Source organism: Achromobacter animicus, from assembly GCF_040775605.1.
GTDB lineage: Bacteria > Pseudomonadota > Gammaproteobacteria > Burkholderiales > Burkholderiaceae_B > Achromobacter > Achromobacter animicus.
Map to the genome: position 1 here is coordinate 4361531 of NZ_JAYGJK010000001.1, position 225663 is coordinate 4587193.

Annotated in this window: 219 protein-coding genes, 2 tRNA genes, 3 rRNA genes and 1 pseudogene (2 of these 225 only partly in view); 88 read left to right on the top strand and 137 right to left on the bottom strand. The window is 64.7% G+C overall.

The features are described 5' to 3' along the window. From AB3147_RS19850 to AB3147_RS19885, 8 genes are all read right to left on the bottom strand, one after another. Positions 1-265: the start of a glycosyltransferase family 2 protein gene (locus AB3147_RS19850; RefSeq protein WP_367352772.1), read on the bottom strand. Its footprint begins 722 nt before the window's first position; only the first 265 of its 987 coding nucleotides appear in the window; it begins with the start codon at positions 263-265; its stop codon lies off the left edge, out of view. Further along, positions 262-2001 carry a carbamoyltransferase family protein gene (locus tag AB3147_RS19855; RefSeq protein WP_367352773.1) on the bottom strand — a complete coding sequence of 580 codons (1740 nt, stop codon included), beginning with the start codon at positions 1999-2001 and terminating at the stop codon, positions 262-264. Before AB3147_RS19855 ends, AB3147_RS19850 begins: the two co-directional genes overlap by 4 nt. Beyond that, the gene (locus tag AB3147_RS19860) at positions 1989-3113 is read right to left on the bottom strand and encodes a glycosyltransferase family 9 protein (RefSeq protein ID WP_367352774.1); all 1125 of its coding nucleotides are present in this window, start codon (positions 3111-3113) and stop codon (positions 1989-1991) included. The genes AB3147_RS19855 and AB3147_RS19860 overlap by 13 nt, the downstream gene beginning before the upstream one ends. Next, complete coding sequence (locus AB3147_RS19865) at positions 3110-3697, bottom strand: D-glycero-alpha-D-manno-heptose-1,7-bisphosphate 7-phosphatase (protein ID WP_367352775.1); 588 nt, start codon at positions 3695-3697, stop codon at positions 3110-3112. Before AB3147_RS19865 ends, AB3147_RS19860 begins: the two co-directional genes overlap by 4 nt. Next, complete coding sequence (locus tag AB3147_RS19870) at positions 3688-4416, bottom strand: SDR family oxidoreductase (RefSeq protein WP_175138661.1); 729 nt, start codon at positions 4414-4416, stop codon at positions 3688-3690. The genes AB3147_RS19865 and AB3147_RS19870 overlap by 10 nt, the downstream gene beginning before the upstream one ends. A gap of 12 nt (positions 4417-4428) precedes the next feature. Beyond that, a complete protein-coding gene (locus tag AB3147_RS19875) occupies positions 4429-5700 on the bottom strand; it encodes a glycosyltransferase family 4 protein (protein ID WP_367352776.1) in 1272 nt (423 codons plus the stop codon). A gap of 151 nt (positions 5701-5851) precedes the next feature. Beyond that, positions 5852-8569 carry an ATP-binding cassette domain-containing protein gene (locus tag AB3147_RS19880; protein ID WP_367352777.1) on the bottom strand — a complete coding sequence of 906 codons (2718 nt, stop codon included), beginning with the start codon at positions 8567-8569 and terminating at the stop codon, positions 5852-5854. Positions 8570-8637: 68 nt separating this feature from the next. Beyond that, complete coding sequence (locus AB3147_RS19885) at positions 8638-9117, bottom strand: hypothetical protein (RefSeq protein ID WP_367352778.1); 480 nt, start codon at positions 9115-9117, stop codon at positions 8638-8640. Between the two features lie 219 nt (positions 9118-9336). Here AB3147_RS19885 and AB3147_RS19890 point away from each other — a divergent pair, with 219 nt between their 5' ends. Beyond that, positions 9337-9561, top strand: a complete 225-nt coding sequence (locus tag AB3147_RS19890) for a hypothetical protein (RefSeq protein ID WP_218344434.1) — start codon at positions 9337-9339, stop codon at positions 9559-9561. 35 nt (positions 9562-9596) lie between these two features. Here the strand turns inward: AB3147_RS19890 and AB3147_RS19895 are convergent, their stop codons facing one another. The 7 genes and pseudogenes from AB3147_RS19895 to AB3147_RS19925 all read right to left on the bottom strand — a co-directional run. Beyond that, positions 9597-9743, bottom strand: coding sequence for a hypothetical protein (locus AB3147_RS19895; RefSeq protein WP_191579359.1), 147 nt, complete (start codon positions 9741-9743; stop codon positions 9597-9599). 106 nt (positions 9744-9849) lie between these two features. Then, positions 9850-10356 carry a YciE/YciF ferroxidase family protein gene (locus AB3147_RS19900; protein ID WP_175138667.1) on the bottom strand — a complete coding sequence of 169 codons (507 nt, stop codon included), beginning with the start codon at positions 10354-10356 and terminating at the stop codon, positions 9850-9852. A gap of 154 nt (positions 10357-10510) precedes the next feature. Continuing rightward, entirely contained in the window at positions 10511-11074 is a 564-nt protein-coding gene (locus tag AB3147_RS19905) for a DUF4142 domain-containing protein (RefSeq protein WP_218344432.1), read from the bottom strand. A gap of 136 nt (positions 11075-11210) precedes the next feature. Beyond that, positions 11211-11468: a DUF1488 family protein gene (locus AB3147_RS19910; protein WP_175138669.1), complete on the bottom strand. Its 258-nt coding sequence runs from the start codon at positions 11466-11468 to the stop codon at positions 11211-11213. Between the two features lie 123 nt (positions 11469-11591). After that, positions 11592-13268 (bottom strand): S9 family peptidase, encoded by a 1677-nt coding sequence (locus tag AB3147_RS19915; RefSeq protein WP_367352779.1) that lies wholly within the window; start codon positions 13266-13268, stop codon positions 11592-11594. Continuing rightward, positions 13259-13531, bottom strand: a complete 273-nt coding sequence (locus AB3147_RS19920; RefSeq protein WP_367352780.1) for a hypothetical protein — start codon at positions 13529-13531, stop codon at positions 13259-13261. Before AB3147_RS19920 ends, AB3147_RS19915 begins: the two co-directional genes overlap by 10 nt. 382 nt (positions 13532-13913) lie before the next feature. Further along, positions 13914-14777: pseudogene (locus tag AB3147_RS19925) on the bottom strand (MBL fold metallo-hydrolase); the annotation flags it as partial. Positions 14778-15351: 574 nt separating this feature from the next. Between AB3147_RS19925 and AB3147_RS19930 the strand changes: the two are divergent. From AB3147_RS19930 to AB3147_RS19955, 6 genes are all read left to right on the top strand, one after another. Continuing rightward, positions 15352-15576, top strand: a complete 225-nt coding sequence (locus AB3147_RS19930; RefSeq protein WP_175124321.1) for a CrpP-related protein — start codon at positions 15352-15354, stop codon at positions 15574-15576. A 216-nt stretch (positions 15577-15792) separates the two neighbouring features. Then, positions 15793-16044, top strand: coding sequence for a hypothetical protein (locus tag AB3147_RS19935; RefSeq protein WP_175138674.1), 252 nt, complete (start codon positions 15793-15795; stop codon positions 16042-16044). Between the two features lie 375 nt (positions 16045-16419). Beyond that, positions 16420-17277, top strand: a complete 858-nt coding sequence (locus AB3147_RS19940; protein WP_218344772.1) for a ZIP family metal transporter — start codon at positions 16420-16422, stop codon at positions 17275-17277. Between the two features lie 194 nt (positions 17278-17471). Next, entirely contained in the window at positions 17472-17771 is a 300-nt protein-coding gene (gene hdeA / locus AB3147_RS19945; RefSeq protein WP_056563757.1) for an acid-activated periplasmic chaperone HdeA, read from the top strand. Positions 17772-17995: 224 nt separating this feature from the next. Further along, a complete protein-coding gene (locus AB3147_RS19950) occupies positions 17996-19090 on the top strand; it encodes a mechanosensitive ion channel family protein (RefSeq protein ID WP_191579356.1) in 1095 nt (364 codons plus the stop codon). A gap of 42 nt (positions 19091-19132) precedes the next feature. Then, positions 19133-19441, top strand: a complete 309-nt coding sequence (locus AB3147_RS19955) for a hypothetical protein (protein ID WP_286898966.1) — start codon at positions 19133-19135, stop codon at positions 19439-19441. A gap of 11 nt (positions 19442-19452) precedes the next feature. Here AB3147_RS19955 and AB3147_RS19960 read toward each other — a convergent pair whose 3' ends face one another. After that, entirely contained in the window at positions 19453-20538 is a 1086-nt protein-coding gene (locus AB3147_RS19960) for a calcium:proton antiporter (RefSeq protein ID WP_175138677.1), read from the bottom strand. 117 nt (positions 20539-20655) lie between these two features. On the opposite strand from AB3147_RS19960, the gene AB3147_RS19965 reads away from it, so the two are divergent. Then, positions 20656-21126, top strand: a complete 471-nt coding sequence (locus AB3147_RS19965; RefSeq protein ID WP_175138678.1) for a low affinity iron permease family protein — start codon at positions 20656-20658, stop codon at positions 21124-21126. Between the two features lie 15 nt (positions 21127-21141). Here the strand turns inward: AB3147_RS19965 and AB3147_RS19970 are convergent, their stop codons facing one another. From AB3147_RS19970 to AB3147_RS20110, 30 genes are all read right to left on the bottom strand, one after another. Beyond that, complete coding sequence (locus AB3147_RS19970) at positions 21142-21642, bottom strand: hypothetical protein (protein WP_367352781.1); 501 nt, start codon at positions 21640-21642, stop codon at positions 21142-21144. Positions 21643-21728: 86 nt separating this feature from the next. Further along, positions 21729-22316 (bottom strand): TetR/AcrR family transcriptional regulator, encoded by a 588-nt coding sequence (locus AB3147_RS19975; protein ID WP_367352782.1) that lies wholly within the window; start codon positions 22314-22316, stop codon positions 21729-21731. A 110-nt stretch (positions 22317-22426) separates the two neighbouring features. Next, the gene (locus tag AB3147_RS19980) at positions 22427-23026 is read right to left on the bottom strand and encodes a hypothetical protein (protein ID WP_367352783.1); all 600 of its coding nucleotides are present in this window, start codon (positions 23024-23026) and stop codon (positions 22427-22429) included. Then, complete coding sequence (locus AB3147_RS19985) at positions 23001-23393, bottom strand: phage holin family protein (RefSeq protein ID WP_175124327.1); 393 nt, start codon at positions 23391-23393, stop codon at positions 23001-23003. Before AB3147_RS19985 ends, AB3147_RS19980 begins: the two co-directional genes overlap by 26 nt. A gap of 160 nt (positions 23394-23553) precedes the next feature. After that, positions 23554-25212: an ATP-binding protein gene (locus tag AB3147_RS19990; protein ID WP_367352784.1), complete on the bottom strand. Its 1659-nt coding sequence runs from the start codon at positions 25210-25212 to the stop codon at positions 23554-23556. Positions 25213-25228: 16 nt separating this feature from the next. After that, positions 25229-26752, bottom strand: coding sequence for an ATPase domain-containing protein (locus AB3147_RS19995; protein WP_239215475.1), 1524 nt, complete (start codon positions 26750-26752; stop codon positions 25229-25231). A gap of 263 nt (positions 26753-27015) precedes the next feature. Next, positions 27016-27894: an Ig domain-containing protein gene (locus AB3147_RS20000; protein WP_175138687.1), complete on the bottom strand. Its 879-nt coding sequence runs from the start codon at positions 27892-27894 to the stop codon at positions 27016-27018. A gap of 478 nt (positions 27895-28372) precedes the next feature. Next, entirely contained in the window at positions 28373-29194 is an 822-nt protein-coding gene (locus AB3147_RS20005; RefSeq protein WP_367352785.1) for a response regulator transcription factor, read from the bottom strand. Between the two features lie 151 nt (positions 29195-29345). Next, a complete protein-coding gene (gene lysC / locus AB3147_RS28295; RefSeq protein ID WP_422652830.1) occupies positions 29346-29546 on the bottom strand; it encodes an Rz1-like lysis system protein LysC in 201 nt (66 codons plus the stop codon). Next, on the bottom strand, positions 29449-29847 hold the full coding sequence (locus AB3147_RS20010) for a hypothetical protein (protein WP_175124332.1): 399 nt from the start codon (positions 29845-29847) through the stop codon (positions 29449-29451). The genes lysC and AB3147_RS20010 overlap by 98 nt, the downstream gene beginning before the upstream one ends. Continuing rightward, entirely contained in the window at positions 29844-30254 is a 411-nt protein-coding gene (locus AB3147_RS20015; RefSeq protein ID WP_367352786.1) for a M15 family metallopeptidase, read from the bottom strand. Before AB3147_RS20015 ends, AB3147_RS20010 begins: the two co-directional genes overlap by 4 nt. Positions 30255-30290: 36 nt before the next feature. Continuing rightward, on the bottom strand, positions 30291-30599 hold the full coding sequence (locus AB3147_RS20020) for a hypothetical protein (RefSeq protein ID WP_367352787.1): 309 nt from the start codon (positions 30597-30599) through the stop codon (positions 30291-30293). A gap of 99 nt (positions 30600-30698) precedes the next feature. Further along, a complete protein-coding gene (locus AB3147_RS20025; protein ID WP_367352788.1) occupies positions 30699-31127 on the bottom strand; it encodes a hypothetical protein in 429 nt (142 codons plus the stop codon). Then, positions 31127-32344, bottom strand: coding sequence for a glycine-rich domain-containing protein (locus AB3147_RS20030; RefSeq protein ID WP_367352789.1), 1218 nt, complete (start codon positions 32342-32344; stop codon positions 31127-31129). The genes AB3147_RS20025 and AB3147_RS20030 overlap by 1 nt, the downstream gene beginning before the upstream one ends. Next, entirely contained in the window at positions 32334-33008 is a 675-nt protein-coding gene (locus AB3147_RS20035) for a DUF2612 domain-containing protein (RefSeq protein WP_367352790.1), read from the bottom strand. Before AB3147_RS20035 ends, AB3147_RS20030 begins: the two co-directional genes overlap by 11 nt. Continuing rightward, positions 33005-34216 (bottom strand): baseplate J/gp47 family protein, encoded by a 1212-nt coding sequence (locus AB3147_RS20040; RefSeq protein ID WP_367352791.1) that lies wholly within the window; start codon positions 34214-34216, stop codon positions 33005-33007. The genes AB3147_RS20035 and AB3147_RS20040 overlap by 4 nt, the downstream gene beginning before the upstream one ends. Before the next feature lie 7 nt (positions 34217-34223). After that, positions 34224-34574, bottom strand: coding sequence for a hypothetical protein (locus tag AB3147_RS20045; RefSeq protein WP_175124339.1), 351 nt, complete (start codon positions 34572-34574; stop codon positions 34224-34226). After that, positions 34571-35302, bottom strand: a complete 732-nt coding sequence (locus AB3147_RS20050) for a Gp138 family membrane-puncturing spike protein (RefSeq protein WP_175124340.1) — start codon at positions 35300-35302, stop codon at positions 34571-34573. Before AB3147_RS20050 ends, AB3147_RS20045 begins: the two co-directional genes overlap by 4 nt. Beyond that, on the bottom strand, positions 35295-36158 hold the full coding sequence (locus AB3147_RS20055) for a baseplate hub protein (RefSeq protein WP_367352792.1): 864 nt from the start codon (positions 36156-36158) through the stop codon (positions 35295-35297). The genes AB3147_RS20050 and AB3147_RS20055 overlap by 8 nt, the downstream gene beginning before the upstream one ends. After that, positions 36155-36454: a phage baseplate plug family protein gene (locus AB3147_RS20060; RefSeq protein WP_367352793.1), complete on the bottom strand. Its 300-nt coding sequence runs from the start codon at positions 36452-36454 to the stop codon at positions 36155-36157. Before AB3147_RS20060 ends, AB3147_RS20055 begins: the two co-directional genes overlap by 4 nt. Beyond that, on the bottom strand, positions 36451-37095 hold the full coding sequence (locus AB3147_RS20065) for a hypothetical protein (RefSeq protein WP_367352794.1): 645 nt from the start codon (positions 37093-37095) through the stop codon (positions 36451-36453). The genes AB3147_RS20060 and AB3147_RS20065 overlap by 4 nt, the downstream gene beginning before the upstream one ends. After that, positions 37095-38759, bottom strand: coding sequence for a phage tail tip lysozyme (locus AB3147_RS20070; protein WP_367352795.1), 1665 nt, complete (start codon positions 38757-38759; stop codon positions 37095-37097). The genes AB3147_RS20065 and AB3147_RS20070 overlap by 1 nt, the downstream gene beginning before the upstream one ends. A 168-nt stretch (positions 38760-38927) precedes the next feature. Then, entirely contained in the window at positions 38928-39362 is a 435-nt protein-coding gene (locus tag AB3147_RS20075; RefSeq protein WP_367352796.1) for a hypothetical protein, read from the bottom strand. Between the two features lies 1 nt (position 39363). Further along, positions 39364-39795 (bottom strand): phage tail fiber protein, encoded by a 432-nt coding sequence (locus tag AB3147_RS20080; protein WP_175124346.1) that lies wholly within the window; start codon positions 39793-39795, stop codon positions 39364-39366. A 9-nt stretch (positions 39796-39804) separates the two neighbouring features. After that, positions 39805-41283: a DUF3383 domain-containing protein gene (locus tag AB3147_RS20085; protein ID WP_367352797.1), complete on the bottom strand. Its 1479-nt coding sequence runs from the start codon at positions 41281-41283 to the stop codon at positions 39805-39807. 4 nt (positions 41284-41287) lie between these two features. Continuing rightward, positions 41288-41821 (bottom strand): phage neck terminator protein, encoded by a 534-nt coding sequence (locus tag AB3147_RS20090; RefSeq protein ID WP_367352798.1) that lies wholly within the window; start codon positions 41819-41821, stop codon positions 41288-41290. A gap of 292 nt (positions 41822-42113) precedes the next feature. Then, the gene (locus tag AB3147_RS20095) at positions 42114-42383 is read right to left on the bottom strand and encodes a hypothetical protein (protein ID WP_175124349.1); all 270 of its coding nucleotides are present in this window, start codon (positions 42381-42383) and stop codon (positions 42114-42116) included. Next, positions 42380-42649, bottom strand: coding sequence for a hypothetical protein (locus AB3147_RS20100; protein WP_367352799.1), 270 nt, complete (start codon positions 42647-42649; stop codon positions 42380-42382). Before AB3147_RS20100 ends, AB3147_RS20095 begins: the two co-directional genes overlap by 4 nt. Positions 42650-42716: 67 nt before the next feature. Beyond that, positions 42717-43472 carry a hypothetical protein gene (locus AB3147_RS20105; protein WP_367352800.1) on the bottom strand — a complete coding sequence of 252 codons (756 nt, stop codon included), beginning with the start codon at positions 43470-43472 and terminating at the stop codon, positions 42717-42719. Beyond that, entirely contained in the window at positions 43459-44247 is a 789-nt protein-coding gene (locus AB3147_RS20110) for a YdaU family protein (RefSeq protein ID WP_367352801.1), read from the bottom strand. The genes AB3147_RS20105 and AB3147_RS20110 overlap by 14 nt, the downstream gene beginning before the upstream one ends. Before the next feature lie 415 nt (positions 44248-44662). Between AB3147_RS20110 and AB3147_RS20115 the strand changes: the two genes are divergently transcribed. Together AB3147_RS20115 and AB3147_RS20120 are read left to right on the top strand one after the other, a co-directional pair. Then, positions 44663-45760: a S24 family peptidase gene (locus AB3147_RS20115; RefSeq protein ID WP_175124353.1), complete on the top strand. Its 1098-nt coding sequence runs from the start codon at positions 44663-44665 to the stop codon at positions 45758-45760. 424 nt (positions 45761-46184) lie between these two features. Then, the gene (locus AB3147_RS20120) at positions 46185-47456 is read left to right on the top strand and encodes an MFS transporter (protein ID WP_367352802.1); all 1272 of its coding nucleotides are present in this window, start codon (positions 46185-46187) and stop codon (positions 47454-47456) included. A gap of 58 nt (positions 47457-47514) precedes the next feature. Here AB3147_RS20120 and AB3147_RS20125 read toward each other — a convergent pair whose 3' ends face one another. Continuing rightward, on the bottom strand, positions 47515-48387 hold the full coding sequence (locus AB3147_RS20125) for an NAD(P)-dependent oxidoreductase (RefSeq protein ID WP_191579344.1): 873 nt from the start codon (positions 48385-48387) through the stop codon (positions 47515-47517). Between the two features lie 197 nt (positions 48388-48584). Between AB3147_RS20125 and AB3147_RS20130 the strand changes: the two genes are divergently transcribed. Further along, entirely contained in the window at positions 48585-49013 is a 429-nt protein-coding gene (locus tag AB3147_RS20130) for a PaaI family thioesterase (RefSeq protein WP_056563788.1), read from the top strand. Between the two features lie 66 nt (positions 49014-49079). On the opposite strand, the gene AB3147_RS20135 is transcribed toward AB3147_RS20130, so the two are convergent. Beyond that, positions 49080-50537, bottom strand: coding sequence for a phospholipase D-like domain-containing protein (locus AB3147_RS20135; protein WP_175124356.1), 1458 nt, complete (start codon positions 50535-50537; stop codon positions 49080-49082). Positions 50538-50754: 217 nt separating this feature from the next. On the opposite strand from AB3147_RS20135, the gene AB3147_RS20140 reads away from it, so the two are divergent. Beyond that, positions 50755-50830 (top strand) — tRNA-His (locus AB3147_RS20140). Between the two features lie 304 nt (positions 50831-51134). On the opposite strand, the gene AB3147_RS20145 is transcribed toward AB3147_RS20140, so the two are convergent. Continuing rightward, a complete protein-coding gene (locus AB3147_RS20145) occupies positions 51135-51791 on the bottom strand; it encodes a GntR family transcriptional regulator (protein WP_175124357.1) in 657 nt (218 codons plus the stop codon). Between the two features lie 215 nt (positions 51792-52006). On the opposite strand from AB3147_RS20145, the gene AB3147_RS20150 reads away from it, so the two are divergent. From AB3147_RS20150 to AB3147_RS20165, 4 genes are all read left to right on the top strand, one after another. Further along, entirely contained in the window at positions 52007-52981 is a 975-nt protein-coding gene (locus tag AB3147_RS20150; RefSeq protein ID WP_175124358.1) for a Bug family tripartite tricarboxylate transporter substrate binding protein, read from the top strand. A 24-nt stretch (positions 52982-53005) separates the two neighbouring features. Continuing rightward, complete coding sequence (ggt, locus tag AB3147_RS20155; RefSeq protein ID WP_367352803.1) at positions 53006-54601, top strand: gamma-glutamyltransferase; 1596 nt, start codon at positions 53006-53008, stop codon at positions 54599-54601. Positions 54602-54762: 161 nt separating this feature from the next. Next, a complete protein-coding gene (locus AB3147_RS20160; RefSeq protein WP_367352804.1) occupies positions 54763-56166 on the top strand; it encodes a trypsin-like peptidase domain-containing protein in 1404 nt (467 codons plus the stop codon). A 123-nt stretch (positions 56167-56289) separates the two neighbouring features. Next, a complete protein-coding gene (locus tag AB3147_RS20165) occupies positions 56290-56838 on the top strand; it encodes a DUF3455 domain-containing protein (protein ID WP_279974901.1) in 549 nt (182 codons plus the stop codon). A gap of 133 nt (positions 56839-56971) precedes the next feature. Here the strand turns inward: AB3147_RS20165 and AB3147_RS20170 are convergent, their stop codons facing one another. Then, on the bottom strand, positions 56972-57427 hold the full coding sequence (locus AB3147_RS20170) for a hypothetical protein (protein WP_175124361.1): 456 nt from the start codon (positions 57425-57427) through the stop codon (positions 56972-56974). A gap of 308 nt (positions 57428-57735) precedes the next feature. On the opposite strand from AB3147_RS20170, the gene AB3147_RS20175 reads away from it, so the two are divergent. Then, positions 57736-57984, top strand: a complete 249-nt coding sequence (locus tag AB3147_RS20175) for a hypothetical protein (RefSeq protein ID WP_367352805.1) — start codon at positions 57736-57738, stop codon at positions 57982-57984. Between the two features lie 458 nt (positions 57985-58442). Here the strand turns inward: AB3147_RS20175 and AB3147_RS20180 are convergent, their stop codons facing one another. The 6 genes from AB3147_RS20180 to AB3147_RS20205 form a co-directional block, all read right to left on the bottom strand. After that, positions 58443-59549: a porin gene (locus AB3147_RS20180; protein WP_367352806.1), complete on the bottom strand. Its 1107-nt coding sequence runs from the start codon at positions 59547-59549 to the stop codon at positions 58443-58445. Positions 59550-59780: 231 nt separating this feature from the next. Further along, the gene (locus AB3147_RS20185; RefSeq protein WP_367352807.1) at positions 59781-60500 is read right to left on the bottom strand and encodes a glutamine amidotransferase; all 720 of its coding nucleotides are present in this window, start codon (positions 60498-60500) and stop codon (positions 59781-59783) included. Positions 60501-60536: 36 nt separating this feature from the next. Next, positions 60537-60806, bottom strand: a complete 270-nt coding sequence (locus AB3147_RS20190; protein WP_175124365.1) for a hypothetical protein — start codon at positions 60804-60806, stop codon at positions 60537-60539. A gap of 176 nt (positions 60807-60982) precedes the next feature. Next, positions 60983-61945, bottom strand: a complete 963-nt coding sequence (locus tag AB3147_RS20195) for a Bug family tripartite tricarboxylate transporter substrate binding protein (protein ID WP_367352808.1) — start codon at positions 61943-61945, stop codon at positions 60983-60985. A gap of 29 nt (positions 61946-61974) precedes the next feature. Beyond that, positions 61975-62616, bottom strand: a complete 642-nt coding sequence (locus AB3147_RS20200) for an RraA family protein (RefSeq protein ID WP_367352809.1) — start codon at positions 62614-62616, stop codon at positions 61975-61977. A gap of 4 nt (positions 62617-62620) precedes the next feature. Beyond that, positions 62621-63334, bottom strand: coding sequence for a PIG-L deacetylase family protein (locus AB3147_RS20205; RefSeq protein ID WP_367352810.1), 714 nt, complete (start codon positions 63332-63334; stop codon positions 62621-62623). A 100-nt stretch (positions 63335-63434) separates the two neighbouring features. On the opposite strand from AB3147_RS20205, the gene AB3147_RS20210 reads away from it, so the two are divergent. Further along, the gene (locus tag AB3147_RS20210; RefSeq protein WP_175138701.1) at positions 63435-64151 is read left to right on the top strand and encodes an IclR family transcriptional regulator; all 717 of its coding nucleotides are present in this window, start codon (positions 63435-63437) and stop codon (positions 64149-64151) included. 32 nt (positions 64152-64183) lie between these two features. Here AB3147_RS20210 and AB3147_RS20215 read toward each other — a convergent pair whose 3' ends face one another. Then, the gene (locus tag AB3147_RS20215) at positions 64184-65098 is read right to left on the bottom strand and encodes a LysR family transcriptional regulator (protein WP_239215487.1); all 915 of its coding nucleotides are present in this window, start codon (positions 65096-65098) and stop codon (positions 64184-64186) included. 165 nt (positions 65099-65263) lie between these two features. Between AB3147_RS20215 and AB3147_RS20220 the strand changes: the two genes are divergently transcribed. From AB3147_RS20220 to hutI, 10 genes are all read left to right on the top strand, one after another. Next, complete coding sequence (locus tag AB3147_RS20220) at positions 65264-65761, top strand: (R)-mandelonitrile lyase (protein ID WP_367352811.1); 498 nt, start codon at positions 65264-65266, stop codon at positions 65759-65761. A 97-nt stretch (positions 65762-65858) separates the two neighbouring features. Then, complete coding sequence (locus AB3147_RS20225) at positions 65859-66536, top strand: carboxymuconolactone decarboxylase family protein (protein ID WP_367352812.1); 678 nt, start codon at positions 65859-65861, stop codon at positions 66534-66536. Between the two features lie 166 nt (positions 66537-66702). Continuing rightward, the gene (locus AB3147_RS20230) at positions 66703-67176 is read left to right on the top strand and encodes a (2Fe-2S)-binding protein (RefSeq protein WP_175185736.1); all 474 of its coding nucleotides are present in this window, start codon (positions 66703-66705) and stop codon (positions 67174-67176) included. Next, a complete protein-coding gene (locus tag AB3147_RS20235) occupies positions 67173-69464 on the top strand; it encodes a xanthine dehydrogenase family protein molybdopterin-binding subunit (RefSeq protein WP_367352813.1) in 2292 nt (763 codons plus the stop codon). Before AB3147_RS20230 ends, AB3147_RS20235 begins: the two co-directional genes overlap by 4 nt. Before the next feature lie 73 nt (positions 69465-69537). Next, positions 69538-70503 carry an XdhC family protein gene (locus tag AB3147_RS20240; protein ID WP_343737177.1) on the top strand — a complete coding sequence of 322 codons (966 nt, stop codon included), beginning with the start codon at positions 69538-69540 and terminating at the stop codon, positions 70501-70503. A 90-nt stretch (positions 70504-70593) separates the two neighbouring features. Continuing rightward, a complete protein-coding gene (gene hutC, locus AB3147_RS20245; RefSeq protein ID WP_279974892.1) occupies positions 70594-71337 on the top strand; it encodes a histidine utilization repressor in 744 nt (247 codons plus the stop codon). A gap of 255 nt (positions 71338-71592) precedes the next feature. Next, positions 71593-73272, top strand: coding sequence for a urocanate hydratase (hutU, locus tag AB3147_RS20250; protein ID WP_367352814.1), 1680 nt, complete (start codon positions 71593-71595; stop codon positions 73270-73272). Between the two features lie 97 nt (positions 73273-73369). Continuing rightward, positions 73370-74899 carry a histidine ammonia-lyase gene (hutH, locus tag AB3147_RS20255; RefSeq protein ID WP_367352815.1) on the top strand — a complete coding sequence of 510 codons (1530 nt, stop codon included), beginning with the start codon at positions 73370-73372 and terminating at the stop codon, positions 74897-74899. Positions 74900-75021: 122 nt separating this feature from the next. Then, entirely contained in the window at positions 75022-76452 is a 1431-nt protein-coding gene (locus tag AB3147_RS20260) for an amino acid permease (protein ID WP_218344405.1), read from the top strand. Between the two features lie 54 nt (positions 76453-76506). Next, the gene (hutI, locus tag AB3147_RS20265) at positions 76507-77721 is read left to right on the top strand and encodes an imidazolonepropionase (protein WP_218344404.1); all 1215 of its coding nucleotides are present in this window, start codon (positions 76507-76509) and stop codon (positions 77719-77721) included. A gap of 358 nt (positions 77722-78079) precedes the next feature. On the opposite strand, the gene AB3147_RS20270 is transcribed toward hutI, so the two are convergent. Together AB3147_RS20270 and AB3147_RS20275 are read right to left on the bottom strand one after the other, a co-directional pair. Further along, positions 78080-78370: a hypothetical protein gene (locus tag AB3147_RS20270; RefSeq protein WP_105239900.1), complete on the bottom strand. Its 291-nt coding sequence runs from the start codon at positions 78368-78370 to the stop codon at positions 78080-78082. Between the two features lie 448 nt (positions 78371-78818). After that, positions 78819-79934, bottom strand: a complete 1116-nt coding sequence (locus tag AB3147_RS20275) for an acyltransferase family protein (RefSeq protein ID WP_218344403.1) — start codon at positions 79932-79934, stop codon at positions 78819-78821. A 495-nt stretch (positions 79935-80429) separates the two neighbouring features. Here AB3147_RS20275 and AB3147_RS20280 point away from each other — a divergent pair, with 495 nt between their 5' ends. Next, positions 80430-80882: a hypothetical protein gene (locus AB3147_RS20280; protein ID WP_218344402.1), complete on the top strand. Its 453-nt coding sequence runs from the start codon at positions 80430-80432 to the stop codon at positions 80880-80882. A gap of 219 nt (positions 80883-81101) precedes the next feature. Here AB3147_RS20280 and AB3147_RS20285 read toward each other — a convergent pair. The 7 genes from AB3147_RS20285 to AB3147_RS20315 form a co-directional block, all read right to left on the bottom strand. Next, positions 81102-81178: transfer RNA gene (locus AB3147_RS20285), tRNA-Arg, on the bottom strand. Positions 81179-81321: 143 nt separating this feature from the next. Continuing rightward, positions 81322-81906 (bottom strand): helix-turn-helix domain-containing protein, encoded by a 585-nt coding sequence (locus AB3147_RS20290; protein WP_175124382.1) that lies wholly within the window; start codon positions 81904-81906, stop codon positions 81322-81324. Between the two features lie 85 nt (positions 81907-81991). Further along, entirely contained in the window at positions 81992-83284 is a 1293-nt protein-coding gene (locus AB3147_RS20295; protein ID WP_367352816.1) for an NAD(P)/FAD-dependent oxidoreductase, read from the bottom strand. A 9-nt stretch (positions 83285-83293) separates the two neighbouring features. Further along, the gene (locus tag AB3147_RS20300; RefSeq protein WP_175139291.1) at positions 83294-83983 is read right to left on the bottom strand and encodes an amino acid ABC transporter permease; all 690 of its coding nucleotides are present in this window, start codon (positions 83981-83983) and stop codon (positions 83294-83296) included. Positions 83984-83985: 2 nt separating this feature from the next. After that, positions 83986-84678: an amino acid ABC transporter permease gene (locus AB3147_RS20305; protein WP_175124385.1), complete on the bottom strand. Its 693-nt coding sequence runs from the start codon at positions 84676-84678 to the stop codon at positions 83986-83988. 18 nt (positions 84679-84696) lie between these two features. Beyond that, complete coding sequence (locus AB3147_RS20310) at positions 84697-85488, bottom strand: ABC transporter substrate-binding protein (protein ID WP_175124386.1); 792 nt, start codon at positions 85486-85488, stop codon at positions 84697-84699. A gap of 86 nt (positions 85489-85574) precedes the next feature. Continuing rightward, positions 85575-86324, bottom strand: coding sequence for an amino acid ABC transporter ATP-binding protein (locus tag AB3147_RS20315; protein ID WP_056563861.1), 750 nt, complete (start codon positions 86322-86324; stop codon positions 85575-85577). 206 nt (positions 86325-86530) lie between these two features. On the opposite strand from AB3147_RS20315, the gene amaB reads away from it, so the two are divergent. The 8 genes from amaB (at position 86531) to cynS (ending at position 95678) form a co-directional block, all read left to right on the top strand. Beyond that, complete coding sequence (gene amaB / locus AB3147_RS20320; protein WP_175139292.1) at positions 86531-88033, top strand: L-piperidine-6-carboxylate dehydrogenase; 1503 nt, start codon at positions 86531-86533, stop codon at positions 88031-88033. Positions 88034-88281: 248 nt separating this feature from the next. Further along, a complete protein-coding gene (locus AB3147_RS20325; RefSeq protein WP_175139293.1) occupies positions 88282-89568 on the top strand; it encodes a phospholipase A in 1287 nt (428 codons plus the stop codon). Positions 89569-90294: 726 nt separating this feature from the next. After that, complete coding sequence (locus AB3147_RS20330; protein ID WP_218344398.1) at positions 90295-91437, top strand: sensor histidine kinase; 1143 nt, start codon at positions 90295-90297, stop codon at positions 91435-91437. A gap of 13 nt (positions 91438-91450) precedes the next feature. Then, positions 91451-92089, top strand: a complete 639-nt coding sequence (locus AB3147_RS20335) for a response regulator (protein ID WP_056563872.1) — start codon at positions 91451-91453, stop codon at positions 92087-92089. Between the two features lie 132 nt (positions 92090-92221). Then, entirely contained in the window at positions 92222-93583 is a 1362-nt protein-coding gene (locus AB3147_RS20340; RefSeq protein WP_367352817.1) for a CmpA/NrtA family ABC transporter substrate-binding protein, read from the top strand. After that, complete coding sequence (gene ntrB / locus AB3147_RS20345; protein WP_175124391.1) at positions 93583-94425, top strand: nitrate ABC transporter permease; 843 nt, start codon at positions 93583-93585, stop codon at positions 94423-94425. Before AB3147_RS20340 ends, ntrB begins: the two co-directional genes overlap by 1 nt. A gap of 5 nt (positions 94426-94430) precedes the next feature. After that, entirely contained in the window at positions 94431-95225 is a 795-nt protein-coding gene (locus tag AB3147_RS20350; RefSeq protein ID WP_175185754.1) for an ABC transporter ATP-binding protein, read from the top strand. 9 nt (positions 95226-95234) lie between these two features. Continuing rightward, a complete protein-coding gene (gene cynS, locus AB3147_RS20355) occupies positions 95235-95678 on the top strand; it encodes a cyanase (protein WP_056324548.1) in 444 nt (147 codons plus the stop codon). Positions 95679-95710: 32 nt separating this feature from the next. Here the strand turns inward: cynS and pdxK are convergent, their stop codons facing one another. From pdxK to AB3147_RS20385, 6 genes are all read right to left on the bottom strand, one after another. Next, positions 95711-96574: a pyridoxine/pyridoxal/pyridoxamine kinase gene (pdxK, locus tag AB3147_RS20360; RefSeq protein WP_367352818.1), complete on the bottom strand. Its 864-nt coding sequence runs from the start codon at positions 96572-96574 to the stop codon at positions 95711-95713. Between the two features lie 31 nt (positions 96575-96605). Further along, a complete protein-coding gene (locus AB3147_RS20365; RefSeq protein ID WP_175185756.1) occupies positions 96606-96971 on the bottom strand; it encodes a cupin domain-containing protein in 366 nt (121 codons plus the stop codon). A 44-nt stretch (positions 96972-97015) separates the two neighbouring features. Then, positions 97016-97570: a helix-turn-helix domain-containing protein gene (locus tag AB3147_RS20370; RefSeq protein WP_367353563.1), complete on the bottom strand. Its 555-nt coding sequence runs from the start codon at positions 97568-97570 to the stop codon at positions 97016-97018. A gap of 78 nt (positions 97571-97648) precedes the next feature. Next, positions 97649-98431, bottom strand: coding sequence for an aldolase (locus AB3147_RS20375; RefSeq protein ID WP_105239914.1), 783 nt, complete (start codon positions 98429-98431; stop codon positions 97649-97651). Positions 98432-98441: 10 nt separating this feature from the next. Beyond that, the gene (locus tag AB3147_RS20380; protein ID WP_367352819.1) at positions 98442-99086 is read right to left on the bottom strand and encodes a glutathione S-transferase family protein; all 645 of its coding nucleotides are present in this window, start codon (positions 99084-99086) and stop codon (positions 98442-98444) included. A gap of 28 nt (positions 99087-99114) precedes the next feature. Continuing rightward, complete coding sequence (locus AB3147_RS20385) at positions 99115-100077, bottom strand: Bug family tripartite tricarboxylate transporter substrate binding protein (RefSeq protein WP_367352820.1); 963 nt, start codon at positions 100075-100077, stop codon at positions 99115-99117. A gap of 203 nt (positions 100078-100280) precedes the next feature. Here AB3147_RS20385 and AB3147_RS20390 point away from each other — a divergent pair, with 203 nt between their 5' ends. From AB3147_RS20390 to AB3147_RS20415, 6 genes are all read left to right on the top strand, one after another. Next, positions 100281-100787 carry a sigma-70 family RNA polymerase sigma factor gene (locus tag AB3147_RS20390; RefSeq protein ID WP_367352821.1) on the top strand — a complete coding sequence of 169 codons (507 nt, stop codon included), beginning with the start codon at positions 100281-100283 and terminating at the stop codon, positions 100785-100787. Next, a complete protein-coding gene (locus tag AB3147_RS20395) occupies positions 100784-101764 on the top strand; it encodes a FecR domain-containing protein (protein ID WP_175139303.1) in 981 nt (326 codons plus the stop codon). The genes AB3147_RS20390 and AB3147_RS20395 overlap by 4 nt, the downstream gene beginning before the upstream one ends. A 122-nt stretch (positions 101765-101886) precedes the next feature. Next, complete coding sequence (locus tag AB3147_RS20400; RefSeq protein WP_367352822.1) at positions 101887-104364, top strand: TonB-dependent siderophore receptor; 2478 nt, start codon at positions 101887-101889, stop codon at positions 104362-104364. Position 104365: 1 nt separating this feature from the next. Then, positions 104366-106246, top strand: coding sequence for a PepSY domain-containing protein (locus tag AB3147_RS20405; protein ID WP_367352823.1), 1881 nt, complete (start codon positions 104366-104368; stop codon positions 106244-106246). Further along, entirely contained in the window at positions 106243-106584 is a 342-nt protein-coding gene (locus tag AB3147_RS20410; RefSeq protein WP_367352824.1) for a DUF3325 domain-containing protein, read from the top strand. Before AB3147_RS20405 ends, AB3147_RS20410 begins: the two co-directional genes overlap by 4 nt. Before the next feature lie 83 nt (positions 106585-106667). Then, positions 106668-107501 (top strand): PhzF family phenazine biosynthesis protein, encoded by an 834-nt coding sequence (locus AB3147_RS20415; protein WP_367352825.1) that lies wholly within the window; start codon positions 106668-106670, stop codon positions 107499-107501. 58 nt (positions 107502-107559) lie between these two features. Here the strand turns inward: AB3147_RS20415 and AB3147_RS20420 are convergent, their stop codons facing one another. The 7 genes from AB3147_RS20420 to AB3147_RS20450 all read right to left on the bottom strand — a co-directional run bounded on the left by AB3147_RS20420 (position 107560) and on the right by AB3147_RS20450 (position 115825). Beyond that, positions 107560-108789: an MFS transporter gene (locus tag AB3147_RS20420; RefSeq protein WP_367352826.1), complete on the bottom strand. Its 1230-nt coding sequence runs from the start codon at positions 108787-108789 to the stop codon at positions 107560-107562. Between the two features lie 142 nt (positions 108790-108931). Beyond that, the gene (locus tag AB3147_RS20425; protein ID WP_367352827.1) at positions 108932-110143 is read right to left on the bottom strand and encodes a PepSY-associated TM helix domain-containing protein; all 1212 of its coding nucleotides are present in this window, start codon (positions 110141-110143) and stop codon (positions 108932-108934) included. A gap of 6 nt (positions 110144-110149) precedes the next feature. Continuing rightward, the gene (locus AB3147_RS20430) at positions 110150-112636 is read right to left on the bottom strand and encodes a TonB-dependent siderophore receptor (protein WP_367352828.1); all 2487 of its coding nucleotides are present in this window, start codon (positions 112634-112636) and stop codon (positions 110150-110152) included. A gap of 64 nt (positions 112637-112700) precedes the next feature. Beyond that, a complete protein-coding gene (locus AB3147_RS20435; protein WP_367352829.1) occupies positions 112701-113693 on the bottom strand; it encodes a FecR family protein in 993 nt (330 codons plus the stop codon). Beyond that, positions 113681-114202, bottom strand: a complete 522-nt coding sequence (locus AB3147_RS20440) for a sigma-70 family RNA polymerase sigma factor (RefSeq protein WP_175139312.1) — start codon at positions 114200-114202, stop codon at positions 113681-113683. Before AB3147_RS20440 ends, AB3147_RS20435 begins: the two co-directional genes overlap by 13 nt. A 384-nt stretch (positions 114203-114586) precedes the next feature. Beyond that, on the bottom strand, positions 114587-115276 hold the full coding sequence (locus AB3147_RS20445; RefSeq protein ID WP_367352830.1) for a lysozyme inhibitor LprI family protein: 690 nt from the start codon (positions 115274-115276) through the stop codon (positions 114587-114589). A gap of 111 nt (positions 115277-115387) precedes the next feature. Beyond that, the gene (locus AB3147_RS20450; protein ID WP_367352831.1) at positions 115388-115825 is read right to left on the bottom strand and encodes a rhodanese-like domain-containing protein; all 438 of its coding nucleotides are present in this window, start codon (positions 115823-115825) and stop codon (positions 115388-115390) included. Between the two features lie 124 nt (positions 115826-115949). Between AB3147_RS20450 and ftrA the strand changes: the two genes are divergently transcribed. Then, positions 115950-116909: a transcriptional regulator FtrA gene (gene ftrA, locus AB3147_RS20455; RefSeq protein ID WP_367352832.1), complete on the top strand. Its 960-nt coding sequence runs from the start codon at positions 115950-115952 to the stop codon at positions 116907-116909. Between the two features lie 42 nt (positions 116910-116951). On the opposite strand, the gene AB3147_RS20460 is transcribed toward ftrA, so the two are convergent. The 9 genes from AB3147_RS20460 to AB3147_RS20500 form a co-directional block, all read right to left on the bottom strand. Continuing rightward, on the bottom strand, positions 116952-117689 hold the full coding sequence (locus tag AB3147_RS20460) for a hypothetical protein (RefSeq protein ID WP_367352833.1): 738 nt from the start codon (positions 117687-117689) through the stop codon (positions 116952-116954). A 174-nt stretch (positions 117690-117863) separates the two neighbouring features. Continuing rightward, a complete protein-coding gene (locus AB3147_RS20465) occupies positions 117864-118463 on the bottom strand; it encodes a BPSL1445 family SYLF domain-containing lipoprotein (protein WP_175125286.1) in 600 nt (199 codons plus the stop codon). A 68-nt stretch (positions 118464-118531) separates the two neighbouring features. Further along, positions 118532-119002, bottom strand: coding sequence for a YMGG-like glycine zipper-containing protein (locus AB3147_RS20470; protein ID WP_239214211.1), 471 nt, complete (start codon positions 119000-119002; stop codon positions 118532-118534). Between the two features lie 563 nt (positions 119003-119565). Then, a complete protein-coding gene (locus tag AB3147_RS20475; protein WP_175139317.1) occupies positions 119566-120291 on the bottom strand; it encodes an amino acid ABC transporter ATP-binding protein in 726 nt (241 codons plus the stop codon). Next, positions 120288-121004, bottom strand: a complete 717-nt coding sequence (locus tag AB3147_RS20480; protein WP_367352834.1) for an amino acid ABC transporter permease — start codon at positions 121002-121004, stop codon at positions 120288-120290. Before AB3147_RS20480 ends, AB3147_RS20475 begins: the two co-directional genes overlap by 4 nt. A 2-nt stretch (positions 121005-121006) precedes the next feature. Further along, positions 121007-121708, bottom strand: a complete 702-nt coding sequence (locus AB3147_RS20485) for an amino acid ABC transporter permease (protein WP_175139318.1) — start codon at positions 121706-121708, stop codon at positions 121007-121009. Positions 121709-121736: 28 nt separating this feature from the next. Then, positions 121737-122564, bottom strand: coding sequence for an ABC transporter substrate-binding protein (locus AB3147_RS20490; RefSeq protein WP_279974864.1), 828 nt, complete (start codon positions 122562-122564; stop codon positions 121737-121739). Between the two features lie 44 nt (positions 122565-122608). Then, a complete protein-coding gene (locus AB3147_RS20495; protein WP_367352835.1) occupies positions 122609-123826 on the bottom strand; it encodes an aminotransferase class I/II-fold pyridoxal phosphate-dependent enzyme in 1218 nt (405 codons plus the stop codon). Further along, positions 123823-124497 carry an RraA family protein gene (locus AB3147_RS20500; RefSeq protein ID WP_175139321.1) on the bottom strand — a complete coding sequence of 225 codons (675 nt, stop codon included), beginning with the start codon at positions 124495-124497 and terminating at the stop codon, positions 123823-123825. Before AB3147_RS20500 ends, AB3147_RS20495 begins: the two co-directional genes overlap by 4 nt. A 214-nt stretch (positions 124498-124711) precedes the next feature. Here AB3147_RS20500 and AB3147_RS20505 point away from each other — a divergent pair, with 214 nt between their 5' ends. After that, complete coding sequence (locus tag AB3147_RS20505) at positions 124712-125611, top strand: LysR family transcriptional regulator (RefSeq protein ID WP_291383322.1); 900 nt, start codon at positions 124712-124714, stop codon at positions 125609-125611. A 150-nt stretch (positions 125612-125761) separates the two neighbouring features. Here AB3147_RS20505 and AB3147_RS20510 read toward each other — a convergent pair whose 3' ends face one another. Beyond that, on the bottom strand, positions 125762-127249 hold the full coding sequence (locus AB3147_RS20510; protein WP_367352836.1) for an SEL1-like repeat protein: 1488 nt from the start codon (positions 127247-127249) through the stop codon (positions 125762-125764). A gap of 191 nt (positions 127250-127440) precedes the next feature. On the opposite strand from AB3147_RS20510, the gene AB3147_RS20515 reads away from it, so the two are divergent. Further along, positions 127441-127884, top strand: a complete 444-nt coding sequence (locus AB3147_RS20515) for a DUF695 domain-containing protein (protein WP_367352837.1) — start codon at positions 127441-127443, stop codon at positions 127882-127884. Between the two features lie 56 nt (positions 127885-127940). Here AB3147_RS20515 and AB3147_RS20520 read toward each other — a convergent pair whose 3' ends face one another. The 4 genes from AB3147_RS20520 to AB3147_RS20535 form a co-directional block, all read right to left on the bottom strand. Then, on the bottom strand, positions 127941-129332 hold the full coding sequence (locus tag AB3147_RS20520; RefSeq protein ID WP_367352838.1) for an FAD-binding oxidoreductase: 1392 nt from the start codon (positions 129330-129332) through the stop codon (positions 127941-127943). A gap of 226 nt (positions 129333-129558) precedes the next feature. Next, positions 129559-129798, bottom strand: a complete 240-nt coding sequence (locus AB3147_RS20525; protein ID WP_175125271.1) for a hypothetical protein — start codon at positions 129796-129798, stop codon at positions 129559-129561. A gap of 34 nt (positions 129799-129832) precedes the next feature. Next, entirely contained in the window at positions 129833-130030 is a 198-nt protein-coding gene (locus AB3147_RS20530; RefSeq protein WP_175125320.1) for a hypothetical protein, read from the bottom strand. 48 nt (positions 130031-130078) lie between these two features. Next, entirely contained in the window at positions 130079-130900 is an 822-nt protein-coding gene (locus tag AB3147_RS20535; RefSeq protein ID WP_367352839.1) for a BON domain-containing protein, read from the bottom strand. 552 nt (positions 130901-131452) lie between these two features. Here AB3147_RS20535 and AB3147_RS20540 point away from each other — a divergent pair. Then, positions 131453-131977, top strand: a complete 525-nt coding sequence (locus tag AB3147_RS20540) for a CinA family protein (protein ID WP_175125267.1) — start codon at positions 131453-131455, stop codon at positions 131975-131977. On the opposite strand, the gene AB3147_RS20545 is transcribed toward AB3147_RS20540, so the two are convergent. Genes AB3147_RS20545 through AB3147_RS20575 form a run of 7 tightly spaced genes read right to left on the bottom strand, consistent with a single transcriptional unit; the run spans position 131926 to position 140110 of the window. Then, on the bottom strand, positions 131926-132657 hold the full coding sequence (locus AB3147_RS20545) for a glycosyltransferase (RefSeq protein ID WP_367352840.1): 732 nt from the start codon (positions 132655-132657) through the stop codon (positions 131926-131928). The two genes, AB3147_RS20540 and AB3147_RS20545, sit on opposite strands and share 52 nt — an antisense overlap. After that, entirely contained in the window at positions 132654-133259 is a 606-nt protein-coding gene (locus tag AB3147_RS20550; RefSeq protein ID WP_367352841.1) for a class I SAM-dependent methyltransferase, read from the bottom strand. The genes AB3147_RS20545 and AB3147_RS20550 overlap by 4 nt, the downstream gene beginning before the upstream one ends. Further along, on the bottom strand, positions 133247-134287 hold the full coding sequence (locus AB3147_RS20555; RefSeq protein ID WP_367352842.1) for an acyl-CoA dehydrogenase family protein: 1041 nt from the start codon (positions 134285-134287) through the stop codon (positions 133247-133249). Before AB3147_RS20555 ends, AB3147_RS20550 begins: the two co-directional genes overlap by 13 nt. Before the next feature lie 57 nt (positions 134288-134344). Then, entirely contained in the window at positions 134345-135016 is a 672-nt protein-coding gene (gene pdeM, locus AB3147_RS20560; protein ID WP_367352843.1) for a ligase-associated DNA damage response endonuclease PdeM, read from the bottom strand. Continuing rightward, positions 135000-137462, bottom strand: coding sequence for a ligase-associated DNA damage response DEXH box helicase (locus AB3147_RS20565; RefSeq protein ID WP_367352844.1), 2463 nt, complete (start codon positions 137460-137462; stop codon positions 135000-135002). The genes pdeM and AB3147_RS20565 overlap by 17 nt, the downstream gene beginning before the upstream one ends. Beyond that, positions 137459-139063: an ATP-dependent DNA ligase gene (locus AB3147_RS20570; protein WP_175139335.1), complete on the bottom strand. Its 1605-nt coding sequence runs from the start codon at positions 139061-139063 to the stop codon at positions 137459-137461. The genes AB3147_RS20565 and AB3147_RS20570 overlap by 4 nt, the downstream gene beginning before the upstream one ends. Before the next feature lie 42 nt (positions 139064-139105). Then, positions 139106-140110: a ligase-associated DNA damage response exonuclease gene (locus AB3147_RS20575; RefSeq protein ID WP_279975212.1), complete on the bottom strand. Its 1005-nt coding sequence runs from the start codon at positions 140108-140110 to the stop codon at positions 139106-139108. Between the two features lie 300 nt (positions 140111-140410). Between AB3147_RS20575 and AB3147_RS20580 the strand changes: the two genes are divergently transcribed. Further along, on the top strand, positions 140411-141814 hold the full coding sequence (locus AB3147_RS20580) for a 3-deoxy-D-arabino-heptulosonate 7-phosphate synthase (RefSeq protein ID WP_367352845.1): 1404 nt from the start codon (positions 140411-140413) through the stop codon (positions 141812-141814). Here the strand turns inward: AB3147_RS20580 and AB3147_RS20585 are convergent. Next, positions 141793-142758 (bottom strand): LysR family transcriptional regulator, encoded by a 966-nt coding sequence (locus AB3147_RS20585; protein ID WP_367352846.1) that lies wholly within the window; start codon positions 142756-142758, stop codon positions 141793-141795. The two genes, AB3147_RS20580 and AB3147_RS20585, sit on opposite strands and share 22 nt — an antisense overlap. Before the next feature lie 104 nt (positions 142759-142862). Between AB3147_RS20585 and AB3147_RS20590 the strand changes: the two genes are divergently transcribed. From AB3147_RS20590 to AB3147_RS20605, 4 genes are all read left to right on the top strand, one after another. Continuing rightward, positions 142863-144074, top strand: a complete 1212-nt coding sequence (locus tag AB3147_RS20590) for a CaiB/BaiF CoA transferase family protein (protein ID WP_367352847.1) — start codon at positions 142863-142865, stop codon at positions 144072-144074. Beyond that, complete coding sequence (locus AB3147_RS20595) at positions 144074-145147, top strand: NADPH:quinone oxidoreductase family protein (RefSeq protein WP_367352848.1); 1074 nt, start codon at positions 144074-144076, stop codon at positions 145145-145147. Before AB3147_RS20590 ends, AB3147_RS20595 begins: the two co-directional genes overlap by 1 nt. Further along, positions 145087-146082 (top strand): Bug family tripartite tricarboxylate transporter substrate binding protein, encoded by a 996-nt coding sequence (locus tag AB3147_RS20600; protein WP_367352849.1) that lies wholly within the window; start codon positions 145087-145089, stop codon positions 146080-146082. The genes AB3147_RS20595 and AB3147_RS20600 overlap by 61 nt, the downstream gene beginning before the upstream one ends. A 145-nt stretch (positions 146083-146227) precedes the next feature. After that, positions 146228-147247 (top strand): histone deacetylase family protein, encoded by a 1020-nt coding sequence (locus tag AB3147_RS20605; RefSeq protein WP_367352850.1) that lies wholly within the window; start codon positions 146228-146230, stop codon positions 147245-147247. A 109-nt stretch (positions 147248-147356) separates the two neighbouring features. Here the strand turns inward: AB3147_RS20605 and AB3147_RS20610 are convergent, their stop codons facing one another. Both AB3147_RS20610 and AB3147_RS20615 read right to left on the bottom strand, forming a co-directional pair. Beyond that, entirely contained in the window at positions 147357-148982 is a 1626-nt protein-coding gene (locus tag AB3147_RS20610) for a GGDEF domain-containing protein (RefSeq protein ID WP_367352851.1), read from the bottom strand. 207 nt (positions 148983-149189) lie between these two features. Then, a complete protein-coding gene (locus AB3147_RS20615) occupies positions 149190-149711 on the bottom strand; it encodes a GNAT family N-acetyltransferase (protein ID WP_367352852.1) in 522 nt (173 codons plus the stop codon). 180 nt (positions 149712-149891) lie between these two features. Between AB3147_RS20615 and AB3147_RS20620 the strand changes: the two genes are divergently transcribed. The 3 genes from AB3147_RS20620 (at position 149892) to AB3147_RS20630 (ending at position 153343) form a co-directional block, all read left to right on the top strand. Then, positions 149892-151025 carry a metallophosphoesterase gene (locus AB3147_RS20620; RefSeq protein WP_367352853.1) on the top strand — a complete coding sequence of 378 codons (1134 nt, stop codon included), beginning with the start codon at positions 149892-149894 and terminating at the stop codon, positions 151023-151025. 309 nt (positions 151026-151334) lie between these two features. Beyond that, positions 151335-152210 carry an RNA ligase family protein gene (locus tag AB3147_RS20625; protein ID WP_367352854.1) on the top strand — a complete coding sequence of 292 codons (876 nt, stop codon included), beginning with the start codon at positions 151335-151337 and terminating at the stop codon, positions 152208-152210. Continuing rightward, the gene (locus AB3147_RS20630; RefSeq protein ID WP_367352855.1) at positions 152207-153343 is read left to right on the top strand and encodes an AAA family ATPase; all 1137 of its coding nucleotides are present in this window, start codon (positions 152207-152209) and stop codon (positions 153341-153343) included. The genes AB3147_RS20625 and AB3147_RS20630 overlap by 4 nt, the downstream gene beginning before the upstream one ends. Positions 153344-153359: 16 nt before the next feature. On the opposite strand, the gene AB3147_RS20635 is transcribed toward AB3147_RS20630, so the two are convergent. Continuing rightward, positions 153360-154265, bottom strand: coding sequence for a LysR family transcriptional regulator (locus AB3147_RS20635; protein WP_367352856.1), 906 nt, complete (start codon positions 154263-154265; stop codon positions 153360-153362). Positions 154266-154336: 71 nt separating this feature from the next. On the opposite strand from AB3147_RS20635, the gene AB3147_RS20640 reads away from it, so the two are divergent. The 3 genes from AB3147_RS20640 to AB3147_RS20650 all read left to right on the top strand — a co-directional run bounded on the left by AB3147_RS20640 (position 154337) and on the right by AB3147_RS20650 (position 157113). Continuing rightward, the gene (locus AB3147_RS20640) at positions 154337-155584 is read left to right on the top strand and encodes a CaiB/BaiF CoA transferase family protein (RefSeq protein WP_367352857.1); all 1248 of its coding nucleotides are present in this window, start codon (positions 154337-154339) and stop codon (positions 155582-155584) included. Continuing rightward, positions 155581-156060, top strand: a complete 480-nt coding sequence (locus AB3147_RS20645; RefSeq protein ID WP_175125232.1) for a MaoC family dehydratase — start codon at positions 155581-155583, stop codon at positions 156058-156060. The genes AB3147_RS20640 and AB3147_RS20645 overlap by 4 nt, the downstream gene beginning before the upstream one ends. Positions 156061-156147: 87 nt before the next feature. Further along, entirely contained in the window at positions 156148-157113 is a 966-nt protein-coding gene (locus tag AB3147_RS20650) for a Bug family tripartite tricarboxylate transporter substrate binding protein (RefSeq protein ID WP_175185795.1), read from the top strand. 86 nt (positions 157114-157199) lie between these two features. Here AB3147_RS20650 and AB3147_RS20655 read toward each other — a convergent pair whose 3' ends face one another. From AB3147_RS20655 to AB3147_RS20680, 6 genes are all read right to left on the bottom strand, one after another. Further along, positions 157200-157574 carry a tautomerase family protein gene (locus AB3147_RS20655; RefSeq protein WP_175125231.1) on the bottom strand — a complete coding sequence of 125 codons (375 nt, stop codon included), beginning with the start codon at positions 157572-157574 and terminating at the stop codon, positions 157200-157202. Between the two features lie 125 nt (positions 157575-157699). Next, the gene (locus AB3147_RS20660; protein WP_254595051.1) at positions 157700-158983 is read right to left on the bottom strand and encodes a quaternary amine ABC transporter ATP-binding protein; all 1284 of its coding nucleotides are present in this window, start codon (positions 158981-158983) and stop codon (positions 157700-157702) included. Next, positions 158980-159837 (bottom strand): ABC transporter permease, encoded by an 858-nt coding sequence (locus tag AB3147_RS20665; protein WP_218344358.1) that lies wholly within the window; start codon positions 159835-159837, stop codon positions 158980-158982. The genes AB3147_RS20660 and AB3147_RS20665 overlap by 4 nt, the downstream gene beginning before the upstream one ends. Positions 159838-160129: 292 nt before the next feature. Continuing rightward, complete coding sequence (locus tag AB3147_RS20670; RefSeq protein WP_175125229.1) at positions 160130-161131, bottom strand: ABC transporter substrate-binding protein; 1002 nt, start codon at positions 161129-161131, stop codon at positions 160130-160132. A gap of 711 nt (positions 161132-161842) precedes the next feature. Continuing rightward, positions 161843-162868: an ABC transporter substrate-binding protein gene (locus AB3147_RS20675; protein ID WP_367352858.1), complete on the bottom strand. Its 1026-nt coding sequence runs from the start codon at positions 162866-162868 to the stop codon at positions 161843-161845. Positions 162869-163258: 390 nt separating this feature from the next. After that, the gene (locus AB3147_RS20680) at positions 163259-164527 is read right to left on the bottom strand and encodes a class I SAM-dependent methyltransferase (protein WP_367352859.1); all 1269 of its coding nucleotides are present in this window, start codon (positions 164525-164527) and stop codon (positions 163259-163261) included. Between the two features lie 157 nt (positions 164528-164684). On the opposite strand from AB3147_RS20680, the gene AB3147_RS20685 reads away from it, so the two are divergent. The 6 genes from AB3147_RS20685 (at position 164685) to AB3147_RS20710 (ending at position 170715) form a co-directional block, all read left to right on the top strand. Beyond that, on the top strand, positions 164685-165884 hold the full coding sequence (locus tag AB3147_RS20685; RefSeq protein WP_218344338.1) for a Bcr/CflA family multidrug efflux MFS transporter: 1200 nt from the start codon (positions 164685-164687) through the stop codon (positions 165882-165884). 327 nt (positions 165885-166211) lie between these two features. Next, positions 166212-166448: a 50S ribosomal protein L28 gene (gene rpmB / locus AB3147_RS20690; RefSeq protein ID WP_076515521.1), complete on the top strand. Its 237-nt coding sequence runs from the start codon at positions 166212-166214 to the stop codon at positions 166446-166448. 37 nt (positions 166449-166485) lie between these two features. Further along, complete coding sequence (gene rpmG, locus AB3147_RS20695) at positions 166486-166653, top strand: 50S ribosomal protein L33 (RefSeq protein WP_003810296.1); 168 nt, start codon at positions 166486-166488, stop codon at positions 166651-166653. Between the two features lie 185 nt (positions 166654-166838). After that, positions 166839-168074 (top strand): ABC transporter substrate-binding protein, encoded by a 1236-nt coding sequence (locus AB3147_RS20700; RefSeq protein ID WP_175139356.1) that lies wholly within the window; start codon positions 166839-166841, stop codon positions 168072-168074. After that, positions 168074-169951, top strand: a complete 1878-nt coding sequence (locus AB3147_RS20705) for an ABC transporter permease (RefSeq protein ID WP_175125207.1) — start codon at positions 168074-168076, stop codon at positions 169949-169951. The genes AB3147_RS20700 and AB3147_RS20705 overlap by 1 nt, the downstream gene beginning before the upstream one ends. Next, a complete protein-coding gene (locus AB3147_RS20710; protein ID WP_367352860.1) occupies positions 169948-170715 on the top strand; it encodes an ABC transporter ATP-binding protein in 768 nt (255 codons plus the stop codon). The genes AB3147_RS20705 and AB3147_RS20710 overlap by 4 nt, the downstream gene beginning before the upstream one ends. 71 nt (positions 170716-170786) lie before the next feature. On the opposite strand, the gene AB3147_RS20715 is transcribed toward AB3147_RS20710, so the two are convergent. From AB3147_RS20715 to AB3147_RS20725, 3 genes are all read right to left on the bottom strand, one after another. After that, positions 170787-172556 carry a SulP family inorganic anion transporter gene (locus AB3147_RS20715; protein ID WP_367352861.1) on the bottom strand — a complete coding sequence of 590 codons (1770 nt, stop codon included), beginning with the start codon at positions 172554-172556 and terminating at the stop codon, positions 170787-170789. Between the two features lie 103 nt (positions 172557-172659). Beyond that, positions 172660-173208 carry a hemerythrin domain-containing protein gene (locus tag AB3147_RS20720; RefSeq protein WP_279975236.1) on the bottom strand — a complete coding sequence of 183 codons (549 nt, stop codon included), beginning with the start codon at positions 173206-173208 and terminating at the stop codon, positions 172660-172662. A 25-nt stretch (positions 173209-173233) separates the two neighbouring features. After that, positions 173234-174394 (bottom strand): D-alanyl-D-alanine carboxypeptidase family protein, encoded by a 1161-nt coding sequence (locus tag AB3147_RS20725; RefSeq protein WP_367352862.1) that lies wholly within the window; start codon positions 174392-174394, stop codon positions 173234-173236. A gap of 419 nt (positions 174395-174813) precedes the next feature. On the opposite strand from AB3147_RS20725, the gene AB3147_RS20730 reads away from it, so the two are divergent. The 9 genes from AB3147_RS20730 to AB3147_RS20770 all read left to right on the top strand — a co-directional run bounded on the left by AB3147_RS20730 (position 174814) and on the right by AB3147_RS20770 (position 184415). Continuing rightward, entirely contained in the window at positions 174814-175272 is a 459-nt protein-coding gene (locus AB3147_RS20730; protein ID WP_063954526.1) for an HU family DNA-binding protein, read from the top strand. A 177-nt stretch (positions 175273-175449) separates the two neighbouring features. Then, positions 175450-175962, top strand: a complete 513-nt coding sequence (locus AB3147_RS20735; protein ID WP_312995790.1) for a MarR family winged helix-turn-helix transcriptional regulator — start codon at positions 175450-175452, stop codon at positions 175960-175962. Between the two features lie 100 nt (positions 175963-176062). Next, positions 176063-177223, top strand: a complete 1161-nt coding sequence (locus AB3147_RS20740; protein WP_367353564.1) for an MFS transporter — start codon at positions 176063-176065, stop codon at positions 177221-177223. Between the two features lie 87 nt (positions 177224-177310). Beyond that, on the top strand, positions 177311-179968 hold the full coding sequence (gene leuS / locus AB3147_RS20745) for a leucine--tRNA ligase (protein ID WP_312995792.1): 2658 nt from the start codon (positions 177311-177313) through the stop codon (positions 179966-179968). A gap of 11 nt (positions 179969-179979) precedes the next feature. Beyond that, positions 179980-180639 (top strand): LPS-assembly lipoprotein LptE, encoded by a 660-nt coding sequence (locus AB3147_RS20750; RefSeq protein ID WP_175125200.1) that lies wholly within the window; start codon positions 179980-179982, stop codon positions 180637-180639. 3 nt (positions 180640-180642) lie between these two features. Further along, positions 180643-181698, top strand: a complete 1056-nt coding sequence (gene holA, locus AB3147_RS20755) for a DNA polymerase III subunit delta (protein ID WP_239214095.1) — start codon at positions 180643-180645, stop codon at positions 181696-181698. A gap of 130 nt (positions 181699-181828) precedes the next feature. Then, a complete protein-coding gene (locus tag AB3147_RS20760) occupies positions 181829-183109 on the top strand; it encodes a glutamate-5-semialdehyde dehydrogenase (protein ID WP_175139363.1) in 1281 nt (426 codons plus the stop codon). A gap of 135 nt (positions 183110-183244) precedes the next feature. Then, positions 183245-183625, top strand: coding sequence for a hypothetical protein (locus tag AB3147_RS20765; protein ID WP_175185805.1), 381 nt, complete (start codon positions 183245-183247; stop codon positions 183623-183625). A 4-nt stretch (positions 183626-183629) separates the two neighbouring features. Continuing rightward, positions 183630-184415 carry a 2-keto-4-pentenoate hydratase gene (locus AB3147_RS20770; RefSeq protein ID WP_367352863.1) on the top strand — a complete coding sequence of 262 codons (786 nt, stop codon included), beginning with the start codon at positions 183630-183632 and terminating at the stop codon, positions 184413-184415. Between the two features lie 140 nt (positions 184416-184555). On the opposite strand, the gene AB3147_RS20775 is transcribed toward AB3147_RS20770, so the two are convergent. Further along, positions 184556-185971: an amidase family protein gene (locus AB3147_RS20775; RefSeq protein ID WP_343738095.1), complete on the bottom strand. Its 1416-nt coding sequence runs from the start codon at positions 185969-185971 to the stop codon at positions 184556-184558. Between the two features lie 84 nt (positions 185972-186055). After that, positions 186056-186925 (bottom strand): LysR family transcriptional regulator, encoded by an 870-nt coding sequence (locus tag AB3147_RS20780; protein ID WP_218344329.1) that lies wholly within the window; start codon positions 186923-186925, stop codon positions 186056-186058. Between the two features lie 118 nt (positions 186926-187043). Here AB3147_RS20780 and AB3147_RS20785 point away from each other — a divergent pair, with 118 nt between their 5' ends. Then, the gene (locus AB3147_RS20785) at positions 187044-188441 is read left to right on the top strand and encodes an MFS transporter (RefSeq protein ID WP_367352864.1); all 1398 of its coding nucleotides are present in this window, start codon (positions 187044-187046) and stop codon (positions 188439-188441) included. Positions 188442-188461: 20 nt separating this feature from the next. Here the strand turns inward: AB3147_RS20785 and AB3147_RS20790 are convergent, their stop codons facing one another. Next, positions 188462-189088 (bottom strand): hypothetical protein, encoded by a 627-nt coding sequence (locus tag AB3147_RS20790; RefSeq protein ID WP_367352865.1) that lies wholly within the window; start codon positions 189086-189088, stop codon positions 188462-188464. A 109-nt stretch (positions 189089-189197) separates the two neighbouring features. Between AB3147_RS20790 and AB3147_RS20795 the strand changes: the two genes are divergently transcribed. From AB3147_RS20795 to AB3147_RS20805, 3 genes are all read left to right on the top strand, one after another. After that, positions 189198-190268 carry a 3-hydroxyacyl-CoA dehydrogenase NAD-binding domain-containing protein gene (locus tag AB3147_RS20795; protein ID WP_367352866.1) on the top strand — a complete coding sequence of 357 codons (1071 nt, stop codon included), beginning with the start codon at positions 189198-189200 and terminating at the stop codon, positions 190266-190268. 477 nt (positions 190269-190745) lie between these two features. After that, entirely contained in the window at positions 190746-191018 is a 273-nt protein-coding gene (locus tag AB3147_RS20800; protein ID WP_175139369.1) for a GNAT family N-acetyltransferase, read from the top strand. 38 nt (positions 191019-191056) lie between these two features. After that, positions 191057-191461, top strand: coding sequence for a YchJ family protein (locus AB3147_RS20805; protein ID WP_175139370.1), 405 nt, complete (start codon positions 191057-191059; stop codon positions 191459-191461). Between the two features lie 23 nt (positions 191462-191484). Here AB3147_RS20805 and AB3147_RS20810 read toward each other — a convergent pair whose 3' ends face one another. After that, positions 191485-192354 carry a LysR substrate-binding domain-containing protein gene (locus tag AB3147_RS20810; RefSeq protein ID WP_367352867.1) on the bottom strand — a complete coding sequence of 290 codons (870 nt, stop codon included), beginning with the start codon at positions 192352-192354 and terminating at the stop codon, positions 191485-191487. Between the two features lie 151 nt (positions 192355-192505). Here AB3147_RS20810 and AB3147_RS20815 point away from each other — a divergent pair, with 151 nt between their 5' ends. Together AB3147_RS20815 and AB3147_RS20820 are read left to right on the top strand one after the other, a co-directional pair. Then, the gene (locus AB3147_RS20815; protein ID WP_367352868.1) at positions 192506-193216 is read left to right on the top strand and encodes a haloacid dehalogenase type II; all 711 of its coding nucleotides are present in this window, start codon (positions 192506-192508) and stop codon (positions 193214-193216) included. A 30-nt stretch (positions 193217-193246) separates the two neighbouring features. Next, complete coding sequence (locus AB3147_RS20820) at positions 193247-193987, top strand: aldolase (protein ID WP_175125186.1); 741 nt, start codon at positions 193247-193249, stop codon at positions 193985-193987. A gap of 245 nt (positions 193988-194232) precedes the next feature. Here the strand turns inward: AB3147_RS20820 and rrf are convergent. The 4 genes from rrf to AB3147_RS20840 all read right to left on the bottom strand — a co-directional run bounded on the left by rrf (position 194233) and on the right by AB3147_RS20840 (position 200353). Next, a 5S ribosomal RNA gene (rrf, locus tag AB3147_RS20825) occupies positions 194233-194345 on the bottom strand. A gap of 204 nt (positions 194346-194549) precedes the next feature. Further along, a 23S ribosomal RNA gene (locus AB3147_RS20830) occupies positions 194550-197434 on the bottom strand. Between the two features lie 343 nt (positions 197435-197777). Beyond that, positions 197778-199308 (bottom strand): 16S ribosomal RNA (locus tag AB3147_RS20835). Together the 16S, 23S and 5S rRNA genes form the textbook arrangement of a ribosomal RNA operon. 829 nt (positions 199309-200137) lie before the next feature. Continuing rightward, on the bottom strand, positions 200138-200353 hold the full coding sequence (locus tag AB3147_RS20840; RefSeq protein WP_367352869.1) for an isoleucyl-tRNA synthetase: 216 nt from the start codon (positions 200351-200353) through the stop codon (positions 200138-200140). A gap of 289 nt (positions 200354-200642) precedes the next feature. On the opposite strand from AB3147_RS20840, the gene AB3147_RS20845 reads away from it, so the two are divergent. Beyond that, entirely contained in the window at positions 200643-201566 is a 924-nt protein-coding gene (locus AB3147_RS20845) for a LysR substrate-binding domain-containing protein (RefSeq protein ID WP_175138309.1), read from the top strand. Positions 201567-201721: 155 nt separating this feature from the next. Here AB3147_RS20845 and AB3147_RS20850 read toward each other — a convergent pair whose 3' ends face one another. Further along, positions 201722-203239, bottom strand: a complete 1518-nt coding sequence (locus AB3147_RS20850) for an acetyl-CoA hydrolase/transferase family protein (RefSeq protein WP_218343226.1) — start codon at positions 203237-203239, stop codon at positions 201722-201724. A 247-nt stretch (positions 203240-203486) separates the two neighbouring features. On the opposite strand from AB3147_RS20850, the gene AB3147_RS20855 reads away from it, so the two are divergent. Next, positions 203487-204413 (top strand): LysR family transcriptional regulator, encoded by a 927-nt coding sequence (locus tag AB3147_RS20855; protein WP_239215380.1) that lies wholly within the window; start codon positions 203487-203489, stop codon positions 204411-204413. Between the two features lie 227 nt (positions 204414-204640). After that, the gene (locus AB3147_RS20860; protein ID WP_367352870.1) at positions 204641-207055 is read left to right on the top strand and encodes a DUF3772 domain-containing protein; all 2415 of its coding nucleotides are present in this window, start codon (positions 204641-204643) and stop codon (positions 207053-207055) included. 22 nt (positions 207056-207077) lie between these two features. On the opposite strand, the gene AB3147_RS20865 is transcribed toward AB3147_RS20860, so the two are convergent. From AB3147_RS20865 to AB3147_RS20875, 3 genes are all read right to left on the bottom strand, one after another. Continuing rightward, positions 207078-207770, bottom strand: coding sequence for a hypothetical protein (locus tag AB3147_RS20865; protein ID WP_367352871.1), 693 nt, complete (start codon positions 207768-207770; stop codon positions 207078-207080). A gap of 44 nt (positions 207771-207814) precedes the next feature. Beyond that, the gene (locus AB3147_RS20870; RefSeq protein WP_175126015.1) at positions 207815-208291 is read right to left on the bottom strand and encodes a hypothetical protein; all 477 of its coding nucleotides are present in this window, start codon (positions 208289-208291) and stop codon (positions 207815-207817) included. A gap of 337 nt (positions 208292-208628) precedes the next feature. Beyond that, positions 208629-209027: a hypothetical protein gene (locus AB3147_RS20875; RefSeq protein ID WP_367352872.1), complete on the bottom strand. Its 399-nt coding sequence runs from the start codon at positions 209025-209027 to the stop codon at positions 208629-208631. Positions 209028-209101: 74 nt separating this feature from the next. On the opposite strand from AB3147_RS20875, the gene AB3147_RS20880 reads away from it, so the two are divergent. Beyond that, entirely contained in the window at positions 209102-209392 is a 291-nt protein-coding gene (locus AB3147_RS20880; RefSeq protein WP_056570634.1) for an antibiotic biosynthesis monooxygenase family protein, read from the top strand. A gap of 38 nt (positions 209393-209430) precedes the next feature. Here AB3147_RS20880 and AB3147_RS20885 read toward each other — a convergent pair whose 3' ends face one another. From AB3147_RS20885 to AB3147_RS20925, 9 genes are all read right to left on the bottom strand, one after another. Beyond that, complete coding sequence (locus AB3147_RS20885; protein ID WP_367352873.1) at positions 209431-209787, bottom strand: nucleotide pyrophosphohydrolase; 357 nt, start codon at positions 209785-209787, stop codon at positions 209431-209433. Between the two features lie 27 nt (positions 209788-209814). Continuing rightward, positions 209815-210426 (bottom strand): 3'-5' exonuclease, encoded by a 612-nt coding sequence (locus tag AB3147_RS20890; RefSeq protein ID WP_367352874.1) that lies wholly within the window; start codon positions 210424-210426, stop codon positions 209815-209817. A gap of 4 nt (positions 210427-210430) precedes the next feature. Further along, a complete protein-coding gene (locus AB3147_RS20895; RefSeq protein ID WP_056570982.1) occupies positions 210431-210655 on the bottom strand; it encodes a DUF1653 domain-containing protein in 225 nt (74 codons plus the stop codon). A 106-nt stretch (positions 210656-210761) separates the two neighbouring features. Then, positions 210762-212105 carry a methyl-accepting chemotaxis protein gene (locus AB3147_RS20900; protein ID WP_218343221.1) on the bottom strand — a complete coding sequence of 448 codons (1344 nt, stop codon included), beginning with the start codon at positions 212103-212105 and terminating at the stop codon, positions 210762-210764. 167 nt (positions 212106-212272) lie between these two features. Further along, positions 212273-212983, bottom strand: coding sequence for a glutathione S-transferase (locus tag AB3147_RS20905; RefSeq protein WP_218343220.1), 711 nt, complete (start codon positions 212981-212983; stop codon positions 212273-212275). 141 nt (positions 212984-213124) lie between these two features. Beyond that, entirely contained in the window at positions 213125-214723 is a 1599-nt protein-coding gene (locus AB3147_RS20910; protein ID WP_218343219.1) for a GMC family oxidoreductase, read from the bottom strand. 29 nt (positions 214724-214752) lie between these two features. Next, positions 214753-215556 (bottom strand): shikimate dehydrogenase family protein, encoded by an 804-nt coding sequence (locus tag AB3147_RS20915; RefSeq protein WP_175138292.1) that lies wholly within the window; start codon positions 215554-215556, stop codon positions 214753-214755. A 13-nt stretch (positions 215557-215569) separates the two neighbouring features. After that, complete coding sequence (locus AB3147_RS20920; RefSeq protein ID WP_218343218.1) at positions 215570-216556, bottom strand: transketolase family protein; 987 nt, start codon at positions 216554-216556, stop codon at positions 215570-215572. Next, positions 216557-217414: a transketolase gene (locus tag AB3147_RS20925; protein ID WP_175126005.1), complete on the bottom strand. Its 858-nt coding sequence runs from the start codon at positions 217412-217414 to the stop codon at positions 216557-216559. A 124-nt stretch (positions 217415-217538) separates the two neighbouring features. Between AB3147_RS20925 and AB3147_RS20930 the strand changes: the two genes are divergently transcribed. Continuing rightward, positions 217539-218243 (top strand): GntR family transcriptional regulator, encoded by a 705-nt coding sequence (locus AB3147_RS20930; protein WP_056570648.1) that lies wholly within the window; start codon positions 217539-217541, stop codon positions 218241-218243. Positions 218244-218252: 9 nt separating this feature from the next. Beyond that, positions 218253-219323, top strand: a complete 1071-nt coding sequence (locus AB3147_RS20935; protein ID WP_367352875.1) for a glycerol dehydrogenase — start codon at positions 218253-218255, stop codon at positions 219321-219323. A gap of 65 nt (positions 219324-219388) precedes the next feature. Here the strand turns inward: AB3147_RS20935 and AB3147_RS20940 are convergent, their stop codons facing one another. The 3 genes from AB3147_RS20940 to AB3147_RS20950 are packed head-to-tail and all read right to left on the bottom strand — an operon-like array spanning position 219389 to position 222052. After that, entirely contained in the window at positions 219389-220324 is a 936-nt protein-coding gene (locus tag AB3147_RS20940; protein WP_056570653.1) for a BKACE family enzyme, read from the bottom strand. After that, positions 220317-221270, bottom strand: coding sequence for a 3-hydroxyacyl-CoA dehydrogenase (locus AB3147_RS20945; protein WP_218343214.1), 954 nt, complete (start codon positions 221268-221270; stop codon positions 220317-220319). Before AB3147_RS20945 ends, AB3147_RS20940 begins: the two co-directional genes overlap by 8 nt. Then, complete coding sequence (locus AB3147_RS20950; protein ID WP_218343213.1) at positions 221270-222052, bottom strand: SDR family oxidoreductase; 783 nt, start codon at positions 222050-222052, stop codon at positions 221270-221272. The genes AB3147_RS20945 and AB3147_RS20950 overlap by 1 nt, the downstream gene beginning before the upstream one ends. Before the next feature lie 331 nt (positions 222053-222383). Between AB3147_RS20950 and AB3147_RS20955 the strand changes: the two genes are divergently transcribed. The 3 genes from AB3147_RS20955 to AB3147_RS20965 form a co-directional block, all read left to right on the top strand. After that, entirely contained in the window at positions 222384-223583 is a 1200-nt protein-coding gene (locus tag AB3147_RS20955; protein ID WP_218343212.1) for an ABC transporter substrate-binding protein, read from the top strand. Positions 223584-223717: 134 nt separating this feature from the next. After that, positions 223718-224584 carry a branched-chain amino acid ABC transporter permease gene (locus AB3147_RS20960; RefSeq protein WP_367352876.1) on the top strand — a complete coding sequence of 289 codons (867 nt, stop codon included), beginning with the start codon at positions 223718-223720 and terminating at the stop codon, positions 224582-224584. Between the two features lie 22 nt (positions 224585-224606). After that, positions 224607-225663, top strand: partial view of a branched-chain amino acid ABC transporter ATP-binding protein/permease gene (locus AB3147_RS20965; RefSeq protein WP_367352877.1) — the 5' portion only. It continues 725 nt past the right edge of the window; 1057 of the gene's 1782 nt are visible here — the first part of the coding sequence; its start codon is at positions 224607-224609; the stop codon falls past the right edge of the window.

Genomic DNA, 225663 nt, shown 5'->3' on the forward strand with positions numbered 1-225663 from the left:
GCCAGCCAAGGTTGCGCGCGCCGGAGGGGCCGCGGGTGTCGGTTACGGCCAGATAGCGCAGCGCGGGCGCACCCACGCGACCACGCGGAAACTCCTCGACCTGACGGCGCGTGGCCTCGCTGGCCGCATCGTCACACACCAGGATCTCGTAACGCGCGCGAAACTGCTGCCGAACCAACGCGTCCAGGCACCGCGCCAGCAGGTCGGGCCGCTTGTACGTCGGCACCACCACCGACACGGCGATCGTTTCTCCCGGGGCCGTCATCGCGGCTTCTCGACGAGGTAGGAGCCAATCACCAGCGCATCCAGGGGCGACGTCCAGAAGCACTCGATCGCATCGCGCGGCGTGCACACCACCGGTTCGCCCCGCGTGTTGAACGAGGTGTTGACCAGCACCGGCACCCCGGTCAGCTTCTCGAAGGCGGCCAGCAGGTCGTAGTAGCGTTCGTTCTGGTCGCGACGCACGGTCTGCACGCGCGCCGTCCCGTCAATGTGCCGCACAGCCGGGATCTGCCTGGCACGGTGCGGCAGCACGTCATAGACGAACAGCATGAACGGCGCGCAGATCGACGCCGCACCGCGGCCGTCAAACCACTGGGCCGCGCGCTCTTCCATCACCACGGGCGCCACCGGGCGGAAGTCTTCGCGGTCCTTCAGGCCGTTCAGGCGGGCCTGCATCGCGCTGTCGCGCGGCGACGCCAGGATCGAACGGGCGCCCAGCGCGCGCGGGCCGAACTCCATGCGCCCCTGGAACCAGCCCAGCACTTTCTCATCGGCGAGCAGCGCCGCAGCCTCGCCGGCCACGTCGTCCAGCCGGCGATAAGTCAGATGCGATTTATCCAGGAAGCGTTCGATCTCGTCATCCGAGTACGACGGCCCCAGATACGCATGCTCCATCGTCCACGCGCGCTTGCCGCCGCGCCGGTGGTAGTCCACGTACAGCGCCGCGCCCAGCGACGTGCCCGCGTCGCCCGCGGCCGGCTGCACCCACACCTCGTCAAAGGGGCCATCCCGCGCTATGCGCGCATTCATTACGCAATTGAGCGCCACGCCGCCCGCCATGCACAGGCTCTTGGCGCCGGTCGTCTCGTACAGCCACTGCGCCATGTGCAGCGCAGTTTCTTCCAGCACGTATTGCAGGGAGCTGGCCACGTTCTTGTGGCGGTCCTCGAACGGCGCGCCGCGCCGCCTTGGCGGGCCGAATCGCTCGGTCAGGCGGGCCGGCTGCAACGAGTACCCGCCCTCTTCCTCCAGGCGAAGGATTTCTCGGAATTCCTTGCGGTACTCGGGCTTGCCGAACGAAGCCAGCGCCATCACCTTGTACTCGTCCGACGAATGCAGAAAGCCCAGCCAGGTCGTGACCTCTTCGTACAGCAGGCCCAGCGAATGCGGCAAGTCGATCTGCTTGAGCCGCGCATACTCGCCGCCCGAGAAGTGGCCGTAGCTGGTCGTCGTGCGCTCGCCGCGGCCATCCATGGTCAGCACCGCGCACTCCGCGCACGGCGCCGCCAGAAAGGCGCTGCTTTCGTGCGACAGGTGATGGTCCAGGTAGATCCAGCGGTCCATGATGTGCTGCAGCGTCAGATCGTCAAAGCGCGGCAACTTCAGGTGCAGCGGGGCCCCGTCAAGCAACTGGCGCGGCGCGTTCACCAGGTACGACAGAAACAGGGGATCCCACGGCGACGTGCCTTCTGCGCCGGCGCCGGCGCGCGAGGGCTCCAGCGGCAGCACGATCTCCTGCGGCAGCGCCGCGCCGTTTGCCAGCAGCGACGGGTCATACGAGTACACGATGTGATCCACGTCGCGCAGCCGGATGCCCGCTTCGGACAGGCAGTAGTCAATCGCGTAGTACGGCAGTTGCCACGTCGTGAACGGGACCGGCCGCTTGCCGTGCTTGACGCGGGTGAAGCGCTCTTCCTCGGCCGCCGCCACCACCACGCCGTCGCGAACCAGCGTGGCGGAGCAGTCGTGATAAGCCGCATTGATGCCTAGCGTGAACATGAGATCTTCTCCTTGACGGCGCGCGGGCCCGTCCGAAACCTGCGGCTTCGCCCCAGCAATTCCCGGGCCGCAAACGCGACACGCTCGGGGCTGACGCCGGACAGGCACGCTTGGTGTCCCTCCGGACAAACGCTGCGGTAGCAGTATTTGCACGGCACATCGTTGTTGAGCACCCGAGCGTCGGTGCGCCAGGGCGTATGCTGCGGATTGGTCAAGGCGTACAGGTCTACGATCGGTGCGCCCACTGCCGCGGCGATATGCGCCGGGCCGCTGTTGTTGCAGATGACCACGGCCGCGCCCTCAAGCGCCGCGCCCAATTCGCCGAGGGTCAGGCCGTCGGACAGGTCGATCAGTCCGGGCAACAGACGCCGCCCGTTGGCCACCGCCGCAGACAGCGCCGGGTCCTCGTGTCCGCCCAGCAGCAGAATGCGGCGGCCATCGCCGCGCAGGTCGATCAGCGCCTGGACCATCAGTTCGGGCGGATAGCGGCGCGACGATGCGGTGGCGCCCGCGTGGACGCAGATCCAGCCATCGGTTTCGGTCACACCCGCGTGGTGCAGCTTTTCACGCAGCGACGCGCGGTCGGCGTCGCGCACCCGGAACGACAGCCCGTCATGGTCAGTGCGCGCGCCCACGGTGGCCACCAGTTCAAGCTGGCGCTGCACCTCGTGGCGGATGCCGTCCTGCGGCTCGACCTCGCGCACCCAGTCGGTGATGAGCCGGTATGGGTTTTCGCGGCAATGCGCCAGCACGCGCGGCACGCCCGCCAGATGGCACAGCAGCGCCGCCGGCAACGGACTTTGGCTGAAGGTCGTGAAGATCACGGCCGCGTCCGGCCGCAGCGCGCGCAACCGGCCGATGGCGTCGACGTCTTGATCCCACCCCTGCGATCCGTTCTTCACCCACGCGGCGTCGTACGCCATGACGGTGTCCACCTCCGGCATGAAGGGCGCCAGGCGCGCGCCCGACGGCGACGTCAGCAGCGTGATCCGGTGCGCGCCCGCCTGCCGCAGCGCGCGCATCGCCGGCGTGCACATCAGCACGTCGCCCATGTTGTCCAGCCGGATGCAGAGCACGTGCGCGTCACGCGGCCACGCCGGATCGGTATTCATGATTGCGCTCCCGGCCTCAGCGTCGCGCCGGCCGTGATGATCTGCGCCGCTGCGTCGAGGTCCGGGGCGCGGCAGGTCGGCTCGCGGTGCGGGCCGGTGCGCCATTCGGTTTCATTGCCTACGTCCAGCAGGATGGTGCGGCAGCCGGCTCGATTGCCGGCCTCCACATCGTCCAGGATGTCGCCGATGAACCAGGACGCGGGCAGATCCAGTTCCAGTTCCTTTGCAGCCCGCAGCAGCAGCCCGGGCTGAGGCTTGCGGCAGTCGCACGCGATCGCATAGGCCTCGACCACGCCCTCGGGATGGTGAGGACACCAGTAAAAGCCGTCCAGATGCGCGCCAGCTGCATGAAACATGGCGGCAAGCTTGACGCTGACGGCGTTGAGCGCGTCGGCGGCGAACAGCCCGCGCGCGACGCCCGGCTGGTTGCTGATCACGACCAGACTCAGGTCCGTCTGCGCCAGCCGCGACAGCCCGGCCAGCGCCATCGGCGCGTAAGCCATGCGCTCGGGCTCGACGTTATAGGGCACGTCCGCCAGGACGGTCCCGTCTTTGTCGAGGAACACGGCCGGCCTCAAGGCCATGACGTTTCCTTCATCGGCAGCACCATGACTTCCGGCACCACGGTTTCCGGCGGTTGGGTCAGCACAAAGCGCACCGCGCGCGCGACGTTGGCCGGGTCCTGCAGCGTGCCCGTGTCGATATCCGGAAACCGATCCAGCAGGAACGGCGTGCGCATGCCGCCCGCGATGACCGCGCTGACCTTGATGCCCATGCCGCGCAGTTCGGCGTGCAACGCATGCGACAAGCCCATCAGCCCCCACTTGCTGGCATGGTAGGCACTGGCATTGGGCCAGGCGCGCCGCGCCGCGGTGGACGCCACGTTGACGATATGACCGCCGGGGCTTAGCCGGTTCTTGCCCAGCTTCGCCATCAGAAATGGCCCCGTGAGATTGGTGCGCAGCACGCGCTCCCAGACATCCGCGTCGAGCTGATCGATGGGCGCCGTCACATCGACGCCCGCGCTATTCACGATGGCGTCCAGCTTGCCGAATTGCCGCACGACGGCGTCCATGCATTCGGACACGTCAGCCGCCACGCCGACGTCCATGACGCAGGCCATGACGTCGGCGCCGCCGTCCTTGAGCTTGCTTGCGACCGAGTGCGCGCGCTGCTCGTCGATATCACTGACCGCGACGCGCGCGCCTTCCGCTGCAAGCTGCTCGCAAAGCGCCGCACCCAGCCCGCTGCCGCCGCCGGTCACAAGGATTACCCGCCCGTCCAGGCTCTCGAATTCGTGCATGGTTCCGCTCCTTTAAGCCGCGATGCGCGCGGCGATCCGATCTTCCCGAGGCGCATCGGCCACCATGCGTCCATAGACGGACAGCAGGTCCTGACCCACGCGCTTCCACGTATAGAGGCGACGCGCGCGCATGCGCCCCGCCTCACCCATCCGTTCGCACAACGTCCGATCCGCCGCCAGTTCGGCGAGTCTGTCCGCCAGGCTGTCGGGATCCTTGGGGGGCACGAGAAACCCTGTTTTTCCATGCACGACGGTGCTGCGGATTCCGCCGGTGTCCGCGCCGATGACGGGTCTGCCGCAGGCCATGGCCTCGACCGGTGTGATGCCGAACGGCTCATACCAGGGTGTCGTCACGAACACGTCGCTGGCGCAGTAGTAGGCGCCCAACGCCTCACGTCCACGCCGCCCCGCGAATTCGACCCACTCGGCTACGCCCTCCTGCTCGGCAACGGCCCGCAGGCGGCCGATCTCCGGCGTGGCCTGCACGTTCGCGTCCTCGGTATTGCCGCCCACCACGCACAACCGTGCTTCGACGCCATGCCGCTGGCGCAAGCGCGCCAGCGCCCGGATGACGTTGTCGACGCCTTTGCGCGGCACCATGCGACCAAGCTGCAGCACGGTGAACACGTCGTCGTTCCACCCCAGCGCCCGCCGCGCCGCCGCCATTGGCTGCGGCGTCATTTCGGCGGCGTCATAGCCACAAGGCACGATGTCGATACGGCGCGGATCCGCGCCATACAGTTCGATGAGGTCGCGCCGATCCTGCGGGCATTCCGCGATCAGGCGATCCGCGCGCCGCGCGATGTCGTCTTCGATCTCAAAACGTGAATCCGGGAACAGGTCTGCGTCCTGCTGATACTGCCTGCGCACCTTGCCCAGCGCGTGGAACGTCACGGCAAGCGGCACGCCATGGTGTTGCGAGACCGGCAATGCCGCCATGGCCGACATGAAGAAATTCGCGTGAATGACGTCATAGCCCGTCCGCTGCCGGCTGAAGTGACGCATCAGGTAGGCAGAGAATTCATCCATGTACGGAAGCATCTGTTCCTTTGGAAGAAAGCTCGCGGGTCCCGCAGGAACGTGGATTACCTTGACGCCGCGCATCCACCGAAACTCGGCTTCCAGCGCCGCGTTGTCCCTGCGCGTAAAGACATCGACCTCCATGCCGGCGCGGGCAAGCTCGCGCGCCACATGCGCGACATACACGTTCTGTCCGCCGCTATCCACGCTGCCCGCCAGCGCCAGTGGCGAGGCGTGTTCGCTGATGATGGCAATCTTCTTCATGAGGGCAACTCCGTTCGTCGAGCGGGTGCCCGGCATACACTTCGTCGAGAGCAAGTGGTGTGCCGAGACGCTGCTACCAGAACGCATGCGGAACAGCGGTTCTATCCGGCACTTCTTACAAGCACGCGTAAGAACTGCCGAGGACGCGCTGTCAACTGGTCTCGCGCCGGGTTTGCACACGCGTGGCGGGCAACAACGCACCGACTGTTGCCAGCAGTTCGTTCGGATCGACAGGCTTGGACAAGTGCACCTGAAAGCCGGCCAGCAGCGTGCGCAGGCGGTACTCCTGGCTGACATGGCCCGACAGTGCAATGGCGGGCAATCGATGCGACAGCGCCGCACCACGCTCCGCTTCCATGGCACGCACACGCGCCACGACTTCGTAGCCGTCCACGTCCCCCAGCGACAGATCGCAGATCAGCACCTGCGGCCATTGCGCCGCCGGCGCGGACGCGAACGCGGCGATCGCCTTGCCCCCGTCCCCATACTCGGTCACCTGCGCGCCGTTTTCCTTCAGGATTTCGGCGACCATTTCGCGCGCCTCGGCCTGGTCGTCCACCAGCATGACGTGCGCGCCCGTCAGGTTCGGCAAGTCCACATCCACCCGCAGCGGCGTGGGCTCGACGGCGCGAACCGGGAAGTCGACGCAATAACAAAGGCCGCCCGAAGGCGCGGCCAGGCTGTGAAACGCGCCCCCCTGCCGCTGCGCGCGCACGGCAAGTTCTGCAGGATCCAGCGCGGCCGCCACGCGCAGCCCGTCGGTCGGATTCACCAGGGGGGCATCATCTGCAATCGCGGGATCGGCCTCGTGTTCCGTGCGGCCGTCGGTAACGGCAAGGCGTGCCAACGGCCCCTCGCGCCGCAGGCTGATCTCGATGCGCCCGCCCGGCGGCGTGACGGCAATCGCATGCAGGCACAAGTCCCACACCAACTGCTGCAACGCGCTGGGATCGCCCGTGATGCGCGCGGCCTCGTTGCCGATCAGCGTGTACACGTTCACACCCTTCTCCTGCGCCAGTTCGCGCGATCCGTCCAGCACGCCCGCCACTACCGCCACCAGGTTGACCGGCTGCCGCGTGTCTCGGCCCATCGCTTCTTCCAGAGCCGATTGCTGGCGCTGCAACGTCCACATCTGCGCGTAGATGCCCTGCAACTTGAGCAGGTCTTCGTGGCGGCCCTGCTCGACCACCCTGCCGCGGTCAAGCACGATGATGTTGTCCGCATGCACGATGGTGGATAACCGGTGCGCAATGATCAGTGTCGTGCGGCCCCGCGACAGCCGCTCCAGTTCCGCCTGGATCGCGCGCTCGGTGCGCGTATCCAGCGCCGAGGTCGCCTCGTCGAACACCATGATCGTCGGATCCTTCAGGATCGCGCGCGCGATGCCCACGCGTTGGCGCTCGCCCCCCGAGAGCTTCACGCCGCGTTCGCCCACCGGCGTGTCATAGCCGCCGGGCAGGCTCTCGATGAACTCGTGGATGCGCGCGCCCCGCGCCGCCTGGACGATCTGATCGCGCGTGGCCTCGGGGCGGCTGTAGGCGATGTTGTAGGCGATGGTCTCGTTGAACAACATCGTGTCCTGCGGCACGATGCCCACCGACCGCCGCACGCTGCGCACGTTGACCGCACGCAGGTCCTGACCATTGATCAGCACCCGCCCCGCGTCGGGGTCATAGAAGCGCAATAGCAGCCGGCCCAGCGTCGACTTACCCGAGCCGCTGCCGCCCACCACGGCCAGCGTCGTGCCGGCCGGCACCGTCAGATCGACCCCCCACAGAATCTGCCGTCCCGGTTCATAGCCGAAATCCACGCCTTCAAAGCGTACCTCTCCCGGACCGGCTTGCAGCGAAGGCAGATTTTCGTCGTCCCCTGTTTCGGCCGGATAGCGCAACAGGTCGCAGACGCGCTCGGCGTTGACGAACGCTTCCTTGGCCTGCCGGAAGATGAGACCCAGCGTATTCAGGGGCAGACAGATCTGGATGATGTACGCGTTGACCAGCACCAGGTCACCCACGGTCATCTCGCGCCCCACGACCTGTTGCCCGGCCAGCAGCATCACAGACGCCACGCCGCACGCGATGATGCCGCTCTGCCCCACATGCAGGCGCGACAGCGAGCGCTGGTTGCGTTCGCCGACACGTGTCCATTCGTTCAGCACGCGTGACAGCCGGTCTGCCTCCAACCCTTCGTTGGCGTTGAGCTTGACGGCTTCGTAATTGAGCAGACTGTCGACCATCTGCCCGCTGGCGCGCGAATCCAGTTCGTTTAGCCGCCGCTGATACGCGACACGTTTGCGCACGAGGACCGTCGTGTAGGAAAAGTAGGCAATAAAGGTGACGATCACGATCAGCGCGAACCAGACGCTGTAGCCCATCACCAGTATCAGCACCACCGATACGATTTCCACCAGCGTGGGCAGCAAGGTGAAGAGCGCGGTGCCCATCAAGAATCCCACGCCGGCCGTGCCACGCTCCACGTCGCGCGCCAGCGCGCCGGTGGGCCGGCCGCCGTGGAACCGGGCGCCCAGCTGCTGCAGCCGCGAGAACACGCTGACGGTGAAGTCGGCGACGGTGCGCAGGGCCACGCGCGCAAACACCACGTCGCGCAGTTCAGTGAACACCCCGCCGCCAAACCGCATGAGCGCGTAACCCAGCAGCAGGAACACCGGCAGCACCAGCGGGCCCGGCGCGCTGAACAGGTCGACGATGGCCTTCAGGACCGCCGGCACCGCCACCATCAACAGCTTGGCCGCAACCAGTAGCGCAATGGCGGCCGCAGTGCGGCCGCGGTATTTCCATAGTGCCCGCAGTATGGTCCGATTGACCTCCTTGCGGGAAAAATCACTGGTGCTGGTGTCCGGCTCGCTCATGGTGCACGCCCTCCTGCGAAGCCCGGCGGGCCAGCAATTGGCGTACCGGGCAGCCGGCCATGCCGACGTCAGCGCGCGCGCAACCGGTCGCGGCGCCCCTGCACCACCGCCTTGAACAGCGATGCCACGGCGGCGGCAAATGCTTCATCGAACCAGGGGTTGGCGCCGCTGACCGCAACGACGATTCCGTCCAGGCACACGCTTCCCCAGACCTGGCTGTCCTTCGCCTGCAGCAGATGGGGTTTAAGCGCCATGACTTCGTGCGTGGCCAGTCCAGTGCGCCAGCTCACGCGCGCCTTGCCGCGCGCATAGGCGCCATAGTCCGCATCCCAGCCCGCGGGATCGCCGATGCTTTCTTCGTACAGGATCGCGTCCGCGAATTCGCTACTGCCCGGCTGCGCAAGCGGATTCATGACCACCACATGCAGAAAGCCGCTTTCACCGACGCTGCTGTTGGACAGTGCAGCATCCAGCATCGGCCGCGCGAGCTGCACGGCCTCTTGCGCGGCATCGCGCTCCCAATAGGCGGGCAAAGGGGTAGCTGGCATTGGGACTTCCTCCTGGTTGATGCCGCTAATGGACTCGAGCGGGGCGCACGCAGCAAACTGCATACCTGCACAAATCGCCGCTCCAGGCTCCGCGAGACCGGGCGGCACTTCGGAACGCCGCTTGCTGCATCGCGCACGTCAACGGCGGATGCTGCGATGCGTATTGACCACGCCCAGCCCGCATGCACCAATACCCCGAACGGTGAATAGGAGGCTCACATGGCGAACCCAGCATACAAGCGAGTCATGGAGGTGGTGGCAGCCGCCGCCGATGGCAGCACTTACCGAATCGACAGATACTGCTCGCAGCCCCAAGGCGACGCAAAAGCCAATTTCTATTGTTGCCTGCCCGACGGCCAGTTAGTCACCTGGGAGGGCGATGGACACTACAAACTGCCCGACGGCACGGTCGTCACGATGGTGGCATCGCGACTCTGCCAATAGCGTGCGGCGCAAGCGCGCCTGATGCAAACGCGCGGCTACATCCCGCGGATCAATAGACCCACGATGAACAGCACGGCCACGGCGCCAATCCAGACGGCCAGCATCAGCCAGGGTCCCCGGCCAGTCTTGGCGCCGCGCCGCGCCGGGCGGGCGCGGGTGGAAGTATCGTCAACAGGTTTCATGATGCGCTCCCGAATATTCGCGCCCGACCGGTGACGCGATGACGGCCCTGCACCACAAGGACACAGGGCCGCACAAGCATCGCTACCGGCTTCATGCAGGTTGCAATTACTTTGCCTTGCCTGCCTTGGCCGCTTCCGCGTTGGTCTGCTGCAGCGCCAGCATGCTCAGCTTCTCGTCGGTGGCCTTTTCTTCGGCCAACGTTTCCTTCAGCAGCGTCAGCGCCTCGGTCTCGCCCAGTTGCTTGGCGAAGGTGCAAAGCGTGCCGTAGCTGGCGATCTCGTAATGCTCGACCTTCTGCGCCGCGGCGATTAGCGCAGCATCGCGCACCGGACCTTCTTCGACGTCTTCAATGACGTCCTTGCCTTCTTCCACCAGACCTTCCATGGCGGCGCATTTGATGCGCTTCAGGCGGAAGTCCGCACCTTCAACGATCTTGTCGATGCGTTCGATCTGCCCGCGCGTCTCTTCAAGATGCGCGGTAAAGGCCTCCGCCAAGGCGGGGTCAGTGGCGGCGCGGGCCATCTTCGGCAGCGCGCGGGTCAATTGCTTTTCGGCGCTGTAGACATCCGACAGCTCGTGAATAAACAGTTCCTTCAAAGTCTTCTGGCTCATGATCACTCCTGTATGCGGATCGAGGGTAGGAAGCGGGCCTTGCCCACGCGGTGTAGAGCAAGGCGCATGCCGGTGAACCTTGCGTCAGTGGCGGACGGGCAGGCCCGCTTGAACAGCCGGGCGCCGATGCGGACACCGGCGCAAACGGACGCGATTACTTCTTGGCCGACACGCTTTGCTGCAAGGTCTTCGCCGCTTGCAGATGCTGCTGCAGGCTGGGCAGCGTTTCGATCGCAAACTGCTTGACCTCCGGATCCTTCACTTCCTTCGAGGCCTTCTCGAAAAGCTTGACGGCATCCTCGTGCGCGTCCACGCCGATCTCGTCGGCGTACGCCTTGTCGAACCCTTCATCACGCAGCCCCAAGGCCTTGAGCTTGGCCGTCTGCATCATGGAAGGATCCTTGGGCGGCTCAAATCCCTTGCTCTTGGCCAGGGCTTCGAGCTTCTGGGCTACCTTGGTGTGATCGTCGATCATCTTCTGCGCAAATTGCTTGACCTCTGCATTCTGCGACTTTTCCAACGCCATCTTGCTGCCTGCAACCTCAAGATGGCCGGACTCTGCCGCGTCAGTCAGAAAGCCGCGCGCTTCGCTGTCCAGCTTGTTTGTTGCAGCGGGCACCTGGCCGCCGGGCGTCGCCGCCGTCTGCGCGAGCGCAACCGAACTCAGGCTGAGGACAATTGCGGCGCCAAGCCCTGCTTTCAAAAGACGGTTTTTCATTCGGACCTCCAGTAGAAATTAAGTCGCCGGCTATCGGCCTGATGCCGCCCGGCGAACAAGAAACACTCAGCAATCGTCATGCCTGGCGACGCCGCGCGGCCGGCCGAATGGCCAGTGTTACGCGGCGGCATCCGACTCAGCCGAAATCGCCCTCACCCACTTGTATCGGGCCATCGGACGGGACCCACTGCGTGCGGTGCGCAAGCTCGCGAAGCGCGTCCGCCCCGCTTTCGAATGCACGCAACAATTCGGGCGCCGTGTCATCCGCGGCGCCAAACCGCCGCCGCAGCACGTCTCCCGATATCTCGAACTGCCGTGTTACGCCGGCCGTTTCCATCTCGAACACAATGGCATCGCCTTGCGCTTTCGCGTTGGTCGCTTTCGTGAATTTCATTCAATCCTCCTGCCTCGTGGTTGATGGAGGCGCGCCGCGCAACGACGCGCCGGCAGGAAGGGCCAGCAAGTAATGTTCCGCTCTGGCCCACTGGATTGCGCAGGGCTTTCGCTCGGATGCCCTTCATCCCCGCGTCCAGCGCTCGAGCCAATCCACGCAGCGCTGCACCGCGTCGATGCGGTGGTCGGTCTTGCCGTTCTCGAAGAAGTGGTGATCCCCATCGGGGTAGAGCACCAGTCTGGCGGGAGTCTGCGTGCCCGCCATGATCCCCGTGAAGAACGCCTCGGCCTGCGATTTGGGGCAGCGATTGTCGGCATCACCCTGCAGGATCATCGTCGGCGTACGCACGGCTTCCACGCGCTCCAGTGGCGATAAGCGATGCATCAGATCGCGGCGTTCCCAAAGTGCGCCGCCCATCGAGTACGCATCCGAGTAGTAGCCGCTATCCGACGTGCCGAAATGGTGTTCCAGCGAGGTGACGGGCGCGGACACCACCGCGGCCTTGAACGCGGACGTGGTGCAAACCGCCCACGCGGCAAGGTATCCGCCGTAGGACTTTCCGGTAACGGCGATGCGCTCGTCCGCAAGCCCTTCGGACCGCAACGCTTGGGCAGCGGCCAGATGCTGATCCAGATCGCATTCACCCCAGCGTCCAAGCACACGCGCGCTGAACTCGCGGCCGTAGCTGCTGGACCCGGCCGCGTTGACCGCAAGAATGCTCCAGCCCAGTCCCAGCAGGACATACCAATACACATGCGACCGAAAATCGAGGAGCACATAGCTGGACGGACCGCCGTGCAAGTCCACCAGCATCGGCGTGGGGCCGTTCTGCCCCGGCGGGCGCAGCAGCCAGCCGTCGATCTGCTCCCGGCCGCCGATGCCGTCCGGCACGTCGAACCGTTTGACCTGCACGTCCGGCAGCAGACGGTCATTCCACCACGCATTGAACTGAGTCAGCTGCTTCTGTTCATTGCCCTGCAGGTCGGCGCACCAGACCTCCTGCGGCGATCGCGCATCCTGATCCACGTACAGCAGCCACTGCCTGGATACCGCCGCCATCGAGATGTGCCGGTCGCCCGTGACCAGCGGCGTGACGTCGCCGCCGGGCACCGAGATGCGCGCCAGGTGCTGGCGGCCGCTGCGTGCGACCACCGCCACGATAGCCGGCGTATCCGGCAGCCAGCGCACCGAACTACCCAGCACGATTTCTATTGCGTCGCTTCCCAGCGGCTCAACCACCGCGTCCGCAACGGCCACCAACCACAGCCGCATCTGCGCATCGCCGTCCACGTCCGAGCCGGTGACAACGATGGATTTTCCGTCTTGCGACCATCGCGGGCTCTGCACCGACGCCAGATCGCGGCTCAGTTGTCTGGCGCCGCTGCCGTCGGCGGCGACGACCCACAGATCCGAGCGATGCGCGAGCCGGCCCTCACGGGTCCGCGTGTAGGCGATGTATTGACCGTCCGGGCTCGCCTCTGCACTGGTGACGTCAAAAAAGCCATGCGTCAGCTGTGTGGTATTTCCACTTTGCACGTCCAAGACATGCAGATGCAGCGCGGTGTTGGTCTTTTCGGCCGGGCCGTCCAGCTTGAACGGCAGACGCGTGGCGACGCGGGGCGCATCGGCCGGCTGATCCGCATTTTCCGGCGGGTTCGCGTCAGGCTGTTCGGGATCGATGATGAGGCTGTTGCAGATCAGCATGCGTTGTCCCTCAGGCATCCAGTCGGCCGAAATCACACCCGAGGCCAGGTTGGTGATCTGACGAGCCTCGCCGCCAGATCGCGCGATCAGGTACACCTGCCAGCCCGCGCCACGCGTCGCCAGGAACGCGACACTCGCACCGTCTGGCGACCATCGCGCGCATCATCCGCGTCGCCTTGGGTGAATTGTTGGGGCGCCGTGCCGTCGGTGGGCACGAGCCACAGATTGGTCAGGGGATCGCCCGAACCAGCGTCGATGCTATGGACCGCACAGACACCCAGGCCGTCGTCATGCGCGCAATCCAGACTGCTGACGGCGCGGTACAAGCGCAGGTCTTCGGCACAAAAGGGGGTCGGCATCTTCTTATCCAAAGGGAGAATGCACTGCGCGGTGAAGGCCGGAGGCGCCGGCGCACTGCGCCGCGCGCCGCCCGGTCCATCGGCGCTTACTTACGTACCTGCTTACTTACGTTGCTGCTGGCGTTCCTCGTTCTGTTCGTTTTGACGGTTGCCCTGTCGTTGGCCTTGCTGATCCTGCCTCTGGTTTTGCTGCTCCTGTTGACGATTCTGCTGATTGCGATCGTTCTGGTTTTGTTGGTTCTGCTGGTTTTGCTTTTGGTTCTGCTGGTTCTGTTGCTGAGTCATGGCGTGCTCCAGATAGGCCGGCAAAGCCGCCGGCGGGCGCAGCCTTGCCGCAAGTGGCGCGCCTAAAAACTGGCGGTCCACAATCACGCAGTTGACGCGCGGTCTCGCCGACCGGGACCGCGCTGCGCCGGCCCGCCAGCCGCTCAAACTCCAACGTATCGTGACCGCTGAAGACCAGAACGCTGTCCCCGTTGGACCGGATCAGCTCCCGCAGGCGGCGCTGATTGTCCAGGCGCGCGGCGCGGTCATGTTCAAGCATCCATTGGTAAAACTGCAGTCCCACGGGACAGCCCGGCCGCTCCAGCGACATCTCGTCGACATGAAAATACGCATCGCCGGCAAGCAGCAGCCATCTGTCCAGCCCACGCATCGCCACTCCCGCATGGCCGAACGTGTGGCCGGACAGCGGGACCAGCGCGATTTCCGGCGGCAGGCCATCGAGCGGGCGAGCCCGCGCAAAGCCATACCATCGCTCGCCTTCGCCCGCCTCGTAAAAGCGCCAGCGCGGGCGCGAAGACCATTGCTGCGGCCGGAAGCGTTGGCGGTCCATCCAGCTTTCCTGCAGCAGTGCCACGTCGGCTTCACGCTGCATCATGTGCACGATCGCATTCGGAAAATCATCAAGGCCGCCCGCGTGATCGAAATCCAGGTGGGTCAACACAATGTGCCGCACGTCTTCGGCAGAAAATCCCAAGGCTTCGATTTGGCAGCGCGCGGTCATCGACTCGCGCCATTCCGGCTTCACCAACGCCAGAAAAAACGCGCTGAGCCGGCTGCGCGGATCGCGCACGTCGCGCGTGCCCAGGCCGGTGTCGACCAGCGCGAGCCCACCCGAGTCCAGCTCCAGCAGCACGCAATGGCAGCAAAGCCGGCCCCGCCACGCCCACGGTGGCGAGCGCCCATCCATCAGGCGGCCTCCGGCCGGACATGTGGAAATGCAGTTCAGATGATGAATCTTCATATCGGCGCGCTCCCTTGATAAAGGCCGCGCGCCTCTCGGCAAATTCAGACGCGGCAGAAGCCGTCGGGGCCGCAAGCGGCATTCCGGGCGGGGACCATGGCACACGCGATGTATCAGGCATGGCCCCCCGACGCGCGCATTGATCGGCCTGCACGTTTACGCCCGCCTCAGCAGTCCGACGCTTCCAGCCAGCTTGAGAAACCAGCGCACGTCAAATTTTTCCGGTCGTGTAGAAATCGCATCAGTGCATGGGCATGAATGCGCGCGACGCGCCGTCATCTTTCCGCCACGCGCGACGGGAACAATAGTTGCGGCGATCCGGTTGTCACAGCGGCAGGGTTACCGGTCTCTGGTTGGGGAGTCCGGTGGCTGGCACGGCCTCGCCACGTCGCTGTGACCTTTGCGTTTTGTTGGACCGTGAGTCTTCGCCCCGCATCGCGCGGGGCGCTTTTTTGCGGCAGAAATAGCGTGTTTTACGGCGATGTAACAAAGAAACGCAGCGTTACACGCCCTCCGTTGCGCGAGCGCAGTGCCCTCGGCACACTAGCTGCTCGCATCTTTTGGGAGAGTTGCCATGCAAGTGGATATCCAGAAGTTGGGAGCAGACGCCGCGCGCCAAGGGTTGACCCTTTTGGATTGCCCCTATCTTCGCTCCGCAGCCATGCCTGCGCAGACCGGCGAATCAGTCCATGAATGGCGCAGCCGCGTCGAGATGTGGAAAGCCGGCTGGAAAGACGGCGTCAGATCTCGCGTCGTCGGCCGCGCGCCGTCATCCCCCTTCACGATCACCCGCAGGTAGTCACTGCCTGCGGTGCGTATCCCGCCAGGGCCCTGGGCATCGTCCAGGGCCCGATTCATTTGGAGAACCGGCGGGCATGTGGCGGCGCGTTTTCATGGACAAATTCGCTTGCGGGCCTTGGTCGGGAATTCTTGCACTTTGTTGCACCCGCGTGGAGGCAGTTTTTGGAAAATCCCGGGCAGGAAATTTTCCGAACACCACGCTCTGGAGCGCACGATGAATACTGAAAAGGGTATTTGCGTAGATGGATTCAAAGTCCACTGCGATGTCATTGAGTTGCCGAGCGGCAAGTATCGGCTTGATGTCACGACCCGGCGTGACGGCGAACACGACGGGAAGGCCGTCTGGCCCATCCCGAGCGGCAAGCTGTTCTCGGCGCAGCACGAGGCCGAGCGTCACGCCAAATGGATCCTCAAGGGCATCCGGCGCGTCGACGCCAGCGGCGCCCCGCAGTTCTGCCTGACCTGATCTTTGCAAGACCCGGCGCATTGCGCGCTTAAGTCTTCTGGAGCGCCCTCGGGCGCTCTTTTTTCGTTGACCCCGCCCCCGCCCCGGATCCGGGCACGCGCATTGCTCTGGCGTCACGGCCCTGTAGTGTGAATGCGCTATCGCACCACCGCAGAACCACAGCACGACATGGCCGGCAGCCCGGAAACGAGGCGCCGGCCCTTCAAACCGAGGAGCATCATGAAACGGCCACGCCACCGCACGCAAAAGGATTCAGCGCTTACGGCATACGCATGGCCATCTTGGGCGCTGACGTCGCGACGCTTTCCGGGATCGCGTTAAGTGCCCCGCCCCGCCGTGCAGGACGGCCAAACCCTGCCGGATCCGCGCGCGTCCATGCTCAAGGGCCTGCTCGGAACCAGTCTGCTCGCCCTCAGCGCGTTCGGCGTCTTCGCGCTGTGGCGTTACCTGGACGCCTCGCATCCGGCGGTAGGTGCGGCGCTGCTGGGCGGCTTGCTTGCCGCTGGCGCCACCGCGCTGGGCGCGTTGCCAGTCGCCTTTTCGCAGCGGGTGCCCGAACGGGTCCAGGACACGCTGTTGGGATTCGGCGCCGGCATCATGCTGGCCGCCTGCGCCTTTTCTCTCATCATTCCGGGCCTGGACGCCGCCCGCGAGCTCGGCAGAGGGCCATGGGGCGCCGGACTCTCCATCGCCGGCGCCATCCTGCTCGGCGCGTCGGCGCTGCTGATTCTGGACCGCGTCCTGCCGCACGAGCACTTCATAAAGGGCAAGGAAGGCAAGCCTGCCCGCAACCTGCGGCGAACGTGGCTGTTCGTGTTTGCAATCACGCTGCACAACTTTCCCGAAGGCCTGGCAATCGGCGTCGGTTATGCCGGCGCAGACCCCGTGCAGGCCGGCTCGCTGGCCTTGGGGATCTCGATTCAGGACGTGCCCGAAGGCCTGGTGGTGGCCATCGCGCTGCTGGCCGCCGGGTACCGGCGCGCGTTCGCGGTGGGCTTCGGCATGGCCTCTGGCCTGGTGGAACCGCTGGGCGCAGTGCTGGGTGCAACCATCGTCGGCTGGTCGGCGTCGTTGCTGCCGTGGGGGTTGGGCTTTGCCGCGGGCGCCATGCTGTTCGTCATCAGCCACGAAATCATTCCCGAGACTCATCGGAAAGGTCACGAAGTCCCCGCCACCTGCGGCCTGATGCTGGGATTTGTGCTGATGATGGTGCTGGACACGGCCCTGCAGTGACGTCAGGCCGGCGATACGGCTTAACCGGTATAAAAGCGTCATTCCGCCCTTTGGTGCAATGTGCGTTGACGACGCTCATCCGTTTTCAGTAATTTAGGCCGGTGAGCCTTGCGCTCACGTTTTTTGTATAGGCCGTTTTTGTCCGTTTCTCAGTAAGCCGTTTCGTCTGCAAGCCAACCCCCAGGAGCTCGAATATGAAGAAGCACCTACTGATGATTGGTCTTATTGGCTCAATGACCTTCGCGGTCACCGGCCAGGCAGCTGATGCGAAAAAGCCTCTCGCGCTATGGCAATGCCAGGATTTCCTAGGCGTCCAAGAGACCTATCGCCCCGTCGTCGTCAGCTATGCAGAAGCGCTTAACAACAAGGGCAAGCCCGAAGAGGCCGTGCTTGACGTCGAGGGCATCAGCACCCGCACGCCGATGCTGGTCAAGCAGTGCAACGAAAACCCCAAACAGATGCTGCGCGACGCCCTGGCGGGTCTGAAGAAATAATTGTTCGCGCTCCCCTGGAGCCTGCGCTCCGGGGGATTTGGCTGCATCGGCGGCTGCTCCGCTTATCTCCTGCGCTTCCCCTCCTTCCGCGCCCGTCCGGCGCTCCGCAATCTCCCCTGTTCTTAAAAACCACGCGCCCAGTGCGAGGTGCCTGCACGCGCCGTGCTGCGCTGCAAGGAACAACATTTGCTGCGGTCGCGCTTCCCGCAACTGGAGGCCCGACGATGAATTCATGGATTTTTGGAGACTGGATCAACGCACATCCGCTGGCGCTGTGGATCATCGCGCTGGGCGTGGGCGCGGTGCTGTTCATGGTGCTCGCCACCGTGCTGAAGGTGGTGCGCGCGCGGCTGGAGGCGCGCGCGCAACTGCCCGGCCACGGCTTTGCCAATGCCATGGCCCAGATCCTTCGCCGCACCAACTGGGTGGTGTTGGCGTTGCTGTGCCTGATGGCCGGCATCGACATCAGCGATGCGCCCATGCCGTGGAGCGGCGCCACGATCAGTCATCTGTGGTTCGTGCTGATGGCGCTGCAAGGCGCGTTGTGGCTGGAACGCGCCGTGGACGTGATGGTGCGCCGCGCCGTCCTGGCGCGTGGCGAAGCCAGTCTCGTCACGGCCACCCTCCTCGGCTTGCTGCTGCGCACCTTCGTGTGGGCGGTCGCGTTGCTGGCCATGTTGGACAACCTGGGCGTGAACATCACGGCGCTGGTCGCCAGCCTGGGCATCGGCGGCGTCGCGGTCGCCCTGGCGGTGCAGACCATTCTGAGCGACCTCTTCGCCTCCATCTCCATCGGCCTGGACAAGCCGTTTGAAGTGGGCGACTTCATCGTGTTTGGCGCGGTGGCAGGCAGCATCGAACACATCGGCCTGAAGACCACCCGCATCCGCAGCCTCGGCGGCGAGCAGATCGTGTGCTCGAACACCGAACTGCTCAAGCAGACCATCCAGAACTACAAGCGCATGCAGCAGCGGCGCATCGTCTTCTCGGTGCGCATCAGCTACAAGACCGACGTCGAACGCGCCGCCACCGTCCCGGGCATCCTGCGCGACCGGATCAACGAGCAGGCCGACGTGCGATTCGACCGCGCGCATCTGGCGCGATTCGGCGACAGCGCGCTGGAGTATGAGGCCGTGTATTACCTGATGAGCGCGGACTACAACCGCTACATGGACACGCAGCAGGCGATCAACCTGGGCATCATGCGCTCGCTTGAAGCGGCGGGCATCACGCTGGCGCTGCCGGAGCGCATCGTCCACGTCAACGCGCCCGAAGCCGAGGAACCGGCCGAGCCGGTGTTGGCGTCGGCGCGCGGATAGGCACGCGGCTTGCAGCCGGAATGCGTTTTCAAGGAGAACACCATGAACGCCAACCATCCCGGCGGCCGCGATCCGGCCGCAGACGCCCACGATCCGGCGCGTGCCGCCACGAACGCAGACGGCAATCCCGCTCCCGAGCCGTCGACCGAAGACCAGGTTGATATTGCGGATCGTGTGCAGAAGGACTTGGCCAAGGCCAACGACCGGGAGCGCGCCCGGGAAGACGCGTCAGTGGAGCAACAGGCCATTGATGGCAATCCCGCGCCGCAGCCCGACGTGGAAGGCGGCATGTTCAAGCCGGCCGACGACACGCCGGCCGTGCTGCCGGAGAAGTCCGGGCCGAAGCAGTAAACCTTCCGTCGCTATAGCCCCAGGGTCAGCAGCATCAGGAACGCGCCAAACAGCACAAAGTGCGTCAGGCCTTCGATGGCGTTGGTCTGGCCGTCATTCAGGTTGATGGCCGCCACGATCAACGTGACCAGCATCATCAGCGTCTGCAGCGGCGTCATCGCCATGTCGATCCGCTGGCCGGTGAAGAGGGCCATTGCCTCCATCGCCGGCACGGTCAGGATCACGGTCGACAGCGACGCCCCGAGCGCGATGTTGACCACCGACTGCATACGATTGGCAAGCGCCGCCCGGAAAGCTGTCAACATCTCGGGCGCGGCCGAGATGCCCGCCACCACCAGGGCGATCAGCCCGACCGGCACGTCCATTCCTTCCAGACTGCGGTTCAGCGCATGCGACATCAGCTCGGCCAGCGCGCCCACCGCCACGATGCCGACCGCCATCACGGCGGCCGACTGGCGCCATCCGGGGCCGCCGCCGGGCGGCACGGGCGTGCGCGTCTTTTTTTCGGGATAGCTGTAGCTGAAGAAATAGCTGTGAGGCCCGGTCTGCATGCGCACGAACACGCCGTACATCAGCAGCATCGACACCACGGTGAAGGCGCTATAGGCGCGCCAACTGGGCTGCGGCACGAACTCGGGAATGATCATCGACACCGTAACGGCGGTCAGGATCATCACGCTGTACGTGCGCGCCGAATCGTCGTTGTATGCCTGCTCGCCGTGCTTGAACCCGCCGATCAGAGCGGCCACGCCAAGAATGCCGTTGATATCCAGCATGACCGCCGAATAGATGCTGTCGCGAACCAGCGTCGGCGAGCCCGCCTTGGACGACACGATCACCAGCACGATCACTTCCACCAACACCGCTGACAGCGTCAGGATCATGCTGCCGTACGGGTCGCCGAGTTTCTGCGCGATGCGTTCGGCATGGCGCGCAACGCTCAGGGAGGCGGCAAGGATCGCCGCGATCAGCACGGCCGTTTCCGCCAGGCTTGCGGCTTGGCCTAGACCCTCCAGTTGCGGGTCGATCATGAACCCCGCGATCGCAAGCACGCAGGCGAGCAGCAGGAACTTTTCGGAATGCAGTAGGGATTTCATCGCAACGTGGCGGGCCGGAATTCCGAGAGCCTAGCACGCACCGTTCCAGCCGAGGCGCGCGGAATCGGGCATGCGGCTTGCTGTCCATGGGGTCCGTGCATGTATGGATGGAGCGCCATGCCGAAGAGGAACGCAGCAAAGCGGCAAACGAGATCCAGGCCGCAACCACGACCCCGGAAGACCGGCAAACCCAATCCGGTCTCCCATTTTTTTGACCGCTTCGCGTCGCTTGTGACCAAATGGGCGGGCTCACCCGTCGCTTTCGGCATCGCGCTCATCGCGGTGGTGGTATGGGCGATCTCGGGGCCCGCGTTCGGCTTCTCCGAGACCTGGCAACTGGTCATCAACACCGGCACCACCATCATCACCTTCCTGATGGTTTTCCTGATTCAGCAAAGCCAGAACAAGGACAGCGAGGCGCTGCATCTGAAACTGGACGAGCTGCTGATTGCGGTCAAGGGGGCCGACGAGCAACTGGTCGACGCCGAGCGGCTGGATGAAGACAAGCTGCTTGCCTTGGCGTCGGCCCTGACAGCCCGCGCCCGCAAACAACATCGCCAACGGGCACGCGGCCGCCGCCGCGACTGACCGATTATCGGGCCATCAGTCGCGTACGCGTCGACGATGCGTACGCAGCCAGATCGCCTGAACTACCGCGCCAACGACAAATATTCCCAGCCAAGCGGCCAGCGCGCCCCGCACGACAGGCGAGTCGGGCCCGTTTGCCAGAGGATGCGCCACTGGCAGGCGCGTCAACGTCTCGTTGATGCCCGGCACCCAGAGCAGAAAGAAGCTGAACGAAAAACCAAGCTGCGAGAGATACGGGTGCGCGTTGGACAGAAAGGGAATACGCGGCGCAAGCAACGCACCTGCGATCGCAAGCAACGCGAGGATGCCCAGCGCGTGCCCCACATTGAAGCCGCCGCTGCTGGACAGCCCGAACGACGTCAATACCGCGACCACCATGCCGGCGACATACGTCTTGCCGGCCGGTGTGCCCGGTTCAACGCGGCGATAGCGTGCCAGGCTGTAGAGCCCTGCGGCGGCCGGAATGAGACTGATGAGGGTATGGACGGCCCCGAGGGCGGAAATGGGATGCGGCATGAGGGTGGCTCCTGATTAACAACCAACTAGTTGGTCGGTTGTGTAGATAAAAAAAGGCGCGCACTTTCGAACGCGCCGAGCTGCTGTCAGGCCGGAACAGCCATTTGCCGGATCGCGGCCTGGGTGATCGCGGCAAACGCCTTCGGATCGTTGAACGCACGCGCGGTCAGCATGGCGCCATGCACGGTGGACATGAAGGCCTGCGCCTCGACCTGCGCGCTATCGCGCAATTGGAGCTGCCCTGCCGTCGCCCCGGCTTCAAGCACCGAGGCGAGCCAGGCGGTCAAATCCTTGAAATAAGCCCGCACCTCGGCCGCGACTTCCTGGGGAATCATCGGCGACTCCGCCGCCAGCATCGCGCAGATGCACATCGACGCGCTGCCTTCGCGGATGCACTTGGCCCAGTAGTCCGTGTAGGCGGTCAGGCGTTCCACCGGATCTGCCACGTGCTGATCCAGCGCCGCCAGACCCGCGAGCGCTTCTTCGCGATGGCGGACGACGACGGTCAGGACGAGTTCGGCCTTCGTCGGGAAGTGATGATGGATGCTGGGTTTGCCGATGCGCACGCGTTGGGACACGTCGGCATAGCTGAACCCGTGATAGCCGCCTTCGGCGAGCAGCAGTTTGGTGTGCGCGACGATCTCGGCGGCGCGGGCAGAAAGTTCCAGGCTCATGGCCAGAATGACTCCGATTGGCGGGGGCAAGTCGATGCGAATGCTCGCCAATCTACTAGTTGGTCGGCTGCGTGTCAAGACGGCCGCCGCGCCGCCTTGTCCGTGTCCAACTATGGAATCGCCGACACATCCCGGCCGGTAGGCGCCTCGAGATTGCCCGAAGGATGCGCCGGCCGCGACAACTCCGCCGGACTCGACCGGGCCGAAGGAATCGGCGCATGCGCCGGACGTGACAGATTCGACGGATCCGAAGGCCGCAACGCGCGCGAGGCCTGCGTGGCCTGCGTGGCCTGCAACGCCCGCGCCGTCCGCAGCCGCCTCACCTGGTCGTCCAGCTGCGCCCGGAGGCGCTCGATCTCCGCGTCATCGGCCGAGCGCACCGCGGCGGCGCGCACTTCCTCAACCATCTTTTCCAGCCGCGCCATGTCCGGATCAGGCAATGGATTGCTGACGCGCCGCACCTGCATGCGGCCCATCAACTCGTTAACGCGGTCGCGCAGCGCCACGGCAGCCATCGCGCGCAGGGGCTGCCGTAAGAACTTTGGCCATCCGAGCGACGCTCCCGCGGCCAGTGCCGCCGTCCGCGCCCACGCCCCGCCGACCTTGCTGCGGGGCGCGCTGCGCGCCATGGGAACGGAGAGCGCCTGGCGGTCACGTTCCATCTTGGCCAGAAGGGCCGCCTTGTCAGCTAGCGTGGTCATCTTGGGCATAGTGGCTCCGTGCAGCAGCGGTATCGAGGCGCACCTGGTGGCTCAGCTCCGCAAAGGGCGATCCCTTCGGTGCGCTACGTGTCGAAATGGCGAGCGAAATGAGCGTGATGAGCAACCACGCGCCGGCAACGAGCCACGCGGCAAGTTTGCGATGCTCCGTGTCCCAGAAGCTCACGATGGCGGCCACCGACACGAACCCCAACGTGCCCAGACCGCAGAAAACCAGGGCCACGCTGCTGATCACCGTGGCGACGAGCGCGGCCCGGTACAGGGACAGTTCGATGCCGACCAACTCGACATAGTCCCCCGAGCGTTCGGCAGCAAAAGCCGCGATGCGGCGCAATCTGCGCAAGCGTTCTGAAATCATGGCGTCTCCTTGGGGCGATGACGGGCGATGTCAGCAAATCTCATACCCGTTCGCCCCGCGAAACGCCACAACGCGGCTGTTAACGCCAATGCGCCGGCCAGAGCTGCACGTGGAGTCTGAGCGATTGGCCGGCGACGCGATCCTGCTGGAAGGTGTCGCCCTATCCTCGCCCGGCAGCGCGTCTGCCAGTCAGGCGCAGCAGCAACCCCGCCAGTTGCTCCAGCCGATAAGGCTTGGACAACAGCGGAATACCCTCTTGCCCCGCCCTTTTCACTTCCTCGCCCAGAAAGCCGGTCATCAATGCCACCGGAAGATCGGGCCTCTGGGCGCGCACTTCCCGCGCCAGTTGAATGCCGCTCTTGCCACCGGGCATCATGGCATCCGTCAGCATCACATCAATAGCGGCGCCGTCATTCAACACGTCCAAGGCTTCGGCGGCACTGGCGGCCGGCGTCACGACATAACCCAGCTCTTCCAGCATGCTGGCGGTCAGCGTCGCAACGTCCGCGTCGTCTTCCACCAGCAGCACGTTCAAGGCCGCCGGCCGCTCCTGGACCACGCCGGACTCGCCCGATTTTCCCTGCGCAGCCAGCCGCCGTTTCGACCGCGGCAACAAGACCGAAACCGTGGTGCCGACGTCCATCTCGGTGGAAAGGTCGATGGCGCCGCCCGATTGTTTGGCAAAGCCGTACGCCTGCGCCAGCCCCAGCCCTGATCCCTTGCCGATATCCTTGGTGGTGAAAAACGGTTCAAACACGCGTTCAGCCACCGCCGGGCTCATGCCGGTCCCCGTGTCCGACACCCGCAATGCAATGTGGTCGACGGTCAGCTCTCCCTTTCCGGATGCGGTCATGTTCTCGGTTCGGATCTCGATCACACCGCCGTCCGGCATGGCGTCGCGCGCGTTGACCGCCAGATTCAGGATGACGAGTTCCAACTCACCAGGGTCCACTTCGACCGGCCAGAGGTCGTCGGCCAGCGCCAACGCAATGACGATGTCGCCGCGCAGGCTGCGCTCGAGCATCTCGAGCATGTTTTGAACGACCGTGTTCAGGTTGAGGACCTCCGGGCGCAACGCCTGGCGGCGCGCGAACGTCAGCAATTGGCGAGACAACGAGGCGCCGCGGTCCACCGCCTGCCGCATCGAGCCATACAAGCGGGTGCGCCGCGCTTCGTCGATGGGACGCTGCAGCATTTGCAGCCCGCCGGAGATGACCATCAGGAGGTTATTGAAGTCGTGGGCCACCCCACCGGTGAGCTGACCCAGCGCTTCGAGTTTCTGGGCCTGGCGCAGCGATTCCTCGATCCTGCTGCGCTCGCGCATCTGCTGCTGAAGCTCGGCGTTGGCCAGTTCCAGTTCGCGCGTCCGGCTTGCCACGACCGACTCAAGCGCCTGCGCGGCCTGCTTCTCAGCTTGCAGCAACGTGCGGATTTCATATTGCCGGGTCCGGGCGCGCGCCGCCGTTTGAACCGTGGTGGTCAAAGCGAGGCTCTGAACCGGGCGTTCCAGGAGCGAGACATTGCCCAATAATTCGGTCATTTTCTCGCGCCAGCGCACGATAGGGCCGGTTTGCGTCTTGCCGGTCAACACAACGAACGGCAGCCCCGACCACGCCGGCTGCGCCTTCAGCCACTCGGACACCAGTTCCAGGTTCTTGCCGAACAGCCCTTCCTCGGTCAAACAGACGGCCAGGGCGCCGGCGTCCGCCTGCGCCAGCAGCTCCTCGATATTGCGACAGACGAACGTGTCGAAACCCGCGCGCTGCAGCAGCCGCGCGCCGGCTTCCCCGTCGCGGCCGATCGGTGCGTAGACGAGCACGCGCGATTCAGCGTCCTCAGGTCGATGCATCGGGATTGTTCAGCAAAAGGCGCAAATCGTCGCCGGTGTATTGCGGCGTTCCCGAAAAGATTCCGTGAAACGAGGTCAATGGCGGGCCAACGATCAGCCCATCTTCGGACATGCTGAATTCGCGGATGGCATGTTCGTGCGCGCCACTGCGCTTCTTGACGACGGAGATGGCACGCCGGACGCGTCCGTCGTGCTCGAAATACCGCAACATGATCACCGTATCGCTGAGATAGCTGATGTCCATGGGCGTTTCCATCGGGCCCACCAGACCGTGCTGGGCCAGGATCATCACCGTCGTCACGCCCTGCTGCCCCAGGTAGCTCAGTAATTCGTGCATCTGCAGAATCAAAAAGCGCCCGTCGGGCATGGCGTTCAGATAGCCGTTCAAACTGTCGAACACCACCACGCGCGCGCCATCATTTTCGACCGCGCGGCGAACCATCGCGGTGAATTCGCCCGGCGCCATCTCCGCGGGATCAATTTGCTTAAAGGTCAGAAGCCCTGCGTCCAGCGCGGATTCCAGCGGCATTCCCAGCGCACGTGAGCGCGCGAAGAATGTGGCCCGGGACTCGTCGAACGCGAAAATGGCTGCGTGCTCGCCGCGCTGCGTCGATGCCAGCGCATAGGTTGCCGCAAGCGAAGACTTGCCCACCCCCGCCGCGCCGATCAGCAGAACATTCGTCCCGCGGTCCAACCCGCCGCCCAGCAAGCTATCCAGTTCGGCGTTGCCGCTGGGCGTGGGCGTCGGGGCAAACTCTTTGTGATGCTCCGCCGCAACGAGCCGCGGATAGACCTCGAGCCCGCCCTTCCTGATCGTGAAGTCGTGGTAGCCACCGCGAAAATCCATGCCGCGCATTTTCAATATGCGCAGCCGCCGTCGCTGGGCGCCATAGTCGACCGCCAATTGCTCAAGTGCGATGACGCCGTGCGAGATCGAGTGCAATTGCAGGTCGTCCTCTTTGGCCGCCTGATCGTCCAGCAGGATCACCGTACACCGGCGATTGGCGAAAAAATGCTTCATTGCCAGAATCTGCCGGCGATAACGCAGTGAGCCCTGCGCCAGCAGGCGCAGTTCCGACAGGCTATCGATGACGACCCGTGCTGGGTCAAGCTGTTCAACCTTGTCCAGGATCAGGCGCGTGGTCTCGGTCAGCTCCATCTCGGCGGGGTGCAGAACGGTGAGTTCCCGCTCGGGATCCAACACGTCTTCGGACACCAGTTCCAGGATCTCGACACCGTCCAATGACCACCCGTGGCGGTGGGCAACCAGACTGAGTTCGGCCGGACTTTCGGAAAGCGCGACATAAAGGGCGCGCTCGCCGTGGCGGACGCCTTCCAACAGGAATTGCATTCCCATGGTCGTCTTGCCCGTGCCCGGCCTTCCCTCGCACAGATACATTTTGTTGGGATCCAAGCCGCCGCCGAGAACGTCGTCGATGCCGAGGTTTCCGGTCGAAATTCGGGGATCTGGCTTGAAAGCCGCAGTCTGTTCTTCAATCGTTGCGCTCATGGCTTTCCCGTAAAAACGAGTGAGAAAGCAAGCATATCGCCATCGTCAATCCCGAATGGCATCCAGCACGAAAGATATGTTACGTACTGAATCGCACCCGTCGGACGAGAATCGCGGCTTCAAGTCCGACCAGAAGGAGGTCAGCGCGGGATTGCACGGCCTGGCATGCCGCTTGGCCATGTAACAAAGGCGCAATGCAACTCGCAAAAAGCCCGCCTTCTGCATGCGAATGCAGAAGGCGGGCGTCTTGCGGGTGAACCGGCTTATTCGAACGAAATCTGAAGCTGAGGATTGATCTTCCATTCGAATCGGGCGCTGGCCTCGCCGCCGCCGGCGTCCTGGGCCAACACCACATACCGGCCTTCTTGCGGCGTCGGCGGCACCAGGCCCCGTAGCGTGCCGGTGGCCTCGTCGAACTTCAGGCCTTCCGGAAGCCGGGCGGGCGTCGTGCCGTCCTTGTCGAATAGCGTGTAGCGCACCGCACCGCTTCCGCCCGTGGCGTTTACCACCGGCACCGCCGACGGCATCGTGGCGCCCGCCGTGAGTTCGATCGGAAGGGTGGAGACCTCTAGCGCGGGCGCCAGGTTGAAATCGACGGGAATGGAAACGCGGGCGCCGCCCTCGTCGCTGATGGTGGCCGTAAGCCCCGCCATTTTTTCCAGGGACTTGGGCACCGCGCCGCTGACACGGCCGCTGCCGTCGAGCACCAGCCCGGAAGGCATGCGCATCGCGCTGCCGTCGGGATTGGAATAGGAAACGGCGTAGTTGCCGGTGCCGCCGCTGACATTGATGAACTTGACGGGGCTCTTGATGCGGCCGCCCGCCGTCGCTTGAATGGAGCCGCCCTCGACGTTCAAGGGCGGATTGATGGTCAGTTGCACGGTGCGGCTGGCCTTGCCGCCGCCGCTGTCTTCGACCTGGATGAGATACGTCAACGTCTTGGGGCTGGCCACCGAAGGAGCGGCGCCAGACAGCGAACCGTCGGATCCAAACACCAGCCCGGCGGGCAGTTCGGCGGGTTTGCCGCTGGTATCAAGCAGACGGAAGTTCAACGCCCCGGTGCCGCCCGACGTGCGCACCCGGATCAACTGGGAATTGAGCGTTGCGCCCGAGGTGATGGAGAGGCCCTTGTCCGGTGCCACGGCAGCCGGGCGGGCGCGGGTGATGTCTTGAGATCCCGTGGTTGCCGCGGACGCTGCCGGCGCTTTGGTGCCGGATGAAGGTGCCCCCTTGGCAGGCGCGGCACGCTGAGTGATTTTCCCCACGGGCGGTTTGAAGTCTTCGGCAGCGATGGCTTGGCCAGGCGTGACTGCGATCAGTCCAACAGCGGCTCCCAAGCACGCGAATCGGGAGATTATCTTTTTATTCATAACGGTCCTTGTGACTTAATCAACGATGCGCAGTGCGCATTACACGTCTCTCTACAGGCCAGGCGCGGCAGCCTGGCGTGCGAGCCCCCAATTACCTCGTGCCCTTCAATCAGACCTTGATGCGCCGCTTTGCCGCTTTGCATTTACATCACGGCGTCGCGCAAGGCTGCAGGCCACGTTCAGCGTCAACGAATCTGGAAACTGGGCGACACATTATTCCAAGATCAACAGGCCGAAATGCAGAGTAGAACTACCTCTTTGCAGGCAAAAAATGGCGAGGCGACTCAGTAAGCCTGCCGTCGCTGACCGGCTTTATCAGACCAATGAAAAGGCGGGCCAACGCGAGCGAGGTGTTGATGTTCAACTTCGAGTAAATGCGCGCCTTGTGGTTGTCGACGGTACGGACTGAAATATGGAGATGCTCTGCGATCTCTTTGCTGGAATGCCCGGCGATGACGCCTTGGACAATCACCAGTTCACGCGGCGTGAGCATCGCTTTGCGCGCTTCTTCCTGGTCCGCGCAGACACGGTTCAGATGGGCTCCACGGCTCAGGCGCAGCGCAAAATGAATGGCCTGGCCGAGCCGGCTTGAGTTCAACGGCTTGGCGAAGAAATCGACCGCGCCGCGCCGCATGGCTTCAACCGCATCGCCGAATTCGGGATCTGCCTTGATGAAGATTGTTGGCAACGCCGCGTTCGCCTGGACCAGGTCGCGCTGCAAGGCGGTCTCGGCAGCCGGCTTTCCGAAATCCATGATCAAGCAATCGCACTCGCCAGCCGTATAGATGGATAAGAATTCGCGGACCGTTCGGCTCTGCACGACCTCGATGGAAAAGTCCGCAAGTATTCGGCGGACCGCCCACGCCGACGACTCGTCTTCGTCAACGATGTAAGCCTTTGCGCCTGGGGGGGTGGGATTCGGCCCGGCCGCGGACGCAGCCTTTGCCTGCGGCGCCAGGCGGGAGTCATGGAAGATACGCGGGTGGTACTGCCCCCACCTCAGCGACTGTTCGAAATACGGCATCATCAGTAATGGCAAGAATGCAAAGCGTCTGACATGGCTGGCACCCATCGCTGCTCGCGTCTACCGCTTGAGCGAGCCATCCGGATTGGCCTGCACAGCGCACCGAAGTATAGATACGCGTCCCCCACCCTCCCATCAGAGGATTATTAATCTCGCGGGGGCAAAGGCATCTTCTGTTGATTGCGCCGCGAAGCCGCCGCTACGGCGTGGCCCAGGCCTTCAAGAGAGCGCCATGCCGGACCGCGCATTCGCCATACTGCACCGCAAGCGCCATATAACTGCGGGCAAGATCGTCCCAGTTGTCACTTGTGACTTCCGGCACCGGCGGGCACGGTTGACCCAGGTTCGCCGGAAGAATTGGCCAGACGGCCGGCTTCGTTGATGTGCCGCAGGCGCTCAGCGTCAATGCGGCAGTCAGCAGGCAGAGGCCTCTGAGCTTCGACACGGGTGTACCTCTGGATTGTCATGGAACGGGCGGCGCGCAATATGGCGAGCGCATCCTCCAGACTGTTGGAAACGACGGCCAGGCGCATCGTCTGATTTTTGAATTCGTGCAACTCGGTCAACGTGTGTTCAGCGTTCGCTTTTGCCATGCCGGCGTGAAACTGGTGAAAGCCATACCACCGGACGCTCATGAACAGCGCCGCCACCAACGTTGCGCCGATCAGGTACGGCGCAATATTGCGCAGTTGCGAAATCAAGGGCGTCCCTCCCACTCGCGTGGAATCTGGAAGTGTGGGCCGTCCTTGAGCGTCTTCCAGTCTCCGCCCCACTCCACCGGAACGCCAATTTCGGCGGCGCAGCCCTTGACCACGGCGGCCAGATCGGCAAAAGCCTGCCAGTTGCTCCATGGAATGCCGCCGTTGACGATGGGCGCCAGATCGACTGCATGGCTCAAGCCGTCCCGCTGAGGCAGGTGGTAGCTGGCCATGGTCTGACTGGCGCCGCGCCGCACATAATCATGCTGTTGCGCGAGGGTTCGCACGCCCTCAACCACGGTGAAATCGACCGAGGTGCGCTGAATGGCGAGCTGCACAACATCGACCAGATCCGGGTGCACCCCCTCAAGGCGAGCGAGGCTGCGCTGCGACAGTCTAAAGCCGCTCATCTTTTCAAACTCCTGAGTTAGTACGGTGCGCCCATGTCAGGGCCTTTTTCCGCGAACGCGGTCGATAACGGCCTGCCACAACGCTGGAATCGGCATGGCTTGCACGGCGTCCCAAGCGCGAGAAACAATAGCCATGCCAAACATCCCGGTAAGAAACCCCGTCAAGCCCTCGGGGATTCCCAACATGACCGAAAGATAAGGCGCCGCGTAGTAAGCGCCGAGCGACCCGCTCAACGCCATACTCAATCGGGCAGGCCATGACCCCTGCAGGTATTGCATGGACACAACCGCGCCGAGCACGCCAGCGAACTTTGCCGCGACGGCGTCGATGTCCTGGATGTTCAAGTGCGCCTCCTGTTGTCGAAAAAAGCCCGCGGAGGGCGGGCATGGAAAGCGGACGAAGCGCAAGGAGGTACGGGAGAAGAACGCTGAGCAGCTCCGCGCTCAACTTGAGACATCATCGGGACCCGCTGGCCGCAGAAGTTCAGCGCGACGCTCCGGCACCAACAATCCTTTGGCGATGTAGAGATCAAGCCCAGCGGCGATGTCAGGATCCTCCACGTTGATAATTCCGGCTCGATTAAAGTCGTCATACACGAGACCCACCTCCATATCGGTGAGCTGTGCCTTCCTGATCCGGATTTGCTCCTCGACAGCGAATCGCTTCATATACTCACGCGGAGAAAAAACGCTTTTCGCCACGGCGGGAACCTCGGGCGCGGCGAACTTGCCGCTTTCATAGAGATAACCCTCCTGCACCCCAGCGTGCGCTTCGACCCACTTGAATTCGGGATGAAAGCGCCCCGCAGGATCGATGTTCGTTGTTTCAGTAACGCGGCCTTCTTGAATCAATGCCCAAATAGTCATCATCATCACCATTCGATAAATACAACACCGGCGCCGCCTGCGCCCCCAGCTGCGGTGGCGTTATACGCCGCACCGCCCGAGCCCCCCGCACCATGAAATCCGGTGGCACCGTTCACGCCCAACGTTACGTTGCCTGTCAGATTGACGGCGTTGGGGCAAGCGCCATAGAGCGTCGCGCCGCCAGGGCCGGACATGGCGTACACGCCATTCAGCACCGCCGCAAAGCTGCCTGCGGAACCGGGCACCCCCAATTGGCCTGTTCCCGAAGCGCCGCCCCCGCCGGAACCACCGGGCACCCCACTAACGTTCGGCGCCGGGCTTCCACCAGTCGCCGAAACAAACGTACCGAAGGAAGACATTCCGCCGGATGTACCGACCGTGGTGTTGGAGACGCCGCCACTGCCGCCGGCGCCAACCGTGACCACAACGCTAGAGGCCCCCGCCAGCTCTACCAGACTGATGACCGACATGCCGCCGCCTCCGCCGCCGGCTGCTGCACCAACAACGGCAGGACAAAAAGCACCTCCGCCGCCACCGCCGCCGCCGATGACTGTCACCCGAACCCGGGACACGCCATTCGGCACGTTCCACGTGTGAACGCCTGCCGTGTCGAATAGTCGAAGGCCGCGTTGCGGAAATAGCTGAGGAAGCGAAGAAGGCGTGATGGCTTTACGCGTCTCGTTGCCGACGAGCGTTTCGGCTGCGGTAGCGATCCGGATAAGACCCTGCCGCGTACTGTCTGCGGTCAAGCTTGCCAGGCTTGCCGGCGTCACCGCCCGGCTGGCATCCAGTCCGCTAATGACATCTGCGGAGGTAGCAATTCCGGCCGGAAGCGCCACCCACCCCGTACCGCCCGTATCGGGATTCGAAGAATTTGCATTTACGGTACTCAGCCAATACCGGTTCTCGGCAGCCGAGAGCAAGATTGCGCCTTTCGGATATCCGGAGATCGCGGCGGAAAACTCGGGATCGTACTTGTAGCCGCCGCCCGCGGCAGCCCACCGTTGGCCGTCGGTGACAAAATTCAAAATCCCATTGAAATCCGCCCCATAAGGCGGCACGCCCCCAGCCGCCAGCGGCGTCATGGTCAGCGGCGGAAATCCGTCGGTAAACGATGCCGCGCCGGGCGTCACGCCGATCTGCGAGCCGACGGGAATGGTGTTCTTGGTGCCGAACTGCGCGAACGGCACGGCGGACTTGCTGGGTGCATTGCTAGCTTGCATGAATAAGCCCCGAAGATGTGAAAAATGCGCCGGATCCGAAAGGCTGCATCAGCGCCTCGCGGAACCCGAAGGTGGTTGGAAGGTCGACCTGCAGCACGCTGGCCTGGACCGCAGCCGGCTTGGGGATCGCGCCCGATTGGGTCAGGATGGCGATTTCGTAAGGTTCGAGCGCGAACTCGAACACATAGCGGAACTCCATGTTCCCCGTGTCCGATACGTAGCAGCGCCCGCGGCCGGTGAAGAGGTTGGAGAGCAGCCGGTTCAGGCTGGCCGAAGTGCAGTCGGAGATATTGGCCAGCGCCTTGACCAGGATGAGCTTGCGGTATGCGTCGTCAGTCAGGCGGAAGGTCTGGGTCGCCTGCACGCCGGCGAAGAACGGCGCCTCATCAAACGGCTTCCAGCTGATCGCCTCCTCAAAACCCAAGTAGGAAACATCGCCCGGTACGGTCAGCATGCGGCCGATGTCGACTATCCTGCCCCAGATGTCCAGACCGAACCCCCGCGCCGTCTCCACGTTCCAGACGAAGTCGAAGAACGCATCGAAATCCGCGTCGGGGTTGATGTACTCGTCCATGTTGTTGATCAACTGGACGAGCGTCGGGCTGTTGGCGTACTGGCTGATGAGCGTGCGGGCGACCAGTCCCGGCTTTGGATAGACCGTCATACCAGCGTCACCGAAATGTCGTCGGCCGTGACGGTGGGTCGGCGGTTGATGGGCACCGTGAGGCTGGCTGCGGTCGGCGTCGATGTGCCCAGCAGCAGCGACAGGATCGACACGGACGGGCTCAGCTGCGAGATCGACGCGTAGAACCGGCTGGCGTAGAGCGTCGAGCCGATGCGCGCTCGCAGGCCGCCGTCACCGCCATTGAAGGCGTTGATGATCGCCTGCCGGGTCAGGGCAACGATGTCCGACGGCAGCGCCGGGTTGTCCGCCAACTGCACCTCGAAGAGCACCGGCAAGGCGGCAGGGGTTTCCCACTGCACGACGTACGAGGGATAGGGATAGGAATATCCCTCCCGGTCCTCGACCGTGTACGACATATTGCCGTTGTAGTCGGCGCCGTTGCTCTTCTTGCGCCAGATCGCATCGGCGATGTCCGCCGCCTCGCCGCCCGCCACCGCCACCCAGATCGAGTGCGGCTTCAAGACCACGCCGCCGATCGATTTCGGCGTCGACTGGGTGTTCTCGGTGACGTAGGCATCGATGACGCCCTCGACGTTGGCCACGTTGGCGTACAGCGCGGGAACCGAGCCGCGGGCGTTCAGCGCCACGGACTGGCGCCGGCGCGCTTCGAATTCCGCGCGGCTTTCCACGTCGGCGCCCACCGTGCCGGCGTCGGCGTTCGATATCGAGTCCCAGCCCGGAATAGCCTGGTAGATCCGGTTCAACGCGCCCGGCGCACAATCCACCGGCCCGTCGACCGAGCAGGCGAACGGCAGGTCGATGCGGCCACTGGCCGGGATCGTGCCGGCCTGCGTGCACAGGTACAGATGCCCATCCAGGGCTTCTGCCCGGGCGCCGACCGGGATGGTCACACCGGTAAGGCCTGCGCACGTCGCAATCACGGACGTGGGCAAGCCGGGTTTGCGGTCCAGAAAATAGATCCGCCCGATGGCGTCCTGCATGCGGCCATTGGCAAACGCCGGGTCGACCTGGTTCACATACGACGCGAACTCGTTGTTCTTGTCGCCGATGATGGCGGTCGTGCTGGAGGCCAGCTGCCCTTGCGGCGTTTCCAGGGCGTCGTTCAGTCCACCGCCGAACGCGGCGTCCATGTCCGACTGAACCCCGGCCAGGATCGCGGATTCGCTGGGCAGCACCAGTCCTTCCGGCGTGAACTGCACGCGCGGAACGTGAGAGATATTCGACATGGTTTCCTCAGAAGCTGACGGTTTGGGTCGTGCCGTCTTGCAAGGTGATTTCAACGTGGCCCGCCAGGGCCCGATCGGAGAAGGACGTGAGCGTGCAGACGGCATCGGCCACGCCCGGCACCGTCAGCGCGGCTCGCCGGACATGCTCGCGCACCAGCGACAACGGGGGCCGGTGTCCGAGGAATTCCTCCCAGTACGGAACGCCCGGATTGGTGTTGTAGAAGAGCTCGCCGCGAAACAGCTTGATGGCGCTGGCCACGTCCTGCGCCACAGCGTAGGGATCGGCGGCCATCGCAATGTTGCCGGCCGCGTCGAGCACCAGGTCCCACGCGGTCCGGTCCAGCAGTAGTGTGTTCAATTGGGCGCTCCCGTGTTGGACGGCCCGCCTTGCACGCCGGAGTGGGTGTGGGTGCTTCCCACGTCCTTGCCGTTGTTGCGCAGCGTGCCCAGCGTGTTCATGTCGCCTTGCCACGTCGACGTGCCGCCGAAGGATCCGGCGCCCTGCCGCACCGTGCCGTTCAGCACGATCTGCGGCGCGTTGATCGCGCATTGCGTGCTGGCGTTCAACTCGATGTCCGGCGACGTGACCGTCACCTTCGTCGGCGACACCACATTGATGCCCTCGGCCGTGAACTGCACGTATTGGGCCGGCGCGCCGTTCAGCAGGCCGCCGAAATAAAGGCCGTCGGCCATGTCGTGCGACCGCCACGAGCCGGGATTGCTCTGCGCCTTGGCGGCCTTCACGCCGGAGATGTCACGGTTCGCAAAGGCCGCCATGCCGATGTCCCCGGCTTTGGGGTCCAGGATGATCGCGTCTGTGCCGCCCTGCAGGCGGAAGTACGGCAAGCGGTGCAGCACGCCATGCGGCACGGCGTTACCGGCGCCATCGAGCTGGTTGACGAGCGGCTGCACGTCCACGAAACCCACCGGCGACAGGCCGCCCGCATTGGTCACCGAGACCACCTTGACCAGCGTCGCCGTGTTCAAACGCAGCAGGGCCTGGCTGATCAGGAACTGCAGCGCACCGTACTCGCTGTCGCCCTGCCCGGCTTGCGCCAGGCCTGCGTATCCATATTGCTCAGCCATCGAGATTCCTTTTGCAGATGACCGTCGACTGCCACACGCCGCCGGGGATTTCGGCCTCCAGCTTGTGGGCGAGGCTTGTGATAGTCCATTCGCCTTGGGCGGGTTGTAGGGAGCTGGTGACATACACCCGCTTGCCGACGCAGAGGTGGCGGTTGTAGAGCGTCGTGAAAGTGATGCCGGTGCTGTTGAACGTCGGGTAGCCGATCAGCCCGGTCTCCGGCGAAATGTCCAAGACATCGCCATCCCTGAAGCCGTCCGCATGCCAGACCGACACGACGCCGCGGTCGATTGTGAAGCTGATGCGTGCAGCCAGCGCACAACTGCGCAGCTGGTCCATATCCGTCCCGCAAAAATAGGGGTTTGCCAGGACGACGTCCTTTCCAGACTTTTCGAACGCGTATCCCATCGACGCTGCAATTTTGCTCGCAACGTCTTGAGCGACTGTTGCGCCGGGAAAAGATCGGGGAGGCACAGGCTTGCACTCTTTGGCGCCGGCCACTTGGCCCCTGACGTAGAAAACCCCTTCAGGGGCCTTCCCAAAGTCAGCCCATGCCGAAGTGATGTCCCCTTCATAGACCAGATGGGGAACGTCCAAGCCGCTCCTGGCCATCACTCTAATGATGTTCATTCCTCGGCGTTCCCTCATGTTGGGTCCTACTGTCGTCAGCCGGTTCATCATTTCCAGGCTCAAACCATAAATGCTCAGCTGCACCTCGGAGCTTTCGGCGGACGCGTTGGACGGAGTTTCGACTGCGACCCGGTAGCCGCTGAGCGTCATCTCCGGTCCCGGCTCATCCCCAAGCGCACCCTTCCCCAGGCTGATGGTCACATCGATGCTGCGTTTGACGAAGCTCATAGCTCGAGTGGCTCCATGTAGGCCAGGACGAAACGCGACCCAAAGCCGGTGTACTCCGGATCTGCGTGCCCCTGGGTGTCAACGAAAGTTAGATCACCGACAAAGCCGAGGTATTCCGAACGGACCAACCTCACCCTGTCGTGGCAAAGCACCGCCGTCACGATTGGCGAATTGTTGATGTGGAGATCAAGATAGACGCCCGTGCTCTTCTGGTACACGGAGATCTGGCAGTTCTGGCCGTTCAGCAAGACACTGAGTGTTTGCGACGGCACCGGTTTCAGGGGAATTCCTTTCATTGAATTGGCTCCAGTTCTCCCACCTTGTTTTGGTCTCGCGTGGGATAAGGATCGATCTTGAACACCTGCACCTGGCCCCCGCTCTCCTGATCTGCGCCACTGGGCTCACGCTGCGCCATTGGCCGCAACACCGCCGTCTGTCTCACTTCATTGAACGTCAGCTCGACGACCAGCAGACTGGAACCACTGCTGGCGCTCCGGTTGTACAGATACTTCCCCAGGCTTGCCGACAGGTAGACAATTTCGGGCGTCGCCACCGAGTACAGTTCAGTGCCGCTGGCTATCCGATCCAGGACGGAGAGCATTTGTTTACGCGTCGCCTGGTCGCCGGCATGCGCCAGCTTGATGAGCGCCTGGTACGGGCCAACGACCTTGTTGAACGAGGAGAAGCCACCCTGTTCCAAAGGGAAGCTCGATATCGTGCCAGCACGGTCAAAGTTGACGCTCAGAAACGTGTCGAACAGCAGAACCGGCTGCCCGTCTTCGCCATACACCCCCCAGCGAGGGGCGCTGGAGTTCCAATCGACGAGGCGCGCCAGCCCGACGTTCGCCGGTGCGAAAAACGAAGGAACTACGACATCGCGAAAGACTGCGGGGACACCGGAACTCGCCGGCACGTCGGGAAAGGAGATAAGCGGCATCAGAAGATCCCCGAGTTGGCTTGTTGAACAATACGTTGGGAGTCACCAAGCGTGCCCAACTCACGAGCCAGCCCCGGACCGTCGGTCGCTGGCGTCACAATCGTTATGGGTCCATGGATGTGCGTTTCAGACGTCGTAGTCGTCGTGGTGTTGTTGCTTGCAGCGCCCATTGCGCCGGCTTGCGCAGCGCTTGTGATCGATGCAGCTGCCGCACTCGCTTGCTCCCGACGTTCCATGTCAGCCACCCCAGCGATCACTGGCGCTGCAAGCTCGCGCTTGCGCGCATCGGCAGCATCGATTGCCTGGTAACGGTCGAGACCGAAGTAGCGATAGGCAGCAACGCCGGCCTGAGCGGCATTCGTAGACTCAGCCAGTTTTTCGCGAGCGCCCCGTTTACTGTTCCTCAGTTCCCAATCCACGAATTCCAATTGCTGCTCAAGCGTCGACTGCTCGATGACTACTCCGATCGCCTGCCGGAAATCAGCTTGGCGCGCGCGATCCCACAACGCGATACCGTAGAACGTGCCGTCTCCTGCATCCGCACGGGGATCGAATCCGCTTTGGATTTGCAAGTGCGCTGCCAGACCGGCGGCCTCGTCGAGGCTATAGCCCTTGCGTTCGAAGAACCTGACCGCATCGCCGACTTCCTTGGTTCTGAGCGCCGGATCGTTATGCGCTCGCACAATCTCCGTTTCGCCAACGTTCAAGTCTTCGCTATAAAGCGCGAGCGCAACGCCCGCCCCAATCCGTCCAGCCGCTCTCAAGGCTGCAGCTCCCACGCCTCTCAATGCCGCCACACCCTTGCTGGCACCGGCACCACCCAATGCCGCTAGGGCGAAGGCCACTTCCCTCAACGCAGATGCCAGACCCAGCAGCGAATTAGCCCAGGACAAAATCTTTAGCGCCCCCAGGGCGAGCAGCGCGTTCTGCCATCCGCCCGCCGCCTGCGCAGCGGCGTCCACCACGTCGATGAATGCCACGACGGCCTTCGCCGTGCCGTCGACCCACTTGGCAATCACATCCTCGTTCTCAAGAAGCCAATCGCCCCAGCCGTGAAGGACCTCGAGTGCCCGTTCGAACGCCGGAATGAGCGCGACCAGGATCCTCATGGCCACTGATTCAAAGGTGTCGCGCAAATCCAGATAGCGGTCGCGCAGACGAGCGGCTGCATCCGCGTCCTGCGCGGAAACTGCGGACCGTCGTTCTTGAGCCTGCAACAGGTTTTCCAGTTCAACCGGTCCGCGACGGAACAAGTCGAACAGGGCCTCATTGACACCCATTTCCTCAGCGACTTGAGCGGCGCGGCTCCGGTCCTTCTGATATAGATCGGCGATGATCCGCGACCTGGCCAAAAGGTACGTATTCCCGTCCCTCAGATCCGAGACATTCCCGCCGTTCTGAAGAAAAGCGGGCACGGAATCCGCAGCCTGACCACGATTGAACTTGCTGATCTGCCCCGCTGATTCCCTCAATTGGGCGGAGATAGCTTCGGCAGTCCCGCCAGCCCGCTCGGCTGCCTTCTGCCAGGCAGTAAGCCGTTCGGTGCCGATGCCAAGATTCTGTGCCATCTGGCCCAGACTCGCCGCCGCGGCAATGGAGTCCACTGCGAAGCGCTTCGGATCAAAGCCAACGGAGGCGGCAAGGGCATCGATGATGGTCGCCATGCAATTACCTCGGTTCAGTTAAGACGCGCCTGTTGTGTGCGTCCACCGCAAACACCTCAAGCAGGTTGTACAGGTCTTCGGCGCCATAGACCGTTTGCAGATCATGCAGCAGGTCTGGGCGACGAGAGATCACTACGCCAACATTGCGCGGAATGTTGGCGTAGTGAATCAGGCGCGGGCCGCCACAGGGGACCTGGAGCCCGAAGTCGATGGCGTGGCGGCCATAAAAAAATCCAGGTGCAGGCCCAGGACTTTCTGGCGCAGCGTGAGCAGGGTCGACACCTCTTCGATATCGCCGGAAATGAGCTCTCGCCGCACATCGGGACTCGGCTGGATCTGCACGCAATCCATCATCTTGTCCAGCAGCGGTTTGGCGCTATCGAAGGGCAGCTTGGCAATCGCCTTCAGGCCCATGGCAGCCACGCCTGCCAGACCGGCCTGCGCGATGTTGGCCGGAACTTCGACGCCGGCGTTCATCAACGCGAACAAGGCTCGGCCCGCCCATTCTTCGGCGTCGTAAGCCGACAGTTCCGTCAGGATGAAGGCCTTCCCCTGATCGCGCCCTTCCGAATTGATGGTGACGATGATCTGCTTTCTTGCCATGTCACACCAACGCCGGCGAGACGTTCTGCCAGGTGATCTGGAACGTCATGGGTTGAAGGAGCGCCTTGGCGTCCGGCGCCGGCGGGATCTGGGTCAGCACGCCACGCGTCAACGTGTACTTGCGATCGATCGACGGAATGCTGAGCGTGCCGTTTGCATAGAACACTTCCCGGGCCGTTTCGCCAGCCGCAGCCCAGATCTCGAAGATGCGCAGGGAAGGAGAGTCGGGTTGGATGGAAATGGTCTGGACGCGGGGAACCGGCACGTAGCTTGCCGACATTCGCCCATCCACTCCCATGGTTACCTGTGCGGGCTTGGCCGCTTCAAAAGCGAACGCGGTTTCCGAGGCGTAGCCCTCGATCTTCTGCGGCACCGGAAAAATCCCGCCCACCGCAAGCATCAGAACGGAATTGGCACTGGTCAAAGTCGCCATGTTGAATCCTTAAAGAATGGCCAGCGAGGCCAGGGTGATGTTTTGGACGGAACCGCCGTCCATGTACCAGAACGTCATGGGCGGCGTGCCGCGCGCTTCGCGCACCTGCGGGGTGGCGTCCTTGATCTGCAGGTACCAGCCGCGGCTCTGCAGCGTGTCTGAGATGTCGACGCCGGCCATGTTGTTGACCTGCGCCTTTTGCTGGCTCGACAGCGTCACGCCGGCGCGGATGGCGCCGAAGTTGACCGCGGCGTTGATCGGGTCCAGGCAGGCCGCGTCGATCAGCGTGTAGCCGTCAAGGTTGTAGGGCACCGAGTTCACCTGGGTCAGCAGCGACATCAGCGCCTGCTGGAAGGCCGCGTTCAGCCAGATCTGGTTGACGTAGGAGTCGACCCATTTCCAGTTGCCGCTGATCTGGCCCGGGTACAGAAACCGGAAGCGATCGTTGCTGGTCGCGTAATCGCCGTAGAAGTTGTAGCCGTTGTCGATCAGCGTCTGCGCGGTCGTGGCGTCGGTCACGGAGAACGCGAGGCCGGACTGGCCCTTGAAGGCCAGCGTGGCGCGGCCGTTGGTGCGCTCGAAGTCGAGCGACGCAATGGCGCCCAGGATGAAGGCCGCGTGGTGGACGTCCTGATAGACCGGCACCGAACCCGAGTACTCGTTGGCGCTGACGATGGCGGCCCAGTGGGTGGTGTTGCCCTGCTGGGTGGCGGTGACATCGGTGTCCCAGCCGACGTAGGCGTAGCGATCGCCTTGCGCGTTGGTCCATGCCGAGAATGCCGTCTTGCCGGCGGTATCGGGCTCGAAGGTCGTCATGAACGCCGCCCAGTTCTGGGTCAGATCGGTGATCTGGCCCATGTTCACGGCGGGCACGCCCGCGACCGCGCCTTGCGACACGACCGCGCCGGCGGCCTGCGTCAGCTTCAGGCCCGAGGCGATGGAACCACTGCCATGCGACACCGTGCTGGTTGCGCCGTCGGTGACCGACGTGATGACGAAGGCGGCACGCTGCGCGTCATAGGCGCAGGATGCGCCCAGCCCGGTGAACGCGGCCTCGATGAGCGACGCGGCGTTCGAAAAGCTGGTTGCCGCCGACAGGTCGATGTTGCCGGAGGTCTTGGCCACGCCGTCCACCGTCACGGTCAGGGTGCCCGACAGCGCCTGCAGCGCGGCGAGCGTGACCGCGGCCAGGGAGCCGCCGCGCAGATAGGCGGCAACCGGTTCGGCGGGGTATTGCGCGAACAGCAGGTTGCCCGGCTTGCGGGTCGAGTTGTCGAACCCATTGAAGTAGACCTGGGCCAGGTTGGCCTCGGCCGAGGTCGGACCGAAAAAGCGCTGCACGTCGCGCGCCGTCGCGAAACTCTGGACGGCGCCGATGGGGACGGCCGTATCGTTGGTCAGGATCAGGCCGTTCAAATCGAGGGCCGATCCGCCGGCTGCGATCACGCCCGGGACGACCTGGACGATTTCACTGGCGGGAATGGACATAGCGTTAAGCTCCCGTAGGGTAGGTGGTGTCGACCTCGATGAGGCCCACGTGAAGTTGGTCCGCAAACTGCTGCGGCATGGTGATGGAAGGGTTGAACTGCAAGGCGGTGTCGAATGACCACCGTTCAAAGCGCGGGTGGTCCGCGCCGTCGATAGGCAAATGGGTGATCTCACCCGAGTACAGCGGCTGCGCGTGGCCAAGCTCCTTCAGGAAGTCGCAGCCGTGCTGACTGCGTAAAGCCATTGCCAGCTTCAGCGCGTGGTCCTGCGCCTGTTCGCCGTAGCTGTCCACCCGCGCCGACCATTGCGTGGCCTGCGTGATGGTCCGCGCGCCCGATGCGGGCGAGGGATCGGCATAGGTCATGAGCGGCAGCGAGAGTCCCAGCGCGGCCATCGGCGTGATGACGATGCACTTGCGCATGGGAGCAGGAAGCTGGTCAGGAAGACCGCGAATCACTTCGCCATCCACCAGGGTCTTGAAGAAGATGACCAGGTCTTCGACCAGCTGACTTTCAGTGATGCTTATCTGAATGCGCATGGCGCTGGATTCCTGCCTGAAAGGGTTGAACCGAAGCTCGCCCCCAAAACAAAAAGCCCCGGCATGGCCGGGGCTTCGTTTGCTTGGGACGCAATGTCCCGGGCCTATTGTGACCGAACGCGTGACCGATAAGGCGAGGGCTTGTGACGGAACCGTCACACGCGATGTCCCATGCGATCCGCGTCCGGCATGAAGCGGCCAGCGACGGAACAGTGCTACGGAAAGCAAAAAGCCCCGGCGGACCGGGGCTGCATTGGTGAGGGGCGCAATGCCCCGGGCCCATTGTGACCGATTACGTGACCGCGATGACGGCGCCTTGTGACGGTTCCGTCACACGCCATGCATACGACCTGCCGTGGCCGCCGGTTTCCGGCTCTTGAATGATGACGCTGCCGGTGTCCTGCAACGCATCCATGGCGCGCTGGATGCCGCGCTGCAATCGCGTCTTCTCGGCGGGCGACAAAGCGCGGCCGTGCGACACATGGCGAACCAGTTCCATCAGTCGAAACGACCGGCCGGGATAGCAGGCCATCAGATCCATCACTTCGTGCGCGTACTTCACGCCAGCCTCCTTTCCACCTGGCTGCAAAACAGGCCCAGGTACAGTTTGTATTCGGTTTCAGTCAGCACCACACCGGTCGTGCGGGCAATCCAGTCCAAGGCCTTTGCCCTGCGCTCGCGCGCCAGCAGCTCACCAAACATCGCGTGCTTCTGGGGATACTCGGCGATGATGATCATTCGTTCATGCCAAGGCAGCGCGGCATACATCGCTTCCACCACCTGCGCGTGGTGATCGTTGATCGGCCGGTAGTCGTCCTCTTCGGACACGTGCACTGGCATATTGCCCACGGACGCGCCCGACCACGTCCACCTCGCCCAATTCCACATCAGGTCGTCACCCGTCAACTTTCGCATCGTTCGCCTCGCATGGTTTGCCTTGCTTTCCGTGTGCCTTTCCCTTGCTGTCGCACGCCGTCTCTTCGCGTTCGCCCTTGGCGCGCGCGATCATCTGGGCGATGCCCAGGCTGGGGTGATCGCCGCGCGCGATACGCGCCTCCCACTTGGCGATCCAGCTGCGATGCGGGCGTCCCTGTTGTCTCAACAGTTTTTCCGCGCCCATGGTTTTCAAGGCCGCCTCGGCCTCGGCGCGTGTGGCCAGCGTGCGGCCCGGCGCGGGAAGCGCCGTTCTCGGTTTCGGGATGTCCGGCCACGATCCTTTGGCCAGCTCGTCGCTCAGCGTCTTTTCCCATCGTGTCTTGATGGCCCCATAGGTGCAGCCCAGCAGATCCACGGTGCTCACGCCTACTGCGGCCCAATACACCGCAGGATGCGACCAGGCGCCCTGCTCTCCTAGCCTGCGAGCCGTCATGCCGCGCACCGCTTCGTGATACGCCACTTCCGGGACCGTCCACGGACAACACAGCTTGATGAACTGGGGCAAGGTCGGCGGCCATTCCTGCGTGAGGCAGGCCACCAGGCCGCGCCGAACCTGGCTTTCGTTCAGGCCCTCGAGCTTCTGGTTCCATGCGTCTTTCAGTTCGCGCGCCGTCAGGCCCTGCCATTGCTGCGCGAATTTCGAGCCGTACATGAGCCACATTTCGTTGACCACCAGCGCGCCCAGGCTCGTGGGCTGGATGTCAGTGGCTTGCATCGATCGTCCCCATGAACTTTTCCCGCGGGCGGCCATCGCTGGCCAGCACGTCGCGCAGATCGTCGGTCCAGTCGGCGAGGCGTTGCGCCCGGCTTGCCGGCACATTCGATCGGGCTTGAACCCGCGGCGGATAGAGCCCCTGATACCCGCCCGCGATGCTGTTCGCGATCACGGCGCCCGGTTGATGTCCTTCGGCCAGATAGGCGGCAAGCTGTTGCAGCTGGCGCCGGGCCGCCTCCTGCGTCACCGGCTTTCGGCGAACCTTCCGGTCAGCAACCCAACTGCACCATTCCTCGCGATCAAGCCAGTCCGGAAGTTCGATGGTCGAGGCATCGAACCCGTTCACCCGTGCGCGGGGGCTGGGGGGAGTCTCTTTCAATTTCTGGTTCTTGGTTTCTGGTTCTTGGTTGGCTTGCGATCCGGTTTCCGGTGGGTTTACGCCCGGCCCCTCCTTTCTGGGCCGCCCTCCCCGCTTGCCGTTGGCTTTGGCCGTCTCGGCCTTGACGTGATAGGCGGCGATCTCCGCGTCGGCGCGTTTGTTGCGCCAATAGCCCTCGTGCAGTTGAAAGTACTCGGCGAGAATCTGTGCGGTGGCCTCCTTTTCTTCATCGGTACGCGCGCCGACCCAGCGAAAGATCTGCGCCAGGTTGTCGACGATGGGTTCTTCCTCCGCGTAGTACCGCCGCAGCAGGCGGCTGTAGATGGCGTCTTCCACGAGGCTCAGATGGGTCGTCGCCTGGGCGTAGTCGCCGATGTTGTGGCTGTAGTAGTTCATGCGTGCTCCAGCAGCCCGGCGGCGAGCAAGGCGCCCGGCAGGTTTGTGAATGGCTTTGATAGGTGGACTTGCTGAATCCGGCAGCAAGGCCGGTGCAAGCGAGGGACCGGCAACGGGCCCCATCGGAACGTCAGGGCGGCCGCTGATCCTCAAGCCCGATTCGCCTGGCCTCCCACGCCTTGACGGCCTCGGGGCGTGCCAGCCGCAGGAACTCTCGCCACGCCTTCGGGACGCCGTTGGTTCGCCACTGGGATACCGCCCCGGGCGTGATCCCGCAAAGGGATGCCACGCGGCCCGTCCCGCCCAGTGCATCAATAAGAGACGAGTCGATCGTTTTTGCTCTCATGCATAAATCTTAGAATGCTAAGATACTGAAAGCAAGCCAACTAAGAACATTTTTGTTTAGCATCCTAAGATGACCTTTCAAAAGCGAATCACCCAGGCGTTCAACGAGGAAGCGTCCCGCCGCGCGGATGCTGCAGAGCCTCGGCTGACCAAGACCGATCTATGGAAGGCTGCCAACGCCTCTTCCGGTGCTGCCACGCACTGGTTCAACGGTTCCAATGGCATGGATATGGCGACCTGCATGAGGGTCGCCCCGCTTTTGCGCGTGAACGCGCAATGGCTCTATGACGGCACCGGTCCGAAGTCGCCCGTCGGCAACGGGGCTGGCGCCACATTCCCGCCCGCGCAGCCCTCCGCACCATGGCCCTTCCCCAGCATCCCGGAAGCGCAGGTGCGCGCGCTGTCTCCCGACCAGTTGAACAAGCTGCAAGGCGCGTTGGCATTGGCGATCGCGCAATTGAAACTGGGTCTGGACGTGTCGCCCGCGCCCGTCGTTGCCCCGATCCCGACCGTGTTGCGCAGTGACTCGCTGGTCGACACGTACCTGTCGCGGGACGAGTTTCCGATGCGGATCGAGGGCCTGTCTCCCCCGCCTTGGGACGGTGGCAAAACCACTCACCAGTCCGAACGCGAGCGCCGTGTTCGAATCAGCACCGAGACCGGCGTCGTGACGAACGTGGGCGCCGGCGAACCACCCGCCGCCAACGACAAGTTCGAACGGGTTCCCGAGTTGGCGGACGTACGCCTGGCCGCCGGCGAGCCGATCGAAAACCACACCGAAGAACAGACGGGAATGATCCAGTTCCGCAAGTCATTCCTGAAGTCGGTGGGTGCAGCCCATGGAAAGGGCCGCGTCGTTTACGCCAAGGGCGACAGCATGGAACCCATCATCCGCGACGGGGCGGCCTTGCTAGTGGTGCCCAACGAAAGCCTGACGTTGCACGATGTCGCGGCGGGCGGCGTCTACGCCATCAACTACGACGGCAAGATGATCGTGAAGACGGTATCAAAGGACAGGGTTACGGGCTTGTGGGTAGCGCGGTCGTTTAACCCGTCGCACGCTGACATTCCGCTCGAAAACGGCGTACCTGTTCGTGTACTGGGCCGTGTGGTCTGGGCGGGCGCCCGACTGCGCCACGACGACGCCGGTCAGTGGGTAAAAGCGTAGCCGCAAGATCGGACCGGACGTGGCGAAAAGTCTTACTGGACTAAGCTTTTCCGCTGTCTCTAACCGGCAGGTGATGCTTCGGCATATTAATGATTCACTAATACTGTTTTTGCGTCATTAATGAGTCATCTAGCTGCTAGCGTCGCAACGCTTAGGCTGTTCATCTACAGCAGCGGATCCGCAAAACACCGCCACAGGGAATCTGGCCGCTCACATGACAGGATTTTCTGACTTGGCCGGATTCGACTTTATAGCCAGGAGTAATATGACGCGTCTGGCGTCAAACCCGCCGGCGCAAGCAAGCCGATTCACGCCTGGTCCTTCCCACCCCTGTCGACAGCGGAGCGCCCCTCCGTGCCTGCCCTCGGTGTCTGCAAGTCCTGGCGCGCAAGCGGCCACAAAAAAGACATCGAGGAGAAGCGGATTGGACAAGCAAGAGTCGGGCGGCTGGTATTTCGGCTGGAACATCGTCGGCGCCGCCACGGTACTCACCCTGTTTACGGTCGGCCTGCGCATGGGCATCGGACCGTTCTTTCTGCCCATGGCCGAGAGCCTGGGTTTTTCGCGCAGCCTGCTGTCGGGCATCGTCGCCATCGGCATGCTGTGCTATGGCCTGGGCATGCCGCTGGCGGGTTATCTGGTCAGCATCCGCGGCACGCGCTTCGTCCTGCTGACCGGCACGGCCATCGTGGTATTGGCTTCCATCTGGACCGTCTTCGCGCGCGGACCCCTCGAATTTTTGCTGGCCTTTGGCGTTGCGCTATCCGTGGGTCTGGCCTTCACCAGCCCGGTGGCGCTGACGCCGGTGATCAGCCGCTGGTTCACGCGCCAGCGCGGCATGGCGCTCTTCTTCCTGTCCACCGGGTCGATGGCCGGCATCGCGCTGATGACCCCGACGCTCACCTACGCCATCTCGGCGGTCGGCTGGCAGGAAACGCTGCTGGGCTTTGCCGTGCTGTTTGCGCTGCTGACCGTGCCGGTCGCGCTTTTCGTGATGCGCGACGAGGCGCCCGAGCACACCGACCTGCTGCCCCATCAGATCATCGAAAAGACCGGCACGGCCAAGCCGGCAGCCAAGGCGCCCGCGCCGGGACTGGGTGATGCCCTGCGCACGTTGCCGTTCTGGCAGGTCGCGCTGGGTCTGTTTGCCTGTGGTTTCAGCATGAACCTGTTGGGCACGCACGGCATGCCCATGCTGATGGACCACGGCTTTGACGCCACCACCAGTTCGCTGGGCATCGGCCTGATTGGCTTGGTCGCCATTTTCAGCACCTTGGTGCTGGGCCGCATGTCCGACCAGGTCGAACGCCGCAACATCCTTGCGGCCATCTATCTGGTGCGGGGACTGGGATTCTTCGCGCTGGTCATGGTGGGCGCGCATTGGGAACTGTATCTGGCCGCCACCATCGGCGGCATCGTCTGGGCCGGCAGCATCGCGCTGTCCTCGGCCATCCTGGCGGACGTGTATGGCATCCGGCTGGTTGGCGTGCTGTACGGGCTGACGTATCTGGGCCACCAGATCGGCGGCATGATCAGCTCGTGGCTCGGCGGCTGGGCGTTCGAGACCTTTGGCACGCACTGGGTGGCCTTCGGGTCGGCCGGCGCGCTGCTGTTCCTGGCCGCATTCATCTCGATGCGCCTGCCGCCGCGCGGAATCCTGAGTGCGCCACGCGCGGTGCCTGCCGCCGGACGCTGAATCGCCCGAGCCTTGGGCGACTTGCCGAGGGTGCGCCGCCCCCCCCGGCCCGCAGGCGTTAACGGTCTTTCAGCAACGACACCAGCTCGGGCACATAACGTTCGCCGCCGCCTTGCGCAACGGCCTGGTCGAACGTTTGCTGCACGGCGGCGCCGATCTCGCGGACCGCCCCGGCTTCGGCGGCCATGGTGTTGTAGTACGAAAGATCCTTCTGCGCGTTCGACATGAAAAAGCGCAGGGACGACGGATCCTGCTCCAGCAAATACGGCTTGATGCGCTCCAGCGCCACGCCGCCGCCGCCGCCCTTGGCCAGCACTTCCGCAAAGACGGCCGGGTCGATGTCCGAACGCAGCGCGCACGCCGCGGCTTCGGACAGCAGCGCCACCACGCCCAGCGACACATAGTTGTGCAGAAGCTTCATGCGATGGCCGGCGCCCACCGGGCCGGCATGCGTGATGTTTTCAGCGAAGCAGGCCAAGAGCGGCTTGCATTCGTCAAACAACGCCGCATCGCCGCCCACCAGCAGGTTAAGGCGGCCTTCGGCGGCTTCTTTCGGGGTACGCGTCATGGGCGCGTCCAGAAAGCGTCCGCCGCTTTCGGTGACGGCCTGCGCGACCTTCACGGTCGACGACGGAATGGCCGTTGAGCAATCGATGATGACGGTGCCGGGACGCAGCCCCTCGAGCACACCGGCCGGCGACAGCAGCACGGCTTCGACCTGCGGGCTGCCAGTAACGCACAGGATGATCACGTCCGACTGCGCAGCCAGCTCGGCCCCGCTGGTCACGCTGACCGCGCCGGCCGCCTTGAGCGCGTCCAGCGGCTGGTTGCCCGGGTGTTCGAGCACGGTCAGCGCGTGACCATGCTTGACCAGGTTGCTTGCAATGCCGTGGCCCATGAGGCCGATACCAACCATGCCGACTTTCGCCATCTTCAAATGCTCCTGCCATGTAGGGTGATTGTTGTGCCGTAAATCTTACCCTCAGAAGATGAGCGCTGGGCCGGGGGGGTTGCACGGCGTGGTGACAATTCCGCGAGCGTCCGCGCCCCGATCGCCGCGCTATGCCTGCGCGGTCGCGTCTGGAATACTTTCGGGAATCGTCCTACGGGACTCTTGCATCGCCAGCCATGACAGACTCCCTTCCCGCCGGTTTCACGCCCTGGTATCCCAGCAGCCAGTTCATGCGCCACCTGAACGACCTGGGCCCGTTCTACCGCCGCAAGGCCGACAACGTGTTGGCCCTGCGGGTCACCACGGCGCACGGCAACATGCACGGCATGGCACACGGCGGATTTCTGGCTACGTTTGCCGACAGTGCGCTGGGCCTCGTCATTTCCGAAGACGCCCACGTCTCCGTCGTCACGGCGCAGATGTCCGTCGAGTTTCTGAATGCCGTCAATCCGGGCGATTGGCTCGAAGCCCACGTGCAGATCGACAAACAGGGCAAGCGGCTCATCTACGCGACCTGCCGCCTTCAGGTGGAGGGCCGCGTCATGCTCAAGGCGAGCGCCGTGTTCGCGGTGCGACATGCGGCGGTGCCGGCTTCGGACGGCTGATCGACGAAGCGGCATGGCCGGCGGCACAGGCTTGCCGGCCGGGACCCGCGCTACAAGGGACCCACGCTACAAATAAGGCGTGGCCAGCCAGATCACCTTGTTGCGCAGACGCTTCGCAAAAGGCGCCTGCAGCAGATCTTCCAGCGTCACGCGGTGCGCGTTGGCGATCAACGCATCAACGCGCGCGCCGATCCAGCGCGCCACCTCGGGATCGTAGATCTCGGTGTCCAATTCAAAATTCAATCGCAGGCTGCGCGGATCCAGGTTCGACGAGCCGGCGTAAGTCCACGCGCCGTCCACCGTCATCAGTTTGGAGTGATCAAACGCACCGCTCGACCGCCAGACGCGGCAGCCCGTTCGCACCACCTGATCAAGCTGCGCGGTCATCGCGTAGTCCACCAGCCGCAGGTTGTTCTTACCCGGAATCACGATGTCCACGACGATCCCACGTCGCGCCGCCGTGGCCAGCGCGCCGATCAGCGTCTGGTCGGGCAGGAAGTAAGGCGATTGGATCCGCACGTGATGCCGCGCCACCGCCAACGCGCCCAGCAGCATGTTGTGCGTGCTGCCGATTGCGCGGTCCGGGCCGGACGGCACGCAGCGGATCGGCACGTGGCCCGACGGCGGCAGGTAGTCAGGATCGAACCACGGCTTGGCGGACAGCGACTCGTGCGTCGTGAAGTTCCAGTCATGCGCGAACACCGACATCAGCTGCGTCACGATCGGCCCTTCCACGCGGAAGTGCGTGTCGTGGTTGGTGGCGTCCCCCGCCAGCGCGCTGACAAACGCAGCCCTCACGTTCATGCCGCCCGTAAACCCCACACGTCCGTCCACCACCAGCACCTTGCGGTGGCTGCGCAGATTGGCGTAGGGCATGCGCAGCACGCCCATCGGATTGGTCATGAACCGCGCCACCGGCACGTTCGCCTTCGCCAGCATGCGCACGATCGGCGGGCGTGAATACTTGGAACCCACCGCGTCGATCAGCACCCGCACCTGCACACCGCGCGCCTGCGCTTCGATCAGCGCCTCGGCCACCTCGCGCCCGATCGGATCGTTATCGAAGATGTAGCTCTGCATCGCCACCGTGTGCCGCGCCTCGCGGATGGCCTGCAGCATCGCGGGATACGTCTCGTCGCCACCCGCCAGCGGCCGCACCTGGTTGCCGCCCAGCAGCTCGAACCGGCTGACGCGGTCGCCAAGCACTTTCAATGACGCAAACTGCTCGCCCGATATGGGCACCACATCCACCGGCGCCGTCGCGACCTGCCCAGCGTCCTCGAGCATCGCGTCGTCCCGCTGCTGCGACACCCGCGTCTTGCGAATGCGGTTGATCCCCGCCACGAAATAGAAAAGCGCCCCGAGGATCGGCGAGAACATCGCCACCCCCACCCAGCCAATGGCCGCCCGCACATCCTGCTTGGTCATCGCGGCATGCACCGCCGCGCCCGTGCCCGCCACGATGCTGATGGCAAAGGCAACATGAGGCCAGTATTCGATCAAAAATGCGTGTATGCGATCCATGGCGATGGCTTGAAACACGGCCTCCAGTGGTTAACCAGCGCAAGAATAGCAAGGCTGCCGCCTGTGGCAAGACTACTTTTTGAAGGCGATTTCACACCCTTCAAAAAAACGTGCTAGAATTCGGCCTCTTCGTTGTTGAGCAGCTTTCGAAACAGAATTCAAAGACGCAAAATGACGAAAGCACTGAAGGAAACTGAAGTGCAAAGCAGTACCAGAGGTGGCTGTAGCTCAGTTGGTAGAGTCCCGGATTGTGATTCCGGTTGTCGTGGGTTCGAGCCCCATCAGCCACCCCAAGAATTCATTTGAAATCAGCCGCTTTTAGCGGCTTTTTTCTTTTCTGGCGCTAATTAAATTCAATAATCCAGGCGCTGGATAATGAGTTTTCATATTGAGTCGCGGGCCAAAGCGCTCGTCAAATCGCACCATCACGGCGCTCATCAAAGCGCACACCAAAGCGCGCATCAAATCGCCCGTCAAAACGCATCGCAAGGCAAAATTCGACCGGCCGCCCCGCTGCCGGTCGAAGTTGCGAATGAACGGTGTCTGCCACCTATGACACGGTTGCGCCAAGGGATGGCTATCGCAGCGACACCCGGATCAGCCACCCTGCTCCAAAAACGCCTGCAAAGCGGGCACCGTATTCAGTACATGCTGGCGCATCGCGGCCTCGCAACGTGCCGCGTCGCGGGTCTGTAGCGCGTCGATCAGTTCCTGGTGCGATTCGCGCACGCGCAGCACGCGGCCGGGTTGGGCAGCCCAGAGGCGCATGTAAGGTTCGACAACTGAATGCAGTTCCGAGATCTGATTCAACAGGCGCGGTTGTTTACAGAAGCTGCACAGGTATTCGTGGAATTCGCGGTGCGCGGCGGTCCAGTCAAGATCTTCGTTTGCGCCCTGGTCCAGCTGCTCGAGCATGTTCGACAGCCGGCGGATGTGCTCGGGGCCCATGTTTTCCACGGCATTGCGCGTGGCCAACCCTTCGAGCACGGAGCGCATCTCGAAGACCTCGAGCATCTCCTGCTGATTCAAGCCGCGCACCACGGCGCCGCGATTGGCGCGGATCTCGACCAGACCTTCCGACGCCAGGCGGCGCAGCGCGCCGCGCACGGGCATGCGGCTGGTGCCGATCTCGGCGGCAACCACGTCGGGCACGAGGCGCTGGCCGGGCGCGTAGCGGCCCAGGCGGATTTCGCGCTGTAAATGCAGGTACGCCTCGTCTTCGGCGCTGATGGCTGTCTTCTGGAATTGCAGCACTGACGTCCCCGGGCTTGGAAAGCCGCCATGATAGATAAGGGCGAAAATAACACAAATTGGATCCAATGATCCATGGATGCAAATACCTATGGCCGGGGGTTCGCGCGTTGCGTTTAATCCAGGGCAGGACGCGGCAGACCGCGCCCGTTCGGCCGGAACGGGCAACAGATCCGACCCGGCCCATACGCTTTCCATAACGCGATCAAGGGGAATCCATGAAATTTCGTCTCATCCGGGCGCTGGCAGGCGCCGCCGCGATGGCCTTCGGGGCGCAAGCGGCCGCGCAAGCCACGGACTGGCCGCAGCATCCCGTGCGCATCGTCGTGCCCTTCCAGGCCGGCTCGGCCACGGACCTGATCTCGCGCCAGCTTGGTGCGGCCCTGTCCGCCGAACTGGGCCAGCCCTTCGTCATCGAGGCCCGCCCGGGCGCCGCAGCCGCCATTGGCAGCGCGTCGGTCGCGCGATCAGCGGCGGACGGCTACACGTTGCTGATGGGCGGCCCGGCTGCCGTCGTCACCAACCGCTTCCTGCAGAAACGCCTGGCCTACGACCCCGACGCTTTCGAGCTGGTGTCGATGGTGGCCTACACGCCGAATATCCTGCTGGCCAATCCGTCGCAGCCGTTCAAGACGCTGCCCGAAATGGTGGCCTATGCGCGCGCCAATCCCGGCAAGCTGACCTATGCCTCGTTCGGCACGGGCACGACCTCGCACATGGCGGGCGAGATGCTCAAGTCCGTCGCTGGCATCGACATTCTGCACGTGCCCTACAAGGGCGCCGGCGAAGCCATCCCCGCCCTGCTGAGCGGTCAGGTGTCGATGTACTTCGACACCATCATGACCGGACTGCCCCAGGCCAAGAGCGGTTCGCTGCTGGCGCTGGGCATGTCCAATTCGCAGCGCTCGGCGCTGGCGCCGGACATCCCGACGATCGCCGAGCAAGGCTTTTCGGGCTACGACATCGCGCCGTGGTACGGTCTGGTCGCGCCCCAAGGCACGCCCGCACCGATCCTCGACAAGCTCAACAAAGCCGTCAACAAAGTGCTCGCCGACCCCGCATTGCGCGGTAAGCTCGCCGAAGCCGGCGCCGAGCCGCGTGGCGGCAGCCGCGAGGAATTTGCCGCCTTCATCAAGGCCGAGATTCCGCGCACCAAGCAGCTGATCGACCAGGCCGGCATCACCCCGCAGTAATTTTTCCAACGAGTTCCAGCACCCATGTCCTCCCCCTTCGATTGGTCTTTTCCGTACGCTTCCCGAAAAATGCCGGTCCTGGCCGCCAACGCGGTCGCGACCAGCCAGCCGCTGGCTGCGCAGGCGGGACTACGCATGCTGCTGGCCGGTGGCAATGCCGTTGACAGCGCCATTGCCACCGCGATCGCTCTGACCGTCGTCGAGCCCGTGATGAACGGGATCGGCGGCGACATGTTTGCCCTGATCTGGCACGACGGCCAGCTTCACGGCCTGAACTCCAGCGGCTGTGCGCCGGCCGCGTGGACGCCCGAATACTTCAAGGGCCGCGACGCCATGCCGGGCACCGGCTGGGGCACGGTCACGGTGCCGGGTCAGATCGCGGGCTGGAAGGCCTTGTCCGATCGCTTCGGCAAGCTTCCCTTCGCCAAGCTTTTCGAACCCGCCATCGCGTATGCCGAGGAAGGCTTTGCGGTGTCGCCCACCATTGCGCGCCAATGGGCCAATCAGGCGCCCAAGCTCGCGGCCGAGCCGGGCTTTGCCGAGGCCTTCCTGCCGCAGGGCCGCGCGCCGCAGGCGGGCGAATGGTGGCGCTTTCCCGACCAGGCCAAGACCTTGCGCGACATCGCCGAAACCGGCGGTGAAAGCTTCTACCGCGGCGAACTGGCCCGCAAGATCGCGGACTTCGCGGCCAAGACGGGCGGCGCGCTCACCGCCGTCGACCTGGCCGAACATCAGGCCGAATGGGTCAAGCCCATCTCGCAATCGTTCCGCGATTACGAGCTGCATGAAATCCCGCCCAGCGGCCAAGGCATCTCGGCGCTGATGGCGCTGGGCATGCTGGAACAATTCGACCTGGAAGGCATGGGCCGCGACAGCGCCGACTACTACCACGTCAGCATCGAAGCCATGAAGCTGGCGTTTGCCGACCTGCACCATCACGTCGCCGATCCGCGCCACATGCGCACCGACGCGCGTGCCCTGCTCGACCGCGCCTATCTGGCCGAGCGCGCCCGCCTGATCTCGATGGACCGCGCCAGCGTGCCCACCGCAGGCACGCCCGCCACCGGCGGCACCGTTTACCTGACCGCGGCGGACGCCAGCGGCACGATGGTGTCGTTCATCCAGTCCAACTATCACGGCTTTGGTTCGGGCGTGGTCGTGCCGGGTACCGGCATCAGCCTGCACAACCGCGGCTTGAACTTCGTGCTGACGCCCGACCACGTCAACCAGGTCGCGCCGCGCAAGAAGCCGATGCACACCATCATCCCCGCGTTCGTGACGCGCGGCGGCCAGCCGGTCATGTCGTTTGGCGTGATGGGCGGGTCGATGCAGGCGCAGGGCCATCTGCAGATGGTCACGCGTCTGGCGGCCTTTGGCCAGAACCCGCAGGCCATGAGCGACGCGCCGCGCTTCCGCGTCGAGAAGGGCCCGGTCGTGAACGTGGAATCGCACCTGCCGGCCGACGTGGTCGACACGCTGCGCGCGCGTGGCCACAACGTCGCGGTGGCCCCGGTGGACAGCCTGGAGTTCGGCTCGGCGCAACTCATCTGCCGCCTGCCGCAAGGCGGCTACGTGGCGGCGTCGGACTCGCGCCGCGACGGGCAAGCCGTCGGCTTCTGACGCGTTGCGGGGGCACGCCGGACGTCCCTTGCGGAAGTTCGGCGACAATCCGTGACCTGCCGGCGCGCGCCCGCGCGCTGGCAGCCTGCCGCCTTCGCGCGCCGTCACATCCCTGCAGCAGCGCCGCCCGATACTGCCGCGTCGCTGCATGAAGGACCGAAATGCCCCACCCGGCTTCACCGCCCCGCCTCAAACGCGCGCGCTCAGCGCAGCGTTTTCTTCTGACCCTGCAACGCTTACCCGCCACGCTGGCCGCCGTCGGCCTGGTGGTGCTGGCGTCGGCGCCCACGCCCGGCCGCGCCGCGCTACCTGTGGCCGTCGGTGGTCAACCGCTGCCTTCGCTGGCGCCAATGCTCGAACGCGTCACGCCGGCCGTCGTCAATATTTCAGCGTCTACCGACGCTGCGGCATCGAGCGGCGGCCGCGCGTCCACGCCCGGCAGCCTGCGACAGAACGTGGGTTCGGGCGTTATCGTCGACGCCACCCAGGGCAACATCCTGACCAACCATCACGTGGTGCGCGGGGCGTCCGCCATCCGCGTGTCCCTGCAGGACGGGCGCAGCTTCAACGCCACGGTGGTGGGCAGCGATCCGGACACGGATCTGGCCGTGCTGCGCATCGCCGCGCAGAACCTGCAGGCGCTGACCCTGTCCGACTCCAGCGACCTGCGCGTGGGCGATTTCGTGGTGGCGATCGGTGATCCCTACGGCCTCGGACAGTCGGCGTCGTCCGGCATCGTGTCCGCGCTGGACCGGTCCAGCCTGCGCGCCGCGGGCTACCAGAACTTCATTCAGACCGACGCGTCCATCAACCCCGGCAACTCGGGCGGCGCGTTGGTCAACCTGAACGGCGACCTGGTCGGCATCAACACCATGATCTACACGCCGTCGGGCGGGAATGTAGGCATCGGCTTTGCCATTCCTTCGAATCTGGCGGGCGAAGTCATGCAGCAACTGTTGCAGCACGGGCAGGTGCAGCGCGGTGGACTTGGACTGGACACGCTGGACATCACGCCGCGCAATACCCGCCAGCTTGGACTGGCGCCGGGATCGACCGGCGTCGTCGTGGCGCGCGTCGCCGATGGCTCGCCCGCGCAAAAGGCAGGCGTCCAGGCCCGCGACCAGATCCTGTCCATCGACGGCAAGGCAATCGGCTCCAGCGCCCAACTGCGCAATGCGGAGGGTCTGTTGCCGGTCGGGCGCCAGGTGCGGCTGGGATTGTCCCGCGCCGGCGCAAGGACCGAGGTCCTGCTGCGCATCGAGCCGGAGCAGAACGAGCGCCTGCATGCAGGTGCACTGGACGCCCGGATGATGGGCGTGGAGTTTTCCGAGGTGGGACGCGCGCAACGCGTGCAAGGCAACGACGGCGCCGCGGTCAGCGCCACGTTTCCCGATCGCGGCCCCGTGGCCGCGCGGCTGCAGCGCGGGGATATCGTCATCGGCGTGAATCAGCGCCCCGTCAGCACGCTTGCCGACCTGCGCAACCTGCTGACCGGCGCGGGCGCGCAGCCGCTGGTGCTGACGCTGCTGCGCGGACGGACCGCCTACACGCTGCAGGTGAACTGAGCGAGGCGCTGCCCGGGAATCGTGGCAGAATGGCCCGACCCGGCGTTCGGCGCCGGTTCCAAGGCAAGCCGTCACGACAAACCATGCATCGCGGGCGCGCCAGGCCCGCCAGAAGGAGCACGGATGAACCGCATTCCGCCTCACACCCGCCAAAAGCTGCCCCGCCTGCTGCTGGCGGCCGGCCTCGCAGTCATCGCGACCGGCGCGACCGCACAGGACAAGGCGCCGCAGATCATGCAGGTGCCGGCCGACAACCGCATCGTCTGGCAGGCGCCGGCGGAAGGCGACATCACGTATGAATGCCGGCTGACGCAGACCGACGGCGCGCGCTACGCGTGGGTCATCGCGGGCGCGGCTGCGACGCTTGGCGCAGGCCAATCCGGCCAGACCGGCACCTACAAAAGTCCGCCTGAAACCTGGCGGGCGGCCGACGGGTCGACGCTGACCGGCATGGAAACCGTGCGCGCCAATGCCGGGCCGGACCGCCTGTACGACCAGCTCGTCCTGGCCAATCCGTCGTCGGGCGTGGGTCTGTTGACCGGCGTGACCTACATCCAGCGCTTCGTGCGCGCGGGCGGCGGCGCGCCGCAGACACCCTGCTCGGCGGCCAACAAGGGCCAACGGGCGCAGGTCAAATACCAGGCCGATTACGTGTTCTGGAAACCGAACTGAGGTTGGTTCGCTGAACGGACGTCCGGCGGCGGTCGCATCGCGGCAATGCACCGCGCCGGTCGTGCCGCGGCTGCCCCCCAACGGCGGCCTCTGCTGCGCCGCTCGCGCGCCCCCATCGGGCAGATGCCGGGCGTTACTGCGCGACGGACATGCCCTGCTTCAAGGCATCGACCAGCCCGGGATGCCGGGCCTTTTCCTGCGTGAGCGTGTAGGCGGAGAACGTCACCACCTTCTTGCCCGACGCCGCGAACAGCGCCGTCAGCTCGGCCGGGCGGCCCGACAGTTTGCTGGTCGCGTCCACTTGAAAAACGCCGATGGTGCCGACCTTGAACGCGCCGTCTCCCGTCTTCTTGAACGTCGGCACCGCTTCCTTCTGCTGCGACTGAAAGCCCGCGGCCATCGCGCCCAATGTGAACGCGTCGTCGTCGCCGACGGCCAGTTCGACCGGCACATCGATCACGATGATCGCCTGCATGGTGGCGCGATTCAGGTAGATCTTGCCGGAGACCTCGGGCGTTGCCGGGTCCGACGGAAATTCGGTTTCGGTGAAGCCGGCGGGGATGAGGACCTTGAGCTTGCCGTCCAGCACCTGCAGCGTTTGCGGCTGCGGCGGGGGAGCGGCGGCGTCCGCCGTCGCGCCATTCGGGTCTTGTTGCGCGGCAGGCGATCCTGCGGCCGGCGAACCGGCGGCCGGAGATCCGGCGGCGGGCGATCCTGCGGCGGGCGATCCCGCGGCGGGCGATCCCGCGGCCGGAGGAGCCGGTGTCGGCGATGCCGGTGCCGGCGCGGCTGGCGCTGACGGCGCCGGCGCTGCTGGAGCAGGTGCTGCTGGGGCAGGTGCTGATGGGGCGGGCGCTGCCGGTGCTGGCGTAGCTGCTGCTGGGGCTGGCGCTGCCGGTGCTGGCGTGGCTGCTGCTGGGGCTGGCGCTGCCGGTGCTGGCGTGGCTGCTGCTGGGGCTGGCGCTGCCGGTGCTGGCGTGGCTGCGGCCGGCGCGGCTGGGGCGGGCGCTGCTGGGGCGGGCGCTGCCGCTGCTGACGCGGCAGGTGCCGGTGATGTCGGCGCAGGCTTCGCAGACGCCGATGCCGCAGGTGCAGTTGCGGGCGCCGTCGATGCCGCCGCCGGCGCTGCCGCAACTGCCGGCTTAGCCGCAGATGAAGCCGCCGCAGGCGCTCCGCCTGCTGCCGCCGCATCCCCCGGCTGAACATTCTGTGCCTGCGCAGAGGCGCCCGTGGCCATGGCCAGCGTCAACGCCAATGTCATTTCTGCGAGCCGTGCGTTGTGCGTGTGCATAGCTATCCGATGATTAGGCTGAGCGTTCAATACTACAACGACACTCACCCTGCCCTCGGGCGATGACGGCCGGCAGGGTGATCCAAAATGCTACGCAATCCGGCCTCAACAAATGACGAAGCCCGCGCAAGCCTGCGCGGGCCTTCAAATTGCCATGATCGGAGTTCGGGTGAGCGGACTGGGAGTGGAGCTAGGGAGGTGGCCGCTTTTTTCGCGTCTGTGGCCGGGTAAGACGCCCAATCCGCTCAGTGCAACCGCGGTGCAGGGCGCAAGCGGCGCGCGCCTGGCGCGCGCCGCTCATCACGTCTGCCGCTTAGAAGCGATGACGGACACCGACCATGCCCACCGTGCTCTTCACGCCGTCGATCAACGCGAAGTCCGTGGCGTAGGAGCCCAGCGCGTACAGGTTCGTACGCTTGGACAGGTTGTACGTGTAGCCGATGCTGTACACGTTCATGGCCGAATCGCCACCGGTCAGCAGATCGCTGTCCGGATCGGCACGTTGCCACGAAGCCAGGATGGTGCTGGCGCCAAGCGGAACGGTCACGCCGACCATGTACGAATTGGCCTTGAAGTCTTCGACGCCAACGTTCGAACGAAAGCCATCAGCGATGGTTTCGGTGCTGCCGAAGGCGTTGATGCTTTGGCCGGTGAACCAGCCGTCACGCGTCTGACCGAAGGCGGCCGCCAGTTTGACGACTTCAAAGTCGTAGGAAGCGCCGATGCTCCATGCCTTAGGCGTTGCGTCGTTGTCCAGCTGGGTGGCCGGGTTCAGTTGGTCGTACGTCAAGGCGACGTTCAGCGGGCCGTTCACGTAACGCACCCCAGCGGTGATGGCGCGGGTGTTGTCAGCCGTGCGGAAGCCGGTCTGGGCGGCGGTCGTATCGGCGATGTTGAACGAGTAGCCGACGCCAGCCTGGAAGCCGCCGAACGACGGGGTCGCGTACTGGACCATGTTGTCGTAGCGGACGGTGTTGGCGGCGCTGAACGCGTTGCCGATGTTCGCTTGGCCGTAGCTGGCGCCGAACGGATCGATCGCGCCCAGGTACTTGGAAGCGATGTTGGTCTGACGGCCGAATTCCAGCAGGCCCCACGACGAGCTCTTCAGGCCGACGGTGGCTTGACGGCCGAACAGGCGGCCGGACTGACCACGGTCACCGTTGGCCGAGTTGAAGCCGCTTTCCAGCGTGAACACGGCGGAGAGGCCGTCGCCCAGGTCTTCCGAACCGCGCAGGCCCCAGCGCGAACCGCTGGAAACGCCGTTGCTCATGCCGACCTTGGATTCATGGTAGCCATCGCCCTTGATCCGCTGATAGCCCACGCCCGTATCGATCAAGCCGTACAGCGTCACCGAGGTTTCCGCCTGCGCCATGCCGGACAGCGCGGCAAAGATGGCGGTGGCGAACAGAGTCTTTTTCATTACAGATTCCCATTGATGTGAACAGACATGCGCATGTGGCCAGACCCGCATTGCAGGCGGCACAGTGATGCACACGGCGCATGGCAGGAACGGATTCTAGGGACGCAATATGTCAGTTCTGGGGACACAAGCGATTTCGCGGCAAGAAATGGAAATAATCGCTTTTTTGTGGCGCGACGCCGACAGCGGCGCGCACATCGGCCACGCCGGCAGGCGTGTCATGTGCGTGTGCTATGAAGACAGCATGCGCGCAAACGTGCGCAGCAGTTGGCGCGCATCGTGCGTGGGGACAAGGCCCGCCACCATCGCCGCCACGTCGTGGCCCTCCGACTCGAACACCGGCGCGCGGCGCAACAGGCATGCCGACATCAGCGTCGGCGAGAACTCGGGATGGAATTGCACCGACCACGCGTTCGGCCCATATCGCAGGACCTGATGCGGATCGTGCCGCGAACGGGCCAGCACTTCGGCGCCCGGCGGCGGCGTCAACACGCTTTGCTCATGCGTCAGATTGGCCAGAAAACGCCGCGGCAGCGCGCCAAGCAGCGCATCGTCGCCAACGTCCGCGCAGAAGTCGATGGCATGCTGGCCGATCTCGCGGCCCTGCGGATGAAAGTCGACGACGCCGCCCAGCGCGTGCGCCATCAGTTGATGGCCGTAGCAGATGCCCAATAGCGGCAACCGCGCGCCATGCGCGCCGCGCAGCCATTCGGCCGTGCGCTCGCTCCAGGGCTCGCGGTCCGTCACCATGGACCACGATCCCGTCAGCACCGCGCCGGACACGTCATTCCACGTGGGCAGGGGTTCGTCGTCGTGGGGCTTGAAGACCCGCACCGGCAGGCCCGGATCTTCAAGCGCGGCCAGCATCCAGTCGGATTGTTCGCCTTGCGCCTGCCGCAGATCTTCGGGCGGGCGGCCCATCTGAATGATGGCGAGCGGTTTTCGGGTCATGGACAACGATTCTGCGGAGGGAAAGGAAGACGGAGTTTACTTCCCGAACAGGCGCCGCAGGCGCTGGGACTCCGCGAGGTTCAGGCGCTTGGCTTCGTCTTCGGCGTAATCCCGTTCGCCGACATCGTAGGACCCTTCGTGCAGGCACTTCTTGCGATTGGCCTTGCACTCATCGTTGGACCGGGCGGGCGTAGTGGCCGCCATGCTGGCCTTTTCCGCAGCCGTCGGCTTGCTGGACGAGCACCCCGCCACCACCGCGACAAAAAACAACGCCGCGCCGCAGCGGCTGATCGTGAATATCGACATTTTCCCGGCCCTACAGAAACGCTATAGCCGCTTTTATAGCAAACGCGCGCGGGGAAAGGCGTGTTAAGTCGTAGCAGACGCGGGTAGCAGAAGCGCGTAGCAGACGCGCGTAGCAGGCGCGCACAGCAGACGCGGGGCATGGCGACTGCCCTGCCCCGCCTGCACAGGCGCGATTGCTACTCGATCTCGATGCCGGCCTCGTTGATCAGCGCCGTCCACTGCGCCGTGTCGCGCCGGACCGTGTCGGCAAGCTGTTGCGGCGTGCTGGAGACGAACTCCACGCCCTGAGACTCGAACTTCTGGTTCAGCTCGGGATTCTTCAGCGTTTCGACCACCGCCTCATTCAGCCTGGCAAGCACCTCGGGCGGCGTGCCCGCCTTGGCGAAGAGTCCGTACCAGGTGGTGTACGACACCCCCGGCAGGCTCTGGGAAATCAGCGGCAATTTGACCGTATCCGCGCCCTGGCTCGGCGCACTCATTGCCAGCGCCTTTACCGCCCCCTTGTCGATCATGGGCTTGAGCGACGGCATGCTGCTGAACAGCGCCTGCACCTGGCCCGCTGCCAGGTCGGTCAGCACCTGCGACGTGCCACGGTAAGGCACATGGACCACGTCCACCTTGGCCTTGCTTTTGAAGAGTTCCATTCCCAGGTGCGCCACGCCGCCCACGCCCGCCGATCCGAAATTGACCTTGCCGGGATGGGCGCGGGCGTAATCGACCAGCTCAGCCACCGAGTTCACCGGCATCTGCGCGTTCACCACCAGCACATGCGGGCTTTCGGTCAACTGGCTGATGGGCGCCAGGATTTCCAACACGTTCTTGCCCTGCATGGCTTTGGACGGCACCGTCATGTTCCCCGACGCGGGCATGAGCAGCGTGTACCCGTCTGCCTCGGCGCCCAGCACCTGATTCAGCGCGGGCACGCCGTGCCCGCCGCCTGCGTTCACGACCACCACCGGTTGCCCGAGCTTGTCGCCGAACAGCTTGGCAAACTCGCGTCCCACCATGTCGGCCGGACCGCCCGCCGCGAACGGCACGACCATGCGAATTGGCCTTTCCGGATAATCCGCGTGGGCCGAGGCAATGGGCGCAAGGCCCGCCATCAAGGCGATTACGCCCAGTTTTTGCTTCAAATTCATTGTCTTCCTCCTGTTGTTCTGGATAAGTGCTACTTGGACTCGCGCGGCGCGAGGCCGATGTCCAACGTGGCCTTGGCCAACGCTTCGTCGAGCCACGCTGGGCGCAGTTCACCGCGCGCGATGGCGGCCATGCGGCGCGCTTCAGCACCGGCCTTGGTCAGCGCTGCTGCAACCATCGTTTCCATTTCCGCCGGCGCGACCACGACCAGTCCGTCGTCATCACCCAGGATCCAGTCGCCGGGTTCGACACGCACGCCGCCGCACTGGATCTGGCGGTTGACGCTGCCGCCGCCGGCCTTGGCTGGCCCTGCCGGCGACACCGCGGCCGCGAATACGGGTAGCGAGCCCTGGCGCAGTTCTGCCGCGTCCCGCACCGCGCCGTCGATCACCACGCCGGCGAGGCAGCTTGCCGCGGCCTGCGCACACATGATTCCGCCCATCACCGCGCGCTCGGTGTAGCCCTGCGCGTCCACCACCAGCACATCACCGGGTTGCGCAAGCGCGAGCGCCGCATGGATCGCCAGGTTGTCGCCCGCGGGGACCGAAACCGTCAACGCGCGGCCGCGCACGGTCCATCCGGCTCGCAAGGGTTTGATCGCCGCACGCAGGTAGCGTGCGCCGGCGTCGGCCAGCAGCGTGCTGGTCAGGCCGGTTTCGTGAAGGGTGCGCATCGGGTCACTCCATGAGGGCCGATACAACGGCCGGGAAAATGCTTTGATAGGCCTCGCCGTAGCGCGTGCCGGCAGTCTTGCCCCGGCGGCCGGCCTGCGCGCCCCGTTGCAACGCCACGCGCTCGTAATAGGCCCACAGATTGCTTTGCGTGGGCATGGCCTGCATGGCTTGCCACTTGCGCTCCCACACTTCCGTGATGTCCAGCAGCACGTTGGGTTTGAAGCCGCACAACTCGGTCTGGTGAGGCTCGAAGCACAGCACTTGCGGGGGCACCACGAAATCCGCGCCGTGGCCAGGCGCCATCGCCTGCATGCGGCCGCGCAATGCCATTTCGAACGTGCGGCAATGATCGAGATTGGAAGGGTCGTGTTCGGGATGGGTCAGCACCACCGAAGGTTTCGTGCGGCGCATGGTCTCGGAGATACGCCGCACGGACTCCGGCGAGTCGGGCAGCGGATAGTCGCCCAGATCGTGAAAGTCCAGGCTGCTGACGCCCAGGATTTCGGCCGCGGCCTGCGCTTCGGCATGACGCTGCACCTTGACCGCGTCACGCTGCACATCGCCCTTCCAGGCCGAGTTCGATTCCCCGTTCTCGCCATAGCTCACGCAGACCAGATGCACATCCACGCCGCGCGCTGCGTGCAAGGCCATTGCGCCCCCACAGCGCCAGACAAAGTCGCCCACATGGGCGGTTACCACGAGCATTGAATTTGCCATCTTGATCTCCCGAAACAGCTGACAGATGGCATTTTAAATTTACGAAACGCTGTTGTATTACGTACAATCAGCCAGTAAATTCAATGCTTCTGGAGGATCAATGAGCAATGACGGTGTCGTGGCCGTGGAACGCGCCCTGAGTGTGATGGACTGCTTTCGGCCCGGCGCGGAGCACCTGTCCCTGGCGGATTTCGCCAACCGCCTGCCCTTGCACAAGACGACCATCTTCAGGTTGCTCAATTCGCTGGCACGGTGCGGTTACGTCGTGCGCGAGCCCGATGGCCGCTACGGGTTGGGCCCGCGGGTGTTGTTCCTTGCGCGCGTCTACGAACGCGGCTTCGATCTGGAGGCGGTCGTCATGCCGGTGCTTGAACGGCTGTCGGCGGATACCGGTGAAAGCGCCGCGTATTACGTGGAAGGCGGCGAACCGGGACAGCGTCTGTGCCTCTTTCGCCATCAGCCGCACGAAGGCCTGCACAGCCAGGTCATCGCCGGCAGCGTGATGCCCCCCGACAAGTCATCGACGGGCCAGGTATTTGCGATCTGGGCGCAGGGCGAACGGCGAGATCAGGTCCGGCTGCCCATCTTCTCCTGCGGCGCGCGCGATCCCTATACGTCGTCCTGGTCCGTACCGGTCATCGGGCAGGAAGACCGCTTCGTCGGCGCGCTCACCATCGCCGGCCCCTCGGTGCGGCTGAAAACGGTGGACGCGGCGTCGTTTGAAGCGCTGATTCTCGAACGCGCGGATGAATTGTCGCGGCGGCTCGGCGCCTCATCCGACATGCGCGACGTCCTGTACCGGCCGGACGCGCCGTAGGGAGCGGGCGCGTCACCGCAACCGGCCTCGCCTCAGGCGCCGGGCCGCATGGGGTCGTGCCGATACCGCAGCGCCTCTATCACCAGCGCCAACGCCGGCGAGAGCTGCCGGCGATTTGCGTAGTAAAGGTGATAGCCCGGAAACACCGGCCACCAATCCTCCAGCACGGGCGCCAGCCGGCCCGCTTCGATGTGCGGTTTGACCAGGTCATAGGGCACATAAGCCAGGCCCATGCCATCGAGCGCCGCCTGCAGCATCAGGAACGTATTGTTGAACACTGTCTGCCCGTTCACGCGCACGCTCAGCGCGCGTCCATCCTTTTCAAAATCCCAGGCGTACAGGCCGCCGTGCGTGGGCAGCCGCAGGTTCACGCAACAGTGCTCCGTCAGTTCCTGCGGTGTGGCGGGCAGTGATCTGCCGGCCAGATAGTCCGGCGACGCGGCGACCGCCATGCGCAGGTCGGGCGCGATGCGCACGGCGATCATGTCCTTGTCCACGCGGTTGCCCACGCGCACTCCCGCGTCGAAACGTTGCGCGGCGATGTCGGTCATCGCGTAGTCCACGCTGAATTCGATCTGCACGTCCGGGTACTGCCGCAGAAGTGGCAACAGGCGCGGCCATAGCGCCGTCACGATGGCGTGGTCATGCGCGGTGATGCGTACCGTGCCCGCGGGCTTGTCGCGCATCGCGGTCAGCGACTCCAGCTCCTGCTGTATTTCGCTCAGCCGGGGACTCAGCACACTCAGCAGCCGGGCGCCGGCTTCAGTAGGTGAAACGCTGCGGGTCGTCCGGGTGAGCAACCGCACGCCCAGGCGTGCTTCCAGCGCCAGCATGGCGTGGCTGAGCGCAGACCGCGACAAGCCAAGCTGGGCAGCAGCGCGGGTGAAGCTGCGGGTCTGCGCCACGGCCATGAAGGCATGCAGATCGTTCAGGTTCTCTTTGGGCATTGGTGAATTCCGTGCACCAGGGAATACGGATTTTGCGATCTTCTCATCTAATCCGCCGGATCATACAGTGCGACGGGTGGGCGCCGATGGCGGGTCGGCGCCCTCCAAACCCGACGTGGCGCGCGGCAGACAGCGCCGCCGCCCAACGAACAGAGGCAGAAAAGCATGCAAAAACACGTAAGCAAGATCGCGGTCTGCGCCGCGCTCGTCCAGACGGCGGCGGCGCAAGCCGCGGAACCGCAGCCCACCGCCTCCCCCGCGGCCCAGCAGATCGCACGCGCGGGCGCGCAGGCATCCATCGCCGGTCCGGACGACTACTTCACGGGCCGCGCGCGCATCGAACCCGTGTGGGCGGCGGACAAGGACGTCAATGCTTCGGGCGCACTTGTCACCTTCGAGCCCGGGGCGCGATCGGCCTGGCACACGCACCCCGCCGGACAGCGGCTTGTGGTGACGTCCGGCGTTGGACTGACCCAGGAATGGGGCAAGCCCGTGCAAGAAATCCGCCCGGGCGACGTGATCCACTGCCCGCCCGGCGTCAAGCACTGGCACGGCGCCGCACCCGGCACGGCGATGACCCACCTGGCCGTCACGCCGTCGGTCGATGGCAAGAACGTCAACTGGATGGAGAAGGTCAGCGATGAACAATATGCCTCGCGCTAAGGCCCGCGTGACCCAATTTCGCACTCGCGCGCTTGCCGCTGCCGTTGGACTGGCCGCAGCGATCGCCCTGCCCATCCACGCGCAAGGAGCCTCCAACGTGACAGACAAGACAAAGACGGCGACGCAGGCCCCGGACTCGCTGTCCGCCCGCCAGGCGGCGATCGTGCCCATTGCCGCGTTTGCGGCAACCGGCGACATCGCGCGGCTGAACGCGGCGCTTGAACAAGGTCTGGATGCCGGATTGACGGTCAGCGATGCCAAAGAGGTGCTGGTGCAGCTGTACGCCTACGCCGGCTTTCCGCGCAGCCTCAATGCCCTGTCCGAACTGATGAAGGTAAGGCAGGCCCGCCAGCAACGCGGCATCCAGGATGCGCCCGGCGCCGAGCCCAGCCGGCCGATCCCGCAGGGCGACGCGCTGCTGGCCGCCGGAACGGCCAATCAGACCAAGCTATCCGGCGGCCCGGTCCAGGGCCCCTTGTTCGACTTCGCTCCCGTTGCCAACGAATACCTGCGCACGCACCTCTTTGGCGACATCTTCGAGCGCGACAACCTCGATTGGCAAAGCCGCGAAATTGCTACGGTAAGCATGCTGGCTGCACTGACGGGCGTCGAATCGCAACTGCAATCGCACATGCGGATCAGCATGAACGTGGGTCTGACGGCGCCGCAACTGCGCCAGCTTGCCCAGGTGCTGGCGTCACACGTCGACGCGCAGACGGGCCGCCGCGCAACGGACGCGTTGGACCGGCAATTGCTGGCGCAAGCCGGCAAGTGACGGCAAGGGCCGGCTCCTGTGCAGGCAGCACCGGCCCCGGACACTGGCGAATTTGTCCCTTTAATGAACCAACCCGGGATTTTTTGGGCAAAATTCCGGACTCAAGCAGTGATCCCCGCCACCCGAGGCAAGGCAGCTTGTCGTGCCCTCCCCCAGGACTCCCTTCATGACGCAATTGCAAATCAACGGCCAGACCAAGGACGTCAACGTCCCGGATGAAATGCCGATCCTATGGGTCCTGCGCGATGAACTGGGCATGACCGGCACCAAGTTCGGCTGCGGCATGGCCTTGTGCGGCGCCTGTACGGTGCATATCGACGGTACGCCCGTGCGATCCTGTCTGACGCCCGTCTCCGTGGCCACCGGCCGCCAACTCTCCACCATCGAAGGCATGGAAGCCGATCCGGTCGGCCGGGCGGTGCAGGCGTCCTGGGTTACCAATAACGTCGCGCAATGCGGCTATTGCCAGGCTGGCCAGATCATGACGGCGGTAAGCCTGTTGAAGGCGACTCCCAATCCGACCGAACAACAGATTGCGGACGCCATGAGCGGCAACATCTGCCGCTGCGGCACGTACCCGCGGATCCTCGCGGCCATTCAGCAGGCCGCAGCCCGCCTCGCCCAAGGAGGCAAGCAATGACCGCCGCCGTTCAGCATTCGCGCCGCGCCTTCCTGCAGGGCAGCCTGGGCGTACTCACGCTGGCCGTCACCGCAAAGGGATGGGTCACGGCGGCGGTGGCCGCCGAGCCGGCTGCCAAAGCATACGGCGCCGACAGCATGCCCGGCGGCACCGTGGACGACCCGCTCGTCTTCGTCAGCATTGCTGCCGATGGCGCCGTCACCATCGTGGCGCACCGTGCCGAGATGGGCACCGGCGTGCGCACCAGCCTGCCGATGGTGGTGGCCGACGAAATGGAAGCACGCTGGGAACGCGTGAAGGTCGTGCAGGCCCCCGCCGACGAATCCCGCTACGGCAATCAGAACGTCGACGGTTCGCGCAGCATGCGCCACTTCCTGATGCCGATGCGGCGCGTGGGCGCAGCCGCCCGGCAGATGCTCGAAGCGGCCGCGGCGGCGCGGTGGTCTGTGCCCATTGCCGAGGTCAAAGCCGAACAGCACGAAGTGCTGCATGTGCCGAGCGGCCGCCGTCTTTCGTATGGCGACCTGGCGGCGGACGCGGCCAAGCAGCCCGTGCCCGCGGGAAACGCCCTCAAACTCAAGGCCCGGTCCGAATTCCGCTACATCGGCAAGAACCAGGTGCGCCTGGTCGACCTTGAAGCCATCGGCAAAGGCCAGGCGATCTACGGCATGGACATGCGCCTGCCCGGCATGGTCTACGCCGTCGTTGCGCGCCCGCCCGTCGTGGGCGGCCGGGTGCGCCGCGTCGACAGAGCCAAGGCGCTCGCCGTACCAGGCGTGCTGAAGGTCGTTGAAATCCCCGCCATGCAAGGGGCGCCCGCCTTCCAGCCGCTCGGCGGTGTGGCGGTCGTTGCGCGCAACACCTGGGCCGCGCGGCAGGGGCGCGATGCGCTGCAGATCGAATGGGACGACGGTCCGAACGGCGCCTATGACTCCGTCGCCTACCAGCAGACGCTGCAGGCGGCGGCGCGCGCGCCCGGCAAGACGATGCGCAACCAGGGCGACGCCGCAAATGCCTGGAACAACGCGCCGGAAGCCGAGCGCGTGTCCGCGGAGTACTACGTTCCGCACCTGGCCCACGCGTCGATGGAGCCGCCCGTCGCCACCGTGCAAATCCAGGGCGATCGCGCCGAGGTCTGGACGTCCATCCAGAATCCGGTCGCTGCCCGGGACGCCGTGGCCGCGCGCCTGAAGCTTGAGCCCGCCAACGTCAAGGTCAACGTGCTGCTGCTGGGCGGCGGTTTCGGCCACAAGTCCAAGCCCGATTTTGTGGACGAAGCGGCCATCGTCGCCCGCGCCATGCCCGAAGGCACGCCGGTCAAGCTGGTCTGGACCCGCGAAGACGACATCCATCACGACTACCTGCACACGGTCTCGGTCGAGCGCCTGGAAGCCGTCATGAACACGCAGGGGCAAGTCCAGTCCTGGCTGCACCGCAGCGCCTCCCCCACCATCGCGTCGTTGTTTGCGCAAGGCGCCAAGGGGCAGCAGATGTTCGAGTCCGCCATGTCGGCGATCAACATGCCCTATCGCATTCCCAATGTGCGCGTGGAAACCGCCGAAGTCGAAGCCCATGCGCGCATTGGCTGGTTCCGGTCCGTCGCCAACATTCCGCATGCCTTCGCGGCCCAGTGCTTCATCGATGAACTCGCGCATCGCGCGGGCAAGGATCCTCAGGCATTCGCGCTGGATCTCATTGGCCCCGCGCGCCAGATCGATCCCGGCACGTTGGCCGACACCTGGAACTACACCGAATCGCCTGAGCGCTACCCCTACGACACCGGCCGCCTTCGCGGCGTGATCGACGCCGCGTGCAAGGGCGCGGGCTGGGGCCGCACATTACCGAAGGGGCATGGGCTTGGGCTGGCCTTCTGCTACAGCTTCATGAGCTACACCGCCACGGTGGTCGAGGTGGCGGTGGACGACAAGGGCGAGATCCGCGTCGTCGCCGTGGACATGGCGATGGACTGCGGCCCGCAGATCAACCCCGAACGCATCCGCGCGCAGATGGAAGGCGGCGCCATCATGGGGCTGAGCCTGGCGCTGACCAGCGAGATCACCTTTGAAAAAGGCCGCGTCAAGCAAAGCAACTTCCACGACTACGAGGTGCTGCGCCACAACGCCTCGCCGCGCGTGATCCGCACGCATCTGGTCAACGACGACCACGCGCTGCCACCGGGCGGCGTGGGCGAACCGCCAGTGCCGCCCGTCGCCCCCGCGCTGTGCAATGCGATCTTCGCCGCGACGGGCAAGCGGATCCGCACACTGCCGGTCCGCAAGCTGGCATAAGCGGAAAGCCAATCTATGACTGAATCAGGGCCGTCCGCCATGAACGCCTTTTTGATCCAAAGGAAGCACGCCCATGGAAAGCGTTGATGTCCGCGTGCTGCGCGCGGCGCGCGACTGGCAGGAGGCCGGGCATCGCCTGATGCTGGCTACGGTCGTCAAGACATGGGGCTCGTCGCCGCGGCCCGTGGGGTCCATGATGGTGCTGCGCGAGGACGGCCGTTGCATCGGCTCGGTGTCCGGCGGCTGCATCGAGGACGACCTGATCCACCGCTACACGCGGGCTTACGGCGACGGAAGCATTCCACAATCGGCGCCCGAACTCGTCCGCTACGGCGTCACGGCCGACGAGGCGCACCGGTTCGGACTGCCCTGCGGCGGGACGCTTGAACTGCTTCTGGAATTTGCACCGGACGGCGGAATACTGAATGAACTGGTCCGCCGGCTCGAGACCGGCCAGCTCGTACAGCGGACGGTCGATTGCGCCAGCGGCGCGGTCACGCTGAGCGACGCCTCGGCGCCGGAGGCCCTGCATTTCGATGGCGTCACCCTATCCAGCACGCTGGGCCCGCAGTACAGGCTGTTGCTGATCGGCGCAGGGTCGCTGGCCGAGTACGTCGCCACCATGGCGCTGTTCAATGATTTTGCGGTCACCGTGTGCGATCCGCGCATCGAGCATCTGGGCACCTGGTCCGTCGACGGCGTGGCATTCACCACCGAAATGCCCGACGACGCCGTACGCGCGCTGAACCCGGATTCCCGCACGTGCATCGTGGCGCTCAGCCATGACCCCAAACTTGACGACATGGCGCTGCTGGAAGCGCTGCACAGTCCTGCCTTCTACGTCGGCGCCATCGGCTCGCGCCGTAACGCCGCCAGCCGCCGGCAACGGTTCATCGAACATCTGGACGAAACCGAAGCATCCGTGCAGCGGCTGCACTCGCCAGTCGGTCTGCACATCGGCAGCAAGACGCCGGCCGAAATCGCGGTGAGCGTGATGGCGCACATTCTGGCGGTGAAGAATGGCGTGATGACGGGATAGGGGCGCCGCCGTTCGCAAGTGATGTGTACCTGTCTATACTAGGAACCGCATCTTTCCTTGCTTACGTATCGCACTCCCAGGATCCCACCCGTGGCCGCTTCTCCCCCCCGATTGCCCGTCCCGGCCAATGCCCTGCCCGCCCCGCTGTACGCGCAGGTCAAACAGATGATCGCGCAGCAGATCCGCAGCGGCGCCTGGCCTGCGCATTACCGCGTGCCGTCCGAAGCCGAGTTGGTCGATGAACTGGGATTCAGCCGCATGACGATCAACCGCGCACTGCGCGAACTGACCGCCGAAGGCCTGCTGGTTCGGATGCAAGGCGTCGGCACGTTCGTCGCGCAGCCCAAGGCGCGCTCGGCGCTGTTCGCCGTGAACAACATTGCCGACGAAATCGCGGCACGCAATCACCGCCACCACAGCCGCGTCGTGCGGCTGGCCGAAGAACCGGCCGGCGCCGAGCAAGCGCAGGCGTTGGACATCCGCGCAGGCCAGCCAGTGTTTCATTCACTGATCGTCCATTACGAAGACGACGTACCCATCCAGCTTGAAGACCGCTACGTCAATGTCCGCCTTGCGCCCGACTACCTGCTGCAGGACTTCACGCAAAGCACGCCGTACGAATACCTGACGCGCGTGGCGCCGCTGAGCGCCGGCGAGCACGTGGTCGAAGCCATTCTTGCCAAGCCGCGCGAATGCCAGTTGTTGCAGATCGACCGCGAAGAACCCTGCCTGCTGATCCGCCGGCGCACCTGGTCCGGCGACCGCGCGGTGACACTGGCCCGCCTGATCCATCCGGGTTCCCGTCACCGGCTGGAAGGCAAGTTCACAACGTGACGTTCACCGCTTTCCGCACGCTGTACCTATGACGCGACGAGTCGCTTCCGACTGAACTGCAACGCGCCAGTGCGGCGCCCTCCCGCATGACTTTTCCCATGCCGAAATCTCACAGGTTTCGGCATTTTTCATTGGGGTAATCCCTCAGTCCGAAACCAGTCATCTGCTATTGTATATACAACCATAGTCGTCTTAAGATCTTCTCACCATGGCGCTGGATCACAGCGCGCCTTGACCCGATCCAGGAGACTTCACTTGAACCCATCCCCCCGATTCCGCGACGTCGCCATCCGCGCCCCGCGCGGCAGCCAACTCAACACCAAAAGCTGGCTGACCGAAGCGCCCTTGCGCATGCTGATGAACAACCTCGACCCCGATGTGGCCGAAAACCCGAACGAGCTCGTCGTCTACGGCGGCATCGGCCGCGCGGCCCGCGACTGGGATTGCTACGACAAGATCGTTGAATCGCTCAAGGCCCTGAACGACGACGAAACCCTGCTCGTGCAATCGGGCAAGCCGGTAGGTGTTTTCAAGACACACGCCAACGCGCCGCGTGTCCTGATCGCCAACTCCAACCTTGTCCCGCACTGGGCCACCTGGGAACACTTCAACGAACTGGACGCCAAGGGCCTGGCCATGTACGGCCAGATGACCGCCGGCAGCTGGATCTACATCGGCAGCCAGGGCATCGTCCAAGGCACGTACGAAACCTTTGTCGAAGCCGGCCGCCAGCATTACGGCGGCAACCTGTCCGGGCGCTGGGTGCTGACCGCCGGCCTGGGCGGCATGGGCGGCGCGCAGCCGCTGGCCGCCACGCTGGCCGGCGCGTGCTCCCTGAACATCGAATGCCAGCAAAGCCGCATCGACTTCCGCCTTCGCACCCGCTACGTGGACGAACAGGCAGCCAACCTGGACGACGCGCTGGCCCGCATCGCCAAACACACGCAGGCCGGCCGCGCCGTGTCCATCGCGCTGTGCGGCAACGCCGCCGAAATCCTGCCCGAACTCGTGCGCCGCGGCGTCAAGCCCGACATGGTCACCGACCAGACCAGCGCGCACGATCCCTTGAACGGCTACCTGCCCGCCGGCTGGTCCTGGCAGGAATACCGCGACCGCGCCCAGCGCGAACCGGCGGCGGTCATCAAGGCCGCCAAGCAATCCATGGCCGTGCACGTGCAGGCGATGCTGGCCTTCCAGCGCCAGGGCATCCCCACCTTCGACTACGGCAACAACATCCGCCAGATGGCCAAGGAAGAAGGCGTCGCCGACGCGTTCGACTTTCCCGGCTTCGTTCCGGCCTACATCCGTCCGCTCTTCTGCCGCGGCGTGGGCCCCTTCCGTTGGGCTGCGCTGTCCGGCGACCCGCAAGACATCTACAAAACCGACGCCAAGGTCAAGGAACTGATTCCCGACGACGCCCACCTGCATCATTGGCTCAGCATGGCCCGCGAGCGCATCAGCTTCCAGGGCCTGCCCGCGCGCATCTGCTGGGTCGGGCTGGGCGAGCGCGCCAAGCTGGGCCTGGCGTTCAACGAAATGGTGCGGTCAGGCGAACTGTCGGCGCCCATCGTCATCGGCCGCGACCATCTCGATTCCGGCTCGGTCGCCAGCCCCAACCGCGAAACCGAATCCATGCGCGACGGCTCGGACGCCGTTTCCGATTGGCCGCTGCTCAACGCCCTGCTCAACACCGCCAGCGGTGCGACGTGGGTGTCGCTGCACCACGGCGGCGGCGTCGGCATGGGCTTCTCGCAGCACTCCGGCATGGTCATCGTGTGCGACGGCACCGACGCCGCTGCCGAGCGCATCGCCCGCGTGCTGACCAACGACCCTGCCACGGGCGTGATGCGGCACGCGGACGCCGGCTACCAGATCGCCATCGACTGCGCACACGAACAGGGCTTGAACCTGCCCATGGTGACCGGCAAGCGCTGACACCCGCGCGGCGCAGCCTCGCGATGGACCAGCCCGCGCAACAGACCGCATGACAACGATAGCAAGCAGCCGGACCGCCGGCGTAGGAGAAAGAGGAATGGAATTGCATGTGAAACCGGGCCACTTGACGCTGGCCGACCTGCGGCGCGCCTATCAGCAGCCCGTTAGCCTGACGCTGGATCCCGGCGCCGCGCAGGCCATCGACGCCAGCGTGGCCACGGTTGAACGCATCATCGCCGAAGGCCGCACCGTCTACGGCATCAATACGGGCTTTGGCCTGTTGGCCTCGACCAAGATCGCGCGCGAAGACTTGCAGGCGTTGCAGACTTCGCTGGTCCGCTCGCACGCAGCCGGCGTGGGCGAGGCGCTGGACGACGCCATGGTGCGGCTCATCATGGTGCTCAAGATCAACAGTCTGGCTCGCGGTTATTCCGGCGTGCGCCGCCATGTCATCGACAGCCTGATCGCGCTGGTCAACGCGGGCGTGTACCCGCACATTCCGCTCAAGGGTTCCGTGGGCGCCTCGGGCGACCTGGCCCCGCTCGCGCACATGTCGATGGTCCTGCTGGGCGAAAGCCAGGCACGCTACCAAGGCGAATGGCTGCCCGCGCGTGAGGCGCTGGCGCGCGCGGGCCTCGCGCCGCTCACGCTGGCCGCCAAGGAAGGGCTGGCCCTCTTGAACGGCACCCAGGTGTCCACCGCGTTCGCGCTGCGCGGCTTGTTCGAAGCCGAAGACATGATGGCGGCAGGTCTGGTGTGCGGCAGCCTGAGCGTCGAGGCCATGCTGGGCTCGCGCGCCCCCTTCGACGCCCGCATCCACGCCGCGCGCGGGCAGCTTGGACAGATCGACGTGGCCGCCGTCTACCGCAGCCTCTTGGGCGACGACAGCGAAGTCGGCCACTCCCACGCCGATTGCGGAAAGGTGCAAGATCCCTACTCGCTGCGCTGCCAGCCCCAGGTGATGGGCGCCTGCCTTACGCAGATCCGCCACGCGGCGCAGGTACTGGAAATCGAATCGAACGCCGTGTCCGACAACCCGCTCGTGTTCGTCGAGCAGGGCGACGTCATCTCCGGCGGCAACTTCCATGCCGAACCCGTGGCGCTGGTCGCCGACAACCTGGCGTTGGCGCTCGCCGAAATCGGCGCCCTGGCGGAACGGCGCATCGCGCTGATGATGGACAAGCACATGTCGCAGTTGCCGCCATTCCTGGTGCGTAAGGGCGGCGTCAACTCGGGGTTCATGATCGCCCAGGTGACAGCGGCGGCACTGGCCAGCGACAACAAGGCACTGGCGCATCCGGCCAGCGTGGACAGCATGCCCACCTCGGCCAACCAGGAAGACCATGTGTCGATGGCGCCCAACGCAGGCAAGCGGCTGTGGGCCATGGCCGACAACGTGCGCGACATCCTGGCCATCGAATGGCTGGGCGCGTGCCAGGGCCTGGACTTCCGCGAAGGGCTCAGGACGTCTCCGCAACTGGAAGCCGCGCGCCGCGCCCTGCGCGAGAAGGTGTCCCACTACGAGGAAGACCGCTTCTTCGCGCCGGACATCGCGGCGGCCAGCGGCCTGATCGACGCGCAAGTCATGAACGGTCTGATGCCCGCGGGGCTGCTGCCCAGCCTCTGACGCTGCCCCTCTGCCGGCCGGACGCATCCGGCCGTCATCGCCTCGCCGCGCGCACGGGCCCATCAGAAGGCACCTGCGCGGCGCTTTATGAGAGACCGACCAAGGAACCGAGAGAGACAACGATGCAAGCATCCTCGCAGTCAGACACACCGGCAGAAGCGCAGACACTCAACCGCGGGCTGAACGCCCGGCACATCCGCTTCATGGCATTGGGCTCGGCCATTGGCACGGGCCTTTTCTATGGGTCGGGCAAGGCGATCCAGGCGGCGGGTCCTTCGGTGCTGCTGGCCTATCTGGTCGCGGGCGCCGCCGTCTATATGGTCATGCGCGCCCTGGGAGAAATGTCGGTGCGCAACCCGGTGTCCGGCTCGTTCGGCCACTACGCCACGCAATATCTGGGACCGCTGGCCGGCTTTCTGACAGGCTGGACCTATGCATTCGAGATGATCATCGTCTGCCTGGCCGACATCACCGCGTTCGGGCTGTACATGGGATTCTGGTATCCGGACGTACCGCGATGGATCTGGGTCCTGTCCATCGTCTGCTTCATCGGCGCCATCAACCTGCTTTCCGTCAAGGTGTTCGGCGAACTGGAGTTCTGGCTGTCGCTGCTGAAGGTCGGCGCCATCGTCGCGATGATCGCGGGCGGGCTAGGCATCATGCTGTTCGGTATGGGGATGGGCGCAGACAGCCCCGCCACCGGCGTGCACAACCTGTGGGAGCATGGCGGCTTCATGCCCAATGGCGTGGGCGGGTTGATCGCATCGTTGGCCGTGGTGGTGTTCGCGTTCGGCGGCATCGAGATCATCGGCATCACCGCCGGCGAAGCCAAGGACCCTGCCCGCACCATCCCCCGCGCCATCAACGCGGTGCCCATGCGCATCCTGCTGTTCTACGTGTTGACGCTGTTCGTGCTGATGTCCATCTTCCCGTGGACGCAGATAGACGGCAAGAGCAGCCCGTTCGTGCAGATCTTCGACAGCCTCGGCATCAGTTCCGCGGCCACCATCCTGAACATCGTCGTGATCTCAGCTGCGGTATCGGCCATCAACAGCGACATCTTCGGCGCGGGCCGCATGCTGTTCGGCATGGCCCAGCAAGGCCAGGCGCCGCGCGGATTTGCCTCCGTATCGGCCAACGGCGTGCCGTGGATGACGGTGGTGGTGATGTCCGTGGCGCTGCTGGTGGGCGTGCTGCTCAACTATCTGATTCCGGAGAACGTATTTCTCTTGATCGCGTCCATCGCCACGTTCGCCACGGTGTGGGTGTGGTTGATGATCCTGCTGTCGCAGGTGGCGATGCGGCGCAAGATGCGTCCGGAAGAGATCGCGCAACTGAAATTCCCCGTTCCGCTCTGGCCGCTGGGACCCTTGCTCGCCATTGCCTTCATGGCCTTCGTGATCGCGGTGCTGGGCAATTTTCCAAGCACACAGCAGGCGTTGGGCGTGGGCGTTGTCTGGATCGCGCTACTTTGCCTGGCCTATCGCTTCTGGGTATATCCCAAGCGCCTGCCGGACCGCGAACCCCTGCCTGCGGCCCAGGGTTCGGATTGATCGACGCAGCGCCGGGCCATGGATTCCGCCGGCGCCTGCACCAAGGAGAAACGCATGAGACAAGTCTGGCGACACTGCCACGCCGCCACGATGGCCGGCGGCACGTATTCCGCAATCGAGAACGCGGCCATCGTGACCCGGGCCGATCGCATCGAATGGATCGGCCCGGATTCGGAACTACCCTCCGTCGATGCCGCGCACGTCCACGACCTGGGCGGCGCGTGGGTCACGCCCGGACTCGTCGACTGCCACACCCACCTGGTATTCGGCGGCGACCGCAGCCGCGAATTCGAACAGCGCCTGCAAGGCGTCGACTACGCCACCATCGCCGCCCAGGGCGGCGGCATCGCCAGCACCGTACGCGCCACGCGCGCGGCAACCGAAGACGAACTGTACGCCAGCGCCCACCGCCGTGCGCTGCAGTTGCTGCGAGATGGCGTGACGACATTGGAGGTCAAGTCGGGATACGGGCTCGATCTGGAGAATGAACGCAAGATGCTGCGCGTGGCCAGGCGCCTGGGTCAGACGCTGCCGCTGACGGTGCGTGCAACCTGCCTGGCCGCGCACGCGCTGCCTCCAAAGTTCACAGGGCGTCCGGATGAGTACATCGACGAAGTTGCTCTGACCATGCTGCCGGCGCTGGCCGCCGAGGGGCTGGTCGATGCCGTGGATGCCTTTTGCGAACACTTGGCATTTACGCCGGTGCAGGTGGAGCGGGTGTTTCAGGCGGCTGCCCGGCTGAACCTGCCCGTGAAGCTGCATGCGGAACAACTGTCATCGCTGCACGGCGCGAATCTGGCGGCGCGCTATGGCGCCTTGTCTGCCGACCATCTGGAGTACCTGACCGAATCGGATGTACTGGCGATGGCCAAGGCGGGGACAGTCGCGGTGCTGTTGCCCGGCGCGTTCTATGCGCTGCGTGAGACGCAGTTGCCGCCGGTGGATCTGCTACGGCAGCACGGCGTGCCGATCGCGATTTCGACGGATCTGAATCCTGGGACGTCGCCGGTGCTGTCGTTGCGGTTGATGCTGAACATGGCGTGTACGTTGTTCAGGATGACTCCCGAGGAGGCGCTGGCGGGGGTGACGGCGAACGGGGCGCGGGCGTTGGGGTTGTCAACGACGCACGGGACGCTGGAGGTGGGGAAGGTGGCGGATTTTGTGGCGTGGGAGATCACGCATCCGGCGGAGCTTGCGTATTGGGTGGGGGGGGATGTGGCGAAGCGTGTGGTTCGGCGTGGGGCTTTGGTCGACGTGCCTGCGCAGTGAAACGCATCAATCCAGGACTCAACTCCAGGCGCGTCAGGTCCCACCCGCTGTCTTAGCCGCGCCGGAGCTGGCGGACGCTCAACATCGAAAAAAAGCAAAACCTATAGTTACCTTGAAAACCGGCAAGACCGCCACCGCATCGCCAACGCGGTGACCTCCCTGGCTGATCTTCCAAATGCTCAGAACGTGAAGGCCCTGACGAACCACCAGCGAATCGCGGCCGCGCTGGGTCTTCGGTTCGATCAACTCGACATCTGATTTCGAAATGCAAAAGCCCCTACAGGGTTATCCCTATCGAGGCTCACGGGGGCGACTACGACGATGATCGTCGCAAAAATCGATCGCCCCGAAAGACGACTCAGGCAGTCAAAAACCGCACGACTTCCGCCCAATCATTCGTCGACAGCGCCACATCCTCGTAGTCGCCTTCTTCTTCGTCCCAACGCGAGACGCAGTAGCGCTGGCTTCTGCCGGATTCGCGGTCGGCGTAGTTGGCGTAGTCGACATACACCTTCAAGCCGCGCTCTTCGTTCACGAAGGACGGGGCGGCGTCGATGCGCTCGGACGCGTCGACGTAGCCTTCGGGCAGCGTCGGAAGGGTGGTTATGTCGTAGCGGGGAAATTCGCGACGCAGTCGGTCTAGGTTCATAAGGAAAGCCAGTGGAGCTGGCGCGGCAGGAGGGGCTCGAACTTCGGCCCCGAGGGCTTGGAAAGCCTGGGTTAAATGAGGCTAACGCCTTGAATTTGCGCGCGTCTTTCTGCTCTGCGTTAGAACAGGTTCAAGTTGTGGGCTCTGATTATATGCGGCTTTGCAGCCGTCTGTTCCAACGCGCCATGTCCTGGTTCATTCCCCGATCGCCGAAGGATGCCGGACCTGTACTCACTGGAACGGCGAGGCAACCGACTAGGGCGCAGGACGTACAGCCGGTGTGAGCCTGACTGCAACAGGGCTCGGCCTAGGCGTCGACCACGATTTGGTGCCGGGCCAAGCACTCCGGGTCTGGGCAATGGCCTGGGAAGTTTTCAGTCACCCAGCTTCACCATGAACGAAAAAAAGCCCGAAGGTGCTTGGAGAAAATGAATTGCCTATCGCCAGGCTATGTGCTGGCCACCGAAGCCTTGGATAAATGCCGACGTCGCATGAAGGGCGCCTCGATGAACCGGAAGGAAATAGAGCCGGCAAGGAAAGACACCGACATGGAAATCACTAGCGTCAGCAGATACTGAAGCCGAATGTCGTAGTTCTGCCGAGCTACCGTGGCCTGTATCCACGGGAAGAACACCAGGTGCCAGATATAGAGGCTGTAGCTAGCCCTTCCGATCCACACCAGCCATTTTTGCTCAAGAGCACGCGTCACCTTTGACTGAGGCGAGGATTGCAAGACCGCGAACAGCATCATCGCAATCGCAACCGACAGCGCCGTATACCCTACCATCTGTAGCCAGGAGACCATCTTGAATGGCTTGGAATCGAGCGCCAAGCTAGAAAGCAGAGCAACAAATACAAGCACACCGATCAAACCGGCGGCTGAGCGATAACGCTTGTAGTCGTTCAAATTGATGCAGGCGAGAAGGCATCCCAGCGCCAGGGAATCGGCCCTGCACAGCGAGAATGAATAGATGGCGTTGTCGGACACCCCAAAATGCACAAATGCCATTCGGCACGCCAACGCTGCCGCAACCAACACACCTGCGGCGCGCTTCACTGACCCAGTCATAAATACCAGCAGGGGGAAGAGCAGGTAAAAATGCCACTCCACCGCGAGGGACCAAAAATGCACAAGCGAAAAATAGGGATCGCCTAGTGCGTTACGGTCGCCGAAGCTGGCTTCAATGTTGGAGGTCAACGTCCACAACAGGTACTGATTGTTAAAAGCCTTGCTGCCCGGGACAAAGAGCCATGCAACTGCCCCAAATACGAGGAGGCAGAAAATGTAAGGCGGTGCCAGACGACGGAAACGCCTACCGATAAAGTTCGAATATCCGGCTATGGAAGAAACAGGGCGCGTTTTCAGTACTTTGGCGATCAGGTACCCGGAAAGGACGAAAAAAATATCGACCCCCACCCAGCCAGTACCTGCGACCCCTGCGAATACTTGCCACCCAACGCCAAGCAGCCGCAGTTGAGGGACAAACCCGGCAGTGAAATGAAAGGTCATCACCACTAGCACGGCGATGGCACGCACCCCGTCCAGGCCGGGAATGTAGCTCAATGAACTTGCGTCGCGGATTCCGATCTGCACAGCCAGGGACCACTTTGAAAAAGTCGACGGATGTTAGCATCCGCCACCATATCCCGCCGACGCCTGACTCTCGGGAACGGCCGCCTACTAGGCGGCCTATGCTGCCATCAGAGCAGGACGCTGGCGCCGGATCGACCGGTCTGCTGAAAGCCGCACCGGTGTATAAATCGGCGAGCATGGGCACACCGTTGGCTCCCGCACTTGAGATTGAACGACAAGCTTGGTCGACTCCATACCCGCGGGTCACTTTCAGCGGGTTCCACGCCGCAACCTTGCTTGAGAAATAGGCCCGCCAAGCGTACCCGACGCGAGACAGCATTACTGGGAGTTAAGCAGCAGTGAGCGCCGCAGATTTATCTGAATGTCAAGCCAATTAGGTTAGGAATCTTGATCTAGTAATTACTACAGATTGCAGGGCTGTCATAAATTGGTAAATTGGTTCAAGCTCTTGGAGCGATCTGACGATTGAGTGAAGCCAAACAACCTACGACTAAAATGGAGCAATCGATGACCCGGCCAATTATCGAGCACATCGTCAATAAGGCAAAAGAAAAGCTGACGATCGTCGCCACCGACGAGCCATGCACTGCCGGCATGAACCACCTTTATGTAGTGAGTGGGTTTAACGCGCAGACCAATCCGTCGCGCCAGCATGTCGAGGACTGTCCATCCTCTGCTGAGAAGATAGAAATCCTTTTCCAAAACGGTCCGGTTCTCGATTTGGTTCCAAACGGCGTTACAAATGAAGCACTGCTGGCTGTCGTAGTTGACCGCCTGCGCTGCATCCAGGCCGGACTTGGCGCGTCCCCCGCCTATGGAGTTGCACTAACGAAGCTCGAGGACGCGCTTGATTGCCTTAAGCACAGAACGATTTTGATGGATCGGTTTCAAGTCAGAGGCGTGCCTCTTAGCAGCTAGACGACACCCGACTCGCGATCCAACAGGCAGAGTGAGATCTTAAGGAAGCAGGGGCCGACCAATCATCGGTCCTTTTCTCTTGCCACGCACCTGAATTGCGAACTGCAACCATCAGAGGCGATGCAGCCCAAAAGATTCATCCATCCGCATTTTTTTCTAATAATGGCCTGAGCAACGAACTTCCCCGTCACGCGATACCTTGATTTGCTTCGGCAACTCTGGCGCGGCAGGAGGGGCTCGAACCCCCGACCTCAGGCTTAGAAGGCCCGTGCTCTATCCAGCTGAGCTACTGCCGCGCGTTGTGGTGACGCCCGGAACCCGTCCGGGCCGCGCATTTTACCCTGTTGCGGGAAAAGTGGGTCGTCCCCACATCAGTCGCCCCCAGCGGCTCGCCCCGAGCGGGCCGCTCCCAAGCGGGTCGCCCCCAAGCGGGTCGCCCCTACTCCTCGCCTATATCCGTATGCGTGGACACCCACAACACAATCGCATCCTCCGGACTGAGGCTGATCACCCGGTGCCCCATGCGGCTATCTATATAGAAGCTCTCCCCCGCCTTCAGCCGGGCCGGTTCATAGAACTCCGTATAAAGCTGAACCTCTCCCTCCAGCACATACACAAACTCCTCCCCCCCGTGCCGGCTCCAGTCCTGAAACTCGTCAAAGGCGCGCGCCTTGACGCGGGTATGAAACGGCATCATGCGCTTGTGCGATAGCGCAGTGCATAGCAACCGATGATCGTAATACGGAGTTTCGTACTGCCGGCCTTCGCCCTGGCGGCTCAGGCTGCGGCGGCCGGTGCCCATGTGGGCGTCGGAGGCGGTGAAGAGTTCGGCCACGTCCAGGTCCAGGCCCGCGGCGATCTTGATCAGGTTGTCATAGGTGGGAGACAGCAGGCTGTTCTCGATCTTGGACAGGGTGGACGCGGACACGCCGGTGGCCTCGGCCGCCTGCTTCAGAGTCCACGCGCGCGCCTGGCGCAAGGCTCGCAGCCGTTGTGCCAATGCGCTCTGTTTGTTGCCTTGCATCTGTATACCCTGTCATGCCCGCAGTAGTCAGGCCCGCAATACTCAGGCCCAAGCCCTCAGGCCCGAATCCTCAAGCCCGCAATAGTCAGCCCCGCGATTGACGCTCACGCCACCAATCACGCGCCTGGTAAGACCAATAAGTCAGTTGAACCGCCGCCGTGCCCAGGCTTCCGCCGTTCCAGGCCAACCCGAACGGTTCGAAGAGCTTGTAGCGCTGCGTGTCGCCGGCAATGCCCTCGGCCACGACGCGTCCGCCCACGGACGTGGTGTTCATGCCGTGTCCGCCGAACGCGGTGCAATACCAGACATTCGGACCCAGCAGGCCGATCTGCGGCATCAGGTGCCGCGCGTAGGCCATGCGTCCCGACCACGCTGCCTCCACGCGCACCCCTTGCAATTGGGGGTAGACGCTGAGCAGTTCGCGGCGCAGGGACTCGGCCAGATCGGGCGGGTCGTCGACACGGGTGGTGATTCTACTGCCCCAGCCGATGCGGCCGCCATCCAGGACGCGGTAATAGTTGCCGGCGCGCCGGTCGTCGCCGATGGCCGCATTGCTGCGGATGGCTTCGCGCACGCGGTCGCCCAGCGGTTCGGTCAGCATGATGTAGGTGGCGATGGGCAGCATTGCGCGGCGCAGGGCCGGCACGACGTCGCCCGTGTAGCCGCCGGTGGCCAGCACCACGGTGGCGGCGTCGATCTGGCCTTGCTCGGTCTTCAGGTGCTTGACCGCGCCGTCGAGCGTGGCCTGCACGACGGGCGAATCCTCGTGGATGCGCACGCCTAGCCGCACGCACTCGCGGGCCAGCGCGCGCGCGTAGTTCAGCGGATGGAAGTGAAAGGACGAGGGGTCTTCGATGCCCTGATGGTAGACGTCGGACACCAGCCGTTCGCGAACCTGGCTGCGCGAGAGCAGCCGCACGTCGCGCCCGAAGTCGCGCTGCTGGCTGTCGCACCACTGGCGCAGCGCGTCGGTGGCCTCGTAGCGCACGACGCGCAGCCGTCCGTCGACCTTGTGGGCGTCGGCGATGCGCAGGTCGCGGATGTTGTCGCGGATGATCTCGACGCCCTCCATCGACAGCCGGTAAAGCTGGCGGTAATGGTCTTCGTCGACGTGCTTGCGGATGGCGTCGGCGCCCGCGGAAAACGCCGGTGACACCGAGCCGCCGTTGCGGCCCGAGGCGCCCCAGGCGATCCGCCGCGCTTCCAGCAGGGTCACGTTGCGGCCGCGCCGGGCCAGTTCCAGCGCCGTGGACAGGCCCGCCAGCCCCGCGCCGATCACGCAGACGTCGGCGCTGGCCGCGCCCGCCAGCGGCGGATAGTAGGTGTCGCCGTCGGCGATCGTGCGCTTGTAGTAGGTGTCGATGTACTCGGAGACCATGGTGTCGGCTCAGTGCAGGCCCGCGCCTTGCAGGCCCCCGGTCAGGCGCTTTTCCAGCCAGTTGGCCAGGCGCAGGAGCGGGTAGCAGTAGATGAAGTAGATGGCGGCGATCATGCCGTAGATGAACAGCGATTTGGCCGGGAAGGTGATGATGAAGACTTCCCCCTGGCGGGTCAGCTCGGTAATACCGACCACGGACAGGATGGCGGTGCTTTTGATCAGCATGACGTACACGCCGCTCATGGGCTGCACGATCAGGCGCATGGCCTGCGGCAGGATCACCAGCCACAGAATCTGCAAAGGGCGCAGGCCCAACGTCATTGCGCCTTCGGTCTGTCCGCGCGGCACGGCCTGGATGGCGCCCATGACAATTTCCGCCACGTAGCAGGACGTGTACACCGACAGCGCCACGAAGGCCGCCGTGCCGGAATCCCAGTGCAGCAGCTCGATACCCGAACTGGGCAGCACGAAGTAGACGATGTAGAGCTGCACCAGAAACGGCGTGCCACGCAGGATGTGGATGTACAACCCCAGGATCTGATGCACGCCACGGATGCGGTAGCTGCGGATCACGCCGATCACGAAACCCAGCAGCGAGCCGGCAATAATGGCTACAAACGAGATCTTCAGCGTCTCCCAGAAGCCCTTGAGCAGAAAAGGCAGCACGACGCCGGCGGTGGAAAGATAGGAGTCCAGCATGATTACCTCGCGTTCCAGGCCGGGCCGGCCAGCCACAGGCTGACGCCCTTGGACAGCAGCAGCATGACGCAGTAGATCAGCAGATAGCCTGCCGCGATGGTCAGGAAGGCTTCGTTGGGCACGATGCGTTCGCTGTTCATCTGCACGCCCGCGGCAACCAGTTCAAAGACCGTGATCAGCGACAGCAGCGACGTGTCCTTGATGAGTACGGCGGTCTGGCCCAGCAGCGGCGGCAGCGTATTGGCGAATGCCTGCGGCAGCACCACGTAGCGCAGACGCTGGTGGTAGTTCATGCCGCAGGCCTTGGCGCCTTCGATCTGGCCGCGCGGCACGGACTCGATGCCGACGCGGATGATTTCGCTCATGTAGGCCGCGTGGTGCAGGGTCATGGCGAGGATGCCCAGCACCATCTCGCTCCAGCCCTTGGCGCCCGGCACAAGATAGGGCACCGCGTAATAGACCAGGTAGATCTGCACGAGCAGCGGCGTGGAGCGCACGAATTGCACATACGCCGCCACCGGGCGCCACACCGCGCCGCGGGACGACATATGGGCAAGCGCGAGCGGAACCCCGGCCAGCACCGACAGCACCAGGCTTGCACCCGCAGCGATCAGGGTGTTGGCCAGGCCTTCGGCAAATTGGCCCGTGTACTGGCTGACGATGCGCCAGTTATAGAAATCGATCAGCCAGTCCATGGGCGGTCCCGTCTCCGATCAGTGGTCTTTCTTCCAATCGGTGGAATACCAGTACTGGACCAGTTCCGGCAGCGAGTTGTCAGCGGTCTTCAGCGTCTGCCAGTTGTCCAGCCAGAATTTCAGGCGGAACGCGTTGGGGCCGACGGCAAACGCCAGGGGCTCGCGCACCATTACGCCCTCAAGCACGCGCAGGTTGCCGAAGTCGACGAGAAACTGGTTGGCGGTGGACAGCGACATGATGCCGGCATCCAGCCGGCCGCTGGACAGCGCCTGGCCAACCGGCGCGCTGCCGCCCGAGAACTCCTTGAGCGTGGCCGTGGGCAGCATCTTCTTGCCGACTTCGGCGTAGGTGCTGGCGCCCAGCGCGCCGACGGTAACGCCCGACTTGTTCAGTTCGGCGTAGTTCTTGTACGGGGAATCCTTGGGCACCACGGCGACGGTGTCGGCGTAGAACATGGGCAGCGAGAACAGCACCTGCGCGGCGCGCTGCGGCGTGGGCGTCATGTCGGCGGCCACCATGTCGGCCTTGCCTGACAGCAGCGCAGGCAAAAGGCCCTTCCATTCATAATCCTGCAGCACCAGCTTCACGCCCAGGTCGTCGGCCATGCGCTTGGCGACTTCCACGGCCAGCCCCGTGCGCTTGCCCGTCTTGTCCATGAAGCTCATCAGCGGCCCCGAGGTCTGCACCGCCACGCGCAATTCACCGCGCTTGATGATGTCGGAAAGTTCGTCCGCCTGTGCCGGCAGGGCCACGGTGGCGGCCGCCAGGGCGACGCTGGCCACGCCCAGCCATTGTTTGATTTTCAACATTGCTAACCCCTTTGGTGATTGGACCCATATCGTTCCGGGCAAGGCACATCGCGCCGGCAGCGCCCGGATAAGCCGGACCGGCGGGACTACAGAATCTTTTCCAGGAAGGCGCGGGTGCGCGCCTCTTTGGGGTGGCCGAACACTTCGTCGGGCGTACCCATCTCCACGATGCGGCCCGCGTCCATGAAGAGCGCGCGGTCGCCCACGTCGCGGGCGAAGCCCATTTCGTGCGTCACCACCGCCATCGTCATGCCATCGCGCGCCAGGGCGCGCATCAATTCAAGAATGCCGCCCACCGTTTCAGGATCGAGCGCCGACGTGGCCTCGTCGAACAGCATCAGTTGCGGGTCCATCGCCAGCGCGCGCGCAATCGCCACGCGCTGCTGCTGGCCGCCGGACAACTGGCTGGGGTAGCGGTCGCCGAACTCCGCCATGCCGACGCGGCCCAGGAGGTCGCGGGCGTAGCGTTCGGCATCGGCACGGCTGCGGCCGCGCACCACCCGCTGGGGTAGCGCCACGTTGTCGAGCGCAGTACGGTGCTGGAACAGGTTGAAGTGCTGGAACACCATGCCGACGTCGGTGCGCCAGCGGTTGACGTCGGTGGCCGGATCCGTCAGCGACACGCCATTGACGCGGATCGTGCCGCTGTCGATGCTTTCCAGGCCGTTCAGGGTGCGCAGCAAGGTGCTCTTGCCCGAGCCGGACGGACCAACCACGACCATCACCTCGCCGCGTTCGAGCTGGCAATCGATGCCGTCCAGCGCCAGATGCGGGGGATGCCCGTCGCGCTGATAGGTCTTTTTGACTGCCTGAACAACGAGCAACGGTTCCGCCACGAATTCACCTTCAGGTGCAGTGCGCGAGGGGCTGACTGAGGATCTGCCGCACGCACTGGCGTTTCAAGGAGGCCAGCAAAGGGCGCCTCAAAAATATTTCGCATTTCACGTCATAGTTTCGTATAGTAAATTTTTTTCCAGAATCGCCACTTAGGCATAACCCTTAAGCGAAGGCGCTGACTTCGCAAGGCCTCGAAGGAACCGGCATGGACACTCCTCAAGACATCCTGCGCAATCTCGGACTCACCTCCAGTGCGCTCACCGGCGGCACCCTGATCGCCCGCAGCCCTATCGATGGCGCCGAACTGGCGCAGGTGCATGAGCACACGGTGGCCCAGGCCCACGCCGCCATCACCCGCGCGCGGCAAGCCAGCCTGGCTTGGCGTGACGTCCCCGCCCCCCGCCGCGGCGAACTGATCCGCCTGTTCGGCGAAACCCTGCGCCAGCACAAACAAGAACTCGGCCGCCTCGTCAGCCTGGAAGCCGGCAAGATCGTTGCCGAAGGCGAAGGCGAAGTGCAGGAAATGATCGACATCTGCGACTTCGCCGTCGGCCTGTCGCGCCAGCTCTACGGCCTGACCATCGCTTCCGAACGCCCCGGCCACCGCATGATGGAAACGTGGCATCCGCTGGGCGTCGTCGGCGTCATCAGCGCCTTCAACTTCCCCGTCGCGGTGTGGGCCTGGAACGCCGCGCTGGCGCTGGTCTGCGGCAACGCCGTCGTCTGGAAGCCTTCGGAAAAGACCCCGCTCACCGCCCTGGCCTGCCAGGCGCTCTTCGCGCAGGCCGTTCAACGCTTTGGCGACGCGCCCGCCGGCTTGTCCGAAGTCCTGATCGGCGGCCGCGAGGTCGGCGAAGCCCTGGTCGACTCGCACACCGTCGCACTGGTGTCCGCTACCGGCTCCACCCGCATGGGCCGCCAGGTCGGTCCGCGCGTCGCGCAACGCTTCGGCCGCGTCCTGCTTGAACTGGGCGGCAACAACGCCATCATCGTCGGCCCCACCGCCGACCTCGACATGGCCGCCCGCGGCATCGTCTTCGGCGCCATCGGCACCGCCGGCCAGCGCTGCACCACCACCCGCCGCCTGATCGTCCACGAAAGCGTCGCCGACGAACTGGTCCAGCGCCTGCACAAGGCCTACGCCAGTGCCCCCATCGGCAACCCGCTCGACAGCGGCAACCTCGTCGGCCCCCTGATCGACCGCGCCTCCTTCGACGCCATGCAGGCCGCGCTGACCGCCGCCCGCGAACAGGGCGGCAAGGTCACCGGCGGCGAGCGCGTCCTGGCCGACCAATATCCCGACGCCTGGTACGTGCGCCCCGCCATCGCCGAAATGCCCGGCCAGACCGACGTCGTCTGCCACGAAACCTTCGCGCCCATCCTCTACGTCATGCGCTACAAGGACTTCGGCGACGCCCTCGCCATGCAGAACGGCGTGCCGCAAGGCCTGTCGTCCGCCATCTTCACCAACGACCTGCGCGAAGCCGAAACCTTCCTGTCCGCCGCCGGCTCCGACTGCGGCATCGCCAACGTCAACATCGGCACCTCCGGCGCCGAAATCGGCGGCGCGTTTGGTGGCGAAAAGGAAACCGGCGGCGGCCGCGAGTCCGGTTCGGACGCCTGGCGCAACTACATGCGGCGCGCGACCAACACCATCAACTACTCGCGCAATCTGCCGCTGGCACAGGGCATCAAGTTCGGGGAATAACGCCGATGCCGGCCACGCGCGGCGCTTGCAGCAAGCCCGCGCGTGACAACGCATCAAGCCGCAAGGCCCCGGCCCCGCAGGACCTCGGTTCACGCACCACAAACCTGCTCATAAAACCCCGCGCATTGTCGACAACGCGCGGGGTTTTTCGCATTTTTTACAGCCCACACATACGATTAGTCTGATTTACAAACTGTTGCCAGAGTCGGTGCTACATTGCCTGATCACAAAAATCAGATACATCCTCAATGACCTCCCGCCGTCCTTTTCACCGCTCTCCCACCCCCCGCCTCCTTGCCGCCGTCCTGGCCCTGAGCGCGGCCGGCTCCGCCGCGGCAGGCGTGTCATACCGACTGGACCGCCCCTCCGCGGCGCCCGGCGAAACCGTCACCATCGAGGCCGTATTCTTCAACGAAGGCGGCTCGCGCGTCGATTGGCAGGCCCCGCCCGAACTCGTCCTGCAGTGGCGCAGCCCCGACGGCCAGATCGTCCGCAGCCTCGCCAAACTGAAAAGCGGCCGCGACAACTACAGCGTGCCCGTCAACAACTTCGCGCGCATGTCCTGGTCCGCCGAAGTGCCCGCCACCGCACGCGGCCTGCAAGCCGTCTCCATCGAAGGCCAACCGTCCATGATGGCGCTCGACGCCACCGGCCGCGACAGCGGCACCCTGGCCACCACGCCCGCCCAGACGCCCGTCGTCGACCCACGCAGCGGCCAACCCGTCCCGGCCGCAGCCGTCGCCGCCGCAGGCGCCTCCCCCGAAGCCGGCCCCGCCCCCGCCGCCACCGTCGAACCCACCGTCGAACAGGCCGCCTTCGACAAATTCCGAAGCGCCTTCTCCGCCTACAAGCCCGTCTACTTCGCCGTCGGCACCCGCGGCCTCACCACCGCCCGCTTCCAGATCAGCGCCAAATACCGCCTGATCAGCCCGCGCGGCGGCGAAGACACCTGGCACGACGACTTCTACCTGGGCTACACCCAGACCTCGCTGTGGGACCTGGAAAGCGACTCCAAGCCCTTCATCGACACCACGTTCAATCCCAGCGTTTTCTGGATGACCGACGACATCTGGAAATCCGAGAACCAGAACTGGCGCTTCGGCATGAACACCGGCGTCGAACACGCCTCCAACGGCAAGGACGGCGAAGACTCCCGCTCGCTCAACGACGGCTACATCGAACCGCGCTTCCACTACCGCTTCGACAGCGGCAGCACCCTCACCTTCGCCCCCAAGGTCAAGGCCTACTTCGCCGTCGCCAAGGAAAACAGCGACTACGCCGACTACGCCGGCCACGTCGACTGGCAACTGCGCTGGGCCCAGGACAACGGCGCCGTCGTCTCGGCGATGTACCGCCAGGGAGATCAGAAGCGACGCACGACGCAGCTGGATTTCGCGTGGCCGCTGCGCCGCACGTTCCTGAACTGGAACGGCTACCTGCATCTGCAGTACTTCAACGGCTACGGCGAGACGCTGCTGGGCTACAACCAGCGCAACGAAAGCCAGTTCCGCGTGGGCTTGTCGCTGATTCCGTAAACGCACAATGCGGCAAGCAAGCGTCAAATGAAATCGCCGGCCTGACAGGCCGGCGATTTGCTTTGCGCGCACTTCAGTATGTCGCATCCGTCAGCGGGCCGGTGTCAGACACCCAGTAGCAGGATCGTCAGTCTGTGAGACCGGCTCAGCGGGTGTCAGACACCTCGATTCGAAGCCGTCGACGCAAGCCCCCCGAACGCCAGATAAGGCCGCCCGCGCGGCCGACATCTGGCAGCCCCGCAAGATCTTCCGGCCACCAACAAACCTACAAAAGAAGGCCAAGCAAGCCGCCCTCCCCGCCGACCGCACGACCTCATACGACGCAGCCCGGTGCGGCGGTGGCCTGGGTGCGCGGGGCGTGTAGATGCGCCCGAGGGAATCGGAAGGCAGTCGCCGAAGGCGACAACGACGATGACGACGGGGCAGTCCGGAGCGAAGGCTCCGGACCGCAATCGTAGCCCCGCGCACCCAGGCCACCGCCGCGCCGGGCGTCTTAAGAACCCGCACCGAAGCCGCACCGAGCGCCTCAAGAACCCGCACCAACCCCAAACCGGTCGTCGAAAGAACCATTCCCCACGCCGACAGATTCAACGAAGGGATTTCCCTCACTCCCCCCGCAACTCCCACCCACTCCCGTAAACTCCGCGCAAAAGCGCAACCAAAAACCCGCGCACCAAGGGGATCCGGGGCAACTCCCCGGCAGATTCAACAAGCACCAGCCCATTCATGTTCGCCGACCTGAAGCACCTCTCGCACCACGCCGCCTGGCGCCGTCAGCTTGAAATGCTGCTGGAATCCGCCGGAGAAGGCATCTACGGCATCGACCTGCGCGGCAGATGCATCTTCATCAACAGCGCCGGCGCCGACATGCTCGGCTACACCCCCGATGAGCTCGTCGGCCGCAACATGCACTACCTCATCCACCACTCCCACGCCGACCGCACCCTCATGCCGGTCCACGACTGCCGCATCTTCAAAGCCTTCCGCGACGGCCGAGGCGAACGCGCCGACGACGAAGTGCTCTGGCGCCGCGATGGCACGTGCTTCGACGCTCAATACGCCTCGTACCCCATCCGCAACGACCAGGAAGTCGTAGGCGCCGTCGTCACCTTCTCCGACATCACCGCCCGCAAAGGCATCGAACGTGAGCTTCAAAACACCCAGGCCCTGCTAGAACGCCGCGTCGGCGAACGCACCGCTGAACTCAGCGCCGCCCATGAATCCCTGCGCCGCCTGTCTTCCCACCTGAGCACCCTGCGCGAAGAAGAACGCGCCCACATCGCCCGCAACATCCACGACGACCTCGGCGCCTCCTTCACCGCCCTGCAACTGGATTTGAACTGGCTGCGCCGCCAGCTAAGCGCCACCCCCGCCCTGCAGACGCACCTCGACCGCATGCTCGACGTCACCCAGACCGCCATGGGCGCCACCCGCCGCATCCTCAACGACCTACGCCCCGTCGTCCTTGACCATCTTGGCCTCTGGGCCGCCCTCGAAGCCCTGCTGCAAGACCTGCAAACCCGCAGCGGCCTCCAATGCCGTTACCTCTGCCCCCCCGACACCGAAAGCCTGCGCCTCGACCGCAACGCTGAAATCGCCATCTACCGCATCGTCCAGGAACTGCTTACCAACGTGCAGCGGCACGCCCGCGCACGCAGCGTCAGCGTCAGCGCCGCCTGGGGCGCCGACGGCCTCGTTCTCACCGTCGAAGACGACGGCGTCGGCATGCAGTTGCCCGAAGACCGCCACACCTTCGGCATCCTGGGGATGCGCGAGCGCGCCCGCGCCATCGGCGGCGACCTTGCGCTGGACAGTGCCCCCGGCGCCGGCATGCGCGCCCGCCTGCGCCTGAACCCGCTGGCCGCATGAAGGAAACCCTGCCATGCCCCTGAACCTGCTCATCGTCGACGACCACCTCATCATCCGCCGAGGCCTCGCTCGCATTCTTGAAGAAGACCCGCGCGTCGCCCTCGTGCATGAAGCCGCCGACGGCCCCGCCGCTCTGCGCGCCCTGCGCCAGGCGCATTACGACGCCATCGTCCTGGACGTCGCCCTCGGCGAACGCGACGGCCTGGACGTGTTGAAAAGCGTGCGCGCCGACCACCCCGGACTCGGCGTCGTCATGCTGTCCGTCTACCCCGAATCCCAGTTTGCGGTCCGCGCCCTGCGCGCCGGCGCGCACGCCTACCTCAACAAAGGTTGCGAACCCGAAGAACTGCTGGCCGCGCTCACCAACGCTGCGGCAGGCAAGATGTACGTCACCCCCACCGTCGCCGAACTGCTCGCCCACACCGTCCGCCAGGACAGCTCCCGCCCACCGCACGAACTTCTGTCCAACCGCGAATTCCAGGTCCTGCAACTGCTCGTCGCCGGCCGCTCCGTCTCGGCCATCGGTGAACAGCTGGCGCTGTCCGTCAACACCATCTCCACCTACCGCAGCCGCATCTTCGAAAAGCTCAACGTCCGCACGCTGGTGGAACTGGTCTCCTACGCCAACACGCACCAGTTGGGTGCGATCTGAGCGCGCACGCACTACCGCGGCGCACCGCGCGCACCACGTAGTAAGTCCCCTACACGCGTATCGTTGAACCGGCGATACCGGCTGCCGCCACGCAGCCCCATGATGGCTCCATTCCCGATCGAAGGAGCCACCATGTCCCTCTTCAGCAATCCGTTCGACGCCAACAGCCGCCTTGCCTGCGGCTGCGGCCGCCACGCCTCGCAGGCCGAACACGAACGCGCCGAGCAAACCGGTCTGACGGGCGACACCGCCGCCAGTGCCGTCGAGCAGGCCGTCATGCGCGCCCTGTTCCCGCAGGATGCGCTGCGCCGGCGCTTCCTGCGCGCAGTCGGCAGCGGCACCGCCATGGCAGCCATTGCGTCGATCTTTCCGCTGGCCGCCGCCAAGGAAGCTTTCGCGCAGACCGCCGGCCCGCTGGAGAAGCAGAAACTCAAGGTCGGCTTCATCCCCATCACCTGCGCCACGCCCATCATCATGGCGCACCCCATGGGCTTCTACGGCAAGCAGGGCCTGGACGTCGAAGTCGTCAAGACCGCCGGCTGGGCGCTCATTCGCGACAAAGCCATGTCCGGCGAATACGACGCCGCGCACATGCTGTCGCCCATGCCGCTTGCCATCTCGATGGGTGTCGGCGCCAGCCGCGCTGTGCCCTGGACCATGCCCGCCGTCGAAAACATCAACGGCCAGGCCATCACGCTGTCCATGAAGCACAAGGACCGGCGCGACCCGAAGGACTGGAAGGGCTTCAAGTTCGCCGTCCCCTTCGATTACTCCATGCACAACTACCTGTTGCGCTACTACCTGGCTGAACACGGCCTGGATCCCGACACCGACGTGCAGATCCGTTCCGTGCCGCCCCCCGAAATGGTGGCCAACCTGCGCGCCGACAACATCGACGGCTTCCTGGCGCCCGATCCCGTCAACCAGCGCGCCGTGTACGACGGCGTCGGCTTCATCCACACCCTGTCCAAGGCCATCTGGGATGGCCACCCCTGCTGCGCGTTCTCCGCCAGCAAGGAGTTCGTCACCACCATGCCCAACACCTATCAGGCCCTGCTGAAAGCCATCATCGAGGCCACCGCCTACGCCCGCAATCCCGCCAACCGCAAGGAAATCGCCACCGCAATCGCCGCCCCCAACTACCTGAACCAGCCCGTCACGGTGGTCGAACAGGTGCTGACCGGCACCTACGCCGACGGCCTGGGCAAGGTGATCACCGATCCCAACCGCATCGACTTCGATCCCATGCCGTGGCAGTCGTTCGCCGTGTGGATCCTGACGCAGATGAAGCGCTGGGGCCAGGTCAAGGGTGACGTGGACTATCAGAAGATCGCCAGCGACGTCTTCCTGGCGACCGACGCCGTGCGCCTGATGCGCGAGGCCGGGCTGACCCCGCCCGCGGAAACCGGCAAGACCTTCAGCGTCATGGGCAAGCCCTTCGATCCCAGCCAGCCCGAGGCCTACCTCGCCAGCTTCAAGATCCGGAGGACCTGATGGGGTCCGTGCAACACTGGCGGGCCACGTTCCTGTCCGTCGCCCTGTTCCTGGCGTTTTTGCTGCTGTGGCACGCCGCCACCCGCCCCGATGCGGGCGAGGCGACGGTGGATCCGGCCTACGCCGCGCTGGTCGGCAATGCCGCGGCCAGCGGGTCCAAGACGCCGTTTCCCGGTCCTGCCGAGGTCGGCGCGCAGTTGTGGCAGCACCTGAAGGACCCGTTCTATGACCGCGGACCGAACGACAAGGGGATCGGAATCCAGCTGGGTTACTCCGTCGCGCGGGTGCTGACTGGCTTCGGCCTGGCCGCGCTGGTCGCGATCCCACTGGGATTCCTGATCGGCATGTCCCGAACGGTGTACCGTGCGTTCGACCCCTTCATCCAGGTGCTCAAGCCGATCTCGCCATTGGCGTGGATGCCGCTGGCGCTCTACACCATCAAGGACGCCAACACCTCCGCCGTGTTCGTGATCTTCATCTGCTCGCTATGGCCCATGCTGGTGAACACGGCGTTTGGCGTAGGCGCCGTGCGGCAGGACTGGTTGAACGTGGCGCGCACGCTGGAAGTGTCGCGGCTGCGCACGGCGCTGCAGGTCATCCTGCCCGCCGCGGCGCCCACCATCATGACCGGCATGCGCATCTCGGTCGGCATCGCATGGCTGGTGATCGTCGCTGCCGAAATGCTGATCGGCGGCACGGGCATCGGCTACTTCGTCTGGAACGAGTGGAACAACCTGTCCATCTCCAACATCATCTGCGCGATCTTCTTCATCGGGCTGATCGGCATGCTGCTGGACAACCTGCTGGCGCGCGCCGCCCGGCTGGTGAGCTATCGGGAGTAACGCGCATGAGCCAATCTTTCCTGCAGGTCCAAGGGCTGGGCAAGCGCTATCCCGGACGCGATGGCCGTCCGCAGCCGCCCGTGTTCGAGAACATCGACTTCCAGATCGACAAGGGCCAGTTCGTCTGCGTCATCGGCCATTCCGGCTGCGGCAAGACCACCATCCTGAACGTGCTGGCCGGTATCGACGACAGCAACGAAGGCATCGTCATCATGGACGGCCGCGAGGTCGCGGGGCCGTCGCTTGAACGCGGCGTCGTGTTCCAGGCGCACGCGCTGCTGCCGTGGCTGACGGCGCTGCAGAACGTGGAATTCGGCGTTCGATCGCGCTGGCCGGCCTACAACCGCGAACAGGTCCGCGTGCACAGCCAGCGTTACCTCGACATGGTTGGCCTCGGTCACGCCGCCGGCAAGAAACCCTGCGAACTTTCCGGCGGCATGAAGCAGCGCGTCGGCATCGCCCGCGCGTTTGCCATCCAGCCCAAGATGCTGCTGCTGGACGAACCCTTTGGCGCCCTGGACGCGCTGACGCGCGGCGCCATCCAGGACGAGTTGCGCGCCATCGTCCAGGAAACCCGCCAGACCGTCTTCATGATTACGCACGATGTCGACGAAGCCATCCTGCTGTCCGACCGCATCCTGCTCATGAGCGCGGGTCCTTACGCCCGCATCGCCGAATCCGTCACCGTGGACCTGCCGCGCGACCGCACGCGCGCCAGCCTGCATCACGAACCCCGCTATTACGACATCCGCAACCATCTCGTCGACTTCCTGGTCGACAAGGCCCATCACAAGGAGTGAACCATCATGATGTCCCGCGCTGAAGTCACCGAACTCGTCGTCACCCGCAAGCTTGAAAAAAAGCTGTCATGGGGCGCCATCGCCGAAGCCGTCGGCCAGAGCAAGGAATGGACCACCGCCGCGCTGCTGGGCCAGATGACCATGACCGAGGAACAGGCGCAGGCCGCCGCCCGCGTACTGGATCTGCCTGCAGACGCCGTCGTGCAGTTGCAGGTCGTGCCCTACAAGGGCTCGCTGCCCAGCACCGTGCCCACCGACCCGCTGATCTACCGCTTCTATGAACTGATCAACGTCTATGGCACCACGTTCAAGGCGCTGATCAATGAAGAGTTTGGCGACGGCATCATGAGCGCCATCGACTTCAAGATGGATCTGTCGCGCGAAGCCGACCCCAAGGGTGACCGGGTGCAGATCGTGATGAGCGGCAAATTCCTGCCGTACAAGACGTACTGAAGCGGGCAAGGCGGGACAAGTCCCGCCTGTCGCTAGCCTTCGGCGGCCAGCTCTTCCCAGCCCAGTTCGCGGGTGCGCTCCAGCGTCACCGTGACCTGGGCCGCCGCTTCGCGCACCGCCTCGATGAGGTCCAGCCCGTTCAGCAGCCGCGACGCGACGCCCGCCATGAACACGTCGCCCGTACCATGCACCGACGGCGGAATGGCGATCTCCGGATGCGTGACCACCGTGGCGTCATCCCGCGTCACGGCCACCAGTTGCAGTGTGCCGGGCGCGGCGGCCATCGGCGCGGCGCTGGTCACGACGATCCAGGTCGGCCCGCGTGCCATGAGTTCGCGCGCCGCGGCCACCACCTCGTCCACCGACGACAGCGCCCGGCCAACCAGCAATTCCAGCTCGAAATGATTGGGCGTCATGCCCTCGGCCAACGGCACCAGCAGATCGCGGTATTGCGCGACCAGCCCTTCATTGACGTAGAGCCCGTCGTTGCGGTCACCCATGACCGGATCGATGAATACGCGCAACTCCGGACGCGCCGCGCGCACGTCCGTCAGCCATTGCGCCAGCAGGTTCGCCTGACCTGGCTGTCCCAGATACCCGCAGACCACCGCGCGCGCCACCTGGCTCACGCGCCGTTCGTTCAACCCTTGCAGCAAGCCTTCGAACCAATCCAGCGGCACGGCCCCGCCATGCAGCGTGGGATAGTGCGGCGTGTTGCTCAGAATGACGGTGGGCAGTGCAATCGCGCGCAGCTCCGCCTTGCGGAACACCGGCATCGCGGCGTTGTTGCCGACATAGCCGTAGACGACCTGGGACTGGATCGAGACGACGTCCACCTGCGCGGTGCGGGCGGGCAGCGCTGCGCCCGGCGCGGGGGCAGCGGGAATTGCGGTCATGAGGATGGCTCCTGGGTACAGGCCGACAGCTTCAGGCCATGCGGGTAATGAAATAGATTTTCTTGACGAACTCGTCCACTTCCCACCGGCCGGTGTAGCCCTCAGGCATGACGAAGGCCTCGCCCACCGTCAGCTCATGCACCGTGCCGTCCGGGTCCACCAGGCGTGCCGCGCCTTCGACGATGTAGCCGAACTCGATGTAGCCGGTGGTGTTGGACTGGAACGATCCGGCCGTGCTTTCCCACACGCCGGCTTCCGCCTTGCCGGCGTTGCCTTCAAACGCGGTCACGGTACGGAAGGCGGCATCGCCCGAGATCGGACGGCGCGGCTTGCCGGGCACCGGGTTCTTCATCGGGCCGGCATCGATGCGGACGAGCCGCGATTGATCGTTCTTCATGGTTACTCCTGTGTCATTCATGATTCGATACGCCGCCCGCGCGCTCAGTGCGCCGCCACCACCAGCACTTCGGCCATCACACGGCTGACAGTGCGCATGCGATGCGGCAGTTCGGAGTCGAAATAGACGGAGTCGCCGGTTTCCAGGCGGAACTGGCGTTCGCCCACGTGGACTTCGATGGCGCCTTTGAGCACCAGCAGGAATTCCTCGCCCGGGTGGGGGAACACGGCCGCGGCGTCCGGAAATTCGCGCGGCGGATGGACGACGAAAGGCTCCATCGCCTTGACCTTGCGGCGGCCAGCCAGCGACTCGTAATGATATTCGCTGCCCAGGCCGCGGCGTTGCAGGGCCTCGCGGTCGGCAACCCGGACCACGCTGACCACTTCATCCTGTGCGGCGTCGTCCGCGCCCACCAGTTGCGACACGCCCACGCCATAGGCCTCTGCCAGGCGCAGCACCGTCGAGATCGAGGGCTCGCTCAGGCCCCGCTCCAGCTTCGAGAGGTAGCTCTTGGTCAATCCCGTGCGCTGCGCAAGCTGTTCCAGGGACAGGCTTTGCTGGCGGCGCAAGGTGCGTAGGCGGTGCGGCAGGTCGATCATGGGGCGGAAAGGCGCAAATACAACCGGCAAGAATGCCCCAAAAGGGCGTCGCCGTCGAGCGGCCCCGCCCCGCCCTCGTCAGCTCAGCACGTCGGCGTGCGTCCGCAGCGCCCGGCGCGCGTAATACGAGAACCCCACCTGCGACCGCTTGGGCGTCAGGATCCAGTCGTGCGCCTCGTGCCCCAGTTCGGGCGGAATCGGCTGGATCTTGCCGGCGGCCATGGCCAGCAGCTGCATGCGCGCCGCGCGCTCGAACTGCAGCGCCAGCACGCAGGCCTCTTCTACCGTCCCGGCGGCGATCAGCATGCCATGGTGCGACAGCAGGATGGCGCGCTTGTCGCCCAGCGCCTTGGAAATGATCACGCCTTCCTCGTTGCCCACCGGCACGCCGGGCCAGTCCTTCAGAAAGGCCACGTCGCCGTAAAGCGGACAGTTGTCCATGTGCGAGACCTCCAGCGGGACCTCCAGCATCGACAGCGACGCCACATGCAGCGGGTGCGTGTGGATGATGCAGTTCACGTCGGGACGCGCGCGGTAGATCCACGAATGGAAGCGGTTCGCCGGATTCGGCATGCCGCCGCCTTCCTGGACCACGAGGTCTTCGTCGACCAGCAGCAGATTGCTGGCCGTGATCTCGTCAAAGCCCAGTCCTAAACGCTGCGTGAAGTACCGGTTGGGTTCTGGCGCGCGCGCGGTGATCTGGCCCGCCAGGCCCGAATCGTGCCCGCCGTCGAACAGGATGCGGCAGGTCAGCGCCAGCCGCTCGCGCAACGTCCATTGCGGGGTCTCGAACTGGCGCTGCATTTCCGCCTGCGCGCGCGCGATCAGTTCGTCTTTTCCCAAGTGCATCGTATCGGCCATCATGTCTCCGTCATGCCGTTTCGATCAACGGCGTAAATCCCGGCAATGCGCGCATGCGCGCCAGCCAGGCTGTAATGTGCGCAAAGCCGGACAGGTCATAACCGCCCTCTTCAGCCATGCTCGTGTAAGGGTACAGCGCGATATCCGCGATGGTCGGCGCGGCGCCCACCAGGTAGTCGCGGCCCGCCAGGTGAGCGTCCATCAGCGCCGCGGCCTTCATGCCGGTGACGCGCCACGCCACCATCTCCGGATCGTCTTTTTTTGCGGTCTGGCGCAGGTGGATCAAGAGGCGCGGCTGCGCGAAGGCGTGCATGTGCTGGGTCTGCTCGAAGCTCAGCCAACTCGACACCTGCGCTTGTGGCAGCCGGCCTTCGGGCAGCCAGGACGTCCCTTTTCCCAGATACCAGAGAATGGCCTGCGACTCCGCCAGCCACTGCCCCTCCGGCGTCAACAACGCGGGCACCTGCCGCCACGGATTGATGCGCGCGAACGCATCGGTTTCCAGGTCGCCCTGGACGATGTCGAACGTGCGCCGCTTGACCGGCAGGCCCATCAGCCCGCAGGCCAGCCGGATCTTCCAGGCGTTGCCCGATCGCAGCGTATCCGCCAGCTCCAGCGGCTTGCCCGCCAGCGGGTGAGTCACCCCATTGTTCATATAAGGCTCCTTTTCATATGCGCGTTGCCTAATCCATTTTGATATTGGCGCGCTTCACGATTTCGGCCCACTTGGTCTTTTCGCCGCCAATGAAGCGCTGGTACTCGTCGGGGGTTCCCGTGTACAGCTGTGTGCCCTGCGCGGCCAGCCGCTCCTTCAGCTCAGGCGACGCCAGCGTCTTCTGCAAAGCCGCATTCAACGCGGCCACCACGTCAGGCGGCGTGCCAGCCGGCGCAAAGAAGGCGTTCCACGAGCTGATCTGCAGGCCCGCATCGCCCGCCTCGGTGCTGGCCGGCACAGCGGGGGCAGACGGCAACCGCTTGTCGGACGCAACGGCCAACGCACGCAATTTGCCCGACGCCACGTGCGGCATGATGACCGGACTGGCGTCCATCACCGCATCCACTTGCTCGCCGATCGCCGCATTCACGGCCTCGCTGCCGCTCTTGAACGGCACGTGGACAATGTCGACGCCCGCCGTCAGCTTCAGCAACTCCAACCCCAGATGCGGCGAACTCGCGTTGCCCGCCGAGCCGAAGTTCAGCTTGGCCGGATTGGCCTTGGCATATTTGACGAATTCGGCGAACGACGCAGCAGGCACGCCCGATCGCACGGCCAGCAGGTACGGCGATCCGGACACCATGCCCACCGGCGCAAACTTGTCCGCGTCGTAACTGAGCTTGGTGTAGATCAGCGGATTCACGACCTGCGTGCCCACCGTCCCCATGAAAATCGTGTAGCCATCAGCCGGCGCCGTGGCCGCCACCTGCGCCGCGATCACGCCACCCGCGCCGGGCCGGTTCTCGATCACGATCCCCTGCCCCAACACGTCCCCCATTCCCTTGCCCACCTGCCGGGCAACGATATCCGTGATGCCGCCGGCGCCAAACGGCACCACTAACCGGATTGGGCGATCAGGAAACGCGGCCTGCGCGCCTCCGGACATAGCTGCTGTTGTCGCCAGTGCGGCCACCAAGCTCAAGACCTTCATGCCATTCCCCTTGTGTGCGCCGTCGCGGCGCTATGACACAAAGTGTCCTATAGGTTATTGATTTTCCGCAAGGGGAATTGGATTAGGGAAATCCTTGAGCGGCGATGCGAACGGACGCGCTATTAACACCCGCCCCTCCCGCCTTGCCTGCGCATCGGCAGTTCTCTACAATAAAGAATAATTATCATTTGCAAACGCATGCGATGTCCCTTACGAAGCAGGCCCAAGTCGAGACGCTCTATGCGGACCACCACGGATGGCTGCGGGGCTGGATTCGCAAGCAAGTAGGCAATTCCTCCGAAGCCGCCGACCTGGCTCACGACGTTTTCCTCCGCTTGCTGGGCCGGCCGGCGGTGATCGAGACGCGCGAGCCGCGCGCGTATCTCAGTACGATCGCGCGCGGGCTGCTGGTGGATCACTGGCGCCGCAGCGAGCTCGAGCGTGCCTGGCTCGCGGTGCTGGCGCGCACACCCGAAGAACTGGCGCCCTCGCCCGAGAACCGGATGCTGGTGCTGGAGGCGCTCATCAAGATCGATCAAATGCTGGATTCCCTCAAGCCGAAGGTGCGCCAGGCCTTTCTGTGGGCGCAGCTGGAGGGCATGCGCTGTCCACAGATCGCCGAACGTCTGGGCGTCTCTCTTGCCACCGCCGAACGTTATGTCGCGGCGGGCTTGCGCCAATGCTATGCCCACCGGTTTGGTGACTCGTGAGCGAGGCCGCCACGATTCCTGCCGCCGTGGTCGATGAGGCCATCGCCTGGTCGGTCAAACTGAACTTCGGTTCACCCGATCCCGACACCTGTGCCGCCTTCGAGCGCTGGCGCCGCGCGGCGCCCCTGCATGAGCGGGCCTGGTTGCGCATGCAAGCGTTGAATGCCGATTTCACTGCAGTACCGCAGGAGCTGGCGCTGGACACGCTCATCGCCATGGGGACGGCGCACGACACGCGACGGCAGCAGCGCCGTGCCTTGGTCAAGGGCATGCTGCTGCTGGGCGGACTGACGGGCACGGGCTGGGCCGTGCGCGAGCACACCCCGTGGCAGCGCATGCTGGCGGACGTAAGCACCGGCGTGGGCGTGCGCGACCGCATGACACTCGAGGACGGCACTTTCCTGGCGCTGAACACCGACAGCGCCGTAGGCGTCCGGATGGAAGGCGACAAACGCGTGCTCGTACTCTATCGCGGCGAGATCTCGATCCAGACCGGCGCCGATGCGCGGTCACCCATCAAGCGGCCGTTTTTCGTGCACACGCCGTTCGGCGCAGTCCAGGCGCTGGGCACACGATTCGTGGTGCGCCTGGACGACGATTACGCCCGGGTCAGCGTGCAGCAGCACGCCGTCGCGCTGCGGCCCGCCGACGGAGGGGCCCCGGTGATCGCCGAGACAGGCCAGACCGCACGGCTGGACCGCGTGGGCGCGCGGCTGATGAGCCAGCCTGCCATGGTGGCCGATGCCTGGCTGGACGGCGCGATCGAGGGCACGGACATGCGGCTGGCGGACCTGTTGGCCGAATTGTCGCGATACCGCCATGGCCGCATCAGTTGTGCGCCTGAGGTCGCCGATCTGCGCGTGTCGGGCACCTATCATGTGAACGACACCGACCGGACGCTTGCGTTCCTGGCGCAGACATTGCCGATCCGGCTGCGCTACAGGACCCGCTACTGGGTTGCCGTCGGGCCCGCGTGAAGCCCGTCCTCACCCGGTTTTGCGGCTGCCAAGTTTTTTTTTCATGAAAAGTGAGGGGATTTGCGGTTTCGACCGGCCTACAGGGAAAGACATCTTTCAACCTGGCCTATCAAGATTTCGCAATGACCCTCGCTCGTACCCCCAGGACGTCGCGCCTGACGCCCGTCCCGACCGTGTTGTCCACCGTTCTTTCCGGCCTGCTGTGTGGCGCCGCTCTTGGCTTTATCGCCCCAGCGGTCCAAGCGCAGGCCGGTGTCGCCGCGCAAGAAGCGGAATACACCTTCGCCATCGAAGCCGGGCCGCTTGAGCAGGCGCTGAACCAGTTTGCGCGCGCCGCCGGCGTGAATGTGTCGTTCGATGCCGCGCAGGTGAGCGGGCTGCGGTCCGAGGGGCTGCAAGGACGCTGGAGCGCCGGGCGCGGTTTGAGCGCATTGCTGTCCCGTACCGGATTCGAGGGAGTCAGGCTTTCCAGCGGCGGCTATGCCGTGCGCCGCCTGCCTGGCGGCGGCGCGACCATGCTCGAACCTGTCACCGTGACGGGGCAGGAGTACCGGCTCATGACCGAAGGCACCGGGTCCTACACCACGTCGGCGGTCACCATCGGCAAGGGCGAGCAGCAGCTGCGAGACATACCGCAATCGGTCAGCGTGGTGACACGCCAGCGCCTGGACGAGCAGAACCTGACCTCGGTATATGACGCGCTGGAAAACACCACCGGAGTGACCTTGCAACAGAGCCCGCAGGGCGGCAAATACATCTATTCCCGCGGCTTCAACAACAGCGTGATCCAGTACGACGGCGTGCCGCTGGAACGCAGCATGTATGGCCGCGCCAGCAACTACTCGGGCGGCACCGCGTTCTATGACCGCGTCGAAGTGCTGCGCGGCGCGGCCGGCCTGCTGCAGGGCTCGGGTTCCCCTGGCGGCGCGGTGAACCTGGTGCGCATGCGCCCCCTGCAGGAAGACCGCTTCATGGTCGAATCCCAGGCCGGAAGCTGGGACCGTTACGGCATGCAGTTGGACGGCAGCGCTCTGCTGAACGAAGACGGCAGCCTGCGCGGCCGCGCCCTGATCGACCGCCAGGACCAGCACTCTTTCGTGGACCGGGTAAACCTGAAGAACACCACCGTCTACGCCACGGTCGAGTACGACTTCTCGCCTCGCACGCAGGTGAATCTAGGATATAGCTACGAAGACCTGCGAGGCCGTCCTTCGATTTCCGGCCTGCCGCGCTACAGCAACGGTGAAGAGGTCGGTTTCAGGCGGTCCACCAGCTTCGGCGCAAACTGGAACCGGCAGGAGACCTCGAACCAGGGCTTCTACGCCGACTTCACGCATGCGTTCAACGACGACTGGCGTTTCAAGATGACCGGCGCCTACGTGAAAGAAAGCCAGCATCTGAAGTACACCGCGTCGAGCCGGGCGGTGAACCCCGTGACGCAGATGGCGACGGTCAGCGTGGCCAGGACGGTGGCCGACATCGATACCTCGGGCGTGGATGCAAACCTGACCGGCAAGTTCCGTGCGTTCGGCCGCACGCACGAGGTGGTCGTGGGCGCCAACTACGGACACAGCAAGATCGACACCTCCTACGCGTACCTGGTCAATTACGCGACCTTCAACGCGTTCAATTTCAATCCGAACCTGCCCGAGCCCACCACGGCCGAGATACGCGCAGACACCGACGAGGCGCGCATCGGCTCCAATCGCGAACTGGGCTTCTACGGCACCACGCGCCTGCAACTTGCCGATCCCCTGAAGCTGGTGCTGGGCGGCCGATTCAGCCGATCCAACCGGGTCTGGACGACCAACACGACTGAAGCCGGCGAGCTCGTCAACGATCAGACCAAACAGGCCAACACCCACTTCACGCCGTATGCCGGCCTGATGCTGGACCTGTCGCCGCAATGGACTACCTATGTGAGCTACACCGACATCTTCCAGCCGCAGAGCGAGGTGAATGCCGCGGGAGAGTCGCTCAAGCCGATCGTTGGTGAAAGCTACGAACTGGGCTTGAAAGGTGAGTTGCTGGACGGCCGCGTCAATACCGCATTCGCGCTCTTTCGCATCAACCAGAACAACCGCGCCCAGGTGGATTTCAACACCAGCCCGACCTGCGCTGCCGGCTATTTCTGCTACACCGATGCGGGCAAGGTACGCAGCCAGGGCTTTGACGCCGAGATCAGCGGCGAGCTGACCCGCGGCTGGAACCTCTTCGCCGGCTACACCTTCAACACGACCAAGTACCTGAAGGACCAGGACGGCGAAGGCCAGGCGTTCGCGTGGTACACGCCCAAGCACATCTTCCGGCTCTGGACCACGTATCAATTGCCCGGCGACCTGAACGCCTTCACGGTGGGCGGCGGCGTCAATGTGCAGAGCGGGCAGTCGCGCCAGATCGGCGCCACCACCGTGCACGCCAGCGGCCGCGCGGTGTGGAGCGCCTACGCGAAGTACCAGATCAACCGCAATTGGGCCGCCACGGTCAACCTCAACAACATCTTCGACAAGACCTACTACAGCGCCGTCGGCAACCTGGTCAACGGCATTCATTACGGCGATCCCCGCAACGCCATGCTGACGCTGCGCGGCACGTTCTGACATGAAGCCCGGCCTGCGCCAGCGCATGAGCTGGCTGCACACCTGGTGCGGACTGGTGTGCGCCTGGCTGCTGTGTCTGATCTTCCTGGCCGGCAGCATCAGCGTATTCCGGGGGCCGATTTCGCGCTGGATGACGGCCGAACCCGTCTTGCCGCCCGCGCCGCTGGTACTGCCGCAGGAGGCCGTGCTGGCGGCGGCCTCGCGTTTTCTCGCTGACCAGGAAGCCGACGTACGCTTCTGGCGCATCGAGCTGCCCGAAACGACGACGCAGGCGATGCGGCTGGTGTGGCGCACCAACGCCGGCGTCACGCACGAAGCCGCGATGGATCCGCGCGACGGCACCGTTTTGCCCCAGCCGTGGGGACGCAAGAGCGAAGGCGGCCGCCATTTCATGACGTTGCACTACAGCTTGCATACCGGCACGTTCGGCTTCTGGCTGGTGGGCTGGCTGACGATCGGCATGCTGGCCGCGCTGCTGTCAGGCATCGTTGTCCATAAGCGCATCTTCAAGGACTTTTTCACCTTTCGTCCGGGGCGCGGCCAGCGCGCCTGGCTTGACGGCCACAATGCGTCGGCCGTGCTCACGCTGCCGTTCCAGCTGATGATCGCCTATACCGGGCTGGCGATCTTCTACACCAGCTACATGCCAGGCCCGCTTCGTGCGGTCTATGGCGAGCAAGGGGCGGCGCGCTGGCAGGCGGAGCTTGCCAAGGAGTCGCCGCAAGCCGGGACCACGGCATTGCCCCCACGTCCTCAGCTGGACGACGGTCTGCCGGCGCGCCAGCAATTGGGCGTGCTGATGCACGCGGCGCAGACGGCGCTGGCGACCCCCGCCCGCATGATCATGGTGGAGCGCCCGGGACAGCCGCGGGAGCGCATCAGCGTGTATGGCCGGCCGGATTCTGCCGCCACGATACGCGATCTCACCAGCCCGGTCGGACGCGCCGTGTTCGACGGCGTCAGCGGCGCGTTTTCCGCCCTGCATCCAGCCGCCGGCCGGCAAGCTGGCGACGCCGCGCATGAAGTGATGGAGCGCCTGCATGTGGCCTCATATGGCGGCTGGACGATCAAGTGGCTGTACTTCGTCTGCGGACTGGCGGGCACGCTGATGATGGCGACCGGAGCGGTGCTCTACACCGTCAAGCGGCGCAACAAGGGCCAGAGCGAATTCGGCGCCGCCACGCCAGCGTTCTACCGCATTGTCGAAGCGCTCAACGTGGCGGCGATTGCGGGAGCCGCTCTGGCCTGCATCGCGTACTTCCATGCCAACCGCCTGCTCCCGGCAGCACTGCCCGCCCGCGACACCTGGGAGATCAGGGGCTTCTTCGTGGTTTGGCTCTTGAACCTGGCACATGCCTGCGTGCGGCCGGTGCGGCGCGCCTGGGTCGAACAGGTTGCCTGCACCGCGCTGCTGTGCCTCTTGCTGCCTGTGACCAACGTGCTGACCACCGGGCAACATGCGCTGGCCTATGCGCATCGAGGCGACTGGCAGGCGGCACTGGTGGAGTCCACCATCGTCGTCCTTGGCGGACTGTTCACCCTGCTGGCCTGGCGCCTGCGCGCGGGGGACTGGACCGCTCCCCGGCAGGCACGCGTGACGGCCGCGCCGCATGGCCATCGCTGGCGTGTGCTGGCCCGGGTGCTCTGCGCGGTGCTGGGCGGCTACGCGCTGGCGACCGTGAGCGCCATCGTCCTGGCTCAGCTCCTGCCGCTTGGCGGCCTCGTCAGCCCCGCGATCGGGGTGGTCGTGGCCAGCCTGCTGAGCTTTCTGATCTACACGGTGGCAGGGCTGTGGGTGTTCGCGGCGCAGAATGCGTGGCGGTGGCTGCTGACCGGCATTACCGTGCTGGCAGCGCTGGCCTGGGCGATGGGGACCGCATGAGCACCACGATCGCAGCCCTGGCCGCGCTGGCGCTGGCCTTCGCCACCTTTGCCTGCCTGGCGCTGGCAATGGACCGGCATCACGAACAGGCAACGGGTCACGAAACCATAACGTCCGGGCTCAGATTCGGCTTGCGTCTGGGCGCCGCGCTGCTGGCGCTTGCTGCGATGGCCGCCTGCCTGCAGGCCTGGGGTATCGCGGTGGCGACACTGGTCTGGCTCGGCATGCTGTCATGCGGCGCGATCCTGACCACCCTCACGCTCAGCTATGCGCCGCGGCGGCTTCGGGCTCTGGCCGCGATGGCGGCGTTGCTGGGCTTGGGCCTGGCCAGCACCTGAAACAGCCCGGCTGAACCTCGGCGCATTGCCTTATTCTTGCCCCCTATACACAATTGCCACACCGAGACAACAGAGAAAACCTCATGCACATTCACCGGATCGCTGCATTCACCAACCAGGGCCAAGGCGGAAATCCCGCCGGCGTCGTTCTTGCGGATCAACTCCCCTCGCCCGACGAAATGCAAAGGGTGGCGGCCGAGGTCGGCTATTCGGAAACGGTCTTCTCTTGTCCAAACGGCGATGGTTCGTGGCGCACCCGGTACTACTCGCCTGAAGCCGAAGTCGCCTTTTGCGGGCATGCGACCATCGCGCTAGGCGCGGTGCTTGGGCAGACCGTGGGGCCGGCCCGGTATCCGCTGGCCCTGGCAAACGCCCGAATCGAAGTGTCGGCTGAAATCCAGGATGGCGAATGGATAAGCGTGCTGCGCTCGCCGCCGACGCGCAGCGCACTCGCCAGCCCCGAGTTGTTAGCCGAGGCGCTCGAACTCTTCGGCTACGCAATGGACGACCTGGATCCCACGCTCGCGCCCTGCATGGCCAACGCGGGGATCGACCACTTGATTGTCCCGCTGGTTTCACGCGCCGCATTGGCGCGCATGAACTACGACCTCGACCAAGGACGGCACTTCATGCAAGCGCATCGCATCGGAACCATCGCGTTCGTGTTCAGCGAGAGCGATACCCTGTTCCACGCGCGCAACGCGTTTGCCATTGGCGGCGTGCTGGAAGACCCGGCAACCGGCGCAGCCGCCGCGGCTTTTGCCGGAATGCTGCGCGACCTGGGCCGGAAAGCCCATGGCGAAATCGTCATCCTGCAAGGCGAGGATATGGGCATGCCCTGCCGCATCGAAGTGGCGTTCTCGGGGGAGCCGGGATCCCCGGTGAATGTGCGCGGCAAGTCGTCGGCAATCGGCTAGGCGCGCGGGCCGGCCGGCCGCGGGACGGATAAATCCGTCACCGCGTTCAGCACGATGTTCAAGAAGGCGCTGGGGAAGTACGCCCGTCCCGGGGCAAGAAAAACAGCACCAACAACGAGCAAGCGCCGGCGCAAAGGAACGCGATATCGTACCTGCCGCTGAACGCCACCGTGGCCGCGAAAGCAGCCGGCGCCACGATGTTCACCAAACTGACCAATATCGAGGCTCCCGCAGCCGTTTCTGCGATCTGGTGGGCAGGCGAGCGGCGGGCGACCTCCGCAATCTGCACACCGTTCCAGCTTGCCGCAGAGCACCCGGCGACCAAGGCTAGAACCATGAGAGACCAGAGCGGCCATTGCGGGGTGGTAAATCCCAAGAGGATCGTCGTGCCTGCCGAGAACAGGGCGGCAATCGACAAACTTCCGGTGGCCGACCCCAAGCGGTCAGAAAGCCAACCCAACGCAATCCTGCCGACGACCCCTCCTACCTGCATCACGGCAAATACCGCTCCCGCCAGGCTCAATGAAAAGCCCAGCCGGTCCACCAGGTAAACCACGGAGAACGCGAACCAGCAGCTTTGGGATACGGCAAACAGGCTGCCCACAATCGACATCTTCAACAAGCCGCGATTGCTTCTCAGCGACGCCAACGGCACGCTGAGCATGCGTAACGAGTGCAGCGTAGGCATCATGGACGGCCGCCGCTTCTTCGCCGAGCCCTTCACATCCAGGATCCCGCTCAATCGCCAGGTCAGCGCGGTTGGCACCAAAACAATTACCGCACAGACAACGAGGGCCAGGCGCCACCCGACAAGGGCGATGACTACCGGAATACACAGCCCCGCGATCATTCCGCCCAGTGGCACACCCGCCTGCTTGACCGAGAACATGAGATTGCGCATCTCCGGCGGTGAGAATCTCTGCAGCACCTCACTTCCGGCCGGATTCGCGGCACCGTTGCTCATCCCCATGGCAAAGCAGGCCACCAGGGCCACGGCCATGCTCGGGTAATAGAAAAACGCCATGCTTGCCGTTCCCACAACCAGAGCCAGCTGCAAGCTGCGCGTGCCTCCAATTTGCCGAAGCATGGACGATCCGACAACGAGAATCATCAGGCCGCCTAGCGCGTTGCTCGCAGTCAGGTAGCCGATGGAACTCCCGCTCCATCCGAACTCTTCGGACATCGCAGTCGCAACGATCGGGATAAGGCGTGAAAGAAACGCGGAGACAGTCTGTAGCGTGAAAATGGCCACGACAGGCATGACCCACGCGGTAGAAGAGCTCTTCATGGCGGCAGGACTCAAAGGGGTGACGAGGGCGATCCCCCGTTGAAGCCAAGCGAAATGATACCGACTGCGGCCTGACTCGCTACCGGCGACCTGGGCACCGCCGCCGCGGAGCCGTCTCTAGCTGGGGATTCCGACCTGCCTCTCAGATGCCGCCCTGGCCCCGCCCTCCCGCGCCCCGGCGCGCCTTGCGCCGCACGCGCCACACCAGAAAACCCGTCACGCACAACAACGCCACCACCAGCCCCGTCACCGCGACCAGCACCTGGCCGGGCCAGCCGAGGATGCGGCCGGTGTGCAGCGGGTACTGCCAGATCAGGAAGCGATCGCCGGCCGTACCGCTGTCGTATCCCGTCATGCCGCGCAGCATGCCGGTCTGATCATCGATGAAGATCTGTTCATAGCGCAGGCGCAGCGCGCGCTCGCGCATGCCGTCTTCCTTGAAGGCGATGCGATAAACGCCTTTGTCCGGCAGATGGCTGGCGTACCAGGGCAGGAAGCCGAGAGCCGCTGGGGGCAGATGCTCGCGTGCGCGCGCAATGGCCGCCTGGATGCCATACGCGGGCGGCGGTCGCGTTCCGGCATGGCGGGGCAGGCTTTGGACGGGATGCGGCGTGATCGGGGAAAACAGCCTGACGGCCGGCCGGAAGATCTCGTTGCCCAGATTGAAGTACACGCCCGAGCCCGCGAGTCCGATAGCCGCGGCCAGGGTCCAAAGACCGCCCGCACGGTGCAGATCAAAGGTGAGCCGCTGCCGGGAGGCGCCGCGTTTGATCTGCCACGCGGGCTTCCACTTCTGCCAGAACGCCCGCCTGCCCTGGGCCCACCCCGGCAGGGTGAGCCACGCGCCAATCAGCGACGCCAGCAACCAGAAGAGCGCCAGGCCGCCCACCAGCCACATGCCCCATGGCGCAGGCAAAAGGAACGTGCGGTGCAGCTGGTTCATCCAGCCCATGAGATGCGGCAGGTCCATGCGCCACGCGCCCCACTGGCGCTGCCCCAGCACCGCGCCAGTCGCGGGGTCGACGAACAGACGGTTGAACGCCAGTGAGGGGGACGCGCCCTCGGCCGGCGGCCTGCGCGCCGCGACCGTAAGCTCGATGGCGTCGCCCGGGCGCGTGTCGAGCGGCAGCAGTGCGACGCGCAGGCGCGGGTCGGCCGCTTCCACGCGCGCGATCAAGACGTCGGGCGGCAGCGCCACGCCTTGCCGTGCAGGAGTGAACAGCTGGGGGTTGAGCCAGCGGTCGAGCTCGTGCTGGAACGCCAGGACACTGCCGGTCACGGCGTTGACCAGCAGCAGCAGGAGCATGGTCAGGCCCAAATAACGATGAACCTGGACCCAGGCCTTGCGCGCCATGGCGGCTTACCAGCGGTGCGTATACGTCATGCTGAGCACTGCGCCCGCCGCCGGCAGGCGGCTGTTGTTGTTGCCGCTGCGCAGCAGTTGGCTGTAGAGCGGCAGGTATTGGCGATTGAAGAGGTTCTGCACGCTGAACGTGAACCAGTTCTGCTTGTCGAGATCGTAACGGGCCATCACGTCGACGGTCAGGTAGCTTTTCACGTCGGCGCGCGCGAATTGCGTACGGCCATCAGAGAGGCGATAGTCGCGCGCGCCGAAGTAAGTCAGCTCCGCGCGCGTGCGCCAGCGCTCGCTGGGCTGGTATTGCGCGTAGGCGGTGAGCTTCAGGGGCGGAATGCGATAGCCCGTCATGATGCGCGTATCGCTCGCGCCCGGCGCCTTCTCCTTGCCGTACATCCACGTGAACGTGCCGCCCACGGCCCAGACGTCGTCGTCGAAGTAGTGGTCCACGGTAGCTTCGACACCGTGGATGCGTTCGCGCGTCCGCGTGAGCGTGAGGCCGTTGTTGAAGGACTGCACCGCGCCAAGGTCGGAGTCGGAGCGGAACACGGCCAGCGAGGCGGCGGTGCTGGCAAAGCGTCCGCGCCAGCCGAGTTCGTAGTTGTTGGTCTTGACTGCCTGCAGCTCTGACGAGTTTATGTCGAAGCCCGCACGCGCATTGCGCAGTTGCAGGCCCACGTCAGGAAGGTCAAAACCCTGGCTGAACGAGGCGTACAGCTCATGATTGTCGGCGGGCTGGAACATCACGCCCGCGTTGTACATGAACGCGTCGTAGCTGATGCGCCCGCCTTCCACGGTGGCGGGCCGGGCCAGGCGCGACTGCGACAACGGCTGGAAATCATCGAACCAGGCGCTCGACCGCTCGTAACGCACGCCCGCCTCTGCCGACCACCGTTCATTGAAGCGGTGTTGAAGCTGCGTGAAGATACCGACGCTGCGCGTGGTGGTCCAGGGCAGATAGGTATTCGTGCCGATGCGCCGGAATTGCAGACCGCCGCTCTGGTCGTAGATCTGCGGGTCGTACACGTCCAGGGGCATTTCACTGCGCTCCTGGATGAAGTCCGCCCCCCAGCTGAGCGCGGTATCGCCCGAAGCAGTCAACGGCGTGTCGATGGTAAGGCGGCCGCCAAAGATCTTGTTGTTCTGCATGACCTGGTCGACGTTGTTGCCGCGATTCACGTTGGCGCGCGAGTCCGATGGCGCGAAACGCGTGCTGCTGTCGCGGGCATAGGCCAGCGCCGAGAGGCTGCTGCCCCAAAGGTCCCGGTGGTCGTAGCTCAGACTGACCAGCGTATTCTCGACCTCGTTCTGGCGCGCGAGATCCAGGCCTCTAATGGCGCGGGCATTGGTCGAGCCAAGCGGCGTGCGGGACACGGCAGGATCGCTGGCGTAGTCCGTATCCTGCCGGGCGCGCAGGTAACTGGCGGCCAGTTGCACGCGCTGATTGGCGTCGATGCGAAAGCCGAGCTTGCCACCGATGCTGTAGGTGTTGGAGTCAAACAGATCGCCCTGGCTGGCATCCGGCGCGATGCGGTCACCATGCGCATCGTACGAGCCGCCGATGCGGCGGTACGAGAGATCCAGCTCGTAATCGACCCGGTCCTTGCTACCCGAGAAAAAGTGCTGCACCTGACCGCCCATCCCCGCTGCGCCCGGGTTCGACAGCGACATGTCCATGCCGACCTTCGTCTCGGCGATGGGCTCGCCACCCGGCTGGCGGGTGGTGATCGAAATGATGCCACCGGTGGCGCCGCTGCCGTAGATGGCGTTGCTGCCGCGCACGACTTCGATACGTTCGATGCGCCCCGGATCGACGTTGACCAGGTTGCGCGAGGAGTCGCGATTCGTGTTCATGGGAATGCCGTCCACGAGAATCAGCGCGTTCCGTCCACGCAGCGTCTGACCGAAATCGGTCAGGTTCCGGCTTGAATCCGACATGCCAGGCACCGCCTTGGTCAGCATCGTGGCCAGATTGGGCGAGTTGTCGCGCAAGTCGTCGAGCGTTTCGCCCTCGATCACGGTGACCGAGCGGGTGGGCGCCATCAGGTTGCTGGCAAGACGGTCGGTGCTCACCGAGACGACCGGCAGGGTTTGGACCTCGGGCGCGGCAGCGTCCGCGCGATTGGGCAAGCGCTGTATCGTGATGGCGCCGCTTGCGAGGCTGACCGCCTGCAGGTCAGAACCCGCCAAAACGCGTTGCACGGCTTCGAATGCGGTCATGCGGCCAGAGAGCGCGGGGGCCTGACGGCCAACGAGCAGCGCCGGGTCGGCGGCAATACTGCGTCCCCCCAACTGGCCGATGCGGGTAAGGCTCCCGGTCAAGGGGCCGGCGGGCAGGTTCAGGTCGATCTGGGCACCGGCTGCCGCAGCACCGGCTGCCGCAGCATCCGCCGCCTCTGCGCTGAGGGGAAAGGTCAGCGGGGCTGCGGCGCAGGCCAGCCAACCGGCGACGGCCAGGGGCCGCAGGGGCGCTGTAAATCGGTATGGCATGAAAGCTTCTCCAGGTTTCGTTTCACCCTTGTTGTGGAGCGAGAACGAAAAACCCCTCACCGATTCACGTATTTTTTTCGGGCACGTCGATCGAGATAAGCCATCCGAGCCGGCGGGTCCGCAAGCCGAGGCTCGCCGACACCGCCTGGATAGCCTGCTCAGGATCATCAAGGGCGAACACGCCGAAGACCGGAAGGCGGCGTGCCGCTGGCGCCACGCGCAGGACACCCACGTAATACGCCTGCAATGCCTGGACCACGTCTTCGAGCGGGGCATTGTCGACGCTGAGCATGCCGGTTTGCCAGCTGGCCAGTGCCGTGGGATCGCCGGACAAGGGTTGCAGACCCCTCCGGGTCAGCCGGACGCCTTGGCTGGATTGCAGCGTGGCCTGGCTACCGTCCGCGGCGGATACGCTTACCGGGCCGTCCAGCGCCACGACCCGAACAGAATCGCCGTGATGAGCCGCCATGACGCGCCCGCTGGCTGACCGCAGCGTGCCGTAGGAAGTGCCGATCGCCAGAGCCGACGCCGCGTGCGCGTGCACCCGCGCAATCAAGCCTCCCGCTCTGAGCGAGATTTGCCGGTGTGCACCGGAGAAATCAAGATCCACGGCCGAGCGCGCGTCGAGCATCACGTGGCTGCCGTCGGGGAGGTCGAAGCTGCGGCGTTCGCCCGTGCCCGTGCTCAGATCGGCCAGCATCTGACTGATTGGCCGCGCACGATCCAGCGCCATCAGACCCCCACCTGCCGTGCCTGCCAACACCAGCGCGCCGCGCAGCATTTGCCGCCGGCGCTTGTGCAGGAGCGCCTTGCGCGCCGCGAGCAACTGGCCATGCGACGGCCCATTGAGTTCCTGCACGACCGTGATCGGTTGCTGCAGCACGCCCGTCACGCGGCGCCACGCCTGGGCGTGGCGGGGATCGGCATCATGCCACCGTTCAAACGCGTCGCGGTCGGCGGCCGACATGCGGCCGGCTTCCAGGCTTACCTGCCAATCGACCGCCGCCTCCAAAATCGTCGAGTCGGGCTGGCGCTCGTCAGCCGTCAGGGTTCGCATGCCAGGCACTGCAGCAGCGCGCGCTTCATATAGCGCTCGACGGTGGCGAGCGACACCCCCAACGCCTGCGCAATCTCGGGATAGCGCATGCCATCGAGCCTGCTGTACAGGAATGCCGTCTTGACAGGAACCGGCAGTTGATCAAGCGCCCGATCTATGCGCTCGATCGCTTCAAGCAACAGGGCGCGCTGCTCGGCGGAGAGCGCCACGGCCTCAGGCACTGCCATCAGGGATTGCAGATAGGCGCGCTCCAGATCCTGCCGCCGCCATAGATGAAACAGCACGCGCTTGGCGATCGTGGAGAGAAACGCACGCGGTTCGCGTAGATGCGGCGCGTCACCCGACTCCGCCAACTGCACGAATGTCTCGGCCGCGACGTCTTCCGCGTCGGCACGGTTGCGCAGGCGCGCACACAAACGGCCCAAAAGCCAGGGCTGATGGTCTCGGTACAAGGACGCTAGAAGCGAACCGTGCGGGGCGGTCAGGGGCGAGGAAACGGAGGACGTCATCAGAGCAAGCGGGGATCATTCCGCGCCGGAACAGACGAGCCCCGGCCAAATCGTAATGTAAATAAGAGCCATTCTTGATAAATCTTACCCTGAAAAGGCTTCTATTTCCGGCTGGTGCGTGAGATGAAGTTGGGGTTTCTGCGTACCCCGGGCGTGGCGGGGGCTTTTCCGACGCGCTGAACAACTACGCTGTGGCTTATGCAGATCAGAACGAAGCGGACGGCGCCGCCTTCAATCCTGCGTGCCGCTCAGGAAGGCAGGAAGCCCGCAGCGACGAAGACATCGCAGCCGATGTCGGCCTCGGAAGGCGCCGCGTGTTGGCGATAATCTTGTGCGGGTATGGCGCTTGCGCCTCGACCCGCAGCCATGCATTTCGGCTATCGCTCAGCGTATCGGAAAAAACGTGCCGGCCAAGGTTCCATTCGCGCCGCAATAAGGCGGACCCGATGCACCCGCGCCGGGCGGCTGTTCCTCCACGACCAAGGCATCGCCCTGGCGCTTCAGGTTCAGTACCCAGCCCTTCGTGTCGACGCTCTTGACCTGCAGCCGTTCGCCCTTGGCCTTGCCGGAAGCCTCCACGTTGCACGACCAGCTTCCGGTGCGCGGCTTTTCGGCCGATCCTTCATACAGGATGTCGCCGTCGGGCTCCTTCCAGAGCGTGATCTCGCCCGAGATGTTGCGCCATCTGCCGGTAAAGCCCTTGCGTTCAGCCAAATCCAGCGAGGCAAGGAACGCGTCCCGGTGCTTCATGCGGGTCGCGATTTCCTCGACTGACTTGTCTTTGTCGAACGGCTGCTCGAAGGCATCGTCGCGCACCTTGGTGAAATCGCGCTGGTCGCGCAACAGCGCTTCGGCCGTGACGGCGTCCAGAGATTTACGCGCCTCGTTGTAGCGCTTGGCGATGCTCGCATCGAGCGCCGCAAGTTGCGGGTTCGCGCAGATGGCCTTTTCTGCGCCCGTGCGCGCCTTGGCGCAGTCGAACGAAGGCGAAGCCTGCGGCGCCGCCGTGGCGGTCAGGGAGAGTGCGCACAGCGCAGCGGCGCAGGCGGCAGGGAGCGAGGTTTTGGTCGGCATGGTGCCGTGGATGATAGCGAGAATTCAGGCGGCGTAGGGTCAAAATGATCTTTGCCCTGACTGGCGCGAAACGATACCTCCGCCCCCCACGAAAGGTGCGGGATTTCAAGGCTATTTGCGCTCAGATCCTTCACCGCCCTGCCCGTCATCAATTCCCGCAAGCGGCAAACGCTCGTCGAGCCATCCCGTGATCCCGCCGCGCATCACCTTTACCGGCCGCCCTAACTGAGCAAGCCGTATCGCGCCCCGTGTCGCGCCATTGCAATGCGGACCTGCGCAGTACGTCACGAACAGCGTGTCCACGGGATAGCTCGCCAATTTCGACTCGACTATCTTTCCGTGCGGCAGATTCACCGCGCCCGGCACATGGCCCTGCGCGAACAGCGTGGGACTACGCACGTCCAGCAGCACGAAACCGGGTGAGCCGCTGGCGAACGCGCCGGCGACATCTGAACAATCGGTCTCGAATTGCAGTTCTGCGCGAAAGTGGGCGAGCGCGGATGCGCTGTCGGCGGCGGGGATGGCGGTGACGGGGTTGGGGGTCGGCATGTTTGTACTCTGTGTGAATGGGCCAAAGAAGCGATGCTGGAAGATCGATCCAGGAGCCTCATTCTGACGGCGGACCGCGCGCCGGATAAGTGGCGTAAATGACAATTACCGGTAACATCACGCCATGGAAAAACACCTTGTCGTCGCGCTGGCTTATGACCGGCTGTGTACTTTCGAATTCGGCTGTGTGACCGAGCTGTTTGCGCTCGAGCGTCCCGAGCTCGACGTCGATTGGTATCGCTTCGCGGTCTGCGCAGTCGAGCCCGGCCCGCTGCGCGCGGCAGGCGGCATCACCGTGGCGGCGCCCTACTCGCTCAAGCTACTTGATCGGGCGGATACGATCGTCGTGCCCGGCTGGCGCGACGCGGACGAGTTGCCGCCTGCGCCCTTGCTGAAAAAGCTCCGGATGGCTTACCAGCGCGGCGCGCGGCTCTGTTCGATTTGTTCCGGTGTGTTCGTGCTGGCGGCGGCGGGCGTCCTTGATGGAAAGACCGTCACCACGCACTGGCGATACGCCGCCAAGCTGCAGCAGCGCTACCCGCAAGTGCGCGTTCAGCCGGACGCGCTGTATGTCGATGAAAGGCAGATCATCACATCGGCGGGCTCGGCAGCCGGTCTGGACATGTTGCTCCACCTGGTGCGACGCGATTATGGGGGGGCCGTTGCAAATCGGGTGGCGCAACGGCTCGTGGTGGCTCCGCACCGGGAAGGCGGGCAGGCGCAATTTGTGCCGCGCCCCATGCCGCACGATGAAAGCGGGCGATTGGCCAAGCTGATGGACTGGATGCGCCTGCATCCTGCTTTGCCACACACCCTGCGATCACTGGCAGAGCGTGCAGCCATGAGCCCGCGCACGTTGCAACGGCAGTTTCAAGACGCCACGGGCATGGCGCCGTATGAATGGCTGGTCCGCGAACGCGTGGCCGCGGCGCGTGACATGCTGGAGGCCAGAACGCCGTTGCCGATTGGCCGCATCGCCGAACTCGCCGGGTTCGGCTCCGAGGAGTCCATGCGCAGGCACTTCCGGCGCATCGTGATGACGAGTCCGGCCGCTTACCGCGATAAGTTCGGCAACGGCGCGTAGGCGTGTTGACGATCCCCGCTCAAGTCGTGGCAGCCGTCCGCCTCACCAGCGGATCTTATACGGATCGTCCCCCAACCCCCATACACCGTTTTTCCGTTCCAGCATGATGTGCCGGGTCTGCCACTCGTCAGGCTGATCCCTCGAAGCAAAGCCGCTTATCTGGGGATAGAACGCGGGGTCCGCTGCCCAATCCGCCGTGGCGCGATCCAGCCGCCATTCGAACTTCACCGCCGACACCGCGTTGGGGTTGTCGTCGAAAGGATTCTTGCCCGGCTTGGAGTAGTCCAGGATCTTGCCGACCTGCAGACCAGGGGCGCAGAACTTCGCGGTATAGACCAGCTTGGAAGCGAGGCGGACCTCGCCATCGGTGTAGTACGCACGGCCCTTTTCGGTCAGCGCCATGTGGCTGGTGGCGTCGTCGGGATCCTCATCCGGTTTTGGAGGTGAACCATCGCCGTCAGCACTGACGCGCTTGACCGTGATGAGTCCGTGTTTGATCAGCCCCTGCACGACCTTGTCCTGTTCTTCCAGGAAGACCGTATAGACATCGGTCGGCAAGGGCCGCACACCCACCACATTGACGCAGGCGCTGCCCGGGGCATTGGTGGGCGTTTCCATGGCGGCGACCAGGATCTTGTGTATCTTGCTTTCGGTCAGGCCTGGACCCAGCGGGGATTCCCTCCAGGCATAAAACCCCACGGCTGCGGCGATGGCCAGACCCAAGGCCCAGGCCTTGCGCGGAATCCGGCGGCGTTTGGTCGTGCGCTGCTGCTGATTCATTCCCTTCCTTGCGGCTGGTGGACTCGCGATAATACCGCGCAGCGCAAGGGGCCTGCGAGCCCCGGGAGGCGACCTCAGGCGATTGCCGGCCCAGGGCATCTGCCATCGAAGCCACAGGCCCGCAAGAGTCACCGTCGTCCTGAAAGTGACTCCGCGGGCGGTCCACTTCGGCCTTCACGGCTCGTACTTCGAGATCTTCGTTCCCTCTAGCGAGACGCCGGCCATCAGGCCTCCGTTGTTCATCACGAAGCCAACAATCGGCTGCTTCGCAGTGTTCGTGTCGATGCGTCCGTTGGCGCCGATATTCACGATCGCCACCGTGGCATCGGCGCCGACCGTCCAGCCACTGCTGTTGCGAAACTTGTTCAAGGCATCATCCGTCATGAACAGCAGGACCATGGCCTTTGATTGCGCGCCCGCCTGAAAGCCGATCGACCCCGACGTAGTGCGGTAGTAGCCTACCGCCGACTGCCCTACGCGCAGCACACCTTTGCCATGCTCGGCTCCGACGATGAAGCTCCCGCTGAGCACATCCGGGAACACCAGCACGCCCCTGGCGCGAGCGACCAGCTCACGGGATGACGGCGCGGCTTCGTAAAGCTTGGATAAGGTCGCATTGGCCGCGTCGTCCAAAGCAGCCCGCGTATCGGTCTTGGGCGCAGCAGACGGTTTGGACGGCGGTGTCGTGGTACAGCCGCCAAACAGAAAGCCAGCCGCAATGATGGTGAAGAGGGCCATACCGGTCCGGCAGACTGCGGAATATTTATGAGACATGACGTACTCCTTTTGTGGTGTGTCGCACGGGAAACTGGGTAACGCATGAAAAAACACGCCCTGCGCGTTCACGGCCCGACCTGATAGCCGCGCTGCTGCATGCAAGCGGCATAAGCCGACGAAGCGTTCGCACTCTGCTGCGCCTGGTTCGCACGATCCTGACGCCGGTCCTGTCGTTGGCGCGACCCGCCCACCACCATGCCCGCCGCGGCGGCGTCCTTCGCCTGGTTCTGCCGGTACGCCTGCTTGGTGTCGTCATCCATACGGTCATACACCTCTTCGTGCTGGCGCCCACGCGCGCCTGCGACGACAGCGCCCGCCGTGGCGCCGGCTGCTGCGCCACGGGCTCGTCCGCCAGCCGAAGGCGTGTCGGCGGCCGCCGCGCTCGACGTGTTGGCCGACTGCGCCTGGCACGCGGCGATGTCCTGCTGGGTCAATTCGGGAGTCTGGCCTTTGAGCGGCGTAACGGTCTGGGCGGCCGTCGACAGGCAGACGCCTGAGAGCACGATCGCCATGCAAGGGAAAATCGACTTGTTCATGAAAATCTCCAGGTCCGCATCGTTGGAATCGCCAGCGCTGGTGTCCCGATTGGCGGACACCAGCGCCGGCCCGCCACCCAAGCATCCAAAGACGCAGAGATCGGTGTCATGCGGTGCGGGGGTGCTCGTTCGATCAGGCGTGGACGAACCGCGTGTTTCGCGGGCTCATTGCGTAGCCCGATACGGATTCACACGGGAAGGGGCGGGCTGGATGAGACGTATCGCGGATATTCATTGCGGCCTCCGATGCATAGAACAACGGTCAATGAAAATACCTCTTGCGCGGCGCCAAAAGCGCGGCAAGTTCCGGAATGCGATTTGTCACTTGGGACTTGTTCTGGTCGGGCGCCAGGCGCATCGCACCATGCTTGATGCGAAATCTACCCGACGCCTGCGACCGTCTCAATCATCCCAAAGATGCTGATTCTGCGGATGAATATACTGCCGCGAAATAAAAACAGCATCATCGTTTTTACAGTGACGGAAGACGCCGTGGCCGGATGGCAGGCGCCTTGCGGCTGACGGTCGCGCGATAGCAGGGCTGCCGCACGGCAGCCCCGGTTTCAATGCCGGATCTCCGCCAGAAATTTCTGCGCGCGGGCAGTGTGCGGCCGATTGAAGAAAGCATCCGGCGTTCCGGTTTCCACGATACGACCGGCGTCCATGAACCAGACGCGATCCGCCACTTCACGGGCAAAGCCCATCTCGTGCGTCACGCACACCATGGTCATCCCATCCTTCGCCAAGCCCTTCATCACCTGCAGGACTTCGCCGACCATTTCCGGGTCCAGCGCGCTGGTCGGCTCGTCGAACAGCATGACCGGCGGATTCATGGCCAGCGCGCGGGCGATCGCCACGCGCTGCTGCTGACCGCCGGACAATTGCGAGGGATAGGCCTCTGCCTTGTGGGCCAGCCCCACTCTTTCCAAGAGTTGCATGGCACGCTCGCGCGCTTCGGGGCGGCGGGCGCGCTTCAGTTGCAGCGGCGCCAGCATCAGGTTCTCCATCACAGACAGATGCGGGAAGAGATTGAACTGCTGAAACACAAAGCCGATGTGGCTGCGCAGCGCGTCCAGGTGCACGTCCTTGCCGTAGATGTCCTTGCCGTCGACTTCAATGACGCCCTTCTGGATGGGCTCCAGCCGGTTGACGGTGCGGATCAGCGTGGACTTGCCCGAGCCGGAGGGCCCGCACACCACGACCACCTCGCCCCGGTCGACCTGCGCCGTCACATCGGCCAGCGCCTGATACTCGCCATACCACTTCTGCACTTCGGAAAATCGGATCATGTGGGCACCACTTTCTGGGCAGGCGCAAGTCCGGCGCGCCGTCGGCCAATGCGGCGTTCGGTCAGGTGCACCAGGGAACTCAGGCCAAAATTCAGGACGAAATAAGTCAACGCAAGCAGCCCGAAGACTTCAAACGGCTTGGTCAGCAATACGCTGTTGATCTGGTTGGCGGCGTACGTCAGCTCCTGGACACTGATGACATAAGCCAGCGAGGTTTCCTTCACCGTGGACACGAACTGGCTCAGCATGCTGGGCAGCATGTTGTAAAGCGCCTGCGGCAGGATGACGCGCCGCATGGTCTGCATGTACGACAGGCCCAGCGCGCGGCTGGCTTCCTGCTGGCCGGGCGGCAGCGCCTGGATGCCGGCGCGGATGATCTCGGCCAGATACGCGCTTTCGTAGCAAACCAGCGCCACCACCATCGTGGTCGAGCCCGCGACAGGACGGCCGATGATGATCGGCACGAAGAAGTAGGCCCAGAAGATGAACATCAGCAGCGGCAGGCCGCGCACCAGGTAGACCACGGCCGACGAAGGCCAATAGAAGATCCGGTAGGGGCTGATGCGGCCCAGCGCCAGCAGCACGCCGCACGGCAGCGCCAGGGCGAGGCTGATGGCAGCCAGACCCAAGGTCGCGGCCAGGCCGCCGATCGGACCATGCGGATACTGGCCGATCAGAAGCAGCAGCCAATTGTCTTTAAGGATGTCCCACATGGTCAGCGCACTCCCAGCGGACGATAGCGTCGCTGCAGCATCGCGCCGCCGCCCATGATCAGGAACGAGAGCACGAGATAGATCACCGTCACCACGGCATAGGCCTCAAACGTTCGAAACGTGTTGTTCTCGATTTCGCGAGCGGCCGCGGTCAACTCGGTCACGCCGATGGCCATCGCCAGACTCGTGTTCTTGAGTAGCAACAGGGTCTGGTTGAGCAACGGCGGGATCGCAATGCGAAAGGCCTGGGGAAGCACCACCTTGCGCATGGTCTTCAGAAAGCTCAGGCCCAACGCGCGGGCGGCCTCGACCTGGCCGGCAGGAATGCCGCGCACCGCACTGCGCAGGTCTTCGCAGACATAGGCCGACATCACCAGCCCGATTGCGATGCAGGAAAGGATGAATTCACTGCCGTGGCTGTTGAGCCAGTCGGTGACGGCGAACGGCAGCAGCGCGGGTACGCCGAAGTACCAGAACATGATGTGCACCAGCATGGGCACGTTGCGGTGGAACGCGACATACGTCGCGACCAACCCATTGGCGACAGGCGAGCCCGTCAGGCGGATCACCGCCAGCAGGCTGCCCACGAAGAACGCCAGAATCCAGGAAAGCCCGGCGAGCGCCAGGGTGGTGATCAACCCCCTGAGCAGCCAGTCCGGATACTCGCCCTGAAAAATGGCGCTGAAGTCAAAGATGTAATGCATCGAACCAGGCTCCAGCGCGCGCGGCGCATCAACCCTTGATTTCTTCGATGCGGAAGTCGCGCTTGATGTTGAACTGGGTGCCGGCGCCAAACCACTTGTCAAAGGTCTTGGCAGCCTGTCCGGACGCTTCCATGCCGTCCAGCACCTTGTTCACCTGATTCAGCATTGCCGTGTCGCCCTTGCGCACGCCGACGCCCCACGGTTCGATGAACAGCGCGGGCTCCAGGATCTTGACCGGTACGGCGCTCGAGGCGGCCTGGTGCTGCAGCTTGACCAGCATCAGTTCCGAACCGACGAAGCCGCTGACCTTGCCCTGCTGCAACGCCAGGAATGCGCCGCTGGGATCCTTGAACGTGACCGGATCGACATTCGGGATGTTCTTGCGCGCGCCCTGCTCCGACGACGATCCGCGCACGGCGCTGACCCGCTTGCCGGCGAGATCGGCGGGCGCCTTCAGATCCTTGTCCGATTCGCGCGACAGGATTTTTTGCGGGCTGACGAAATGCTGGTGCGAATAATCGATCTGCTTGGCGCGCTCGGGCGTCCAGCCCAGATTGGCGGCCACCACGTCGACGCGGCCGGCGATCAGTTCAGGAATGCGCGCCTCGACGGCAATCAGCTTGAGTTCGAGCGGCACACCCAGGCTGTCGGCCAACGCCTGGCACACGTCGACTTCATAGCCGACGATGCCGCGGGTCTTCGGGTCCTGGAAGCTGAACGGCTCGGCCGTGCCCATCGTGCCGCAGATGAACTTGCCGCGCGCCTTGATGTCCTGCAGCGTGTCGGCATTGGCGGCGGGGGCCAGCGTTGCGGCAAGGCCAACGATGGCGGCGAAGGAGGAGATGAACGTCTTCATGGAATTCCCTTGGTATGTAGGTATGGGTGCTGCAAAAAAAGGCTTTAGCCCAGGCGCGTGCATGCGTCGCGAATGCGGCGGCAGCCCTCTTCGATGTTTTCCATCGAGGTCGCGAAGCTCAGCCGCAGATACGGCGACAGCCCATAAGCCGCGCCATCCAGACAAGCCACGCCCGCCTCGTCCAGCAGATACATCACGACGTCGAGGTCGCTGCCCAGCTTGTGGCCGGCCGGCGTGGTTCTGCCCAGCAGGCCTTCGACCGACGGATACACGTAGAACGCGCCTTCCGGCAACGGGCAACGAATGCCGGGCACCTCGTTCAGCAACGCCACGATGCGATCGCGTCGGTCATGGAACAACGCATTGGCGTCACGTACGCACTGCTGGTCGGCCGTCAGTGCGACGCGCGCGGCCGACTGGCTGATCGCGCTGACGCAGCTGGTGCTTTGCGAGATCAACGTGGCCATGGCCTTGATCAGCGCCTTCGGGCCGCCGGCATATCCCAGGCGCCAGCCCGTCATCGCATAGGCCTTCGACACGCCGTTGATGGTCAGCGTGCGCGCGGCCAGTTCGGGCGCCACCGCAGCCGGGGACTGATGCCGTGCTTCGCCATACGCCAGATGCTCGTAGATCTCGTCGGTCAGCAGCCAGACGTGCGGATAGCGTGCCAGGACTGCCGCCAACGCACGCAACTCGTCCGCGCCGTACATCGCGCCGGTGGGATTGCTGGGCGTATTCAGCAGAACCCACTTCGTGCGCGGCGTGATGGCACGTTCCAGTGCTTCCGGGGTCAGCTTGAAGCCGTCCGATTCGGGGCAGACCACCACGACCGGCGTGCCGTCATTGACCAGCACCATGTCGGGATACGAGACCCAGTACGGCGCCGGGATGATGACCTCGTCCCCTGCCTGCACAGTGGCGGCCAGCGCGGTGAAGATCAGCTGCTTGGCGCCCACGCCGACGATGAGTTCGTCCGTGCCATATTCCAGCCCGTTCTCATGCTTGAATTTGGCGCGCACCGCTTCCAGCAGCGGTTTGGCGCCGACGGACGACGTGTAGCGGATGTCGCCGCTGTTGAGCGTGTCGATGCCTGCCTGGACGATATGCCCCGGCGTGGGCAGGTCCGGTTCGCCGACGGTGAAGTCCACGATGTCGCGGCCCTGGGCGCGCAATTGGTCGACCCGGCTCTTGGCCATCATGCTGGGCGAAGGTTTGATGGCGCGGGTGCGTTCGGCCAGGAAATCTGCGGTGACGGCGTTCATGCGAGCCCCTTCGCGGCAAACGCGGCCTGCATCCAGCTCTGGCTTTTCTCGCCCGTGGCAATTTCAGCCATGATGCGCGCTTCCTTGTCGGCATGCGCACGCGCGGCGGCGATCAGCGCCTCGGCGTCCGACGCCGCGAAGCTGACCAGCCCGTCTTCGTCGCCCACCAGGATGTCGCCCGGGTTGATGACCTGCCCGCCGATCGACACCGGCACGTTGACCTCGCCGGGGCCGTCCTTGTAGGGCCCGCGGTGGATATGGCCGCGCGCATAGCAGGGGAAACTGTCGGCTTCAAAGGCCGCAACGTCGCGAATGGCGCCGTCCACGACAACGCCCGCGCAGCCGTGGATCTGAAGATAGCGCTTCATGATTTCGCCAAGCACGGCATTGGATAGATCGCCGCCGGCGTCGACAACCAGCACGTGACCCGGCTGGATCTGCATCATTGCCTTGTAGATCATCAGGTTGTCGCCGGGCCGGGTCTTGACCGTCAGCGCGGTGCCGACCAGCTTGCCGCTTCCGTTGTAACGGCGCAGTCCGGTGATGCCCTCACGGCGCGCGAGGTTGTCGCTAAGGTGCGGGGTGACGATGCCTGCCAGCGCTTGCAGTACGGCAGCGGGCGCAACGGGAGAGGCGGGCAATTGGCGCGCGCCGGTGGAAATGGAAGCCATGTCGGTCTGCTTGTCCTGAGTCGAAGGACGCTCCGTTTTTCGCGCTGTCGCTTGCGAGGCGGGGCGTCCGGTAATGAATCAGACCGAATGGTGCGAGCTTTTGCGATTCTAAAAAAGGGATTAAATTTCAGCGAACTTCATCACTTTTCAGAATATAGGGGTTACCCCTTATCGGAACTTTCGGAATGAACCTCAAGATCTGCCGGGCACGCGCATGCTGACTTTCAAACAGATCGAAGCCCTTTATTGGACCGTCCGGCTGGGGACCTTTTCTGCGTCGGCGCAGAAGCTGCATACGACGCAATCGGCCATCACCAAGCGTATCCAGGAACTGGAAGCCGACTTCGACATCGCCCTCTTTGACCGGTCGGGTCACCGGGCAGAACTGACGGCCCGGGGGCATGAGATCTACGCCCTGGCGGAACAGATGCTGGGGCACCGCGACCGTCTGCTGGCTCGCCTGAAGGGACAGCACACGTTGACGGGCACGTTCCGCTTCGGCATCACTGAGATCACCGCGATGACGTGGCTGCCCGCCCTGATCCGCCTGCTGCGCGCCCACTATCCGCGTATCACGCTGGAACCCCACATCGATCTGGGCGCGGACCTGCTCAAGCGTCTGCAGGCCGGGCAATTGGACATGGCATTTCTGCACGGCGAGTTTGCCGAACCGAATCTGCAGGTCGTCGCGCTGCAACGCCTGGAGTTTGCCTGGATGGGCAGTCCGGACCTGATCGACGCCAGCCGCATCTACACCCCGGCCGACATTGCCAAGCTGCCGCTGCTGCGGCAGAGCCGCGAGTCCGGGTTGAACATGATCTACGACGGTTGGCTGCGTCCGCACACGGCGGCGAGCAACATCTTCACCATCAACAGTCTCATCGCGATGGCCGGATTGACCGCCGCGGGCTTTGGCGTGAGCTGCCTGCCCCGCGACTACTTCGCAGACATGGTCAGCACGCGGCAACTCGTCATCGCGCGCACCACCGTCGCGCCGCCACAGTCGGTGTACAGCGCGATGTTCCGCCGGGATGCGGATGTGGCGTTTTGCGAGAGCGTGGCGGAATTGGCGGAAAGCTGCTGCGAGTTTTCAACGGGTTGGCGTTTGCGGTGACGCGCTCGCGCGCATCGGAACCACGTCAACCCTTCCAGCAATCGACCTGCGCGCCCGATTGCTTGGCGGGGATGTAGAAGCCGGAGGGGATTGAGCGGCTTCGGCTCAGCCCGCCTCACTTCCAGGAACGGAAAGAGCGGGTTGCCGGGGTTAGTTCGCGAACATCCCTTCCGCGAGCAGATCCACTTGCCGGCCATTCACGAGCCCGGTCGCTTCCGTGATCCGGTAGTCGGCCTGAAAATCGCAGAATTCCGGGGTCTTCATCGGCAACAAGGTGCTTGAACTGAACGAATCCCATGCCCGGCCATCCAGGCCTTCGTTCATCGTGTTCATGCCAAACGGACTGAACGCCAGGGTGCGCTGCGTCGTCGCGCCCTGGTCATTCTTCAATTCGACCGTCACCCGCAGATTGGCGATTTCACCCAGCTTGTCGGTGGTGACGACAAAATGCGGTTCGCAGGCCAAGGCGCCGCCGTTGCCGCCGTGGTACGTCGACTTGTGCTGCAGGCGCAGCGTGGGTGCCGCTTTGCCCGCCTGTTTGCGCTGGTCCAGATCGCTTTTGCATTGGCCCAGGAACTTGGCATCGTCCTGCGGATCCGGTTGATGGTTGCGCCGCTCCTGGCGGTATTGCAGGGCCTTTTGGCAATCGGTCTTTACCGACTGGCCGTTGTAGTAGATCCAGCTCAGGAATCTTGGTGCACGGGCGGAGCCCTGCTCAATCGCCTCTTCAAACAGGGAACGCGCCCGGGCGTAATCGACCGGAACGATCTCGCCCAGGTAGTAGATTTCGCCCAGATTGACCAACGCATCCCGGTCGCTTTGCGCGGCCGCGCGCTCGAACCATGACACGGCGACGGGCGGATCCTGATCCACGCCCCACTTGCCTTGCAAGTAGGCAAGGCCCAACAGGTTCTGCGATTGTGGCTCGCCGGCTTCTGCCGCGCGTTGCCACCACTTGAAGGCCTCGGCGTCCTTCTTCTCTACGTGCGAGTAGCCAAAGTTGTAGAAGCTGCCAACACGGAACAGCATCTCGGGTTCTTTGTCCCGCTCTGCCCAGACGCGCGCCAACCGCAGGGTGTCCAGTTTGGTGAAGCCGATTCGCGCCATCATCGCGCGGGCATCGGAGGAGGCCGACCCGACGTGACGTTCTAGGTATTCGATGACCGGCAGCCGCATTTCGACGTCCGTCTCGGCTGCGGCCTTGCCCTCGTAAACGATGTGGCGCTGGCGCTCCAGCTCTTTCATGTCGTCGATGTTGTCGATGTCGTCCTTGGCGATGAGCCCGATGTAGCGCTCAGCGATGCTGGCGTCTTTGTCGACACCGATGCCGTACTCGAAGAAGTAGGCGGCGTTGGCACACCCGTATTGACCGCCCTGATGGCACGCCAGCGCGTAGTTGGCGATGGCCAATTTGACGTCGCGGCTGACGCCCACGCCGTGCTCATACATGAAACCCAGCGCCATGAGCGCTTCGGGATCGTTGTCCTTCGCGAGATCCTGAAGCGCCTTCAGCGCCCCGGCGTCCTGCTGGACGGCGCGGTCATAGAGGCGTTCGGCCTGGTGGTCTGGTTCGGCGATGGCCGAAAAGGCGCATCCCACCAGCACCGCTGCGGCGGCGAGCTTCAAATACGTGTACATGTACTGCTTCCCTGTGAACAACGGCTGTCGCTGCGGTGCAAACGACCGGGCGATTGTATCTGCGCCATGTGGCAGCGCGGTTCCACGCAGATCAAGACGAACGCATTGATCCCGCACTCAGCCTGACCGCGCGATGCGTTGCGATAGACTCCCGGCTTGTTCGGCATTTGAATCAGCAGGAGTTACACGCAATGAGCAGCCTATTTCCAGGCGACATGTGGGCAGTGGGCGAAGCCCAGATCAACGGTCTGCCGGTCGTCGTTCGCTTTCGCACCGGTCTGCCGTCCGAGTCCGATCGTCAGGTCAATGAAAATCTGATCATCATCACCTGGGCGTATCAGGGCATCGAGACGGGCATGCCGAACGACGAAGACAAGCAGCGCACCAATGCGTTTGAAGAAGCCATCGAACAGGGCTTCGAGCATTCGGACGCCGGTGTGCAGGTGGCTTGCCTGACGGGCAATCATCAGAAGGAGTGGCGGTACTACACGCCGAATGTCGAAGCGTTCCTGGATGCGTTCAACGCATGCCTTGCGGGGCATCCGGTCTATCCGGTCGAGCTGCGCATGTTCAAGGATCCGGACTGGAATGCCTTGGCGGGATTGCAGCCGAAGGGGTCGGATCAGTTGCATTGAAGCGGGGCCGGTTCCATGCTGCATCCCCGGCCCCGCTGACGCATCGCTCCACGACATCAAGCCGCGGCCGGCTTGATGTTCTGGTTATGCCGAAACAGATTGTGCGGATCGTAGCGGGTCTTCACCTGCACCAGCCGGTCGAAGTTCTCGCCATAGGCCGCTCCCACCCGTGCGGTTTCGTCCTGCGTCAGGAAGTTCACATACACGCCGCCTTGCGACCAGGGCTCAGTCGCCTTGAAGATATCGCGCGCCCAGGCGATGCACCGTTCATCGTCCTGTGGATCGTCCCAACGTCCGTGCACGTTCATGGCGAATTGCGCCGCCCGGTGCGGATACGCGGTGGCAGACACCGGCACCTGCATCGCCGCGCCCGCGATGTGGCCAAAGAAGATCTCGCATTGCGGCGACGGCACGTTCTGTACGGCTGACACGACAGCGTCGATCAGGCCGTCCTCCAGCTCACCGATGTTGTGGGACTTCCAGTAGTTGCGCGCGCCGGGCGTCAGTAATGGATCGAACGCCTTCTGCCAGGCCGCGTAAGGCATCGGTCCAAGGTGTTCGCCGTAGGGTTCGCCCAGACCACGCACCACTTGCAGGACATCCGGCCCCTTGTCCACGCCGCCCGTGTAGCACGACGCAAAGGCGATGATGGGCTTGCCGTGCACCGATGCCGGCAGGAACGGCAGCGGCGGCGCCTGGCGCAGCACCGCCCAAACGGTCAGCTCTTGAGGCATGCACGGCAACGCATCGCGGTATCGCGCCAGCGCGTCGCGCGCCTGTTCGAGCGGGATCACCACCAGTCCGCCGTAGACCTCAGGCCCCACCGGATGAAGCTGAAACTCGAACATCGTGACCACGCCAAAATTACCGCCGCCACCGCGAAGCGCCCAGAACAGGTCCGGGTTTTCCGAGTCGCTGGCGTGCAGCAATTGGCCGTCGGCCGTGACGACGTCGGCAGACACCAGATTGTCGACGGTCATGCCGAACCGGCGCGTAAGCCACCCGAAACCGCCTCCCAACGTCAAGCCGGCCACGCCGGTCGTGGAGTTGATGCCCAGGGGAACGGCGAGGCCGAATGCCTGCGCTTCGTGATCGAGGTCGGACAAGGTGGCGCCGGGTTCCACGAAGGCCCGAGCGCGCGCCGGATCGATGCGTACCGATTTCATGGGTGACAGATCGATCATCATGCCGTCATCGCAGACGGCGGTGCCCGCGATATTGTGGCCGCCGCCGCGCACGGAAACCACCAACTGATTCTCTCGCGCGTAATCCACGGCGCGGCGCACGTCGGCGGGGCCCGCGCATCGCGCAATGACGGCGGGCCGCCGGTCCACCGTGGCGTTCCAGATCTTGCGAGCGTCGTCGTAGCCGGCATCGCCGGCGGACAGGATCTGGCCCCGGACCGCGGCGCGCAGATCTTCCAAGGTGCTGCTGGACAGTTTGTTCATCACACATCTCCTCGAAGGCGATGCATTTACAAACAGCGTCTAAAGCAAGCCGTCTATCTGCTGGGGCGCGACATGGGAGTTGCCTCCTTGAAAAAGGGGCCATGACCCTGTGCACATGAATGCCCGGCGAACGCCGCGCGGGGGGAAGGCGGCAGACGCCCTGTGCCGTGCGCCGGAGCGTGCGTGATGGGGAAAAGTATAGGCCTTTGCCGCGCGGACAGGAGTCCTACGAATCGTTTTTCAGAACCCCGCGCACGTTCATGACGGCCAATCCCAGTTGCAGTGCAATAAGCGCCCACGCGTCATCGTGCAGTCCCCACGCCACCCACAGCACGTTGCTGGCGAGAAAGACCCAGAAGCCCGCGTGGCGGCGCCCGGCGCTACGCGACGCGACCAGCCAGGCGGCGGCTAGCGACGCCGCCATGGCTGGCCACTGCAGAAAGTCCCACAACGCGTCAAGCGTCATCGGCTACGGTCCCTGCACAACTTGCGCATCGGGATCACGGCTTGGACCGGGCGCCCTGACCGCGGTTGCGCTGGCTCTGCTGGTCCTGGCCAGTGCCGATCTGCGTGGTATGGCCCTCCTTCTTCGTGCGGTTCTGCGTGTCGCCGTGACTCGCCTGAGACTCGCGGGGCGTGTCGTCCTGGCTGCGGTCGGGCGCGTCCGTTTCGTGCGTGCTGTCCTTGTGTTTGGTCATCGTGTGCTCCTTTCATCAGGGTCAACGTGGTACGTACTGGGGGACCAGTCATTCCTTCGTGGTGCCGACATCATCGACACTGCCGGTGCTGCCGGCGCCCGAGCTGCTCGCGCCTGGATTCAAGCCTCCCGCGGCTCCAACGCGGATCCGGTTCTCGACATCGTTCACGCCCGCGCACTCGACCGTGCAATCCTCGACGTAGTGTTTGGTGCGCCGGTTGGGAACAGTGCCCTCCAGCACGACATGGCCGTCCAGGACCGCGACCGAGACGTCACTCACGTCCAGGCCGCTATGGGCCAGCGCTTCGCAAACGTTCTCGCGGATGCGATCGTCCGAACGGATGTAGCCCTTGGGATCGGTCCGGCGCGATGCGCGGTCCCGCCACGCGGTCGGACCGCGGTTGTAGCCGCCGCGCTCAGCGGTTTCGAACGACATGGATTCCTCGCGCCACGCGGGGCGGTCGCCGTAGTAGCCGCCTTCGTCATCGCCGAACGACGTGGGACCGTCGTAGGCCTGATCCCGGCCGCCATAGGCACGGTCGCGGCCGCTCTGGAAGCGTCCCTGGCCGCCGGCCCCGCGGCCTTGATCGCCATATCTATTTCTTTGCGGGTCGTATCCGCGATCATCACCGCCACGGCCGCGGCCCTGACCCTCATAGACCTGTTGACGCTGGAACGAGGGATCTTCATTCGAAAACCCGCCATAGCTGCTTTGACCGGGATCGGCACTGCGGCTGCGCACCGGTTCCCGGGTCTCGCGCGTGCCGCCTTGTCGCGTGCCTTCGCCCTGGTAACCGTATGACGGCGCGGGGTCCTGCCACGGTTCCCGGTCGCCGCGATAGTTCGACGTGTTCCTCGGGTCTCTACTCATATCGTCTCTCCCGTTGCAAGTTGCGAAACAAGCAGGCCGGACTCGCGCTCAAACGTTGAAACGCGCGCCCTCGCCCGCCCGCTTGGTGTAGGCAGCAAGTGCTGTGCCGGGCGCCGATGGCGCAAGCGGGGCAGGGTCCACGCTTTATGGCCGATAGGCCAAAGGCGGCCGCGATGCTAAGAAAGGGTCATGCGGTCAGAACGCCGTGGCAAGGCCAAACAACCGCATCCGGCAACACGACACTCGACATTCAGGAGATGAATATGGCTTCAGGATCCAGGCTGTCCGACGTAATCGTAAAACTCCCCGATCGCTCCACATGCCGCGTAGAACGGCGTTTGATCGCAAGGAGAACCCAGGAGGCCTCCAGCGTTCCCATCTATGTCTGCACCTTGCCTACTGGCGAACCCGTAACGTGGCTGGGCGGCGGTAAATATCGCTTGCCGTGCGGGTCGGTAGGCGTGGCCGTTGCGCACAAACCGCCAGAAAGATGACGGGAGGGCGGACGGCACGGAGCTTGCTGGGCCCGGGCATTCACGCAGGAGGATCGGAATGAATGCCATCGAACGGGTCGCCGCTTACATGCACGAGCATTCGCTGAAACTGGTGACGGCCGAGTCCTGCACGGCGGGGCTGATTGCGGCCACGCTTGCGGACATACCGGGCGCGGGCGCGCTGCTGGATTGCGCGTTCGTCGCCTACTCGCCACAGGCCAAGCAGAAATGCCTGGGCGTGGCTGCACGCACGCTGCAACGCCACAACCTCACGAGCGAAGCCGTGGCGCGGGAAATGGCGCTGGGCGCGGCGCGAAACAGTCCGGCGAATGTAGCGATCTCAAACACGGGCGTCACCGACGATACCGACCCGGAGATTCCCGCCGGCACGCAGTGCTACGCGTGGGTGTTCAAGTCGGGTCCGGCCGACGCCTCGCCCGCGATCTATACCGAGACGGCACGCTTCGAGGGCGATCGCAATGCCATCCGCCGCGCCAGCGCCGAACACGCCCTGGCGCAGCTGATCGCCTATCACAAGCAGTGGCTGGACGGCGCCCGCCCCTCCTCGTCCCGATCAGCCTGAGGGCCGGCGCCGTCCGGCTCGGCCTCCCACCCCATCCGCAGTGCCGTGGCGAATCCGCCTTCGACGCGCGAGTACGGCCGAGCGCTTGTGCTGACGCGCGGCAGGCACGACCAAGCGATGTGCGCCCCGCCGGCTTCCAGCTTGTCGACCAGGGCCTGGTCCTCGCTGCACGTCAGCGCCGCAAAGCCGCCGATGCGGCGGTACGTGTGCGCCGCGATGCCCAGGTTCGCACCATGCACATGCCGGTGACCGTCGCGATCGTGGTAGTGCGTGGCGAACGCCCGGCGTGCGCGCTGCGCGAACTCGCCATGCGCATCCCATCCGGTGACCGATACGGTGCCGCAAACCACCTCGGCATTCAGGGAAAGCTGGTCGGCCAGCCACCCGGGCGACACACAGGTGTCGGCGTCGGTGAAAGCCAGCCAGCGCGCGCCGGCATTGAGCAGATGTTGAGCGCCCGCCGCGCGCGCCATGCCGACGTTGCGCGCCTGGACCATCAGAAGCTCCACCGGCCAGCCTGCCGCCCGGCGCGCGGTCTCATCCTCGCAGTGATCCAGCACCACGACAATACGCACGGGTTCCCGGCCAAGACGCGGATGGCGGGATGCGCGCATGACGGCGCGCAGGCAGTCTTCGATGTGGCGCTCCTCGTTGTGCGCCGGAATGCATACGCCGATCATAAATGGCTTCCTGATTGGGGGTGTCTGCGCCAGGCATCCAGGCGGAATTCGTCTTCCACGTGATGCACGCTGCGCGACAGACCGGGCAACGCGCCGATCGCCGCGTGCAGCGCGTCCGTGTTCTGAAGACGGTCATCGAAATCCGGCCGCCAATGGCAGGCAACGATCTCGCCGTCCGGCGCAAGGGATGCATCGACGGCGCTCAGAAACCTGCACAGCGCGGCGCCGTCCAGGTAGTACGCGACTTCCGACAGCACGATGAGGTCAAAGCCAGCGGCGGGCGTCTCGGGCCACTGCCGCGGCAGGTCCAGCGTCAAGACCTGGACATGGTCCATGCCTTCGCCGGCCACGCGGGCGCTGCAACGCGCCGTTGCGGCCGGCGCGGCGTCGACCGCACAGACGCGCGCGCAGCGCAGCGCAAGGCACCGCGTCAGCTCGCCCGTGCCGCAACCCGGCTCGAGGGCATGGCGATAAAACTCGCGCCCCAGCGCCGCCAGCAACAGGCCGCGTTTGCGGCGTTCGTACCATGCGCTGGCCACGCGCCACGGATCGGGATCCGCCTGGTAGAGCCGTTCAAAATGGTCCACGGCTACAGAGCCCATGGCGTGCCTCCGTCATTGAGCACGGCCTGTCCATGCGCGGCCTGATCACGCTCCGCATGGCTCTGCCGGATAAACACGGGCAGATCGGCCATTACCTGCGCAAAGTCCGCGTCTCGGCACAAAGGACCCGCGCCCAGCGCCCGCGCGGCCCGCTCCAGCACCACCGACGCAGCCGCTTCCACGGCCAGCCGCGCGCGGGCGCAGGCCAACGCGCACGGCTGCCGCGGATGCGCGTCGATCTCGGCGGCGGTTTCGCGCAACACGGCCCGGGCCTGCGCCAGGGCCACGTCGATGGCGCCCAGATGCGCCAGCCGATGCGGGTCGGCAGAATGCCTGGGCAAGGCCCGGTGCAAAGTCTGTGCGATATGCAGCAATCCGCCGTACCAGCACGCTGCAATACCGGCGCCGCCGTGAAGAAAGCCAGGCCGATGCACGTACGCGCCAGGCTCACCCACCAGCGCGCAGCGCGCGTCCCGAAAGACCACGTCCACGCTTGCCGACGCGCGCATGCCCACGGCATGCCAGCCGGCATCGGTCACCTGCACGCCGTCCTGATCCATTGCCACCGCGGCCAGACACGCCTCGCCCGCTGGATTCCAGCCGCTGACGAGCGCGTGCGTGACGGCGGCCGCGCCGGAGCACCACGCCTTGACGCCTTGCAGCACTGCCGTGCCGTCGGGCTGCGGGGTGATCTGCACGCGGTGATCCGGGGGCTCCGCGCACCACACCGCCCAGCGGCTATTCGCGGGCGGTACAGGCGCCTGCAGTTCCGCCAGGATGGCGAGCGCATCGGTGTGTCCTTCGTAGAGTTTGACCAGACTCAGGTCTACTTCGGCCACGCGGGTCAGTGCACGCCACCGATCCAGCGTTTGGCCCGACCCCGGCAGGGGCAGTTGATCGCATCCCTGTTCCACCAGGAGGCGCAGCCAACGGCCGGGATCCAACGGCGCATGGGCGTCGGACAGGACCTCATTTAATCGTTGGTGCGCGGACGGTGGTGGAGGTGACGGGTCGGGACGTTCGGTCATGGCGATGCGTAGGTGCTGCGTTGGGGTTATGTCCCCGGACAGCAAGCGCCGTGCCCATCACCGCACGCGCGGCGTCCAACCCAAGGGCAACGCATCGCCTTCCACGCACGCGACCAACGAAGCCCCCTGCCCGCCCTGCACCGCATGGCCGCCGGTAAAATCGGAAAACGCCGGCAGCACGGTGATGCCTTCACGCAGCCAGAACGCGGGCCAGCTGCGCGGGACGCCCGGCACACGCGTTTTCGGGTGGACGTGGCCGGCGATCACGTGGCGGCCCTGCGCGTCCGGTGTCGGCAGGTGACGGAACAGGAACGGGCCATCCGCCCACGCCTCGCCGAGCTGGCGCATGCCTAGCGCCGGGGCGTCCAGCGCGCGGTCATGGTTGCCGGCCAGCACTGCCACATCCACGTCCGGATTCGCCTCGCGCCACGCAATCCACGCATCGCGCCACGCGGCCTGCGCGGCGGGCCCGTGCAGGACGTCGCCGACAATCAAAAGCTCGGCGGCGCCCGTCGCGGCGATCAGGGCCGACAGGCGCCGCAGGTCGTCCATCGTCGCCCCGCGCGGCACGGCGATGCCCGCCTGCCGAAAGACATGGCTCTTGCCCAGATGCAGGTCCGCGATCACCAGACGGGACCGCGCAGGCCAGTGCAACGCGCGCGCCCCCAGCAGGACGACAGGCTCGCCTGCCAGCGCCATCGCAAGTCCGGCCTCAGGCGATTCGCGCATACCGCTTCTCCAGTTGCTCGGCGGCGCGCTTGACTCGTGCCTGCCAGGTTTCGGTGCTGAGCTGCCCGCGCAGGCTTTCCGTCCACAGCGGAAACGACAGCGGCGTGAGCGCGCGCGGCTCGCACAAGGCCAGCTCGCGCCGCTGGCAGTCCTGCAGCGCCGCCAGGAGCCGCGGCGCCTCCAGTTGCAGTTCAAAGACTTCGCGCTCGGCCTGCGCCAGCAGCAGGTGATCCGGATCGTAACGGCGCAGCACGTCGTAGAGCAGCCCGCTGGAGGCCTGCACCTGCCGCAGCGAACGCGCCGCCTGCCCCGGCAGCGATGGCGTCAACAACCCCGCGACACGCGCGATCTCTCGAAACTGCCGGCGCGCCATTTCGCCCAGATTGACGCCTTCGCGCAGGTCATCGGCCATGTTGTCCGGGCTGAGCAGTGCGCGCAGCAGCGTGTCGTCCAGGGCTGCGGGTTCGGCCAGCGTGAGCATCAGGCCGTAATCGTTGACGGTGTAGGAGATGGTGTTGGCCTGCCGCCGGCCCCAGCGCAGAGCGACCATCGCAGCGATGCCTTCATGCACGGCACGGCCTGCAAACGGAAAGAGGAACAGATGCGAGCCACGCCGCGTCTTGATCAGTTCGGCCACCAGACGGCCGTGGTCGGGCAGTGCGCTGGCCTGTTCCTGGATGCGAAGCAGCGGGGCAACGGCGCGCATTTCCGGGTGCTCGCCGGGATGGGAGTACAGGCTCTCGACCTCGCTCGCCAATTGCGTGGACAAGGGCATGCGCCCGCCCTGCCAGGTCGCGACGGGTCCGTCTCCGCCCTTTGCCCGCCGTACGTAAGCCACCATGCCCTCCAGCCGCACCAGTTCCAGCGTGCGCCCGGCAAATTGGAACCGGTCGCCGCGCCGCAAGCGCGCCAGAAAGCCCTCCTCGACCGATCCCAGGCCGCCGCCTCGCAGATACTTCACCGCCACCGCGCCGTCGGACGTGATGGTGCCGATGGACAGCCGATGCCGGAACGCGATGCGCCGGTCATGCACGCGGTAGCAGCCGTCTTCATCGCGCACGACGCGGTGATAGTCCGGATACTTCGCGAGCGCGCGTCCGCCCTGCACGATGAAATCCAGCACGGCCTGCCAGGTCGCGGCATCGAGCGTGGCGTAGGCATGCGTGCCGCGCACCTCCTCAAACAGATCGCCAGCTTCGAAGCCGCCACCCAGCGCCAGCGTCACAGCGTGCTGCGCCAGCACATCCAGGCTGCCGATGGGCGGCACGCGGGACTCGATCTCGCCGCGCGCGATCGCCTGACGGGCCGCGGCATACTCGATCAGTTCGAGCGCCTGCGCGGGCACGCAGACCACGTTGCCGGACTCGCCGGGCCGGTGCTTGGCGCGGCCGGCGCGTTGCAACAGCCGCGCGACGCCCTTGGGGCTGCCGATCTGCAGCACCTGATCCACCGCCGGAAAGTCCACGCCCAGATCCAGGCTGGACGTGGCCACGACGCAGCGCACCGTGCCGTCGCGCAGCCCTTGCTCGACCGTCGCGCGCAGTTTGGGGTCCAGCGAGCCGTGATGCAGCGCCAGCGTGCGCGGATCCTCCGGCCAGATCGACTCCAGCGCGCGGTGCCACAGCTCGGCCTGCGCCCGCGTGTTGGTAAAGAGCAGCGTCGCGCGCACATCGAACAGTCGCTTGAAGACGCGTTCCAGCTGCGACAACCCCAGATGGCCCGCCCACGGCAGCGCGCGGCTGCGTTCCGGCAGCAAGGTGGAGATCTGGATCTTGCGCGGCCTGGCGCCGGCCACCAGCGCGCTGTCGGGCGCCTGCGGCAGCAGCACGGCGCGGGCCTCATCCAGGTTGCCCAGCGTGGCGGACAACCCCCACGTTCGAGCCGCCGGCGACAGCTTGCGGACCCGCGCCAGGCACAGCTGCAGCAGCACGCCGCGTTTGTTGCCCAGCAGTTCATGCCATTCGTCGACCACGATGCAGCGCAAGGCGCGAAAGCGCGTCGACGCGTCGGCGTAGGACAGCAGCAGCGCCAGCGATTCGGGCGTGATCACCAGCACGTGCGCCTTGCCCTGCCGCGCCAGCCGCTTGTCGCGCGCGCTGGCGTCGCCCGTGCGCAACGCGACGGTCCAGTCGATGCCCAGTTCGGCCGCCGTCTGCGTCAATGCCCGCGTCGTGTCCGCAGCCAACGCGCGCAGCGGCGTCACCCACAAGACGCGCGGACCTTCGCCGGTGGCCGCCTTTGCCGGCATGTCTTCCGAGAGCGCTTCAAGGAGCGGGCCGCCAAATGCCGCCAGCGTCTTGCCGCTGCCCGTGGGCGTGTGCAACAGGCCCGACCCGCCATCCAGATAGCGGCGCCACGTCTCGCGTTGAAAAGGCGCGGCTTTCCAGCCGCGCGCCGCAAACCACGCGACCAGCGCCGCATCCCTGCCCCGGGCCGTGCCGCTCATCGCGCCAGCGCCTTCAGCGTGTCCAGCTGATCGGCCTGATCCGCCGGCTTGTCGTGCCGCCAGCGCAGGATGCGCGGAAAGCGCACGGCGATTCCGGACTTGTGACGCTTGGAGATGTTCACGCCTTCGAAGCCCAGTTCAAACACCTGCACGGGTTCGACCGAGCGCACCGGACCGAAGCGCTCGCGCGTGTGCGCCCGCAGCCAGCGGTCCAGTTCCAGGATCTCTTTATCGTCCAGGCCCGAGTAGGCCTTGGCAATGGGCACCAGCGCGTCGCCCTCCCACAGCCCGAAGGTGTAGTCGGTGTAGAGCGTGCTGCGGCGGCCGTGGCCGGACTGCGCGTACAGCAGCACGGCGTCGATGGTGAGCGGGTCGATCTTCCACTTCCACCAGTCGCCGCGCCGCCGCCCGCTTTGGTATGGCGCGCTGCGCCGCTTGAGCATGAAGCCTTCGACGCCGCGCTCGCGCGATTCGCCGCGCAGCGCGTGGGCCTCGTCCCAGCTTGCCGGCGCGACGGCCGGCGACATCCGCAGCCGAGGGTCGGGATGGCGGCGCAGCAGCGCCTCCAGGCGCTCGCGGCGCTCGGCCTGCGGCAATTCGCGCAGGTCCTCGCCTTCAAGTTCGAGCAGGTCATACGCCAGCAACTGCACCGGCGCCTCGGCCAGCCACTTGGGACCGGGTTTCAGGCGCTGGATGCGGGTCTGCAGGGCCGAGAACGGCATGGGGTCCGTGTTGCCGTCCTGCCAGGCCAGCAGTTCCCCGTCGATGACGCAGTCCACGTCGAGCGCGGCGGCCGCCGCTTCAACTTCCGGAAAGCGGCCGTCCAGGCGCTCTTCGCCACGGGACCAGATGGATACCTCGCCACGCCGCCGGATGAGCTGCGCGCGGATGCCGTCCCACTTCCATTCGAGCAGCCATTCGTCGATGGGACCAAGCACGGCGGGATCGCCTTCGAGCGGCGACGCCAGGAAAAAGGGATACGGTTGCTGGCGGTCGCCTGGCAGTTCCTCGGCGCTGAGCAGATCGCGCAGGAACGCCGGACTGGGCGACCACGCGCCCAGCATGCGCTGCGCAATGCGGGCGATGGGCACGCCCGACATTTCGGCCAGCGCCTGCTGCACCATGCGCTGAGACACGCCGACGCGCAGCGCGCCGGTCAGCAGCTTGTTGAAGACCAGGCGTTCTGCATAGGGCAAGCCCAGCCAGGCCGAGACGACCACCTCGCGCCGCTCGATCTCATCGCGGTTCGCGACGGGCAAGAGAATCTCTTCGATCCAGTCAGCCAGGCCGCGATCCGGCGCGGCCGCTTCCGGATCCGGGACGAGCAGCGCCAGGGTTTCGGCCAGGTCGCCGACCTGGTCATAGCAGGCGTCCAGGAGCCAGGGCGCAGTGTTGGAAGCGTCGGCCGCCCAGGCCCGCAACTCGCCAACCCCCGCGATCTTCTTACGTGTGCTGGTGATCTTGCCGCCAGCCAGCAGATACAGCGCCCAGACCGCGTCGCGCGGCGGGGCATCGCGGAAGTACGCCACCAGCGCCGCGCGCTTATCCAAGGTGGCGGTGCTGCGGTCAAGCTCCTGATACAACGCCGCGAATCGCTTCATGCCTGCGTCCGTTCCCCTGTCGATCTTCGTTCGATGGCCGCCCTAATCGTCTTCGCCATACTGCGTCACAAGCGTCTCGGCGGCGATGCCGGATTCATTCAACGTACGCACCAGCGCCTCGGTGTCGCCGTGCGTGGCGATGACCCGCTTGGCGCCGGTGTCGTGGATAGTGCGCAGCAGGTCGGGCCAATCGGCATGGTCCGACACGACAAAGCCGCGGTCCATGTTGCGGCGCCGGCGGTTGCCGCGCAGCCGCATCCAGCCCGACGCAAAGCCATGCTGCGCCTTGCGGAAGCGCCGCAACCACGCGCTGCCCGCCGCCGACGGCGGCGCCAGGATCAGCTCTCCAGCAAATCCCGTTCCCGAGGCCCCGGAAGGGCCGTCCGCGTCGATGACCAGACGCGTGTCGGCCAGCGGAACACCGGCCTTGCGATAGACGTCCACCCCCGCGGCGATCGCGCCGTGCAGGTAGACGGGCCGGTCCGCAAAGGGGATCAATTCAGCCAGCACGCGCTGCGCCTTGCCCAGGGCGTAGCAATAGAGGATGGCGGCCTCGCCGCGCGCGGCGCAGTGGTCGCGCCATTGCACGATGTCGCGCGCCACGTCCGAGGCGCTGGGCCAACGGTAAATAGGCAGGCCAAAGGTGGCCTCGGTGATGAAGGTGTCGCAAGGCACGACTTCAAATAGGCTGCACGTCGGATCGGGCTGGCGCTTGTAGTCGCCGGACACGACCCAGACTTCGCCATCGACTTCGATGCGCACCTGCGCCGATCCCAACACGTGGCCCGCCGGATGCAACGACACGCGCGCGTTACCCAACGTGAAGACTTCGCCATATGCATGGACCCGGTAGTCCTGGTCGCCCAACCGCCATTGCAGGATAGGCAAGCCTTCGGCGCTGGTGTGGTAGCGCCCCATGCCGGAACGTGCATGATCGCCATGACCATGCGTCAGCACGGCGACCTCGACGGGCCGCCACGGATCGATATGAAAGCCGCCGGCTGGGCAATACAGGCCTTCCGGACGCAATTGCACGATGTCGCGCATGGGACCTCCCGATCGGCGCGGCGCGACGGTTTCGCGGCCGCATGTCTTTGGTTATACCCCGCGAGGACGCAGAAAAAGTGCGCTGAAAACGCACCGCTAACATCCGATGAAAAATTAAAAGTTCAGTTGCAGACGGGGGGCAGCGTAAGCCGGTAGTGTGGAGCGGTGGCTTAAAGGAGAGAATATGCGTACCAATCACATCCTCACGATTATTGTTGTGGTCGTCGTCGCTTCGATCGCCCTGTCGGTCGTCCCCTGGTAATTCCTTGGCAGCGAGGCCGGACATGACACGGAACCTTCATGCCCTCTGCTTTGCCGCATTCCCTGCTGGACCTGACGCTGCGCGCCATCCCGCGTCGCTATCGCGTGGGTCCGCTGCCCGCGGCCCGCAGCGGGCTTGAAGTTTCCGACCCGGCGATGGCGCTTGCCATCGCCATCGAACAGGCCCGCGTTGCGCTCAGTGCAGACGCAGCGCCATCATCCGCCAGTGAACGCCTGTTCGTAGACGCGCTCTCGCAACTGATTCGGGACGCACTGCGCGAAAGCGGCGGAGATTCCGCGTTTCAGGCCATGGTGCTGCGGCATCAATCCCCGCTGGTGCGCGAATACGCTTCGTTGTCGGCGCACGCCCAGGCGGACCGGCGCGCGGTACGTACTGCGGTCGATGCGTTTGCGCATCCCGGCAAGCGCCGCGGGATGCCGGCCGGGCCGTTGGCGGACGCGCTGGCGTCGTTGCATGCGGCGGCGGCAGCCGAGGACTGGGCCGCATTGACGCAAGGCGCCGAGCGCCTGCTTGCGGCGCAGCCCTCGGACGCCGCGACAAGCCCGGCGATTTCCGCGCCGCTGGAACGGTTGCTGGACGACCCCGCCTTGGCGCGTCTGCGCCGCATGAAGACGTTGTCCACGGATCCGCTGGTGCAACGCTATCAACATCTTTGGCAACGGCAAGGTCCCCGCCCCGGCACGCCGCAGGCCGCCGCGCAGGGGCTGGACGCGCGCCGCCGCGGCATCGCCGTTGAAGCGTTGGCCGAAGGCGCCATTACCGCGATGGCCACGCAGCTTGCGCAAAGGACGGGCGAAAGTTATCGGGTGGTCACGTCAATGCACGTCCCGGCGTCTATCCCGGGCAACGCAAACCGCGCCAAGACCGAATGGGACGTGGCGCTGCTGCGCCAGTCGGCCGGCGACGCTGCGGCGCCGGTCTGGGATGTGTGCCTGCTCGTTGAGGCCAAGGCATCAACGGACGCGGCGACGTCGGATCTGCCCCGCTTGCTGCGCGGTCTGCGGTTGCTTGCGCACGCAGATGCACAGACCATTTATGTGTTCGAGAGCCACCAGGGGCCGGTGCGGCTGCGCGGTGCAGCGTTGGCGGCGCTGTCGGCGGACGACGCTGATCTTGCCGGGACGATTCTCTACTTTTCCGACGCGCCGGCGGATACCGCGCCGCGGCTGCTGAATGCCGCTGGCCGGATGCAGCTGTTGTCAGCGCAGGAAAGCCTGGACTTCGCCAGCGCGTTGGCCTCAGGCGAGGCGCCGGATGCGTCGGCGCTTGCGCCGGTGTGGCAACAGTTGCTAGTTGCGCCTCGCTGGAGCGCCGTGCTGAACCAGTTCGCGCTGTTGCGGCAGGTGCGAGAGCTAATGGTGCATGTGGATGACGTGCACGCTGCCATCACGCGCTTGGGTCAGGATCGCGCCGGCGCATAAGCGCAGTCGCCCGCGGCCGCTCCGCTCCAATCCGGCGCATGCCGCTCGATGTGCACGCGGATGAAATCCGCCAGCACGCGCGTAGCCATGGACGGGAACCGGTTGGGCGCGGTCAGCAGGTAGATGGCATCGCCCACCCCCTCGGGCTCGTACGCGGGCAGCACCTGCACCAGCGTCTCGTCACGCAGCAATTCCCACACGGCATAGCGGGGCAGCAGCGCCACACCCAAGCCCGCCAGCACCGCATCGCGCAGAAACGGATAGTCGCCCGACTGCAGCCGCGGCGCGACGCGCAGGATCAGCGGGTCGCCATGCGCCTGCTTGAGCCGCAGGTCGAAGCGCCGGCCCAGCGATTGCGGCGCGATCAGGTCGCAGCGGCCCAACTGCTCCATCCGTTGCACCGGCCCGTTGCGCGCCAGGAAATCCGGCGACGCGCACAGGCACCACTGAATGTCGCACAGCCGCCGCGCCACGTGATCTTCGGGCGGAGACGAGGTGATCTTGAGGGCGATGTCGACTTCAGCGGAGATCAGGTCGCCGATCCCGTCGTTGATGTGCACACGCAGCGCAATGTCGGGATGCGCGCGCGCAAATTCCAGCAGCACGGGGGCAAGATAAAGGTGGCCCAGGCCAGTGGGCAGCCGGATGCGCACATCGCCGCGCACGGTCCCATCCAGGCTGTCGATGGCCGCCTGCACCGCGCGCATCTCGTCCAGCAATCGGATCCCGTGCTGGTACAGCAACTGGCCGGCCTGCGTCAGCTCGACATGCCGGGTGGTGCGCCGGAACAGCTGCGCGCCCAGATCGAGTTCCAGCCGCTTCAGGCGGTGCGACATGTTCGACCGCGTCATGCCGCAACGCTGCGCGGCCGCGCTGAGGTTGCGCGACTCGACCATTGCGACAAACAGTCTGACGAGGTTCAGGTCCGGCTTATTGTCAATCATGGTTCACCATTCCCGGCACAAACCGGTGGATTGTCCAATGCGTCGGCCGAGTCTAGCATCGTCTTCATCGCCTTCGAACCCTTGCTCCGGACCGACATCCACCCATGCCCACCCCGTTGACCGACGTTTCCAGCGGACCCTATTCCGGACTGCGTGTGCTGGACCTCAGCCAGGGCATCGCGGGCCCGTACTGCGCGCAGATGCTGTGGCAGCAAGGCGCCGACGTCGTAAAGGTGGAACCGCCAGACGGCGACTGGGGCCGGCACGTCGGTGTGCTCCGCGACGACCAGAGCGCGCTATCCATCGCCTACAACGCCGGCAAACGCGGCGTGTGCGTGGACGCGCGCCAGCCGCAAGGCAAAGTGCTGCTGGCGGACATGGCGCGGCGCGCGGACCTCGTAATCCAGAATTTCCGCCCCGGCGTCGCCGAACGCATGGGGGTGGGCTACGACAGCCTGGCCGCACGTTGCCCGGGCCTGGTCTACGTGTCCATCAGCGGCTACGGACCGGACGGCCCCTACGCCAACGCCCCCGCCTCCGACTCGGTGATGCAGGCGGATAGCGGCCTGATGTTCGCCAACCAGACACCCGCCGGCGAGCCGCGCCGCATCGGCCTTCTGATGGCGGACATCGCCACCGCGCTGTACGCCGTGCAGGCGGCCAGCGCCGCGCTCTATCAGCAGGCGCGCAGCGGCCGCGGCCAGCATGTGCAGTTGAATCTGCTGCAGGCCTGCGCGGCCTTGCAGGTGAACGACATCCTTGCGTACGGCATTGCGGGACAGCGGGAGGCCGTGGCGGTCAGCGCCCCCAACGGCGTCTTCGACACCGCGGATGCGCGCCTGTCCGTGCTGGCGTTGAACAACGACCAGTTCGCGCGCTTGTGCCGCGCGCTCGAACGAACCGACTGGCTGGCGGACCCCGCCCTGTCCACCAACGCAGGCCGCATGGCGCAGCGCGAGCGACTGCATCGGGAAATGGCGGAACAGTTGGCGCGGCGCCCTGCCGCGCACTGGGTGGAGCGCCTGGCGCGCGAGGACGTGCTGCACGCGTACGTGCGGGACTACGACGGCCTGGCGGCGCATCCGCAGACGGCGCATCTGGGGCTGCTGGAACCGCTGGCGCAGCCCGGCGGCCAGCCCCTGCCCTATGCGCGCGCGGCCGGGGCCTTGACACGCCGGCCGCTCACCGCGGCGCCGGCGGTTGGCGAGCACACCGTGGATGTGTTGACCGAGTGGGGCGTCGCGCCCGCCGACATCCAGGCCATGCTGCATGCCGGCGTGCTGCGCCAGGCGGCATGCGGCAAGGAGGCCCGCTGATGCGCGCCCTGGTCTGCCATCGCCATGGTCCGGTTGAAGACGTATTGCCCGGTGAGCTTCCCGAGGCGCCGGCGCCCGCGCCCGACGAAGTCACCATCGCCGTCGAGCATGCCAGCGTCAGCCACGCAACCAAGCTGCTCATCGAGGGACGCTATCAAAGCCGTCCGCCGCTGCCGTTTGCGCCCGGCACGGAGGCCGCGGGCCGCGTCATCGCGTGCGGCGCCAAGGTCACGCGGTTCAAGCCCGGCGACAAGGTCGTGGCGCTGGCGCGCTGGGGCTGCTATGCCGAACGACTGACCTTGCCGGAATACACCGTCTATCCCGTGCCCGACGATCTGCCGCTTCTGACCGCGCTGCCCATTCCCATCTCGTACGGCACGGCATGGGGCGCGTTGTTGTGGCGCGCCGCGATGCAGCCCGGCGACACGGTGCTGGTGCTGGGCGCGGGCTCGGGCGTGGGACTGGCGGCCGTGGAGATAGCGTCGGCGCTGGGCGCGACGGTGCTGGCCTGCGCCAGCACACCGGCCAAGCGCCAGGCCGCACTGGACGCGGGCGCGGTGCAGGCGTTCGCCGCTGACGAGTCGATGCCGCAGGCCGTCAAGGCGGCCAGCGACGGGCGCGGCGCTGACGTGGTGCTGGACGCGGTGGGCGGCGACGCCTTCGAACGCAGCGTGCGCGCCGCGGCGGCCAATGCCCGCATGGTGTCGGTGGGTTTCGCCAGCGGCCGCATCCCGGATGTGCCGCTGAACCTGCTGCTTGTGAAGAACATTGCCCTGCATGGGTTTTTCTTTGGCCGCTACATCGGCTGGACGCCCGCGGACGAACGCATCGTCCACGCGCCCGCCATGCAGCGGACCATGTCCACCCTGTTCGACTGGGCCCGCCGCCAGCGGATCCGGCCGGCTGTAACGGCGATCTATCCGATCACCGGTCTTGCCGCAGCACTCGCCGCCCTGGAAAGCCGACAAGTCGTCGGCAAGGTGGCGATCACGATAACGACGGAGACAACCCCATGCGTACCAACGACTTCCGGCGCGCCGCCCGGCCACGCCATCTTGCCGCCGCGGCGCTAGCCGCCTGCTGCGCCAGCCTGCCCGTCGCCGCGGTGGCGGCCGACGCCTATCCCAGCAAACCCATCACGATGGTCGTGCCCTACCCGCCCGGCGGGCCGACCGACATCGTGGCGCGGCTGGTGGCCGCCGAGATGTCCAAGACCATCGGGCAGAACATCGTCGTCGACAACAAGCCCGGCGCCAGCGGCATGATCGGCGCGGACCTCGTGGCGCGCGCCGCGCCCGACGGCTACACGTTCCTGGCCAACGCGTCGCTGCACGTCATCAACCCGTACATCTACGCGTCGATGCGTTACGACGCCTTCAAGGACTTCGCGCCCATCACGCAGCTTGCGGACGTGCCGCTCGTGCTGGTCGTGCCTGAAACGTCGAAGGTGCGCACGGTGCAGGACCTTGTGGCGCAGGGCAAGGCCCAGCCGCTGAACTTCGGATCGGCGGGTTCGGCGTCCGCGCAACAGCTTGCAGGCGAATCGTTCAAGGTGCGTTCCGGCCTGCCGATGCAGCACGTGCCTTACAAGGGCAGCGCGCCCGCGCTGACGGATCTGGTGGGCGGACAGATCCAGCTGATGTTCGATTCGATGCCGTCGGCGATGCCGTTCATCAAGTCGGGCAAGCTGCGGGCGGTGGCGGTGACAACCAGCCGCCGCGTCGATGAACTGCCCGACGTGCCCGCCATGGCCGAATCCGGATTCCCGGGCTTTGACATCAGCACGTGGTACGGCCTGTGGGCGCCCAAGGGCACGCCGCCGGCCATTGTGGCCAAGCTGTCCGAGCACGCGGCGCGGGCGCTCAAGCAGCCCAATGTCGTGACGCAGTACGCCGGCCTGGGCGCCAAGCCGGTGGGATCTGATCCCGCCACGTTTGCCCGGTTCAACGTGACCGAGGGCGAAAAGTGGCGCGACATCGTCAAGGCGGCGCATATCACGCCGCAATAGTGGAAAAGGCGGCTCAGACTGACCTCGACCCGGGCGGCGCGGGTAATCCCCCATAAGCAGCGCCACGCCGCTGGATAAGAATTCATGGTTTCCTATCCGCGGCCGCCGCGCGCATCGCGCGCCAACCAACCCCGAGGTCCCAGGCATGAAGGCGTTCTTCCACGACGATCAAAAGCTTCACCATCCGCAGACCTACTTTTCGCGCGGCAAAATGCGCACGCCGCAGGAGGTGCCGTCGCGGCTGGACGGCCTGGTGCAGGCGGCGCGCAAGCTGGGATTCGACGTCCAGGCGCCCGCCGACGACGGGGCGGGTGCGATCGCGGCGGTGCACAGCCTGGATTACCTGCGCTTCCTGCAGGACGCGCATGAGGACTGGATGAAGCTGCCCGGCGATTGGGGCGGTGAGGTCGTGTCGAACGTCTTCGTGCGCGAACGCAATGCGCTGCGCGGCGTGCTGGCCAAGGCCGGGCGTTACCTGGCGGACGGCAGTTGTCCGGTCGGCCCCAAAACCTGGCATTCGGCGTATTGGTCGGCGCAATGCGCCATCGCGGGCGCCGACGCCCTGCTGGCCGGAGACCGCAGCGCCTACGCGATCTGCCGCCCGCCCGGTCACCACGCGCGGCGCGATGCCGCGGGCGGCTTCTGCTACCTGAACAACGCCGCCATCGCGGCCCAGCGGCTGACGTCCAAATTTCCGCGCGTGGCCATCCTGGACACCGACATGCATCACGGCCAGGGCATCCAGGAGATCTTCTACGAGCGCAGCGACGTCCTGTACGTGTCCATCCACGGCGATCCCGAAAATTTCTATCCGGTGGTGGCAGGCTTTGAAGACGAGCGCGGAGCCGGCGAAGGATACGGCTACAACATCAACCTGCCCATGCCGCACGGCTCGCCCGAATCCGTGTTCTTCGACCGGCTGGCGCAGGCGCGCCGCGCGATCACGTTGTTCCAGCCCGATGCGCTGGTGCTGTCGCTGGGTTTTGACATCTTCGAAAAGGATCCGCAGGCCATGGTCAGCGTGTCCGAAGACGGCTTCGACCGCTTGGGCCGCGACGTGGGCGGACTGAACCTGCCCACGCTGATCGTGCAGGAGGGCGGGTATTACATCGAAGGTCTGGAGTCGAACGCGAAGCGGTTTTTCGCGGGCCTGACGGGCGCCTGATCCACCGGTGGGCACACTGGCCGTCAGAAGCTGACCGCCACCCCTGCGCCGCCGCGGTCAGACGGTTCAAGCCGAACCACCCGAAATCGCTGGTGGCCGCCGGGCGGGTTCAAGCCTTGGCCGACGCTTCCCACATCGTCACTCTGTCCCGGCCCGTCTGCTTTGATCGGTACAGCGCCTGATCGGCGCATTTGATGACGGCCTGCGGCGATGCGCCGTCCCGCGGCCACAGCGCCACGCCCACGGACACGGTCACCGGACGCACGCCATCGGGCATCGGGCGCGCCGCCACGGCCGCCCGGATGCGCTCGGCCGCCTGGGCTGCTGTCTGTGCCGCCGACCGCATGGCGTCCTGCGTCGTTTCGTGCGCCGTGTCCTGCGTGTCGTCCTGCGCTTCGTCCTTCCCGCCCCGCTGAGGCAGGATCATCACGAATTCCTCGCCGCCGATGCGAAAGGCCTGATCGCCGGCGCGCACGTTCTCCTGCAGGGTCCGCGCCAGCGCCACCAGGACCTTATCGCCCGTCGGATGGCCATACACATCATTGATCTGCTTGAAGTGGTCGAGATCGAGCGCGATGACCGCAAACGGCGACGCGGCGGCGACCAGCTCGTCGATCCGCGCGCGCAGGGCGCGGCGATTCATCAGCCCGGTCATGGGATCGGTCAGCGTTTCCGTGTTCAAGCGGCCGACTTCGTCCCGATGGCGCGCTTGCGCAGCGGCCAACGCCTGCCGCAGCTTTTCGGCCTCGAAATACCAGGTCTTCAGCGTGGTGGCGCGCAAGGCCGTCGGACCAACCGGCTCGTCGCTGGCGAAGGCGTCAGCCAGGCGTGCGAGGGGCCGCGCGATCGCGTAGGCGCATGCGCTGACGAGCAACAAGGTCAGCACCACAGCCGGCACGGCGAACTGCAGCGACGCGCCCAACAGGTCCTTGAGGGGCGACAGCGCGCTGTCGAGCGGACGCTGCACCACGACCGCCCAGTTGCCCTTGACCAGCGGCGCGTATCCCGCGATCACCGCCGCGCCGGAAGCGTCCATGACTTGCTCGACGCCCGGCCCCGTGGCGGGCGACAGGCGCGCCTGGACCGCGCTCGCAATGTCCGCGTCCGCGCCATGCCGGTACAGCATCTGACCCTCGCCATTGACCAGATACACGGAGGTGCCGTCCGCATACGCATGCTGGCCGACGAGCCGGTCCAGGCCGCCGCCATGCTCCAGCACAACGATGGCGGCGAGATAACCCGAAACCGCGTTCTGCGGGCCAGGCACAGGTTCCACCAGTGTCAGCGTCGCAAAGCGCGCCCCCGGCAGGCAGCATGGCCGCGCCCATTGCCCCGCGCGCAGCTCCCGTACGCCCAGTTCGTCCAGTTGCTTGATGGCGGCCAGCGGCGACGGACTGTCCTTGGACCGGCTGGTGATCCGGCCACCGGGATCGGCCAACAGCACCGCCGTTACGCCTTCGATCGTGCCGGCCAGATCCGACAGCTCAGCCTGCAGCGCGCCGGGCGCATCCGCCAACCGCGGGATGCGGTTTGCCCCGGCGGTAAGCTGCCGGTCACCCGTCTGGATATACAGGTTGATGATGTCCGCCAGCTTCTGTGCGTAGGCCAGATTGGCGTCGAGCGTGTTCTTGACGACCTGCGTCTTCTGCGCCTGGTAGCCCGCGTACATGGCATTGAAAAAGCCGACCGCCACGCTGAGCACCGCCAGCGAAATAAGCACGGTCAACAAGCGCACTCTGCGTTCTCTTGCCATGTCGCTCCTGAGGGGAGAGCACCGCGAATCGCCCGGATCGGCGTAGCTGCCGGATGCGCGCGCCACGGAGGACGACAGCGCAGTCACCGGCGCGGGCTGGCGCACCGGGATAACGCAGAATACCGAACTATTTTTGGGTAATCCAGCGGTCGCCAACCGCAGCTCGGCACGCCCAACGCGGCGCTTGGGCTATGCGTCCGGTGCCCGGTGCAGGCGCATCGCCACGCGCCGCTCAACCGGCAGCCCGTGGCTGGCCTCGGCCGCCAGCACCGCATGCAGCCGTGAGCCGGGCATTGCCTGCACTTCGCGGAATCCGAGCCGCGCATACCAGGGCGCATTCCATGCCAGGTCGCGAAAGGTCGTCAGGGTGACCGCTGCCAGGCCCGCTGCCCAGGCATGGCCGCACGCGGCCTGCACGAGGGCGCGGCCAATTCCCATCCGCTGATGACCGGCATCGACCGCCAGCTCCCGCAGGTGCAACGCGTCTTCGAAGCGCTCGGCGCAAAGGAACCCGCACAATTGATCCGACGCTTGCGCCACCCACGACGTGCCCTGCGCGATCAGGCGCAGATGGTCGGCCTCAGACATCACCGCGTCGTCCGCGATCCATTCCAGGCCGGGCGCGGCGCGAAACAGCGCGCCCGCAGATCGTTCGATCGCGGGCAGCAGCGCAGCATCCTCGGGACGGGCGGGGCGGATAAGCGTGGACAAGGCAACTCCAGATTGCGGCAGGCGCATGCGATTCTACGACCCGCCATCAACGCGCGCCATGTTTCAGCCGCCGCGCAGAATCCAGTGTTTTAATCGGCGCTCCCTCGCGGGAAATTTCGTCCGGGCGGCAGCGAGACGCCAGGCCCGGCGATTCCAACAACAAGATTCAGGATTTCGCACGTGTTTCATGTCATCACCGCGCTGATCGCGCTCTACGTCATCTGGCGCTTCGTCTGGCAATTGAAGTGGCCCGCTTCCAGCCGAGTGCTGCTGTCGATATTGGTCGTGCTGGCCGCCGAGCACCATCTCATCACCCGCAACTTCTTCGGCACCATGGCGTCGCCCGAGGTGCCCGCCGCCGTGCTGATGACGCTGGGCTGGGCGTTTGGCGCGCTCATTCTGCTGGCCGCCTTCCTGTTCGTCACGGATGTGGCGGGGCTCGTCATATCGCTGTTCTCGCGCGGACGCGGACGCGCGCTGCTGGGCTGCACGCGTCTGCGCGCCGGGTCCGCCGTGGCCGCGCTCGCGCTGTCCGCCGTTGGCGTCTGGCAGGCCGTGCGCGTGCCGGAGGTCAAGACGATCGAGGTCGCCTTGCCCAACCTGCCGCAAGCGTATGACGGCTTTCGCATCGTGCACCTGACCGACCTGCACGCCAGCCGCCTGCTGCAGGGCGACTGGATGCAGGCCGTCGTGGCGCGCACCAATGCGCTCAAGCCGGACCTGACGCTCATCACGGGTGATCTGGTCGACGGCACGCCTGCAGCGCGCGCCGCCGACGTGCAACCGCTGGCCGATCTGCGCGCGCAATATGGCGTGGTGGCGATTCCGGGCAACCACGAGTATTACGCCGAGTACCTGGGCTGGATCGAGGCCTTCAGGAAACTCGGCCTGCGCATGCTGCTCAATGAACACATGACAATTGAACGCGACGGCCAGCCGCTGGTCTTGGCGGGAATCACCGACAGCGTGGCAGCGCGCGTGAACCAGCCGCTGCCGGACATCGACGCGGCCATGAAGGGCGTTCCGCCGTCGTCGGCGGTGATCCTGCTTAGCCATCGGCCCGTGGGCGCTGAGCGCCACGCGCAAGCCGGCGCCGGCCTGCAGCTGTCGGGCCACACGCACGGCGGCCAGATTCTCGGTCCGCATTTCATCACCCAATTGGCCAACGAAGGCTACGTGTCGGGCATGTACCAGGTCGGCAACATGCAGCTTTACGTGAGCAACGGCGCGGGCCTGTGGCCGGGCTTTCCGATCCGGCTTGGCCGGCCATCGGAGATCACGCAGATCGTGCTGCGCGCCGCGCCGCCCGCCTGACGCAGCCCTGCCACACACGCGGCGGCGCATTGACAAGGGCCGCCGCGCTGACTTAGCATTCGGCCCTGCTTTTTCAACGCCTTTCGCTTTTTGGGTGCAACCGTGTCTGCCATTCGTCAATTCGCCTGAACGCCGACGAGTACCGTCCTGGTACCGCGGTCAGCCTGCCCGCATTCGCTGCTCGACGCCATGTAATGAGCACACCCCCGCCCGGCAGGCGCGGATCCAGGAAGCGCAACACCTCCCCTCCCCGCTTCCCCTCCCGTAAAGACTGTGTCGTCGGCTTTTCCCATTTGCTGGAGAAGACCCATGACGCTGGATTTCTGCGCCTACGCGCAATCGCTAGACCTGTTCCGATATCCCCGAACGCCCCACCTTGAAGGCTCGCGCCTGCAGGACGGGGACGAAGGCCATGACCACGTGCCCTATCGCACGCTGGCCGGCCAGACGCTCGTCGTCGAAGAAAAGCTGGATGGCGCCAACACGGGCATCAGCTTCAGCCCGTCGGGCGAACTGCTGCTGCAATCCCGCGGCCACTACCTGGTGGGCGGCGGCCGCGAGCGGCAGTTCAGCTTCGTCAAGGCCTGGGCCGCCGCGCACGCGGACTGGCTGCTGGAGCGGCTGGAAGATCGCTATGTGATGTACGGCGAAACGCTGTCGAAGAAGCACTCCGTGTTCTACGACGCCCTGCCGCATCACTTCTTTGAATTCGACGTGCTGGACCGGCGCACCGGCGAGTTCCTGTCGACCGGCGCGCGCCGCGCGTTGTTGGCCGATGGTCCGGTGCTGTCGGTGCCCGTGTTGTACGAAGGCCCCGCGCCCGCGCGGCTGGCCGAAGTGAAGACCATGCTCAAGCCGTCGCTTGCCAAGACGGCTGGCTGGCGCGATGCCTTCGAGGCCACCGTGCTGCGCGAAGGCCTGGACCTGGCTCGCGCGTGGAAGCAGTGCGACAAGTCGGATCTGTCGGAAGGCCTGTATATCAAGGCCGAAGCGGACGGCAAGACCATCGCCCGCTACAAGTGGGTGCGCCGCGACTTCGTACAGGCCATTCTGGATTCGGACATGCACCATTCGGAGCAGCCGTTCATCCCCAACCAGCTCGCCGACGGCGTCGACCTGTACGCGCCGCGCCTTGCAGTCGACTGGGACACGTTGCGCGACGCGCGCACGGGAGAGACATCATGAATCACGAACAGATCCGGGCCCTCGTGCCCCAGCCGGGGCGCGGCGCGGACTATGCGGCTTGCCTGGCCGCCTTCCCCGCGCTGGAGCTGGCCAAGACCACGCCGCAGGACCCCCGCTATCACGGCGAGGGCGATGTATGGACGCATACGCAGATGGTGGTGGACGCGCTGCTCGCGCTGCCGCAGTACCAGGCCGCGTCCCGCGCCGACCAGGAGATCGTGTTCCTGGCCGCGCTGCTGCACGACGTGGCCAAGCACAGCACGACGGTGATCGACCCGGTAACCGGCGCCATCGGCCAGCCTGGCCACTCGCGCAAGGGCGCCATCGACGCGCGCATCGCATTGTGGGACGCGGGCGTGCCGTTCGCGGTGCGCGAAGCGATATGCCGGCTGATCGCCACGCATCAGGTGCCGTTCTTCGCGCTGGAAGGCTCGCGCCGCGGCCGCTCGCCGGAGTTCATCGTGCGCGAGTTGTCCTGGCACGTGTCCCTTCCATTGCTCGCCATGCTGGCCGAAGCCGACATGCGCGGCCGGATATGCGCTGACTCTGCACGCGTGCTGGACAACATCGCCCTCTTCTGCGAGCTGGCGCGCGACGAGCAGTGCTTCGGCCAGCCCCGTGCCTTTGCCGACGCGCACACCGCCGTCAGCTATTTCCGCGGCGCCGACGTGCATCCCGACTATGCGTTGTTCCAGGAGCCGGGCTCGCGGGTCATCGTCATGTCGGGGTTGCCGGCGTCCGGCAAGAACACGTGGGTGGCGGCGCATCATCCGGACCTGCCGGTGGTGTCGTTCGACGATGCGCGCGAGGAACTGGGCCTGCGCCATGGCAAGAACGAGGGCATGGTCGCGCACCTGGCCATTGACCGTGCAAAGGCACTGCTGCGCGCCCGCGCGCCGTTTGTGTGGAACGCCACCAACCTCAGCGAGCTGATGCGCAAGAAGACACTGGATCTGCTCTTTGCCTATCACGCGGACGTGGAGCTGGTGTATCTGGAAAAACCGCGTGCCGAGCTGCTGCGCCGCAATGCGCGGCGCGACACGTCGCTATCCAACAAGACGCTGACCGGCATGTTGCACCGCTGGGACCTGCCGCTGCCCACGGAGGCACACCGGGTGGTTTATGCGGTGTAGCGCGGTGTAGCGCGGGTCAGGCAGGCACAAGCGCCGGCGTCAGCATGCTGTCGCGCAAGCGCAGCACGGATGCGCATGAGGTGTCGCGATGCGTCACCAGCGACAGCGACAGCGCGCCCTGCGCATCCGGGTCGGTCAGCGGCACAAACGCCACGTGCGGCGTCGAATACGCGCGGGTCACGCCAGGCACCAGCGCCACACCCAGGCCGCTGGCGACCAGGCTGACCAGCGTCTGCACCTGAATGGCTTCCTGGCTGATGCGGGGCGAAAACCCCGCCTTGTGACACAGCGCCAGCGTCACGCCGTTCAGCCCCGGCACCTTGGCCGGCGAATACAGCACGAAGTTTTCGGACCGCATGCGCTCGAGCGCAATCGGGCCAACGTCGGCCAGAGGATGGCAGGCCGGCACGGCCAGCATCAGGTCGTCGCGCTCGACCACCCATGAATCCAGCTCGCTGTCTTCGGCCAACGGACCGCGCACCAAACCCGCATCGATCTCGTTGGCCCGCAGCATCGCCACCAATCCGACCGTGCTGTCTTCGCGCAGGTCCAGATGAACATCCGGGTACTGCGCGCGGAAGGCCGGCAGGCAGCGCGGCAGCAGCATGTACGTGGCCGAGCCCACAAAGCCCAGGCGCAGCGTCCCCCATTCCCCCAACGCCACCCGGCGCGCCGCCTGGCGCGCCTGATCGGTATGGAATAGCGCGCGGCGCGCATCGGCCATCAGGGCGTCGCCCGCCGGTGTCGTGGTGACGCCCTTGGCGCCCCGCACCAGCAGCGGCACGCCCACCGCATGCTCCAGCTTCTGGATCGACACCGACAGCGCCGGTTGGGCGATGTGCAGCGCATCGGCGGCGCGGCGGTAACTCCCCAGCTCGGCGATCGTGACGAACTGCCGAAGCTGGCGCAAATCTATAGCCATAACAGAATCCGTATCAAGCAATACCGAAGCCATATTAGACGCGTATGTGCGGCGCCGATAGGATTTCCGCCATGACGACATCTCCCCTCTCAAACGGCCCGGCGCTGGACGGCATCCGCGTCCTGGACCTGACTTCCGTCGTATTTGGCCCCTATGCCTCGCAGATCCTGGCCGACTACGGTGCGGACGTCATCAAGGTCGAAGCGCCCGGCGGCGACTCCACCCGGCAGACCGGCCCCGCGCAGGAGCCCGGCCTGTCGGCCATCTTCCTGGGCCTAAACCGCAACAAGCGCAGCATCGTGCTGGACCTGAAGCAGCCCGCCGCGCGCGAGGCGCTGCTGACGCTGGTGGACCAGGCCGACGTGCTGATGCACAGCATGCGGCCGGCCAAGATGGCGGCGCTGGGGCTGGACCCCGCCACGCTGTGCGCGCGCAACCCGCGGCTAGTCTATGCCGGCCTGTATGGCTTCGGTGAAGGCGGCGCGTACGACGGCCGCCCAGCCTACGACGACATCATCCAGGGCCTGTCGGGGTTCGCGGATCTTGTCGGCCGCCAGACCGGCGCGCCGCGCTACCTGCCCACCGTCGCCGCCGACAAGACGTGCGGTCTGGTCGCCGCGCACGCCATTCTTGCGGCGCTGTTCCAGCGCGCGCGTACCGGACAGGGCCAGCAACTGGAAGTGCCCATGTTCGAAAGCATGGCGTCCTTTGCGCTGGTCGAGCACTACTACGGCCGGCATCTGGCGGACGAGCCGGGCGACGCCGGTTATCCGCGCGTGCTCACGCCTTGGCGCCGGCCCTGCCAGACCGCAGACGGACACGTCTGCCTGATGCCCTATACCGACGCGCATTGGCGCGACTTCTTCAACGCGGCCGGCCGCCCCGATCTGGCGCAGGATCCACGCTTTGCCGATATTTCGGCGCGCACGCGCCACATCGAGACCCTGTACGAATTGCAGGCTGGCCTCGTTGCGGCCCATGACACGGCGTACTGGCTGGCGCTGTGTGAGCGGCTGCAGATCCCGGCCGCACCCGTGAACCGGCTGGAAGATCTGGAGACCGACCCACATCTGGCCAGCGTAGACTTCTTCGTGCCGCTGGAAAGCGCGTCCGGCAGTCATTACCGCTTCCCGCGCAACCCCGTGCGTTTGCAGCATTCCCACGTGCCGCCCGCCATGCCGCCGCGCCTGGGCGAGCACACGCGCAACGTGCTGGCCGAAGCGGGCCTCTCGCCGGCAGCCGTTGACGCGCTGCTGGACACCGGCGCCGCCCGGCAAGCCAACGCCCCCCTTTCTGAAAACGCCAAGGACCCCGCATGACCCAAGACCGCGACACCTCGCCCGCCATCCAACTCGGCCAAGGTTTTTACTGGCAGGACCTGACGGTCGGCCAACGCTTCCAGACATTTCGCCGCACGGTGACCGAGACCGACATCGTCAACTTCATCAGCGTCACCGGCATGCTGGAGACCATCTTCATCGACGCCACCTACACCCACGGCGCCATCCAGGGCCGCCCCGCGCCGGGCGCGCTGACCTATGGCCTGATCGAAGGCCTGATCATGCAGGGCATGGTGCAGGGAACGGGTCTGGCGCTGCTGGAGGTTCACAAGAAGATGATTGCGCCGGTGGTGGCCGGCGACACCATCTGGGCCGAGATCGAAGTGACCGGCGTGCGCCCGACCTCGCAGCACAACCGCGCGGTCGTCACGTCCGCCATCGACGTGCGCAACCAGCACGGCAAGCCGGTGATGGCCTACACGGCCGTGCGCATGCTGGCCGGCAGGCCGCGCTGATCAGGCTGACCGCTATCAGCGGCAGGCATCCCGCAGAGGACGCCGCCGCCCATCCGCAGTACCCATAACAGCCCAAGGAGACAACCCATGAAAAAAGCACTGCTGGCGACCACGCTGGCTCTTCTGGCGCTGGGAGGCGCCGCCAGCGCCCAGGCCGCGTGGCCCGACCGCCCGATCACGATGGTGGTGCCCTTCCCGCCCGGCGGTCCGACTGATCTGGTGGCGCGCGTGCTGGCCAAGCAGTTGACGGACCAGTTGGGCCAGACCGTCGTCGTCGAAAACAAGGGCGGCGCCAACGGCAACATCGGCATGCAGTACGCGGCCGCGGCCAAGCCCGACGGCTACACGGTGCTGTACAACACCTCGTCCATTGCGCTCAGCCCCAACCTGTATCGCTCGCTGGCCTTCGACCCGGTCAAGGACTTTGCGCCGGTGTCCACCACGGCCGTCATTCCGCTCGTCCTGCTGGTGCATCCGTCCGTGCCCGCCGATACGGCGCCCGCCTTCGTGGACTATGCCCGCAAGCATCCCGGCAAGCTGTCGTACGGCTCCGCCGGCGCCGGCAACGTCACGCATCTGGGCGCGCTCCTGCTTTTGCGCTCGCTCGATATCGATGCGGTCCACGTGCCCTATCGCGGCAGCGCCCCGGCCATGACGGATCTCGTCGGCGGACAGGTTCAGGTTATGACCAACACGCTGAACGATTCGCTGGGCTTCATCCGCGAAGGCAAGCTGCGTGCGCTGGCGGTGACCAGCGAGACGCGCAGCGACCAGTTGCCCAACGTGCCGACGGTGGCGGAAACCGTGGCGCCGGGTTTTGGGATGGGGGCTTGGCAAGGCGTGGTGGTGCCGGCCGGCACGCCCGCGCCTGTGATCGACAAGCTCAATGCCGAGATCCTGCGCGCGCTGAAATCTCCAGAGATGCAGAAGCAGCTGAAGGTGCAAGGCGCGCAGGCGCTGGGGTCGACGCCGCAAGAATATGCCGCCTACATCAAGAGCGAGATCGCGCGATGGGGCGAGGTGGTGAAGGCGGCGAACGTGAAGCTGGATTGAACGCAATTGCGCCTACGCGTCACTCGCCAAGACAAACGCCCGCGTGAAGCGGGCGTTTTCAATACTGCTTTGGTAAGCCGGGCGACTTAACGTCCCGCGGCCTTGGCGCTCAGGCCATTTGCCACGCCCATGTCGGTCTTGGGCACGTCGCGCAGGATCACGCGGACGTCTTCGCCAGAGATGTCGAGACTGGCGCACACGGCCTGGTTCAGCGCCGCGATCAGGGCGGCCTTCTTGGCTTCGTCGCGGCCTTCGATCAGATCCACGTCCACGCGCGCCATGCGCTTGCCGATTTCGCCCGCGACGATCACGTGTTCGGCCGGGACTTCGTGCAGCACGGCGCGCACGCTGGACAGCGGCGCCGCGATGCTTTCGACCACCGCGTTGGACGCGGCGTTGAGCAGGTCGGCTTTCTGGGCGGCCGTGTGGCCTTGCATGATCTGGACGTTCAAGAGGGGCATGACGATTCCGATGTTCCGATAAAAGGAAAACCGGCCAAGCCGACCGGCAAGCCATCATATCGTGACTGCGCCCGCGTGCAAGCAACTGCACGCGGGCGCAAGGGGACATGCGGGGAACGCCGGAATCAGGCGGCGGCCTTGCCTTCGCGTTCCAGTTCCGGTTGGACGTTCGACGCGTCTGCATCCGCCGTAGCCGGGGTTTCCGTCAAGGTTTCAGCCGACACCGGCGTCTCGGTCAGGGCCGGCGTGACCAGTTCCACGACCTTTTTGCGGGACAGCATGCCCAGGAACTCGTCGTCCTCGCCCGTCACGGCGACCGGCTGGTCGCTGTGCACCAGTTGCGCCAGCACTTCGCCCAGGCCCGCCGTGGCAGGCACCGACGCCAGGTCCTCGACAAAGCGGGACACATCGCGCGCGCCTTCCTGCATCGCCTTCGCGGCTGCCTCGGCGGTCAGCACGCCGGCGAGGCGCTTGCCGTCCAGCACCGGCGCGTACTCGTAGTTCAGCGCGCTCATGCGGTCTACGGCATGCGCGGGGCGCGAGCGCATGGTCAGCGTCAGGCGCGCCGGATTCACGGCGTGCGTGGCGTTGAGCACCTTGGTGCGGTTCACGTCCTGCAGGAACGACTGCACGTAATCGTTGGCCGGGTTCAGCAAAATGTCTTCCGGCGTGCCTTCCTGCACCAGCTCGCCATCCTTCAGGATGGCGATGCGGTTGCCCAGGCGCAGCGCTTCGTCCAGATCGTGCGTGATGAAGACGATGGTCTTGTTGAGCTTGGCCTGCAGTTGCAGCAGCTGATCCTGCATTTCGCGGCGGATCAGCGGATCCAGCGCGGAGAACGCCTCGTCCATCAGCAGGATTTCGGCGTCGGTAGCCAGCGCGCGCGCCAGGCCGACACGCTGCTGCATGCCGCCGGAAAGCTGATGCGGGTACTGGTTCTCGAAGCCCGACAGGCCCACCTGTTCCAGCCATTCGCGGGCGCGCTGCTCACGCTCGGCCTTGCCCACGCCTTGCACGGTCAGGCCGTACGCGGCGTTGTCCAGCACCGTGCGGTGCGGAAACAGGCCAAAGCGCTGGAAGACCATGCTCATCTTCTTTTGGCGGAAGACTTCCAGATCGCGCTTGTTCAGGCTGACCACGTCCACGCCATCGACCAGGATGTGGCCCGCGCTGGGCTCGATCAGGCGGTTGAAGTGGCGGATCAGGGTCGACTTGCCCGATCCGGACAAGCCCATGATGACGTAGATGCTGCCTTCTTCGATGGACAGGCTGATGTCGCGCAGACCCAGCGTGTGGCCGCTTTTGGCCAGCAGCTCTTCCTTGCTCATGCCGCCCTGCGCGGCTTCCAGCCACTTCTTCGGATGCGCTCCGAAGATCTTGTAGATGTTCTTGACTTCGATCTTGCTCATCGCTGGCCTCCCATGCGCATGCGCTGTCCATACGATTGCGTGATCCGGTCGAACAGCACGGCCAGCACCACGATACCCAGGCCGGCCAACAGGCCCCGGCCCACTTCCAGGCGGTTGATGCCCAGCAGCACTTCATAACCCAGGCCGCGCGCGCCGATCATCGACGCGATCACGACCATCGACAGCGCCATCATCGTGGTCTGGTTGATGCCGGCCATGATGTTGGGCAGCGCCAGGGGCAACTGCACGCCGAACAGCTGCTGGCGCGGATTGGCGCCAAAGGCGCGCGACGCTTCCAGCACTTCGCGGTCGACCAGGCGGATGCCCAGGTCGGTCAGGCGGATGAGCGGCGGCACGGCATAGATGACGGTCGCGATAATGGCGGGGATCTTGCCCAGGCCAAACAGCATGACGACGGGAATCAGGTACACGAAGCTGGGCATCGTCTGCATCACGTCCAGCACGGGCAGCATGCCCGAACGCAGCCAGTTCACACGCGCCATCAGCACGCCCAGCGGGATGCCGATCAGCACCGACAGGCCGGCGGCCATGATCATCAGCGCCAGCGTCTGCATGCCGGCGTCCCACAGGCCCAGCACGCCGATCACGCACAGCAGCGCGCCCATTGCCAGGCTCAGCCCGACGCGGCGGCTCACGCCATAGGCGATCGCGATGGTGACCGCGACAACCGCCCACCAGGGCGAGCTGCGCAAGAGTTGCTCCAACCACACCAACGCATGCAGCACGGGCTGGGACAACGTCTCCAGCGTGTCGGCATAGTTGGTGACCAGATGATCGACAAAGCCGTCGATCGCCCCCCGTACCTGACGGGCGGGAATAATTTCAGGAAACATCGTTTCGACTCCATTCTGGCGCGCTCGCCGCCCGTGTCGCCACCGGGCGCGCCGGCGCAGCGGAAAACAACGAGACTGAGACGGGTGCCTGGCACCTGGACGGATGATGGATCGCGCAGATCACATCCGCATCGGTGCCCTGCACCGGTATCACTGCCACCGCGGGTGGCGGCACAAGCACGCTTGCCGGGCCGGACGCTTGCGCCCGGCCGGCGGCCATCCCGGCAAAGAGGTCCGGTCCCTCAAGGGGCCGGTACGCGCCACCGCGGCGCGCAGCCAGGATCACAGTGCTTTACAGCGCGCTTTGGACGCGCCCGGCGACGTCGGCGGGGACCCACTTGGTCCAGACGTCGGGTTTGTTCTTCAGGAACCACTTGGCCACGGCGGTGGATTCATCGCCGGACTCTTCCATGTGGGCCAGGGTTTCGTTGATGACCGGCAGCGGCACCGAAACCTTGGACAGGAATTCGGTCAGCTTGGGCGCATCTTCGGAGAACTTGGTGTTCACCGCCGTGAAGACGGGATTGTCGGGATAGGCGCTGGGCTCCGGCTTGGCGCACTTGGGCGACGTCAGGCACTTGTGCTTTTCGGCGTCGTAGGGCGGCAGGTCCAGCTTGACCAGATCCATGGCGCCGACCAGCGGCGTGGGGGACCAGTAGTAGAAGACAACGTTCTGCTTGCGCTTGTAGGCCGACATCAGGGCCGCCTTTTGCGCCGCGCCCGTGCCGGGCGAATACAGCGTGTAGGAGTCGTCAAGCTTCAGGGCATGGAACAGGTTGTTGCTGGTGACTTCGCAACCCCAGCCTGCCGGGCAGCCGTAGAAACGGCCCTTGCCGGGCTCTTCCGGATCTTTGAACTGGTCCTTGAACTTGGGCAGGTCGGCGGCGGACTTCAGTTCCGGCAGGCGCTCGGCCGTGTACTTGGGGATGTACCAGCCTTCGGCGCCCATGTACAGGTCACCGATGCGCTTGACCTTGCCGGTCTTCTCGGCGCGGGCCCAGGGGTCGGCCACGCTGTTCAGCCAGATTTCGGTATTGATGTCCAGATCGCCGCGCTCGAGGGCAGCCAGGGCGGGCAGCGTTTCAGTCGGCAGGGTTTCGGTCTTGCAACCGTAGCCCTTTTCCATGATGAAACGTTCGACGTCGACCAGGACCAGATTGGATTCCCAGTTCATGGCGCCGAAGGTGACCGGCCGCTTGATTTCGCATTGCGGTGCGTCGGCGGCTTGGGCCGAACCGGCAAACGCAAACAGAACGGCCGCGGCGGCCAGGGTCTTGACAGGGGTAAAACGCATTGGCTTTTGCCTCCATAGGTTCAGGCACGCACGCCGGGAACAGGCCCGGGAGGCACCGTGGAGCTAAGGGGGTTGTGCGGAAGACGGGCAGAACCGCCAATACAAACCGACACTAGCAACAAGACGGCCCGCGAGGGACGCGGCGTCTTGCAAGACAGGGAGCTTCAAAAACGGGTTTTTGAGAACTCAGAGAAAGAGAACAAACTGAACGAAGAAGGCGGCATCTTAAACGAAATTGACATGCCGACCAACCCCGAGGGTGAATGAAACAGATACATTCGCCACGAAAAACGTCAGGGAAAACCCGGTATGCACTTGGGTAGATGGCCGTTTCCCCCAGGGAAAATTCGTCCCTGGATGATCGATACATTTAGTTAACAATATGTTCGGATAAACACATACAGGGCGTTCCAAAACGGGCGTCAGGAACGGGAAACGGCGAGTTGGCGGGGGCGTTTGGACGCGCATTTCCCGGCAAGCGGCCCGGCTTTTCTGCCGCAGTTCGGGCGAGGTGTCAGACACCCTTGCGGCAGAGCCTAAACCTGAAGACTGTCTCACCGGGGTGTCAGACACCGGGGCAATTCGCCGCGCCCACTTCGGCCTGGCCGTATTCCAGCGCCGCTTTGCGCCGGAGCCGAGTTCTGACGGAGCATCGAATCACCCGCACCTGCGCCCACGGGCGCAGAGGTTAATCGAGGAACCCACCGACCCTCAGCTACCCGCGGTGGCGTGGGCCGGCGCGAAGAAGTAATCCTTCCAGCTGTCGGCCTGCCCGTGCAGCACGCCGATCTCGCGCAGCTTGTCGGCATACACCTTGGTCTGCTGCGGCGTGATAGTGAACTGGTTTTCGGGATCGTCCAGGATCTTCTTCACAAAATCGACCGGGAGCTTGGAATTCTGCTGGCGGATGAAGATCGCGGCGGCCTCGTCCTTGTGGCCGGGAATCCACGCCGCAGCCTCCGCCAGCGCAGCGTAGAACGCCTGATAGGTCTTGGGATTGGCGTCGTGGAATTTCTGGGTGGTGTACAGCACGTTGAACGTCGCGGGTCCGCCCAGGATGTCGTACGAACTGATCACCTTGTGCACCGCCGGATTGCGCTCCAGCGCCTGGTAGTAGAACGGCGCGCTGGAAAAATGCGCGTTCACTTCCAGGCCGCCGGAGATCAGCGCGGTGGTCGCATCCGGATGCGGCAGGCTGATGGAAATATCGTCGAAGCGCTTGAAGTTGTCCTTGCCATAACGCTTGGCCGCTTCGATCTGCAGGGTGCGCGACTGGAATCCGACGCCCGCGGCCGGCACCGCGATGCGATCCTTGGCGCCAAAGTCATCCAGCGTCTTCACTGCCGGATTGTTGCTCAGCAAATAGTTGGGCAACGACCCCAGCGCCGCCACCAGCTTCACGTTCTGCTTGCCGCGCGTGCGATCCCACAGCACCAGCGCAGGCGGCACGCCGGCCGACACCATGTCCAGCGCGCCCGCCAGCAGCGCCTCGTTCATGGCCGACGCACCGGAAATCTGCGCCCATTCCACCTTGATATCCACGCCGGCCTGCTTGCCGTGCTTCTCGATCAGCTTCTGGTCTTTGACCACATCAAGGATCAGATACGCGATGCCGAACTGCTGCGCCACGCGCAATGTGCCTTCGGCATGCGCCGGTGCAGCGGCCGCGACTAGCGTTGCGAAGGCCAGCGCCGAGGTCGCTGCAAAGCGCCGCAGGGGAAAGGGATTGATGGACATGAGGTCGCGGGCTCCTTGGGCCGGTGGGTTCGCCACACCGCGCCATTCGCGATGTAGGGTGGCGACGCAGGGTGGCAACGTAGGTTGGCCGGCGATCCTAGCAACGCGCGCGCGGCGGAGGAACGAACTATTTCTGCTATCCAAATAGCGCCGATGGCAGGCCGCTCAGCGCAGCCTCAATGCCCACGCCGAACGCGCCAGCGCAGCCGAAGGAAACAAGCATATGTCCAGATATTCTTTGTCGGCGCAGCCTTCGCTCCGTAGCATGCCCCCAAGCTATTTCACATGCATATCGGGGCGGGCAAGTTCGATGGTATGCCGCCAGTCCGCCGTCACGAACGACGGATCGGCGATTTGCAAATCACCGGGGTGATGCGCTTTGTCCGGCCATCACTGCCCGGGCGGGTCTCCGTACATATAGTCCCGCCGCCACGGATATGACAGATCGGCGGGAAAATCCAGTTCATCCGCGCGCCCCGTCGCGGGATGCTGCGCAAGAATCTGATGCAGCGCGATCCACCCATGCTCGAAGGCCATCGCGCAACCGGCCAGATACAGCCGGTAGGCGCGCAGTGAGCGCTCGCCCTGGTCCGCGCCCAGAATGCGCGCCGCGTCCGGCAACCGCGCTTCCAGCCGATCGCTCCACGCCCACAGCGTGCGCGCATAGTGCGGACGCAGGTTCTCCACGTCCAGGTCTTCCAAGCCGCCGTTGGCCAATGTCTGCATCACGACGCTGACGTGCGTCAGCTCGCCGCCCGGGAAGATGTACTTCTCGATGAACTCGCCCATGCCGTTGCCGAGTTCCGCGTTATCCACGCCGGCGGCGGTGATGCCGTGGTTCATGATGAGCCCGCCCGGCTTGAGCAGGCGGCGCAACGTGGCGAAGTAGCTTTCCAGTTGCGCGCGGCCTACGTGCTCGAACATGCCCACCGACGCAATCTTGTCGTAGGGCTGCGACGCGTCCAGCTTGCGGTAGTCCAGCAATTCGATGCGCACGCGATCTGACAGGCCTTTTTCCTGGATCAGCCGGCTGACGTGCGCATGCTGGTTGCGCGACAGCGTGATGCCGGTGGCGTCCACGCCATAGTGTTCGGCCGCCCACAGCAACAGCCCGCCCCACCCCGCCCCCACATCCAGGAAGCGCTCGCCCGACGCCAGGCGCAGCTTGCGGCAGATGAGATCCAGTTTGGCTTCCTGCGCCTGCGCGAGCGTCATGCCCGGTTCGCGGAAGTATGCGCAGGAATACACGCGGCGCGGATCCAGCCACAGCGCGTAGAAGTCGTCGGACAGGTCGTAGTGAAATTCGATCTGCCGGGCGTCGCGCTCGATGGAATGGCGCCACACCGATATCACCTTGCGCACCAGGTCAGTCAGCCAGCCGCCGCGCGCCGCGTCCATCGGAGAGCCGGGCAGCAGGGCAGCCGCCGCCGCCATCACATCGCGCATGCTGCCCTCGATATCGATGCGGCCTTCGACATAGTCCTGGCCCAGCACGCCAACGGCCCCTTCGGCCAGATGCGCCAACGCGGTCTTGTCATGCGTCACGAACCGCACGCGCGGGTCGGGTGGGCCGAGCACGGCGCCATCGGGCAGCACAAGCTGGACGGGAACAGGCAAGGCCTGAAGTTTGCGCTCCACGACAGATAGCAAAGGATTCACGGCTTATCCTCCGGATGCATAGGGACACCAGGGACGCTAACGGAAAATGCCCGCAATCTTCCTGTAAGCCCGCCCATGATAAAGTCCCCGGCTTGGCGCGGCCAATACAGCCTCTGCACTGCCACGCGCCCTGTCCCTGCGTTTTACCGCGATCTACATGCCCCCAATGCAAACATCCCGCAGCAGCCTGCCCGGTTGGCTCATTCTCATGGGCGCGCTGACGGCCATCGGCCCGTTCGCCATCGACATGTATCTGCCCGCGTTCCCCACGATCGCGGCGAACCTTGGCGTGGCCCGCGGCGATGTCGAACGCACGCTGGCGGCGTACCTGATCGGCCTGGCGCTGGCGCAGGTGTTCTACGGCCCGATGGCGGACCGCTACGGCCGCAAGCCGCCGCTGCTGGTGGGCCTGACGCTGTTCATGATCGCCTCGCTGGGGTGCGCGCTGTCGGGTTCGGTCGAAGCCCTGACCGGCTGGCGCGTCGTGCAGGCCATGGGCGGCGCGGCCGGCATCGTGATCCCGCGCGCGGTCATCCGCGACCATTACGAAACCCATGAAGCCGCGCGCGCGATGTCGCTGCTGATGCTCATCATGGGCCTCGCGCCCATCCTCGCGCCGCTGATCGGCGGCCAGCTGCTGGCCATCACCTCGTGGCGCAGCCTGTTCTGGGTGATGCTGGCGGGCGGTGCGATGCTGATGGCCGCGGTCATCATGATCATGAAGGAATCGCTCACGCCGGACCGCGTGGTGCCGCTGCGCTGGAGCACCATCCTGCAGAACTACCGCGGCCTCTTCGCGCACCGCGGCTTCATGGCGCACAGCCTGGCGGGCGGGTTCGGGCAGGCGGGCATGTTTGCGTACATCATCGGTTCGCCGCGCGTCTTCATCGAACTCTACGGCGTGCCGCCGCAGTACTACGGCCTGCTGTTCGGCACCAATGCGCTGTCGCTCATCATCTGCTCGCAGATCAGCGCCCGCCTGCTGCGCACCCACACGCCGCGACAACTGCAGCGCCGTGCGCTGGTCACGCTGGCCTGCGCCAGCCTCGCCGCCGTCGCCCTGACGCTGGCCGGCCTGATGACGCTGCCGTTGCTGATGCTGTGCCTGATCGCCTACATGGGCAGCCAGGGCTTCGTGAACCCCAACTCGGCGGCGCTCGCGCTGTCCGACCAAGGCAAGCGCCTGGGCGCTGCGTCGGCGCTATTGGGGACGCTTCAATTGTCCTGCGGCGCCCTGGCGGGTTTTGCCGTCAGCGCCTGGCAGGCCGACACCGCCCTGCCCCTGACGACCACCCTGGCGGCCTGCGCCTGCCTGTCCTGGACGGCCGGCCGTGTGGCGCGTTCGCACACGTCCTAGCCCCTTTGGCTTGATTTATTTAAGAATTCCGTATTAGAATCGCGGTCTTCACATGAAGTTTCCCGTGCCGGACTACTATGCTTTGTAGTTCAGCACTCTGACCCCCAACCGCGTGTTGTGAATAAAAGCGTGAATTCAAGCGTGAATTCAAGCGGGTGGCAGGCAGCGGGTATAAGCACTGGGGTGAAATCACTTTCCCCCTCATCCACTAAGACTGGGTGGCCGGCCAAGGCAGCGCACAGCGCAGCCCACACAGCCCGGCGGCTAAACCCCCGTCTACCCCCCCGAAGCGATGCGCGGCAAGAACGACACTAAAGAGGTGCATCCATGGCACGCGTATGCCAAGTGACCGGCAAAGGCCCGATGGTGGGCAACAATGTTTCGCACGCGAACAACAAGACCAAGCGCCGCTTCCTGCCCAACCTGCAATCGCGCCGGTTCTGGGTTGAAAGCGAAAACCGCTGGGTTCGCCTGCGTGTTTCGGCCAAGGCCATCCGCACGATCGACAAGAACGGCATCGAAGCCGTGCTGGCCGACATGCGTGCCCGCGGCGAACTGGCCTAATCGGCCGCCCCGCCAATCTACATACTAGGAGCACGACATGGCCAAAGGTATCCGCGAAAAGATCAAACTCGAGTCGACTGCCGGCACGGGTCATTTCTACACGACCACCAAGAACAAGCGCAACATGCCCGAGAAGATGCTGATCAAGAAATTTGATCCGGTCGCTCGCAAGCACGTCGACTACAAGGAAACCAAGCTGAAGTAATTCAGCCGGTATCCCGCAAAAAAGGCCCTGTCATGCAGGGCCTTTTTTATTGCCGTTATTTTCGTGCCATTCGTTTTCCACCGCCATTTGCCGCCGCGCTGAAGGCCATGTTTCAATTAGGCCGCACCCGCGGCGCCCCAGGCGCGCGCAGGGGCCCGATTCATTCAACGCTGCGATAACCCGCCATGATCCGTCCCTGCCTCACCCTGCTGCGCCGCGCCGTTGCGCCCGCCCTCATCGCCCTGGCGCTGGCGCCGGCCGCCCCCGCCGCCGCGAAAGACAAGGAACCGCCCATCCGCATCGGCGAGATCAACAGCTACAAGGCCATTCCCGCCTTTCTGGGCCCGTACAAGAAGGGCTGGCAGTTGGCGCTTGAAGAAGTCAACGCCGCGGGCGGCGTGCTGGGCAGAAAGCTTGAGGTCATCTCGCGCGACGATAACGGCAACCCCGGCGACTCGGTCCGCGCCGCGCAGGAACTGCTGGCGCGCGAAAAAGTCGAGCTGCTGTTCGGCGGCTTTCTTTCCAACACGGGTCTCGCACTGACCGACTTCGCCAAGCAGCAAGAGGTGTTCTTCCTGGCCGCCGAGCCGTTGACCGACAAGATCACCTGGCAGGAAGGCAACCGCTATACCTACCGCCTGCGTCCCTCCACCTGGATGCACGTGGCGGCGCTGGCCCCCAAGGCGCTCGCCCTGCGCAAGAAGCGCTGGGCCATCGTCTATCCCAATTACGAATACGGCCAATCCGCCGTGGCCACGTTCAAGGCCATGATGCAGTCGTTCCAGTCCGACGTCGAATTCGTCGCCGAACAGGCCGTGCCGCTGGGCAAGGTGGATGCCGGCGCGGTCGTGCAGGCATTGGCCGACGCCAAGCCCGACGCCATCTTCAATGTGCTGTTCGCCGCCGATCTGACCCGCTTCGTGCGCGAAGGCAACACGCGCGGCCTGTTTGAAAACATGCCCGTCGTGTCGCTCTTGTCCGGCGAACCCGAGTACCTGGAACCGCTGGGCGCCGACACGCCTACCGGCTGGATCGTCACCGGCTACCCCTGGTACGCCATCGACACCCCGGCCAACAAGACCTTCGTCGAAGCCTACAAAAAGCGCTTCAACGAGACGCCCAAGGTCGGTTCCGTGGTCGGCTATGCGTCGCTGATGTCCATTGCGCAGGGCCTGAAGGCCGCCGGTTCCGTCGACACGGAAAAGCTCGTCGACGCCTTTGCCGGCCTGAAGGTGGACACGCCCTATGGTCCCATCCAGTACCGCAAGATCGACCATCAATCGACGATGGGCGTCTATGTGGGCGTGACGGCGGTCGAAGACGGCAAGGGCATCATGAAGGATTTCGCCTACATCGACGGCGCCCGCCTGCAACCGCCTGACGAGCAGGTGCGCAAGATGCGGCCGGCGCCGGCCCGCTGATGAATGTATCCGGGCTGCTGCTGCAGCTACTCAATGGCCTGGCCGACGCCAGCGCGCTGTTTCTGGTCGCCGCCGGGCTGTCGCTGATCTTTGGCGTGACGCGCGTGGTCAACTTCGCGCACGGCTCGTTCTACATGCTGGGCGTGTATCTGGCCTGGACCTTCACCAGCCACTTCGGCGGCGGCGCGGGCTACTGGTTCGGGCTGCTGCTGGCGGCGCTGGCCACCGGCCTGATCGGCGCCGCGGCCGAATTGCTGGTGCTCAAGCGCCTGTACCGCGCCCCCGAACTCTTCCAGTTGCTGGCCACTTTCGCGCTGGTCCTCATCATCGGCGACGTGGCCCTGGCGGTCTGGGGTCCCGAAGACCTCTTCTCCGCCCGCGCGCCAGGCCTGTCGGGCGCCGTGCAAATTCTGGGCCGGCGCTACCCCGAATACGACCTGCTGCTGATCGCCGCCGGTCCCATCGTGCTGGGCCTGCTGTGGCTGCTGCTCATGCGCACGCGCTGGGGCCGGTTGCTGCGCGCCGCCGCTGAAAACCGCACGATGCTCGCGGCCCTTGGCGTGAACCAGGCCTGGCTGTTCACGTCGGCCTTCACGCTGGGCGCCTTCCTTGCCGGCCTGGGCGGCGCGCTGGCCGCGCCGCGCGTGCCCGCCACGCTGGGCCTGGACCTGGAGATCATAGCCAGCGCCTTCGTGGTGGTGGTCGTGGGCGGGCTCGGATCGATACCGGGCGCGTTCCTGGCGGCCGTCCTGATCTGCTCGGTCAAGGCGCTGTTCGTGTTCCTGGGCCAGGTCGCCATCGGCCCCTGGGTATTCAACCTGTCCAAGCTCACGCTGCTGGCTGAATTCGCGGTGATGGCCGTGGTGCTGGTCGTGCGGCCTTGGGGCCTGATGGGCAAGCCGCCCGCGCCGGCCTCGCACGCCGGTCCGCCCGAACGCCCCATCGCCCCCGCTGGGCCTCGGCTGCGTCTGGCCTACGCCGTGCTGCTGGTTCTGTTGGCGCTGGTGCCCGTCGCCACGCTGTACTGGCCCTATCTCAGCATCCTGATGACCGAGATCCTGATCGCCGCGCTGTTTGCCGCCAGCCTGCACTTTCTGACCGGACTGGCGGGCATGACCTCGTTCGGCCACGCCGCGTGGTTCGGGCTGGGCGCCTACGGCGCCGCGTTGCTGCTGAAACTGGCCGCCATCCCCATGGAAGCGGCGCTGCTGCTCGGCCCGTTCGCCGCAGCCCTTGGCGCGCTGGTGTTCGGCTGGTTCTGCGTGCGCCTGTCCGGCGTGTACCTGGCCATGCTGACGCTGGCCGTCGCGCAGATCCTGTGGGCGCTCACCTATCAATGGGATGACGTGACCGGCGGCAGCAACGGGCTGACCGGCTTGTGGCCCTCGGCATGGCTCTCGCAAGGACCGTGGTTCTATTACCTGTCGCTGGTGCTGTGCGCGGCCGGGGTCTGGTGGCTGCGGCGGCTGGCGTTTTCCCCACTGGGCTTTGCGCTGCGCGGCGTGCGCGATTCGTCCTTGCGCGCCGAAGCGCTGGGCATGGACACGCGCCGCATCCAGTGGGCCGGATTTGTGGCCGCCTCGTTCGCGGCGGGCCTGGCCGGATCGCTCTATGCATTTTCCAAGGGCAGCATCGCGCCCGACGTGCTGGCGGTAAGCCGCTCGGTGGACGGGCTGGTCATGGTGCTGCTGGGCGGCATCCAGACGCTGGCCGGTCCGCTCGTTGGCGCGGCCTCCTACACCTGGCTGCAGGATGCTGCGGCGCGCAGCACCGAATACTGGCACGCAGTGCTGGGCCTGGCCATCCTGGCGCTGGTCATGGCCTTCCCCGAAGGCCTGGCCGGCGCGGCGGCCCGCCTGCGCAGGAGGTCCGCATGACGACGGCAGCTCCCCTGCTGCAGGTGCGCAACCTGCGCAAATCCTTCGGCGGCATCGACGCGCTGGCCGACGTGTCGTTCGACCTGCAAGCCGGACACATGCTGGCCTTGATCGGCCCGAATGGCGCGGGCAAGTCGACATGCTTCAACGTGCTGGGCGGGCAGTTGCGCCCGGATTCGGGTTCGGTTCGGCTGGACGGACAGGAGCTTGTTGGCCTGTCGGCCGGCAAGATCTGCCGGCTGGGCGTGGGCCGCAGCTTCCAGACGGCGGCCACGTTCCGGTCCATGACCGTGCTTGAAAACGTGCAGACGGCCCTGCTGTCCCGCGACCGGCTGCTTTTTAACCCTTGGCGGCGCGCCGCCCGCCATGCCGTTGATGAAGCCAGGACCCTGCTGTCGCAAGTGCAGATGGCGGACAAGGCTGACGAGGCCTGCGGCACGCTGGCCTATGGCGACGTCAAACGGGTGGAGCTTGCGATGGCGTTGGCGCACCAGCCGCGTCTGTTGCTGATGGACGAGCCCACGGCCGGCATGGCCACCAACGAACGCCACGCGCTGATGCGCCTTACCCGCCAGCTGGCGGACACGCAACACATCGCCGTCCTGTTCACGGAACACAGCCTGGACGTCGTGTTCAAGCACGCAGATCGCATCGCGGTGCTGGTGCGCGGCGGCCTGCTGGCCGAAGGCGCTCCCGCCGCCATCGCGGCTGACGAGCGGGTCAAGGCCGCTTATCTGGGCACCGAGGCGCCGCAAGGCGCCTGACGTCAACGCGGGCCGCGGACCGTCAGGACCGCGACGGCGCCTGCGTCAACCAGCCCGCCGCAACCATCGCATCACCCATCCCGCTGCGGGCTGTCCGGCTGGCATTCCCAGAAAATCCGGGCCGTGCATCCCGCGCAAATGTTCCGGTCCAGCTTTGCGTAGATCGCATGCAATGCCGTCGCCTTGTCCGGAAAGATGTGATCGGCGCCCAGCCGCTCCAGGAATCCGGTGCGGCGCCACATGTCCATGACCTCTGGCCGAGGCCGGTGGAAATAAAGGTCGCCGCCCATCGCACGCCGGGCCGCCAGTTCGTCGTCCCAGACCTGAGCACCGGCCAGGTCGATGAAGTTCATGCTCTTGGCCATGACCAGCAGATGGCGCGGCGCGCCGGGCGCCGAGCGCAGGTCGTGCAGCCGCTGCGCCACGTGCGCCGCCGCGCCGAAATAGACCGACCCTTCCATGCGCAGCAGCTTCAGTTGGGGACATTCCGGCAACGCGTCGGGTTGATGCTCCAGCACGACGAAGCGGCGATCCAGCCCGCGCGAATCAAATCCCATTGTGCGCATCGCCGGCCGCGACGTGCGGTGCAGATACACCATGAGCGACAGCACGGTGCCCAGCAGGATCGCGACTTCCATGCGGATAGCGATCGTTGCGGCCAGCGTGGCACCGGCGATGGCGCATTCGCCAGGCTGCGTGCGCAGCAGGTGCCGCCAGCGCGGCACGTCCAGCAGCGTCCAGGCCACCAGCAACAGCAACCCCGCGATCGCGGCATGCGGAATCAACGCCAGCAACGGGGCGGACACCGCCACCAGCAGCATCAGCAACAACGCGGAAAACACTGACGCCAGCGGCGTCTTCGCGCCGGCCTCGAAGTTGGGAATGGACCGATTGAGCGATCCGCACGACAGATAACAGGAAAAGAACCCGCCGACGACGTTGGACAGACCCTGCCCCACAAACTCGCGGTTCGCGTCGATGCGCTGCCCGGAACGCGTCGCCACCGCCTTGGCGATGGAAATGGACTGCGCCAGCGCCACGATGGTCAGCGCGAACGCCAGGCTCAGCAGATCGGGAAGCGCGCGCCAGTCGACGCTGGGCACATGAAACGGCGGCCACGGTTGCGCGATCGCGCCCAGCACGGGAACCGGCGCGTCCCCGGGGGCCAGGATCCACGTATTGAAAACCCATGCCGCGAATGTCCCCGCAGCCAGGCCGAGCAGCATGTAAGGTTTGCGCTTGTCGAACCTGCGTGCCAGCAATGCCGTGACCAGGGTGACCAACGTCACCAGCAAGGCGCCGGGATGCACCTGCCCGAGATGCGTGGCGACGCTTTCCAGCACCGCCCCCGCGCCGTGCGCTTCTGGCGACGGCAGGCCCAGCGCGTCCTTCAACGCATGCACCGCGATCAGCACGGCCGCGCCGCTGGTAAAGCCGAACAACGCCGACGGTGATATGAAGTGCGCCAGAGATCCCAGCCGCAAGACACCCACCAGCCACTGCATGACGCCGACCAGCACGGTCACGGCAAGCGCAAGCTGGATATAGGCGGGGCTGCCCGCAGCCGCCAGCGGCGCCAGCACGGCAAACAGCGCCAGCGAATTCGCGTTGGTCGGGCCCGACATCACATGGCGGCTGGAGCCGAACAACGCCGCCACGATACAGGGCACGATGGCCGAATACAGGCCGTACTCCGGCGGCAGGCCCGCCAGCGTGGCAAACGCAACGCCCTGCGGCAGCACCAGCAACGCCCCCAACAGGCCCGCCGCCAGATCGGCGCGCAGCGTCAACCGGTTGACGTCGTCCACCCACGAGCCGAAAAGCCGGCGCGCGACGTTCATTCCCCCCTGCATCATCCTGTCTTGTTCCCTGGGCATCGGCGTTCACGCCGGTCCGGCTAGGGTAAACGCTCGACCTTGACCACGCAACGCGGCAATCAGCGAATCAGCCCGCTTCACCGCCGCGGCGCGCCTTCATGGCCTGGCCGATCGCGGCCAGCGCATCGTCAGGAATCAGCCGCGCCGCCATCGGCAGCAGCTCGTCCTCTTCGCGCCGGATGTGCGCGTTGTAGGCGTCGGTGAAGGCCTGGACCTGCTGCGCCGGCAATTGCGCCGGCCGACCCGCCGCAATCTCGGACAGCGTCTCGCGCAGGGGTTCCCACAGTCCGGCCAAATGCCGATGATCAGCCATCAGACCGTCAACCAGCGCGTGCAGGCACACCGCGTCGGACCCCGCCATGGAATCGATCAGGGCGGGAAACAGGTCCTCTTCTTCGTCTTCGTGGTGATGGGCGGCGGCCGTGTCGAAATACCGGCGCACACTGGTGGCGGCGGTTTGCGCCGCAGCGTCGCTGCCATGCGCGGGCAGGTGCGCCGCCAGCCGCGCCAGCGTGGCGCATTGGCGCGCGATGCGTCCGTGACAGGCTGACAGCAGCGCCAGCGGATCGTCAGGGCCCGGCGCCGCGGCCGGTCCGCCTGGAAAGCTCACTGCCATCGCCTACCTCCGAAATCGTGTTGCGTTATCCCTGCGTGCCGCGCCACCACAAACGGATGGAGTCCCACGCGCGGCCGGCAATGCCCGCCTCGGCCACCGGCTCTAGCGCGACAACCGGGAAGTGCATGGCGGGCTTGCCGTCGACCGTCACCCGCAGTTCGCCCACCGTCGATTGCGCGGCGATCGGCGCAACCAGCGGCGCCTGCGGCGCCCAGACCGATTCGACCTTCGCGCCGGCGGGCACGGTGACGTACGCGTCCCGCGAGAAGCCGACCTTCATGCTGTCCGCCTCGCCCTTCCAGACCTCCGGCGTCGCGACGGTTTGCCCGCTCGCGTAGAGCTTGATGGTATTGAACCCCTGGAAGCCCCATTCCAGCAACTCGCGGCTTTCCTGCGTGCGCAGCTTGTCGGACGCAGTGCCGACCACCACCGTGATCAGCCGCCGCTGATCGCTGCCATTGGGCCGGCGCGCCGAGGCAATGATGCAATAGCCGGCCGATGCCGTATGTCCGGTCTTCAACCCATCAACGCTGGGATCCAGCCACAGCAGCCGGTTGCGGTTGGGCTGCGTGATCTTGTTGAAGGTGAACTGTTTGGCCGAGTCGTAGGTCTTGTAGAGCTGAGGAAAATCGCGGATGAAGCGCGTGGCCAGGATCGACAGGTCGCTCGCGGTGGAGTACGTATTCGGATCCGGCAGCCCGTGCGGACTGGCGAAACGCGTGGCGTGCAAGCCCAGACGCGCGGCGGTGTCGTTCATGCGTTCGACAAAGGCTTCGACGCTGCCCGACACGGCCTCCGCCAGCGCGACGGCCGCGTCATTGCCCGATTGGATCATCAACCCGCGCAGCAGGTCGTCCACCGACACCTTGGTGTCTGGCTCCAGGAACATCTTTGAACTTCCCGCCGGCACCTTCCAGGCCCGCGTCGAGATCGTGACGAGCTGGTTCGCCGTCAGCTCTTTCTTGGTCAACGCCTCGAACACCACATAGGCCGTCATGATCTTGGTCAGGGACGCCGGCTCGATGCGCGTCGTGGCCGCGTGCGACGCAATGACCTGGCCGCTGGTTTCATCCAGCAGCAGCCAGGCCTTGGCCGACAGCGCTGGCGCGGGCATCGATTGCGCCATTGCGCTGGATATACAAGCGGTCGCAACGAGCAGGCTCGCCGCCAACTTCTTCATCAACATATAGCTGCTTCACTTCCATGTTCTGGTTTTCTTCGGGTGCGCGCGATTGCAAGGGAAAGGCCTGATTTCAGGCACTTTCCGCGCCTGCCTGCCGCGCGCGCCGCCCGCAATTGGAACATGCGCCGCCAGATAGGTTCATCCGCATGCCTCGCGACGGCGTCTGACCGCGCGCCTTCGCAGCGTTTTCCATCGCGCGCGCGGCCTGCGGCTATGGCCCGCGAAAACGCCGGCGAATGTCACGACATCTTGCGAAACCCCTTGCAGAAAGCACTTTTCTGCGTCGAAAACAACAAACAGTGGCTTAAAACCCGTTGGAAAGCCGCTTTTACCGCCACTCTTCCGCTATCATCGGGCGCGTAGCGTCAAATGCCGATATCCGGCACGCGCTGCTCCATGTCCTCAACATACGGATTTTGACCATGGCCACGAAAGCTAAAGCTCCTGCCAAGAAAGTCACCAAGACCGCCGTCAAGGCGCCCGCAAAGAAGGCAACTGCCGCCAAGCCCGCCGTGAAGCCGGCTGCCAAGAAGGCCGTCGCCGCCAAGAAGGTCGCTGCCGCCCCCAAGGCCATCAAGGCCGCGATGAACAAGACCCAGCTCATCGCCTACATCGTTGAGCAATCGGGCGTCGAAGCCAAGTCGGTCAAGGCCGTCCTGGCCAGCCTGGAAACCTCGGTGCTGGGTTCCGTGGACAAGAAGGGCGCTGGCGAATTCACGCTGCCCGGCCTGTTCAAGGTTGCCGTGCAAAAGGTTCCCGCCAAGGCCAAGCGCTTCGGCAAGGATCCGTTCACGGGCGAAGAGCGCTGGTTCCCCGCCAAGCCGGCTTCGGTCAAGGTGAAGGTTCGCCCGCTCAAGAAGCTGAAGGACGCCGCGCAGTAATTTAATTACGCGCAGTCTCCGGTCAAGCCGGAAAGGCCCGCCTCGCAAGAGGCGGGCCTTTCTTTTTTTCGCGCGCGCTTTGCGTGATGCCGCCCCCGCTTTGCGTTGATCCCTAGCCGCTGCTAGAATTTTGTCTTTACGTGAAGATACTTCACATTAAAACAATAGCCACTCGCCATGAATGACCTCGTCGATCTCGTGATTTCGCAGTGGGCCAAAGAGTGCCCGTCGCAAGACTTCTCCGCCATGTCGGTCGTTGCGCGTCTCTTCCGCCTGAATGCCTTCGCGGCCCGCAACGTCAACCGCACCTTTCGCCAATACAACCTGCACCAAGGCGAATTCGACGTGCTCGCCACGCTCTACCGCACTGGCGCCCCCCACGCCATGAATCCGCAAAAGCTTGTGGAAGCCCTGTTGCTCACGTCCGGCGCCATGACCAATCGCCTGGACAGGCTGGAACAGGCCGGGCTGCTCGTGCGCAATCCCAATCCCGAGGACCGGCGCGGCATCATCGTGTCGCTCACCGCCGAAGGTCTGCGGGTCATCAAGGTCGTGCTCAAGGACTATCTGGCCGATCTGAATGAATTTCTCGAACCGCTGTCGGCGGCCGAGCGCCGGCAATTGGCCGGTCTGCTGAAGAAACTGCTGCTCAAGCAGGACCAGGACACGCCCGGCAGCGTCGGTGCATAACCCGTAGCGACCGCTTCATCTTCAATACCCTTTCCGCTTCAGATCAGTGACTTCCACCGAACAAACCACCCCGACCCTCACCGCCCCCATCATCCTCCTGATGTCGGTGGCGACCGGCCTGGCCGTCGCCAGCAACTACTACGCGCAGCCCCTCTTGCACACCATCGGCCAGCAGTTCTCGATTTCGAACGCCACCGCCGGCACGATCGTCACCACCGCGCAGCTCAGCTACGCCGTGGGGCTGATGCTGCTGGTGCCGCTGGGCGACATGTTCGAGCGCCGTTCGCTGATCGTGCTGATGAACCTGCTATCGGCGGGTGGCCTGCTGATTTCCGCCTTCTCCACCAGCATCTCGATGCTCATCATCGGCACCGCGCTGACCGGCATGCTGTCCGTCGTCGCCCAGATCCTCGTGCCGTTCGCGGCCACGCTGGCGGCGCCCCACGAGCGCGGCAAGGCCGTGGGCACGGTCATGAGCGGGCTGCTGCTGGGCATCCTGCTGGCCCGCACCGCGGCGGGCGCGCTGGCCGACGTGGGCAGCTGGCGCACGGTGTATTGGGTCGCCGCCATCCTGATGCTGTGCATGTCCGCCGTCCTGTGGCGCGTATTGCCTCGCTACCAGAGCCCCACGGCAATGAGCTATCCGCAGCTGCTGGGCTCCATCCTGCGCATGTTCGTCGAGGAACCCCTGTTCCGCGCCCGGTCCCTCATCGGCGGGCTGCTGTTCGCCGCCTTCAGCATGCTGTGGACGCCGCTGACCTTCCTTCTGGCTGGCGCGCCCTATGAATACAGCAACACCACCATCGGCCTGTTTGGCGTGGCGGGCGCAGCGGGGGCCTACGCTGCCAACCGCTTCGGGCGCCTCGCCGACCGGGGTCTGGGCAATCTCGCCACCCGAGTGGGTCTGCTGCTTCTGCTGGGTTCCTGGGGACTGATGGCCTTCGGGCAGGTGTCGGTGCTTGCTCTGCTGGCCGGCATCCTGGTGCAGGATCTGGCGATCCAGGGCGTACACGTCACCAACACCAGCTCCATCTACCGCCTGCGGCCCGAGGCGCGCAGCCGCCTGACCGCCGGTTACGTCACCTGCTACTTCATCGGCGGCGCGTCGGGTTCGCTGGTTTCGTCCTGGTTGTACGCCCATTTCGGCTGGCCCGCGGTGGTGATCGCGGGCGCCGTTCTGGCAACCCTCACGCTGGCTTATGGCGCGCTTGCGCCCAGTGCGCGCATCCCCGAAATGCCCTCGCCCCCTGCCAGCGCCTAGCACCTCCTATAATCAGGGGTTTTGACCGCCACCGCGCCCCGGCGCGATGGGGCGGCTCACCCCTTTTTTGCCACCGCGCACGAGCCCATGCAGGAACGCTACCTCCCCACTACCGTCGAAGCGGCCGCCCAACAAGACTGGCAGGCCCGCGACGTCTATCTGGTCCACGAACACGCCAAGAACCCCGACGGCTCCGAAAAGCCCAAGTTCTACGCCTGCTCCATGCTGCCCTATCCCAGCGGCAAGCTGCACATGGGCCACGTGCGCAACTACACCATCAACGACATGATGGCCCGCCAGCTGCGCATGCGCGGCTACAACGTGCTCATGCCCATGGGCTGGGACGCCTTCGGCATGCCGGCGGAAAACGCCGCCATCAAGTCCAAGGTGCCGCCCGCCAAGTGGACCTACGACAACATCGCCTACATGAAGAAGCAGATGAAGGCGATGGGTCTGGCAATCGATTGGACGCGCGAAATGTGCGCCTGCGATCCGCAGTACTACAAGTGGAATCAGTGGCTGTTCCTGAAGATGCTCGAAAAGGGCGTGGCCTACCGCAAGACCCAGGTCGTCAACTGGGATCCGGTCGACCAGACCGTGCTGGCCAACGAACAGGTCATCGACGGCCGCGGCTGGCGTTCCGGCGCCCTCGTTGAAAAGCGCGAGATCCCCGGTTACTACCTGCGCATCACCGATTACGCCGACGAACTGCTGGGCGCCGTTCAGAACGACCTGCCCGGCTGGCCCGAGCGCGTGCGCCTGATGCAGGAAAACTGGATCGGCAAGTCCGAAGGCCTGCGCTTTGCCTTCCCGCACCAGATCGCCGGCCAGGACGGCCAGCTGATCCAGGACGGCAAGCTGTACGTCTTCACCACCCGCGCCGACACGATCATGGGCGTGACGTTCTGCGCCGTGGCGCCCGAACACCCGCTGGCCTCGCACGCGGCGGCCAACAATGCGCCGCTGGCCGCGTTCATCGAACAATGCAAGCTTGGCGGCACCACCGAGGCCGAAATGGCCACGCGTGAAAAAGAAGGCATGCCCACGGGCCTGTTCGTCACGCACCCCATCACGGGCGCGCAGGTCGAAGTCTGGGTCGGCAACTACGTGCTCATGACCTACGGCGACGGCGCCGTCATGGGCGTGCCGTCGCACGACGAGCGCGACTTCGCCTTCGCCAAGAAATACAACCTGCCCATCGTGCAGGTCGTGGACGTGGCCGGCAAGGACTACTCCACCGACGCCTGGCAGGAATGGTACGGCGACAAGCAATCGGGCCGCACCATCAATTCCGGCAAGTACGACGGCCTGTCCTACAAGGAAGCCGTGGACGCCATCGCGGCCGACCTCGGCGAAAAGGGCCTGGGCGAAAAGCAGACCACGTGGCGCCTGCGCGACTGGGGCATTTCGCGCCAGCGCTACTGGGGCACCCCGATCCCGATCATCCACTGCGAAGACTGCGGCCCGGTGCCGGTCCCGGAAAAGGACCTGCCCGTGGTCCTGCCCGACGACCTCATCCCCGATGGCAGCGGCAATCCGCTGGCCAAGAACGAGGCATTCCTGTCCTGCGCCTGCCCCAAGTGCGGCAAGCCCGCGCGCCGCGAAACGGACACGATGGACACGTTCGTGGACTCGTCCTGGTACTTCATGCGCTATACCTCGCCCGGCAACGACAACGCCATGGTCGACCAGCGCAATGACTACTGGATGCCGATGGACCAGTACATCGGCGGCATCGAGCACGCCGTGCTGCACCTGCTGTATGCGCGCTTCTGGACCAAGGTCATGCGCGACATGGGCCTGCTCAACTTCGACGAACCCTTCACCAAGCTGCTGTGCCAGGGCATGGTGCTGAACCACATCTACTCGCGCAAGACGCCCCAGGGCGGCATCGAGTATTTCTGGCCTGAAGACGTCGACAACGTCTACGACGATCGCGGCGCCATCGTCGGCGCCAAGCTGAAGTCGGACGGCTCGGCCATCAACTACGGCGGCGTGGGCACGATGTCCAAGTCCAAGAACAACGGCGTCGATCCGCAATCCCTGATCGACACGCTGGGCGCCGACACGGCCCGCCTGTTCGTCATGTTCGCCAGCCCGCCCGAGCAGACCCTCGAATGGTCCGACTCCGGCGTCGAAGGTTCCAACCGCTTCCTGCGCCGCCTCTGGTCCATCAGCTACGGCCATCGCGAAGCCATCGCCCGTGGCCTGGCCCAAGGTACGGACTGGACGCAGGCGCCCGCCGCCGTCAAGGATCTGCGCCGCGAGGTCTACGGATTGCTCAAGCAGGCCGACTACGACTACCAGCGCATCCAGTACAACACCGTCGTGTCCGCCTGCATGAAGATGCTGAACGCCATCGACGACGCCAAGCTGCCGGAAGGCGCCGAGGCCGACGCAGCCTATGCCGAAACCGTCGGCGTCCTGCTGCGCGTGCTGTACCCGGTCGTGCCGCACGTCACCTGGCACCTGTGGCAGGATCTGGGCTACGCCAAGGAACTCGGCGACCTGCTCGATGCGCCGTGGCCGCACGTGGACGAAGCCGCCCTCGTCGCCGACGAGATCGAACTGATGCTCCAGGTCAACGGCAAGCTGCGCGGTTCCATCCGCGTGGCCGCCAAGGCCCCCAAGGAAGACATCGAAAAACTGGCCGCCAGCCAGGAAGAGGTCGCCCGATTCCTGGAAGGCCGTCCGCCCAAGCGTGTCATCGTGGTTCCGGGCAAACTGGTCAACGTCGTAGGCTGATGAGGTCAAGCATGTACTTCGCCGGGCAACAATCGCAACTCTCCCGCCAATCCTGGCTGCTGCGCGGCGCCTGCCTGGCGCTGTTCATGCTGCTCACCGCCTGCGGTTTCGCGCTGCGCGGCGTGACCCCGATGCCGTTCGAACGCCTGTACGTAGGCATCCCCGATACCACCCAGTTCGGCGCGGACGTGCGCCGCGCGCTGCGCGCGGCCTCGCCCGACACCAAGCTGGTCGACACGCCCAAGGAAGCGCAGGCGATCCTCCAGCAGGTCAATGACTCGCGCACGCTGCGCGAGGTCTCGCTCAACGCTCAGGGCCGTGTGGAATCCTACGAACTCGGCATCAACTACACGTTCCGCCTGATCGACGCCCAGGGCCGCGCGCTGGTCCCGGACACGACGCTGTCCATCTACCGGGAAATGCCGTACGACGATCAGGTCGTGCAGGCCAAGCAGGGCCAGATCGACACCCTGTTCAAGGCCATGCAACGCGATCTGGTCTCGCGCGTGCTGCGCCGCATCACCGCGCCTGACGTGCACAAGGCATTCGAAGCCGCGCAGGAAGGCGACGACGAAAACACGCCGCTGTTCAATCCGAACGAACCGCAGCGGCCGCGCGTGCCCACTCCCTGGCAGACGCCGTCCGTCACCGACCCGACCAACGTCCGCTAGCCCATGGCACAGCCTCTGGACGCGGATCGGCTGGCCGAACACCTGCAGCGGCCCGGCAATCGGCTGGCGCCGCTGTACACGGTCTCCGGCGACGAACCGCTGCTGGTGACCGAAGCCGTCGACGCGTTGCGCGCTGCCGCGCGCAACGCCGGCTACACCGAGCGCCTGTCCATGGTGATGGACGCGCGTAGCGACTGGAGCGCGGTTCTCGCCGCCACCCAGAGCGTGTCGCTGTTCGGCGACCGCCGCATCCTTGAAATCAAGATCCCCACCGGCAAGCCGGGCAAATCCGGCGCCGACACCCTGACCAAGCTGGCCGAACAGGCCGAAAAGCAGCCCGAGGCCGATACGCTCGTCTTGATCGCCTTGCCGCGTCTGGACAAGGCCACCCGCGAAAGCCGCTGGATGCAAGCGCTGGTGCGCGCCGGCATGGCCGTCGACATCGCCAACATCGAACGCGGCCGCCTGCCCGCCTGGGTCGGCATGCGCTTGGCGCGCCAGAACCAGCGCGCCGACAGCGCCACGCTGCAATGGATGGCGGACAAGGTCGAAGGCAATCTGCTGGCCGCCCACCAGGAAATCCAGAAGCTCGGCCTGCTCTACCCCGAGGGCCAGCTCGCCCCCGAGGACGTGGAGCGCGCCGTGCTGAACGTCGCCCGCTACGACGTCTTCGGCCTGCGCGACGCCATGCTGGCCGGCGACATCGGACGCACCATCCGCATGATCGACGGCTTGCGCGCCGAAGGCGAAGCCCTGCCGCTGGTGCTGTGGGCGGTCGGCGAAGAAATCCGCCTGCTTGCCCGTATTGCCGAGGCGCGCGCGTTGGGACAGGACGCCAACGGCCTCATGCGCCGCCTGCGCATCTTCGGCGCCCACGAACGCTTGGCGCTGCAGGCCCTGAACCGGGTCCAGCCCGGCGTCTGGCCTGCCGCCGTGCAGCACGCCCACGAAGTCGACCGCCTCATCAAGGGCCTCTCGGTGCCCGGCCGCCTCGCGGATCCCTGGGAAGAAATGACCCGGCTGGCCCTGCGCGTGGCCGCCGCCGGCGGACGACCGTGAAGGCGGCCTCGCCGCCGCCTTCGCCTCGTCCCCCTTGCGCTCCCACACCCGGCCCCCAGACCGGATCTCGCCCGGCCCGACAGCCGGATATACACTGAATCTCCAGGCGGCGCCCGCGCCGCCCCATCACATGATCGACGCCGCCATGTCCTCGTCCTCCATCGAACAAGCCATGCTCACCCTGGGCGAAAACGCCCGCCGCGCCTCGCGCGCCATGATGCGCGCAGACAGCGCCGCAAAAAACCAGGCGCTGATCGCCATGGCCGACGCCCTGGCCGCCAGCCACGACGAACTGAAAGCCGCCAACGAAAAAGACGTGGCCGCTGCCCGTGCCAATGGGCTGGAGCCCGCGCTGCTGGACCGCCTGACGCTGTCGGACAAGACGCTGGCGCACATGGCAGAAGGCCTGCGCCAGATCGCCGCCCTGCCCGATCCGATCGGCAGCATCACCGCCACCACCGTCCGGCCCAATGGCATGCGCGTCGCCCAGATGCGCGTGCCATTAGGCGTGATCGGCATCATTTACGAATCGCGCCCCAACGTCACCATCGACGCCGCGGCCCTGTGCCTGAAGTCCGGCAATGCCGCCATCCTGCGCGGCGGCAGCGAGGCCCTGCACTCCAACGTCGCGCTCGGCCGCATCGTGCAAACGGGCCTGGCCGCCGCCGGCCTGCCGCAGGATGCGGTGCAGGTCGTCGCCACCGCCGACCGCGCGGCCGTGGGCGCGCTTATCACCATGACCGAACACATCGACGTGATCGTGCCGCGCGGCGGCAAGGGCCTCATTGCCCGCCTGTCCCAAGAGGCGCGCGTGCCGCTCATCAAGCACCTGGACGGCAACTGCCATATCTACATCGACGCCGCGGCGGATCCGGACAAGGCCCACGCCATCGCCCTGAACGCCAAGACCTACCGCTACGGCATCTGCGGCGCCATGGAGACGCTGCTGATCGACGCGGTGGCCGCCGTGTCCATCCTGCCCAGCCTGGCCGCCGCCTTCACCGAACACGGCGTGGAACTGCGGGGCTGCCCGCGCACACTGGCGCTGCTGCCTCACGCCACGCCCGCCACCGAAGAAGACTGGGCCACCGAATACCTGGCGCCCATCCTGGCCGTGCGCATCGTCGACACGCTGGACGACGCCATCGAACACATCGCACGCTACGGCTCGGGCCACACCGACGCGATCGTCACGCAAGACCTGTCGGCGGCGCAGCGCTTTCAGCGCGAGGTCGACTCCAGCTCGGTCTACGTCAACCTTCCGACCTGCTTTGCGGACGGCTTCGAGTACGGCCTGGGCGCCGAGATCGGCATCTCCACGAACCGTCTGCATGCGCGCGGCCCCGTGGGCCTGGAAGGCCTGACCACGCTCAAGTGGGTGCTGAACGGCGAAGGCCAGACCCGCGGCTGACAGCCCGGGCGCGCCCGCGCTCGTACTGACGCGGCCCTGAACACGGGGCCGCGCCAAGCCCTCTACAATAGGGCCAGCTTTTTTGCCTGAATTTGTCCATCCCACGCGGCCCGGCCGCGCATCGTTGAGATCCCCATGCATTCACCCGTCATGGCCATGGCCTTCAGCCTTTTCGTGCTCTGTTTCATCACCTGCACGATCAGCGGCATCGTGCTGTTCTTCGTCAAGACCAAGCAGGTCAACGCGGCGCTCAAGCACCCGTACCTGCAGCACCGGCCGTTCAAGCAGTTTCCGCTGGCGATCCAGGCCGCGATCATGCTGGATTACTTCTTCCGCCTGATGTTTCCGGGCACGCGTTTCTGGCTGATCGGCAACGCCAACGACCTACTGTCCCACGTCGAACCCAAGAAGATCCCGCTCGCCCTGAAATGGCCGATCGTCGGTTTCTGGGGCTCGTGCTGGCTGGGTCTGATTGCCATGATCGTGTTGTGGATCATGCTGTTCCTTGGAGTCTGAACGCATGCAGATCAAGTTTGAAGACTATCCCGGCAGCGTCGATGCGGCGCGCTTCCTGATTGCCGCGCGCCAGTCGGGCATCGCCGGCCCGCGCCTGCCCGCCGAATGCCGCCCGCAGTCCTTGGGCCAGGCATTTGCGGTGCAGCAGCGCACGGCCGAACTGCTGCGCGAGACTCGCCAGGACAGCATCGCCGCCTGGAAAAGCGCGCTGCCGTCCCCGGAAAAAACCGTCGTGGCGCCCATCTACGCATCAGGCACGGCGGACGCCGCGGCCGGCCCCATCGCCGCCGGCAGCGACATCGTGCGCATTGAGCCCGAGATCGCATTTGAGCTTGCCCGCGACCTGCCGCCGCGCGACACGCCGTACACCGACGCCGAGATCGACGCCGCGGTGGGCGGCGCCCGCCTGGCGCTGGAAGTCCTGGGCTGTCGCTACGCGTCCCCGGAACACGCCAGCCTGCCCGAACTGCTGGCGGACCACATGTTCAATCAGGGACTGGTGCTTGGCCCCCGCATTTCATCGCCCGATGCAGCGCCGGGCTGCATGACCATCACGCTCAAGGTCGACGGCGTCGAAGTCGAGCAGCACGCCGGCATCCACCCCAACGATCGTCCCAAAGCCGGACTGTATTGGCTGGCCAACTTCCTGCGAGAGCAAGGTCTGGGTCTGACGGCCGGCCAGCATGTCATCACCGGATCGTACGCGGGCTTCCTGGACGTCCCCGCGAATAAGGAGGTCGAACTGACGTACGGCGATCTGGGCGTGCTGAAGGTGCGCTTCGGCGGCTGAACACGCACGCCGGTGGATGAGGCGGGGCCAGCCCTGGCGCAACCCACGATTCACTGCGACGGTCGCGGGTCACAGCTACCGGCCAACAGCAATGCCACGGCCACCGACCACCGCCCCCCGGCCCGTCGCCGTTGACGCTGTTATCGAAGCGCCGGCTCCGCGATGCCGACCGCCTCGCCGCCCGCCTCGATGATTTCACCGGCTGCCAGGCACAGGTCCTCTCGGAACCGCCCCGCCACCACCTGCACACCCACCGGACTGGGCCCCGCGCTGCTCATCGCGCTACCCATGGCCACGGACAGTCCGGGCAGGCCCATGAACGGCAGCCCAATTTGGGTCATCTGCGCGCGCCAGACCCGCGCGTAGGCCGCGTCGCCCTGCAGGTCAAGGTTGTCGGGGAACGGCAATTCGGCCGACACCGGCAGCAATAGCACCGGATACTCGGCAAAAAACACCTCCCACAGGCGCGTGAGCGTCGCACGGCGCGTCAACACCGCCGAAAAGCTTGTCAGATCGGCGCTTGCCGCCTTGTCGCGCTGCCCGGCCAGCGCCACCAACGCGCCTCGGTCGCCCTCTTTTTCCGCTGCCGCCACCATGGCGTCATAGCCGTCGGCCATCCACATGCGGATCTGCAGGTCGGCGGCCTCCTGCATCGGGGGTATCGCTTCCAGCGTATCGACCGTCCAGCCTGCTTCGCTCAGCCGCCGCGCCGCTTCCTGCAAGGCCTTCACGATGGCCGGATCGGTGTCCATGCCGTCGGGGTTCAAACACAGCGCGGCGCGCTTCGGCACATCCGGGCCGGTCAGCGGCGCGGGCACCCACCACGGATCACGCGGATCCGGCGCGGCCAGCGCGGCCAGCCCCAACCGGATATCGGCAATGGTGCGCCCCAACGGACCCGACACCGCCGTGATCTGACCGCCAATCGACCGCTCCGGCAGCGCCGCGTTATACGCCGCCACCCGGCCCAGCGACGGACGCAGGCCATGCACGCCGCACGCATACGCCGGATAACGGATCGAACCAGCGATGTCCGTGCCATGCGCCAGATGCCCGATGCCGGCCGCCACCGCAGACGCGGCGCCGCCCGACGAGCCGCCCGGCGTCAACGCCGGATTACGGGGATTGCGCGTATCGCCATGCAGCGCGTTGCCGGTAAACCAGCGCAGCGAAAACGCCGGCGTATTGGTCCTGCCCACGATCACCGCACCGGCGCGCCGCAAGTTGTCGACGACGGGACTGTTCCGTTCGGCGATCAGGTCCTTCTGCAGACGCACGCCGTTAGTCGTGGCAAAGCCTGCCTGATCCACGTTGACCTTCACGGTGACGGGCACACCCGCCAGCAGGCCGGGATCTTCCCCGCGCGCGAGCGCCGCGTCCACCTCGGCCGCCTGCGCCAGCACGTCCTCGGGCCGGTGATCCACCACCGCGTTGATCGCGGGATTGACGGCATCGAGCCGTTGCAGCGCGCTTTGCGCAGCCTGCACGGCGGACACCTCACGCTTGCGGACAAGGGAGGCAAGCTCAACTGCGGACAAACGCCAAAGATCGGACACGCGCGACTCCTGAAAATGTGGATTTTTCTGCGGGCCAGCAAACCTTAGCGCCAGTCTCGCCGCTCCACAACCCTCGGCTTGCCGCTAATTGCTCTCTTCGAAGACGTCGACAATCGCGTCCGCCACCGCCCTCACGCGCGCGGTGCGGTTCAGGTCGCCATGCATCACCAGCCACAGGTCATAGGCCTCGCTGCGGGCTGGCCAGATCCGCACCAGTTCGGGATGGTCCGGCGCCATGTGGGTCGGCAACTCGCCGATGCCCAGTCCCGCCACCACCGCGTCGATGATCATCAGCCCGGAATTCACCTCGACGCCGATGCGGCCGTTGCGGGTGGGCTCGCCGCATAGCGAGTCCGACCAGCCGGGCAGCACGGCCTGCTGATACGCGATCAAGGTGTGCCCCGCGAACGCGGTGCCGGGCCTGGGTTCACCATGCGCGGCCAGGTACGCCCGCGACGCGTACAACCCCACCTCCTTGCGCGCCAGATGGCGATGGATCAGGTCGGGGTTGTCGGGCTTGATGTTGCGGATGGCCAGATCGGCCTCGCGGCGCGTCAGATTGCTGATCTGAATGCCGGTGGACAGCACCACGCGGATATCCGGGTGCTCGGCATGGACCCGCTTGATGGCTTCCATGATGAAGTAGCGGGCCACTGTTTCCGAAGTCGCTACCCGGACGACGCCGGACAGTCGGTGATCCAGCCCCTGCATCTGGCGTTGAAGCTGGTCAGCCGCCTGCTCCATGCGCTCGGCGGCGGCAAAGGCCAGCTCGCCCGCCGCCGTCGGCACGTACCCGCCGGGCGTGCGCAGGAAAAGTCGCGCGTCCAACGACGCTTCCAATGCGGCCAAACGCCGGCCGGCAGTGGCCTGGTCGATCTGCAGAACCGCCGCAGCGCCGCGCAGCGTCCCCACGCGGTGGATCGCCAGAAATATCCGTGCGTTATCCCAATCCATTTCAAGCCCTTGATGCAATTCTGCATGACTATAAAGCAGTAATTCGGCTTTTTTGCATCAAAGGATCCGCCTAAGCTTTGCCCTCTCCGCGCGTTGCGCCATCAGAAAGAAACTTGCCATGTCCTCCGCCTGCCGCCCCGTCGTTTCAATGGACGTGCCGTCCGCTTCCTCCACGGGATGGGTGCCTTTGCTCACCCTGGCCGTCGGCTTCGTCATGGCCATGCTCGACGTGACGGTGGTCAATGTCGCAATCCCCAGCATCGCGCTCCAGTTCACCGTGCCGCTCACGGACCTCGTCTGGATCGTCGACGGCTACACCCTGACCTTCGCCGCGTTGCTTCTGGTTGCCGGCGCGCTGGCCGACCGCTATGGCGCCAAGACGCTCTACCTGACCGGGCTGGGCGTGTTCACCGCCGCGTCCCTGCTTTGCGGGCTGGCGCCGAACGCCGACATGCTGATCGCGGCGCGGATGCTGCAGGGCGTTGGCGCGGCGCTCTTCATGCCCAGCTCGCTCAGCCTGCTCACGCACGCCTATGCCGACGAAAACGTGCGCAACCGCATGCTGGCCGCATGGTCAGCCATTGTGGCCGTCGCTGGCGCATCCGGACCGTTGCTTGGCGGCGCGCTCATCCACCAGTTCGGCTGGCGCAGCATCTTCCTCATCAACATCCCGCTGGGTCTGGCCGGCCTGTGGCTCGCCCGCCGCCGCATCGCAACCGCGCCGCGGCGTCCCCGCGCGCTCAACCCCTTGAGCCACCTGCTCGGCGTCGTCGCGCTGTCTTCCCTGTGCTTCGTCCTGATCCAGGGCAACGCGTATGGCTGGGCTTCCCCGTCGATCGCTGCCACGGCGCTGCTGAGCCTGGCTGCGTCGGCGGTGCTCGTGCACCGCGAACGCCGGCACGCCCAGCCCATCATCCCGCGTGCGCTCTTCGCCACCCGTCAATTCGCCGCCGCCAACGGCGTGGGCTTTCTCATCAACCTCGCCTCATATGGCCAGTTGTTCCTGCTGAGCCTGTTCCTGCAACACGCGCGCGGCGCCGATGCGTTGCAGACGGGCATCGAACTCGTGCCGATGCTGGCGGTGTTCTCCATCGGCAATCTCATCTCGGGCCGCGTGTCGTCGCGGTGGAGCGTGTCGGCCTCGCTGCTGGGCGGCGTCTCGCTCGCGGCGGTGATGAGTGCCATCGGCATCGCCACCTTTACACCCGGCGTCGCCTACTGGCCCTTCGCCGTTGTCGTCGCCCTGGCCAACCTGGGCGTCGGCATCGCCGTGCCTGCGATGACCAGCATCGTCATGCAGGTCTCCGGCAGCCAGCACGCCAACAGCGCGGCCGCAGCTCTTAATGCCAATCGCCAATCCGGCGCGTTGGTCGGCGTTGCAGTCATGGGCACCATCCTGCATCTTTTGCCGGACTGGCATGCCAGCCTGCCCGCGGCCTACAGCGTGATCACGGTCAGCTACGTCATCACCGTCGTGCTGACCGTGCGCTTCCTGCGCCGCGCCCGCAACGCCTGAGCGCGCGGCGGTATCTTGCTTTAGCCGCCCGCCAGAATCGCGACGCCGCGCCCAGCGTAGAACCTGTCGAAATCAGACAGCGGCAGCTCCACGTCCGCTTGCGAACCCGGCTCGCCCGACGGGTTGTGAAACCTCACAGACGTGGGCGTGGCGCGCGTCACCAGCACCAGATGTCCGCCTTTTTTCGGTGGTTCCCTGTCGGGCCATCGAATCCAGGGGTGGACCGACGCCATGAAGAAATCCGACTGCGCCATCAGACCCGGCAGGTCCGACGCGGGCAGATCGACGCACACCTGCGCATGCAAACCGAAAACGTCGGCGACATATCGCACGAACGGCGCATAGATCAGGCCCTTGATGTTTCCGTCCGCTTCCTCGATGTAGGCGCCATACGGCAAGCTGCCGCGGGCGAGCGCCAAAGTCGGATGGACGCGCCCCGTCCGTGCCGCCAACACCATCTTCAGACACGCCATTCCGCAGACATGGCCGGCCCAGCGCACATACTCGTCCAAATCTCGTGCGCCGGAATCGCGCCATGCGGGGTCGTGCGCCAGATCCAGCTCCTTGCGAATGATTTCGCCCGCCCGATGCGCGGACTCCCATTGGCAGAAATACGGAACGGTTTCGCGCGCGGGCGTCGGACTCATGCAAGGCTCCCGAGAGGTCGGAAAGCCCTTATGTTGCCGCCGCACTGCCCGCGTGGCAACGGCCCTTGCTTTGCTTCACAATGCACCAAACCCAACAAAGGAGACCTGCATGTCCAGCATTGCGCCGTCTAGTTCTGCTTCGTCCGGTTCTGTTTCGTCCGGTTCTGCTTCGTCCGGTCTTGCTTCGTCCAGCTCTGTCTCGCCCGGTCCTGTTTCGTCCAGTTCCGTTCCATCCAATTCTATTTCGTCCAGCCCCGGCCCCATCCGCCGCGTCGCCATCGTCGGCGCCGGCACCATCGGCGCCAGTTGGGCCGCGTTGTTCCTCGCGCACGGACTGGAAGTCGTCGTCAGCGACCCCGGCCCGCATGCACAGGCCCAGACCCTTGCCCGCGTGCAGGTGGCATGGCCGGTCCTGGCCGAGCTCGGCCACGTGCGCCCCGGCGCCACCGCCGACGCGTTGCGCTTCGACCCCGACCTGCAAACCGCCCTGGCTGGCGTCGACTTCGTCCAGGAAAACGCGCCCGAGCGCGAAGATTTCAAAACCGACCTCTTCGCCCGCATCGACGCCATCCTGCCCCCGCACGTCATCGTCGCTTCCAGTTCGTCCGGCCTCATCATGAGCCGTCTGCAATCGCGCTGCCGCCATCCCCAGCGTTTCGTGATCGGCCACCCCTTCAATCCGCCCCACCTCATTCCGCTGGTCGAAGTCGTCGGCGGCGACCAGACCTCCGCCGACACGATGGACCGCGCTATCGACTTCTACCGCAGCATGGGCAAACACCCCATCCGGCTGAACAAGGAAGTCCCGGGCCACATCGCCAACCGCCTGCAAGCCGCCCTATGGCGAGAGGCCATCCACCTGGCCGCCGAAAACGTCGCCAGCGTCGCGGACATCGACGCCGCCGTCTCCCAAGGCCCCGGCCTGCGCTGGGCCCTGTTCGGCCCCCACATGACGTTCAACCTGGGCGGCGGCGAAGGCGGCCTCGCCCACTTCATGCACCACTTGCTAGGACCCGTGCAGACCTGGTGGGATGACCTGGGCACCCCCGAGGTCACGCCAGCACTGCAACAACGCCTGATAGAAGGCGTTAACGCCGAGGCCGGCCACCAAAGCATCGCAGACCTCGTCGAAGCCCGCGACGCGCAACTCACTGCACTGATCAAAGTGTTGCACCGGTGAGACCCTCGGAAAGGGACGCCGGGGAGTTCAGTTCGGCGGCGCTATCATCGGGGAGTTCGACATCGAACGTCGGCAGCCAAAGCCAATCCAAGCGCCGCACGGCGGGGCCATTGAGGGTGCGCCGCGATTTATGTACGAAGCCGATATTGGAAAATCTTGCTCAAACTTCATGCGCAAGGGGCTGGCGCGCTTTTGCGCCGGCATGCTTTTCCGCGGCATGCTTTTCCACCGGCACGCTTTTCCACCGACATGCTTTTCCACCGGCATGCTTTTCCACCGGCAAGCTTCTCCACCGGCGACGCTATTTCTCCGGCGACGCCTCTCCACCAGCGACGCTTTGCGCAGGTCCGAAACTTGCTCCGCTTATAAGTGCCTGATCGTGAGACGGGTGCCTGGTCGTGAGACGGGAATCTGCTCTCGGCAAGAAGTGCATTCTCTATCCGACCGTCTTCGTCACCACCGAAGGAGTTTTCTCGAATGATTTCCGTAATTCACGACACCGACCGTTCCCGCTTCACCGCCACCGTCGACGGCGTACTCTGCGTCCTGGACTATCAGCTCGAAAACGGCGCCATGGCCATCACGCACACGGGCGTGCCCAGTGCGGTCGGCGGCCGCGGCATCGCCGCCGAACTGACCCGCCAGGCACTGCTCACCGCGCGCGAAAACGGCTGGAAGGTCCGCCCCTACTGCTCCTACGCCGACGCCTACATCCGCCGACATCCCGAATACACTGACCTGTTGGCGTAATCCTCTCTCGCAAGACAACTCACTTCAACTCCCCCGCCGTGCCGAAGCAAACAAGTCACACCAAAGCGCCTTGCCCCTGCGGCAGTCCTCGTTCCTACGCCGACTGCTGCGGCCGCTGGCACGACGGCCCGCAATCGCTTCAAGCCCCCACTGCCGAAGCCCTCATGCGCTCGCGATACAGCGCCTTCGTGCTGGACAAGCTGCCCTACCTGCTGGCCACTTGGCATCCCACCACGCGCCCCGCGTCACTCGAGTCTAATTCGCCCGGTTTGAAATGGCTTGGCCTGCAGATCAAGGCCGCAGCCGACCAGGACGCCGAACACGCCACCGTCGAATTCGTAGCCAGAAGCCGCCTGGACGGCCGCGCCAGCCGCATGCACGAGACCAGCCGCTTCGTGCGCGAGAACGGACAATGGTTCTACCTCGACGGCGACGTGCGCTGATCCCACGCCGCTAATTGCCAGCGTTAAGACGCGCCCGGTGCCAAGTCCCCGTCAATGGCCTGCTTCAGCGCATCCAGCAGATCGATCCCGACGGCGCCAAGCCCGCGCGCGTCGCCCACGATCGCCAGCTCGGTCGGCGGCACATCGGCAAATCCGTCTGCAGCGGCCAGTTCAACGTGCGTCTCCAGCCGCGCCGAGGTCGGCAACAGACTGATCCCCAACCCCGCCGCGACCGCTGCCTGCACGCCGGCCAGACTATGGCTGTGGTACGCGATATGCCACGGCTGCCCCGCGCTTTCGAGCGCATAGATCATCCGCTTGCGATACACACATCCCTGCGGAAATAGGACCAACGGCACCACCGCTGCCTTCTCATTGCGCTGTCGACCGCCCACCCACACCAGGCGTTCCGGCCATGCCGCAATGCAAGGACCATCGCCGGGCTCCCGCTTGACAAGCGCCAGCTCCAGCTCGCCGGACGCCAGCCCGGCGCGAAGATCCGCGCTCATGCCGCTAAGCGTTTCCAACCGCACCTGCGCGTGGCGCGCGGCAAATTCCGCCAGCAGCACCGTCAACCGCGACACATCGAAGTCCTCCGGCACACCCAGCCGTATCACCCGCGCGGTCCGCGGCGCTGACAACACGTGCTCCGCCTCCCCTGCGATCGCCAGCAAGCGTCGCGCATAGGCCAACATCAGCTCGCCGTCCTCGGTTGCCGACACATTGCCGCCGGCACGGTCCCGAAGCAGCAACGTCTTGCCTACGCTCTGCTCAAGCTTGCGCACCTGCTGACTGACGGTCGATTGCGTGCGATGCACCCGGCTGGCGGCACGGGTGAAACTGCCTTCGTCCACGACGCAGACCAGCGTCTTCAATAGTTCAAGATCCAGCATCCGGTTCAACTCGTATTGGACAGCGCCCGCCATGACCTTCACACAGGATAGGCTTATTTAGCAATCAACTGAGTGCGCAATTTTTATTAATTTTACAACTGCGCCACCAGAATCTTACGCTGTAGATTCCACCATTGCTGAAGGAACCGACATGCCCCTCGATCACACTCGACCCCAATGGCTCACCTTTGACTGCTACGGCACGCTCATTCAATGGGACGAAGGCCTGCAGGCCGCAGTGGCAAAGATCCTCGAGGCCCACCCCGGGTCCACGCCACGGCCCTCCGCTGCGCAGTTCCTGCATGAATACGACGATCACGAGCACCGCCTCGAGCGCTCCCCGCCCTACCGCAACTTCGCTGACGTAACCCGCGAATCGTTGCGGCTCACCATGGCGCATTTTGGCCTTCCGTACCGGCCCGAAGACGCAACGATGCTCACGAGCAGCATATCCCGCATGCCACCGTTTCCCGAGGTCGTCGACACGCTCGCCAAGCTCAAGCAAGCCGGTTTCCGCCTTTGCATCATTTCCAACACGGACGACGCCATCATCGCCGGCAACGTCGCCCAACTGGGCGGCCATATCGACCGCGTCATCACGGCTGAGCAGGCCCACGCCTACAAGCCGTCACGCGCCATCTTCGCTCACGCCCATCAAGCGCTGGGGGTCACCGCAGCAGACGTCGTGCACATCTGCGCCAGCCCGCACCTGGACCTCGTCGCGGCCCGGGACATCGGCTTCCGATGCGTCTGGATCGACCGCGGCACCGGCCGCAAGCCCTTGCCTGACTACCGCCCTGAAGCTACCGTAGCAACTCTGGATCGTGTGCCTGACCTGTTCCGCGACGCCGGCTGGCTCTGATCCCCCTCTCATCTTTTTTTGAAGGTTGCCATGAACCAGGAACCCGGTTTCGCCGACGCTCTCTTCCATGCCGATCCCGTAACCGCCCTGCGCACGGATCTGGCGCTGGCACTACGTGCGGCGGCAGCTCACGGCTTGGGCGAAGGCGTCTGCAACCACTTCAGCGTCGCGTTGCCCGGCGACCCCGATCATTTCCTTCTCAACCCTCGAGGCCTGATGTGGAACGAGGTCCAGGCGGAAGACATCGTGCTCGTCGACGCGTATGGCAACAAACTCGCCGGCCGGCACGAGGTCGAACCGACAGCCATGTTCATCCACGCTGCGATCCATCGCATCGCGGGCAAGGCCTGTGTGCTGCACACCCACATGCCCTACGCCACCGCGCTCACCCTTACTTCCGATCGCGGTCTGGACACCACCCTGTCCCAGAACGCCATGCGCTTCCATGGCCGGCTTGCCATCGACGCGGAATACAACGGACTCGCGTTGGACGTGACCGAAGGCGAACGCATCGCCCACGCCATGCAGGGCGCCGACATCGTCTTTTTGGGCAATCATGGCGTCGTTGTCTGCGGGGAACGACTCGATTACGCGTACGACGACCTCTTCTTCCTCGAACGCGCCTGCACCGCGCAGGTCCTCGCACAATCCACCGGGCGTCCACTCGAACCCGTCAACGCGGAAATCGCAGCGAAGGTCGCCGCACAGATTCAAAGCGAACGCCTGCAGTCCGAGCTGTTCTTCGAAGCCCTGCGCCGCCAGCTCCCCTAACCTCGAAAACATCGAACCAAACAAAAACCCCTCGCGGCGCCAGCCGCGAGGGGTTTCTTAATTAAAGCGACATACCAAGGAGGTTTGAGGCCAGCAGCGCATAGCCGCGCCCCGCGCCCGACCTGCTTCGGTTGTCAGGCATAGGCACCGCTCGCCACGCGCCGGCGATGCAGCTGGGCACTTATTCCCGTCGCCACAAAGACAAAACCCCGCAGGGGATACCTGCGGGGTTTTGCGCAATAAAAGCCTGACGATGACCTACTTTCACAGACGTCCGTCCACTATCATCGGCGCAAAGGCGTTTCACTGTCCTGTTCGGGATGGGAAGGAGTGGTACCACCTTGCTATGGTCGTCAGGCGTAACTGGTTGAGCGGCTGCGGTTCAGGCAACTGCTCCAATCTTGGAAGAAGCGCAACGTGTGGCGATCAGAGCGTTAGGGCTCGATGATCGACGCACAGTGGGGTGTAATTGTGTTGGCTGGCTGCTGACGGTGCAGCCAGTATTTTGTATTGAACGACACTTGGAACGCTATATCACCAGGTCAATAACCATCAGTGTTATAGGATCAAGCCTCACGGGCAATTAGTATCGGTTAGCTTAACGCATTACTGCGCTTCCACACCCGACCTATCAACGTCCTGGTCTCGAACGACCCTTCAGGGGGATCAAGTCCCCGGGATACCTAATCTTCAGACGAGTTTCCCGCTTAGATGCCTTCAGCGGTTATCTCTTCCGTACTTAGCTACCCGGCAATGCCATTGGCATGACAACCGGTACACCAGAGGTACGTCCACTCCGGTCCTCTCGTACTAGGAGCAGGCTCCGTCAAGTATCCAACGCCCACGGCAGATAGGGACCAAACTGTCTCACGACGTTTTAAACCCAGCTCACGTACCTCTTTAAATGGCGAACAGCCATACCCTTGGGACCGGCTACAGCCCCAGGATGAGATGAGCCGACATCGAGGTGCCAAACACCGCCGTCGATATGAACTCTTGGGCGGTATCAGCCTGTTATCCCCAGAGTACCTTTTATCCGTTGAGCGATGGCCCTTCCATTCAGAACCACCGGATCACTATGTCCTGCTTTCGCACCTGTTCGACTTGTCAGTCTCACAGTCAAGCACGCTTATGCCATTGCACTATCAGCACGATTTCCGACCGTACCTAGCGTACCTTCGAACTCCTCCGTTACACTTTGGGAGGAGACCGCCCCAGTCAAACTGCCCACCATGCACTGTCCCCGATCCGGATAACGGACCAAGGTTAGAACCGCAAACAAACCAGGGTGGTATTTCAAGGATGGCTCCACGTGATCTAGCGACCACGCTTCAAAGCCTCCCACCTATCCTACACAGGCCGGTTCACAGTCCAATGCAAAGCTACAGTAAAGGTTCATGGGGTCTTTCCGTCTAGCCGCGGGTAGATTGCATCATCACAAACACTTCAACTTCGCTGAGTCTCAGGAGGAGACAGTGTGGCCATCGTTACGCCATTCGTGCAGGTCGGAACTTACCCGACAAGGAATTTCGCTACCTTAGGACCGTTATAGTTACGGCCGCCGTTTACCGGGGCTTCGATCAAGAGCTTGCACCCCATCACTTAACCTTCCGGCACCGGGCAGGCGTCACACCCTATACGTCGACTTTCGTCTTTGCAGAGTGCTGTGTTTTTAATAAACAGTCGCAGCCACCGATTCTCTGCGACCCCATCATGCTAAGCGCGCAGGCGCTTCACACTACCGGGGTATACCTTCTCCCGAAGTTACGGTATCAATTTGCCGAGTTCCTTCTCCTGAGTTCTCTCAAGCGCCTTGGAATATTCATCCCGTCCACCTGTGTCGGTTTGCGGTACGGTCTCGTACAGCTGAAGCTTAGAGGCTTTTCTTGGAACCACTTCCGATCACTTCGCAAGCAATGCTCGCTCGTGCCATACCCTTGATTTACGCGCCCGGATTTGCCTAAGCGCCATCTTCGATACAGCAACAGGGACATCCAACACCCTGATGATTTTCCGCGATCCGTCCCCCCATCGCACTGTACGACGGTGCTGGAATATTAACCAGCTTCCCATCAGCTACGCATCTCTGCCTCGCCTTAGGGGCCGACTCACCCTGCGCCGATGAACGTTGCGCAGGAAACCTTGGACTTACGGCGAGGGGGCTTTTCACCCCCTTTATCGCTACTCATGTCAGCATTCGCACTTCTGATACCTCCAGCAGCCTTTACAAGCCACCTTCGCAGGCTTACAGAACGCTCTCCTACCGCGTGCACTAAAAGTGCACACCCGCAGCTTCGGTTTATCGCTTAGCCCCGTTACATCTTCCGCGCAGGACGACTCGATCAGTGAGCTATTACGCTTTCTTTAAAGGATGGCTGCTTCTAAGCCAACCTCCTGACTGTCTATGCCTTCCCACTTCGTTTCCCACTTAGCGATAATTTGGGACCTTAGCTGGCGGTCTGGGTTGTTTCCCTCTTGAGTCCGGACGTTAGCACCCGGTGCTCTGTCTCCCAAGCTGTACTTGCGGGTATTCGGAGTTTGCCATAGTTTGGTAAGTCGCCATGACCCCCTAGCTATAACAGTGCTCTACCCCCCGCAGTAATACTTGAGGCACTACCTAAATAGTTTTCGGAGAGAACCAGCTATTTCCAGATTTGTTTAGCCTTTCACCCCTATCCACAGCTCATCCCCTAATTTTTCAACATTAGTGGGTTCGGTCCTCCAGCACGTGTTACCGTGCCTTCAACCTGGCCATGGATAGATCATCTGGTTTCGGGTCTACACCCAGCGACTAATTCGCCCTGTTCGGACTCGCTTTCGCTACGGCTTCCCTATTCGGTTAACCTTGCCACTGAATGTAAGTCGCTGACCCATTATACAAAAGGTACGCAGTCACCCCACAAGGAGGCTCCTACTGTTTGTATGCATACGGTTTCAGGATCTATTTCACTCCCCTTCCGGGGTTCTTTTCGCCTTTCCCTCACGGTACTGGTTCACTATCGGTCGATCACGAGTATTTAGCCTTGGAGGATGGTCCCCCCATCTTCAAACAGGATTTCACGTGTCCCGCCCTACTTGTCTTACGCTTAGTTCCACACACAGAATTTCGTCTACAGGGCTATCACCTGCTACGGCCGGACTTTCCATTCCGTTCGACTATCCTGCGTGCTAAAACGTAAAGGCTCATCCGATTTCGCTCGCCACTACTTTCGGAATCTCGGTTGATTTCTTTTCCTCGAGCTACTGAGATGTTTCAGTTCACCCGGTTCGCTTCCACTAGCCTATGTATTCAGCTAGGGATACTGCATTGCTGCAGTGGGTTTCCCCATTCGGATATCTGCGGATCAAAGCTTGTTTGCCAGCTCCCCGCAGCTTTTCGCAGGCTACTACGTCCTTCATCGCCTGTGATCGCCAAGGCATCCACCATATGCACTTAGTCGCTTGATCCTATAACGCTGTAGGCTATAGGACCTGAGTATTAGCGTTTGTGCCGTTCATAAGTTTCAAAGCAGTCTGAGGCTTATCACCCCAGTCTTGAGAACTTGGAACAAAAAATAATGCAATCACAACCCGTGCCCATCTTCATCAGCAACGCTGATTACTTGATGAACACATTTTCGTTGTGCTTCTTCCAGATTGTTAAAGAACAAATGTAGCTGTTGGGTAAAACCCAACTGATAGCGCTGCAAGCAGCGCTATCAGTTAGTTTCTACGCTGCGCCAAACCAATGACGCCAGCTACAACAAACAACCGATAAGAGTGGACGCTTAACACGAGCACGTAAGCTCTGAAAGGAGGTGATCCAGCCGCACCTTCCGATACGGCTACCTTGTTACGACTTCACCCCAGTCATGAATCCTACCGTGGTAATCGCCCTCCTTGCGGTTAGGCTAACTACTTCTGGTAAAACCCACTCCCATGGTGTGACGGGCGGTGTGTACAAGACCCGGGAACGTATTCACCGCGACATGCTGATCCGCGATTACTAGCGATTCCGACTTCACGCAGTCGAGTTGCAGACTGCGATCCGGACTACGATCGGGTTTCTGGGATTGGCTCCCCCTCGCGGGTTGGCGACCCTCTGTCCCGACCATTGTATGACGTGTGAAGCCCTACCCATAAGGGCCATGAGGACTTGACGTCATCCCCACCTTCCTCCGGTTTGTCACCGGCAGTCTCATTAGAGTGCCCTTTCGTAGCAACTAATGACAAGGGTTGCGCTCGTTGCGGGACTTAACCCAACATCTCACGACACGAGCTGACGACAGCCATGCAGCACCTGTGTTCCGGTTCTCTTGCGAGCACTGCCAAATCTCTTCGGCATTCCAGACATGTCAAGGGTAGGTAAGGTTTTTCGCGTTGCATCGAATTAATCCACATCATCCACCGCTTGTGCGGGTCCCCGTCAATTCCTTTGAGTTTTAATCTTGCGACCGTACTCCCCAGGCGGTCAACTTCACGCGTTAGCTGCGCTACCAAGGCCCGAAGGCCCCAACAGCTAGTTGACATCGTTTAGGGCGTGGACTACCAGGGTATCTAATCCTGTTTGCTCCCCACGCTTTCGTGCATGAGCGTCAGTGTTATCCCAGGAGGCTGCCTTCGCCATCGGTGTTCCTCCGCATATCTACGCATTTCACTGCTACACGCGGAATTCCACCTCCCTCTGACACACTCTAGCTCGGTAGTTAAAAATGCAGTTCCAAAGTTAAGCTCTGGGATTTCACATCTTTCTTTCCGAACCGCCTGCGCACGCTTTACGCCCAGTAATTCCGATTAACGCTTGCACCCTACGTATTACCGCGGCTGCTGGCACGTAGTTAGCCGGTGCTTATTCTGCAGGTACCGTCAGTTTCGCGGGGTATTAACCCGCGACGTTTCTTTCCTGCCAAAAGTGCTTTACAACCCGAAGGCCTTCATCGCACACGCGGGATGGCTGGATCAGGGTTTCCCCCATTGTCCAAAATTCCCCACTGCTGCCTCCCGTAGGAGTCTGGGCCGTGTCTCAGTCCCAGTGTGGCTGGTCGTCCTCTCAAACCAGCTACGGATCGTCGCCTTGGTGAGCCGTTACCCCACCAACTAGCTAATCCGATATCGGCCGCTCTAATAGTGCAAGGTCTTGCGATCCCCTGCTTTCCCCCGTAGGGCGTATGCGGTATTAGCTACGCTTTCGCGTAGTTATCCCCCGCTACTAGGCACGTTCCGATACATTACTCACCCGTTCGCCACTCGCCACCAGACCGAAGTCCGTGCTGCCGTTCGACTTGCATGTGTAAGGCATCCCGCTAGCGTTCAATCTGAGCCAGGATCAAACTCTTCAGTTTAATCTCTGTATTTGTTTCGTATTCTTGGTCCGGATAAATCCAAACCAGGTCATACGTCGCTACTCAAAGGAAGTGAGGTATGTTCTTAAACTTGACGTCTAAGGTACTTCACTTCTAGTGAGCACTTGATTTCTTGTGCTTGCGATCTAGGCCGAAACCCAAACCGCTGCACTCGCATCAAGCGCCCACACTTATCGGTTGTTTAATTGTTAAAGAGCGATACTGCTAAATTCTGTACTACTGGTTTCTGCTTTCAACTTCGACCAACTTCGCTTTCGCGTCGTCGCTGTCGTTGCAGCAGAGAAACGAGATTATGAAGAAGTTTTTATCGCTTGTCAAGTCAGCTTCGCATTTTTGCTTTGCTTTCTCGCTGCGACCTCTTCAGGTCTAGCCAGGACTTTCGTCCTGCCCTAGCAGCTGTCGAAACATCAGGGTAAACCCTAATTTTTCAGCAACTGCCAAGCCCAAGACTATAGCACAATTTTTGCAGACCTTGCAACTGGCTTCTGCCTAATTTGCATCGATCTTTGCAATAACCGCGGAGCGCTCATTTCTGATTGCCGTTGCGGCAGGTGTTGCCGGGATGCCCCGCCTCGCCTGTTGCACTTGCTTGGCTTCGCGTCTCAAAAACTGTGTGAGCTGCGAAGGAGCGAGACTATAGCACAGAATTTTGCGCTGTCATGAGGGTGTCGCAAATTATGTTGCTCTCTCTGGAGAGGCGAGCTTGGCGCTGTATATATAGACGCTCTATATATATACGCGCCGCAAGTGGACGTATCCCCGAGCCCTCGGGCAGGATTTCCGCGGCTCGCGGCTGCTCCATCCCGGACTACCAACGGATGTAATCAATGTGGCGAAGCCGGGAAAGTTCGCGCCTCACGCTGGCTTCGTTGATCAGCCATGTGGGTGCGCCCACGTCGCTGAGCAGGTGCGGCTCCATGTCCTGGGCCAGGTTGCGCATCCGCGCCGTGTTGCGCCAAGCGCGATAGGCGTGCCAAATGCGCGTGAGGAAGCTGCGGTCCGGCGCTTGCGCGGCCTCCAACACGGCAGGCGCTGCAGGGAGTGCGGGCGATAGCCCGAGGGGTGCAGAACGCGAAGGTATGGGCGCGACGGGTATGGACGCGACCGTTACGGCCGTGACAGGTCCGGCCGTGGGCAGGGGTCCGCGGGGCGTGCCGACCAAGGAAGACGTGGGTATGAGAGGTTGCGCGGTCATAACGGGCTCCTTTTGTTCCGTTTTGGTAAGCGTAAGCGCCCAAAGACCCGCTGAAAATCGAATTGTTTTGGCCTTTTCGGTAAGCTACGATGACCAATATTTCTTGAATAGGCCTGCCATGCGGTTGCCGCTGAATACCCTTCCCGCTTTTCGCGTTGTTGCGGAACTGCAGAACCTGCGCGCCGCCGCTGAGCGGCTGCACTTGACGCACAGCGCCGTGAGCCAGCAAATCAAGGTGCTTGAAGAGCAAATTGGCTTTCCGCTTTTCGAGCGTAGCGGCCGTGGCATCGTGTTGAACTCGGCCGGTGCGGCGTTGCTGTGCAGCGTGCAGGGCGCCATGGCGTTGCTCGACGAAGGGCTGATGGCGGCGAACGCGGCCGCGAGCGGGCGCGAACAACGGTTGCGCGTGTCGGTATTGCCATCGTTTGCGCAGCGCTGGCTGTTGCCGCGCATGGCGCGGTGGCGCGCCCGGCATCCGGAACTGGCATTGGAGATCGAGACTTCCCAGCAGGTGGTCGATCTGGCGCGGGACGGATTCCATGCCGCGCTTCGGATCGGGCAAGGGCCGTGGGCCGGGGTGGAGTCAGAGCCGCTGTTTGATGTGCCGCTGCCGCTCATCGTGTTGGCGTCGCCTGAGACGTTGGCGGCCCTGCCCGACAATTCGCCCGAAACGCTGGCGCGGCAGCCTTTGCTCGGTGAGCGCGAGCTTTGGCAGCATTGGTTCACGGCGGCCGGTTTTCCGACGCCGGTCACGCCCGTGGCTTCCTTCAATGATGCGGGGATGATGCTGCAGGCTGCCGAGCAGGGTTTGGGCATCACGCTTGGCCGTGAACTGCTGGCGGCCGACGCGCTTTGTGCAGGGCGGCTAGTACAGGTGTCGCCCGTGCGCGTGCATTACGAACTGGGGCAGACCTACCACCTGGTGTACCGGCCGAGCTTGCGGGATTGGGCGCCGCTGAATGCGTTCAAGCAATGGCTGCGCGACGAGCTGGAAATGTCGCGCCAGACGCTTGTGACATCGAAGCCCGAGGACGAAAGCTAGGTCTCAGGCGAAAAAAAAGGTAAAGCGGCGTACAGCTGCTTTACCTTGACCAAAACGCGGCGCCCCGCAGGACGTTGCCTGGAACAGCCTGGTTTCGCTTCGCTCGAAATCCCAGGCGGACGCCGCGACGGCGGCAGTCAATCTTCAATCCCGCTTCAGGCCGCTTTGCGCGCCGATGCCACGACGGGCTGCATCGAGTCGGTTTCATTGAACCGCTGGTGCCAGGAGAACGCTTCTTCCAGCAGATGCGGCGTCTGGCCGCCACGGGCGCAAGCCCGATCGAAATAGTCTTGTAGCGCGTCGCGGTACGACGGATGCACGCAGTTCTGAATGATGGCGCGGGCGCGCTCACGTGGCGCAAGGCCGCGCAGATCCGCCAGACCGCATTCCGTGACGAGCACGTCAACGTCGTGCTCCGTGTGGTCGACGTGGGACACCATTGGCACCACGCTGGAGATGTCGCCGTTCTTGGCCATCGACTTGGACACGAAGATCGCAAGATGGGCGTTGCGGGCGAAGTCGCCTGAGCCGCCGATGCCGTTCATCATGTGCGTGCCGCCAACGTGTGTGGAGTTCACGTTGCCGTAGATGTCGAATTCCAGCGCCGTGTTGATGGCGATGATGCCCAGGCGCCGCACGATCTCGGGTGCGTTGCTGATTTCTTGCGGACGCAGCACGATGCGCTGGCGGTAGTGCTCCATGTTGGCGAGGATCTTCTCGTACACGGGTTTGGATACGGTGATGGACGACGCCGAGGCGAATGCCAGCTTGCCCTGGTCGAGCAGCTCGATCGCGCTGTCCTGCAGCACTTCGGAGTACATGACCAGGTTCTCAAAATCAGACGATTCGAACCCGTGCAGCACCGCGTTGGCGATGGTGCCGATGCCTGCCTGCAACGGCAGCAGCGCGTTGGTCAGGCGACCAGCATCCACCTCGCCGCGCAGGAATTGGTTGATATGACCTGCAATGGCGTTGGTCTCGGTATCGGGCGGCAGCGCGTTGGAGGGGCTGTCGGGCTCTTGCGTGATGACGATGGCGGCGATCCGGGCAGGATCGACCTCGATGCAGGTCTGACCGATGCGCTGGTCCGCAGACACCAGGCCGATGGGCTGGCGGGCGGGACGGTCGCCGGGAACGTAGATATCGTGCAGGCCTTCGATGGCGGCGGGCACGCTCATGTTCAGTTCCACAATGATCTTGTCGGCCTGCTGCACGAACGATGCTGAGTTGCCTACCGACATGGTCGGCACGATCGCGCCGGATTCCGTGATGGCGGCGGCTTCGATGATGGCCACGTTGATGGGGCCCAGATGGCCCGCACGCAACTGCTCCACCGTTTCGGACAAATGCTGGTCGATGAAGGCGATTTCACCCTGATTGATCTTGCGGCGCAGGGTCGTGTCGACCTGGAACGGCAGACGTCGTGCCAGCGCATTGGCCTGCGCCAGCATCTTGTCGGTGTCGTGGCCGAGTGATGCGCCCGTGATCAACGTGATGGCGAGCGGTTCGCGTTCTGCGCGCGCTGCCAGCGCGGCCGGCACCGACTTACAGTCGCCTGCCCGAGTGAATCCGCTCATTCCGACGGTCATTCCGTCCTGAACCAGTAAGGCGGCCTGTTCGGCTGAAGTGATCCTGGCGTGCAGGTCGGCGTTACGGATCCGGTCGAAAGGCATGGTGTCTCCAAATTCAAAGGCTGGCGGCTTAGGGCCGGGCGTAGCGGCTGGGGTCTGCAGCGCCCGGGCACCGTCTGACGCGGCGTTTCCCGAAGTCCCGAAGGCCGTGGATACGGGCGCCGGGACGATTTTTCGGCAGTATAGGAAGCCGAGGGCAAATCTCGTAATGACTTAAAATCATCCGTTCCAGTCGTTTTTTTCATCATTTGAATTTTTCTCGCGCACGGCGCGGAGGGTCAGCTTTCCCATGGACGTGCGCGCATTGCGGTATTTCGTGGAAACCGTCAGGCATGCCAGCTTCACGCAGGCGGCCAAGGCGCTGTTCGTCACGCAGTCCACAGTCAGCAAGATGATCCGACAACTGGAAGAAGAAGCCGGCACGCCGCTTCTGATCCGCGACGGGCACACCGCCCGCCCTACCGATACCGGCCGGGTCATGTACCAGCGTGGCCTTCAAGTGCTGGAGACGATGCGCCAACTGTCAGAGGAAATGCGCCAGACCGCGGAGCTGGGACGCGGGGCTCTCGAGGTCGGTATCCCGCCCATGATCAATCTGCTGTTCACGCCAGTTGTGAAGCGGTTCCGCGAATTGCATCCCGGCATCCACCTGACCCTGCGCGAAGGCACGGGCCAGGCGGTCGAAAACCTGGTGGCCAGCGGCGAACTGGAGGTCGGCGCCACCATCCTGCCTGTCGCCCCCGACGGCGGTCTGGCCGCGCAGGCGTTTGGCAGCTATCCGATCTGGGTGATCGGGCCGCCAGACGCGCCGTGGGCCGGAAAGACATCGCTGCCGCTGAGCGCGCTGCGCGAGGCGCGGCTGCTGATCCCCACCGACGACTTCGCAATCACCCGGCGGTTGCGGCAGGCGTTTGCCGATGCGGGCCTGCAGCCCAGCATCGCGGCGCAAAGCGCGCATTGGGATTTTCTGGTGGCAATGGCCTCGGCAGGACTTGGCGTGGCCCTCTTGCCCGAACCGCTGATGCAGCGGATGAAGACCCGCGGCCTGAGTACCGCGAAGCTTGCGAAGTCGGGCATCCAGTGGGAGGTTGGCCATATCTGGCTGCAGTCCGGCTACCTGTCGTTTGCCGCGCGTGCATGGTTGCAGGTCTGCGACGCGGTGCTGGGCAAGCCTCGCACGCGGGCTGCACAGGCGTCCGGACGCCAGTTGAAGTGAATCCAAACGTTCGGCTGGTAAACAGGCGTTGCGACGGCCGTCATGGCCGGTCGGCATGCTGATCTGGCCGGCCGAATCCGGCCCCAATTTCCCGGCCCGCTAGCGAGGTCAAGCCCACGAACTAGCACCTCTAAAAATACAGGGACGCAACACCAGTTTTTGTTGCAACGGGTGTGGCGGCGGCTTGTTATGCTGCCGCCTCCACGCGAGCAACTCGCCCCAAAAACATGATCCCGACCACGCCCACTCAGCCCTTTCGCGCCCGCCTCGCCCGCGCGCCCAACCTGGCGGCGCTGCTTGCTGCGCTGCTGCTGGTCTTCTGCTTCCTGCCCGCCTTTGCGGCGCCGCCCGCTGCCCCCGCCGACACCGAAGCCGTTCTGAGTGCGGCCCGCAAGCAGATTGACGAGATCCGCAAGCGGGTCCCCGACGAAACGGACGACGCCGTGCTGCTCAAGCAGCGGGGCGAGGCGCTGGACATCCAGTCCAAGGCGGACGCTGCAACTGAAGCGCTGACGCCGCAACTGGCCAGCGTGACCGCACGCCTGAGCGAACTGGGCACGCCGCCGGACGGCGCGAAGGAAGCGCCGGATGTGGCGGCGCAGCGCGCCCAGCTGGAAAAGAACAGCCGCGCGCTGGACGCGCAGATCAAGTTGGCGCGGCTGCTGTCAGTGGATGCCGGCCAGACGGCTGAACAGATTTCAGCCCAGCGGCGCAAGCAGTTTCAGGCACGCTTGGGCGAGCGTCGCGACTCCTTCCTGTCGGGCCAGTTCTGGGCCGAATTCCGCCAGGAGTTTCCCCGGGATCTGGAACGGCTTGAAGCGTTACGCGACGACCTGTCCACCGCCGTGGGACAAACGCCGAAATGGGGTTGGCTGCTGCTGACGGTCGTTGCCGGTCTGGCAATTGCACTGCGCGTCTGGGTTGGCCGGTATCTGCTGCGGCTCACGGCAACCCGAGTGCCGCCCGGACGGCTGCGCCGATCGTTTCTGGCGGTGGCCCTCGTGGCGCTTTCGGTCGCCACGCCTGGCGTGATCGCCTTGCTCATCCAGACCGGCCTGGACTGGAGATCGCAACTGTCGGACAGCACCGATTCGCTCCTGACTAACTTGGTAGCCACAGTCTGCTTCGGCGGCTTCGTGTCGGGGATGGGCTACGCCTTGCTGTCCACCAATCGTCCGTCCTGGCGCCTGCCGCCGGTCAGCGACATCGTGGCGAACCGGCTGCGCTGGCTTCCTGGCACGCTGGGCGTGCTGGTGGTCCTGATCTGGCTCGCGGAACGGTTGCCCGTCCTGCTGGACGCCAGCCTGACCACGACCATCACCCTGACCGGCATCGTGGGCGTGCTGAGCATGGCGTTGCTTGCCGCCGTGCTGTTCATCGGCCGCCGCCTGCGCCGCCAGGTCATGCAGGACAGCGAAGCGCCGATTCCGCTCTGGGTCTCGCTGATGCTGGCCGCCATCTGGACGGTGCTGATCGTCAGCTTCGCCAGCCTGCTGCTCGGCTACGTGGCGTTCGGCAGCTTCCTGGTCAAGCAGGTGTTGTGGGTGCTGATCGTGCTGGCGTCGGCCTACCTGGCCTCGACGCTGGTCGAGGACGGTTTCAGCACCTTGTTGGGCACGGCGCACCGCGAAGGCGGTGAAGGCGAAGGGCCCAGCATGCGCGATCAGGCCGCGGTGCTGCTGTCCGGACTGGGTCGCGTGGCCATCGCGCTGCTTGCCATCATTCTGGTGTTGGCGCCGTTCGGCGAAGCGCCGATGGATCTGGTGCAGCGCTTTGACCAGCTCCGCAAGGGCCTGGCCATCGGCGAGGCGCAGATCCGGCCCGGCGCCGTGCTGCAGGCATTGATCGTGCTGGCGCTGTCGCTGCTGGGCGTGAAGATGCTCAAGCGCTGGCTATCCAACCGCTATCTGCCCACCACGGAGCTGGACCCGGGCATGCAGTTGTCGGCCGCGACGCTGTTTGGGTATGGCGGCTTCGTGCTGGCCGTGGCGTTGTCGCTGTCGGCCGCGGGAATCGGACTGGAGCGGGTCGCGTGGATCGCGAGCGCGCTGTCGGTGGGTATCGGTTTTGGCCTTCAGGCGGTGGTGCAGAACTTCGTGTCGGGCCTGATTTTGCTGGCCGAGCGGCCGGTGAAGGTGGGCGACTGGGTTTCGCTGGGCGGCGTCGAAGGCGACATCCTGCGCATCAATGTGCGCGCCACCGAGATCCAGATGGGAGACCGGTCGACGGTGATCGTGCCCAACTCCGAATTCGTGACGAAAACGGTGCGCAACGTGACGCGGTCCAATCCGCTTGGCTTGGTGCAGATCAAGCTGCCCATGCCATTGTCGACGGATGCCGAGCAGGTGCGTGAACTGATGCTGCAGGCGTTGGCGGATCACGAAGACGTGCTGGAGTCGCCGGCGCCCAACGTCTTCCTGGACGGTATCGACGCAGGCCACCTGATCTTCAATGCAAGGGGCTATGTGTCGTCGCCGCGTGCCGCGTACGGCGTGCGCAGCGCGCTGCTGTTCACGGTGCTCAAGCGCCTGGACGAGGCCAAGCTTGAAGTGTCGTCCCCGCCGACCATGCTGCTCGCGTCGGCGCCGGAACCCGCGCAGGCGCCCGCGCCCGTCGCGGTCCCGCCGCCCGCCACGCCCTGATTGCCGTCATGCACAGGCCGCTTCAACCGGGAGAGTACAGGTCGGCAAACTGTTGCCGCTCCACGCGAGGGTTGCGCAGTGGCGGCGCGGTGAACGCGGCGCTGCGGGCTGACAGCACCGGATAGCCCTGCACTGCCGGCGTTGCCGCCGCTTGCGGCAGCGCCGGCGCCGTGCCTGCAGTCTGGACGGGCGTCTGCGGCGCGACCTGCGCCACGGCGCCGCTGTCGAACCGATGGTCCGCCGTCGTCAGCGCAGGATTGGTGCAGAGCCCCTGCGCCACCAGCGCCGCCTTGGTGCGATCGTCGGTCTGGCACAGGATGTCGATGGCCGCGGTTTCCAGACGCCGGGAGCGATCCGCGTCCTTGGTCGATGCCGCCGCCTGCATCGTGCGCTCGAAGTTGCGGCGCAGACTGCATTTCTGGTCCTCGATCGGAATCGCGACGTTCATCCCGAAACCCACCACGGACCCGCCGCCGCCCGCTGACACCATGCAGCTGTCCGACGAGAACGAGCCGTAGAAGCTCTGGCCGCCAACCGGCGGTGCGCTGCGCAACGTGCTGGTTCCGCTGTTGCTTGAGTTGAGTGTGATGCCCTGGTTGTTGCCCGCGTTGGTCGACCCGGACGATGCCGACGTCGTGGAACTGGACGTGCTGGTCTGCGCCCCCGCCGACATGGCGGCGAGCGACAGGGAGATGACTAGAACGATGCTCTTCATGATGTCCCCTCGCCCGGACGGCCGAAGCCGTCCGGATAATTGGGTCAGCGATTGAACCCAACGACATGGCCCACCGGGCCGACGCCGTGTATCGACCCGAACGCGCCGATGTTTGCCGCGTGGAACGAGCCCGTCGCCGAGGCGCTCGTATCCGTCTTGCCAAACGTTGCGCCGCCGTTGGCGATGCTGTCGCCGACCATGATTGGGGCGTTGCCCGTCACATGCCCGTACGACTCGCTATTGGCGTACTGCCGCGTGCTGGTGACGACTTGCGTGCCGTCGCGGCTGAACGATCCGCCGACTTCCGCGATGCCGCCCGTGCTGCCGAACGACGTCTGGCTCGACGAGCCGTAGCCGTTCACCTGGGTGGCCACCACCGAACTGCCGGTGGAGATGGACGAAGCGGTACCGTTGATGGCGCCGGCGTGACCGGTCACCGAACCGCCGACCTGGCCCGGGCCAGTGGCGTAAGCCGATGCGGCAAACAATGACAACGCGGCGACTGCTGCGAGCTTTTTCATTTGAGCTCCTCATGATCCGTCTGCACGGATGCACAGGTGCCGGAGACCGACCGGCGCGGACCGTTACTACCCAGCAACTGCGCCCTTGCATTCGCAGGGCGTGGGACTTTCGTATTGGTACGGAATGATTGCGCCGTCCTAGGCAGGTCGGTATCGGTTAAACGAACGACCGGGTCTTTCTGGAGGATGGACTCGCGAATTACACAAACCTGAAAGCGGAGATACCGGCTTCGCACGGCCATGCGTATGGATGACGCAATGCGTCCGTCAAGCCCCGCTTGCGGGTGGGTTTCAACTCAAAGGATGGGGCCGCGCGCGTGAGGCTCACGCGTGATATCTAACGCGCCAGGCGTAGCAGCCAGCCGGTCTCGCGGCGCGCCAGCATCAGGTCCACGGCCACCAGCACAAGCAGGAACCCGCATTCGGCCACGTACAGATTGGCAAGCACCTGATAGCTGCCCAGCAGGACAATGCCGGTCACGCCCGCAAGATACGCGGGCCAGGCGGGCGGCAGCCCGGCCGAAACGCCGCTTGTGCGGCGCGACAGGCATAGCCACGCAACGAGCGGCAATCCAAGCATCGACAAAGGAATGTAGATGGCGATGGCAGACAGCAGCACCACAACGCCGAATTGCGTATGCAGGTACAGGGACATCAGGGCAATGATGCCGACGGCGACATACCAGAGCAGGCGGACGGAAATGAGACGAGTCAATGTGACGGCTCGGTGATTCATGAAGCGGGCTGGAATCGAGGTTTTCGGCCATACTACTCCCGCCTTGCCTACCCCCATCAATCGGAGACCAAGCCATGATTCAGGAGATTGCCAGCATCCACGTCCGCGAAGGACAGGAAGCGCTGTTCGAAGCCGGTGTTACCCAGGCGAAGCCGCTTTTTCTGCGCGCCAAGGGCTGCCATGGCATGGAACTGTACCGCAGCATCGAGCAGCCGCAGCGCTACACGCTGGTGGTGGATTGGGAAACGGTCGAAAACCACATGGTGGATTTCCGGGAATCGGCCGACTTCCAGGAATGGCGCAAGCTGGTCGGAGGCTTTTTCGTTGAGCCGCCCCAAGTGCACCACGAGCAAAAAGTGATTTGAACGTTCGGCACCGGTCCAGCGGCTGCGCGGACCGGCGCTTATTCTTCAGGGGGCTCGTTGTATTTGCGAGCGCTGCGCCGGAACACATCGGCGGGATACTTGTTGGCGTTCTTCACCATCTTGCCGGCAACCGCCTGCGCGATATCAATGCCAAGCTGATCCGCCAGGGCCACCAGATACATCTGCACGTCGGCGATCTCGTCCGCGGCGTCCGCAAGCCGGGCGGCCGGCAGATTGCGCGATTCGTCTTCATCCAGCCACTGGAACAACGAGACGAGTTCGCCCGTTTCCCCCGCCAGCGCCATTGCCAGATTCTTGGGCGAATGGAATTGCTGCCATTCGCGTTCAGCCGTGAACTGGCGCACGGCGCGGCGGATTGCTTCCAGGTCTGACATGGGAACTCCCAAAGAAATGGCGCCTCGTTACGCGCAGGCCAGCCGAGCGCTGGCTGCAAGCGCGACCGCGACCGTCGTCCGCACGTCCGCCAACGCCCGGTGGGTCGGCTGCGTGGCGCCGACGTGCCGCGCCAGGATGTCGAGCTTGTGCGACGGCAACTCCGGCCACGCGCGGCGCGCCAACGCCAACGTGCAGTGCGTGGCGTTCGAAAAAGGCAGCCCCGTCTGGTCAGCGGCCGCGCTCAGGAAGCGCCGGTCGAACGAGGCGTTATGGAAGAACACCGGCAGATCCTCGACAAAATCCAGGAACGACGAAAAGGCCTGCGCGACCGGAATGCCGTCGCGATCGACTTCGGCCTGCGTAATGCCGGTGAGACGGGATATGAAGGAAGGGACACGGCCGCAAGTGCGAACGACCTGCGTGTATTCGTTGACGACCGCCCCGCCCTCACCCACTCTGACTGCCGCAAATTCAAGAATTTCACAGCTTGCGGTGGACAGGCCGGTCGTTTCCAGGTCGGCCACGATGAAGGGGCGGCCCAACGCTTCAAGCGCGTGCGTCAAGGCCGCTTGCGCACGCGCCGTGGGACGGGCCGGCGATGCGCTGGCCGCACGCGTGCGCCGATAGAAATACGTCACGCGCTTACTCCGCCGGATGCAGGGCGGCAAACCGGGCCGAACCGTCGGCAAGCTGCCCGAAGAACAGATCGGCCGGGCGCACCCACAGGCCGCGCGCGTGCGGCCAGAGGTGTTCGTACACCACCATGGACTCTTCGGTTTCGGAATGGCGGGCAGTGCCTATGTAGCGGTAAAGGCCACCCTTGTAATGGCGGTGCGTGGCAAGCGCGAGGGCTTCGGATTCAGTCATGGACATCGGGCAAAAGGCGTGGCCCGCGGCGGAAATTGCCCGCGCGGGCCACAGATGATCGGCAATGCCGTCTTTATAGCGCACTCGCGCGCAGATGCCCTGCCCGCTAGGCGGCGCGCAATCGTCTTGTGGGTTCGGCGTGGGTATCGGTGAGATCTTCGGTCACGCCGGCCAGCTTGTCCGATTGCGCCAGCGAAACTTCAACGACCTGCGCCATGATTTCGGTCACGCGGCGAGACGACGCGACGATCCCCTCCATCGTGCCGCCGGCGGACTGGACCTGCACCGCGCCGCCTTCGACCTGCGCCACGGAGGTCGTGATGAGCGCCTTGATTTCCTTCGCGGCCGCCGCGCTGCTTTGTGCAAGATTGCGGACCTCTGATGCCACGACCGCGAAGCCCCTGCCGTGCTCGCCGGCGCGCGCGGCCTCGACGGCCGCGTTCAGCGCAAGGATGTTGGTCTGGAATGCAATGCCGTCCATGACCCCGATGATCTCGGAAATGCGGCGCGAACTGCCCGTGATGGCTTCCATGGTCGTCACCACGTCACGCATCGTATCGCCGCCCGTTTCTGCGATGCGGCTGGCATCCAGGGCGAGGCTGTTGGCCTGTCGCGCGCGTTCGGCGTTTTCGGTCAGGCCCTGCACGGCCACTTGCAGCGTCTGCGCGGCGGTAAAGCGCTTGGTGATGTCGGTAGCGAACTTCACCACCTTGAATGGCCGGCCCTGCGCGTCGAGAATGGGGTTATAGCTGGCTTCGATCCAGACTTGGCGTCCGCCTTTGCCCAACCGCATGTACTGCCCGGTGTCGTGCTCGCCATTGCGCAGCCGGCGCCAGAAATCCTTGTACGCCGTGCTTCGGGCTTCTTCGGGCGGGACAAAGAGGCTGTGATGCCGGCCCAGCACCTCGTCGGCGCGATACCCCACCGCACCAAGAAACAGGTCGTTGGCACGCAGGATGGTGCCGTCGAGATTGAACTCGATGATCGCCTGGACCTTCGAAATTGCCGCGAGCTGCCCTTCGGAATCTGCCTGGCGATTTTGCTGATCGGTGATGTCGGTGGCGTACTTGATCACCTTCACCGGCCGTCCGCGCTTGTCAAAGATAGGGTTGTACGACGCCTGCAGCCAGACGTCCGAGCCATCTTTACGAATCCGCCGATAACGGCCGGAATCATGTGCGCCCTGTCCCAGCCTTTCCCAAAAGGATGCATATTGCGGCGACCCGCGTTCATCGGGATCGATGAACATGCGGTGGTGACGCCCCTGGATTTCTTCGAGCGAATAGCCCGTGGTGTCCAGGAAGTTCTGATTGGCCATCAGGATGTGGCCGTTCAGATCAAACTCAATGACCGCCTGGGATTTGTGAATGGCGTCGATCTGTCCCAGCAGGTCGTTTTTATCGGTACTGCGATATCCACGGATAAAGCGGCCAAGAGTATGCCAAAGCATGGAAACCTCCAGGGTGTGTTTGCCGGCGTGCCTGGTACACGTAATTCTTATGTATCTAATGGAAACTACTTAATCCCAGAAATTATCATGGCCCGATGTAATTCTGAATGTCCCTTTTAAAAAGAATTCAAAGCGTCGTCACGACGCACACTCGGGAAATCCCGGATTCAAGCCGCGTCCAGCTCGCGATATTGGCGGAAAATGCCCTCGCCAAACGGCAAGCGCCGGCCGCTTGAAAAATAGGCCTGCAGTTCAGGCAAAGCGGTCACGCGCTCGTGCAGGGCGAACACATTTGGATAATGCGCGGCAACGGTGGCCATGCGTTTGGGAAACGCGAACAGCAAGCCATCGACCAGGTGATAAAGGGACAAGTCCACGTAGGTCCATTTGGCGCCGCCCGCCAACCACGCCTGCGGCCCGTCCAGCAGCCGTTCGAAATACCCCAGGAACTTCGGAATACGCGCTTCGCGAAATACCTTGGCGCGGCGGGCGGCCTCTTCTTTCTGGTCTTCGTAATAATCGCTGGCGGAAATGGGATGATGGGTGTCGTGCGCTTCGGCCACCATGTCGGCAATGGTGAGTTGCAACTGGTTCACCCACAACCGGCCTTCAAGCGATTCGGGCGCAAGGCCATGCTTTTCGCCGAGGAAAAGCAGAATATTGGCGGTCTGCCCCAACGTCATTTTTCCGGCCACCAGATAAGGCGGCGCAAAAGGCGGATGCTTGCGGGCCGATCGCATGTCGTCGATCAACGCGCTTTCGTCGGCGCCCGGATCGCGGGCGCGTTCCCGATACGGAATACCGCCCGCTTCCAGCGCCAGGCGCACGAATTCTCCCCGCCCGGGAATGCCATCCCAATACCAAAGGTCGTAGGTCATACGTTCTCCTTTCAGTTGGTGCAGCCTAACCTGCAGTCTGCAGTCGGAACAGCGCGTTAGCAAGGCGCATGCCGGGCGCCTGCAAGAAAAATGGCGCGCCAGCCGTAAGCAAGCGCGCCATTTTTACTGACCGGAAGTCCCCTACGCCTGCGCCGCGTCTTCGAGGATCATCTCCGCGCCGCGCTCGGCCACCATCATGACGGCGGCCTGCGTGTTGCCGGAAACCATCTTCGGCATGACCGAGGCATCCACCACGCGCAGGCCCGTCAGCCCGTTGACACGCAGCCGCACGTCCGTGACGGCCGCGGCGTCCGTGCCCATGCGGCAGGTGCCGATGGGGTGGTAGATGGTCTGTCCGTTGCGCCGCGCAAAGTCCAGCCATTCGTCGTCGCTGTCCACCTGCACGCCGGGGCTGACCTCGGCCTCCACGTAGCGTTTGAGGGCGGGCTGGCTCACGATGCGGCGCGCCACCTGCATCCCGCCTACCAGGCTGTCGCGGTCGACCTGCGCGGACAGGAAGTTGGGCCGGATGGCAGGTCCGGCCAGCGGATCGGCCGACTTGATGTGAATGGACCCGACGGACTCGGGACGCAACTGCGCCACCCCGATCGTCATGCCGGGATGCCGGTCCAGGATGCGTTCGGCGGCGTTGGCATAGCTGGCGTGCACGAAGAAAAACTGCACGTCGGGGGTGGGCAATCCGGGCGCGCTTTTCACGAAGCCGTGCACCAACCCTGTGCCCAGCGTCAGGATGCCTCTGCGGCTTATGTAGTAACGCGCCACCTGCTGCGCCAGCCGCCAGCCGCGCGACATTTCGTTCAAGGTGACCGTGTTCTTGACGCGCCAGTTCATGCGCGTGGCGAAGTGGTCGATGTAGTTTTCGCCCACCGCCGGCTGCGCGTGCACCACGCCGATACCGTGCGAGGCCAGCAAAGCTGCATTGCCCACTCCGGACAGTTCGAGCAATTGCGGGGATTGCACCGCACCCATGCAGACCAGCGTTTCGCGGCGTGCGCGCACGACGTGTTCCTGCCCGTTCTTGCGGTAGACCACGCCCACGCAGCGCTTACCTTCGAACACCAGACGCGTGACATGGGCGCCGCATTCGACACTGAGGTTGCGCCGTCCCGCCGCCGGTTTCAGGTAGCCGTCCACGACACTCCAGCGCCGGCCGTGGTGCTGGAGCACCTGGTAGTAGCCCACGCCTTCCTGATCGCCGCTGTTGTAGTCCGGATTGAAGGGTTGGCCGTCTTCGCGCGCAGCCTCCAGGAAGGCGTCCGACACCGGAAAGCGCTCGGCCACCTCTTCAAGGTGCATCGGGCCGTCCTTGCCGCGGGTCTCGCCGCCCGGCGCGTAGTTCTCTATCTTGCGGTAGATGCGCTCGGCCACGTCGCGTCCCCAACCGGCAGCGCCCGCGGCCACCCAGCCGTCGTAATCCTCGGGCTGGCCGCGCACGTAGATCATGCCGTTGATCAGCGTGGACCCGCCCAATCCCTTGCCGCGGGGCACGGCGATGACGCGTCCGTGGACGTTGTCCTCGGGTTCGGTGGCAAAGCGCCAGTTGTATTGCGGATCGACCAGCAGCTTGGAAAAGCCCGCCGGAATGGGAATCCACATGCTGCGCGCCTCGTGGCCGGCCTCCAGCAGCAGCACGCGATACTTTCCGTCCGCGCTGAGGCGGTTGGCCAGGATGCAGCCGGCCGTTCCGCCACCCGCGATGATGAAGTCGTAGTCGCCCATCGTTGTCTACCGAATGTGTGCAGCGCCGCCTAACGGGCGGACGTCACGCCCAGCGTTTCCACCATCAGTTCGATCTGGCAGGCCAGCATCGGCGCGCCGTAATGAATCTTGCAGCCGCGCGCCTGCGCCGCCACGAGCAGCGCCGTGTCCTTGGGCTGCATGATGACCTCGCAGACCAGTTGGTCCGGCGTCAGGCGGCTGACGTCCAGCGGTAGCGGATCGCCCTCTTTCATGCCCAGCGACGTGCCGTTGACGACGAGGTCATGGCCGGCAGGGTCGGCATTGCCCACAGCGATCTGCGCGTCTGGATGCAGCGACAGGATGCGGGCCTTCAGGTCCTCGGCCTTGGCGGGCGTGCGGTTGGCGATGGTCAGGCGTGAGACGCCAGCCTGCACCAGCGCGAAGCCAATCGCATTGGCTGCGCCGCCCGCGCCCGCCAGGTAGACGCTCTTGCCCTCGGGGGCGACGCCGCAACTGCGCAGGCCACGCACGAAGCCCTCGCCGTCCAGCATGTGCGCCACGAGGCGCCCATCGGCCTCACGCCGCAACACATTGGCCGCGCCGATCTTGCGTGCGACGGGCGTGGCGTCGTCGGCCAGTTCCAGGATGGCGGTCTTGTGCGGCACCGTGACAATCACGCCGCCCAGGTTTTCCAGGCGGCGCAGGCCGTCGACCACGGCCGCCAGGTTGTCGGGCCGCGCGTGAAATGGCACGCAGACGCCATCGAAACCGATCTTGGCGAAGTGTTCGTTCATGCGCTGCGGCGTCTTCACATGGTGAATCGGGTCGGCCAGGATGCCGAACAGGCGCGTGTTGCCGCTGATTTCCTTCATGGATGTCTCCGGATCAATGCTGGATGAATTCTCGCGCGACGCCGGCAATGCCTTCGGCGTCTAGCTTGTAATGGGCGTACAGCGTGGTGGGCGGCGCAATGAGGCTGTATTCGTCATAGATGCCATGGCGGCGCAACCGCGTGCCGGTGCCCGCGTCGGCCAGCACCTCGGCAACTGCCGAACCCAGGCCGCCCAGCACATTGTGCTCTTCGACCGTCATCATCAGGCGCGACTGCCCGGCAGCCTTCAGGATGGCGTCGCGGTCCAGCGGCTTGATCGTCGGCATGTCGATCACGCCAACCGACAGGCCCTCTTCGCGCAACTGGCGAGCCGCGGCCAGCGCACCGTGCAGCGTGATGCCGCAGGCGATCAGCGTCAGGTCGCTACCGGCTTCGTGGACGATGGCACGGCCGAATTCGAACGGCGTGTTGTCTTTGTAGACCTGCGGATCGCGCCCGCGGCCGATACGGAAATAGATCGGTTCGGGCCAGTCCGCCGACGCCTTGATGGCCGCCGCCAGTTGCGGCCCGTCGGCGGGAGACACCACCGTCAGGCCCGCCAGTGCGCGCATGGTGGAGATGTCTTCGGTGGCGTGGTGCGAGGTGCCGTAGAAGCCCAGACTGATACCCGTGTGATGGCCGATCAGGCGGACCGGAAGGCGCGTGTAGGCGACGTCCATCCGGATCTGTTCGCAGCACAGCAACCCGAGGAACGACGCGAACGTGGCGACGAACGGCATCATGCCGGTCGTCGCCAGCCCGGCGGCCGCCGACACCATGTTCTGCTCAGAGATGCCGAACTGCACGTAGCGGTCGGGATAGGCCTCGGCGAAGCGGTTCAGCCCGTTCGAATACTGGAGGTCGGCCGATCCGGCCACGACGGGATGCCCGGCCTTCACCAGCTCGATCAATCCGTCGGAAAGGTAGGACAGCCCGGGGTTCACCGCATTCAGGGCGCGGTACTGCCAGGAATCGGGAGAGAGTACTTGTGCCTGTGCCATTCAGATCTCGCGGGAGAGGATTTCTTCGACAGCGCTTTGCGCATCTTGCGGGGCCAGGTAGCCCAGGTGCCAGCCCGGTTCGGTTTCCATATAGGAGACACCCTTGCCCTTGATGGTCCGGGCGATCACGCATGCGGGCTTGGCGCGCGCATCATCGGCGCGCAGGCGGCGCAGCAGCGCAGTCAGTTCGGCAAGATTGTGGCCATCGACTTCGTGGACCTCCCAGCCGAACGCCTGCCACTTTTCTTTCAGCGACTCCACCCCCATGACGTCGTCGACCTTGCCGTCGAGCTGATAGCCGTTGCGGTCGATGATGGCGATGAGGCGGGACAAGCGGTTGTGCGCGGCGAACAACGCGGCTTCCCACACCTGCCCTTCCTGCATTTCGCCGTCGCCCAGCATCACGAACACGTTGAAGTCCCGCTGGTTCATGCGGCCGCCGACGGCCATGCCAACGCCATTGGACAGCGCATGACCGATGGAGCCCGAGCTGAAGTCGACGCCCGGCACCTTGCTCATGTCGGGGTGATCGCCCAGGGGGCTGCCCAACCGCGTGTAGCCGTCCAGCAGCGCGTGATCGATGAAGCCCAGATCGGCCAGCACGGGGAACAGGCCGACGGCGGCGTGGCCCTTGCCCATGAGGAAGCGGTCACGATCCGGCCACTGCGGCTCGCCCGGGCGCAGACGCATCACATCAAAATAAAGCGCCGCGAAGATCTCGGCGCACGAAAAGACGGAACTGTAGTGTCCGACCTTGGCGATTTCGATGAGGCGGATGGTCTCCAGCCTGATATGGCGGGCCTTTTCCCGCAGCATCGCGATTTCCCCTGCGGTAGGGGCCTCCTGATCCTTGCGCATCGCGCCTCCTCCTGTTGTATGGATATATGATATATAATATACCCATTGCGCTCGAATTGGCTACGCCGGGCTAGAATCGCTCCTGGATTCACCTGCACCCTCCATACAGCAAGCCAGAAACGCCATGCCCAGCCTCAAACCGGTCAAAAAAGAGAACCTTTCCGTCAGGGTCTACAACGAAATCCGTAATGCCCTGATCAACGGGCAATACGAACCTGGCGAGCGCCTGATCATCGGCGAGCTGGCGCAGGAAATGGGCGTGTCCATCACACCGGTGCGCGAGGCCATCTTCCGGCTGATCAGTGAGCAAGGGCTCGAGATGCAGGCGGCCACCGCGGTCTACGTGCCGTACGTCAACTCGGAAAAGCTGCGGGAGATCCAGCAGATCCGCTTCCACCTTGAAGGCATGGGCGCCGCCGAGGCCGCGCAAAACATCACGCGCAAACAGCTCGACAACCTGATCGCGTTGCAACGGGATTTCATCTCGTGCACGTCCACCGACCCCAAGCGCGCCAGCTACCTGAACCGCAAATTCCACTTCGCCATCCTCGAAGCCAGCAACAAGCCCATCCTGCGCAACACCGTTGAGTCGTTCTGGGTCATCACCGGCCCCATCCTCAAGGTGTTTCACGTCAAGACCGCCGGCCTGGACTATTCCGAAAACGAGCATCGCCATGAGGCCGTCATCGAGGCCCTGGAAGCGCGTGATTCGGAAGCGGCGCGCAACGCCATCCAGGCCGATCTGGTCTGGGGCGGAAAGATCATGATCGACTGGCTGGTCGAACGGGAAAAAGAACTCGACTACCGCCCCCCAGGGGCTCGCAAATAGGGAGACGCCATGCTGAAGATTTTCGGAGCGCCAAGCCGCTACATCCAGGGATCGGGCGCCCTGGACGCGCTGGGGCAATACGCGGCGCTGTTCGGAAAGCGCGCCGCCCTGGTCATCGACAGCTATGTGCATGGCGTGTTGGGTCCGAGAATCGAGGCGCTGTGCGCCCAGCATGGCGTGGTGCTTGCGCCGCTGATCGTCGAAGGCGACCTGACGCCTGAAGTCATCGACGGATTGCGGGCGCAGGCGTCGCCGGCGAACATCGACATGGTCATTGCGGTGGGCGGCGGCAAGTCGCTGGATGCCGGCAAAGCCGTGGCCAAGTCGTCGCACTGCCACCTGATCACCGTTCCCACCGTGGCGTCCAACGACGCGCCCACCAGCAAGAATTACGTGCTTTACGACGCACATCACAACCTCCTGGCCGTCGAGCACATGCTGTTCAATCCGACCATCGTGCTGGTCGACACCGCCATCATCGCGACCGCGCCGGTGCACTTCTTCCGGGCCGGGCTGGGCGACGCAATTTCCAAAAAGTTTGAAGCCGAACAGTGCCAGCGCAACGGCGGCAAGAACATGTACGACGCGGCGCCGCTGCTCACGGCCCAGCTCATCGCCGACGGCTGCCTGCGCACGCTGCTGGCGGACGGCGCGGACGCCGTGGCCGTAGCCGGAATCGGCCAACCCACGCCCGCCTTCGAGCGCGTGGTGGAAGCGATGATCCTCATGAGCGGTCTTGGATTTGAAAGCGGTGGCCTGTCCATTGCCCACGCTCTGACGCGCGGGCTACCAAAGATCAACGGCGTCGCCACCGCGCTGCACGGCCTGCAGGTGGCGGTGGGCTTGCTGGTGCAGCTTGACCTGGAAAACCGCAACGACGGCATGCTGGCCGATCTGAAGCAGTGGTATGCCCAGGTCGGCCTGCCGGTCACGCTGCGCGAACTTGGCGCGGCCGGCGAGCCGTCCGATGCGGAACTGTCGCTGGCGGCGGACCTCAGCCTGAAAGCGCGCCATGCCGCCAACTTTGACCGTACGCTGGATGTGGCCACGCTGGCCGCCGCGCTGCGCCGTCACGCCTGACCCCACTGCAGCCAGCAAGGGCTGGCGGGTTTGATGCCCGCCGGCCGCCCTGCCCGCCCGCGGCATCAGAACGCGACGTTGTCCTTACCTTTCAATCCCAGCTTGGCCCGCGCTTCGTCCGGCGTGGCGACCTCCAGGTTCAGCGCCTCGAGGATGCCGCGGATGCGCTCCACCTGCACGCGATTGGATTCGGCCAGTTGTCCCGGTCCGATCCACAGCGAGTCTTCAAGGCCCACCCGCACGTTCGACCCCATCGCCGCGCCGATGGTTGCCAGCGGCATCTGGTTGCGGCCGGCGCCCAGGATCGACCATTCGTAGTCGTTGCCAAAGAGGCGGTCCGCCGTGCGCTTCATGTGCATCAGGTCTTCCGGGTGCGGGCCGATGCCGCCCAGGATGCCGAACACCGATTGGATGAAGGGCGGCGACTTGACCAGACCGCGGTCCACGAAATGCGCCAGGTTGTAGAGGTGGCTGATGTCATAGCACTCGAACTCAAAGCGCGTGCCGTTGGCGTTGCCAAGCGTCAGAATGGACTCGATGTCTTGATACGTGTTGCGGAAGATGAGCGAGCGGCTGTTCTCCAGATGCTCCCGCTCCCAGTCGTGCTTGAACTCGGAGAAGCGGTCCAGCATCGGAAAGAGACCGAAGTTCATGGAGCCCATGTTCAGCGACGCCAGCTCCGGCTGGAACGTAGTGGCCGGCCGCATGCGCTCTTCCACCGTCATGTGCGGACTGCCGCCGGTGGTGATGTTGATGATGGCGTCGGTCTCGCGCTTGATGCGCTCAAGGAAAGGCTTGAACAGCGCCGGATCCTGCGAAGGCTTGCCCGTCTGCGGATCCCGCGCATGCAGGTGCAGGACGGCGGCGCCGGCCTTGGCCGCGCCGATCGCCGCCTCGGCGATCTCGTCGGCCGTGACCGGCAGGTGCGGCGACATGCTGGGCGTGTGGATGGCGCCCGTCACGGCGCAAGTGATGACGACTTTCTGTTTGGGCTTAGCCATTGTTGTCTCCGTGTTGTTTGTGACGCATGAGGCGCATCAGCTTTTCGTCGCGCCAGAAGCGGCGTGCGGCAAGGTCTTCCTCGGGCAGCAGGGCGCGCCGCTCCTCGGATAGTGCGTCGACCAGCGCGCCTTCCCAGGCCACGCAATCGCCCTGGCTTGCGCCAATGGACTGATAGAGTCCGCCGTAACGGCGGCAGTAATCCGCAAGGCCGCCCGGCGCGTTCAGGTCGATGGTTTCAAACGGTCCCATGAAGGACCAGCGCAGACCCAGGCCGTCCTTGACCGTGGTGTCGATGTCTTCGGCGCTGGCGATGCCCTGGCTTGCCAGCCGGAACGCTTCCTGCAGCAACGCGCCTTGCAGGCGGTTCAAGATGAAGCCTTCGATTTCGCGCCGCACCAGCACGGGCTTCTGGCCGATGCCGATCATCACGTCGCGCGCGCCGGACAGCGCTTCGGGGCTGGTCCACGGCGCCGGGCACAGTTCGACGACCGGAATCAGGTATGGCGGATTGACCGGATGCGCCACGAGGCACCGGTGCCTGCCGGCAAGATGCTCGGTGAACTGGCTGGCCGGGATGCTGGACGTCGAGCTGCCGATGATGGCGTGCGGTTCGGCCAGCGCGTCCAGTTCGGAAAACAGCGCGCGCTTGATCTCGACGTTTTCCGGGGAATTCTCCTGGATGTAGCTGGCGCCGTGCAATGCCTCTTGCAGGCTGGCCGACACCTGCACGCGGTCGACGATGGCTTCCGCGTTGTCGAGCAGGCCCTGTGTTTCCAGCACGCGAAGCTGTTGCAGGATGAGCGCACGCGCTTCGGCAAGCATCGCAGCGTTCACATCATGAAGCCGCACTTCCCAGCCCATGCGCGCAAAGACGATGGCCCACCCCTGCCCGATCAGCCCCGTTCCAATGATGGCCGCGCGCCGCGGCATGTGGTCCGCAGCCATCAGTAGAGCTTCTGCGTGAAGCCGTCCACGACGATGGCCTGGCCTGTCACGCTGCGCGCCGCTTCGCTGGCGTTGAACAGGACCATGTTGGCGATGTCGCGGGCTGTGACCATGCGGCCGAGCACGGCCTGGTTTTCGTACTGCGCCGCGATCTCTTCGACCGGCCGGCCCAGCGTATCGGCCTTGGCGGCGATGACGGCGCGAATTCGCGGGCCTTCAACCGCGCCGGGCAGGATGGCGTTGACGCGAATGCCATGGCCTCCCAGTTCAATCGCGAGCGACTTGGTGAACCCGATGACCGCCCATTTGGAGGCGGAATACACCGACCGGCCGGCAAAGCCAAGATGCCCTGCCGCCGAAGAGAGATTGATCATCACGCCGGCCTTCGATTCCTTGAGCAGGGGAATGGCCTGACGCGCGCACAGGAACTGGCCGGTGATGTTGACGGCGAGCGTTCGGTCCCAATCCGCCTTGGAAAGCGTTTCGACGAAACCCGTGGGACCGGCCACGCCCGCGTTGTTGATCAGAATGTCCAGGCCGCCGAGTGTTTGGCGAACGGCGGCGAACAGCTGTTCAACACCGGCTTCGTCGGATACGTCGGCCCGCGCCACCTGCACACCGGGCAGTTCCGAGGGCAATGCGGCCAGCCGTTCCTCGTTGACGTCGCACACGAACACGGTAGCGCCCGCGTGGTGAAAGACCTTGGCCATTTCCAGACCCAGCCCATCGGCGCCGGCGGTGATGAGTACTTTCTTGCCGGTGAAATCCACTTCCTCGAACATGCGTTTGTCTCCTAGGATCGTTCTTATAAGTGCGGATCATCATATACGATATATGATAAAACCAGCTATCCTGTGATCCGTCTTGCGTGTGCCGCTTCATCCAAAAAGCGTCGTTCGCCTGACGGAATCAGCTGCGCATTTTTCTCGTATATCGGCCGCTGAGGCTTTATTCATGCGGTTTCAGGGAATTCCCTGATTCGGCACGAAGCGACCACCACTAGAATCCAAGGCGAGGGTTCCTCGCCCCGCCGGCGCATATATCATATATAGCAAAAGACGGACGGAACGCAGTATCCAGTCCGCATTCCATACCAACAAAGGAGCGTAGACAGTGTTCAAGTTCAACAAAATTGTTTTGGCGCTGGGTGTATGCGGCGCGCTGGCAAGCGGCACCGCAGCGGCCGACATGAAGGTAGGCGCGCTATTCCCGTTCAGCGGCGCGCTTGCGCTGCTTGGACAGGAAAGCTATCGCGGTCTGGAACTGGCCGTTAACGAGATCAACGCGGCCGGGGGGATCAACGGCGAGAAGATCGAAATCATCAAGGCCGACGCCGTCGACCCGACCCAGGCGGTGTCCGAGACCAAGCGCCTGATCTCGGCCAACGTGGTCGGGGTGTTCGGCAGCTACGCATCCGGCATTTCGTACGCGGCCTCGCCCGTGACGGAGCTGGCGGGCGTGCCCTACTTCGAACTGGGCGCCACCGCGCACAAGATCACCACGCGCAACTACAAGTACCTGTTCCGCAGCAACCCGAACACCGCGCTGTATGGCGTGTCGGTGGTGAACGCGTTGCATGACACCATCGCGCCGGGCATGGGCTTGAACCCGAAGGACATCAAGATCGGCATCATCCACGAAGACGGCCCGTATGGGACCGACGTGGCGGCCACCGAAAAGAAGCGCGCGCAGGAGCTTGGCTACAACGTGGTGGAGGTCCTGCCCTACTCGGCCAAGACCGTCGACCTGTCGTCGCTGATCCTGCGCCTGAAGGGCGCGAAGGCCGACGTGGTGCTGCAGACGGCCTACCAGAACGACGCCATCCTGTTCTTCAGCCAGGCGCGCGCGGCGGGCTTCAAGCCCAAGGTCGTGATCGGCGCGGGCGGCGGCTATTCGCTGGCCGACACCGCCAAGGCCGTGGGCGCCGACATGAACGGCGTGTTCGACCTGGACTTCCCGCAAGCGTCCATCAATCCGGCCGGCGCGCCGGGCCTGGACAAGTTCCTCGAAGCCTACAAGGCAACCTACAAGAGCGATCCGCAATCCGGCCACAGCCTGACCAACTACGTCGGCGCCAAGGCCTTCTTTGAAGCCATCGGCAACGCCAAGTCCACGGACAAGGACAAGATCCGCGCCGCGGTGCTGGCCTACAAGAAGCCCGCCGGCCAGACGGCCAACGGCTGGGGCTTCGACTTCGGCGAAGACGGGCAGAACAATGCCTCGACCTTCTACGTGATGCAGTGGCAGGACGGCAAGCTCGTCACCATCGGTCCGGACAACCTCGCTCTCGGCAAGCCCATCTTCAAGAAATAAAGCGCGATGCCAGCGGCCGGGCGCCGGGGCCTTGCGCCCCCGATGCGCGCCCGGTCTTACCCGGGGCCTGAGCGCCCCGCCCCTGGACGCTGCGGGACAGGGACGGGGCGCTTCCCGCACTTAGAGGTTGCACAATGGAATTATTCATTCAACTGGTCATCAACGGCCTGTTGCTGGGCGGCGCATACACGATCATCAGCCTGGGGCTGACGCTCATTTTCGGTGTCGTGCGCGTCGTGAACTTCGCGCATGGCGAGTTCCTGATGATCGGCATGTACATGGTCTATCTGATCGCGGCGCAGTTCGGCGTCCACCCCTACGCGGGTCTGATTCCGGTGGCCGTCATTCTGTTCGCGCTGGGCGCGCTGACGCAGAAGGGCATCATCCAGCCGCTGCTTCATGCGGATCAACACATCCAGATCTTCGCCACGGTGGGCGTGTCCACCATCCTCTTGAACCTGGCGCTGGTGATCTTTGGCGCAAACGTCTATCGCGCGCCGGTCGAATTGGGCACCAACGCCATCGAGTTCGGTCCGTTCTCGATGGTCACGGGACAAGTCGTCACGTTCATCATCGGCCTGACGCTGGCTGTGCTGCTGCACCTGTTCATGCACCACACCTATCTGGGCCGCGCGTTGCGGGCTGTGGCACAGCACCGCTACGCCGCCACGCTGATGGGCGTGAACGTCAATAACGTCTACGCCATTGCCTTCGGGCTGGGCACCGCCTTTGTCGGCATCGCCGCGGGGTTGCTTGCGCCACAGTACCCGGTGTTCCCCACGGTGGGCACCTACTTCGTGCTGACCGCGTTCGTGATCGTGGTGCTGGGCGGGCTGGGCAGCCTGTATGGCGCCGTCGCAGGGTCCATGATCATCGGCATCGTCGACACGCTGGCGGGTTTCTACATCGCGCCCGACCTGAAAGAGGTCGTCTATTTCGGGATCTTCCTCTTGATCCTTGTCCTGAAGCCGAACGGTCTGTTCGGTGTCGGTACAGAGTGACCAGAACAACAAGGAGCAAGACGTGTTTCCCGACTTTCGACATCCCAAAGCCTACGTCAGCCTCATCCTGCTGATCACGATGTTCCTCGTGCCCGTCGTCATGGGCACGCCCTTCTGGACCAACCTCTTCGTCCTGCTGTTCGTGTTTTCCGCGCTGTCGGTCGCCTGGAACATCGTGGGCGGCTATGCCGGCCAGTTGTCCCTCGGCCATGCGGTGTTCTATGGCATCGGCGGCTACACAGCCACGCTGTTGACGCAGAACTTCGGCATCTCGCCGTGGATCGGCATGTTCGCGGGAGCCGCCATTTCCGCGGCCGTCGCCATCCTGATCAGCTATCCCACGCTGCGCCTGCGCGGGCCCTTCTTTGCGCTGGCGACCATCGCCATCCTGGAAGTGGTTCGCCTTCTGGTCATCCACGAGGAAAGCTGGACCGGCGGCTCCAGCGGCATCAGCCTGCCCTTGAACATCGGTTGGGCGTGGATCGTGTTCCGCGAGAAGATCAACTACGTCATCATCGCGTTCGGCCTGTTCGTGCTGGTGACGTGGGTCTCGTGGTACATCCGCAAGTCGCGCATCGGACACTACCTGATCGCGATCCGCGAACGCGAGGATGCCGCGCTGGCCGTGGGCATCCACACCGTGCGCGTGAAGATCATCGCCGCCGTGGTGTCCGCCGTGCTGACCAGCATCATCGGCACGTTCCACATCACCTACCTGACCTTCGTCGATCCCAGCTCCGCGTTCTCGCTGGAGCTGTCCATTCAGGTCGCGATGTTTGCGCTGATCGGCGGGTTGGGCACCGTTTCCGGCCCGATCGCGGGCACCTTCCTGGTGCTGCCCATCGCGGAACTGGCGCGCGGCTGGCTCAGCAGCGTCGGCAACGGCATGCACGGGTTGATCTACGGCCTGATCCTTGTCGCGGTGGTGCTGACCATTCCGCGTGGGCTGGCAGGTGCGTTCGGGCCGTTCATCGAGCGCATGCTGGCGCGCCTGCCCTACCTTGGCACGCCGCCGGCCAAGCTCAAGCTGGCCGACGAGATCCGCATCCGTAACGCCACCCGCAGCGAGCAGCCGGTCC

Excerpts from the sequence above, each read along its gene's own strand:
- AB3147_RS19855 (WP_367352773.1), bottom strand. The coding sequence starts at position 2,001 with ATGTTCACGCTAGGCATCAATGCGGCTTATCACGACTGCTCCGCCACG.
- AB3147_RS19860 (WP_367352774.1), bottom strand. The coding sequence starts at position 3,113 with ATGAATACCGATCCGGCGTGGCCGCGTGACGCGCACGTGCTCTGCATC.
- AB3147_RS19865 (WP_367352775.1), bottom strand. The coding sequence starts at position 3,697 with ATGGCCTTGAGGCCGGCCGTGTTCCTCGACAAAGACGGGACCGTCCTG.
- AB3147_RS19870 (WP_175138661.1), bottom strand. The coding sequence starts at position 4,416 with ATGCACGAATTCGAGAGCCTGGACGGGCGGGTAATCCTTGTGACCGGC.
- AB3147_RS19875 (WP_367352776.1), bottom strand. The coding sequence starts at position 5,700 with ATGAAGAAGATTGCCATCATCAGCGAACACGCCTCGCCACTGGCGCTG.
- AB3147_RS19880 (WP_367352777.1), bottom strand. The coding sequence starts at position 8,569 with ATGAGCGAGCCGGACACCAGCACCAGTGATTTTTCCCGCAAGGAGGTC.
- AB3147_RS19885 (WP_367352778.1), bottom strand. The coding sequence starts at position 9,117 with ATGCCAGCTACCCCTTTGCCCGCCTATTGGGAGCGCGATGCCGCGCAA.
- AB3147_RS19890 (WP_218344434.1), top strand. The coding sequence starts at position 9,337 with ATGGCGAACCCAGCATACAAGCGAGTCATGGAGGTGGTGGCAGCCGCC.
- AB3147_RS19895 (WP_191579359.1), bottom strand. The coding sequence starts at position 9,743 with ATGAAACCTGTTGACGATACTTCCACCCGCGCCCGCCCGGCGCGGCGC.
- AB3147_RS19900 (WP_175138667.1), bottom strand. The coding sequence starts at position 10,356 with ATGAGCCAGAAGACTTTGAAGGAACTGTTTATTCACGAGCTGTCGGAT.
- AB3147_RS19905 (WP_218344432.1), bottom strand. The coding sequence starts at position 11,074 with ATGAAAAACCGTCTTTTGAAAGCAGGGCTTGGCGCCGCAATTGTCCTC.
- AB3147_RS19910 (WP_175138669.1), bottom strand. The coding sequence starts at position 11,468 with ATGAAATTCACGAAAGCGACCAACGCGAAAGCGCAAGGCGATGCCATT.
- AB3147_RS19920 (WP_367352780.1), bottom strand. The coding sequence starts at position 13,531 with ATGCCGACCCCCTTTTGTGCCGAAGACCTGCGCTTGTACCGCGCCGTC.
- AB3147_RS19930 (WP_175124321.1), top strand. The coding sequence starts at position 15,352 with ATGCAAGTGGATATCCAGAAGTTGGGAGCAGACGCCGCGCGCCAAGGG.
- AB3147_RS19935 (WP_175138674.1), top strand. The coding sequence starts at position 15,793 with ATGAATACTGAAAAGGGTATTTGCGTAGATGGATTCAAAGTCCACTGC.
- AB3147_RS19940 (WP_218344772.1), top strand. The coding sequence starts at position 16,420 with ATGCTCAAGGGCCTGCTCGGAACCAGTCTGCTCGCCCTCAGCGCGTTC.
- hdeA (WP_056563757.1), top strand. The coding sequence starts at position 17,472 with ATGAAGAAGCACCTACTGATGATTGGTCTTATTGGCTCAATGACCTTC.
- AB3147_RS19950 (WP_191579356.1), top strand. The coding sequence starts at position 17,996 with ATGAATTCATGGATTTTTGGAGACTGGATCAACGCACATCCGCTGGCG.
- AB3147_RS19955 (WP_286898966.1), top strand. The coding sequence starts at position 19,133 with ATGAACGCCAACCATCCCGGCGGCCGCGATCCGGCCGCAGACGCCCAC.
- AB3147_RS19960 (WP_175138677.1), bottom strand. The coding sequence starts at position 20,538 with ATGAAATCCCTACTGCATTCCGAAAAGTTCCTGCTGCTCGCCTGCGTG.
- AB3147_RS19965 (WP_175138678.1), top strand. The coding sequence starts at position 20,656 with ATGCCGAAGAGGAACGCAGCAAAGCGGCAAACGAGATCCAGGCCGCAA.
- AB3147_RS19970 (WP_367352781.1), bottom strand. The coding sequence starts at position 21,642 with ATGCCGCATCCCATTTCCGCCCTCGGGGCCGTCCATACCCTCATCAGT.
- AB3147_RS19975 (WP_367352782.1), bottom strand. The coding sequence starts at position 22,316 with ATGAGCCTGGAACTTTCTGCCCGCGCCGCCGAGATCGTCGCGCACACC.
- AB3147_RS19980 (WP_367352783.1), bottom strand. The coding sequence starts at position 23,026 with ATGCCCAAGATGACCACGCTAGCTGACAAGGCGGCCCTTCTGGCCAAG.
- AB3147_RS19985 (WP_175124327.1), bottom strand. The coding sequence starts at position 23,393 with ATGATTTCAGAACGCTTGCGCAGATTGCGCCGCATCGCGGCTTTTGCT.
- AB3147_RS19995 (WP_239215475.1), bottom strand. The coding sequence starts at position 26,752 with ATGAGCGCAACGATTGAAGAACAGACTGCGGCTTTCAAGCCAGATCCC.
- AB3147_RS20005 (WP_367352785.1), bottom strand. The coding sequence starts at position 29,194 with ATGGGTGCCAGCCATGTCAGACGCTTTGCATTCTTGCCATTACTGATG.
- AB3147_RS20015 (WP_367352786.1), bottom strand. The coding sequence starts at position 30,254 with ATGAGCGGCTTTAGACTGTCGCAGCGCAGCCTCGCTCGCCTTGAGGGG.
- AB3147_RS20025 (WP_367352788.1), bottom strand. The coding sequence starts at position 31,127 with ATGATGATGACTATTTGGGCATTGATTCAAGAAGGCCGCGTTACTGAA.
- AB3147_RS20030 (WP_367352789.1), bottom strand. The coding sequence starts at position 32,344 with ATGCAAGCTAGCAATGCACCCAGCAAGTCCGCCGTGCCGTTCGCGCAG.
- AB3147_RS20035 (WP_367352790.1), bottom strand. The coding sequence starts at position 33,008 with ATGACGGTCTATCCAAAGCCGGGACTGGTCGCCCGCACGCTCATCAGC.
- AB3147_RS20040 (WP_367352791.1), bottom strand. The coding sequence starts at position 34,216 with ATGTCGAATATCTCTCACGTTCCGCGCGTGCAGTTCACGCCGGAAGGA.
- AB3147_RS20050 (WP_175124340.1), bottom strand. The coding sequence starts at position 35,302 with ATGGCTGAGCAATATGGATACGCAGGCCTGGCGCAAGCCGGGCAGGGC.
- AB3147_RS20055 (WP_367352792.1), bottom strand. The coding sequence starts at position 36,158 with ATGAGCTTCGTCAAACGCAGCATCGATGTGACCATCAGCCTGGGGAAG.
- AB3147_RS20060 (WP_367352793.1), bottom strand. The coding sequence starts at position 36,454 with ATGAAAGGAATTCCCCTGAAACCGGTGCCGTCGCAAACACTCAGTGTC.
- AB3147_RS20065 (WP_367352794.1), bottom strand. The coding sequence starts at position 37,095 with ATGCCGCTTATCTCCTTTCCCGACGTGCCGGCGAGTTCCGGTGTCCCC.
- AB3147_RS20070 (WP_367352795.1), bottom strand. The coding sequence starts at position 38,759 with ATGGCGACCATCATCGATGCCCTTGCCGCCTCCGTTGGCTTTGATCCG.
- AB3147_RS20075 (WP_367352796.1), bottom strand. The coding sequence starts at position 39,362 with ATGGCAAGAAAGCAGATCATCGTCACCATCAATTCGGAAGGGCGCGAT.
- AB3147_RS20080 (WP_175124346.1), bottom strand. The coding sequence starts at position 39,795 with ATGGCGACTTTGACCAGTGCCAATTCCGTTCTGATGCTTGCGGTGGGC.
- AB3147_RS20085 (WP_367352797.1), bottom strand. The coding sequence starts at position 41,283 with ATGTCCATTCCCGCCAGTGAAATCGTCCAGGTCGTCCCGGGCGTGATC.
- AB3147_RS20090 (WP_367352798.1), bottom strand. The coding sequence starts at position 41,821 with ATGCGCATTCAGATAAGCATCACTGAAAGTCAGCTGGTCGAAGACCTG.
- AB3147_RS20105 (WP_367352800.1), bottom strand. The coding sequence starts at position 43,472 with ATGCAAGCCACTGACATCCAGCCCACGAGCCTGGGCGCGCTGGTGGTC.
- AB3147_RS20110 (WP_367352801.1), bottom strand. The coding sequence starts at position 44,247 with ATGAACTACTACAGCCACAACATCGGCGACTACGCCCAGGCGACGACC.
- AB3147_RS20115 (WP_175124353.1), top strand. The coding sequence starts at position 44,663 with ATGACCTTTCAAAAGCGAATCACCCAGGCGTTCAACGAGGAAGCGTCC.
- AB3147_RS20125 (WP_191579344.1), bottom strand. The coding sequence starts at position 48,387 with ATGGCGAAAGTCGGCATGGTTGGTATCGGCCTCATGGGCCACGGCATT.
- AB3147_RS20130 (WP_056563788.1), top strand. The coding sequence starts at position 48,585 with ATGACAGACTCCCTTCCCGCCGGTTTCACGCCCTGGTATCCCAGCAGC.
- AB3147_RS20135 (WP_175124356.1), bottom strand. The coding sequence starts at position 50,537 with ATGGATCGCATACACGCATTTTTGATCGAATACTGGCCTCATGTTGCC.
- AB3147_RS20150 (WP_175124358.1), top strand. The coding sequence starts at position 52,007 with ATGAAATTTCGTCTCATCCGGGCGCTGGCAGGCGCCGCCGCGATGGCC.
- ggt (WP_367352803.1), top strand. The coding sequence starts at position 53,006 with ATGTCCTCCCCCTTCGATTGGTCTTTTCCGTACGCTTCCCGAAAAATG.
- AB3147_RS20160 (WP_367352804.1), top strand. The coding sequence starts at position 54,763 with ATGCCCCACCCGGCTTCACCGCCCCGCCTCAAACGCGCGCGCTCAGCG.
- AB3147_RS20165 (WP_279974901.1), top strand. The coding sequence starts at position 56,290 with ATGAACCGCATTCCGCCTCACACCCGCCAAAAGCTGCCCCGCCTGCTG.
- AB3147_RS20180 (WP_367352806.1), bottom strand. The coding sequence starts at position 59,549 with ATGAAAAAGACTCTGTTCGCCACCGCCATCTTTGCCGCGCTGTCCGGC.
- AB3147_RS20185 (WP_367352807.1), bottom strand. The coding sequence starts at position 60,500 with ATGACCCGAAAACCGCTCGCCATCATTCAGATGGGCCGCCCGCCCGAA.
- AB3147_RS20190 (WP_175124365.1), bottom strand. The coding sequence starts at position 60,806 with ATGTCGATATTCACGATCAGCCGCTGCGGCGCGGCGTTGTTTTTTGTC.
- AB3147_RS20195 (WP_367352808.1), bottom strand. The coding sequence starts at position 61,945 with ATGAATTTGAAGCAAAAACTGGGCGTAATCGCCTTGATGGCGGGCCTT.
- AB3147_RS20200 (WP_367352809.1), bottom strand. The coding sequence starts at position 62,616 with ATGCGCACCCTTCACGAAACCGGCCTGACCAGCACGCTGCTGGCCGAC.
- AB3147_RS20205 (WP_367352810.1), bottom strand. The coding sequence starts at position 63,334 with ATGGCAAATTCAATGCTCGTGGTAACCGCCCATGTGGGCGACTTTGTC.
- AB3147_RS20210 (WP_175138701.1), top strand. The coding sequence starts at position 63,435 with ATGAGCAATGACGGTGTCGTGGCCGTGGAACGCGCCCTGAGTGTGATG.
- AB3147_RS20215 (WP_239215487.1), bottom strand. The coding sequence starts at position 65,098 with ATGCCCAAAGAGAACCTGAACGATCTGCATGCCTTCATGGCCGTGGCG.
- AB3147_RS20220 (WP_367352811.1), top strand. The coding sequence starts at position 65,264 with ATGCAAAAACACGTAAGCAAGATCGCGGTCTGCGCCGCGCTCGTCCAG.
- AB3147_RS20230 (WP_175185736.1), top strand. The coding sequence starts at position 66,703 with ATGACGCAATTGCAAATCAACGGCCAGACCAAGGACGTCAACGTCCCG.
- AB3147_RS20235 (WP_367352813.1), top strand. The coding sequence starts at position 67,173 with ATGACCGCCGCCGTTCAGCATTCGCGCCGCGCCTTCCTGCAGGGCAGC.
- AB3147_RS20240 (WP_343737177.1), top strand. The coding sequence starts at position 69,538 with ATGGAAAGCGTTGATGTCCGCGTGCTGCGCGCGGCGCGCGACTGGCAG.
- hutH (WP_367352815.1), top strand. The coding sequence starts at position 73,370 with ATGGAATTGCATGTGAAACCGGGCCACTTGACGCTGGCCGACCTGCGG.
- AB3147_RS20260 (WP_218344405.1), top strand. The coding sequence starts at position 75,022 with ATGCAAGCATCCTCGCAGTCAGACACACCGGCAGAAGCGCAGACACTC.
- hutI (WP_218344404.1), top strand. The coding sequence starts at position 76,507 with ATGAGACAAGTCTGGCGACACTGCCACGCCGCCACGATGGCCGGCGGC.
- AB3147_RS20270 (WP_105239900.1), bottom strand. The coding sequence starts at position 78,370 with ATGAACCTAGACCGACTGCGTCGCGAATTTCCCCGCTACGACATAACC.
- AB3147_RS20290 (WP_175124382.1), bottom strand. The coding sequence starts at position 81,906 with ATGCAAGGCAACAAACAGAGCGCATTGGCACAACGGCTGCGAGCCTTG.
- AB3147_RS20295 (WP_367352816.1), bottom strand. The coding sequence starts at position 83,284 with ATGGTCTCCGAGTACATCGACACCTACTACAAGCGCACGATCGCCGAC.
- AB3147_RS20300 (WP_175139291.1), bottom strand. The coding sequence starts at position 83,983 with ATGCTGGACTCCTATCTTTCCACCGCCGGCGTCGTGCTGCCTTTTCTG.
- AB3147_RS20305 (WP_175124385.1), bottom strand. The coding sequence starts at position 84,678 with ATGGACTGGCTGATCGATTTCTATAACTGGCGCATCGTCAGCCAGTAC.
- AB3147_RS20310 (WP_175124386.1), bottom strand. The coding sequence starts at position 85,488 with ATGTTGAAAATCAAACAATGGCTGGGCGTGGCCAGCGTCGCCCTGGCG.
- amaB (WP_175139292.1), top strand. The coding sequence starts at position 86,531 with ATGGACACTCCTCAAGACATCCTGCGCAATCTCGGACTCACCTCCAGT.
- AB3147_RS20325 (WP_175139293.1), top strand. The coding sequence starts at position 88,282 with ATGACCTCCCGCCGTCCTTTTCACCGCTCTCCCACCCCCCGCCTCCTT.
- AB3147_RS20330 (WP_218344398.1), top strand. The coding sequence starts at position 90,295 with ATGTTCGCCGACCTGAAGCACCTCTCGCACCACGCCGCCTGGCGCCGT.
- AB3147_RS20335 (WP_056563872.1), top strand. The coding sequence starts at position 91,451 with ATGCCCCTGAACCTGCTCATCGTCGACGACCACCTCATCATCCGCCGA.
- AB3147_RS20340 (WP_367352817.1), top strand. The coding sequence starts at position 92,222 with ATGTCCCTCTTCAGCAATCCGTTCGACGCCAACAGCCGCCTTGCCTGC.
- ntrB (WP_175124391.1), top strand. The coding sequence starts at position 93,583 with ATGGGGTCCGTGCAACACTGGCGGGCCACGTTCCTGTCCGTCGCCCTG.
- AB3147_RS20350 (WP_175185754.1), top strand. The coding sequence starts at position 94,431 with ATGAGCCAATCTTTCCTGCAGGTCCAAGGGCTGGGCAAGCGCTATCCC.
- cynS (WP_056324548.1), top strand. The coding sequence starts at position 95,235 with ATGTCCCGCGCTGAAGTCACCGAACTCGTCGTCACCCGCAAGCTTGAA.
- pdxK (WP_367352818.1), bottom strand. The coding sequence starts at position 96,574 with ATGACCGCAATTCCCGCTGCCCCCGCGCCGGGCGCAGCGCTGCCCGCC.
- AB3147_RS20365 (WP_175185756.1), bottom strand. The coding sequence starts at position 96,971 with ATGAAGAACGATCAATCGCGGCTCGTCCGCATCGATGCCGGCCCGATG.
- AB3147_RS20370 (WP_367353563.1), bottom strand. The coding sequence starts at position 97,570 with ATGATCGACCTGCCGCACCGCCTACGCACCTTGCGCCGCCAGCAAAGC.
- AB3147_RS20375 (WP_105239914.1), bottom strand. The coding sequence starts at position 98,431 with ATGGCCGATACGATGCACTTGGGAAAAGACGAACTGATCGCGCGCGCG.
- AB3147_RS20380 (WP_367352819.1), bottom strand. The coding sequence starts at position 99,086 with ATGAACAATGGGGTGACTCACCCGCTGGCGGGCAAGCCGCTGGAGCTG.
- AB3147_RS20385 (WP_367352820.1), bottom strand. The coding sequence starts at position 100,077 with ATGAAGGTCTTGAGCTTGGTGGCCGCACTGGCGACAACAGCAGCTATG.
- AB3147_RS20390 (WP_367352821.1), top strand. The coding sequence starts at position 100,281 with ATGTCCCTTACGAAGCAGGCCCAAGTCGAGACGCTCTATGCGGACCAC.
- AB3147_RS20400 (WP_367352822.1), top strand. The coding sequence starts at position 101,887 with ATGACCCTCGCTCGTACCCCCAGGACGTCGCGCCTGACGCCCGTCCCG.
- AB3147_RS20405 (WP_367352823.1), top strand. The coding sequence starts at position 104,366 with ATGAAGCCCGGCCTGCGCCAGCGCATGAGCTGGCTGCACACCTGGTGC.
- AB3147_RS20410 (WP_367352824.1), top strand. The coding sequence starts at position 106,243 with ATGAGCACCACGATCGCAGCCCTGGCCGCGCTGGCGCTGGCCTTCGCC.
- AB3147_RS20415 (WP_367352825.1), top strand. The coding sequence starts at position 106,668 with ATGCACATTCACCGGATCGCTGCATTCACCAACCAGGGCCAAGGCGGA.
- AB3147_RS20420 (WP_367352826.1), bottom strand. The coding sequence starts at position 108,789 with ATGAAGAGCTCTTCTACCGCGTGGGTCATGCCTGTCGTGGCCATTTTC.
- AB3147_RS20425 (WP_367352827.1), bottom strand. The coding sequence starts at position 110,143 with ATGGCGCGCAAGGCCTGGGTCCAGGTTCATCGTTATTTGGGCCTGACC.
- AB3147_RS20430 (WP_367352828.1), bottom strand. The coding sequence starts at position 112,636 with ATGCCATACCGATTTACAGCGCCCCTGCGGCCCCTGGCCGTCGCCGGT.
- AB3147_RS20435 (WP_367352829.1), bottom strand. The coding sequence starts at position 113,693 with ATGCGAACCCTGACGGCTGACGAGCGCCAGCCCGACTCGACGATTTTG.
- AB3147_RS20440 (WP_175139312.1), bottom strand. The coding sequence starts at position 114,202 with ATGACGTCCTCCGTTTCCTCGCCCCTGACCGCCCCGCACGGTTCGCTT.
- AB3147_RS20445 (WP_367352830.1), bottom strand. The coding sequence starts at position 115,276 with ATGCCGACCAAAACCTCGCTCCCTGCCGCCTGCGCCGCTGCGCTGTGC.
- AB3147_RS20450 (WP_367352831.1), bottom strand. The coding sequence starts at position 115,825 with ATGCCGACCCCCAACCCCGTCACCGCCATCCCCGCCGCCGACAGCGCA.
- ftrA (WP_367352832.1), top strand. The coding sequence starts at position 115,950 with ATGGAAAAACACCTTGTCGTCGCGCTGGCTTATGACCGGCTGTGTACT.
- AB3147_RS20460 (WP_367352833.1), bottom strand. The coding sequence starts at position 117,689 with ATGAATCAGCAGCAGCGCACGACCAAACGCCGCCGGATTCCGCGCAAG.
- AB3147_RS20465 (WP_175125286.1), bottom strand. The coding sequence starts at position 118,463 with ATGTCTCATAAATATTCCGCAGTCTGCCGGACCGGTATGGCCCTCTTC.
- AB3147_RS20470 (WP_239214211.1), bottom strand. The coding sequence starts at position 119,002 with ATGAACAAGTCGATTTTCCCTTGCATGGCGATCGTGCTCTCAGGCGTC.
- AB3147_RS20475 (WP_175139317.1), bottom strand. The coding sequence starts at position 120,291 with ATGATCCGATTTTCCGAAGTGCAGAAGTGGTATGGCGAGTATCAGGCG.
- AB3147_RS20480 (WP_367352834.1), bottom strand. The coding sequence starts at position 121,004 with ATGTGGGACATCCTTAAAGACAATTGGCTGCTGCTTCTGATCGGCCAG.
- AB3147_RS20485 (WP_175139318.1), bottom strand. The coding sequence starts at position 121,708 with ATGCATTACATCTTTGACTTCAGCGCCATTTTTCAGGGCGAGTATCCG.
- AB3147_RS20490 (WP_279974864.1), bottom strand. The coding sequence starts at position 122,564 with ATGAAGACGTTCATCTCCTCCTTCGCCGCCATCGTTGGCCTTGCCGCA.
- AB3147_RS20495 (WP_367352835.1), bottom strand. The coding sequence starts at position 123,826 with ATGAACGCCGTCACCGCAGATTTCCTGGCCGAACGCACCCGCGCCATC.
- AB3147_RS20500 (WP_175139321.1), bottom strand. The coding sequence starts at position 124,497 with ATGGCTTCCATTTCCACCGGCGCGCGCCAATTGCCCGCCTCTCCCGTT.
- AB3147_RS20505 (WP_291383322.1), top strand. The coding sequence starts at position 124,712 with ATGCTGACTTTCAAACAGATCGAAGCCCTTTATTGGACCGTCCGGCTG.
- AB3147_RS20510 (WP_367352836.1), bottom strand. The coding sequence starts at position 127,249 with ATGTACACGTATTTGAAGCTCGCCGCCGCAGCGGTGCTGGTGGGATGC.
- AB3147_RS20515 (WP_367352837.1), top strand. The coding sequence starts at position 127,441 with ATGAGCAGCCTATTTCCAGGCGACATGTGGGCAGTGGGCGAAGCCCAG.
- AB3147_RS20520 (WP_367352838.1), bottom strand. The coding sequence starts at position 129,332 with ATGAACAAACTGTCCAGCAGCACCTTGGAAGATCTGCGCGCCGCGGTC.
- AB3147_RS20525 (WP_175125271.1), bottom strand. The coding sequence starts at position 129,798 with ATGACGCTTGACGCGTTGTGGGACTTTCTGCAGTGGCCAGCCATGGCG.
- AB3147_RS20530 (WP_175125320.1), bottom strand. The coding sequence starts at position 130,030 with ATGACCAAACACAAGGACAGCACGCACGAAACGGACGCGCCCGACCGC.
- AB3147_RS20535 (WP_367352839.1), bottom strand. The coding sequence starts at position 130,900 with ATGAGTAGAGACCCGAGGAACACGTCGAACTATCGCGGCGACCGGGAA.
- AB3147_RS20540 (WP_175125267.1), top strand. The coding sequence starts at position 131,453 with ATGAATGCCATCGAACGGGTCGCCGCTTACATGCACGAGCATTCGCTG.
- AB3147_RS20545 (WP_367352840.1), bottom strand. The coding sequence starts at position 132,657 with ATGATCGGCGTATGCATTCCGGCGCACAACGAGGAGCGCCACATCGAA.
- AB3147_RS20550 (WP_367352841.1), bottom strand. The coding sequence starts at position 133,259 with ATGGGCTCTGTAGCCGTGGACCATTTTGAACGGCTCTACCAGGCGGAT.
- AB3147_RS20555 (WP_367352842.1), bottom strand. The coding sequence starts at position 134,287 with ATGACCGAACGTCCCGACCCGTCACCTCCACCACCGTCCGCGCACCAA.
- pdeM (WP_367352843.1), bottom strand. The coding sequence starts at position 135,016 with ATGCGCGAATCGCCTGAGGCCGGACTTGCGATGGCGCTGGCAGGCGAG.
- AB3147_RS20565 (WP_367352844.1), bottom strand. The coding sequence starts at position 137,462 with ATGAGCGGCACGGCCCGGGGCAGGGATGCGGCGCTGGTCGCGTGGTTT.
- AB3147_RS20570 (WP_175139335.1), bottom strand. The coding sequence starts at position 139,063 with ATGAAGCGATTCGCGGCGTTGTATCAGGAGCTTGACCGCAGCACCGCC.
- AB3147_RS20575 (WP_279975212.1), bottom strand. The coding sequence starts at position 140,110 with ATGCGCGACATCGTGCAATTGCGTCCGGAAGGCCTGTATTGCCCAGCC.
- AB3147_RS20580 (WP_367352845.1), top strand. The coding sequence starts at position 140,411 with ATGCCCTCTGCTTTGCCGCATTCCCTGCTGGACCTGACGCTGCGCGCC.
- AB3147_RS20585 (WP_367352846.1), bottom strand. The coding sequence starts at position 142,758 with ATGATTGACAATAAGCCGGACCTGAACCTCGTCAGACTGTTTGTCGCA.
- AB3147_RS20590 (WP_367352847.1), top strand. The coding sequence starts at position 142,863 with ATGCCCACCCCGTTGACCGACGTTTCCAGCGGACCCTATTCCGGACTG.
- AB3147_RS20595 (WP_367352848.1), top strand. The coding sequence starts at position 144,074 with ATGCGCGCCCTGGTCTGCCATCGCCATGGTCCGGTTGAAGACGTATTG.
- AB3147_RS20600 (WP_367352849.1), top strand. The coding sequence starts at position 145,087 with ATGCGTACCAACGACTTCCGGCGCGCCGCCCGGCCACGCCATCTTGCC.
- AB3147_RS20605 (WP_367352850.1), top strand. The coding sequence starts at position 146,228 with ATGAAGGCGTTCTTCCACGACGATCAAAAGCTTCACCATCCGCAGACC.
- AB3147_RS20625 (WP_367352854.1), top strand. The coding sequence starts at position 151,335 with ATGACGCTGGATTTCTGCGCCTACGCGCAATCGCTAGACCTGTTCCGA.
- AB3147_RS20630 (WP_367352855.1), top strand. The coding sequence starts at position 152,207 with ATGAATCACGAACAGATCCGGGCCCTCGTGCCCCAGCCGGGGCGCGGC.
- AB3147_RS20635 (WP_367352856.1), bottom strand. The coding sequence starts at position 154,265 with ATGGCTATAGATTTGCGCCAGCTTCGGCAGTTCGTCACGATCGCCGAG.
- AB3147_RS20640 (WP_367352857.1), top strand. The coding sequence starts at position 154,337 with ATGACGACATCTCCCCTCTCAAACGGCCCGGCGCTGGACGGCATCCGC.
- AB3147_RS20645 (WP_175125232.1), top strand. The coding sequence starts at position 155,581 with ATGACCCAAGACCGCGACACCTCGCCCGCCATCCAACTCGGCCAAGGT.
- AB3147_RS20650 (WP_175185795.1), top strand. The coding sequence starts at position 156,148 with ATGAAAAAAGCACTGCTGGCGACCACGCTGGCTCTTCTGGCGCTGGGA.
- AB3147_RS20655 (WP_175125231.1), bottom strand. The coding sequence starts at position 157,574 with ATGCCCCTCTTGAACGTCCAGATCATGCAAGGCCACACGGCCGCCCAG.
- AB3147_RS20660 (WP_254595051.1), bottom strand. The coding sequence starts at position 158,983 with ATGAGCAAGATCGAAGTCAAGAACATCTACAAGATCTTCGGAGCGCAT.
- AB3147_RS20665 (WP_218344358.1), bottom strand. The coding sequence starts at position 159,837 with ATGTTTCCTGAAATTATTCCCGCCCGTCAGGTACGGGGGGCGATCGAC.
- AB3147_RS20670 (WP_175125229.1), bottom strand. The coding sequence starts at position 161,131 with ATGCGTTTTACCCCTGTCAAGACCCTGGCCGCCGCGGCCGTTCTGTTT.
- AB3147_RS20675 (WP_367352858.1), bottom strand. The coding sequence starts at position 162,868 with ATGTCCATCAATCCCTTTCCCCTGCGGCGCTTTGCAGCGACCTCGGCG.
- AB3147_RS20685 (WP_218344338.1), top strand. The coding sequence starts at position 164,685 with ATGCCCCCAATGCAAACATCCCGCAGCAGCCTGCCCGGTTGGCTCATT.
- rpmB (WP_076515521.1), top strand. The coding sequence starts at position 166,212 with ATGGCACGCGTATGCCAAGTGACCGGCAAAGGCCCGATGGTGGGCAAC.
- rpmG (WP_003810296.1), top strand. The coding sequence starts at position 166,486 with ATGGCCAAAGGTATCCGCGAAAAGATCAAACTCGAGTCGACTGCCGGC.
- AB3147_RS20700 (WP_175139356.1), top strand. The coding sequence starts at position 166,839 with ATGATCCGTCCCTGCCTCACCCTGCTGCGCCGCGCCGTTGCGCCCGCC.
- AB3147_RS20705 (WP_175125207.1), top strand. The coding sequence starts at position 168,074 with ATGAATGTATCCGGGCTGCTGCTGCAGCTACTCAATGGCCTGGCCGAC.
- AB3147_RS20710 (WP_367352860.1), top strand. The coding sequence starts at position 169,948 with ATGACGACGGCAGCTCCCCTGCTGCAGGTGCGCAACCTGCGCAAATCC.
- AB3147_RS20715 (WP_367352861.1), bottom strand. The coding sequence starts at position 172,556 with ATGAACGTCGCGCGCCGGCTTTTCGGCTCGTGGGTGGACGACGTCAAC.
- AB3147_RS20720 (WP_279975236.1), bottom strand. The coding sequence starts at position 173,208 with ATGGCAGTGAGCTTTCCAGGCGGACCGGCCGCGGCGCCGGGCCCTGAC.
- AB3147_RS20725 (WP_367352862.1), bottom strand. The coding sequence starts at position 174,394 with ATGTTGATGAAGAAGTTGGCGGCGAGCCTGCTCGTTGCGACCGCTTGT.
- AB3147_RS20730 (WP_063954526.1), top strand. The coding sequence starts at position 174,814 with ATGGCCACGAAAGCTAAAGCTCCTGCCAAGAAAGTCACCAAGACCGCC.
- AB3147_RS20735 (WP_312995790.1), top strand. The coding sequence starts at position 175,450 with ATGAATGACCTCGTCGATCTCGTGATTTCGCAGTGGGCCAAAGAGTGC.
- AB3147_RS20740 (WP_367353564.1), top strand. The coding sequence starts at position 176,063 with ATGTCGGTGGCGACCGGCCTGGCCGTCGCCAGCAACTACTACGCGCAG.
- leuS (WP_312995792.1), top strand. The coding sequence starts at position 177,311 with ATGCAGGAACGCTACCTCCCCACTACCGTCGAAGCGGCCGCCCAACAA.
- AB3147_RS20750 (WP_175125200.1), top strand. The coding sequence starts at position 179,980 with ATGTACTTCGCCGGGCAACAATCGCAACTCTCCCGCCAATCCTGGCTG.
- holA (WP_239214095.1), top strand. The coding sequence starts at position 180,643 with ATGGCACAGCCTCTGGACGCGGATCGGCTGGCCGAACACCTGCAGCGG.
- AB3147_RS20760 (WP_175139363.1), top strand. The coding sequence starts at position 181,829 with ATGATCGACGCCGCCATGTCCTCGTCCTCCATCGAACAAGCCATGCTC.
- AB3147_RS20765 (WP_175185805.1), top strand. The coding sequence starts at position 183,245 with ATGCATTCACCCGTCATGGCCATGGCCTTCAGCCTTTTCGTGCTCTGT.
- AB3147_RS20770 (WP_367352863.1), top strand. The coding sequence starts at position 183,630 with ATGCAGATCAAGTTTGAAGACTATCCCGGCAGCGTCGATGCGGCGCGC.
- AB3147_RS20780 (WP_218344329.1), bottom strand. The coding sequence starts at position 186,925 with ATGGATTGGGATAACGCACGGATATTTCTGGCGATCCACCGCGTGGGG.
- AB3147_RS20785 (WP_367352864.1), top strand. The coding sequence starts at position 187,044 with ATGTCCTCCGCCTGCCGCCCCGTCGTTTCAATGGACGTGCCGTCCGCT.
- AB3147_RS20790 (WP_367352865.1), bottom strand. The coding sequence starts at position 189,088 with ATGAGTCCGACGCCCGCGCGCGAAACCGTTCCGTATTTCTGCCAATGG.
- AB3147_RS20795 (WP_367352866.1), top strand. The coding sequence starts at position 189,198 with ATGTCCAGCATTGCGCCGTCTAGTTCTGCTTCGTCCGGTTCTGTTTCG.
- AB3147_RS20800 (WP_175139369.1), top strand. The coding sequence starts at position 190,746 with ATGATTTCCGTAATTCACGACACCGACCGTTCCCGCTTCACCGCCACC.
- AB3147_RS20810 (WP_367352867.1), bottom strand. The coding sequence starts at position 192,354 with ATGCTGGATCTTGAACTATTGAAGACGCTGGTCTGCGTCGTGGACGAA.
- AB3147_RS20815 (WP_367352868.1), top strand. The coding sequence starts at position 192,506 with ATGCCCCTCGATCACACTCGACCCCAATGGCTCACCTTTGACTGCTAC.
- AB3147_RS20820 (WP_175125186.1), top strand. The coding sequence starts at position 193,247 with ATGAACCAGGAACCCGGTTTCGCCGACGCTCTCTTCCATGCCGATCCC.
- AB3147_RS20845 (WP_175138309.1), top strand. The coding sequence starts at position 200,643 with ATGCGGTTGCCGCTGAATACCCTTCCCGCTTTTCGCGTTGTTGCGGAA.
- AB3147_RS20850 (WP_218343226.1), bottom strand. The coding sequence starts at position 203,239 with ATGCCTTTCGACCGGATCCGTAACGCCGACCTGCACGCCAGGATCACT.
- AB3147_RS20855 (WP_239215380.1), top strand. The coding sequence starts at position 203,487 with ATGGACGTGCGCGCATTGCGGTATTTCGTGGAAACCGTCAGGCATGCC.
- AB3147_RS20860 (WP_367352870.1), top strand. The coding sequence starts at position 204,641 with ATGATCCCGACCACGCCCACTCAGCCCTTTCGCGCCCGCCTCGCCCGC.
- AB3147_RS20865 (WP_367352871.1), bottom strand. The coding sequence starts at position 207,770 with ATGAAGAGCATCGTTCTAGTCATCTCCCTGTCGCTCGCCGCCATGTCG.
- AB3147_RS20870 (WP_175126015.1), bottom strand. The coding sequence starts at position 208,291 with ATGAAAAAGCTCGCAGCAGTCGCCGCGTTGTCATTGTTTGCCGCATCG.
- AB3147_RS20875 (WP_367352872.1), bottom strand. The coding sequence starts at position 209,027 with ATGAATCACCGAGCCGTCACATTGACTCGTCTCATTTCCGTCCGCCTG.
- AB3147_RS20880 (WP_056570634.1), top strand. The coding sequence starts at position 209,102 with ATGATTCAGGAGATTGCCAGCATCCACGTCCGCGAAGGACAGGAAGCG.
- AB3147_RS20885 (WP_367352873.1), bottom strand. The coding sequence starts at position 209,787 with ATGTCAGACCTGGAAGCAATCCGCCGCGCCGTGCGCCAGTTCACGGCT.
- AB3147_RS20895 (WP_056570982.1), bottom strand. The coding sequence starts at position 210,655 with ATGACTGAATCCGAAGCCCTCGCGCTTGCCACGCACCGCCATTACAAG.
- AB3147_RS20900 (WP_218343221.1), bottom strand. The coding sequence starts at position 212,105 with ATGCTTTGGCATACTCTTGGCCGCTTTATCCGTGGATATCGCAGTACC.
- AB3147_RS20905 (WP_218343220.1), bottom strand. The coding sequence starts at position 212,983 with ATGACCTACGACCTTTGGTATTGGGATGGCATTCCCGGGCGGGGAGAA.
- AB3147_RS20910 (WP_218343219.1), bottom strand. The coding sequence starts at position 214,723 with ATGGGCGACTACGACTTCATCATCGCGGGTGGCGGAACGGCCGGCTGC.
- AB3147_RS20915 (WP_175138292.1), bottom strand. The coding sequence starts at position 215,556 with ATGAAGGAAATCAGCGGCAACACGCGCCTGTTCGGCATCCTGGCCGAC.
- AB3147_RS20920 (WP_218343218.1), bottom strand. The coding sequence starts at position 216,556 with ATGGCACAGGCACAAGTACTCTCTCCCGATTCCTGGCAGTACCGCGCC.
- AB3147_RS20925 (WP_175126005.1), bottom strand. The coding sequence starts at position 217,414 with ATGCGCAAGGATCAGGAGGCCCCTACCGCAGGGGAAATCGCGATGCTG.
- AB3147_RS20930 (WP_056570648.1), top strand. The coding sequence starts at position 217,539 with ATGCCCAGCCTCAAACCGGTCAAAAAAGAGAACCTTTCCGTCAGGGTC.
- AB3147_RS20935 (WP_367352875.1), top strand. The coding sequence starts at position 218,253 with ATGCTGAAGATTTTCGGAGCGCCAAGCCGCTACATCCAGGGATCGGGC.
- AB3147_RS20940 (WP_056570653.1), bottom strand. The coding sequence starts at position 220,324 with ATGGCTAAGCCCAAACAGAAAGTCGTCATCACTTGCGCCGTGACGGGC.
- AB3147_RS20945 (WP_218343214.1), bottom strand. The coding sequence starts at position 221,270 with ATGGCTGCGGACCACATGCCGCGGCGCGCGGCCATCATTGGAACGGGG.
- AB3147_RS20950 (WP_218343213.1), bottom strand. The coding sequence starts at position 222,052 with ATGTTCGAGGAAGTGGATTTCACCGGCAAGAAAGTACTCATCACCGCC.
- AB3147_RS20960 (WP_367352876.1), top strand. The coding sequence starts at position 223,718 with ATGGAATTATTCATTCAACTGGTCATCAACGGCCTGTTGCTGGGCGGC.